This window comes from Flavobacterium sp. Root935 (assembly GCF_001429295.1).
Taxonomy (GTDB): domain Bacteria; phylum Bacteroidota; class Bacteroidia; order Flavobacteriales; family Flavobacteriaceae; genus Flavobacterium.
Genome location: NZ_LMJL01000012.1, coordinates 1,158,475 through 1,362,978 on the forward strand (window position 1 = coordinate 1,158,475; position 204,504 = coordinate 1,362,978).

The window sequence follows — 204,504 nt, forward strand, 5'->3', positions numbered from 1 at the left end:
TCACTAATTTTTTTTTCATGCAGATTTAATCTGATAATAACAGATTTAATAATTCAAAAAATCTGCTGGAGAAAAATCATTTTTAATCCTTTTAATCTGTGGCAAACTAAACAATTCCAATTTTAAAAATAATTCGTGAAAATTAGTGTAATTCGTGGCAGCTTTAAAATCCGCTTTAATTATGCGGGAGAAAAATCATTTCAATCCTTTTAATCTGTGGCAAAGTAAACAATTCCAATTTCAAAAATAATTCGTGAAAATTAGTGTAATTCGTGGCAACAAAATTTTTCATACTTTAGTACAATCAAAACCTTATAAATTATGTTTCAGAAAATTACTCTTATTACACTTATAATAGCTTTTGTTTCCTGCCAGAAAAAAGAAACCGTTGAGAAAGACAAAATCAAAATAGCAGATTGGTTAATTGGAAATTGGGAAAACACAACTCCTGACGGTGTATTATCTGAAAATTGGCAAAAATTAAACGACAGTACTTTCAGCGCATCTTCTTATTTCATAAAAGGAAAAGATACTCTACATTTTGAAACTATTGTTTTAGCGCAATTAGGAGAAACTTTAACGTATAAAGCAACTGTAAAAGGACAAAATAACGATCAGCCTGTTTTCTTCCCTTCTACTTCAGAATCAGAGAAACAATTGGTTTTCGAAAATCCGAAACACGATTATCCTCAAAAAATCACTTATACAAAAGGCGCAAATAATATTTTAACTGCTGAAATTTCTGGAAAATTGAATGGGAAGCCTAGTTCTGAAAAGTTTGTTATGACGAAGAAGTAATTTTACGCACTGACTTATTAGAATTTTAGAAGTAAAACGTTTAAATCCAAAATATTAATTTGATTGATTAAAACAAAAATCATAATGTATCATGAAACTAAACAGCATTTTATTTCCATTAATAGTAGTTTTAGGAATTTTCTCTTCCTGCAAAAAAGAAACCAAAACAGAAGCTCCTATAAAAACCTACCCTAAACTTGCAAAAGCAGAATGGTTTATTGGAGAATGGGGAAATAAATCGGCTGAAGGTGAACTTACCGAACGCTGGAAAAAAGAAAATGATTCGGTTTATCTAGGTGAATCATATTTTGTTGTCGGGCAAAACGACACTGTTTTTGCAGAGCATGTTCGTTTAGTAGAAGCGAATGGTAAACTGGCTTATATTGTAACGGTTCCTGGACAAAATAAGGAATTACCGGTAAGTTTTGAAATGACCTCAGCAACAGATAATCAAATAACTTTTGAAAACCCTAAACATGATTTTCCCAATAAAATTATTTATAATCTCGTAGAAAAAGATTCATTAATTGCAGAAATTTCGGGGATAAAAAACGGCAAACCCAATACCGAGAGATTTGTTATGAAGAAACGCTAAAAAAACTTAGAACCTCAGCATCTTAGCGCCTCAGCACCTTAAAAAAATCTACTCATTCTCCCCAATCTTATTCACCATAAAAATCATCAGGATTCCTAAAAGTGCCATAATAAGAAAAGCCCATTTCATACTTAAATATTCGGAGATAAAACCAACCATTGGCGGAACCAATAAAAAACCAAGATAACCAATTGTAGATATAGAAGTTAAGGCAGAACCACTGCTTAATTTAGATGATCTTCCTGCAATACTAAATACTAGCGGAACCACGCAGGAAACGCCAAATCCGATTAAAACGTAGCCAAAAATAGTTGGATATGCATACGGAAGTACAAAACAGATTCCGAAACCTATTGTAATTAATATACCGCTGTACATGAGGATTTTTTTAGTTCCAAATTTCATTACCCCATAATCACCAAATATACGTCCTAAGGTTACTGCAGATGCGAAAAATACAAATGCTGCACTGGTTAATTTTGGAGAAGCTTTTAAGATATTTTCGAAGTAAATTCCGCTCCAATCGTACATCGTATTTTCGCAAGCCATAGAAACAAAACAAATTAAGGCAAACTTAATTAAGTTTTTTTCAGGCATTGAGAAGAACTTCTTTTTAACGGGAACAGGTTCATTATGAATACTCATTGGATAAAAACAAGCCGTCAGCGCCAGCATGAAAACGCTCACTCCTAATAAATGATGCGATGGCGCAATTTTCTGTGTTACCATTACATATCCTAAACCAGCTCCAGAAAAAACGGCAATACTCCAAACTGCATGAAAACGAGTAATAATAGATTTTGGATATAATTTCTGTACTTCAAGCGACTGCGCATTAATCGATAAATTGAAAATATTTCGAGAGGCTCCAAAAATCAAAAGCACTATAACCAGCTGCCATACAAATGCAACTAAACCTGGTAAAGACAATACAATATTGAACATGATAGCTCCTAAAAGCATAATGTAACGGCTGCTGTATTTATTTAAAAGTTTTCCGGTGAAAGGCATTGTCAGCATTAAACCAATCGGAAAAGCAAATAAAACCGCTCCAAATTGTGCTTCCGATAAATGCAACTGTGCTTGTATATGCGGAATTCTTGAGACCCAAGAAGAATATCCAAAACCAGAAAGAAAAAAGAAAACAGTATTAGCTATACGGTATCCTCTTGGTGTATTTTGAATTTTTTTGAAGAAAGATAAAATCATGAAGTCATTTTTCAGACTGCAAAATTAAGGCTTTTCAAACAAATTATTGGTTGTTTTAGCTTTAATAAATACATACAATTTTCAGTTTTTATTTTAAAAAAATTAAAGACTTTTCTTCGCTTTAAAACTTATTGCATTAAAAAACTAAAATGAACTTCAATATTATTTGTTAAAAAAACAATAATCTCTACATTTGCACTGTTTTTATTTATTCTAAATAAAATTTAATTACAAACCAATTTTAAAAACCAATGAAATATTTTAACCCGAAGACATCACGTTTTCTATTGGCAATTAGTTTTGTCTTTTCGTTCTTTATCATGTCTGCCCAGCAAAATGGAAAAGTTAAAGGCACTATCACAACTTCAGATGGTGAACAGGCAGCGGGAGTCAATATCATCTTAAAAAACTCAAAATACTGGACCGTTTCTGATGAAAATGGAAACTTTGAATTCAACAGAGTAAAGCCAGGCAGCTATATTTTACAAGTGTCCTTAACAGGTTATGAAACTTCAGAAAGAGAAGTAATTGTTTCAGAAAGTGAAACCGCAGCTGTGGATTTGCAGTTAAAAGTTTCAAATAAAGAACTTAAAGAAGTTGTGGTAAATAGTAAAAAAAGCATTTTATCTAAAAAAACAGACTATGTTGCCAGAATGCCATTGACAAATCTTGAGAACCCACAGGTTTACAGTGTTATTCAGAAAGAACTTTTACAGGAACAAATTGCTGTAGATATTAAAAGCGCAGTTCAAAATTCGCCTGGTGTTGTTTCTATCAGCTTTCCTTCTGGAGGCGTTGGGGTAATTTTTAGAGGTTTTTCTACAGGAGTTAATGCAAGAAACGGAATGGAAACAGCTTCCGGCCGTTCTTCTGTTGATCTTGGTAACGTAGAGCGTATCGAAATCATGAAAGGCCCTTCTGGAACTTTATTTGGTTCGTCTGTTTCTTCATTTGGAGGGGTTGTAAACCTTGTTACGAAAAAACCTTTTGAAACTACCGCTGCCGAAGTATCGTACACAACAGGAAGTTTCAATTTAAACCGTCTTACAGCAGATGTGAATACGCCGCTAAATCAAGATAAAACAGTTCTATTCAGAATTAATCTTGCTGTAAATAGAGAGAAGAGTTTTCTGGATTATGGTTTTAACAATACTCTTCTTTTTGCACCGAGTCTTACTTATAAAGCTTCTGAAAAACTGACTTTTAATTTTGATGCAGAACTTTATAACGTTAACAATACAAGACGTACTTACAATACGTATGCAGCAACTTCTGGAATTACAAATCCGAACGATTTGAAAATCGATTATAAAAAATCGATGTTTCATGATGATAACGATGCGAAATCAACTGCAACCAAATTTTTCGCTCAGGCCGAATATGAAATATCAGAAAACTGGAAATCTACAACGGTTTTTTCATTTGTAGGAGAAGATGTGGAGCGCAGTTATCAGAGTTATGCTGTTTGGAGTTCTCCAACACAAACAGCAAGAAGAGTTGGTTTGTGGGGACCAATTTTTAATAACTATACCAACATTCAAGAAAATATCAACGGAAAATTTTCTACAGGAAGTATCAAACATAAATTCTTAACTGGTGTAAACTACCGCCTTTACAGCTCTAATTTCTCAGGTGGATCTACTTTTACGCTTGACAATATAGATGTAACAGCTCCTTTCTCACCAATTAGAAGAAAAGCAGTAGATGCAGGCCTTGTATTAACAACGTCACCAGTTGCAGATCAAAAAACTTTTAGTGTTTATGCCTGCGATGTAGTAAATTTTACAGACAAACTTTCTGTAATGTTGAGCTTACGTTTGGATAATTTTGAACGTGCGAAAGTAGGAACTGTAGAAGGTTACAGCCAGACTGCTCTTTCTCCAAAATTAGGATTAGTGTATGAAGTTGTAAAAGATCAAGTTTCTGTATTTGGAAATTATATGAACGGTTTCCAAAATATGCAGCCGGTCACGCAGCCAGATGCAACACAATTAGTTTTAGATCCAATTTATGCAGTTCAGTATGAAGGAGGAATTAAGGCTGATGCATTCAACAAAAAATTAAGCGGATCTGTAAGCTATTACAACATTACGATTGATAATGCTACAAGAACTGATGCTGCCGGTTTTACTGTACAAGATGGTAAGCAAGTTAGTAAAGGTGTAGATTTTGAATTAATGGCTACTCCATTTAATGGATTAAGTATTGTTTCGGGTTATGCTTACAATGATAACCGAATTGTAAAAGCTTCTGTTGCCGCAATTGAAGGAAATAAAGCAACATCTTCTCCAGAAAATGTAGTTAACTTTTGGACAACTTATACTTTTCAAAATAAATTAAAAGGTTTAGGACTTGGTGCGGGTGCTAACTATGTTGACAAAAATTATTTTACAGCCGAAAACACGTTTTATATGCCATCTTATACTGTTTACAATGCAACAGTATATTACGAAAAACCGTCATGGAGATTAGGTTTAAAGTTTAATAATTTAACCAATAAAAAATACTGGGATTTCTGGGGTTCATCGCAGGCACCAACCAGTATATTGGCAAATTTAACAGTCAAATTTTAAAAACCTGATATACTAAACCAGCGCCTCAATTGAATTGAGGCGCTTTTTAATTATAATCTTTTCAGAATATCTCATCTGGCATTTAAAAAAACTCATTCTTAAATTCATGGCTTAGCTTATCTGGTCTAATTGACCTAGAAAATTCGTTTGAGTTTAAACAAGAATAATATTTACGACTAAAGATTATTTCAATGGGATTCTAGTTTTTTTTATGATTTTTTATTTTTAATTATTCTAAATAAGAGTTATGTTTGTAAAAAATATCATTCTAATAATTTTAAACTTGATCTTATGAAATCAAATACTTTAAAAACATTAACCTTTTTATTCCTAATGTTATTCGCAGCACCACAAATATTTGCTCACGCACTTTGGATCGAAACTAAAGCAACTGGAACAAAAGGAAAAGCTCAGGAAATCTCTGTTTACTTTGGAGAATTCTCTGATAATGACATTACAAAAGCAGATAAATGGTTTTCGGATTTAAAGGATTTCACTTTGATAGTAATTTCACCTTCAAAAAAAGAAACTAAACTTACTTCTAAAGCTTTGGACAATAAATATCAAGCATTCTTTACACCAGACGAAGATGGAGTTTATACTATTGTAATGCAGCATACAGTAAAAGATGTTTATGGTACAATGAAGTTAGATTACAATTCAAGTGCAACTGTGGTAGTTGGAAACAAAGCTTCAGGAAACTATGCGACGGCAAACAAAAATCAAATTGGTTTATTTTCTGAAAATGCTGACGTTGCTAAAAAGAATGAAAAAGTAACTGGATTTGCTATCTATGATGGTGCCTCTGCAAAAGAAACAAAAATTAAAGTAATCGCTCCAAACGGATGGGAGAAAGAGTTATGGACAAATGATAAAGGAGAATTCTCTTTTACACCAATCTGGTCTGGAAACTACATGGTAGAATATGCTCATACTGAAAAAGCTTCTGGAGATCATAATGGGAAAAAATACGACGAAATCTGGAAAATGGCTACTTACCAAATTACAGTAAAATAATTCTAGAAAAATTCATTCTTAGATTAATTTCAATTCAAGAAACCTTGCTTAACGGCGAGGTTTTTTTTGTGTTTATAATTCGATTAATACAAAATTAAAACATCATTGTAAAATTCTTAAGCTAATCTTAAGAAAAAAATAAGCAAAATTTAAGCAAGAAAATCACTTCTTAATTTCCTGTTAAAGATGCTGTCTCTTTATATTTGCATTCGATAATTTTTATTGAATCTAAATAAATACCATGAAATATAATTTACTGTTAGCACTAGGATTATTGAGTTTTGCCTCTTACGGTCAAGATTATTCAAGTAACGAAACGACTTCTTCAATAACTGATACTGTAAAAAATAAAAAAGGACAAATTTTAAATGAAGTTGTAGTTACTAAAAACAAGGAACCAAAACCTGTAACAGCAGTGCGCTCAGGATTAAAACCAATGGATAATCCGCAGACAATACAAGTTATAGGATCTGAAGTTATCGAACAGCAGCAAGCCATCAGATTAAGTGAGGTTTTAAAAAATGCTAATGGTGTATATGTAAGTTCATCTCGTGGTGGTGCTACAGAATCTTTTTACTCAAGAGGATATGATATGTCTAACAACAACATGTTTAAAAACGGATTCCGTTACAATTCTGGATCAATTCCAGATGTTTCTGGTTTAGACAAAGTAGAATTTCTTAAAGGAGGTTCTGCCCTATTATTTGGAAATGTAGCTCCTGGAGGAATCTTAAATTTGGTAACAAAAACTCCTCAATTTAAAAGTGGAGGAGAAATCTCAATACAAATAGGAAGCTATGCATATTACAAACCAGCATTTGATTTTTATGGAGGTTTAACGAAATCAATCGCATTTAGAATTAATGGTTCTTACGAGAATTCAGAAAGCTTTAGAGATGTTGTAAAAAACGAACGTTTGTATATTAATCCATCTTTACTTTTTGTTATTAATCCAAAAACACAAATTACAGTTCAGGGAGATTATTTAAGTGCAGACTGGACTCCAGATTTTGGAACTGGAATTATTGGAAAAGAAATTTTAGACTTGCCTCGCAATGCCTTCTACGGATCGCTTTGGTCAAATGGTACAACTAAATCTTCAAGCGCTTCTGTGTTGTTAAGTCATGATTTCAATAAAAACTGGAAACTGAATTTCAACTCTTCTTTTCAAAATTATGACAGAGGAAGCTACTCTACAGCTCAATTGTCAAGTCTTGACACTTATCCAACTCCTGGTGACTGGAACAGAGGTTTAACAAAAAACAAAAACTTGGAACAAATTCTTGGAGATCAATTGAGTCTACAAGGAACTTTTAATACAGGATCTGTAAAACATCAAATCTTTACGGGTGTTGATTGGGAAAACTCATTCGCAACGGCATACACTTTTACATTTGATGAAAAGTATGTAGAAATTGGAAAAAAACCAGATGGTACACCAATTTATGGCCCAACACTTTATGATCATATAAATTTATTCACTTTTGATCCTGCAGATCAAAGAATGGATATTCCAACATCAGACAGAGCAACTCAAATAGGAAAAACGGAAACCAATCGTTTCGGGGTTTATTTTCAGGATTTAATTTCAATCACTAATAAATTCAAAGTTTTAGCAGGTCTAAGATGGTCTTGGCAGGAAGCAGAAGCTACTACTTACAAAGAAACATATGTAAATAATAAACAGACTGTAGCTCCGCAAGATGCAATACCAACTGTAGCTCCAAAACGCTTAGACAATGCATTTTCTCCGAAAATAGGAGTAGTTTATCAGCCACTTAAAGACATGTCTTTGTTTGCAAGTTATTCAAGCTCGTTTACGCCAAACACAGGCACAACAACCGATTTACAACCATTAGAAGCTTCAATTATCGATCAATACGAAGCTGGTATTAAAAAAGATTTCTGGAATGGGGCTTTAAGCACAGGCGTGACCGTTTATCAAATTAACAACAGTAATTTAGCGCAAACTGCAGAATTTCAAGCAGACGGAACTACTCTAAATACAGACACAAACATAAAAACTTTAGGCGGGGGAACAAAAAGTAAAGGTGTAGAAATCGACATTACTGCAAGGCCAGTTGAAGGCTTAAGTGTTATTGCAGGCTATAGCTATAATGATATGCGCTATGTAAACACATCTGGAACAAACGGAAGTTTTGTTGAAGGGGATCGTGTTGCAAGAACTCCAATAAATACAGCAAATTTGAGTTTCTTCTATACATTACCTTCTGGAGCTTTAAAAGGCCTTTCTTTCGGTGCAATCGGAAATTATGTTGGAGACCGTTTAGGTGGATGGAATGATGATTACGTTTGGACAGAAAACAAACCTTCAACAAATCCGAAGACCTATACTGTAACCATTAGAGACCGTGACATTCCGTTAGAAGGGTATGTTACAATTGATGCTTCTGTGGGATATACTTGGAACAAGTTCTCTATTCTTTGCAAATTATCGAACATTACAAACGAATTAAATTATACCGTTCACGAAAATTACAGTGTCAATCCTATTGCGCCGCGTCAGATAATGACTAGTTTACGTTATAAATTCTAAAATTTTTGAATTAGATTTCTCTTTTTGAGTTTTCGAGAATTTAGACCTCATCTTACAAAAGGTGAGGTTTTTTATTTTGTTAAAAATGTGTCTTTATTTATAAGTACTTTTGTCATCAAATACCATTTAAATTTAAAATTCATATATGTCAGATTCCACCAAAAACCAATTAAAGAAAAGTTTAGGCCTTAGTTTTAACATTGCCGTATTAATTGGAGGAACAATCGGCGTTGGAATTTTACGAACTCCAGGAACAATCGCAGAAATGCTTAATAATTACTGGCTCATAATCGCTTCATGGCTTTTTGGCGGTTTTTATGTTTTGCTTGGCGCTAATTCTTACGCAGAACTAGCTACAATGTTACCAAAAGCCGGAGGATCTTATAATTATATTAAAAGAGCTTTTGGCGAATATGCAGGTTTTCTATCCGGCTGGTTTGATTATATAACAAATGTTATTCCGCCTGCATTTTATTGCATCGTAATCAGTGAATATCTTATCATTTTATTTCCAGCATTGTCTAGTTATTCAACAGTAATAGCGATTTCACTTTTGACTGCTTTTGTATTAATTCATTTAAGCGGTGTCAAAAACGGAAGTGTTATACAACAGATTACCAGTTTTTTAAAAGTGATTTGTTTTGTGGCTTTAGTTGTAGCTTGTTTCATGTATTCTGGTGTTGAAGTGCCAGCGATTCAAACAGACAGCAGCTTCTTTCAAATCGGATTAATCTTTGGATTTTTTAAATCATTACAACTTATTATCGGAACTTATAATGGCTGGAACAGCGCTTGTTTTTTTGCCGAAGAAAATGATGATCCAAGTAAAAATATTCCGAAGTCACTATATAGTGGAGTTTTACTCGTTATGGCAATTTATGTTTTGGTAAATGCTGCATTTTTCCACGTACTGCCAATCGAAACTTTAGCCAAATCAAATCTCGCGGCGGCCGATGTGGCTAAAATTCTTTTTGGAGAAAATGGCGCTGTAATCGTTACTGTAATTTCTATCTTTTCACTAATTAGTATTTTGAATGCTTTTATGATGATTCCGCCCCGAATTCTTTACGGATTAAGCCGTGACGGATTTTTTATCGAAAAAGGAACACAAATCAATAAAGGAGGAACGCCAATTGTTGCATTGTTAGTTTCATCTTTCGTAAGTTTATTTTTGATCTGCATCGGTTCTTTTGAAGTGCTGTTTTCATTTGCTGCTTTTATCTCGATTATCGTTTGGGGACTCGCCTACTTTTCTCTTTTAAAACTAAGAACATCAGAGCCCAATTTGCCAAGACCTTACCGCTCATTTTGGTATCCGTGGACAACGATAATTGCTATTGTAGCTTCTATTGCTTTGTTAGTGGGATTCATTTACAGTGATCCTAAAAGTTTTATAATTATTATCGGAATTACGATTATTTCTTATCCTTTATTTTTGGTTTTGAGAAAAACTAAAAAGGGTTAATTTGAAATTTTCAAACGTCCCGAAGGGACGATACGATTATGAATTTATTTTTTTTTACCGATGAAATGTTCCCACGGAACATATATTGAATCCTTAGATATTCCGATGAAACAGTAGTACTTTAGTCTTCTTTCTGCCAATTATTACTCTGTTCTATCGGAACATTTCGTCGGTAGAAAAAGGTTAAATAAAACGTATTTACGTTCCGTAGAAACGTCTGATTATTTTAATTATTTATATTTAAACCTTTTAAGAAGTTGTAACTTTTTTTTTAAATTTACCCAAAAAATAAAAAAGTGGGACATTGCCTACAAGCATTCATCTGCACAAAAACTGATTCAGAAAATTTTGCTAAAAGTTTTAAAAATGCCATTAGTATTTCTCTTGGTCAAGGAATTGCTCTTGTTCCAATGACAGAGGAATTATTTGATGAAATTAATAATTCTCAAACCTCAGGTTTTATCAAAAATTTTAAATTTATCAACGAAAACATAGAAGAAATTATCCTAAAAATAATTGAAAATAAAAAGCTCGCTTACGTTGAATCAGAATATTTTGGTAGTACTGGAAGCCAAAAAGCAATTATTTGGAACCAAAAGAATAGAGAACAAGTTTTAGTATTGGGAAAAGACAATATTAATAATGTTCTTAAATATTTTGGTGTGATAGCCGATGAAGGAATAGATGAATTCCAAACATTAGGTTTTCATAATAATAGAAGTACACAGAAATGGATAGAAAATACCTTAAAACAAAACCCGACAGGTTTTTGAAATCTGTCGGGTCCCTCAATAAAATATACTGTTATCTCCTTGCTTTAAAATATTCTTCTAAACTTTCACATCCCGATAAATCTGAAGTGAATTCAGGAAATTGTTTTTTAACTCGTTTTGAACTAGAATATTCATTCTTTTCAGCATAATCCATCATTCGCAAACAAAGTGCCTTGAATTTATCTGTTTTGGCATTTTGATAAGCTAATTTATAATTTGCGATAGCTTTACCTCTACTTCTATATTCAATGTCATCAATATAGGATTCATTATTGTATTTGTCCCAATATGATCTACTCGAATAACGGCGCATCATCCAGGAATTCCCATAATCTGTCATATTGTAATAGCAATTTGCAATTAAAAAATAGTAATAATCCCGATCTTTTGTTTTTGAGTTATTTGCCAAATTGGTATATTTAATCAAATGCTCAGTTATAGAAAGTTTGGTTACAAAATATTTTTCTTCATGCTGAATAAAGTTTTTTGTATGCTTAAAATCATAAAACGGATTTTGGTCAAACAGATAATACTCATCATATTTTCCTCTTTCCCAACCATTATAATTATCCTGCCAGTATTTTTCAGGTAATTCTTTGAAAGTGGTTAAAGCCTTATTTAATTGATCTTCCCGAATGTATTTTGTTCCCAGTAAATCTTTGAGATAATCTTTATCACGAATAAGCTTAGCATAGATTTTCTTTTCAAAATCAGTTGTATTGTTCTCTTCTATTTTATTTACTATTTTTTGAAGATCATTTGCCGAATAAACAAAATCTAAATAATCAAAATAGGTGTGAAATTCTTCTAGATTTCCAGAAGTTTTAATTCTGTTAGAGCGCCATTCCACATTATCATAATGATAACGATAATAATCTTGTTCATTACTAATCAGAGATATTAAAGCTAATCCATCTTCAATATTCCCTCTAAATTCTAATTCGCGCCCTAAAGCAAAAATAAAACGTTCATCATCTTTATATTTTAAAATAATATCTTCTATTTGAGGTTTTATAACAGCATTTCCATTTTCCTGATTAGCTATAATGCAGAGTGCCTTTATTTTTTCAATTTCTTCTGTTATTTTCTCTTTTGGGTATTCTTTTTCAAAAGATTCAATGTGCCTTAAACAAGAAGAATAATCCTTAGATATAAACTGCAAATTAATCTGAATCGCTTTCCAAACTAAGGGATTTTGAGTTTTATTGATTTCAACCAAATTTATGAAATCCAGAACTTCTTTTGCATACAATCTGTCTTTTTCAGAACGTTTTCTTAAAGTTTCAGTTGTTATTTTATCACCCTCATTGATCCACCAAGATGATCCAAATTCAGTGGAAGGCGAATAATTAGAGTAATATGGAGTATAAACCCAATCTTCAATCTTATTAGCTTCTCGTAAAAGCAGAAAATCCAGAATTTCAGATTTTGGATTATTTATATAAATCTTTTTTAAATAATTAAGGTTTTTATCTACTTTCTGTACAGAAGCATAGGCATATATATTTGCTATTTCTTCTTTGCTTTTGGCATATTTTAAAGCTTCCTTAACTTCAAAATCAAAAAAATAATAACTTGCATATCTTTTCTCAGCAGAATTTGCCATCAAATTAACGACATCAATTATTTTTCCTGGATCTGAATTTCTCATTGTATAAAAAAACAGGCTCCAATAATAGAGATAATCTTTTTGTTTATTTCTGAAATTTGATTCAAATACGGATTCTAACTTCTCGCTTCTTAGTGAATAATAGGCAAGCCGAATTGCTAAAAAAGCATACTTACGCTTAAAATATTGGTTTTGTTCTTTTTGTATAATGTGAATTATTTTATCCAATAACGCACTTCGATCATGATCCAAAAATTCATTTCGTTCCCAAATGTCTTCTTCATAAGGATTTATTTCGCTGTTTTTAGCTATTTTTAAATAAGCAATAGCCTCTTTTTTATTGTTTTCATATAAATACCTGATAAATTCGTTATTACTTTTTGGATTAATATCTGTAAATGATAAATTGAAATTAAAATCCTCTATTTCATTTATTGAAACTTTTTTATTGGTATAATTATACCAATCTATAATATTAGCATCAATTGCTTTATTACTATTTTTTTCATCATAATTATATCCCAAAATATTAGCATTATAATAAAATGCTCCGAATCCGGAAAATTTAAAATACTCTGGTTTAAGAATAGAATACCGAATGTCCTCGCCATACGGAGAATAACCGCAAGCAAAGCTCTTGAAAAAGCTACTTACTAAAAGAGCTGTAAAAACTAGAAATTTCTGCATTGCTGTATTTTTTAAAAGTACTTTCGCCTAAATCAAATAATGAAATTGTAGTGTTTTTATCCAGCTCAACATTATTTTTTATAATTGAAATTGCCTCCCTTATTTTTTTTGAATCTACTTCTTCACATTTTATCTGGTCACCAATTCTAAAATAATTCTTATCATTATAAGTAGTATCTTTTGTTACTTCATACCACATTGGCTTAACTTCTTTGGTAAATGTTTTCATATCGGCAGAATTTATATTCAGCAAGCCAGAAAAACGATCATTTTGATACCATTGTGTCCAATAAAAAACAGGTAATGCTACATCCAAATGTAATGGATAACTTCTTCTTTTATTTAAATATGACTTTAATTCATCCAGATCTAAAATGGAATTTTTTGTTTTGTTTTCTAATGGTTTTATTAAGTTGTAACACATCAGCATTGCTTTATCTACTGGTGGAACTCCCATAATATCTGGATATTTATAAGGATAAAGACGAAGTGTACAACTTATTTGTTTTTTTGAGAGTTCTTTAATCTTTTTCAGCAAATAAAAATACTTGTCTTTAGTTGATTTTGTCCAATCGCAATCAATTTGAATTTCATCATATTCAAAAATTACCTTTTCTTCGTTAAAGTAATAAGATTCTTTATGATATTTATCGACTAAAAAAACAATATTATCTGCCAGCTTATCAAGCGATTTTTCATTATTATATTGAAATATCTCATTTCTTATAAAAACAGTCGGCACAATATTTAGAGAATCCAGATTACGAAACATATATTCATTTGGTGAATTTTTTTGATAAGGAAAATTACCCATCGCCTCATTGTAATCGACTTCAAATAATTTATAGTATATTTTTTTTACCTTTAATTTATTGATCCCTTTAACAGATTCATCATCAAAATACGAACTACTTTTCCAGTAGTAAAAGGCCCTTTCAACATTTTCAATCTTGTTTTCTTTATTCGAACAAGACCAAAATACGATTGAAATAAAAAGAAGTAAAATACTGTTTTTCATTATAAATGAGAATAAAATTAAAGAGATAAGTTGTACTTAAAATTATAGATTTTTAATATACTTATATTTAAAAATCATAAACTATTTATCAAACGAAAAAGTAATACATTTATTACAAATAAAAAACCCGACAAATTTTAAAAATTTATCGGGTTTTTATCTTTATACCTAACAGGTTTTAGAAACCTGTTAGGATAGCCATTTATTATTTCAAACCAGCAATACTTTGCTCGATTGTAGCAATTTTTGCTAAAGCATCTGCTTCTTTTTGTTTTTCATTTGCTAAAACTTTCTCTGGCGCTCCGGCAACAAATTTTTCGTTTGATAATTTTGCCTGAACCGATTTTAAGAAACCTTGCGTGTAAACCAACTCTGCAGTTAGTTTTGCAATTTCTGCTTCAACATCAATATTTCCTGAAATCGGGATGAAATATTCGTTTGATTTTACACGGAAAGATAATGCCCCGTCAACTTTTGCAGTAACATATTCGAAAGCAGAAACGTTTCCTAATTTCGTCACAATTGAATCAAAATGCGTTGTCAGGTTCTCGCTGTTAATTGCTTTTAATTCGATTGCATCTTTAAACGGAATATTTTTATCTTTTCTGATCGTTCTAATTCCAGAAATTACTTCTGTAATATTATCAAAATCAGTAATTAAATCTGCATTGAATGGTTTTAATTCTGGCCAAGTCGAAACAATTAAAGCTTCTTCTGGAGTTCTCTCTGCAATAAACTGCCAAATTTCCTCTGTTAAGAAAGGCATAAATGGGTGAAGTAATTTTAAATTACTTTCTAACATTTCGATTGCTTTGTCAAACGTTGCTTTATCAATTGGCTGTTGATATGCTGGTTTGATCATTTCAAGGAACCAAGAACAGAAATCATCCCAAACCAATTTATAAATTGCCATTAATGAATCTGAAATTCTGTATTTCTCAAAATTATCTTCAATGTCAACTAAAGTCTGCTGTAATTTCGCTTCGTACCATTCGATTGCTACTTTTGATGATTCAGGCTGAGCGATAGTTTCTGAAACTTCCCATCCTTTAATCAATTTGAAGGCATTCCATATTTTATTAGAGAACGCTTTTCCTTGGTTACATAATTCTTCATCAAACATAATGTCGTTTCCTGCAGAAGCGCTTAAAAGCAATCCTACACGAACACCGTCAGCTCCGAATTTATCAATCAAGTCTAAAGGATCAGGAGAATTCCCTAATGATTTAGACATTTTACGACGTTGTTTGTCACGAACTAAACCAGTTAAATATACATTTGTAAATGGTTTTTCGCCTGCATATTCGTAACCTGCGATAATCATTCTCGCAACCCAGAAAAATAAAATATCTGGACCTGTTACCAAGTCATTTGTTGGATAGTAATATTTGAAATCTGGACTTTCTGGATCCATGATTCCTCCAAAAACTGACATTGGCCACAACCAAGATGAAAACCAAGTATCTAGAGCATCAACATCTTGTTTTAAGTCAGCTGTTGTAAGTGAGTTGTTAGATGTTTTTTCTTTTGCTAAAGCTAAAGCATCTTCGATATTTTCAGCCACTACAAAATCTTCTTTTCCGTCTCCGTAATAATAAGCTGGGATTTGTTGTCCCCACCATAACTGACGAGAAATGTTCCAATCGCGAATATTGTTTAACCAGTGCGCATAAGTATTTTCGAAACGTTTTGGATGTAATTTAATATCTCCCGTTTCTAAAACTGACTTAATTGCCGGTTTTACCAATTCTTCCATTTTCAAGAACCATTGGTCTGATAATCTTGGTTCGATTACCGCTTTTGTTCTTTCAGAAGTTCCTACTTTATTCAAGTGGATTTCTGTTTTTGCTAAAGCTCCAATTTCTTCTAATTCTTTTGCAATTTCAGTACGAACCACAAAACGATCTTTTCCTTGATAATGCAATCCGAAACTATTTAATGTCGCATCTTCATTAAAAATATCAACGATTTCTAGATTGTGTTTTTCACCCAGCGTTTTATCGTTCATATCATGAGCAGGCGTTACTTTTAAACATCCTGTTCCGAATTCTACATCTACATATTCGTCTTCAATAATCGGAATTACTCTGCCACAAATTGGAACGATTGCTTTTTTACCTTTTAAATGTGTAAAACGCTCATCGTTCGGGTTGATGCAAATTGCAGTATCTCCGAAGATAGTCTCTGGACGTGTTGTTGCAATCGTCAAGAAATCTTCTGAACCTTCAATTTTATATTTTAAGAAAAATAATTTTCCTTGTTGTTCTTCGTAAATAACTTCTTCATCAGATAAAGTTGTTTTAGCTTCTGGATCCCAGTTCACCATTCGGTAACCTCTGTAGATCAAACCTTTGTTGTATAAATCTACAAACGATTTAATTACAGATGCAGACATATCTGGATCCATCGTAAACTTAGTACGTTCCCAATCGCATGAGGCACCTAATTTTTTAAGCTGCTCCAAAATTGTTCCGCCGTATTTATCTGTCCATTCCCAAGCATGTTTTAGGAATTCTTCACGCGTTAAATCATTTTTATTGATTCCTTCTGCTTTCAATTTAGCCACAACTTTTGCTTCAGTTGCAATAGATGCGTGATCCGTTCCTGGAACCCAGCAGGCATTGAAACCTTTAAGTCGTGCACGGCGAATTAAAACATCCTGAATTGTATTGTTCAGCATATGTCCCATGTGAAGGACTCCAGTGACGTTTGGCGGCGGAATTACAATTGTATAAGGTGTTCTATGATCTGGTTCTGAATGAAAATAATTGTTTTTCATCCAGTAATCATACCATTTGTTCTCGATCGTCTTAGCGTCAAATTGTGCTGGAATTGTCATTTATTAGGTTGTTTATTCGTTTAACTGTTTAATCGTTTATTTGGCTAACTGTTTAATTGTTAATTGGTCTTCGGATCAATTATTAATCCTCATTCGATTAAACGAATTAACGATTAAACAATTAAACACCAAAATTGGTTCAATTTTTGTAATTATAACTGAGAGCAAAAGTAAATAATTAAGTACACTATAAAAAGAGAAATAATAATTTGTGTGTTAATTAAAAGAATGTATATTTACTTACAATTAAAAACTAATTTCATATGAAAAATGCAGCCACTTTTATTGCAGTTTTATTGTTTAGTGCAATAAGTTATGCACAAAACGGCCCAAAAATTGAATTTGCAGCCCCTGACAATACAATTGATTATGGAAAAATTTCTAAAGGTGATAATGGGCTTCGCTCTTTTGAATTTACAAATACAGGAGATGCTCCTTTATTAATTACTGGTGCAGAATCAACAGTAAGTTCAATTATAGTAACAAAACCTTCGGCAGCAATTATGCCGGGTAAAAAAGGAAAAATCGATGTAAAATACAACATGGCTTCGGGACCAATTCGTAAAACAATTACTGTTGAAACAAATGCAGTAAATTATCCTGACGGAAGAGTCGCCCTTAAAATTAAAGGTGAAGTTTTATAAAATTTAATCTTATAAATAACAAAAGCCGTTTCTATTTAAAGAAACGGCTTTTTTTTATTATAAATCTTGTCATTTCGAAGAAGGAGAAATGACAAAATTGTGTAATTACTTTGATATTATTTTTTCTCAGCACATTCTGCACTATCAAATTTATATTTTACGCGTTCAAAATCGATTGGTTTGTCTTTTACTAAATAGGTAACACCCATCGTAGTCTGCATTGTTCCGTTTCCTAAAATAAGTTGTTTGTCACGTTTTAAAAGTGCCATTGGATTTTTGAAAATTTTGTCCTTAGTGGCTGCTTCTTTAAAAGTATAATCTATAAACAAAGTATCTCCGTGAAATTCTCCTGCAACCTCACCAGTTCTTACTGTTACAGGCGCAACTTTCATTATCATGTTACCCGATACTTTTCCGTTTTTTAAATTATTTAATTTTAAATCGACTGTATCCTTTTCGTATATCGCTCTATAACATTCAGTACTTACAATCTTTTCTCCATCAGCTTTTGCTGCTTCGGCTTCTTTTTGTTTTTCTTCATTTTTACAACTTTGTAATCCAATACAGATTACAAGCATACAAGGCAAAATTAGGTTTTTCATATTTTAAATATTTTGTTTCGAGGTTATTCCATAAAATTAAATAAAAAAGAAATCAACAGAAAGTATTTTGCAAAAATTTCAGTAAAAAAACAAAACCCGACAGATTTAAAAAAACCTGTCGGGCTGTATGATTTCTTTATAAAATGCTTACAAATTCTTAATTACAAATTCAGACCTTCTGTTTAATTCGTGTTCTTCCTCAGAACAAGATTCGTCTGTTTTACATTTTACAATTGGCACAGATTCTCCGTAACCTTTTGCAGAAACTCTCTTGGCATCAATTCCAGATTGAATTATAAATTCTCGTGTAGAATTGGCTCTTTTTTGAGATAGATCTTCATTGAATTTGGCATTTCCGCGAGAGTCTGTATGTGATCCAATCTCGATTACCATTCCTGGATATTTCTTCATTAAATCGACAACTCGCCCTAAAACAACTTTTGATTCTTTACGAATGTACCACATATTGTAATCAAAATAAATTGGATCAGTTTTGATGATTAATCGGTCTTTATCGCGTACAACATCTTTTTCTGTCGCTAAAATTTCTTTTACTTTTTCCTGCTTTTTAACTTCTGCGGCGGCTATTGCAGCTTCTTTGGCTTTTTTCTCTTTTTGTTTTAATTCTATTGCAGCAAGTTCAGCTTTTTTCTTGTTTTCTTCTTCGATAATGATTTCCTGCTTTCTCTTGTTTTCTGCAATTAGTTTTTCTTCCTGCTTAATGGCTTCTAAAGATTTTAATGCTAAAGATGCATCGCTTACAGCATCTCTAGTTTTTCCTAAAGTCAACGATTTAGATTCATTGGTATATTTTTCCTTGAAAGCCGAAACTTTATAAGAAGCTTCGCAGGCTACTGTAAAACTGAATTTTCCGTCGGCTGAAGTTGTTATTGTATTTAAAGTTTTATTCTCTGCATCTTGTAAAATTACCATTGCATTTTCTAAAGCCAATTTCGTATCAACATCTGTAATTATGCCTGCGATAAATTGTTTACAATCTTCAACAATTAAATCTTTAATTTCTTTGAATTGATAAATATCGTCACTGCCCTTTCCTCCTTCTCTATTCGATGCAAAAAAACCTTCTTTGGTATTGGAATCAATATTAAATGCAAAATCATCTAGATTTGAATTTAACGGTAAACCGATATTAACTGGTTTTGAATATTCATTTCCATTTATTTCAGAAACAAAAACATCTAAAGATCCGTAACCTAAATGTCCATCTGAAGAAAAATAAAGTTTATTGTCTGCAGATGCAAAAGGAAATTGTTCTCTTTTATCTGTATTTACTAATGGACCTAAATTTTTTGGCGTATCAAATGCCCCTTTATTTACATTTACAGCATAAATATCAAACGAACCAAGAGAACCCGGCATATCAGAAGCAAAATACAATACTTTTTCGTCAGCACTTAAAGCTGGATGTTCAACAGAATAGTTCGGACTATTGAAAGGAAGCGATGTAATATTGGTCCATTTCCCGTTCACTAATTCAGCTTTAAAAATCTGAAGATTAGAGATTTTTTTTTCGTCTTTCTTTTTCTTTCCGTTTTTAGAATTGTTTCGGGTAAAATACATTGTTTTGCCATCTTTCGTGAAAACAGCATTTGATTCGTGCATTCCTGTCTTGAGTTCCTTAGCAAAATAATTCACTATAGAATCCGAGGCATTTATATTTTTTAATGGAATGGTAACTAAATTCAAATAGGTTTCATTGTCCCATTTGTATTTTTTATCAAACCAGCCCGGCTTTAATTTGACTCCTGCAAAAACAAGATTCTCTTTGTATTTTACAGCTCCAAATTCAGAGTTGGGAGTATTTATGGGCAAGTTTTTAATCTCGAAACGCTTTCCTATTGCGGTAACATTTTCTAATGTTTTAAGCTCTTTTTCGAAATTAATAATGTCTTCTGCATTAGTAGATTTAGAATAATATTGTTTTAAAGCTGCATTGGCATCATCAGCACTATTGGTTGCTTTTAGAGTTTGCGCATATCTAAAATAATAAGCTCTATCTAAATTATTACCATAATTATTAATTAGTAGACGATAATAGCGCTGTGCTTTTACCAAGTCGTTGGTATAGAAATAAGAATCGGCTAGATTTTTTATTACTTCTTGCGAAGGTTTTTCGTCAGCTAATTTTTGGTATAAAACAATTGCTTCGCTGTAATACGTTTTATCAAAAAATCGTTTTGCACGAGCTAATTCCTGATCTTGGGCATTTATAAACTGTATTGAAAATACGAATATAATAACGAGTAGTTTTTTCATATTTTTCATTTTAAAAGAATCTTGGTGATTTATCAAATCCTTTTCCTAGTAAATCTAAATCGAATAACAGCATAATTTCGTGCGTTCCTGAATTAAACTGACCGAAGTTTGTAAGTGTATAATCGTAAGCATAACCCACTCTTAGTGTTGGTGTAACATTTATATTGAACAGTGCACTTACCGAATCGTCAATTCTATAAGCTGCACCAAATTCAAACTTTTCGTTGTACAAAACATTTGCTGTAACATCTAAAGTTATTGGTGAACCTTTTACAAATTTGGACATAAATGCCGGTTTTAATTTCAACACATCATTGAGCTGAAAAACATAACCTGCCGTTAAAAAAGTGTGTATTTCTTCAGAACCAAAAGCATTTACTCCTGATTTTTCTTCGATATATTTAGATTTTAGCAAATTAGGAACAGATAATCCAACATACAAATTGTCTCTAAAATAGTAAGCTCCAACTCCAATATTGGGTTTAGTGGCATTTATGTTTTCTGAAAAAGCAAAATCAGTTTGCGGGTCTGTGAAACGAAAACCGTTAAAATTACTTTGCATAGATGAAAATCCAGCTTTTAAACCTAGTGAAAGTTTATTTTGTCCGCCTAATTTTAAGACATATGCAAAATCAGCGTAGACATTATTTTCTTTTTTGGCACCATCTCCAATATCATCTGAGATGAATGAGATTCCTGCTTCTATTTTATCTGTAATAGCAGTGTGTCCGAAAAATGTAAAAGTTTTTGGAGCTCCAACTGCACCAACCCATTGTGTTCTATATAGTCCGCCAAAATTCATCATTGCGGGAACTCCTGTTGCATACGCTGGATTTATCACACTCATATTATACATATAATGTGTATATTCTGGATCCTGCTGTGCAGAAACTGATAAGTAGAAAAGGAAATTTATAAAGAGTAGTATTTTTTTCATTTGAAAATTATATTAGAAATATAAAAAGAGATTTATCGATTTAAATAAAGACGGCCTTGCTGCGGCGGTTTATTATCTTTATTAAAATGAAGCACATAAAAATAAACTCCGTTGGGTGCAACTCCGCCAGCGATACCGCTCTTTTCATAGTTCATTCCGTCCCAGGCTGGTTTATTTTTATCTCCTTTATACATTCCGTTTCCGTATCTATTATAAATTTCAAGTGTGTAATTTGGGTATAAGAATTCAATATCTTTTATCACAAATGAGTCGTTTGTGCCATCTCCATTTGGAGAAAATCCATCGGGAACAAAAAAGTCATTTGGGACATTATTGCATTCTGTTAATGTGACTGTGACTTCAATATATTCTGAAGAGAAACAGTCTGTACTTGGAAAATTAAATCCATAATATCTGCCTTGTTCAATCAGATGAGTTGTACTAGATAATAAATTTCCATTATTCGGAGCATCATACCAAACCACACTTGAAGGAACATTGGTATTATTGGATAAATCTGAAATCGTTGGATTATTTAATCCGCAGAAGTTTTGCCCATCTGAATTTAATACTGGAGCAGGTGAATCGTTTATGGTAACTACAACCGTGGCAGCTTCTGAAGTACATCCCGCGGGCGAAGTTTCTCTTACATAATAATTACCAGATTCTAAAATCAAAGTACCTGCCAATGGCGTGGTTGATGTTGCTGAATTGTACCATTTATATTGATTTCCGTTCGGAACTAAATTAGCAACTGCAGCTTCATCAACTTTACAAAAAGATTGAGGATTTACTGTTGGCGGAACTGGTATTGGGTTGATAATAAAACTGTCTAAAACATTAGTTAAATTAATATCACAACCGGTAATATCGTTCTTTAAATTTGTTAATGAAATAATTGTTGAGCCAGTATTTAAAAGTAAACCTGCAGGAATCTGAAATTCTGCTTTTCCGTTAACAGCCGTCAAAGTAATTGTTTCTGAAGCAATATTATCTCCAAGAAGCATATAATTAATTGTAATATTAGTTAGATTTCCTAATCCTGAAATTGTTGCTGAAACGGGATCATTTAAACAATGATCGCTTACTGCTACACTAACTGTCGCAGCATTTGGAAGCGGATTTATAATTAAATTCCCTCTTACATTTGCTGTATTGGTACAAGTAGTAACGGTATTGGTGATATTAGTTATTACTATAGATGAAGCGCCGCTGTTTCTATTTAAGTTTCCTGGAATTACAAAATTTGCTTCTCCCCCAGATACTGTTATATTCCGTGTCTGCCCTAATGCAAAATTATCTCCTGTAACATTGTATACAATATTATAATTGCCATCTGGCAGTAAAGTTGCATTTTTTAAATAAGCCAAAGCATCTTTATTTTGGCATGTTGGATCAAGCGTTAACACTGCACCATCTAAGCGTGGAATTGGATGAACTTCAAGAACATCAGATAAATTATTGACAATATTTACACAGGCTCTTTTACTTGTAGTTGCTACAATATTGGTAATAGTCAGCGTAAATTTACCTACTTGTCTAAAGTAAGAAGACGAAACTGGAAAATTAAGTACTCCATTCACAAAGCTAGAAGTAATCGTTTGACTTCCTCCGTTTGGTCCAGATACATTAAAGGTTACCTCGTATTGTCCGTTTGGAATTGGCTGAGCCCCTTGTGTCAATGTTGCAGAGTAAACCGCTGTTGGAATTTCTGGTTCACATATATCTTTAACGACATCAACTTTTGCTCCTGTAAAATCAAGTCTTTTTTCTATTGTTACCTTAACAGCTGCAGTTTTATCTGGGCAAACTTTATTATTTGGAGTAGCATAAACCGTATAGTTAAACTGATATTCTCCTGGTCCGCGTGCATTGTATAAATCCTCTAAATTCACATTATGATCTGTTGGAGAAGTAATTCCAGGACCGCTCCATTCACCGCCACCGTCTTGACCAGAAAGTCTAGTATTTAAATCTAAGTCTGTATAATTTGAAATCTCCGTATCAGCACAAATTAATAAGTCGCTCGGAGTTCCTTCTTTTGGTGCTCTAACAACAGTTATAATTACTGTAGAAGAAGGCGAATCTGTCGAACAAGCAAGCACAGGCGGAACGGTATAAGTATATTGATAAGCTCCTTTTTTATCAGTTATCGGGATAGATGATTCTGGCAAAGGCTGTCCGCTGCTGTCTGTCCAAACTCCATTAGTGTGCGGAGCCATAACGGTACCATTGAAAGCGGTAAAGAGATTAAAAAAATTTTCGTCGCTACACACGGTTGCATAAGGAGCTGGTACACCAGCATACGCGCCAATTCTTATCGTGATCTTAGCGGTTCTGTTCGTACATCCTGCTGTAACTGGGGCAGTATAAGTGTATACATAAGTACCTCCACTACTTATAACTTGAGCATTCAGCGTTCCATTTACTGCGTCTAATCCTCGAGGGTTAGTATTTGCAGTCCATGTCCCTCCTGGCACTGGAGTTCCTCCTAATAAAGAAAACAAAGAAATATTTTGATTTACTGGATCTGCAATAGTAGTACATAAATCTAATTGTGCATCAGATCCTGCACATTGTGCAGCAACTTTTGTGGGTAAAACCAATAAACAAGTAAAAACAAATAATATTTGTAAGAAATTAAAGTAGTTTTTGGCCATAGATTAAATTTTTGTTAAACATAATAAAATATCTAGGCAAAAATCTAATTTTAACAAACGTTTTTTCACAAAAAATAAAAATTTCTTTAAAATAATTTTATAAAAAACCAATTTTACTTAACGTTAAGTTATTCTTTGTCAATTTTAAAGTTCATCTTCTAATTTGAATCTGAATTTGAGTACTACACTATTTCTTTCTATTTCTAAATTTATCCAAATATCATCTTCAGATTTTAAAAGATTGTTTATCTGCTGTAAACTGTATCTGTATGGCTGCGTATTATTTATGCTTATTATGATATCACCTTTGCGTAAACCACATTTTTCTGCAGCTGAGTTCTTGCGCACATTCACTATTTCATAAACCGGCTTAAGGGCAAATTTGTATTTAAAATTGTTATTATTTTTGTCTTTTTCCTGTAATTCATCAATGGTCGAGGCCACTTGTACAGTTTCAAGATGAACGGTCTCCTGTACCCACTGCAAGCCGTTATGCTGAACCGTAATCCCACTTTTATTATAAGTAAACGGTTCGTTAAATTTGCTGTTTTTCTTTAAGTATAACTTTTTCTCCTTATAGTCAAGTATAACGGTAAAACGTTTTAGAACCTCTCCTCCAACAGAACCAATACGTCCTGGAACCATCTTCACATTTCGGATGGAAACTGAATCGGGAAATGAAACAATTGGTTTTTTAAAATCAAATTCATCAATCGAAAATTTATCGATTTTAGCGCGATGTCCTTCAATATCACCGCTGAAGCCTTTTCCTAAGAAATCGGGAAAATTTTTGTCTGGAAGCCTGATTGTATTATTCTCAAAAATCCAGAAAGCATCACTATTTCCAATATCAATTAAAAGTTTTGCCGGAATATCAACATTATTTACTGTAGCGGTAGTTAGAATATAAGGTTTTGATCTTTCTATAGTTATCGGGATTTGTTTGAATTTCTTATCCAATTTGTCCTGAAATTTATTATTTCTGGTATAAACTATAATTTTCTTTTTTTGATAATTAATTTCGACTACATTATTTCGGAAGAATTTATGACCAATGATTCCGTTAACAGGGATTCCGATATGAGAAGATAAATTGAAACTTTGATCCAAAATAATAAAAACCATATGGTCGTCTGATCTTAAACCATGTGTTTCTAAAATATTTTTTGTTGATTTTAAACCCTCAATTTCTTCTTCACTTCCAAGACCCCTAAGTTTTATTTTTTCGACATTATTAAAGCTTACTTCCTGCTTGTCTTCCATACTGAACAAAATAGTTTCTTCAACACCTGAATCCAATAGAAAATTTAGCTCTACTCCGTTTACTTTAATGGGAATAAAAATAAGATTGTTAATCAATTTAAAAGGGACTGTAGCTTTTGCTGCATTGTTTTGTAATAAAAAATCGCCTTGTCCAAAAAGCAAAAAAGGTAAGAATAACCCAAAAAACAATACTATATATTTTTTCATTGGCAATATTTTATTATAAAATTAGTAAATATATTTATTATTGTTACATTTTTGCAAGTACCCTTATTGTTTACGTTAAATTCGAAAAAAAAATGCAAATTTGCACTTCAATAATTTATACTCATGCCTACAATTTCACACAAGGGAAGAAACATGCCCGAATCTCCGATACGTAAGCTTGCTCCTTTTGCAGATCTAGCAAAGAAAAAAGGACACAAGGTGTATCACTTAAACATTGGTCAACCGGATATCAAGACACCGGAAGTGGCCATCGAGGCGGTAAAAAATATTGATTTAACTCTTATAGAATACAGTCCGTCTGCCGGATATGAAAGCTATAGAAAGAAATTAGCTCATTTTTACCAGCGCCAAAATGTAAACGTTAACACAGAAGACATCATTGTAACTACTGGTGGTTCTGAAGCCTTACTATTTGCGCTGGCCACAATAACAGATCCTGGAGATGAAATTATTATCCCAGAACCTTTTTATGCTAATTATCACGCATTTGCATCGTCTACGAGCGCAACTGTAGTACCACTTGTTTCTACTATTGAAACTGCATTTGCTTTACCAAGTATAGACGAAGTTGAAAAATTAATAACACCCAAAACAAAAGCCATTCTGATTTGCAACCCTGGAAATCCGACTGGATATTTATATTCTGAAGCTGAAATTAAGCAATTGGCTGGTTTGATTAAAAAACACGACTTGTACTTAATTGCTGATGAAGTGTATCGTGAATTTTTATACGACGGAGATGATGTACATTTTTCTGTAATGAATTTAGAAGATGTGCAGCAAAACGTAATTATGGTCGATTCTGTTTCTAAACGTTACAGTATGTGCGGGGCAAGAATTGGCTGTTTGGTTACTAAAAACAAAGATGTTTTAGCAACGGTAATGAAATTTGCTCAAGCGCGTTTGAGTCCGCCTACAATTGAACAGATTGCCTGCGAAGCTGCTATTGATACGCCTCAAAGTTATTTTGATGAAGTAATTGCAGAATACAAAGAACGCCGCAACACGCTAATTGCCGAATTAAATAAAATTGAAGGAGTTATTGTTACAAAACCTAAAGGCGCTTTTTATTGTATTGCTGAGCTTCCAATAAAAGATTCTGATGATTTTGCACAATGGCTTTTAGAAAGCTATAATTTAAACGGTGAAACTGTAATGATTGCTCCTGCCAAAGGTTTTTATTCAACCCCTGGCATGGGATTAAATCAAGTGAGAATTGCATATGTATTGAATAAGCAAGATTTAATTACTGCCGTAAATATTTTAAAAGAAGCATTATTGGTTTATAATAACAGATAATCAAGATTTTAAAAACAAAATTCAAAAAGACAATAACCCTTTCGTTATTGTCTTTTGTGTTTTAAATTAGAATATTATGATCGTTAATTTAGATTATATCCAAAAAGGAACAATTAAATCGTAAAAACCATAGAAAAGGTTTCCTATTTATTAATTATCTTTACCGCCTTAAAAAGATATACCCAATATAATAGTAGTTTTTAATGATAAATAACGAAGATTTTTTAGACGAAATAGGTGACAGTCATTTCAGCAGTAACGCCAAAAACCCTTTAAGAGAAGATGCTTTTGACTTAACTGATGAAGAAAAAATAGAAAAAATAAAAAAAGATGTCGAAAACATTCTACAAACTCTTGGAATGGATTTAACAGACGACAGCATTAAAGGAACTCCAAATCGAGTTGCAAAGATGTTTGTTAAGGAGATTTTTGGAGGTCTTAATCCTGCAAAACAGCCAAAAGCTTCTACTTTTGACAATAATTATAAATACGGTGAAATGTTAGTAGAAAAAAACATTACTGTTTATTCTACCTGCGAACACCATTTACTTCCAATTATCGGACGCGCTCACGTGGCTTATATCTCAAGCGGAAGAGTTATTGGTTTATCTAAGATGAATCGTATTGTTGAATATTATGCTAAAAGACCTCAGGTTCAAGAGCGTTTAACAATGCAGATTGTACAAGAACTTCAAAAAGCTTTAGGAACAGAAGATGTTGCCTGCGTTATCGATGCAAAACATCTTTGTGTAAATTCGCGTGGAATTAAAGATATTGAAAGCAGTACTGTAACTTCTGAATTCGGAGGAAAATTCAAAGATCCACAAACGAAGAGAGAATTTTTAGATTATATAAAACTAGACACTCAGTTCTAATTTTATACAATAATTCTATTATATTTATGGTCTAGCCCTGATAGAAGCGGCATCCTTTTGTGGTGGGGTTCACCACAAAAGATATAGCGAATAGCAGGATTAGCTACTAAAAAACATTAATAAACAATTATGCCGTTATACAATACACAACCGCTGAAAATATACAATTCGCTTTCTGGCGAAAAAGAAGATTTCAAACCAATCCATGAAGGAAACGTTGGAATGTATGTTTGTGGTCCTACGGTATATAGCAATGTTCACCTAGGCAATGTGAGAACTTTTATGTCTTTTGACGTAATCTTCAGATATTTTCTGCATTTAGATTATAAAGTTCGCTACGTTAGAAACATTACCGATGTTGGGCATATCGTAGATGATGTCGATGAAGGTGAAGATAAAATTGCAAAAAAAGCCCGTTTAGAACAATTAGAACCAATGGAGGTTGTACAGCGCTATACTGTAGATTTCCATAACATTCTAAAAGCTTTTAACTTTTTACCGCCAAGTATTGAGCCTACAGCGACTGGACATATTATTGAGCAGATTGAAATCATCAAAAAAATTATTGATAAAGGCATTGGTTATGTTGCCAACGGATCGGTATATTTTGATGTTGTAAAATACAATGAAACCAATAATTACGGCATTCTAAGCGGTAGAAATATCGATGATATGCTTGCAAACACGAGAGATCTTGACGGACAATCTGACAAAAGAAACCCTCAGGATTTTGCACTTTGGAAGAAAGCAGAACCAGAACATATCATGAGATGGCCTTCGCCTTGGAGTGATGGTTTTCCAGGCTGGCATCTTGAATGTACTGCTATGAGTACCAAATATCTTGGAAATCATTTTGACATTCACGGAGGCGGAATGGATTTAAAATTCCCTCACCACGAATGTGAAATTGCTCAAAATGAAGCTTGTACTGGCCAATCTCCTGTAAATTACTGGATGCATGCTAATATGCTGACTTTAAACGGAAAGAAAATGGCTAAATCGACTGGAAATAATATTTTACCAGGCGAAATTCTTAGCGGAGAAAATAACATTCTAAGCAAACCATTTTCTGCTTCTGTAACTCGTTTTTTCATGCTTCAGGCACATTACAGAAGTATTTTAGATTTTTCTGATGATGCGATTGTTGCTGCAGAAAAAGGATACAAAAGATTGATGGAAGCAGTTGATGCTTTACCAAGTATTACTGCAGGAAACACAAGTTCTATAGATTTCGCAGCATGGAAACAGCTTTGCTATGACGCAATGAATGACGATTTCAACACACCAATTTTAATCGCTCAGTTGTTTGAAGCCGTTCGTTATATCAACTTATTAAAAGATGGTAAAGAAACTATTTCTGCAAATGATTTAGCAGATTTTACAACCGCTATAAATGCTTTTGTATTTGATGTTTTAGGACTTAGCGATGAGAAAAGTGCTGAAGGAGACAATGATAAATTAGAAGGAGTAGTTAATATGCTTATCGCAATGAGAAATCAGGCGAGAGCAGATAAAAACTTTGCCCTTTCTGACCAGATTAGAGATCAATTAATTGCTTTAGGAATACAATTAAAAGACGGAAAAGAAGGAACATCTTTTAGCATTCAGTAAAGAAATTAAAACTTTGGATGTAACAAAATTCTTTTAAAGACAACAAATAGAAGTCTGGAAAAACTAGACAATAAGTATTGATAAAATGTTATCCAAAATTCTAATATATCCATTTGTACTCTTGGTTCGTTTTTATCAAACGGCAATTTCTCCGTTTACACCGGCGTCCTGCAGATTTGAACCTACATGTTCGACTTACATGATCCAAGCTTTGCAGACTCATGGATTATTCTACGGCGGATTTTTAGGAGTAAAACGTATTTTAAGCTGTCATCCTTGGGGAAGAAGCGGTTACGATCCTGTACCAGAAAAGAAATGCAATCATAAACATTAACCTTTTATAAAACGGTACTTTACATTAAATATTTATTTTTACAATATATAAAACATTTTACATGACACACGCCTTAAATTTTGTTTGGAATCCCTCAGAAGGAATCAATTTAGGATTTTTTATGATTCGTTATTACAGCTTAATGTTTGTAATTGCTTTTCTTTTAGGATGGTTCTTAATGAAAAAGATTTTCGAAAGAGAAAACGAATCACTAGAAAAATTAGATTCATTATTTGTTTGGACTGTTCTTGCAACTTTAATTGGTGCGCGTTTAGGACATGTTTTCTTTTACGATTGGGAATATTTCAGAAACCATTTACTAGAGATTTTCCTTCCTTTTAGATTCGAACCAAAATTCGAATTCACAGGTTTCCAAGGATTAGCGAGTCATGGTGCAGCAATTGCTATTATTGTTGCTATGTATTATTATAGTAAAAAGATTCTAAAACGTCCTTTATTATGGATTTTAGACCGTATAGTAATTCCTGTTGCCAGTGGAGCTATTTTTGTTCGTTTAGGTAATTTCTTCAACTCAGAAATTATTGGTAACGAAACCACATCTGCATTTGGAATCCGTTTTTTACATGATAAATTCAGTAAAAATGAAGCTGTACAAAAAACTGGAATTACCGATCCTGTAGAAGCCTACAATGCAATTGCTACAAATCCGAAATTTGCTGATTTATTAGCTCAGGTTCCAGCAAGACATCCTGCACAATTATACGAAGGGTTCTCTTATATTTTTGTCTTTGCAATTTTGTACTTCTTATACTGGAAAACAAATACTAGACTTAAATCTGGTTATTTATTCGGATTGTTTTTAGTTCTTTTATTTGTTGTTCGATTTGTTGTTGAATTTGTAAAACAAAGCCAAGGCGGTATAGAAGAAGATTTAGGTTATTTTTCAACAGGACAATGGCTGAGTATCCCATTCATAATCATTGGACTTTTCTTCATAATTAGAGCACAAAGAAATCCTCTTGCAGAATCATAATAATTTTACATTATATCAAAACGCCCAATATCTAAGATATTGGGCGTTTATTTTTTATAATTTATACGAAATACCAAACTCAATATTCTTTGTATTATAGCCCGCATTTGAGCTTCCTAAACCTGCATTTGATACATGTCGCAAACTCGGACGAATATCAATCTGAAATTGATCATAAGCAGCCGTAAAACCAACAGCCAAAACATCTGCAAAAGCAAAACCTTTAGACATACGCTCAGTTTCTGTATCTGTTATCATTGGTCCAATACTTCCTAAAACGTAACAGGAGAATATTTTTCCGATTGGCTTTCTCACCATAAAGCCCAAATTAAGAACATATTCGTGAACGTTTTTCAATTGCATATACTCCACTCTTTTCTCTTCAAAATTTGGCGTCTCCGGCTTTACGAAATATAAATTCAATAACTGATGTTTTCCAAAATTTATTTCTGGCTGTACTAAAATATCATATTCAAAATTTCGAGTTTTCTTAAGCCGATAATACAATTGCGCTTTATAAAAATGATTGGTAAAAGTATAATCGGTATTATTGAATTCGCTTCCGAAACCATAACTCATTCCTATTCTAAAGTCACTGCTTTTCTGCTGAGCATTGATATGCAATACAGCAAACAAAAGAACTACCGAGAATATTCTTTTTCTACTCATAAATAGGATTTGGATCTGAGATACAAACATAAAAAAAAGATCCAGTTTTCACTGGATCTTTCTTATTTTAAAAACAAAGTTTAATTACGCTTTGTTGTGTTTGTCTTCGATTGTATGCTTCTCATCTTTAGAAATTGTATCAACCAATACTGGAGTAGCAATAAATAATGAAGAATAAGTACCTACAATAATACCAATTAACATAGCAAAGATAAATCCTCTAATTGATTCTCCACCAAAAATAAACATTGTTAATAATACAATGATCATCATTAATGAAGTATTCAACGTTCTTGATAATGTAGTATTAATAGAAGCGTTTACGATATCTTCGAAACTACCTTTACGGTTTCCAATGATAAACTCTCTCACCCTGTCAAATACAATTACAGTATCATTCATAGAATAACCGATTACAGTTAAAATCGCAGCGATAAAGTGCTGATCCATTTCCATGTGGAATGGCATGAATTTGTAGCATAAAGAGTAAATTCCTAATACGAAGATCACGTCATGCGCAACAGCTGCAATCGCACCTAATGAATACTGCCATTTACGGAAAGAAACCATTAAGTATAAGAAAATAACTGCCATCGCACCAAGAACTGCCCAGTATGAGTTAGTTTTAATATCCTCAGAGATAGAAGCTCCAACTTTAGAAGCTTGTAATACACCTACTCTTTTTCCATCAAATGAATTGATGAATTTATCGTAAGTAGTATTTGGGAAATATTTCTGTAAAGAAGCATATAATTTTTGGTTCACTTCTTCATCAATAGCAACACCATCTTCTTTAATTTTATATTTAGTAGTGATTTTCAATTGATCATCATCACCTAAAATTTTAGCCTCAACCGGAGTTCCAAAAGCAGCAGATAGTTCATCTGAAACTGCAGTAGCATCTACAGGTTTTTCAAATTTAACTTGGAAAGTTCTACCTCCAACAAAATCAACACCTTCATCTAATCCGTTCACGAAGAAGATAGAAATTAAACTTACTACAACTACAATTGAAGAGAAGATGTAAGTGAATTTTTTAATCTTGATAAAGTCAAAATGGAAATTAGTAAACCAGTTTTTAGTAATATTTGTAGAGAAAGTTAAATCTCCTTTTCCTGCAATATTTCTATCAATAAAGATTCTAGCAATAAAGATTGATGTAAACAATGAAGTTACAATACCAATTAATAATGTTAAAGCGAAACCTTTAATAGGACCTGTTCCAAAAATGAATAAGATAGCTCCAGTTAAAACGTGAGTAACGTTAGCATCAATAATAGAACGCATTGCACCGTGCCATCCGTAAGAAGCTGCAACTGCTTCAGAAAGTGATTTTCCTTCACGTAATTCCTCTTTTGCTCTTTCGTATATAATAATGTTAGCATCTACCGCTGTACCTAATGTTAACACGATACCTGCAATACCTGGTAATGTCAATACAAAACCAAAACTTGCCATAATTCCGAATAAGAAAAGTAAGTTTAATAATAAAGCAAGGTTTGCATACCATCCAGCTTTACCATAATAGAATACCATCCAAACGCAAACTAATAAGAATCCTAATATAGAAGAAATTGTACCTGCATCAATAGCTGCCTGTCCTAAAGATGGACCAACAACAGTTGATTGAATAATATCTGCAGAAGCTGGTAATTTACCTGCGTTTAAAACGTTAGCTAAATCTTTAGTTTCAGCAACATCAAATGAACCTGTAATTTCAGATCTTCCTCCAGCAATAGGACCACTTGTTACACCTGGAGCAGAATATACGATATCATCTAAAACAATAGCGATATAACTTTTTTGAGCGAATGCTCTACCTGTTAACTCTTCCCAAACTTTAGCACCTTGGCTGTTCATCTGCATAGAAACTGCAGGTTTACCCATCTGGTCAAAAGTATCTTTTGCATCAGTAACAACACCACCGCTCATTGCTGGGTTATTGTCTCTGTTTCCTTTTAAAGCATATAATTCAACAACTTCAATATCTTTAGCACTTGCTAAATCTTTTGCTTTTTGATCTTTTATAGTAGTTGGTTTACTCCAAACAAATTTTGCATAATGCTGGTCAGCAGCCAATAAAACTCTAATCTCTGGTCTTTTAAAATAAGCATTGATAGTAGCAGTATCTTTTGGTGCGAAGTAACCTAAAACTGGTCCACCACCTTGCCCTACAATTTTATCAAATAAAGGATTATTTCCTTTTTTAGTATCAGCAGAATCTTTAGCATCTGTTAATAAAGCATTCAATGAATCTTTAACAACAGTTTTAGTTTCAGTTTTCTTAACTTCAGTTTTCTTTAAAGCTTCGTTAGCTGCAACTAAGAAATTACCAATTTCTTCAACTTTATAAGTTTCCCAGAACTCTAATTGAGCTTTTCCACCTAATAATTTTTTAATTCTATCAACATCTTTAGCACCTGGAAGCTCTACTAAGATTCTTCCTGTTTCTCCTAATTTTTGGATGTTTGGCTGTGTTACACCAAATTTATCAATACGCTCTCTTAATACTTTAAAAGCACTTTCTACAGACTCATCAACTTTTCTTTTGATAACTTTTTGAACCTGTGCGTCAGACATTTGAAAATCTACACCACCTTCTCCTTGAAGACTTCTGTTAGCAAAGATATCTGGAGAAGCTAATTTTACGCTTCCTTTTGAGTTTGCATCAAAAGCTTCAAAAAACTTATTTAAATATGTTTTGTTACCTTCTAAATTTGCAGATGCATCAGCTAATGATTTATTAAAAACTGGATTTTTAGAATTATTAGCTAAACCTTTTAAAACATCTTTAATAGAAATTTGAAGAATAACGTTGATTCCTCCTTCTAAGTCAAGACCTTTATTAAGCTGCTTATTTTTCACTTCGTTATAAGTGAAATCAGTAAAACCAAGATTTAATACTTTCTCTTTACCAATAGAATCTAAATATTTCAGCTCCTTATCAGGATTATCTCCTGCAAAAGCTTTAGCTTCACTTTTGACACCATTTGCCACAAAAGTGAATGATAGTTGGTAAATACTCACCAATGCAAATAGAATTGCGAAAAATTTAATAAGTCCTTTATTCTGCATTATTACTAAAAATTAATTATGTTTTATTTTTGTTTTTGTTTTAAAGTCCCATAAAATAAGCCCTGACATGATTTTTTAAAACAAAAATACGAGATCACGAATTACCAATTTTTTTTTAAACCGAGCAAATATATAATTAACGAAAATATTAACCAATTTATTTATTAATTAATCTCAAAAAAAAAGCTGCAAAAGTGCAGCCTTTTCTCTTTTTTGCCGTTTTTATTATACTAAAATCGTTTTTAGAGCATCATTCATACTTCGAACTGCATCTGCACTTTTAGCAAATAATGCTTTTTCCTGATCGTTTAGGTTAATATCTAAAATTTCTTCTACTCCGTTTTTACCAATTATACATGGCACTCCTATACATATATCATTTTGACCATATTCTCCTTCTACGAAAACAGAACATGCAATCATTTTCTTTTGATCATTCAAAATACTATCTACCAAATAGGCTACAGAAGCTCCAGGTGCGTACCACGCAGAAGTTCCCAATAAACCTGTAAGAGTTGCACCTCCTACCATAGTGTCTGCTGCTACTTTTTGCAATACTTCTTCTGAAAGAAATTCTGACACTGGAATTCCATTGTAAGATGCCAAACGAGTTAGCGGAATCATAGTTGTATCACCATGCCCTCCAATTACCATTGCTGAAATATCATTTGCAGGTTTATCTAAAGCTAATGAAAGATATGTTCTAAAACGAGAACTATCCAAAGCCCCGCCCATTCCTATAATTCTATTTTTTGGAAGACCAGTCGCTTTTAAAGCCAAATACGTCATAGTATCCATCGGATTCGAAACTACAACAATTATTGTATCGGGAGAATATTTTAATACATTTTCAGCAACTGTTTTAACAATTCCTGCATTTATACCAATTAATTCTTCTCTTGTCATTCCTGGTTTTCTTGGAATTCCTGATGTAATTACTACCACATCACTTCCAGCAGTTTTAGAATAATCGTTGGTAACGCCAGATACTTTAGTATTAAAACCAGTATTTGTCGCGCATTGTGTAATATCCAATGCTTTACCTTCGGCAAAACCTTCTTTAATATCCAACAATACTACTTCGCTGGCAATTCCTCTATAAGAAATAACATCAGCACATGTAGCTCCAACATTTCCTGCTCCTACAATGGTAACTTTCATATTTTATACTTTATCGGTTATTAATTATTTGTCTATCCCTAAAAAAGACAATTCGTTTAATTGTCTAGTAAATTTAAACAATTAAACGAATTGAAATTATTAATTTTTTATTTTATGCGTCGATATTTGCGTAAACTGCATTTTTCTCGATAAATTCTCTACGAGGCGGTACTTCGTCACCCATTAACATAGAGAAAACTCTATCTGCTTCTGCTAAACTATCAATGGTTACCTGACGTAATGTTCTGAAGTTTGGATCCATTGTAGTTTCCCACAATTGCTCCGCATTCATCTCTCCAAGACCTTTATAACGTTGAATAGCGGCGCTTCCACCCATTCTCTCGTTAGCTTGATCACGCTGCACATCATTCCAAGCATATTCTTTTTTGTTTCCTTTCTTAACTAAATACAAAGGAGGCGCTGCAATGTAAACGTGGCCTTCTTCGATTAGCTCTTTCATGAAACGGAAGAAGAACGTTAATATTAAGGTAGAAATGTGACTACCATCGACATCGGCATCACACATGATGATTACTTTGTGGTAGCGTAATTTTTCAATATTAAGAGCTTTACTATCTTCTGCAGTTCCTACAGTTACCCCTAAAGCAGTAAATATATTTCTGATCTCTTCGTTTTCGAACACTTTATGATGCATCGCTTTTTCAACGTTCAAAATCTTACCACGTAATGGCAGAATTGCTTGAAAGTTACGATCACGTCCTTGTTTTGCTGTTCCACCAGCCGAATCTCCCTCGACTAAGTAAACCTCACATCTTGCAGGATCCTGCTCAGAACAATCTGATAATTTTCCTGGAAGTCCACCGCCGCCCATAACGGTTTTACGCTGCACCATTTCACGAGCTTTTTTCGCTGCGTGACGTGCCTGAGCCGCTAAAATTACTTTTTGGATAATTACGCGAGCATCATTTGGATTTTCTTCCAAATAATTCTCAAGCATTTCTCCAACAGCCTGTGAAACTGGAGAAACTACTTCTCTATTTCCAAGTTTAGTTTTAGTTTGTCCTTCGAATTGTGGTTCTGCAACTTTTACCGAAATAATAGCTGTTAATCCTTCACGGAAGTCATCTCCTGCAATTTCGAATTTCAATTTATCCAACATTCCAGATGCATCTGCGTATTTTTTAAGTGTTCTTGTCAAACCACTTCTAAAACCTTGTAAATGCGTTCCTCCTTCGTGTGTATTAATATTATTTACGTAAGAAAAAATATTCTCTGTATAACTTGTATTGTAAATCAAGGCAACCTCAACTGGAATTTCACCTTTATCGTGATCCATGCTGATTACATGAGAAATAATTGGCTCACGGTTTCCATCTAAATAACGAATATATTCTTTAAGACCTTCGTCTGAATGGAATACTTCACTTTTAAATTCACCTTTTTCGTCAACTTCTCTTTTATCTGTAAATGTAATTGTGATTCCTTTATTCAAGAAAGAAAGCTCACGCATACGTGCTGAAAGCGTATCGTATGAAAACTCAGTAGTCTGAGTAAAAATAGTGTTATCTGGATAAAAAGTCTGGCGTGTACCTCTCTTATCTGTTTCTCCAATTTGTTTTACAGGATACAAAGACTTTCCTCTTTCATACTCCTGCTCATAAATCTTACCATCTCTAAATACAGTAGATTTCATGTGAACTGAAAGGGCATTTACAACCGAAACCCCTACCCCGTGTAAACCTCCAGAAACTTTATATGAATCTTTGTCGAATTTACCACCGGCTCCAATTTTTGTCATTACAACTTCAAGTGCCGAAACACCTTCTTTTTTATGTAAATCAACTGGAATACCACGTCCATTATCTTCAACTGTAATCGAACCATCTTCGTTAATTGCAACACCAATTGTATCACAATGCCCTCCCATGGCCTCATCAATAGAGTTATCAACAACCTCATAAACTAAATGATGCAGTCCTCGAACTCCTACATCTCCAATATACATCGATGGACGCATTCTTACGTGCTCCATTCCTTCTAATGCCTGAATACTATCTGCTGAATAATTGTTCTTCTTGATTTCTTCGCTCATATAATTTATTCTAATAAATGTATTTACTGTCTAACACGCAAATATATAAAAACGCAGGCTATATACCCATTAAAATACGACTTAAAGCACTTAAGTTATTAACACAATTGTCTGAAAAACCTAAAAATAACTTCAAAAATGAATTTAAATTCAAATTTTCTTTAATTCCAAATTCCAAAAATGGAAATAACGTAAAAAAAGCTCTTTTTTAAATTCCAATCTTTTAAATCCCAAATTCCAAAAATTAGAAAGAATTATAGAAAAATCAATTTTTAAAATTCCAAACTCCAAAACTGAAAAGATATATATGGCAAAAAAAAACCGAAACTACAATTGAATGTATTTCGGTTTTGTTTTTGATCCAAAATTGGAATTTGGAATTTATTTTATTTGAATTTTCAACTTTGGAATTTAATTCCTAAACTGCAACTCCAGATTTTACGCTCTCAAAGTTTCCTTGTAAGTGTGCAGCATTTGCTCTTCCACTCGGATCAAGGTTTTCCTGCCATTTTGGAATCCATTTACGCACTGTTTGCGCAGCACTTACCTGTGGGTAGTATTTATGAAAAATAGAGCGGTACAAATAAGCTTCTTTTGTCGTTGGTGAATTGTATGGAAATTCTGCGCTTGCACCAGCCAATTGTTCATCTGTAACTTGTGAAGCACAATATTCAATTAATTCATCAACCCAATTATACCCAACTCCATCTGAAAATTGTTCTTTCTGGCGCCATAAAATATCTGCTGGCAAGTACGGATCTTCGGGAGTATCAAAGGCTTTTCTTAAAATGTATTTTTCAACTCCATCATAAGTCTTAGGCTGTTTTTCTTCTGTTTTAATACGGATATTTACATCTAAGAATTCTGTATCTAAAAACGGAAATCTCACTTCTAGTCCGTGGGCCATTGTCGCTTTATCTGCACGAAGTAAATCTGCAGTAAACAACTTTTGAACTCTTTCTATTGTTTCATCCTGAAATTCTTCTGCTGATGGTGCATTTCTAAAATACAAATGTCCTCCAAAAACCTCATCTGCTCCTTCTCCTGATAAAATTACTTTAACACCTTGATCGGCAATCGCTTTAGACAATAAATACATCGGAACACCAGATCTTACACAAATAATATCGTAGGTTTCGATATGATAAATTACTTTTTCTAAAATTTGAACACCTTCTTCTACAGAAAAATGAACTTCATGATGTTCTGTTCCTAAAAATTCTGCTGCTTTTCTCGCCGCAATATTATCTGGTGAATCTGCATCTAATCCGATTGAAAATGAATGCAGTTTTTCTTCGTTTCCTTTTAATAAACGAGAAGTTATAGCAGATGTCAAAGAGGAATCTAATCCTCCTGATAGTATAACACCTACAGGAACATTTGCTAATAAACGTTTGCTTGTTGCGTTTATTAAACTTTGACGGATTGAATCTAAATCTAAAGAATTATCTGCTTTTTTATGATCTTCATATTCTGGATGGTAATATTTTACAAAACCAGTTTTTGCTGTATAATAATGTCCTGGAGGAAAAGTAGAAAATGATTTGCATTGATCTGCAATTGATTTCATTTCTGAAGAAAAATAAATCCTTCCTCTTTCATCTAAACCATAATATAAAGGCTTAACTCCAATTGGGTCACGGCCTGCAATATATTTATCGCCATCAATTACCACAAAAGCAAAATCACCATCAAGTTTGTTACAAAAATCATAACCAAACTCTTCATAAAGATGTACAATAACCTCAGAATCTGATTCTGTTCTAAAAGTATGATGTTTTAAAACCGTTTCCTTCAGTTCTTTATAATTATAAATCTCTCCATCATGCACCATCCAAGCTTTTTGAGTTCCTTGAATAGGCTGTTTTCCGGAATTAAGATCAATAATAGACAGACTTTCATGACAAAGTATACTGCCATTTTCCATAATATGAATATCACTTTCATCAGGACCGCGATGCGACATTCTCTCTGAAAGTTCTTTTACAAGCTTAGGGTCTTTTCCTTTACCAATAACGGCCAATAATCCAGACATATTATTCTATTTTTTATTTTTATTCTTATGTACCCAACTCTAAAGTAAGCTGTACATTAAAAAATCATTAAAATTTCTGTTGAAAGCAAAACTAAATATTATTTTTTGCTTTCCTAAATTTTCTATATTAAAATTTCGGGGATTTAACTTTATTCGGGGAATGTCAAATATAAAAAAAGTAAGTTAAATAAATGCTAAAAACTTTTTCCAAAGAACTGAAATAGAGAATTTAACAATTTTAGACAAGAAAGACGTCCTAATAAGGACGTCTTTCTGCAATATATATACTAATTCTAAAAATTAAACTCGTTTTTTAAGCTTTAACATAAGCATCATCGTGAACACTTGCTACCGCTCTACCAGAAGGATCATTCATGTTTTTGAAAGCTTCATCCCACTCCAAAGCAATTTTTGTACTACAAGCAACACTTGCTTCCTGAGGCACACATAAAGCCGCTGCATCACTAGGAAAATGTTCTGTAAAGATCGAACGATAGTAATATTCTTCTTTTGAAGTTGGTGTCTGCAATGGGAATTTGAATCTAGCGTTTGCCAATTGTTCGTCTGAAACTTCTCTGGCTACGACTTCTTTCAAAGTATCGATCCAGCTGTATCCTACTCCATCAGAAAATTGTTCTTTTTGTCTCCAAGCTACACTTTCCGGAAGCATATCTTCAAAAGCTTTACGAACTACCCATTTTTCCATCGGATGTTCTTTGTTGATCATTTTATCTTGCGGGTTGATGCGCATTGCAACATCCATAAATTCTTTGTCTAAGAAAGGAACACGTCCTTCTATTCCCCACGCTGCCAAACTTTTGTTGGCACGTAAACAATCGTACATATGAAGTTTTCCTAATTTACGAACGTTTTCTTCATGAAATTCTCTAGCATTTGGCGCTTTATGGAAATATAAATAACCTCCAAACAACTCATCTGCACCTTCTCCAGAAAGAACCATTTTGATTCCCATTGATTTGATAACTCTCGCCATCAACCACATTGGAGTTGAAGCTCTAACTGTAGTTACATCATACGTTTCTAAGTTGTAAATTACATCACGAACAGCATCTAAACCTTCTTGGATTGTAAATTTAATTTCGTGGTGAATGGTTCCAATATGATCTGCAACTTTACGCGCAGCAGCTAAATCTGGAGAACCTTCTAAACCTACTGAGAAAGAGTGTAATTGCGGATACCAAGCATCTGTCGTATCATCTGACTCAATACGTTTTTGCGCAAATTTTTTGGCTACAGCCGAAGTAATAGAAGAATCTAAACCTCCTGAAAGTAAAACTCCGTAAGGTACATCACTCATTAATTGTCTGTGAACCGCAGCTTCTAACGCTTTTTTGATTTCTGGAATGCTTGTTTCGTTATCTTTTACAGCATCATATTCTGTCCAGTCTCTTTTATACCATTGTACAAATTCACCGTCTTTGCTTGATAAATAGTGTCCTGGAGGGAATAATTCAATTTTGGTACAATATCCTTCTAAGGCTTTCAATTCTGAAGCTACATAAAATGTTCCATGTTGATCCCATCCAATGTATAATGGAATAATTCCCATATGGTCACGAGCAACAAAATACTCATCTTTATCAACATCATAAATAGCAAATCCGAAGATTCCGTTTAATTCGTCAACGAAGTTTACGCCTTTTTCTTTATATAAAGCTAAAATAACTTCGCAGTCACTTTCAGTCTGAAAGTTATATTTTCCTTCGAATTGTTTGCGCAGGTCTCTGTGATTGTAAATTTCACCATTTGCAGCCAAAACCAATTTTTTATCTTCTGTAAATAAAGGTTGTTTTCCTGAAGCTGGATCTACAATTGCCAAACGCTCGTGAGAAAGAATCGCTTTATCATTGCTGTAAATTCCGCTCCAGTCTGGTCCGCGGTGACGAATGATTTTAGACATTTCTAATACTTGAGGTCTTAACGCTTCGGCTTTTTGTTTTAGATCAAAGGCACATACAATTCCACACATAATTCTATATTTTTATTTTTAAATTTTAATTTGATAGGGCAAAGATGCGGTATTGGTTACAATTGAAAAACACAAATAGTAATTTCAATTACAAATTTTAATCATATTTGTATTTTTACATACAAAATGTAAAATTTAGAAGTAAAAATTAGCTCCAAACTTGAAAATTTTAATTTGGAACAAAAAAAAGGTTTAAAATTGAAAGTTTGATGTAATTCTTTGAATTAAATTATGAGATTTTAAAGAAACCTTAAAATATCTTCAATAACTAATTTAAATTATGTTTTAAGATTATCATATAGTTAGTAATTCACATTCGTTTGTCATTCCAAAGAATGAGGAATGACAAGATTAAGGAGAATACTTTTTGGTTAATTCAACTTTGTCAAAGTTTAAAACTTTGACAAAGTTCTTCGTAAACTTAAAACAGATTATTCAACGCTTTCAATTGTATAATGGGTTTTATTAATCTCAAACTGAAATCCAGCTTTATTTCCCATTAAATGATTTCCAAGCGGAGACTGCGGCGAAAGCGCAATAACATTAATTCCGTCAATTGTTATTTTAGGAAGTGCAACACTCACGTACAAATAGATTCCGTTTGCTTTTACTAAACTTCCTAAAACTATATTTTCAGTAGTTTTAAGCGGATCTATTTTGTCTAAAATTGCTTTTTGTTCAATCGCCTCTCTTAGTTTAGTAGTCAGCTTTTCTTGTTCAATATGCATCATCGACAAAGCAGTTTCGTGTTTATCTCCCGCAGAACCTTTGGCATCGTTTTTAGAATCTTCGGTTAAGTTCGTAATCATGTCTCTAAAAACATCCATTCGGTCTTGAACCATTTGTGTATAATGGGAATATATTTTTTCTTTAAAAGTCATTTTTTTGAGGTACTGTGGTTCTAAGGTACAAAGATGCAAAGGTTTTTCCTTTATTAAAAAAAACAGCCACGAATTCACGAATCTACTCCAAAAAATTCATGAGTTCATGGCTGAAAAAAAAAGGCACTTTTATATTATATATAATTTTTGTGCCTTGGTGTCTTTGTGGTTATGCTTTAAAAATCAAATTTATAATTTGCACCTCCTAAAACTTGGAATCCTTGTACAGGATAATTTAACCATTTTTCGTAAGCTTGATTTCCGATATTGTTTAGTTTTAGGAAAAATGTTAAACGTTCGTTGAACTTGTAACCTAAATGAGCATTTGCATCAAAATAACTTTTTAAAGTAATTGGCTCAGCATTTACTCCTAAAGAGGTATTCGTCTGCATATCTTTTCTTTCTCCTACGTAAAATACATTTAATCCTGCATACCATTGCTTAGTAATATTAACGTCTAAAGTCGAACTTAATTTCATTGTTGGTAAATTCCATGCTTCAACTGCGTTATCTGTATTATAACTATTGAATGTTCCGTTGATTCCAAAAGTTACATTCTGCGAAAAATCGGCTTTTAATTCTCCGTAGAAACGGAAAGTTCTAATATCCTCGTAAACTACCCCAAATGAATTTCCAAAAGCATAATCTTCATTTGTAATTACTTCTGTGTAATCATTTGCTTTAAATAATGCTTTATCTTTTTCATTCATATAAGAACCTGTCAAGTTATAATTGACATTATTTGCCAGCTTTCCTTTCAAACCTGCAAAAACATTGTATTGTGTGCTAGACGGACGCATGTTTAAAGTTGGAGACAGAAATGGATTTTCATTCACAAAATCGGCGTAAGAATTCTGAGTTAAACCTCCATTTACTCCCGTGTAGAAAATCATTAGATCACCAACCAATTTATAAGAAGCATTTACTTTTGGATAAATGTAGAATTTGTTGCCGCTGTTTTCAGAATCTGCGCTGTAGAAAACTCCAGCTCCTAATTCTAGTGTCCAATCATTTTCATTAATTACAAAACTCGGTTCAATTCCAACATTTGTAAAACTGTATTTTAAAGCTTCTGTATTATCTTGTAAATAATTATTTTTAAAAGAACCGCTTACATGATCTACAATTACATTTGTTTTGATTGCCTGATCCATTACATCAACAGTAAACGTAGGTTTTACAAAAAATCTATTTTCTGATGAAGAATAGCTGTCTGAAAAATGAGTGAATTTTGCGGCAAGATTGCTAAAAATACTTTCTGTAAATTCAGCATTTCCTCCCAACCAAATTGTATTATAAGAATGATCTGGATTTATACTATTTACTAAATCATAACGCTGATCTGGAATTGTAGAACCAAAATCTGACGGAAGCCCGTACCAATTGTAAATCTGATTTTGATATCCTAAATCAACATTCCACGAATTATCTCTATTGTTTTGGCCGTAGCCAACATTAATTGCGGTATCGTAAAATTCATCGTTTAACTCTACATCTTTTATTCCGCCCTGCGAAGAATGATGACGGAACATTCCTGCCAGATAATCATTATTCCCTAAATCCTGATTTACGAATAATTCTGCGTTTAAAGTACTGTAATTTCCAAGTCCTAAAGTGGCATAATTATTAAATAATCTCTCTTTTTTAGCTTTTTCAACACCTTCTGCTTTTCCTTTAGACGGCGTAAAAGTCGAAGCAACAGGAACAGATAAAATACTATATTTAATAACTTCTTTCGGCTGATTGCCGCTGTCGTCAAGCGAAGGAGTTTCTTTCACTTTAAAAGCATCAGAAATAGTCGGCGAATAAGGTTTTACTACGTTTACAGTCTCCGTTCCGATACTTTCATTTTTCTTCTGCGCAATCGAAAACTGAGCTGTAAATAACACTAACAAAATGATTATTTTATGTCGGCAGTTTAATTTCATATTTCTTTCTTTTTTAGAGAAAAGAATATAGAAGAAAGAACATAGACTTCTCTTCTTTTTCTAATTTTCTCTATATACTGTTTTTATTTCTTGATTTTATAAATCTATCTTCTTTAATCTTTATTCTATTATCTTAGAGCTAAGCTTCCCACTCTCCTTTAGCAATAAATTGAGCTTTCCCTCCAATGTTTATATCGAACTGATCGTCAATTAATTTCCCTTTAAAATAAATTTGAGATGGACGCCCTATATAATCTCCTTGATAATTAATCAATTCAAATTCAGGCTTATGATACTTTAATAGAAAAGCCTGAAGACAAGTACTTGCACTTCCAGTTGCCGCATCTTCTACCAATTGGTTATGTTCAATACACAGCATTCTGCTAAACAATTTTGAACCTTCTAAATAATAAAAATACAGACCTCTATGTGTTGTTTTACAATTCTTTTTCAGCCAATCATCTGTTTTATCTTTATCTAGAACTAAATTTTCCAGCGCTCTTTTACTGCTTAATCCAACCATTACAAAAGCACTTCCGGTTGTTACTTCTTGAATTGGAAATTGATTTTCAAAATCGCTTACTTGTAAATTGCTGAAAAGTGTAAAATCTTCTTTTGAAAAAATATCCCAAAATTTTGGCTGAGCTGCTTTTAACCAAATTAAATCTTCTGTTTGGTGAATCGGAATTTCCCCAATCGGAACTTTAAGTTTGATTTCGTTTGGCGAATTTTCGAATATTTTATTTATCAAAACCCATGAAGTTCCAACAATTGGATGTCCGGCAAACTGCATTTCATTAGCGGGAGTAAAAATTTTAATCTCAGCTTTGTTGTTTTCTCTGTCCAATTTGGTTACAAATGTGCTTTCTGCGAAATTAATTTCACGAGCAATTTGCTGCATTTGCTCAGAACTTAGATTCTCTGCATCCATAAAAACTGCCAGCTGATTTCCAGCATATTTTTTATCGGCAAAAACATCAACTATATAAAAGGGTAAACTCATAACTTGTAAAATGTGTTTTGTGAGATGTAAAATGTAAAGACATTTAACGTTTCACTTCTAACTTATTTATTAATCGACGAATTTGTTTTAGATTCTTCTAATTTTATCGCGCTCAATTCTTTTTTCGCTTCTTCAACTACATCTGGATAATCGGTAAAATTGTTGATTACGTTATCTAAAATGTAAGTTGCTTGATAACTGTCTTTTAATCCGTAGAAGTTTTTCGCCATCAACACCAAACCTTTCGCACCATAATATTTATAAGCAGAATAGCTTTTTGCTAGTTTTTGAACGGCTGTGTTTGAAGCATCAAATTTTCCTTCTTTTGTTTTAAAATAAGCATCGTAATACAACGCTTCTGCCGCTAATTCTCCTTTAGAAGTTGTCGCTAATTTTGCATAAGCTGTTTTTGCTTTATCCTCATTTCCAGTTTGTATTGCTGCTCTGGCAACTATAATTTGTGCATCTGCTTTTACACCTGCATCTGCTTTTGGATTTTCTAATACTTTCTCTGCAGAAATAACCGAATTATCATAATCTTTTTTATCATAATAACACTTCATTAAATTCGCTTGTGCAAAGTTTTTATTCTGAGGGAAATCTGCTTCACTTTCTAAACGTACTAAAACTGGAATGGCTTTATCGCAGTCTTTGGCTTTTAAATAAATTTGAGCTAATCTGTTTAATGCCTGTTCTGTAAATTCATTTCTTGGCTGATCAATTACAAATTGATAATTCGCAATAGATTTAGTTTCAGAACCTTCTGTGTAGTACAATTGTGCCAAATAGAAGTTAGCTTCAAGCGCATGCATTCCGTTCGGGAATTTACTCACATAACCAGCAAAACCAGTTATTGCATTTTTAGCATTGTTTTGGCTGTATTGTTTGAAAGCAGCATCGTATGTATCGTTGTCTAAGTCAGCATCTGTCACGGCAACAAAATCAAGAGTGCGGACCCAAGTTGCGTATTCATCTACTTTTCCTGAATCAACATAAATTAATCTTGCTGTAGAAACTGCCTCTAAAGCCTCTGGAGTTTTTGGAAATTCTGCAGCAACTTTTTTGAACTTTGTTAAAGCCTGCTCATCACGATCAGAATTATAATAAATTAAACCTTGTTTTAAAATTGCTTTTGAAGTAAATGATCCGTTTTTAAATTCAGAAATCAATTGATCGTAAGCTTTTAAAGCCTGGTCATTTTTCTTTTCTGCAACATACGTATTTCCTAATTCGTACAAGGCATCGTCACGGTAAGATGATTTGTTGTACATCTTAACAAAATTGTTCAGTTCATCAATTTTTTTCGCATTATTTGACATGAATCCGTAAGAAAGTGCTTTTTGAAATTGAGCATAATCCGCATCCACACCTTTTGCTGCAATTGCTTTTCCATAAGCTTCATTTGCTGCACTGTATTTTGAAGTCACAAAACGGCAGTCTCCCAAACGTAAGTAAGAATCGTTTAAACGAACTTTATCTGAAGGAGAATTATCAATTTGCGCTTGAAAAGAATTAGCCGCCTGATCGTATTCTTTTAGTTTAAAATACGTATAACCAATATTATAATTGATGTTTTTATACTCATCTGTAGATTTTGCCGCTGCCATTCCTGCAAACTGTTTGTAAGTCAGCAAAGCATTTTGCATATCATCATTAAGATATTCTGTTTCTGCTTTCCAGAAAGTAGCACGGGCTGTAAATTCTGGAGTTTTTTGCTCACTTACAGCGCTTTTGAACATTTTGTCAGCTTCTTGATAATTAGACTCATTATACAACTCTAATCCGCGGTAAAACAATACTTTTTGATACGCAGCTTTGTTTTCTGCAGTTCTGTTTTTTTCTAATAAAGTCAGCGCTTCTTTGTAGTTTTTAGAAGAAATATAAGAATCAACCAATAATTTCTCTACTTCTGAGCGGCTTGAATTGTTTGGATATTTTTTCAAGAAATCAAGCAAAATTCCAGGAACAGCCTGATAAGCATTTCCGATATCATAACTCAATTTAGCATAATTTAAAGCCGCATCTTCTTGAATCTGCGCATTGAAATCCATTTCTGAAGCGTTTTTAAAAGCGTTTAAAGCTTCCTGTTTTTTACCTATATTTAAATAACTTAAACCTAAATGGTAATAGGCGTTTTGTGCGACGAAATCTCTTCCTTCAATAATTTTATTGAATTGAGAAATTGCTTTTTCGTAGTTTTTCTGCTCGTAATATGCATAACCTAACTGATAAAAATCGGTATTATTCCACTTCCCTTTTTTACCTTCATATTTTTCTAAAAACGGAATCGCTTTGTCGTATTGTTTTAAATTGAAATAACTTTCTCCTATAATTTTATTCAATTCAGATTGTTCTAAAGCATTCGATTTAGCCATTGCAGTCTGCCCTAAGTCAATTGCTTTTTGGAAATTTCCAAGTTTGAAATTCATATCAGCCTGATAATAGGAAAGCTTTTCTTTGTATTTTTCTTCGCCAGAAACTTCGTCAAAATATTTAGTCGCTTCTTTATAATCGTCACCTTCATAAGCCATAAATCCTAAATAATATTTGGCTTGAGAACCATATTCTTTAGAATTCACCACTTTATTAAAATAATTAGTCGCTTCTTTTTTCTTTTTAGCATTAAAATAACTGTAACCTTTCATGAAATTAAACTTATCCGACTCAGTTTTACTCATGTAACTTTCGTCTACTTTGTCAAACCACTGCAGAGCTTTTGGATAATTTCCCTGATCGAAAAAATACTGCGCTGCTTCTATATAAGCCTGATTTTGTTTGGTGCTCGTTGGATAATCGCTGACAAATTTTTCTACTAAAGCATCAGCATTTGCCTGATTGGTTCTTATCGCACAATTAGCAATGTAAAACGCGCAGTCTGACTCCACTTCCTCGGTCGTCGCATTGCTCTTTACGTGTTGAAAAATAAGTTGCGCCGAAGCATATTGTTTGTCATTATATAAAGCCAGTGCTTTGTCAAAATCCTTTAAATCGTAGGTATATATAGCTGATTTTTGTGCCGAAACTATGGTCGAAATAAGGATAATTTGGAATAAAAAGAACCAGGAAAGTTTACGCATTTTTGTAATATTTAGTGTTCAAATGTATCATTTTATAACGTTTATAACGAAACGTTTTGAGGTTTTATTATGAACAAATTATTAAACGGCTGTGATTTTCTGCGTTACAAAACTTCAAAATATTGGTTCTCAAACTTTCTAAAAAACAAATAAATCAAAACCGTCTAAGCAATATAAGCATTAAAAACTTTACTTGGCATTTATTAAAATGAACTTATGGCACTAATGGTTTAATTTTTTAAACTTTTTCTTAAGAAATGATTGAAATTTATTTTGAATACAAGCGTTATCTTATTACTTTTACGATTCAAATCAATTTATTATGTCACAAACCGTACTATCTCTTAAAGAAGTCACTATATATCAAGAAGGAAGAAAAATTATCTCTCATATTAATTTAGACGTTAACCACGGTGAATTTATCTACATCATCGGAAAAACTGGCTCTGGAAAAAGTAGTTTCTTAAAAACTTTATACGCTGATTTACCATTAGTTGAAGGAGAAGGACATATCGTTGAATTTGATTTGGCAGGGATAAAAGAAAACGACATTCCGTTCTTGAGACGTAAAATCGGAATTGTTTTCCAAGATTTTAAATTGCTTCCAGACCGTTCTATTAAAGACAATATGCTTTTTGTTTTAAGAGCAACCGGCTGGCACGAAAAAGATGCAATGCTGCACAAAATTGATGAAGTTTTGGATAAAGTTGGCATGAAAGATTTCGTGAACAAAATGCCGCATCAGCTTTCTGGAGGAGAACAACAGCGTGTTGCAATTGCAAGAGCACTTCTTAATGATCCAGAATTTATTTTGGCCGATGAGCCAACAGGAAATCTTGATCCGCAGACAAGTTCTGAAGTTTTAGAAGTATTAAAAGCAATTAATGCAACTGGAAAAACCATCATTATGGCAACACACGATTATGCTTTATTGATGAAATTCCCTTCTAAAACACTAAAATGTGAAGATGAAAGAATCTTCGAAGTGGTGCAAAGAAGCGTGTAATGCTTTCGATTTTAATTCCGGTTTACAATTACAACATTTTTACTCTCGTAGAAACGCTGTACAAACAAACTTTGGAATGTAATATTCCTTTTGAAATTATTTGTTTAGACGACGCTTCGCAAGATTTTATAATTGAAAACCAAAGAATTAATCAATTTAATAACAGCTCTTTTTCTATTTTAGAAAAAAATATTGGCCGTAGTGCCATTCGAAATTTATTAGCACAAAAAGCAGTTTATGAAAATTTGTTTTTTTTAGATGCTGATACATTTCCTGTTCATAATCAATTCATTTCTAATTATATTGAAGCAATAAAAAAGAATGAAAAAGTTGTTTTTGGAGGGATTTTATACGAAAATAAAAAACCTGCAAAAGAGCTGCTTTTACGATGGATATATGGCAGAAAAAGAGAAGCTTTAAGCTTAGCTGACAGAATTCAGAATCCATCTGATTTTGCATTGGTTTCTAATTTATTAATTAAAAAAGAAATCGTTGTTCGTTTTCCTTTTGACGAAAATCTGACAAAATACGGTTATGAAGATTTACTTTTTTTCTCCGTTTTAAAATCCAATCTTATTGCGATTACACATATTGAAAATCCTGTTTTTCATTTAAATCTAGAATCCTCTGCCCTATTTTTAAGTAAAACAAAAACGGCATTACAAAATCTGGTATTTTTAGATGCTTCAAATAAAATTTCAAGAAAGGAAAGTAAAATTATTGCATCATTTGAATTTTTAAACAGATTAAAACTAATCTCTGTTTTTAATTTTGTCTTTAGAAAATTGGAAACTAAAATTGAGCGAAATTTAGTTTCAGAGAAACCTTCACTTTTTCTGTTTGACATCTATAAATTAGGCTGTTATTGCTTTTTAAAATCAAAATAAATGGCTTTTTTTTCTATCATAATTCCGCTTTACAACAAAGAAGATTTTATCGAAAACACGGTACAAAGTGTCTTGAATCAAACTTTTCAGGATTTTGAAATTATTGTTGTAAATGACGGATCAACTGATAAAAGCGAAGAAAAGTTATTGCAGTTTAATGATTTTAGAATTAATTATTACAGCAAAAAAAACGAAGGTGCTTCTGCCGCAAGAAATTACGGAATCGAAAAAGCAGCTGCCGATTTTATAACTTTTCTAGATGCAGACGATTATTGGTATCCGACGTTTTTAGAAACGATGTTTAATCTCATTTCCAAGGTTCCAGATCAAAAAGTATTTTCTGCTGCAATTGAATTTGATACTTCAAAAAAAATAATTCCAGTACAATATTCGATTTTAAAATCTAATGACGAATTTGAAATTGTAAACTACTTTCAAGCCAGTTTAAAGGAAACAGTTCTTTGTACTTCCTGCGCTGTTTTCCATAAAACTGTTTTCTCTGAAGCTGGAAATTTTGACACAAAAATTAAAAGTGGTCAAGACACCGATTTATGGATTAGAATTGGTCTTATTTATCCTGTAGTTTTTTCTTGGAAAATATTAGCCCGATACGTTTACGATCCTGAAAGTCTTTCGAAAAATAAGAAACTGATTCACGAAAAAATGGATTTTTCGAAATATGAGAAAATAGAAAACGCCAATTTAGATTTGAAAAAATTTCTCGATTTGAATCGGTTTTCATTGGCTGTAAAAAGTAAAATCGCTGGAGAAAAAGCACTTTTTACTAATTATTCTCAACCAATTGATTTGAAGAATTTAGGTTTGAAGAAACAAATTTTATTACGCCTGCCTGCTTTTGCTCTGATCTTTTTGATTAAAACAAAAACAGTACTTGCAAATTTAGGCTGGGGCTCATCTGTTTTTAAATAGTTTGAATTTTTTAAATTCCCGAATGTAATCTTCTTCATTAAATTCATTGGAAGACAAAACCAAACAAACACTTCCTGAAGAAAAATTTTCGATTTCCCTCCAAATACCCGGTACGATAAGCAAACCGACATTTGGCTTATTCAACGTCACTGTTTTCTTGTTTTTACCATCTTTTAAAATCACGTCAAAACTGCCGCTTAATGCAATTAAAAATTGCTGTTGGTCTATATGTGCATGCCCGCCTCTTTTGCTTCCGCTTGGCACATCATATAAATAATATACTCTTTTGGAAACAAACGGAATTGTATCGCCTTCAATAACCGAAAGATTTCCTCTTCTGTCCTGAATTTTAGGAATTTCAATTAATTGAATATCTGAAATAGTGGTCATTTGTGATTGGTTAGAAGATTTTTCCATTGTTCAGATATATTTTTTAAAGACAAATGTTTGACGCTTTCTACAGCGTTCTTTTTGCAAAAATGATACATTTCGTTATCATCTTCAAGCCGATTGATAGCTTCGGCCAAAGCTTCAATATTATGGTTTTCAACCAACAGACCATTAAATTCATTCTGAATAATTTCTCGTGGTCCAGAATTACAATCTACAGCCACAACAGGCGTTCCCAAAGCTAATGATTCTATTATGGAAAGTGGAAATCCTTCGTAATGACTTGTCAGAATGGTAAATTTAGCTTTACGAACTTCTTCAAATGGATTTTGTTTGAACGGAAATATTTTAACGTAATTACTTAAATCTAAACTTTCAATTTTTTGTTTTATAAAATCCAAATCATTTCCAGAACCTAAAAGATATAATTCATATCCTTTCAAAAAAATTTGAGACTTAGAAAAAGCTTCCAGCATCAATGTAAAATTTTTAACTTTTTCATCAAATCGTCCAAAAAACAAAATCACTTTTTGAGTTTCTAAAGTCTCTTTTTTTAATTCTTCTTCGGCAATAAAAAAAGGATTGTAAATTGTAATGGTGTTTTTAAACTTATAAAGCTGATTTATTTTTTCTTCGATTGCTTTTGAGACACAAATTAAAGCCTCAGTATTTTCATAAATTATTCTGGACCAAAATACCGACGAAGGAAAATAATTTTTAAAATTATAACTATGCACAACGTAATAGATTTTGGTGTTTCGATAAATTAATCTCGTAATTAATTCTCTCAGCAATACATTTCTAGTTCTGCTGTCTATGACAATTTCTATATTATTTTTGGTCAAATAGCGACGTAGTAAAATTCCTTTTTTTAATTTTCTGAGGAAAGAAAAAGAGCCTAAGCTTTCTTTTTCTAAATTGAATAAAGTTCCTGTATATGAATAATCTACAACATCATTTACAACAATAGAATGGACTTCAAACCCAGATTCTTCTAACATAAAAGTCAGTAAAGCTGCGAAACGTTCTGCTCCTCCTTTTCCTAAAGAATTTGAAACAATTGCAACTTTCTTTTTATTCATGTTTTTAACCAAAAAAGTAAATATATTTGTCAAATATACACATAAATGAAAGTTTTACTGGTAGGCGAATACAGTCATTTGCACAATTCTTTGAAGGATGGTTTGCAAAAATTAGGACATGATGTTTTTATTATTGGTCAGAACGACGGTTTTAAAAATTTTCCAGTCGACTTTCCTATTCAGAAAAAATGGGATTCTGGTTTTCTAAAAAAAGTAAAAATTGCAGTGTATAAACTTTCTGGATTCGATATTACCTCTTATTTAACGTATCGACAGTTTCTAAAATTCGAAAAACGATGTTCGGGTTTTGATGTCGTGCAGTTAATCAACGAAAACAGTTTTCATTGCACGTATTATTTCGAAAAGAAGATCATTTCGAGCCTTTTAAAAAACAATAAGAAATTGTTTTTACTGAGTTGTGGCTACGACTATTTAAATGTGAAATATTGTTTTGAAAATCCTGATTTTAAATCTGTAATTGCTCTCTATCAAAATCATACAATTGATCAAAAATCATTTGCTAATGTTTTGAAATTCCGCAAGAAAGAGTTCCTCAAACTACATCAATTTATCTACAAAAACTGCAACGGCATTATTGCTTCCGATCTAGATTATCATCTTCCATTAATAGGAAACAGTAAATATCTGGGAATGATTTCAAACCCAATTAATATTGACAAACTTCAATTTGAATCGCTAAATATTTCTGATAAAATCATCATTTTCCATGGCATCAACAATGATAATTATTTAAAAAAGGGAAATGATTATTTTGAAAAAGCTCTGGAAATAATTGAGAAAAAATACGGTTCGAAAGTTGAAATAATAACTGTTCGAAGTATTCCATATTCTCAATATATCGATTTGTATAATAGATCACATATTTTATTGGATCAAATTTATGGATATGATCAGGGCTACAATGCACTTGAAGCAATGGCAAAAGGAAAAGTCGTTTTTACCAACGCCGAAACTGAGTTTACAGAATATTACAATGTTACTGAAAAAGTGTGCATAAACGCTATTCCAAATGTAGATTACCTAGTAAATGAATTGTCTTTTTTAATTGAAAATCCAGCAGAAATTACGGCAATAGGAAAACGCGCCAGGACTTTTATAGAAGAACATCATAATTATGTGAATATTGCACAAAAATACGTGCAGAAATGGAACGAAAATTAAAACAAACTTTTTCTAAAATAGATCGCAAGGACTATCAAATAACTCAAATTTTGAAAAGCGTAAGCTATTACAACTCCTTCTATTTGAAATATTTGAATATAATAAACACTAGCCGTATACAGAATAAATAAAGAAAATAATTCTGTAAGTATAAAAGCCAATGTCAATTTTTTGGCAAAAAACTGGTAGCCTAATATCAGTGAACAAACTTTAAAAATATCTCCGAGAAACTGCAAAAAAAACAAATCTGTTACAGGTAAAAATTCTTTACTAAAAAGCAGTTTAACCACAAAAAATCTAGCCAAATAAAGCACAATTAAACCCAAAACAAAAACAGGCAGAATGAACTTATAAAACTCCCAAAAAACACTTTTTGTTTCCTGATTAGTGGATGCTTTTGATAGTTTCGGCAAAAAATAAACGGTTAGAATAGTGCTGATAAATAAGAGATAGTAAGACGAAATTCTCGTCATGGTTTCCCAATATCCAGCTTGTTCAATTCCTAAATCATGAATAATATGATTTCTAATTGCTAAGAACACAAATGGCCCTAGAATCGAGGAAACCAAAGCCATTAAGGAATACGAGGAAAGATTTTTTATGATTTTAAAGTCAAATAAGTCTAGTTTTATAATTTGAAAAAAGTTAATTTCTTTTTGAACTAGATAAAAAGTAACGAAAAACAAAAGCGCGGGCGCAATCACAATAGCCATTAAAGCTCCAATCGTTTGGTATTGTAAAATCAAAAAGAGAGAAACCGCTAAACCAATTATGTTTCCGATGATATTAATCCAGATTACTTTGTGAAATTTCCCTAAACCATTAATTAATGCAACAAAAAAAATTGAAACGGCATAAAAAGGCAAAGCCAAAGCCAAAACTTTAAAAACTGGTAAATATTCGGTGTTATTTCCAAAAATTCTGGTATTCCAATATTGGGCTGTAAAAAACAAAACAAAACCTAGAAGAACGGCTATGAATGAGAGGCTTATAAAAACAGTTGTAATTACTTTTTGAAGTTCAACTTTGTTTTTCTCATTTTCGGCGGTGTATTTTACGATGCCATTTTGAAATCCTAAAGTGGAAATATTTTCTAATGAAGTTAAAAAATTACGAAGATTTCCAAACAAAGCCATGCCGCTTGGTCCGACAAAAACGGCAAGTATTTTTGATGTAATTAATCCAATTCCGATTTTTAAAACAACGCTGAAACTGTTTAAAGAAGTTATCTTAAACAAACTGGTTTGACCTATTTTTTTATAGAAATTCAAACTTAGTATTGATTTAAAATTTCAATTATAAAATCAACCTCAAATTCTGTTAAAACAGGACTCATTGGCAAGCTTAAAACCTCATTATGAATCTTTTCAGTTACAGGTAATGATAAATTATTCCATCTTGAAGTTTCGGAAGAAAAAGCCTTCTGTTTGTGTGGCGGAATGGGATAATGAATTAATGTCTGAATATTATTTTGGGTTAAATAATCTTGTAAATTGTTTCTATTTTCTGTTCGAATAACAAATAAATGAAAAACATGATTGTTTGAAAAATCCCAAAAAGGTAGTATTATTTTATCGTTTTTTATTTCAGACAAATAGCGTTTTGCAATCTTTCTTCTTTTCTCATTATCAGCATCTAAATTGGGCAATTTCAGATTTAAAAATCCAGCTTGAAGTTCATCTAATCTCGAATTTACACCAACATATTCGTTTTGGTATTTTTTCTCAGAACCATAATTTCGAAGTGAAAAAAGCACTTTGGCCAGTTCAGCATCATTTGTCGTAATCGCTCCGCCATCGCCTAAACAACCTAAATTTTTTCCTGGATAAAAACTATAAGCGATTGCTGATTTTAGTCCCGAAGCCTCGGGATAGATTTTAGATTTTAGATTATTTTCCGCTCCGTGAGATTGTGCGGCATCTTCTACAACAATAAGATTATGTTTTTCTGCAATTTCATTTATTTTATCCATTTCGGATAATTGCCCGTATAAGTGAACAGCTAAAATGGCTTTTGTTTTTGAGGTGATTTTTTCCTCAATTAAATCTGGATTTATATTGTAAGTTTCTAATCTCGGCTCCACCAAAACTGGAACTAAATCGGCTTGTAAAATTGCTAAAATACTCGCTATATATGTATTTGCCGGAACGATAACTTCGTCACCTTTTTGAAATTTTCCGAGTTCGATATACCCTTTAAATATAAGAATTAAAGCATCTAAGCCATTTCCGACTCCAATACAATATTTTGATTGGCAGTATTCGGCGAAAGCCTTTTCAAATGTCTCCGCTTCTTTTCCTAAAATATACCAGCCGTTATGTAAAACCGTTTGCAGTTTTTCCTGAAAAGCAGTTTCATAAGGTTCGTTGATTTTTTTTAGGTCTAAAAATGGTATCACTTTATTTCAATTTTATAAAAATCTTGATTGTAAACAGAACAGCCTAATTCTTCTTTTTGGTTTAAAAGCCCGTTATTGTAGCCCGCTTCACTATCATCTCCTACAATTCCCATGTCAAAAAAGTGCTTCCCTTTTCGTTTGTATTTGTGCAGCAAATTAATGAATAAAAAATCGAGTGCTCGAAATTCTTCTCCCGTCTTTGAAGTTGCACCATACTGTGATTTAACGACATTTTTGGTCTCAAAAATCGTTATTCCGGCAATTATTTCATCATTTTTATATGCAGAAAATTGCTTTATATTTTGAGGAAATTTAGATTTTAAAAGTGTAATTTCTTCTTTAGAATGAACAGGTTTTGTATCGAATTTTTCCAATAATCTTGGTTCTAAAACTTTTTCCCAAAAAGGATCGAAATTCTCTTCTTCTACGATATCTAAATCAAGGTTTTCAATTCTTCTAAAGTGCTTTAATTTACTTTTCGAAATCTTTAAAGGCACAGATAAATTAACTGCCAGATTCATTTCTTTTCGTTCTAAAACAGCGCCTCTTTTGATTAGAAAAAATTCGATTTCTTTATTTCCTTCCGAAAAATAAAAATCTGGAATTGGTTTATAATAAAAGGTTTGTATTTTATTTTCTTTCAAAAAAAGTAAAATTTCGTCTAAAATCAATGATACTTTTTCTGCCTTCAATTTAGATAAATAGACCAAACCACCATAAGTAAGTCCTTGATGAGAATAAACGGCATTTTCTCGTTTATTGGCTGGAAGAATGGCACGTAGTTTTTCTTCTTCAAAAATTAAAAGAGAGAAGTCTTCAAAACGATCGCGATGATATTCCATAAAATCACGGTAAAATAGAAACGTGGCATTTTTGGCCTGAGCAACAAAATCGTTCCAAATGGCAAAATCATTTTGATTGTATTTTTTTACGGTATATTTTGTCATCAATTATTTATGATCAAATGCTTTTAAATGCCATTTGTATTTTACTGCCAGCAGTCTAATTACAATAATTACAAGTGAAGTAACTAAATATAAAACATCGACGTTTAAATTTAGTGCTCTTAAACCAAAGAATACGAATCCGCCAAAAATACAGATTGTAGCATATATTTCTTCTCTAAAAACGTTCGGAATTTCGTTGCATAGAATATCTCTAATTACCCCTCCAAAACACGCGGTCATTGTTCCTAAAGCAATACAAATTCCGGGATGAAGTCCAATCACAATTCCTTTTTCGAGACCAATTAAAGTGAAAACTCCCAAACCAATTGTATCAAACAAAAATAATGAAGTTCTGAGTCTATCGAATTTTTTTCTAAAAATAATGGCTAGAAAAAATCCTAAAATAATCACGTAAACATACTGCATATCGCGCATCCAGCCTACTGGAGTTCGTCCAATAAGAACATCACGGAGCGTTCCTCCTCCTACCGCGGTGACAAATGCAATGATAAAAACCCCGAACGGATCTAGTTTTTTATGCATTGCTGTTAAAGCGCCAGACATAGCAAACGCCATTGTCCCAATAATATCTAGTAAGTGAAACATTTTTTCTTAAGCTACAAAGATTTAAAGGTACAAAGGTGCAGAGATTTTTATAATTGTTTCTATTTTTTTAGTACTATTTTTATTTCAGGATTTATTCTCTTGATTGCTTCTAAAAATCTGTTTTTATCCTTTGGAGAAATTAAAAGCGTATCATATTTATTATATAAAATTTCTAATCGGTTAAAAGAAAGTGCAGGCGAACTTATAATATTAAAAGTCTCCGATATTGTTTTTATCTCCTTAACTTCAATTAAAAAATTAAAGAAATAGCCGCATTTTATTTTCAGTTTATCGCCTTCAATACTATACATAGTTGTTGAAAATGAATAGATGACATAACTAATTACAAAAATTATGAAAATAAAACCAAACCAATTTTGATCATACGCTAATCGTATTAGAATCAGCGTAAATAATATGCTTACCAGAATTACAAACCATAAATCAATTTTAGATTTGAATTTTTCCATTTGTTATTATATTATTTTTTAACGTAAATAGGACTTCTTTTTAGTAAATAAGTTACAGAATCCATCCAGCTGTCTTTTACTGCTAAGAGCGGTTTACGAGTTTGAGAATAAATTTTGGTCGTATTTCTATACATGTCAAAATAAACAGTATAGTAATAATAAACCTGTGTGTTTGCTGTAGTTGTAGAAATATCGTTTGTTTTTATTTTTTTGTTATTGTCGCTTACTTTTGCATTTCCGCTATTATAAGTAGTGGCTGTAGTACCAGAATTTATAGTGTAAGAAACTTTTGCAGCAACAATATTATCAACTCCCAATATTTTCTCAAGATCTTCAATTGGAGTTTCATCAATATTATTATGATCTATTCCAGCTTTATGAAGCAAACTATTTGTGGTTCTTAAATCTTGAACTGTTAACGGAAAAATATTTGATGATTTGTCCAGCAGTTTATTGTAAAGATCGTTTTGAGCAAATTTAGCCATGTCTCCTGAGCTTTCCTGCGTATCTGAATTCACGTAAGGAACTGGAAGCACCGCAATTGTATTGGGCTTCATTTCTGACGCTGTAATTGTTGACGAACCTGAAGACGGCGAACTATTTCCAGAACTTACATCAAAAGTTTGTGATCTTCCGCTGGCAAAATCAATTCTTGCAATCTGCGAAATGTCAAGTGAAATTACTAATGTTTCGCCTGGAAGTGAATATTCTACGGTTTTATCAGACATTTTTGAAATCGTACATTCAATAATCTGATAATCTCTTTTTATTATTTTATCCAATTTTTTTCCGCCTTGAGCGAAACTAAAAACAACGGCAAATAACATTAATATAATGAGGAGTGGCTTTTTACTTTTCATGTTCAGAGTTTTAAATTTAGAATATTCGTAACTAAAAATCAGTTAAATATAAAAAATTAAAATCTAAAGATTCAAAATAATCCTAATTCCTTAAAGAAAATTTTTACATATGCTGTGTGTAGAAATTGTAGTCTTTTAAAATTACTCGAATAAAATCGCTGTTATTTCCAGATTGATTTTTAATTCCGGTTACGCTTTCGATTTTGGCTACCAATTTATAAATGATTTCATGATCATTTTTGGCTTCGGCTTTTTGGTATGTTTCCTTGATGATTCGCATATCATTGTCTGAAAGTTTTATCACTAAAGGATAAGTCGGAACATAGGAATCTCCTATTTCTTCTAAAATTGTGTGGCTAATATTAATTTTATTTTTCAACGTAATAACAGCTGTTCCTGCTGCCATATCACCAAGACGCTGAGATTTTTGACTGGTAACTACCGCAATCATTCCTGGTAAACCAAAAAGACTGAAAAAGTCTATTACTCTAAAAAACCATCTTACTAAATAATCGCCAAAACCCGCTTGATAACCGTCAATTTTAACCACTTTAATTTTTACTAATTTTTTTCCAAGCGATTGCCCTTCAAAAATACTTTCAAGAACTAAAGAGTAAACTATAATTGGAGAATACAGCATTAAATATACTGCACCGCGAGACCAGCCGTCTAGATTGACCATCAATCGATCTAACTGAAGCCAGTCAAATAAAACTACTGAAATTGCCGTCGAATAACAGATTATAATGAACAAATCAATGAAAAAAGCACCTAATCTTTCGCCTACAGAAGCAGCAATAAAATTTATTTTGACATTTTGTGTCGTATTAATAGATAATTCTGACATATTTTATATTTTAGCCAACAATGAGAGAAATCGCCTTTATAAAACAAAACAAAGAAAAATGGCTCGAATTTGAGCTGGCAATTTTTGGTAAAGCTAAAAAAAATCCTGATGAATTAGCTAATTTATACATTCAAATGATGAATGATTTGTCGTACGCTCAAACGTATTATCCTAAAAGTAAAACGGTTGTCTACTTAAATCATCTTGCCTCTCAAATTTATCAGAAGATCTACAAAACCAAACGAACAGACAGAAATCAGATTATTGATTTTTTTAAAATTGATGTTCCGCTTTTGGTTTACGAGTACAAAAGGTATTTGCTTTATGCATTTGCTTTATTTTTTGTGACAGTTTCTATTGGAGTACTTTCTGCCCGTTACGATCAAGATTTTGTTCGTTTAATTTTAGGAGACGAATATGTCAATATGACGCTGGAAAACATCAAAAAAGGCAATCCAATGGCCGTATACGGTTCTGGAAGCAATTGGGGAAGTTTTATTGGCATTACTGTCAACAATCTTTTTGTTGGTGCTCGATGCTATTTTTACGGAATTTTTGCTGGTATCGGAACTTTTAATATTTTCCTTCAAAACTGTATTATGCTGGGTTCATTTCAGTATTTCTTTTACGAGCAAGGCGTTTTCTGGAAAAGCGTTCGAGGAATTTGGATTCATGGTTCTATGGAAATTTTTGCCATTGTGATAGAAACTACTGCTGGATTTATTTTAGGTGCATCTATCCTATTTCCTAAAACCTTCTCGAGAATAAATTCATTTAAGATTGGATTTAAAAACAGTTTTAAAATATTTTTGAGTACTTTTCCATTCACGATAAGCGCTGGATTTTTAGAAGGTTTCATTACCAGATATTCTATCGATATGCCCAATTGGTTAAGCGTTTTTATTATTCTGGTTACGCTTGCGATTATCTCATTCTATTACTTGATTTATCCTTTTATTGTGCACAAAAAAATACATTCTTTAACCGCCAAAAATCTTTAAGACCAAGTAATGACAAGATTATTATTTATTTTATCTTTTCTTTTTTGCTGCGGCGTTTCTAAGGCTCAGGATTCAATTGTTATACCACAGGATCCACCAAAAATTGCTGGAATTAAATATACTGAAAAGGACATTCAAATTGATTCGAATTCTGTCGAAGCGAAACATTTTGAGAAAAATTTCAAAAAAAAATACACTGATCCAGAATTTATCTACGAATATAAAGCGCCGGAAAAAAGCTGGTGGGATCATTTTATGCATTGGCTGGCTGGAGTATTTGCAAGTCTTTTCAATTTCAAAAGCGTTAAAACCTCACTGACTTTTGTTGGTATTTTATTTCGGATTTTAGCCGTTTTAATAGTTATTGTATTGATTTACTTGATAGCAAGGAGTCTGACAAAACAAGATGGGAGATGGATTTTTGGAAAAAATGCCAATAAGAAAGCGATCTTTTATTCTGATGCCGAAAAAAATATCCATCTTTTAGATTTCGAAAAATTAATAAAAGAGAGTATCGAAGCTGGCGAAAGAAGAATTGCTGTACGATATTATTATCTGTGGCTTTTAAAAGTAATGGCTCAGCATAATTATATTGAATGGGATATCGAAAAAACAAATTCAGATTACTTATACGAGTTACAGCAGCCTGCTCATAAAGAAGAGTTTACCTATCTTTCTTATTTGTATAATTACATTTGGTACGGCGAATTTGAAATTGATGATGCAATATTCCAAAAAACTGAAAACAGATTTAAAAAAGCTTTAAAAACCTTCGGCAATGGATAAAAATATGAAAATCCACATTGCGATTCTGGTTTTAATATTAGGCATCGTATTATTAACAGACAAGGGACAGCAAAAACCAATTGACTGGACTCCTACTTATTCTGTCAATGATAAAATTCCGTTTGGATTATACATTTTTGACCATGAAGTTAACGGCTTTTTTAAGAAACAAAAAATCCAAAAAATTTCAACAGAAACGCCTTATGAGTATCTAGATTCTCAATATGATGAAAATGAAAATGTAGAGAATTATAAAATTAAAGGTACTTTCATCAATATTTCTGAAGCCAATAATATTGACGATCAATCTATAAAAGAGATTTTATATTTTGTTTCGCATGGAAATAAGGCTTTTTTAAGCATGAGAGCATTTCCAAAATTATTACTGGATTCTTTAAAAGTAGAATTAAAAACAGATTTTATGCCATCTGAAAATGTTTCAATCTGGATGGCCAATAAAAAAGTCAGCACAAAAAAATATACTTTTAATACTGGTTTAAGCGATTACTTTTCTAAAATAGATACTCTAACTACAAAAGTTTTGGGCTATCAAAACAGCAATAAAAATAAAAGACAAATTAATTTTATTGAAGTTCCTTATAAAAATGGATATGTCTATTTGCATACGCAGCCGGTAGCGTTTACAAATTATAACCTGCTGAAAAAAGACCATTATCAATATGCCGAAAATGTTTTGTCGTACTTTACAAAAGGAGATATATTTTGGTACAATAAAAGTCTTAACGATAAGCGAATTTCAAATTCTCCGATGCGCTATATTTTATCGCAGCCAGCTTTAAAATGGGCATGGTATTTAGCTTTACTTGGTATTTTGATTTTTATGATCTTTAATGCAAAACGTAAGCAGCGTATTGTGCCAATTATAAAACCATTGCAGAATTTAACGGTTGATTTTACCAAAACCGTTGGGAATTTATATTATCAGGAAGGAGATCACACTAATATTATTGATAAAAAGATTATTTATTTCCTAGAGAAAATCAGAACCGATTATTTGATTGATACGTCAAAATTAGACGATGATTTTATCAAAAAATTGCATTATAAAACAGGCAAAGACGAAAAAGACATTCAAGAACTTATCGACTTAATAAACAATCACAGAAAGAGTTATCACGGAAGTCTGGAAGAAGATTTAATCCGAATAAATACAGCAATAGAAAAGATTTTACATTAATTATTTTAGCCACAGATTATTAAGATTAATACAGATTAAAATCATTTCAATTCTTTAGTGGCAAGAAAAAACAAATAAAAAACAGACCAAATTATGGACGATATCAATACAACATCAAACGAAATCACAAATGAAAATGTGAATTTTGAAACCAGAATTAATTTAGGACCTCTTTTAGAGCACGTAAATACAATCAAAAAAGAGATTGAAACTGTAATTGTCGGGCAGCATAAAATGGTGGACCAGCTTTTGGTTGCAATTTTGTCAAACGGGCATGTTCTTTTGGAAGGTGTTCCTGGAGTTGCGAAAACTATCACAGCCAAGTTATTATCCAAAACATTAAATATTGGTTTCAGCAGAATTCAATTTACGCCAGATTTAATGCCTTCTGATATTTTAGGAACTTCGATTTTTAATCTAAAAACTTCAGAATTTGAATTCAAAAAAGGACCAATTTTCTCCAATTTAATTTTAATTGATGAGATAAATCGTGCTCCTGCCAAAACACAAGCGGCGCTTTTTGAAGTTATGGAAGAACGTCAAATTACAATCGACGGATCTGGTTATCAATTAGAAACGCCGTTTTTGGTAATTGCAACCCAAAACCCAATCGAGCAAGAAGGAACTTATCGTCTTCCAGAAGCGCAATTAGACCGTTTTCTTTTCAAAATCACTATCGATTATCCAAAATTAAATGAAGAGATTTTGATCATTCAAAGAGAACATTCTTTACAAGATCATGGAAAACTAGATGCGATAAAAACAATTCTTTCTTCTGATGAAATTAAGCAGTATCAAGGTTTGGTAAAACAAATTAGAGTCGAGCAAAATTTATTAGAATACATTGCCAGAATCGTGGTTAATACACGCGAAAACGCCTTTTTATATTTAGGAGCTTCTCCTCGTGCTTCAATCGCTATTTTGAATGCTGCCAAAGGTTTTGCTGCCATCCGCGGACGTGATTTTGTTACGCCAGAAGATATTAAAGAAGCTGCGATTCCTGTTTTACAGCATCGTGTTATTGTAACGCCAGAACGTGAAATGGAAGGTATTACAAGCTCAGAAATTATTAAACAAATTATCGAAACTGTAGAAATTCCAAGATAATTGTTAATTATAAATTGTTAATTATAAATTGTTAATGGTTAATGGTTAATGGTTAATGTTGGGACAAACTTGAAACTTGAAACCTGAAACCTGAAACTTGAAACATCGAACAAATGAAGTTCATAAAAAGTCTATATCTGAATAATTTCTTCTTCTATGTGCTTTTAGGCATAATAGGATTGTTTGTTTGTGCTTTTATTTTTCCGAATCTTTATAATGCGGTTTGGCTTATTGTTTTGGGTTTGGTGACTTTTTTAGGTCTTGATATCCTGATTTTATATTTGGCAAGAACTGGACTTGAAGCAGAAAGAATTACGCCGGAAAAACTATCTAATGGCGATTTAAATCCCATTCGAATCAACTTGAAAAATCATTATAATTTTCCTGTTTCGGTTAAGATAATTGATGAAATTCCGTTTCAGTTTCAAGTTCGTGATTTCAAGATTGTAAAATCGATAAAAGCATCAACGCAAAAAGAAATTAGCTACGAACTTCGTCCGACAGAACGCGGCGAATATCATTTTGGAGCTTTAAATGTCTATGTTTCTTCGCCTTTAAAACTAATTGCTAGAAGATTTGCTTTTGACAAAGACCAAATGGTTCCGACGTACCCATCTTATATTCAGTTAAGAAAATACGATTTAATTGCTTTTTCTAATAATCTTTTTCAATACGGAATTAAAAAAATCCGCCGAATTGGACACACAATGGAATTTGAACAGATTAAAGAATACGTACAAGGCGATGATTTAAGGACATTAAACTGGAAAGCTACTGCCAAAAGAAATTCTTTGATGGTCAATCAGTTTCAAGACGAAAAATCACAAACTGTTTATATGGCAATTGACAAAGGCCGTGTCATGCAAATGCCTTTTGACGGATTGAGTTTGTTAGATTATGCTATAAATTCGGCTTTGGTTTTATCAAATGTCATTCTGAAAAAACAAGATAAAGCAGGACTTTTTTCATTTTCTAAAAAGGTAGAAAACAGAGTTTTTGCCGAAAGAAGAGCTTCTCAAATGCAAAAGATCTTAGAAACTTTATACAATGTAAAAACCGATTTTTTCGAAAGCGATTACAGCCGATTATATGTTGATATTAAGAAAAATATCAATCAAAGAAGTTTAATTATTCTGTACACCAACTTTGAAACAATGGACGGATTGAATCGCCAGTTACCTTATTTAAAAGGAATTGCAAAAAGTCACTTATTGGTTGTTGTTTTCTTTCAAAATACCGAACTGAATTCGATCATCAATAAGAAAACAACTACTATTCAGGAAGTTTATGACAAAGTAATTGCTGAAAAATTTATGTTCGAAAAACGATTAATCGTAAACGAACTGAAAAAATACGGAATCCATTCGGTTTTGACACAGCCAGAAAATCTTACGCTTGACGCCATTAACAAATATTTGGAAATTAAGTCTAGAGGAATTTTATAAATTTTCCCTTCTATTAAGTTAAAGTTACCATACGTTATCACGTAAAAATTAATTGATTAAATTAATTAGTTTTGAAAAAAAATCAAAACGATTCATTGTAATTTCAATTAATAAAAAATGAAAAAATTAATCCCAATTCTGTTCATTTTATTAAGCTTTAAATCTCTGGCACAAAAAACAGAAAACATAATCATCATTACTACAGATGGTTTTAGATGGCAGGAAGTTTTTAAAGGAATTGACCCAGCGATTGCCAATGATAAAAAATTCAATCAGGGGGACAGCGCCTATATTTATAAAAAATATTCCAATCCCGATATCAAAGAAGCACGTAAAAAATTAATGCCTTTTTTCTGGTCCGAAATCGCTTCAAAAGGTCAGATTTACGGTAATCGAGATTTAGGAAATAAGGTCGATGTTGCCAATCCGTATTGGTTTAGTTATCCAGGCTACAGCGAAATAATGACTGGAAATGTTGACCTGAAAGTCAATTCAAACAGTTACAAAGCCAACCCAAATGTCAATGTTTTAGAGTTCTTGAACCAGCAGCCTAAACTAAAAGGAAAAGTAGTCGCTTTTGGTGCTTGGGATGCTTTTGATAGAATTTTAAATGAAGAAAGAAGCGGGTTTCCTGTCATTTCTGCTTTTGATAAAGTTGGCGGTAAAAAACCAACCACTCATCAAAATTTACTAAATGAAATGCGTGATCATTCATATAAGCCTTTTCATCAGGATGAATGTCTCGATGTTTTTACGCATTATCAGGCAATGGATGAACTTAAAACGAAAAAGCCAAAAGTATTGTACATCGCGTATGGCGAAACCGATGAATGGGCACATCATGCACAATATCGTTCGTATTTAGACGCTGCAAACCAAGTCGATAAATGGATCGAGGAAATTTGGAATTTTGTTCAAAATGACCCGCAGTACAAAAATAAAACAACTTTGTTTATAACAGTTGACCATGGCCGAGGCGACAAAGTAAAAGCACAATGGACAGATCATGGTTCTGATGTTGCTGGTGCATCTGAAATTTGGTTTGCTGCAATGGGACCTGAAATAGCGCCAAAAGGCGAAATTAAAACCGACTCTCAGTTGTATCAAAAACAATTTGCTCAGACTTTAGCAAAAATTATGGGATATGATTTTAAAACCTCCCATCCTGTAGAAAAAAAAATTTCAGAATTATTTTAACGAAACCAAAAACCCAAAATAATTAACCATTTTAAACCAATTCAATGAAAAAAACATTACTAGTCGTTTTGTTATGGACGATCTCTATTTTCAAAATGGCTGCACAACAGCCTGACACGCTCACAGCTTATTACGACAAAATTGAAAAATCCTTCAATTACGAATCGGGAAAAATTACACTTCCTGAAGGCGACGGAACTTTGAATGTTCCTAAAGGTTTCAAGTTTTTAAATGCCGAGCAAACCCAAAATGTTCTAAGTAATTTATGGGGAAATCCAGAGGATAAATCTATTCTGGGTTCATTAGTTCCTGACGGAAAAGGTGTCACACACATGGACAGCTGGATGTTTGTAATCAGCTATCAAGGTGATGGTTATGTAAAAGATGATGATGCCGATGATATTGATTATGATGATCTTCTTAAAACTATGAAAGAAGATGTTGCAACTGCAAATGTAGAGCGGAAAAACGCTGGTTATCCTGAAGTTCAATTAATTGGATGGGCTTCTAAACCTTTTTACGACAATAATTTAAAAGTACTTCACTGGGCAAAAGAATTGCAGTTTGGCGCTGATAAAAACCACACTTTAAACTACGATTTAAGGGTTCTGGGAAGAAAAGGAATGTACAATATTTCGGCTGTTGCTGGTGTAAATCAGTTAGAAGAAGTAAAAGCAAGTATTCCTGGAATTATCAAAAGTGTTGAGTTTAATGATGGAAACAAATATTTAGATTTTGATGCCGATACAGACACAGTCGCTGCTTGGACAATTGGCGGTTTAGTTGCTGGAAAAGTATTAGCAAAAGTTGGATTTTTCGCCATTTTAGCAAAATTCGGAAAGTTCATCGTAATCGGAATTATTGCCGCTTTTGCAGCCGTAAAAAAAATTCTTTTTGGTAGCAAAGACCAAGTTGTTGCTAGACCTGCAGAAGAAGAAACTGCACTTTTAGAAGAAAATAATTCTACAGAAGAATAGTTTTTTGCCGCGAATTTCACGAATTTACACGAATTCATTTTTGCATTACTGCGAGAAAAAAATTAGTGGAAATTTGTGTAATTCGCGGCAAACTTTTTTATAAGACTTACAAGGTTTTAAAAACCTTGCAGGAAGAAAAAAACTCTGTACCTTTGCCCCTCTGCAACTTTGAGCCTTTAAAAAAATGAAACAAATCACTTCAATTCAAAATCCGTTTATAAAATCTTTGGTTTTACTTCAAGAAAAATCCAAAGCCAGAAAACAAACCGGAACATTTTTGATTGAAGGTTTACGAGAAATTTCATTAGCAATAAAAGGCGGTTACGAAATTGAAACGGTATTATTTTTACCAGATTTAGTTTCTGAAACCGAAATCAACAAACTGATCAAGAATCCGTTTCAAATTATCGAAATCAATAAAGAAGTTTATCAAAAACTGGCTTATCGCGATACCACCGAAGGAATTTTAGCTGTAGCTAAAACCAAATCGCTGCAATTATCCGATTTAAAATTATCGGAAAACCCATTAATTCTAGTTGTTGAATCGCTGGAAAAACCAGGAAATATTGGAGCAGTTTTACGTACTGCAGACGCAGCTAATTTAGATGCTGTTTTAATTGCTAATCCAAAGAGCGATTTATACAATCCGAATATTGTGCGTTCAAGTGTGGGCTGTCTTTTTACCAATCAAATTGCAACAGGAACCACTTCTGAAATTATTGCTTTTTTAAAAGAAAAAAAGATTAATTTCTATAGCGCAACGCTTCAAAATTCAACTTCTTATCATACTCAAGATTTTACTGCTCCAACCGCTTTGGTTGTGGGTACAGAAGCAACTGGTCTAACGCAGGAATGGCGTGAAGCTGCTACTCAAAATATTATTATCCCGATGCAGGGCGAAATTGACAGTATGAATGTTTCTGTTGCTGCCGCGATTTTAATTTTTGAAGCAAAAAGACAGAGAGGGTTCTGATTTTAGATTTTAGATTTTCTAAAAGCTGCTTCGCTCCTTTTTGGAATTTGGGATTTAAAAAATTTGGAATTTTACCCTTCAAAAATCTACAATCTTTCCCGAAACTTCGGGACTAAAATCTACAACCGCAAAACCTTGTGTATATAGAAACTAATTCTTATTTTTAGTACTTGAACTATGCCGTTATGACAGAATTAGATATTGAAAAAGAAAATAAAGCTATTGCGCAGGAATACAAGGAATTACTTCGAATAAGTTACCAAACTTTAAGCCCAGCTGACAAAAAATTAATTCGAAAAGCTTTTGATGTTGCTGTTGATGCCCACAAAGAGCAGAGACGCAAATCGGGAGAAGCGTATATCTTTCATCCTATTGCAGTTGCAAAAATTGTTGCCTCAGAAATTGGTCTGGGAGCGACCTCTATCGCCGCGGCCTTATTACACGATGTTGTAGAAGATACTCCAATTACAGTTGAAGATATTGAGCGATTATTTAATCCGAAAGTAGCACAATTGGTTGAAGGTCTTACTAAGATTTCGTTAGTTCAAAAAGATTTGAATGCTTCAATGCAGGCTGAGAATTTCAGAAAAATGATTCTGACATTGAATGATGATGTCCGCGTAATTTTGATCAAATTGGCCGATCGTCTTCATAATATGCAGACAATGGATTCGATGGCGGAATATAAACAAACCAAAATCGCCTCTGAAACTTTATACATTTATGCTCCTCTAGCCCACCGTTTGGGACTTTATAACATAAAAACCAAACTTGAAGATTTAGGTTTAAAATATACCGAACCTGCAGTTTATAATGATATTGTCAGTAAAATTCGTGAAACCAAGGAAGAACAAGATGCTTACATCAAAGATATTTCTGATGTTTTAAAGAAATCTCTAGACAATGAAGGCATTGATTATATCATCAAAGGCCGACCAAAATCTATTTATTCTATCCGTAGAAAAATGCGTGCTCAAAATGTAAGCTTTGATGAAGTTTACGACAAATTTGCACTTAGAATCGTTTATAAATCGGATGCCCACGATGAAAAATTTGTGGCATGGAAAATCTATTCAATCGTAACCGATCATTACAGACCAAGCCCGAGCCGTTTGCGTGATTGGATTTCGTCACCAAAATCTACTGGTTACGAAGCACTTCACATTACAGTAATGGGTCCAAAAGGACGCTGGGTTGAAGTTCAGGTTCGAAGCGAACGTATGGACGAAATTGCTGAGAAAGGATATGCTGCACATTATAAATATAAAAATGGAGCAACAGAAGAAAGTGGCTTAGATGTTTGGCTGAATCTTTTGAGAGAAGCACTAGAAAACCCTGAAACCAATGCAGTAGATTTTGTAGAAGATTTCAAAATGAATTTATATTCAAAAGAAATTTTCATTTTTACGCCAAAAGGAGAAATCAAATCACTGCCTAAAGGAGCGACTTCTTTGGATTTTGCTTTTAGCATTCACTCTGAAATCGGAATTAAGACTCGAGGAACACGTGTAAACGGAAGATTAGTTCCTTTGAATTACGAACTTAAAAGTGGTGATCAGGTTGAAGTAATTACTTCTCCAAATCAGAAACCAACGGTAAACTGGCTGGAATACGTAACGACTTCTAGAGCAAAAAATAAGATCAAGAATGTTCTGAACGAGAACACTAAAAAGATCGCAGAAGAAGGAAAAGAATTGCTTGTTAGAAAACTGAAACATTTAAAAATTACTTTTAACGAACAGGTTACAAACGAGTTAGTTAACTTTTTTAAACTCAAAACGAGCTTAGATTTATTTTATAGAGTCGGAATCGGCGCGATTGAAAATCAGCAGTTAAAAGATTATGCTGCGCAGAAAAGCAATTCGTTTATCAATTTCTTTAAAAATAAAATCAAAAGAAATAAAGATACCACTGCAGCTGAGGATATTCATAAACCAGTTATCAGCAGTAATTACGACATGCTGGTTTTTGGAACTGAACATGACAAACTAGATTACAAACTTTCACAATGCTGTAACCCTATTCCTGGTGACGATGTTTTTGGTTTTGTGACTATTAATGAAGGAATTAAAGTACATAAAAAAGATTGTCCAAATGCAATTGGAATGCAGTCTAATTATGCGTATCGAATCATGAGCGCTAAATGGATTGACTCTTCGCAAGAGGAATTCAAAGCGATTATCAATATTACTGGAATGGATGTTTTAGGACTTACCAACCAATTGACAAGAGTAATTTCGAACAATATGAGCGTAAATATCCAAAGTATTTCGCTTAGTACAGATGCAGGAATTTTTCACGGTCAGATTGCTGTAATTGTAAAAAATAACACCATTTTGAAGAAAATGATTAATGCAATTAAGAAAATTGACGGAGTTGATAAAGTTACCAGAGAATACAGAACCTAACTTTTTAACCTATCTATAAGGGTTTTATAACTAAACTTTAAACCCGAAACTTTTATTGATTAAAAATAAAAATTTATCTTTGCCGGATATGACACTCATTTCAACTGACAACACTAAAAATCAAGAAATTGTAAAAAACGTATTTACAATGTATCTTGAACAAAAAGGGCATCGCAAAACTCCTGAGCGTTATGCTATACTTCAGGAAATTTACGACAGCGAGGAACATTTTGACATAGAAAATCTTTATATCAAAATGAAAAACAAAAACTATCGTGTGAGTAGAGCTACTTTGTACAACACGATTGAGTTATTGTTAGACTGTGCTTTGGTTAGAAAACATCAATTTGGGCAAAATCAAGCTTACTACGAAAAATCATATTTCGACAAACAGCACGATCACATTATCATGACTGATTCTGGCGAAGTAATTGAATTTTGTGACCCAAGAATTCAAACCATCAAAAAAACAATCGAAGAAATATTTGATATCGAAATTACGAATCACTCACTTTATTTCTACGGAAACAAAAAAGAAAAACAATAATCCAGAAAGGAATTATTCAAAAAAATAAAAAAAAGAAAAATTAACTACATAATCAGTAGGACAACTTAGATTGTCCCAACGCAAATTAAAACAGAATGACCGTAGATTTATTACTAGGATTACAATGGGGAGATGAAGGTAAAGGAAAAATTGTTGACGTTCTTACCTCAAATTATGATATTATTGCACGTTTTCAAGGAGGACCAAATGCAGGACATACATTAGAATTTGACGGAATCAAACACGTACTTAGAACAATTCCTTCTGGAATTTTTCATAAAAATTCAGTAAATATCATCGGAAATGGTGTTGTAATTGACCCAGTAGTTTTTCAAAAAGAAATTGAAGGTTTAGAGAAATTCAATCTTGATATCAAAAGCAAATTGATCATTTCTAGAAAAGCGCATTTAATTTTACCAACACACCGTTTGCTTGACGCTGCTTCTGAAGCATCAAAAGGAAAGGCAAAAATTGGTTCTACACTTAAAGGTATTGGACCAACTTACATGGACAAAACTGGTAGAAATGGTTTGCGTGTTGGAGATATCGAATTAGAAGACTTCAAAGAGCGTTACAGAGCATTAGCAGACAAACACGAAGCTATGATTGCTTTTTACGACGTTAATATTCAATATAATTTAGCTGAATTAGAAAAAGAATTCTTCGAAGCTATTGAAGAACTTAAAAAATTAGATTTTATTGATAGTGAAGAATACATGCACCAAGCTCAAAAAGCTGGTAAATCTATTCTTTGCGAAGGTGCTCAGGGATCTTTATTAGATGTTGATTTCGGAACTTATCCTTTCGTAACTTCATCAAACACTACTGCTGCTGGAGCTTGTACTGGTCTAGGAATTGCTCCTAACAAAATCAAAGAGGTTTACGGAATTTTCAAAGCTTACGTTACACGTGTAGGAAGCGGACCTTTCCCAACTGAACTTTTTGACGAAGTTGGTGCTACAATGGCAAGAGTGGGTAACGAATTTGGATCTGTAACAGGAAGACAAAGACGTTGCGGATGGTTAGATTTAGTAGCTTTAAAATATGCTGTACAAGTAAATGGAGTTACTCAATTAATGATGATGAAAGGTGATGTACTTTCTGGTTTTGAAACTTTAAAAGTTTGTACTGAATACAACTACAAAGGACAAAATATCTCTCACTTCCCTTACAACATTGAACCAGAAAATGTTACTCCAATTTACAAAGAGTTTAAAGGATGGAAGCAAGATTTAACAGGACTTACAACTTACGATCAATTACCTGTTGAGCTAAAAGAATATATTGAGTTTATTGAGAAAGAAATCGAAGTGCCAATCAAAATTGTATCGGTTGGACCTGATAGAAAACAAACAATAACAAAATAATACATTTAAAAACGCTCTGATAATCAGGGCGTTTTTTTTGAATAATATTGATATGAGAAAAAATCCAGAAATTGAGATTACCGAAACCAAGTTATTATCAGATAACTGGTATGTATTAAATAAAGTTACTTTTAACTATAAAAAGGAAAACGAAAAAATAGAATCGCACATACGAGAAGTATATGACCGTGGCAATGGTGCTGGTATCTTATTATATAATTCTGCTAAAAAAACAGTTATACTAACCAGACAATTTCGTTTACCAACTTATCTTAACGGAAACAAAACTGGAATGATGATTGAGGTTTGCGCTGGACTTTTGGATAAAGATAATGCTGAACAAGCTATAATTCGTGAAACAGAAGAAGAAACAGGATATCGCTTAAAAAAAGTCCAAAAAGTGATCGAAACTTATATGTCACCTGGATCTGTAACTGAGATTTTATATCTTTTCGTTGGAGAATATGACGAAAGTATGAAAGTAAGTTCTGGAGGAGGATTAGATGCCGAACAGGAAAATATCGAAGTTTTAGAATATACTTTTGATGAAGCTTACAAAATGATTGAATCTGGAGAAATTACAGATGCTAAGACTATTTTGCTTTTACAACATGCTAAAATAAAAGGTTTGATTTAATTATAGGTTTCACTCAAATGTAAATCAAACAAACAATTCAAAAAATTATGTAACCCTTTTCAGCTATCACATTTATAACTTTACAATCATAAAAATACAACCTATGAAAAAGTTATATTACACAGCAAACGCGTTACTTATTTTGATATTGACTTTAGCAGTTTCCTGCAAAAAAAGCGACACAATCAATTTAACTGAGAATAATAAAACCACTAAAAAAGCAATTGAGTATAAAAAACCGGAATCTGCTATTACATATAAAGTTGAAAACACTAAAGACTGGCTGAAAATTAATGAAGCTGACAGCAGTAAAATGGATATTGTATATGCACTAAACAGGACTGATAAAGCCAACTTTAAAAAACTAGATTCTGTTGTAATTCCTGGAGATTTTACTGGCGATTTGGTATATTATCTTCCATTTCCATTGCATGTTTCAGCTTTACAGGAAGTTTCCAAGATTATTCTTTTTTCATATCCGACACAAACTTTTGCCGCTTACGAAAATGGCGAGTTAGTTTACACAGGGCCAACAAATATGGGAAGAAAAAAAGATCCTACACCAACTGGATTATTTTTCACGAATTGGAAAGCAGAAAAAACTACCAGTACATTTAATGACGAATGGGATTTGAAATGGAATTTCAATATCGAAAATAAACTTGGAGTTGGTTTTCACCAATATGAACTGCCAGGTTATCCTGCCTCGCATTCTTGTTTAAGATTATTAGAGAAAGATGCTAAATACCTTTACAAATTTGCTGATGAATGGATTTTAAAAGACAAGGAAAATGTAAAAGTAAAAGGAACTCCAGTTGTAGTTTTTGGAAGCTATGATTTTGACGGGCCAAAACCTTGGCTAAAATTAGCCTCTGATCCCGAAGCTTTAAAAATATCAGAATCGGAAATTGAAACTCAGGTAAAACCATTTCTAAAAGAGATCCTAGAAAATCAAAATCTAAGAGAAGCCGAGCCAACAAAAACTATGTAAAATATATTTATTTAGTAAAAAAGTCAGCTGAAACGATTAAATATTGTTTCAGCTGACTTTTTTTATGCCTTTCAAAATTACAAAGTATTCGGCTAAAGCCTTTCCCCTATTTTTTCCAAAATCTCCAGCTAAAGCTGGAGCCTATTCAATTGATTATAGCCAATCGCACAAAACCTCAAACAAAATCATCAACCACGAACAGATCAATCTTTAATAATCAATAACCAATCATTATCCATTATCCACTAACCACCAACCATCAACCATCAACCACCAACCATCAACAATCAACCATCAACAATCAACCATCAACCATTAACCACCAACCATCAACCACCAATAAAACCTCAGTCCCTCAGCACCTTTGTCTCTCTCACCTATAAAAATAATAAATAAGCGATCGTTCATTTATTATTTATTTATATCTTTGCATCATAATTAATTTAGAATTATGAGGACAAGAGATATTAACAAAGAAGAAATTGTAAAACAGAAAGCAATAGAAATGATTGTCAAGCAAGGCGTTGAAGGTTTTGGAATGAACCGTTTAGCAAAAGAATGTGGTGTTTCTGTTGCTACGCTTTACATTTACTACTCAGATAAAGAAGATTTGATCCGGAAGATTGGAATTGAAATTGGCAGTAATCTTTTCAATAAAATGCTTAACGGGTTTTCTCCAGAAATGTCTTTTAAAGACGGATTGAGAAATCAATGGGAAAATCGGATTGACTTCCTGCTTAATTTTACTTTAGAAGCAACTTGTTTTGAACTCTTGAAACACTCTACTTACGGTGATGCAATTTTAGCAGAAATTACCGGCGAATTTAAACAAACTATGTCACAATTTATGCTTTCTTCAATTGAAAAAAAAGAACTTGTTCCTGTCACTTTTGAAGTTTTTTGGAGCATTGCTTACGGTTCACTTTATTCTCTTTTAGAACTTCATAGAGAGGGAAAATCGATGTCTGGAAAATCTTTTGTACTTAATGACGATCTAAAAAATGAAACTTTTAATTTGGTTTTAAAAGCACTGACACCTTAACATTATCAAAATGCAATTTTAAATTTCAATATCATATTAAATTCAATTTTAATAAAATGAAAACTTCAATTATAGAAAATAAAAAAATAGCCATTATTGGCGGCGGTCCTGTTGGACTTACAACTGCCCGAATTTTACAAATAAATGGTGCCGATGTTACGGTTTATGAAAGAGATATAAATGCTCAAGCTCGAACTTCGGGCGGAACGCTTGATATACATTCAAATTCTGGTCAGTTGGCAATTCAAAAAGCAGGCTTAATGGAGGAATTTCTTAAATATGCCCGACCGACTGGCGAAAAAATGGCCGATATGGACGGAAATATAACATCTGACGAAATGCCAGATGAAACAAATGCTTTTTCACGCCCAGAAATTGACCGAAATGATCTCCGAAAAATAATGCTGGATAATCTTGAAGAAAATACAGTTGTCTGGAACAGTCAATTAATTAATATTGAAAAAACTGAAAATCAATATTTTTTAGAATTCAAAAATGGAAAAACTGCAGTCGCTGATTTCGTAATTGTGGCAAACGGAGGAAGATCGAATGCTAGAAAATTTGTAAGCGATCAAGAACCGCAGCTTTCTGGAACCTATATAATTCAGGGAGAAATATCAAATCCAGATCAAGAGTATCCTGAATTTAAACCTAAGTATGGTAACGGAAATGTGATGGCAATGGGTGATCATAAAATGTTTTACACCCATACCATGCGAGATGGATCAGTACATTTCGGGGTTTCTTTTAAAGCCGATGAAAACTGGATTCTGAACAACGGAATTGATTTTGAAGATGATCAAGCTGTAATTTCATTTTTAAACGAAAAGTTTAAAAACTGGGGAGACGATTATAAAAAATTCTTTACTGCTTCTAGTGAATTTTCAGGTTTACCTTTAAGATTGTTTTCTCTAGAAGAACCTTGGAAACAACATTCTAACATTACTCTTGTCGGCGATGCAGCGCATTTAATGCCGCCGTTTGCAGGTGAAGGTGTAAACATGGGATTATTTGATGCTTATCATTTAACTAAAAACCTAACCGAAGGAAAATTCGAAACAATTGACGATGCAATTGCTGATTACGAGAAAAAGATGTTTGGTTATGCTCTAGAAGCACAGCGTATGACGAAGAAAATGGAAGATTTACTGCATTCTGATATTGTTGCACAAGATATTTTAGATAGCAGGTTTTAATAATTATGAAATTAATTTGAGTATTTTTCAATAATTTTGAAAGATTGAAACTATAATCAAAGATTAAAATGTCAAAACAATCGCTCGATATTTTTGGAGAATTCTTAGTTAAAAATTTAAGAGACAATGGAATTGAAAATGCAGAAACCCTTTTAAACAATAAATCTAAAGCGCCTTCAAATTTAAAAATACAAACTGAAATTAGTAAATTTAATGAATCACAAAAAGAGTTAATCAAAGAAATTATTATTAAAAGTATTGATACAGCAATTCATAATTTTCTTTTTTCATTACAAGAATTGGCTGATTTTGAAAACAATATTCAAATATCAGTAAATGGGGAAAACATCGTTGAACTTAGCGATGGAATTCATGGGGAATCTTATTCAGAAGATGGATGGAATGCTAAATTTAGTAAGTACAAATCAAAAGAATAAATTCAAAAATGACTTCTTCAGAAAATAATAGAACTTGCAAAAAAGGGCATCGCTATTCCAAAACTAGTGACTGCCCTACTTGTCCTATTTGCGAAGCGCAGAGAAAACCAAAATCAGGACTTTTATCTGTTCTATCAGCTCCCGCTCGAAGAGCTTTAGAAAGTAAAAATATAAATACGGTCGAAGATTTATCTAAGTATAGTCAAGCAGAAATTTTATCTTGGCATGGAATTGGTCCAAGCAGCATTCCAAAATTATTAGAAGAATTAAAAAAGAATGGTATTAGTTTTAAAGATTAACAACTAAAAAAGGCGTAAGAACTAAATCTTACGCCTTTTGCTTTTATATAAAAAACTAAAAATTATCTAGAATAATTTGGAGCTTCTTTTGTAATAGTTACGTTATGTGGATGACTTTCAGTGATTCCGCTTGAAGTAATTCTAACGAAACGTCCAGATTCTTGTAAAGTTGGAATATCTTTTGAACCACAGTATCCCATTCCAGCACGAAGACCTCCAATAAATTGAAGCATACTTTCGTTTAATTCACCTTTATAAGGAACACGTCCAACAATTCCTTCTGGAACTAATTTTTTAACATCGTCTTCAACATCTTGGAAATAACGATCTTTAGAACCTGTCTGCATAGCTTCAACAGACCCCATTCCGCGGTAAGATTTGAATTTTCTTCCTTCGAAAATGATAGTTTCACCTGGAGATTCTTTTGTTCCTGCTAATAATGACCCTAACATTACACAGTCAGCACCGGCAGCAATTGCTTTAGGAATATCACCTGTATAACGAATTCCACCATCAGCAATAACTGGAACTCCAGTTCCTTTAATAGCTGCAGCAACTTCTAAAACTGCTGAGAATTGAGGAAAACCAACACCCGCAACAATACGTGTAGTACAGATAGAACCAGGACCGATTCCAACTTTCACACCGTCAGCACCGTTTTCTACTAAATATTTAGCAGCTTCTGGTGTTGCGATGTTTCCAACAATAACATCTATTTGAGGGAATTTTGATTTTACTTCTTTTAATGTGTTTACCACACCTTCTGTATGTCCGTGCGCTGTATCGATAATGATTGCATCTACACCTGCATTTACCAAAGCTTCAGCTCTTTGAACTGCATCTCCAGTAACTCCAATAGCAGCAGCAACTCTTAAACGACCAAATGAATCTTTGTTAGCGATTGGTTTTTGAGTCAGTTTTGTAATATCTCTAAACGTAATTAAACCAACTAATTCGTTTTTCTCGTTTACAACTGGTAATTTTTCGATTTTATGACCTTGTAATACCACTTCTGCCTGCTCTAATGAAGTTCCTTCAGAAACAGTTACTAAATTTTGGCTTGTCATAACCTCAGCGATTGGTCTTGCTCCATTTTTCTCGAAACGTAAGTCACGATTGGTAACAATTCCTTTAAGGATTTTGTTTTCGTCAACGATTGGAATACCACCGATTCCAAATTCTTTCATGGCATTTTTAGCGTCAGCGATTGTAGAGTTCATTGGTAATGTTACCGGATCGATAATCATTCCTGCTTCAGCACGTTTTACTTTTCGAACTTTTCCTGCCTGTTGTTCGATAGTCATATTTTTATGTAAAACACCTATTCCGCCTTCCTGCGCCATAGCAATTGCCATTGCACTTTCTGTAACAGTATCCATAGCAGCAGATACAATCGGAACGTTTAATGTGATGTTTCTTGAGAATTTTGATTTGATACTCACTTCGCGGGGAAGCACATTCGAGTAGTTAGGTACTAATAATACATCGTCGTAAGTTAAACCTTCGCCGATAATCTTGGAGTTGTGTGCTATCATGTTGCAATTTCTAGTTGAATTGCGTGCAAATATAGTGAATAAATTGGAAACTTGAATACTAACTTATTCATAAATTTAACTTTACAAGAATAGTTTTACAAATTTATGATTTCAAATTCCAATCTTTTGAAATCCCAAATTCCAATCTTTTTGAATCCCAAATCCCAATCTAATTGGAATTTGGAAATTTAAAAAATTAAAAGTTTTTTGAATTAATCCTCTCGATCTTGGAATACAAAATTGATTCCGATCTGAAATGCCGCGCTTCTTGCTTTGGACAAATCTTTGTATTCGAGAATATTATTTACCAAAGCATAAAGATTGACTGAACCAATTGTTCCCGCCAGTCCTAATCCGATATTTTTGTTTGAAAATGTATCAAAAGTATAAGTCGCCTTTAGATCTAATTTTCTAAAAATATTTCTTCTATAAAAAGCAGTCAAAGCAACTAAAGGTTCGCGAGGTGTTGTCATGGCAAAAAACTGCGCTCCTACTGCATTTTTATAATATTTTTCGACTTGCCCTCTGCAATTACATTCGTCATCTGGACGCGCTTCTCCAAATGAATATTGAATAGAGGAATAAAATTTTGTAGGACGCCAAGTTGTATATTTATTGTAAAGTGTCTCCTCTGGTATAGCTTCTTCAAATTCGTCAAAAACATTTTCTGGATTATCAGTACCCATAAAATCGGGATTTACACCATCGTATTGATACGTTCCCTTGTAGGTGCGTGTTTCAATATCTTTTGTCTGCCTTATAAAACCTAGATCGACTATACTTGCTGTAAGCTGTAAATTTTCTTTTATATAATAGGTAATTCCAGCATCTAATCCAAGTCCTAAGCTTCCGTTAAAGAAGGTATTATGAGCAATATCTCGGACTACATTTCCTTCGTATTCATCTTTTGTGAATTTAGAAATTCCAGAAGTTTTTAATTCTAAATTGGAAGAAATGATTTGATTGTACAAATTTGGAGTTCCTGCAGTTTGTCCTGTATAAATGTAACCTGAATTTTTTGTCGAAGTAGCATTTGCACCACTTGAATAGATTTTGGCTCGTCCTCCATAAACAAATTTGTCACTTACTTTTTTATGATATCCGACATGAAATACAGAAAGCACCTCAGCTTTAGCACTTATATCTCCGAGATTAAATGATTTTCCAATGTAATCTCTATTTCCGTTTAACGCCAATAAAGCCGGGTCTTTTGGAACGTACATGAAAAAATCAAATTCCTGATACAATCCGAACGAAACATACGAACGGCTTTCTCTTCCTCCAACTCTAAATCCACCAGAAAATATTTCTAACTGTTGATTGGTTACTACTTTATCATTACTAGACGATCTATTAATTACGTCTCGAACTTTTTGATTAAAATCTACTCCATTATCAGCAAATAAATCGTACGCCGAAAAGCTGTTGGAACCTACATTGGCAGAAATTCCAGATAGAACTGGGAAACCAAAATAGTATTTATAAGATACATCGGCTCCAGGATTCACGAGAGAGGATTGTGGAATAGAAGTGAAATTATAGAGCAATTCTTTATTTTGAGAAAAACAAGAAAGCTGAAAAACGATGCAGAAGATCAGATATATTTTTCTCATTCGATCACTAAATAAGCTGTTGCACTTGATCTCAATTTTAAATTTCCTAAACTTTCATTATTTAATGGCGGCCCAGCGGCAATTATAACTACAAAACCAATTTTTGTGGTTTGCTTTAAAAGATTTAATCGCTCGTTTTCAAACACTTCTGTCGGATATTTTATAACATTCGTCGTTCCTTGATAAGCCGGAACGGTATAAGAGATAGTTTGTAATATTTGATTATCATCGTTCATCAACAGCAGATTCACAACAAAAGTTCGATCAATATTATTCTCAATTTCGAAATTAAATTCTGCTTTCTTCAAACGGTTGGTAAAAAAACTATCTTTAAAAACGTCAAAGCTTCTTGTATCAAAAGCAATGTGAGTTCCCCCATCATCTATAAGCTGATTAGCAGGAATATCAAAATAAGCAAGATTTGCTACGAAGACAGGTTCTAACTTTAAATCTTTTACCTGATCGAAATCCAAATCACTTGAACAGGAAAAAAATAAAAAAGCCAAAAGTATTATGCTTGAAATTTTGCGCGAAGAATTCGATTTCATAACAAAAATTATATGAATAATAAATGTAACGCTTAATGTTTACATTCATTATCTAAGGTAAGAAAAATAACTATTTTTTAATGAAACTTTCCGAACAATTTTGAAGCTTCATTATAAGCGCTTTCAAAACTTAGAGCGTTTAAGCCTGTAGTTTTTTTATTAGCAGTGAAGTAAGAAATTAGTTTTTCTGTCGGCATATTTCCAGTTAATTTATCGGTTGCCATAGGACAGCCTCCAAAACCTTGTATTGCACCATCAAAACGAGTACAGCCTGCTTTTGCGGCCGCGTCAATTTTCTCAAACCAGCTGTCTGGTGTCGTGTGCAGGTGAGCACCAAATTCTATTTGAGGATATTTCGGAATCAAATGGGAAAATAAATACGTAATAACGTCTGGGGTAGAACTTCCAACAGTATCTGAAAGTGATAAAATTTTCACTCCCATTCCAACAAGTTTTTCCGTCCATTCTCCCACAATTTCAACATTCCAAGGATCTCCGTAAGGATTTCCAAAACCCATTGAAAGATAGGTGACTACTTCTTTATTTTTCTTAGAAGCAACTTCTAAAATTTCTTCAAGCGTAACTAAAGATTCTGTAATCGTTTTATGTGTATTACGCATCTGGAAATTCTCGGAAATAGAAAACGGAAATCCTAAATATTGAATCTCCTCATATTCTGATGCTTTAACCGCTCCTTGTGTATTGGCAATTATAGAAAGTAGTTTACTTGAAGTTTGAGACAAATCAAGCTGTGCTAAAACCTCAGCAGTATCCTGCATTTGCGGAATAGCTTTTGGAGAAACAAAACTTCCAAAATCAATAGTATCAAAGCCTACTCTAAGCAAAGCTTGTATGTAGGAAACTTTATTTTTGGTCGGAATAAAATCCCTAATGCCTTGCATGGCATCTCTAGGGCATTCAATAATTTTTATTTCTTTATTCAAAGCTTACTCATTTGTAAAAGGCTAAGTTAGTTTCTTTTTTAAATAAATAAAAGATAATTTTAGATAATGCAGTTATTACCTAAAATCGTAATAGAAAGAATTATTACCTAAAAATGTAATAATTTTAAATATTACCAAAAAGCGTAATAATTAATTTTATTACTTATATTTGTAATACAAAGTTTATTATTTTTTAATTATATTTGATTATGACTAGCGTAATTACAGGCGATATAATTGGTTCAAGACAGCAAAAATCAGATCATTGGGTTGATGATTTAAAAAACATCTTAACTCCATTTGGATCAACACCCAATAAATGGGAGGTTTACCGCGGAGATGAATTTCAAATTGAGATTCCAAATCCAGAAGATGCTTTATTAGCTGCCATTTTGGTAAAAGCGCATTTACGAGCTATAAAATCAGATGCGAGAATGAGTATTGGTTTTGGAGATAAAACTCATAATGCCAAAAGAATATCCGAAAGTAATGGTTCTGCCTTTATACATTCTGGAGAACTTTTTGAGACTTTAAAAAAACAGAAAGTTACATTAGCGCTTCGAACGGGAGATAATAGTTTTGACGAAAAACTAAATTTAATGCTGCAGTTAGCCTTAACTTTTATGGACAGCTGGCTGGTACAATCGGCAGAATTTGTGGCTGCTGCTATAGAAAATCCTACTTTGTCTCAAGAAGAATTAGGGCAAAAACTAGGCATAAACCAAGCTGCGGTAAGCCGAAGACAAAAACGAGCTCAGTTTGATTTGGTTATGAATTTAGATCGTTATTTTAGAAAAGAAATAAAACAACTTACAGCCTCATGATTTTATTTATAAAACTGCTTTTAGCTCATTTACTCGGAGATTTTATCTGGCAGCCTAATTCTTGGGTAGCCGATAAAGAAATTAAAAAACATAAAAGTATTTACTTGTATGTTCATATTTTACTTCACGGAGTTTTGGCTGCCCTTGTGGCTGGAAAAGTCAGTTTTATACCTTACGCTGTTTTAATTGCCGTTACCCACGGTATCATCGATTTAATTAAACTGAATTTTCAAAAAGCAAAAACAAAGCGAACTTGGTTTGTTGCAGACCAAATTGCACACGTTATTATTTTAATTGCCGTTGTAATGCTTTACGAAAATAATGGCATTATCGACTTTTGGGTTATGAATGAATTCTGGATTTTAATCACCGGAATTTTACTGGTAACCAAGCCCGCTTCTATTTTCATAAAAACCATTATTTCAATTTGGAGTCCCGAAAGTCAAAACAGCCATCAAGACAATTCCCTAGCCAGTGCAGGAAATTACATTGGTATATTAGAACGTTTATTTATACTTTGTTTTATCCTAACTGCTCATTTTGAAGCAATAGGGTTTTTATTGGCCGCAAAATCTATCTTTAGATTTGGAGATTTAAAAGAAGCCAAAGACCGCAAACTCACCGAATACGTAATGATTGGTACTTTAATTAGTTTCGGAATCGCGATAATAGTCGGATTAATTCTTCAGGCGCTTCTTTTACAACTGCCCTAAAACTTTTTTATTGATTGCTTTAATCAGCGCTGGACCTTCATAAATAAAACCTGTGTACAATTGCACTAAACTTGCTCCTGCATTTAGTTTTTCGATCGCATCATCTGCAGAATGAATTCCGCCTACTCCAATAATTGGAAATGCTTTATTGCTTTTTTCAGAAAGAAAACGAATTACTTCTGTAGAGCGTTTTGTCAATGGTTTTCCAGACAAACCTCCCATTTCTGACTGATTTGCAGATTGTAAACCGTCTCTTGAAATTGTAGTATTGGTTGCGATTACACCTGCAATCTGCGTAGTTTTTACAATATCTATGATATCCAACAACTGCTCATCTGTAAGATCTGGAGCAATTTTCAATAAAATTGGTTTAATTTTTTGAGTACTTGTTTTTTGCTTTTCAATGTTTCTATTTTGCAAAGTCTGCAGCAAAGCAGTTAAAGGTTCTTTGTCTTGTAAAGCTCTTAAATTTGGTGTATTTGGCGAACTTACATTCACTACAAAATAATCTACATGATCAAACAAAGCATCAAAACAAATGATATAATCGTCTACAGCATTTTCGTTTGGAGTTACTTTGTTTTTTCCAATATTTCCTCCAATCAAAACTCCAGAATTTTTCTTCAAACGTTCTACAGCTTCCAAAACGCCGCCATTATTAAAACCCATTCGGTTTATAATTGCCTGATCTTCTTTCAAGCGAAACAAACGTTTTTTTGGATTTCCTTCCTGACCAACCGGCGTAACGGTTCCAATTTCAATAAAACCAAAACCAAAATCAGAAAGTTCTTTGTACAACTTTGCATCTTTGTCAAATCCTGCTGCAAGTCCAACGGGATTTTTGAATTTAATTCCGAAAACTTCTCTTTCTAATCGAGAATCTTTTACTTCATAAATTGATCTTATAATTGACGAAACTCCTGGGATTTTTGAAATGAATTTAACAAATGAAAAAGTAAAGTAATGCACTTCTTCAGGATCAAACCAGAAAAGTATCGGACGAATTATCAATTTATACATGAGTGTGTTGTTGTTATTTTGGGTGCAAATTTAAATATTATAGTTTAAAAAGGTGCTTTTTTACAAAAACAAATAATTTCAATTTTGTTTCATTCTTCAAAACATAATTAAAAACATATAGTCAAAAATTCAATTTTTAAGGTTGCAAGTTATAATATGAAACAACTTCAGGCACTTAAACTACCTGCTCCGGATTTTTTATTATTTAATTTTGAAGCAATTAAGAATCTTTTATACAAATCAATCCAACTATATGTATAAAGAAAACCCAACAAATCGAAACCCTATCATTCTGTTATTAATTCTCATACTATTAATTGGTTTTAAAGGCTTTTCACAGCATGAAAAAGACACTACAAAACTGATGAACATTCGTTATGGTGACAAAGGAATTGAATTACAAACACGAGATAATAAATTTCTATTTCAATTACAAAGCAGATTTCAGTTTCGTTTTTCTACTCCTTACGATGCAGATCCAGTTACTTACGATGATTATGCTCAAGATGCACAAACGGTTTTTAAAATAAATCGTGCCAGATTAAAAGTCGGCGGTCATGCTTTTGAGCCGTGGTTAAAATACTATTGGGAATACGAATTAAGCCAATCCAACTTACTTGACTTTAGAATTATGATCGAAAAATGGGAGTGGCTGAGTTTTAAAGTCGGACAATGGAAAACAGAATTTACCCGCGAACGTTTCATTAGCAGCGGCGAACAGCAAATGGCCGAGCGGTCTTTAATTAATCGTCCGTTTACCGTAGACAGACAATTGGGAGTCGAAGTTTACGGACATTTGAAAGGCAGCGGCATAGCTGACTTTAATTACTGGGCGGCTGCGCTGACAGGAACTGGACGAGGAAGTACGGTAAATGATGACAGCCATTTAATGTATTTTGGAAGAGCGCAATGGAATTTCTTGGGTCGATTTTTGGATTTTGAAGGCTGTGATTTAGAATTTCACGAAAAACTTACACCAATTATTGCTTTTTCAGCCATAACAAATAGAAGTCCATACACTCGTTTTTCTCAAGCTGGTGGAGGTTCCTTAGAAGGATACGAAAATGGTTTGCCAGGTCAATATAGAGTTAATCAATGGAATGTAGAAACGGCTTTTATGTATCGTGGTTTTTCTTGGCAGAGCGAATGGCATACTAAAGAAATTATTGATAAATTAAACAATAATGAAACAACAACGCTAAAAGGATATTATGTTCAGGCTGGATATTTCTTTCATAATGTTTTCGATTGGTGGCCAAAACATTTGGAAATGGCAGGAAGACATGCTGCTTACAGACCAGATAATTCAATAAGACAAAATAGACAAGATGAGTCGACATTGGCTTTTAATTGGTTTTTTAAAGGCCATAAAAATAAACTAACTTCTGAAGTAAGTTATTTTAGCTTTCAGGATAAAACTTTACCGCTTGAGCAAGGCTGGCGTTTTAGAATACAATGGGATATTTCATTGTAAGAATATTCTATTTTTTAAATCAAAAATACTTGCCCAAATCTTAAATACAAATTCTTTTTTTTAATAACTTTATCCAACTTAAAATACTGAAAATGAAAAATATAAATAAAACAATACGAAAAGCAGTACTAACTTGTTTAGCTGGATCGTTTTTTTTGATTTCTATTGACAGCATGGCGCAGCGACGAGTTGGAGGAAATGGCGGAGGAGTTCATAGACCGAGTGGAGGAACTCAAACAAGGCCTGCGGCAACAAGACCCGCAAACCAATCCCGACCAGCTGTAAACAGACCTTCTACAAACAAACCAGCAGTAACTAGACCTGGATCTAATAGCTCGGGAACTAAAGCTATCAGACCTACAAATAGTTCGAACACTAGTATTAACAACAGAAACAATACAACAAACCGAAATTCTAACAACACCAGAAATTCAGGTAACATAAATACAAACATAAGCGGCAATACCAGAAATGTTGACCGAAGTAGAGATATAACGATAAATAATAACCGAAACACTGTCGTGAGAAGAAATACTGTTGTGTATGCACGTCCTCCGTATGTATATGGCGGTTATAGATATCATGCTTATAATCCATATTATTTTCATCCTTACAGACCTTATTACTATGGACCAACATGGCATCCTTGGGGATTTTTTGTAGCAACTTTAGCGGTTACAGCAATAGTAGTAAGCGTCGAAAGTTCACAATATCATTATGATCAGGGAGTTTGGTATGCACCTTCTAACGGAGGTTATACGGCTGTTCCAGCTCCAGTTGGAGGAACTGTTAATAATATTCCAAGCGGCGCACAAACTGTTAATACAGGAACAGTAAATAATTATTACTATGGAGGAACTTATTATGAAAAAGACGGCAATACTTATAAGGTTGTGCCTCCAACAGCAGGAACAATAGTTGATAATTTACCAGAAGGCGGCGAAGAAGTTACGATTGGAGATGTAAAATATGTAAAATTTGGAGAAACTTATTATCAGCCCGTTCAAGTTGACGGCAAAGAAAAATATGAAGTAGTTCTTGTTGAAAAAGACAAATAATTTATTAATCCTATATAATTACTATAGTATTAATAATTATTTTTATAATTTTATCCCATCTATTTGACAACCAATTCAGATCAAAATCAATTACCATGAAAAATAAAACCTTTTGGATTTTTGCTGTCCTGACAATTTCTATTATTTCTCTTGCTTACGGTTATACCAAATTAATGGTGCCTAAAAAGGAAATAGCTGAAACTGCAGAATGTCATGAAATTCCAAACACTTCAGCACCCTCAGTATTTAAGCCAACTATCGAAAATAAAGATAAACCTGCAGGAAAAGCTCCAGAAGGTATGGTTTGGATTCCAGGCGGAGAATTCTCAATGGGAAGCAATGTCGAAGATGAAAGTTTATGTAGTATCAAAGGTGTAACGAAAGATGCAGCTCCTATTCACCGCGTATATGTTGATGGATATTATATGGATAAAACCGAAGTCACCAATGAAGAGTTCGAAAAATTTGTAAAAGCAACTGGTTATGTTACGGTTGCAGAGCAAAAACCAACCAAAGAAGAATTTCCTGGTGCGAATGAAAACGATCTTGTAACGGGTTCGGTTGTCTTTACACCTACTCCATCTGCTGTTAATTTAAATAATTTCCTGCAATGGTGGCGTTATGAGCCAGGTGCCGACTGGAGACATCCTGATGGTCCTCAAAGTACAATTAAAGGCAAAGAAAAATATCCTGTGGTACATGTAGTATACGAAGATGCAGCAGCTTATGCAAAATGGGCTGGAAAAAGACTTCCGACAGAAGCAGAATGGGAATTTGCTGCTAGAGGTGGTAAAACAGGAAATCTATATGCTTGGGGAAATGATTTAAAACCAAAGGGAAAATTTCAAGCTAATATATATCAAGGGCATTTCCCAATAAAAGATGGCGATACTGGCGAAGACGGATTTAAAGGAATTGCTCCTACCGCTCAATATGCACCAAATGCTTATGGCTTATATGATATGGCAGGAAATGTATGGGAATGGGTAAATGACTGGTATAGTGTTGACTATTACAAATCATTGGCCGATAGTGGCAAAACAGTAAAAAATCCGCAAGGACCTGATGCTTATAATGATCCAAATGATCCGACAGAAGTTAAACGAGTTCATCGAGGCGGTTCATTTTTATGTACCGACCAATATTGCACGCGATACATGGTTGGAACGAGAGGAAAAGGCGAAATAAGATCTGCGGCAAATCATGTGGGTTTTAGATGCGTCAAAAGCAAATAATCGTAAAAAAAACAAATGAAAGGGATTCTGCACAGAATCCCTTTTTTTATTAATTCAGATATGGAAAGCTAAATTATGCAGGAGAAAAATTTTCTATATTTGCTAAAAAATCAAAGAAATGCAACATATCATAGATCGTTTTATTAGTTATATAACAATTGATACAGAATCAGATCCAAATTCGCAAACAACGCCAAGTACTGAAAAGCAGTGGAATTTAGCCAATAAATTAGTTGAAGAACTAAAAACAATCGGACTTGAAGATGTAACTATTGATGATAAAGCGTATATCATGGCAACACTGCCTAGCAACGTAGATCACGAAGTTCCGACAATAGGTTTTGTTTCTCACTTTGATACTTCGCCAGATTTTAGCGGTGCCAATGTGAAGCCTCAAATTGTTGAAAATTATGATGGAAAAGATATTGTTTTGAATGCCGAGAAAAACATTGTTTTATCTCCAAATTATTTCAAAGATTTACTGCAATATAAAGGCCAAACCATTATTACAACTGACGGAACAACTCTTTTAGGTGCCGATGACAAAGCGGGAATTACAGAAATTGTTTCGGCAATGGAATATCTAATTCAGCATCCAGAAATTAAACACGGAAAAATCAGAATTGGATTTACTCCAGATGAAGAAATTGGACGCGGTGCGCATCATTTTGATGTAGAAAAATTCGGAGCGCAATGGGCTTATACAATGGATGGAAGTCAGATTGGCGAATTAGAATATGAAAATTTCAACGCAGCCGGAGCTAAAATTACTTTTAAAGGAAAAAGTGTTCATCCTGGTTATGCAAAAGGAAAAATGATCAATTCTATGCTTTTGGCAAATGAATTTATCAATGAACTTCCAAAGGGAGAAACGCCAGAAGAAACAAAAGGTTACGAAGGATTCTTTCACGTTCATCATATAAAAGGAAACATCGAAGAGACAGTTTTAGAATTGATTATACGTGATCACAATAAAAAGAAATTCGAAAAGCGAAAAGAGCTTATAGAGAAAATTGCCAAAAAAATCAATAAAAAATTTGCCAAGAAATTTGGTGAAGATATCGTAATTGCAGTCGTAAAAGATCAATATTACAATATGAAAGAAAAGGTTCTTCCAGTAAAACATATTGTTGATATTGCCGAAAAAGCGATGCGAGAATTAAATATCAAGCCGATCATCAAACCAATCCGAGGCGGAACTGACGGATCGCAATTATCTTTTATGGGATTACCTTGCCCAAATATTTTTGCGGGCGGACATAATTTCCACGGAAAATATGAATATGTTCCTGCCGAAAGCATTCAAAAAGCGACAGACGTTATCGTAAAAATTGCTGAGCTTACTGCAACTCCTGGAATTTTTGATGTAACTGAAAAACCTAAAAGAAAAAGATAAAGTGGAACCGAATTCTGATAAAAAGCACGTTTGGGACAAAGTCAATCAGTGGGAAGAAGAACTTCTTTTTCTTAAATCAATTATTGACAAAACTGAACTGGTCGAAACCATAAAATGGGGAGGACCTATTTATGTTTACAACAAAAAAAATGTTATCGGAATTGGAGGTTTTAAAAACTATTTTGCAATCTGGTTTTTAAACGGTGTTTTTCTGAAAGATGAGAAAAAGAGGTTGATCAATGCTCAGGAGGACAAAACAAAATCAATGCGTCAATGGCGTTTTACTTCGAAGGATGAAATAAACGAAAAAGAAGTCTTAGAATACATTCACGAAGCGATTGAAAACGAAAAGCAAGGAAAAGTTATTAAACCTTCAAAAAAAGAAGCAATTGTTTCTGAACTTTTAGATCAAGAAATGACAAAAAATCCAGCTTTAAAAGAAGCATTTGCCAAGTTTTCGCCCTATAAACAATATGAGTTTTTAGAATATATTGAAACGGCAAAACAAGAAAAAACAAAACTCGCAAGAATCGAAAAAGTGATTCCGATGATTTTGAATAATGTTGGATTGAATGATAAATACAGGTAAGTTAAATTTCAATACTTAAAATCCAAATTCCAAGTAATCAGAGACCTTTGTCAAAGTTTTAAACTTTGACAAAGGTTTTTTATGCGCAAAAATGTCATTGCGAGGAACGAAGCAACCTTACTAACAAAAGATAATTTTTGAAATAGCAAATGAGATTGCTTCGTTCCTCGCAATGACATGCAGCTCGTTAATTTGAAAACAAAAAAAATCCCAAACTCCTTTTGGAATTTGGGATTTAAAATATTGTAATTTAAAATTATGCTTTCTTATTCAAAGCAGCACTCAATTCAAGAGAAATAGCTGATCTCTCTAATTTTAATTTTCCAGACATTGTTTCGATTACAACTGTAGTTTCTGCTAATTCTGCAATTTTACCGTGGAAACCGCTTTTTGTAACTATTCTGTCACCTACTTTTAGGCTGCTTTCAAATTCTTTTTCGTTTTTAGCTCTCTTTTGTTGTGGTCTAATCATGAAGAAATAGATTACCACAAACATCAATAGAAATGGCGCAAATTGAGTTAATTGTCCCATAATTTAAATTTGTTTTTGATTTATTATTAATATCTTTTTTAATCTCTGTGACTTCGCTCAGAGAGACAAAGCCATTGGAATTTGGATTTTTCTTTTTGAAATTTCGTTGTTTTTACATCAACCCTCTTCCCACTTTTACCATCTTTTTATTGGCGGTAAGTTCCTTTACAAGGTTATCTAAAATTCCGTTGATAAAAATACTACTTTTTGGTGTAGAATACTCTTTTGCAATTTCTAAATATTCGTTAAGAGTTACTTTTACTGGAATTGAAGGGAATTTTAAAAATTCGCAAATTGCCATTTTTAAGATAATTGTATCAATCTCAGCAATACGATCACTGTCCCAGTTTGGCGTTTTATCTTCATATTCTTTTGCAAAAGCAGTTTCATTTAAAACAGTTCTTCTAAATAAATCTTTTGCAAAATCTTTATCTTCAACATCTTTGTACAATTTCGGAACTCTAAAATCGTCTGGATCTTCTGTTTTAATTGCCTTCAATTGTTTTACAATATGTGTATTTACAACCGGAATATCATCAACCCAAGTCAATTTATCGTCTTCTAAATACTCGTATAATTTTTCGTTTGGAACAATTACATTTTCGAACAAATCAATAATAAATTGTCTGTCTTCTTCGAATGTATTTACATTGTTACTCATGTAGTTTTTGTACAAATCGCTGGCTTTTACATCATTTAAAAGTAAAATGATATAATCATCGTTTAATGACCAGTTATTGATTTTACGATTTTCTAGAGCGATACTAAGAGAATTGCTTTCGGCAAGAAGTTGAAAAATTTTATTCTTTACAAACTTTTCATTCGGATTACGTTCTGCGGCAGTTGCCAGGTGTTTTTTACTTGAAAGATGCAAAAAGACAGCTTCTTTTTTGCAGATTTCTATCAATGAAGAAAGCATTATAAGATATAAGTCCTGAATATTATCAATACTATAAAAAAGAAATTTTTCTTCTTTTTCCATATTATCAGAACCGCTTTGGTGCATTGCATAAATGGATTGCATTACTTTAACGCGTATGTGTCTTCTATTTACCACCTTGTAAGAACATTTAAAAATTAGTCTGCAAAATTAGGAATTTCAATCCTGATATTAAAATAAATTCGTAAAAAAGTATTTAGCTTTAGTCGCGGTATTCAGTCGCGGTATTCAGTCGCAGTCTCAGTATTCAGCTAACTAATGAAGTCCTCAAAAAAAATGTAAACTGCGACTGCGGCTGAAAACTAAAAAAAAATCCCAGCTTCCAGAAAAACCTGAAAACTGAGACTGAGACTGTAAACTATAAAAAATTACTTCGCAGCGTTCTCGATTCTTCTTTGATCGATACGGTTTTGAGCAATTGTAAGAGCCGCTTTATGAGTTGTCATATTATTTTGAGCTGCAAAATCTATAATTTCTAAAGTAGTATTATAGATATTTTCAGTTTTACTCATAATTTCAGCTTTACCGTAATTTGCTAATTCAGCGTAAACATTGATAATTCCACCCGCGTTGATTAAGAAATCTGGAGCATATAAAATACCTCTTTCCTGCAATCTCGCACCGTGAACATTTTCGTCTGCTAATTGATTGTTGGCAGCACCAGCAATAACTTTAGCTTTAATTTTGTTTACTGTATTATCATTAATTGTTGCTCCCATTGCACACGGCGCGTAGATATCAACATCTGCTGTATATAAATCTTCGCCGGTATAAATTGTTGCATTGTATTTTGAAGCAACTTGATATAATTTTTCTTCATTAATATCAGTAATAGTTACCTGAGCACCTTCCTTAGTCAAATACTCCACCAATGTTTCACCCACGTGTCCAATTCCTTGAACCAAAACTTTTTTACCATCTAAAACATCAGTTCCAAACTGACTTTTAGCAGCAGCTTTCATTCCTAAATAAACTCCGTAAGCAGTTACAGGAGAAGGATTTCCAGACCCGCCTCTTTCTTCAGAGATACCAGTCACATAAGGCGTTACATCTCTTACAGTATCCATGTCTTTTGTTTCCATTCCGACATCTTCTGCAGTAATATATCTTCCGCTTAATGAATGTACAAATTCACCAAACTTACGCATCAATTCAGGTGTTTTTTGAGTTTTAGCATCGCCAATAATAACTGCTTTACCTCCACCAATATTAAGTCCAGTAATGGCAGATTTAAAAGTCATACCTCTTGAAAGACGTAAAACATCATTTAAAGCTTCCCATTCTGTGTTATAATTCCACATTCTAGTTCCTCCCAAAGCTGGACCCATAACCGAATTATGAATACCAATAATTGCTTTTAAACCTGTATCTTTGTCATTGCAAAATACAATTTGTTCGTGATCGTCAAAAGATAATTGACCAAAAACAGGATCCATTTTTTGAAGTTCCTTTCCAGTTGCGAAAGTTGCATCCATAGCGCTAGTATTAATTAGGTTAAAATTATGAATTTGTCAAAAAGACTTCTCAAACATAATTAAAAAATACACATGTGCTAATTTTTTATCTTTAAAATAACAATTTTACAATATAATTGTTTTGATTAAATTGCAATTTATTATAATTTTAATTAATAATAATTCACAAATTCAAATCAATTCTATATCATATTTCTTAAAAAAATGAAAGAATTAAGCTATTTAAACAAATATTTCATTAAGTATAAATACAGTTTTTCGCTGGGTATTTTAATCACCATAATCGCACAAATATTTTCGTTATTTACTCCAAAATTAATCAGTAAGTCTTTAAACGCTATTGAGAATTTTGACAAACTATCTCCAACAGACCAAAAATCAGAAGTCGTAATTGCAGCTTTTAGACAAGATCTGATTCATAACGTATTGCTAATCATAGCCACTACGATCGTAGCTGGATTTTTAACTTTTTTAATGCGCCAGACTTTAATTGTAATGTCACGCCATATTGAGTTTGATTTAAAAAATGAAGTTTTTAGACAATACGAAAATCTTTCTCAGACTTTTTACAAGCAAAACAGAACAGGAGATTTAATGAACCGAATAAGTGAAGACGTTTCTAAAGTTCGTATGTATGTCGGGCCGGCGGTTATGTATACTATTAATACATTTATTCGTTTCGCCATTGTTATACTATATATGTATAATGTTTCGCCGCTTCTTACCTTATATACTATATTACCGCTTCCTATACTTTCATATTGTATTTTTAAATTGAGTTCAGAAATCAATAAGCGAAGCACTACTTTTCAGCAATACTTATCAAAAGTTTCGAGTTTTACGCAGGAAATTTTTTCTGGAATTCGTGTCATCAAAGCTTATTCGTTAGAAAACCAGCATCAAAACAATATGGTAGACCTTGCGGAAGAAAGCAAACGCAAAAGTTTAAGCTTAGCGAGAGTCCAGTCTTTATTTGGTCCATTAATGATCGCCCTAATCGGAATCAGTAATTTGGTGGTAATCTATTTTGGAGGTGTAATGTATATTAACGGAACCATTCCGAATATCGGAACAATTGCCGAATTTATTTTATATGTAAATATGCTGACTTGGCCGGTTGCTTCTTTAGGATGGGTTTCGTCAATGGTGCAGGAAGCGGAAGCTTCTCAAAAACGTTTGAATGAATTTTTGAAAATCGAACCAGAAATTAAAAACAACAATGAAAATTCATCAGATATTCAAGGAACAATAACTTTCGATAATGTTTCTTTCACTTATCAAGACACGAATATTGAAGCTTTAAAAAATGTTTCATTTACGGTAAAAAAAGGAGAAACACTGGCCATTTTAGGAAAAACAGGTTCTGGAAAATCGACCATTCTTTCCTTAATTTCAAGATTGTATGATGTAACAGAAGGTGAACTTAGGATTGATGCAAACGAAATCAACACTTTAAATTTAAATGATTTAAGAAATAATATCGGAATTGTGCCTCAGGATGCTTTTCTGTTTTCAGATACTATTAAAAATAATATCAAATTCGGAAATCAAAATGCTACTGACGAAGAAGTATTCCAAGCTGCTAAAAATGCTGTTGTTCACGATAATATTATTGCATTTAACAAACAGTATGACACTATTTTAGGAGAAAGAGGAATTACGCTTTCGGGCGGACAAAAACAGCGTGTTTCTATTGCAAGAGCGATAATTAAGAACCCTGCCATTTTACTTTTCGACGATTGTTTGTCTGCCGTTGATACCGAAACAGAAGAAATGATTTTGAATAATTTGTTTGAAATTTCTAAAGATAAAACAACCATAATTGTAAGCCATCGTGTATCATCTGCAAAGAATGCAGACAAAATTATTATACTAGAAGATGGCCGCATCATTCAACAAGGTTCTCATAATCAATTAATAAATCAGGAAGGATATTACGCATCGTTATATTTAAAACAACTTTCGGAAAAAGAATTACTTTAATTGTTGCGTAATAGATAATTTTTTATGATTTTTGAGTACTATTAATTCCAAAAATGATAGAACGTATTATGAGAGAAAATGACATGTTAGAAAAAGAAGAGATTTTTTCTAAAGTATTACGAGCAGGAAGAAGAACTTATTTCTTTGATGTGAGAGCTACCAAAGCTGATGATTACTATATCACTATTACCGAAAGCAAAAAATTTACTGAGGAAGATGGTTCATTTCATTTCAAGAAACACAAAATTTACTTATACAAAGAAGATTTTAGTGCTTTTGCCGAAATACTAGAAGAAATGACATCTTATGTTTTGAACCACAAAGGCGAAGAAGTAATTTCTGAAAGACATCAAAAAGATTTTAAGAAAGAATACAGTTCTGAAAAATCTGAAAGCCAAAGATCTAGCTTTACAGATATTGATTTTGACGATATTTAATTCAAAATAAACTTTTTATAAAGTACGAGTCCAATTTGTTCTGCATTTTGGACTTTTTTTATATATTTATTTCATTGTGAAATGTGATTTGTAAAATGTGAAACGAAACAAACGAATTTCAAGATGTTTCTTTTTCACATATGACATTTTACCTAAAACTTCTAACAAACTAAAATGAAAAAATTAATTATCCTTCTAACTTTCTTTCTATACGGAATTTCATTGTCTGCACAGAATGTAGAATATGAAACCAAAAATAACATTCAATATTACAGTTCAGCAATAAATAAATCTGATAAATACATTAATGAAAGATGTGTTCTAGATATTTATTATCCTAAAAACAAAACCGGATTCGCAACTATCGTATGGTTTCACGGCGGTGGACTAACAGGCGGAAATAAAGAAATTCCAGAAGCCTTAAAAAATAAAGGTTTTGCAATTATTGGCGTAAATTACAGATTATCGCCAAAAGTAAAAGCAGCAAAAGCTATTGAAGATGCGGCAGCGGCGGTTGCTTGGACTTTTAATAATATATCAAATTATGGAGGTGACAAATCTCAGATTTTCGTTTCTGGACATTCTGCTGGAGGTTACTTAGGAATGATGATTGGTCTGGACAAAAAATGGCTGCAAAAAGAAAATATAGATGCTGATAAAATCGCCGGACTTATTCCGTTTAGCGGACAATGTATTACTCATTTTGAAATTAGAAGAGAAAATGGAATTCCAGAAAAACAGCCAACTATTGATGCTTTTGCACCTTTATACCACGTTCGTGCCGACGCTCCGCCAATGTTGCTAATTACCGGAGATCGTGAATTAGAAATGCTGGGACGTTATGAAGAAAACGCCTATATGGCAAGAATGATGAAACTGGTGGGACACAAACAAACAAAACTTTATGAACTAGACGGTTACGGCCACGGAATGACTGAACCTGGTTTTCCGCTTTTAGTTAATGAAGTAAACCGTATTATAAAAGAAACTAAAAAATAATCACTAAATAAATCCACGGCAATGGAGACACAACTATTAATTATTCCAGGTCTTGGCGATTCTGGAGAAAAACACTGGCAGACCTTTTGGCACGAAAAATTCGAAAACTCAATTCGTGTAGTCCAAGACAATTGGGACGAACCGATTCGAGAAGATTGGATTGCAAGATTAAACGAAAATATTTTAAAACTCGATAAACCTACAATATTAGTTGCACATAGTTTAGCAGTTTCACTGGTATTGCACTGGGCAGAAAAAAACAATAATCCAAATATAGTTGGAGCTTTTTTAGTCGCTCCTGCAGACGTAGATTCACCTCAACACACACCAGAATGCATCAGAAACTTTTCGCCAATTCCGCTCTACAAACTGCCTTTTCCATCTGTAGTTGTGGCCAGCGAAAATGATCCTTACGCTTCTTTTGAAAGAAAAAAGTACTTCGCCGAAAAATGGGGAAGCGATTTCGTAAACGTCGGTCATCAAGGCCACATCAACTCCGATTCTGATTTAAAATATTGGGAAGAAGGACAGTTGATTCTTAAAAAGCTTATTGAAAAAACAGAACTCTAATTTAACCGCAAAGCACGCAGAGATTTACACAAAGATCGCAAGGCTTTTTGAAAAGTTTTTGTCGATAAAGTTCACAAAACTTTGCGAACTTTAACCTTTTCCAAAAACACCACTTACAAAAAAACTTTGCGTGCTTTGCGGTAAAATATATTGAGTAAAAAACTACCCGATGCGCAATCCATTCGGTATTTTAAAATCGGGTGCTAATAAAATTACATCTCCCTCCTCGCCTACTGCACCAAGAACTAGGCATTCGCTCATAAATTTGCCAATTTGCTTTTTCGGAAAATTTACAACCGCAACAATCTGACGGTTTATTAAATCTTCTTTCTGGTATCTTTTGGTAATTTGTGCCGATGATTTTCTGATTCCAATTTCTGAACCAAAATCGATTGTTAATTGAAAAGCCGGTTTTCTTGCTTCGGGAAAATCATTTACTTCTACAATAGTTCCTACGCGCATATCGGTGCGTTCAAATTCGTTCCAAGTTAAATCCATAATAATTATTTAGCATTACAAACCTATTAATTTTGTAATTAATGTACCTAATTCTATAACCTATTTCTTTTACTTCCCCGCTAATTTTACGTAAAGAAAATTATTACAATCACGTAAAAAATATATAACATGGAACATACTGAACCAAATGCATGCATGTCAATTAAAGATTTTGAATCTAATTTAAAACAGGTTCATACAGATAAATATATAGAAACAGCACAAAATGTCAGACTCTATGTAAAAGATTATGGTCAGGGGAAACCAGTGATTCTTATTCATGGGTGGCCTCTTTCAAATGAAATGTGGGAATATCAAATCGATCATTTAGTACAAAATAATTATCGCGTTATTGCATATGACCGACGCGGCTTTGGTAAATCGTCTCAGCCTTGGGATGGTTATGATTATGATACTTTAACAGATGATCTTAAGGAAATTATTGAACAATTAGAATTAGAAAATGTGACACTTGTGGGCTTCTCTATGGGTGGCGGCGAGGTGGTGCGTTATTTCAGCCGTCATGGCGGCAAAGGAGTTATTAAAGCTGCTTTAATTTCGTCTATTATACCATTCTTATTGAAAACTCACGATAATCCAGACGGACATCCGAAAGAAAAAAGCGAAACTACTGCAGCAGCAATTAAAGAAGATCGTATTGGTTTTGTAGACAACTTCGGGAAAACATTCTTTGGAATAAATATCATCAACAAACCAATCAGTACACCATTGTTAGAATATTATAGAACACTATGTTCGCTTGCATCTCCCCGTGCTACATTAAAATGTGCGGAATCTTTTTCCTTTACCGATTTTAGAGATGAACTTGATTTTGTAAAGGTTCCAACTTTGATCATTCATGGAAATGATGACAAAATTGTTCCAATAGACCTTACTTCAAGGAAAGCAGCAGCAGGAATTGCTAATAATACTTTTATCGAATACGAAGGCGCTCCTCACGGTCTGTTTTACACAGAAAAAGAAAAACTAAATGAAGATTTACTTCAGTTTTTAAATTCATAAAAAAATATAAAAAAGCATCCAAAGAAGCAAGCTGATACAGCTAACTGCTTCTTTGGATATTTTTTTATTCTTGTGCTCTTTTATTTACAGAATTTTAAAGCTATTTTTGAAATTCTAATCTGCAAAAAATGGCACAAACTGCATCAGCAATGCTTCCTTTAGGAACTATTGCACCCAATTTTTATCTAAAAGACACCAATTCAAACGAGACTTTTTCATTTGAAGACCTAAAAGGGTCTAAAGGAACTTTGGTTATGTTTATATGCAACCATTGTCCATATGTGCTTTACTCTATTCCAGAAGTTGTAATGATTGCAAATGATTACCGTGTGCAGGGTATCGGAGTAATCGCTATTTCAAGCAATGATATTATTAAATATCCTGAGGATTCTCCAGAATTAATGACGGCTTTTGCTATGGAAAATAAAATTGACTTTCCGTATCTTTATGATGAGACTCAAGAAACCGCTAAAGCTTACAGTGCTGCCTGCACTCCTGACTTCTATTTATTTGACAACCAAGACAAATTATTTTACCGCGGACAGCTTGACGATTCTAGGCCGGGCAACGGAATTTCACTGAGCGGAAGCGACCTTAGAGGCGCAATAGATGCTTTAATTTACAACAGAAGTTTAAAAGAACCGCAAAAACCAAGTATTGGCTGTGGCATTAAATGGAAGTAAAACCTCACTAAATTCAAAAAGATTACCTATCTTTGCAGATCAATTTAATGATCCTTATGGGAAATAGAATACCATTTACAGCATCTGCCAAGTTGTTTTCCTTTTCTGGAGAACCACTTCCTGCTGTAATTATTTCGCATAACAAGGCCTTTATTTATTAGGCCTCCGTCTATTTCAGTTTTCTTCTTTCTGACGGAGGATTTACATCAAGCTTAAACATTTATTTATTTGACAAAAATCAATTTTGTTCAGATAACTTTTTGTTTTTCACAATAAAATTTAAATCATTTTTTTTAAAACTGAAGTAATCCATTTCAAAAAAGAAGAATAATTCGATTAGTATAACAATAAATTCAATATAGATATGAAACCAACACCCACTTTCTGTAAATCAGATTATCAATTTTTAAGAGAATTGATTTTAAAAAGTAAAAATTCAACAAATACCAAAGAAGCCAATCAACTTTCGCAAGAATTAGATCGTGCTGTAATAAGCAAAGAAAGCGAACTTGACAGTACCGTTATCAGGATCAATTCTTTTGTAACGATTGAAGATGTAAAAGCCAATAAACAAATGAAAATTCAAATCGTTTTACCTTCTGCTGCAGATGTAAAGCAATCTAAGATCTCAATTCTAGCTCCTTTAAGTGTTGCTATTATTGGTTTTAAAGAAAATGACCAAGTAGATTGGGAATTACCGGCAGGTATAAAAACTTTAAAAGTAATTGCTGTAGATAATTCGGCTGTGCATCATTCTTAACTTTTTAAACACCTCATTTTGTGAAGGTGTTTTTTTATATCTAATTGAAAACAAAAAAACGATTCAATAAATCATTGAATCGTTTTTTTTTATTTTTTGAAATACGAATTACAATTGAGAATCAATAAAATTAGTTATTGAAGCCATTTGCATATCATCAAGTTTCGCCTTTTTCTGCATTCTTACTAAAATTGGTTTCCACTCTTCTTTGCTAAATTGTTTTGGTTCGTACCATTTATGACATTTTGCACAATTGTTATCATACAATTGCTTTCCTTGTGCCAAAGCTGGATCTCCAAATACAAGATCTTTAGCAGATACTTCCTTTGAAGGAGGTGGTGGAGGTGGCGGAGGAGCTTCAGCCATTGATTGTTTAGCACCACACGCTACTAAAACTAAAACCGTTCCTGCCAAAATTAAAATTTTTCTCATTATAATGTTTTTTAGTAAATATAAAAAAAATCCCATACGCCACAGCGCATGGGATTATTATTTAAAACAATAGTAAATTGCTTCTAAAGTCTTATTTTACGTCCATTAATTCAACGTCAAAAATCAAGGTTGCGTTTGGCGGAATAACTCCTCCTGCACCTGATGGTCCGTATCCTAAATCAGATGGAATTACAAAACGAGCTTTGTCTCCAACTTGTAATAAAGCAATACCTTCGTCCCATCCTTCAATAACTTGTCCAATTCCTAATTTAAATTCGATTGGTTTTTTACGCGGGTAAGATGAATCAAAAACTTTTCCGTTTTCTAAAGATCCTTCGTAGTGAACAGAAACTGTTTTTCCAGCTTCAGCTCTCTTACCATCACCTTTTTGAATCATTTTGTAACGTAAACCGCTTTCTGTTTTATCAAAACCAGCAGCTAATTGTTCCATTTTTGCTTCAGATTCTGCTTTTAAAGCTGCTTCACGTTTTAGACGAGCACCTTTTAAACCAATAAAAGCTTCGATAGCATTCCATTTTTGAGCTTCTTCACCAACTCTGATGATTTCTACTGAATCCAGATTATCACCTTGAGCTACAGCGTCAACGATGTCTTGTCCTTCAACAACATAACCAAAAACACTGTGTTTTCCATCTAACCAAGGAGTTGGAACGTGAGTAATAAAAAATTGAGAACCATTGCTTCCAGGTCCAGAGTTTGCCATAGATAAAACTCCTGGGCGATCGTGTTTTAAAGTTGGGTGAAATTCATCATCAAATTTATAACCTGGATCTCCAGTTCCAGTTCCTTTAGGACATCCACCTTGAATCATGAAATCAGCAATTACTCTGTGGAATGTTAATCCGTCGTAGAATTTTTGTCCTTGAGGTTTAACTTTATTTTCCATATTACCTTCTGCAAGAGCTACAAAGTTCCCTACAGTTCCAGGTGTTAAATCGTGTGTTAGTTTTACTAAAATCGAACCTTTGCTAGTGTTGAATTTAGCGTATATTCCGTTTTCCATGTTGTTATTTTTAATTTGAACGCAAATTTACAAATTAATTTTTTAATCAATTTGTGCTTTTGCTTTTTTAGTCCCGACGTTTCGGGGTCGATTTATAAGTCAGTCCATAAACTGCCAATGAAATTAACGATAAAACCATACAGCCAATAGCGACAGCATGCCATCCTCCTAATTTCCATAATAATAATCCATATGCAGATCCTGCAGCAGTTCCTAAGAAACTGAAAGACATAAATACTGTATTCAATCTATTTCTAGCTTCTGGCAGAAGTGAATAAACTCTTGTTTGGTTTGAAATATGAACACCTTGGATTCCTATATCAATAAACACAATTCCAATCGCAATTCCGATTACACTTTCTATTGAAAAATAAAAAACCAAAAAGCTTATCAAGATCAGCAAACATCCATAACCCACTGCAATTCTTGAATTTCCTTTATCTCCAAGTTTACCAACCAAAGGCGCTGCCAATGCTCCAGATGCACCGACAATTCCGAATAATCCAATTGTCGCACTATTAAAGTGAAAAGGTTCTCCAGATAGCAGTAAAACCATTGTCGTCCAGAAAGCTCCAAACTGAGCAAAACTAAAAACATTAATTGCTGTTGCCTCACGCAAAACCGGCTGCGTTTTTATAAGTGTAAATAAGGATTTAATTAATTGGCCGTAAGTTCCTTGAAACTGTGGTTTATTAACTGGAAATTTACTTTGAATTACAAAAAAGATCAAAAGACAAATTCCTGCCGCGATATAAAACATTGATCTCCAACCTAGAACCTCTCCAATAAAACCGCTTAAAGTTCGCGAAAGCAAAATTCCAACCAAAAGACCACTCATAATTGTTCCAACAACTTTTCCGCGTTGTTCGGGAGCGCTCAAAGAAGCTGCTAAAGGCAGAATAAGCTGTGGTACAATAGATGTGATTCCGATTAGCAATGAAGCAATTTGTAAAATCAAAAAACTTTTTGCTGTTGCTGCAATCAATAATGCAATTACAGATGCAAAAGTGGTCATTAAAATCTGCCTTTTTCTCTCTATTTTATCACCAAGAGGAACCATAAAAAACAATCCAATAGCATAACCGGCCTGAGTTAAATACGTGATAGTTCCGGCGCTGGCTTCTGGAATTTTAAATTCGTTGGCAATTAAAACAATCAAAGGCTGGCAGTAGTAAAGATTTGCAACTATAAGACCAGTGCAAACTGCCATAAAAAGTACATTTGTTTTAGATAAATTCATGCTGCAAAAATACCATCAATATTTATAATTAAAGTTATTTTTTGATAAAATCTGTCTAAATCTGCGTCTTCGCGATATCAAATCCGTTTAATCAGCGTCAATTTTTAAGACACAAATGATTCAGATTCACTATCGCGAAAACGCTCATACTTACTGATTTTCTATTTAATCTATTTCAAGAAATCTTCTCTCGCTGGGCCAAAAACATCGGTAAGCATACCGCTTTCCAGACAAACCACTCCATGCACTGCGTGAGGCGGAATGTAAAAACTATCGCCTTCTTTTAAAGTTTCTGTTATCCCATTTATTGTAACATCAAATTTACCGCTTGCCACATAAGTGACTTGTGTATGATAATGATCATGCAAAACACCAATTCCTCCAGTTTCAAAATGCACATTTACGAGCATTACTCTATCATCATAAGCTAGGATTTTGCGTTTGATTCCTTCACCAACTACTTCCCATTCAATATCATCTCCTTTAATAAATTCTTTGCTTGTTCCTATGTTCTGCATAACTTTAAAATTGATTTTTTACAAAAATAAGCATTTTAACGAGTTGTTTTAAAGCAATTTTTCGGAAATGAAATCACAGCTTTTCTTAATAGAATCAAAAGAATTTACGGCAAAATTATTTTCTTGTTCCACAAAAAAATGAACCATTCCAGATTGTTTTGCTGCTGCAAACAATGGCTTAAAATCTATAGTTCCGTTACCAACTTCGGTGTTTAAATCATTATTATTTTTATCCTTATCTTTTACGTGCCACATTTTAAAACGTCCCGGATTTTCTTTAAACAACTTTAGAGGGTCATTTCCAGAATGAATGACCCAGTATAAATCTAATTCAAAACAAACTAAATCTTTATCGGTTTCATTTAATAAGATTTCAAAACCGGTTATACCGTCATGTTTTTGAAATTCAAAATCATGATTATGATATGCCAGTTTCAAACCTGCATTTTTACACATTACAGCTGCTTCATTTACTCGGGCAGCGATCTTTTTATAATCTGCTATATTTCTTCTAAAAGGTTCGTCGACCCACGGAATGGTTAAAAATTCACTTTTTAGAATTTTTGCTGCTTCTATTGAAGCTATTAGTTCTTCGGTATTTCCATCGTATAAAAAGCCCCCTAAATTATAATGGCCGCTTACTGCTTTAAGTCCATTATCATCCAAAATCTTTTTCAATTCTTTAGGCGTTAATCCCCAAAACTGATCTTTAATTGAAAAACCATATGTTTCGACAGTTGTAAATCCTGCTTTCGCTACTTTTTCTAAAGTTGCTTTTACATCTTTCGGAAGTTCTTCACGAAGTGTATACAATTGTAAACCTATTTCTTTTTTATTCATAGAAAATGCGAATGACGGCGAAGCCAGAACTGCTGTTGCAGCCAGACCCGTATTAATTATAAAATTTCTTCTAGTAATCATTTTTTAGTAAATCCGAATAATTATAAATTATTTTTTGTTGAAACAGCCTCAGCATCCTTTTTCATTGCCAAAAATTCGGGAGTCATATTATTTCGTTTAAAATAATCCTCTAAATCTGCCAGCCTCTTCCTGTCATCGTATTTTATACAAGAACTTAATTTTTGCTGACAGACAGAACATAATCGTATAGATTGTTTGTCTGTTTCGCTCATGCTGTTAGATCCATTCATTACACAATCGGCATTGATACAATGATGTAATCCAAACATATGACCTATTTCATGAGAACTTATTTTGATTAATCGAGACAAACAAACATTAAAATTTTCAGAAGTCAGTTCTCCATCCTGCAGTCTGTAAATTGAACTCACACCAACTTTGTCGCGGTAAGAAGCCAAACCAAAAACATAGTTCCATTCTGGTTTAGGATATAGATCAAGTTCTGAAAGTCCCATTAACGCAATTCTATTTGCAGGTTTTTCTTTCTTTAATACATCATCTAAAAGATAACCAGCCAACAATTGTTCGTGCCCAAACATCATTCTTCTTGCAGAATTTGGCACTACATCATTTGAAATGGGTTCTAGAGTTTTTGTTTTTAATTGAAAGAATATTGCTAAATATTCATTTAATAATTCAATTTGTTTCTTTTGTAAAGAATTAAAATTCCCAATTGGTCGTATATAAATAATATTTTCATCCTTTGTCGGAACGATATGTTTAGATAAAAAGTATTGTTCAAAAGTTTGTCCTTTTTCTTTGCGGGAAAACAGCCAATCCCCATAAACAGGTTTTCCTAGTTTGACATCATTACCTTTGATCTGCGTAAAATATAATGCTGCTTTAGGAATATCTTTTCGGATCTCTTTTGCAGTATTTTTTAGTTTTTCCTTATTACAAGAACATAATAATATAAAAACAATAATAGCTATTTTTTTCATATACTTTTTGCTAAATATATTCAAAAAACAGCTACAATTTAAGTCAAATAAAAAATATTTTAACAATTTGATTCACCGTTAAAATATTTCAATTTTAGAATACCATCACTTCGAAGTTAACAATTTCATCCCTTCCATTTTTTGTGAGTCAATAGCCTGAGGAGGATAATTCTGTTTTTCTTGTCTTGTTGAAGTAACTTTACCTTCTTTATTTATATATATATAATTGTAAGTCCAATAATTTTGACCAGCTATTTTTGAACCATCAGAATTATCTTCATTCGTAAAAACCTGGTCCGCGTATACAAGAATTTGTCCTTCTTGATTATCAGCCAAAGTCCGCACAGGAGATCCCCAAGTTTTTATCAATTTCGCTTTGGTTTCTCCAACAGAATTATTCATTGCGTTTTTCGAACTTGAGCATGAAAGCTGCAAAAGTATTGCGGTAAACAGTATTAATTTTTTCATATAGATACGTTTTTGGAATTTGTAAAACTTTAATTATATAATTAGGTAGTGTAATGGTACTTAAAATTACAAAATAAAAAATTACACAATTACATTTTAGTGTTATATAATTATTACATAACGAATTAAAAAGCAATAAGTTGTAGTATAAATATTTTTACTCAACACTAATAATGAGTTCATATTTAAAAACATTTCTAAGGATTTGAATTTTGTTTTTTTATTGCCAAATATTAACTTGTATCTTTGCACTTTAGAATAACTTACAGAAAATGCGAATTGATATCATTACACTTTTACCAGAATTATTAAGAAGTCCATTTGAGGCTTCGATTATGAAACGTGCCATTGACAAAGGTTTAGTCGAAGTACATTTTCACAATCTTCGTGACTACAGCACGAACAGACAGAAAAGTGTTGATGATTATCCGTTTGGGGGTGGTGCTGGAATGGTAATGACAATTCAGCCAATTGATGACTGTATTACCCATTTGAAAAGTCAGCGAGAATATGATGAAATCATTTATATGTCGCCTGATGGTGAAACTTTAAATCAAAAAATGGCCAATAAAATGTCTATGTACGAAAACATTATCATTTTATGCGGGCATTATAAAGGTGTTGACCAAAGAGTTAGAGATCATTTTATTACTAAAGAAATTTCGATTGGTGATTATGTTTTATCAGGAGGAGAATTAGGAGCTTTGGTTTTATCTGATGCTTTAATTCGATTAATTCCTGGTGTATTGAGCGACGAAACCTCAGCATTAACAGACAGCTTTCAAGATAATTTACTTTCTGGACCTATATATACAAGGCCTGCAGATTATAAAGGATGGAAAGTCCCAGAAGTTTTAACCAGCGGCCATTTTGCCAAAATCGATAAATGGCGAGAAGATATGGCGTATGAACACACTAAAAACAGGCGACCAGATTTATTAGAATAAATTTGAAACTCAAAAAATCCCAAATCCCAAATAATCAGTTCATTAAAAAATTTGAATTTGGAATTTTATTTCTTGGATTTTTATTTTTTTAATTTATCTTTGCACCCGAATTAGACTAACCTCTGGCGAAATCCGTGAATGTTACTCTATCTAAACTATAATAATAAAATTATCATGGCAGATTTATTAAAATTCGTTCAAAACGAATTCGTTGCTAAAAAAGATTTCCCTGAATTTGGAGCTGGAGACACAATCACAGTTTTCTACGAAATTAAAGAGGGTGAAAAAACTAGAACTCAGTTTTTTAAAGGAGTTGTAATTCAAAGAAGAGGTTCTGGTAACACAGAAACTTTTACTATTCGTAAAATGTCTGGAGCTATTGGAGTTGAGCGTATCTTCCCAGTAAACTTACCAGCTTTACAAAAAATCGAAATCAACAAGAAAGGTGCTGTACGTAGAGCTAGAATTTTCTACTTCAGACAACTTACTGGTAAAAAAGCTAAGATTAAAGATAAAAGAAGATAATCATTTATCGAATTGTTATAAAAAACTCGTTTCATATTATTTGAAACGAGTTTTTTTTATGTTCTATTTTCATCACTATCAAAACTGTAATTTTTTAATATCAAAATCATCAATTTAGCAATTTAAGGAGCTCGAATTAACAATCTGTTAATTTCTCCTTTTCTCAGGAAAACTCAACCGTTTTCGTTGTGATTTTATTATATTTGCTCCGCTCATTTTGAGCCGAATATATCTTTTACATCGTTAACTCCTGACGATACGATTATAAAAAAAAAAGAAAATGAATAAATCAAAAATTTTTTACACCTTAACTGATGAGGCGCCGTTATTGGCAACTTACTCTTTGTTACCAATTGTTCAAGCTTTTACAGCAACAGCTGGAATTGAAATCGAAACCAGAGATATTTCGCTGGCAGGAAGAATTTTATCAAACTTCCCAGATTCTTTGACAGATGCTCAAAAAACTGGAGATGCATTGGCAGAATTAGGCCAATTAGCAACTCAGCCAGAAGCAAACATTATTAAATTACCTAACATTTCAGCATCCGTACCTCAATTAAAAGCGGCTATTGCTGAATTACAATCTCACGGATATAACGTGCCAAATTTCCCAGAAGATCCTCAAAACGATGCTGAAAAGGAAATTAAAGCAAAATATGCAAAAGTTTTAGGCTCTGCTGTAAACCCAGTTTTACGTGAAGGAAACTCTGATCGTAGAGCTCCAAGAGCAGTTAAAAACTTCGCAAAAGCAAACCCGCACTCAATGGGTGCTTGGTCTGCTGACTCAAAAACTAAAGTTGCTTCTATGCCAAATGGTGATTTTTACGGAAGTGAAAAATCATTGACTGTTGCAGATGCAAATGATGTTAAAATCGAATTTGTTGCAAAAGACGGAACAACTACTGTTTTAAAAGCAAGTACTCCGCTAAAAGCAGGTGAAATTATCGACAGCTCTGTTTTAAGTGTAAAAAAATTAAAAGAATTTGCTGCTAATGCAATTGCTGAAGCAAAAAAAGAAGGTGTTTTACTTTCTGTGCATTTAAAAGCTACAATGATGAAAGTTTCTGATCCAATTATCTTTGGCGCTATCGTTGAAGTATATTTTGCAGATCTTTTCAAAAAATACGAAACTTTATTTGCTGAGTTAAATGTGGATACTAAAAATGGTTTAGGTGATATCTATGCTAAAATTGCTGGAAGACCTGAGCAGGCTGAAGTTGAAGCTGACATTACTAAAGCGATCGAAAACGGACCAGCTTTGGCAATGGTTAATTCTGATAAAGGAATTACAAACTTACACGTTCCTTCGGATGTTATTGTTGATGCTTCTATGCCGGCAATGATTCGTACTTCTGGACAAATGTGGAACAAAGATGGTAAAGCGCAAGATACAATTGCTGTTATTCCAGACCGTTCTTATGCGGGAGTTTATACTGCAACAATCGATTTCTGTAAAAAACACGGTGCTTTTGATCCTAAAACAATGGGAAGTGTTCCTAACGTGGGATTAATGGCTCAAAAAGCTGAAGAATACGGATCTCACGATAAAACTTTCCAAATGAAAGCTGACGGAGTTGTTCGTGTGGTAGATGCAAACGGAAATGTTTTAATGGAACAAAACGTTGAAACAAATGATATCTTCAGAATGTGTCAGGCAAAAGATGCTCCTATTCAGGACTGGGTTAAACTGGCTGTAAACAGAGCTCGTTTATCTAGTACGCCTGCTGTTTTTTGGTTAGACGAAAACAGAGCACATGATAGAGAATTGATCGTAAAAGTTCAAAAGTACCTTAAAGATTACGATACTACAAACTTAGATATCCGTATTTTAAACCCAGTTGCTGCTACTGAATTTACTTTAGACAGAATCATCAAAGGTTTAGATACTATTTCTGTAACAGGAAACGTGTTACGTGATTACTTAACAGATTTATTCCCAATTTTAGAATTAGGAACTTCTGCAAAAATGTTATCTATCGTTCCATTAATGAATGGTGGTGGATTGTTCGAAACTGGTGCTGGAGGTTCTGCTCCTAAACACGTGGAGCAATTTACAGAAGAAGGATATTTACGTTGGGATTCATTAGGAGAATTTTTAGCTCTTGGTGCTTCTCTAGAACATTTAGGACAAACTTTAGATAATTCTAAAGCAATTGTTTTAGCTGAAACTCTTGACGAAGCAAACGATAAATTCTTAGCTAACGATAAATCTCCTGCTCGTAAAGTTGGACAAATTGACAACCGTGGTTCTCATTTCTACTTAGCATTCTATTGGGCTCAAGCTTTGGCTTCTCAAAACAAAGATGCTGAATTGAAAGCAATCTTTACTCCAATTGCTGCTGATTTTGAAGCTAATGAAGCAAAAATCGATGCAGAATTAATTGGTGCTCAAGGAAAACCTCAAACTCTTGGCGGTTATTACCAGCCAACTCCTGAGTTAGTAAGTAAAGCAATGCGTCCGAGCGAAACATTCAACGCTATTATTGCAAAAATTAAATAATTGTCAAAATGTACTAATAGTGCATTTTTCAATGATATTAAAAAGGACAACTCAAAAAGTTGTCCTTTTTTTATCTTAACTTATGTTTAACAAAAGTTCCGCTAAAATGTTAAGTAAGAATTGTTAACTATGTATATCAAAATCAATGTAATGATTACAAAAAATACCTGCGCATTTTTTCTTTTTATTTTAACGATTTTTACATCCTTTTCACAGGAACGATTCACTTTAAGCGGTACTGTCAGCGACAGCAAAAACAACGAAACTTTAATTGGAGTAAATATTTATATTCCAACTCTTAAAATAGGAACTACAACAAACGAATACGGATTTTATTCTATTTCTATCCCAAAAGGAGAATACGAAATTGAGATTAGCTATGTTGGCTACCAAACCATTCAAAAAAATATCCTTTTAAATCAGAATACCAAAACTAACTTTTCTATCAGCGAAAACGGTGAAGAACTTCAAGAAGTTGTCATTACAGATAACAGAAGCAAAATCAACATCAAATCGCCAGAAATGAGTGCCAATAAACTTTCTATTGCCACTATAAAAAAAATGCCGGTTGTTTTAGGAGAAGTCGATGTACTTAAATCTATCTTATTACTTCCAGGCGTTACCAATGCCGGAGAAGGCGCATCTGGATTTAATGTCCGCGGAGGCGGCGCAGATCAAAACTTGATTCTTTTAGACGAAGCCACAATATTTAATTCATCGCATGTTTTCGGCTTCTTTTCTGTTTTTAATCCCGATGCAATCAAAGATTTAAAATTGTATAAAGGCGGAATTCCTGCGCGTTACGGCGGAAGAGCTTCTTCTGTTTTAGATATTTACCAAAAAGACGGAAGCAGTAAAGATTTCCACATGAACGGCGGTATCGGATTAATTTCAAGCCGTATTCTTGCCGAAGGTCCAATTGTAAAAGACAAAGGCTCTTTTTTAATTGGAGGAAGAGCTTCTTATGCTCATTTATTTTTAAAACTTTCCGAAGATGACAAAAATAATGCTGCTTATTTTTACGATTTAAACACCAAATTAAGTTATAAACTCAACGACAATAACAGTTTATATTTATCAGGTTATTTTGGCCGTGATGTTTTCAGTTTGAATAAAAGTTTCACCAATATATACGGAAATTCGATCTTGAATTTAAGATGGAATCATTTATATTCTGATAAATTATTTTCAAATCTCTCTTTGATTTACAGCGATTACTACTACGGATTAGATCTTGATTTTGTAGGTTTTAAATGGGATTCTGGAATTAAAAATTATAACATCAAATACGATTTCAAACATTATCTTTCGGATAAATTAAAACTTAATTATGGCTTAAACGCAACTTATTATGAGTTTAATCCAGGAACCATAAAACCAAGCAGCACAGATTCTGGAATTAACCCCGATCAATTAGACAAAAAATATGCTTTTGAACCATCTGTTTATCTAGATGCGGAAAGTCAGCTTTCAAATAAAATTACTGTTGCTTACGGATTACGCTACAGCCTTTTTTATAGATTAGGTTCCTCAACTATTAATTATTATGACAATGATCAAGCAGTCGTTTTTAATAGCGATATTCAGATTTACGAAAAAGGAACACCGACTTCTACACGATATTTTGGCAAAAATAAAGTGATAAAAGATTATAATAATTTTGAACCTAGATTTTCAGTTTCTTACCAATTAAACGATGATCAAGCCATAAAAGCAAGTTACAATCGTATGGCACAGTATCTTCAATTAATTTCAAATACCTCATCTCCTACTCCATTAGATGTATGGATGCCAAGTGACAAGTATATTAGACCTCAGCTTGCAGATCAAGTTGCATTAGGCTATTTTAGAAATATCAGCAGCGGAGCATATTCATTTGAAGTTGAAACCTATTACAAGGAAGTTAAAAATAGACTCGATTATATTGATGGAGCCGACTTAATTGCTAATGATGCTATTGAACAAGTAATTTTAAATGGCCGTATGAGGGCGTATGGTTTAGAAATTATGGTTAAGAAAAATAAAGGCAAGTTTAATGGCTGGGTTTCTTACACATTATCTAAATCAGAACAGCAGACTCCTGGCAGAACACCAGAAGAAATTGGAATTAATAACGGAAAATGGTACGCTTCGGCTTATGACAAAACACATAACTTAGCTATTACGTCGGCTTATAATTTAAATGAAAAATGGTCATTTGGAGCTAATTTTGCATTGCAGTCTGGACAGCCGGTTACGTATCCGAATGGACAATACGAATATTTAGGAATTACCGTTCCAAGCTACGGATTACGTAATGAAAATCGACTTCCTGCTTATCATCATTTGGACATTTCTGCGACTTTAACCCCAAGAAAAAATAAGGATAGGAATTGGAAAGGCGAATGGGTTTTCAGTATTTACAATCTCTATAATCGTATGAATGCTGCGTCTATAAATTTTAGACAAAATGTAGACACTGGTGATAACGAAGCTGTTAAAACATCCATTTTTGGAATCGTACCAGCCGTTAGTTATAATTTTAAGTTCTAAAAATACTTTCTGTCAAAGAAATAAAAAATATATTATGAAAAAAGCAATATTATTAATCGTGTTTTTTATATCATTCTTCTTCGCAAGTTGTGAAGAGGTGGTTGATGTTGATTTAGATACAGCGCCTCCAAAATTAGTAATAGAAGCGGCCATTAATTGGGAAAAAGGCACAACAGGAAATGAACAGACAATTAGATTAACTACAACAACTGGTTATTTTGAAAACACAATCCCAACGGTTTCTGGTGCAATTGTCTATATAACAAATAGTCATAACGAACAATTTAATTTTATAGAAGTTAAAAAAACCGGCCAATATGTATGTATTAATTTTAAGCCAGTTATCGACGAACAATACACGTTAACTGTAATTAGCAGAGGCAGTAGATATATCGCAAATGAAACCTTAAAATCAGTAGCACCCATTACCCGAATAGATCAGAATAATGAAGGCGGGTTTACAGGAAAAGATATTGAAATAAAAGCGTTTTATAATGATCCTGCCGATGCAGATAATTATTATTTATACAAATATGTTTACCCTAATAAAGTCAAATCAACTTATTATGTAGATGAGGATAAATTTTTCAACGGTAATGAATTTTTCAGTCTTTCTGATGATGATGATTTAGAAATTGGAAATGAAATTGAAATCACACATTCTGGAATCTCAAAACAATACTTTAATTATATGAGTATTTTAGTAAGTATTGCTGGTAGTAATTTTGGAGGACCATTTCAATCTCCTCCGGCAACTGTAAAAGGAAATATTGTCAATGTAACTAATAAAGAAAATTATCCTTTAGGCTATTTTTCACTTTGCGAAACGTACACAGTCAAGTATAAAATAACTTCAAAATAAAAATGGAAGTACAAATTAAAACCTTAGCCGAAAAAAAACTTATCGGTCATTCTATTGAAATGTCTTTCATAGAAAATAAAACATTTCAACTGTGGAGTGGTTTTATGCCCAAAAGAAAAGAAATAAAAAACGTAGTAAACCCTAATTTATATTCTTTAGAGGTTTATCCTGAAAATCATTTTGATAATTTTGATCCTAATGACAATTTTCAAAAATGGGCGGCTGTAGAAGTTTCAGATTTTGATGATCATCCTACACCAATGAAAACACTAATTGTGCCAAGTGGCTTATATGCCGTTTTTCTTCATTTAGGACCAGCAGCAGAAGCACATAAAACGTATCATTATATTTTCACAGAATGGCTTCCAAACTCCGAATATGTTGTAGATGAAAGACCTCATTTTGCTGTTATGGATGAAAAGTATAAAAAAGATAATCCCGATTCTGAAGAAAAAATCTGGATTCCCATAAAAAACAGAAATTGATATGCTAATCGAAACACTAAAAATACTTTTCAATAGAGATTTAAATAAACTCAAATTTGAAATTGAATCGTATGAATATGAAAATCAAATGTGGACTGTTAATAACGACATTTCTAATTCTGGCGGTAATCTCTGTCTTCATTTAATTGGCAATTTGAATACTTACATTGGAGCAGAAATTGGAAAAACAGGATACATTAGAAATCGTCCTTTAGAATTTTCATTAAAAGACATTCCAAAATCAGAATTAATTCAGAAAATTGAAAATACTATCATAGTGGTAAATAATGCCCTTGAGGTTTTAACTGAAGAAGATTTGAATGCAATTTATCCACAAATTGTTTTTGAAAAAGAAATGACAACTGGATTTTTCTTAGTGCATCTTGCGACACATCTTGCCTATCATTTAGGTCAAATTAATTACCATCGAAGATTGATTTGATTTTTAATTTTTTTGCCACAGATTAAAAGAATTAAAGAGATTAATCCTTTTAATCTGTGAAATCTGTGGCAAAAAACTAGAAATCTAAAATTCTAAATGTAACTTAGCACCACATTCAAAAAAAATCACATGTCATCACACCATATAGTTCGAGACGATCAGGAACCTGCTTTAATAATTGCAAATGGAGCCGCCTGCGATCCTGAATTATTAGGACAATTGTTAGAATGGTCTCCACTTGTAATTGTTTTAGATTCTGCTATAGAAAGAGTGATTGAATTAGGTATAAAAGTCGATGTTCTACTAGGCGATTTTGATCGTGGTTTTGATCCTGAGATTTATAAAACTTCTCAATTTCCTATCGAAATCGTTCATACGCCAGATCAAGACAAAACAGATTTGGAGAAAGCATTTGATTATCTTGTCGATAGAAAAATTCCTGCTGTAAATGTTGTTTGGGCAACTGGCAGACGTGCCGATCATACGATTACCAATCTTACCAATATCGTTCGTTACCGCAATTTACTTAAAATTGTAATTCTCGACGATCATTCGAAAATATTCCTTTTACCATCAAAATTCGAAAAATGGTATACGGCAAAAACTCCAATTTCCCTTATTCCAATTGGAGTTGTAAACGGAATTAATTCCAGCAATTTAAAATACGAATTAAACAACGACACCCTAACAATGGGTTATCGAACTGGGAGCAGTAATTCTGTCGAAAAAGACGGTATTGTAACCATAACACATCGCGAAGGTGATCTGCTTTTGATGGAGTGTTTTGATTAGAAGCTGATCCTGCTGTCCGCTGTATCTTTTGTGCCTCGTTAAAAAAACGAGACACAAAAGGATGCCGCTTCCATCAGGGCTAGGGCTGTCATTTTCATAATATCTTTTTGTAAAAATGGAATCCCTATCTTTGCATAGAAATCAACAAAAATGAAAACAGAAAACAATTCACAAAAAGACAATTTACATCCAAAAAACCTTCATCGTTCCCGTTATGATTTTGAACTTCTTATTTCAAATTGTCCCGAATTAAAAGCTTTCGTTTCCATCAACAAACACGGAATTGAAACTGTCGATTTCAGTAATCCGCTTGCTGTAAAAACTTTAAACAAAGCATTACTGCAGACATATTACGATATTCAAAACTGGGATATTCCGAAAAATTACCTTTGTCCGCCAATTCCCGGACGCGCAGATTACATTCATTATATTGCTGATTTATTGGCAGAAACCCATAACAATCAAATTCCAGAAACATCAAATGTATTAGGTTTAGATATCGGAACAGGTGCAAATTTAATCTATCCGATATTAGGAAATTCGATTTACAATTGGAGTTTCGTAGCAACAGATATTGACCAAAAAGCTATTGAAAACTGCAGTAAAATAATTGAAGCAAATCCAAAACTAATTGAAGCTATAAGTCTGCAGCAACAGACAGAATCTCGTTTTATATTTAAAAATATTATAACGCCGGAAGATCGATTTACATTTACAATGTGCAATCCGCCTTTTCATGCCTCTGCAGAAGAAGCGAATAAAAGTACCTCTAGAAAAGTTTCCAATTTAAATCCCAAAGAAAAAAGAAACACAAATCCTGTTTTAAATTTTGGAGGTCAAAATGCCGAATTATGGTGTAATGGCGGCGAAATTGGTTTTGTAACCCAAATGATTTATGAAAGTGCCAAATATGCCTCGCAGGTTTTTTGGTTTACCACTTTAGTTTCTAAAAAAGAAAATCTTTCTTCTATTTATAAAATTCTAAAAAAAGTAAATGCCGTTTCTGTAAAAACAATTGAAATGTCGCAGGGGCAAAAAAACAGCCGTATTGTGGCGTGGAGTTTTATAACCGATGCAGATTATAGCACTTGGAAATTTTAAGAATTTCAAAACTCATATATCCTTTTTGTTTTGTAACTTCGATAAAATTATTCAATTATGAACACTCTTCAACTCAAAAATATTCTAATTTCTGAAATCGAAAAAATTGATGACGATACATTTTTATCTGCATTAAAAACAATCTTGGAAAGTCGTAAAACTTTACCTAAAAATTATTCTGAGCGATATAATGAAGATCTAAACACTGCAGAAGAGGAAATTCAAAGTGGAAATTTTTATTCCCACGATGAAATTAAAGATAAAATTGAACAATGGAAAAAGAAATAATTTGGTCAAGAACTGCTCAAAATCAGCTTGAAAAAATTTACTCTTATTTATACAAGAAACCAAAAGTAAAAATATCCCTAACAAAGTAATTGACAGCATTTATAATTCCGCTGTTATCTTAAGTACTAATTGGGAAATTTATGAATTGGATGAAATGAAAATTCCTAATGACAAAAATTATCGTGCTTACGAAATTTATAATTATCGAATAACCTATAAAATTACCCCAAAAGAAATTCAGATTTTAAGAATTAGACACACTAGTCAAAATCCTAAAAAAATATAATTTACTTTTTACTTCAAACAAAAAAACATTTTAAACGCCTGATTTCCAAAACAAAATCTTGATTATATAATTTGCTTTCGCTACATTTATTGTAAGCAATTTAAAATCAAGATCATGGCAGAATATATTGGTTATCTCGCATCAGTATTTATTGTTGGCGGTTTCATGCTGAAAAACCTTAGAACCATCCGTTTCATTAATATGTTTGGATGCATTTGTTTTGTAATCTATGGCATTTTTTTAATCGACTACCGTGATTTAAGCAAATGGCTTTTACCAGTTATTATTCCTAATGCCATTTTAGCATTTGTCCAAATTTATTATCTCACTTCGAAAGATGATAAATCGTAAAATTATGATACTTTAAAATAAAATTCTGATACACTATTCGCTTACCATACCCGTAACTTTAAGCTAAATTGAATTTTATAACTATGTTGAAACTATATTCTCGTTTGGTAATCGTACTATTTTTAATTACAAGTTGTGCTTCTAAAAAAGCAAAGTTTGAAGATTATGTTTTTAAAACCAAAAGCGAAGAGCTGAAATATGAAACCGCTTACGATAAAGCTTTAAAACTCTGGAACATCCCTTATACAGAGGAAAACGTTAAAACAACTTTTGGAACAGCACACGTAGTTATTGCAGGCCCAAAAAACGGGAAAGATTTAGTTTTACTTCACGGAATGGATGCAAGCTCTACCATGTGGTATCCAAACATTCAGGCTTTAGCCAAAAACCACCGTATATATGCCATTGACTTTTTGATGGAACCCGGGAAATCTAACTTAACTGCAAAACCTCTTTCGTCTGAAGAAATTGCCATTTGGTATAACGAAATTTTCGATCATTATAAATTAAAGAAATTTGATATTATAGGCGCTTCTCGCGGCGGTTGGATTGCAACATTATTAGCTACACAAAAACCAAATTCGATTGATAAAATCGTTTTGTTAAGTCCAGCACAAACTTTTAAATTTATTGATAAAGTTGGAAAAACAACTTCTGCTTTGATGCTGAAATTATTTCCAAGTGAAAAGAAATTTGGTAAAACATTGACCACATTTTCTACGCATCCAGAAAAAATAAGCCAGATATACAAAAGGCAGTTTTATCTCGCCAACAAATATGCAAAATCCAATTCGAGCATGCTTAAAATGCATCCATTTTCAGATAAAGAATTACAATCAATTCAAAATCCTGTTTTGGTATTAATTGGTGATAGAGACGTAATTAACTCTGACGAAAGTCTAAAAAGAGCACAAAAATATTTAAAAAACAGCCAAACAAAAACTATAAAAGATGCTGGTCATTTTTTATCGATAGACCAATCTAAAATCACCAATGATGCAATCATTAATTTTTTAGAATAGCATTCAAACTTTGTATCTTTACAAAACCAAATTTTCAGCGTAAACACATGAAATTTCAAGTTTCCTCAGAATATAGTCCAAAAGGAGATCAGCCGCAAGCCATACAAAAATTGGCGCAAGGAGTAGTCGACGGCGAAAAATATCAAACTTTATTGGGAGTTACAGGATCTGGTAAAACATTTACTGTGGCTAATGTAATTGAAGAAGTACAAAGACCTACCTTGGTTTTGGCGCATAACAAAACGTTAGCCGCGCAGTTATACTCTGAATTCAAACAGTTTTTCCCAAACAATGCCGTTGAATATTTCGTTTCCTACTACGACTATTATCAACCGGAAGCTTTTATGCCGGTAACTGGGGTTTTTATTGAAAAAGATTTATCTATCAATGAAGAGCTTGAAAAAATGCGTTTGAGTACTACATCTTCCCTTCTTTCTGGGCGTCGAGATGTCTTGGTAGTTGCTTCGGTTTCCTGTTTATATGGTATTGGAAACCCTGTCGAATTTAAAAAGAATGTAATTGAGATAACCAGAGATCAGGTGATTTCGAGAACTAAACTGCTTCACAGCCTTGTACAAAGTTTGTACGCCAGAACAGAAGCAGATTTTAATCCTGGAAATTTTAGAATAAAAGGTGACACGGTTGAAGTATATCCAAGTTATGCCGACGACGCTTACAGAATTCACTTTTTTGGAGATGAAATTGAGGAAATTGAATCTTTTGATGTTAAGACTTCACAAGTCATTGAAAAGTTTAAAAGACTGACTATTTACCCAGCTAACATGTTTGTGACTTCTCCAGAAGTACTGCAAGGTGCAATTTGGGAAATTCAGCAGGATTTGGTTAAACAAGTTGATTATTTTAAAGAAATAGGCAAACATTTAGAAGCCAAACGTCTGGAAGAAAGAACCAATTTCGACTTAGAAATGATTCGGGAACTAGGTTACTGTTCTGGAATTGAAAATTATTCTCGTTACCTAGACGGCAGACAGCCTGGAACAAGACCTTTCTGCTTATTGGATTATTTCCCAAGTGATTATTTAATGGTTGTTGACGAAAGTCACGTTACCGTTTCGCAGGTTCATGCGATGTACGGAGGTGACCGCTCGCGTAAGGAAAACTTAGTAGAATATGGTTTCCGTTTACCTGCTGCAATGGACAACCGTCCTTTGAAATTTGAAGAATTTGAAGCTCTTCAAAATCAGGTAATTTACGTTTCTGCAACTCCTGCTGATTATGAATTACAAAAATCAGATGGTATTTATGTTGAACAGATTATTCGTCCGACTGGATTAATAGATCCTGTTATCGAAGTTAGACCAAGTTTAAATCAGATTGATGATTTAATTGAAGAAATTCAGGTTCGCTGCGAATTAGACGAAAGGGTTTTAGTAACTACTCTAACCAAAAGAATGGCTGAAGAATTAGCCAAATATTTGACGAAAGTAAGCATTCGCTGCCGTTACATCCACTCTGAAGTCGACACTTTAGAAAGAATAGAAATCATGCAGGATTTGCGTAAAGGTATTTTTGATGTTTTAATTGGAGTAAACTTGCTTCGTGAAGGTTTAGATTTACCCGAAGTTTCGCTTGTTGCTATTTTAGATGCCGATAAAGAAGGTTTCTTGAGAAATCATAGATCTTTAACGCAGACTATTGGACGTGCGGCAAGAAACTTAAACGGAAAAGCAATTTTGTATGCCGATAAAATTACTGCCAGCATGCAGAGAACAATTGACGAAACTGAATATCGAAGAACGAAACAGATTAATTTCAACGTTGAAAATAACATAACGCCTCAGGCTTTAAATAAAAAAATCGAAAGCGCTTTCACCAAAAATCCGTTGGTAGAATACGAATTAGGACATCCTATCCCTGTTGCTGCTGAACCTGAAACAGCTTATTTATCTAAAGGTGAATTGGAAAAAATGATTAGGGAAAAACGTAAAACGATGGAAAAAGCAGCTAAAGAATTAGACTTTTTACAAGCAGCTAAACTGAGAGACGAAATTAAAAAATTACAAGAACAGCTGGCTTAATTATGCTGTTCTTGAAAAACTTGTAAAACAACAGTTGGATTGATAACGGTTTTAGGGGCTTTTTTCATCATTTCCAAAACACGTTTTACAGCAGATGGATTTAGCCCCATTTCTAATGCAATCTGCTGAATTGCTTTGAATTCCCTTTCGTGTAAAACACCATCGCAATGCATTAATAAAGCCAATCTATAAAATTGGTTGATACGCTGCATTTCAGATTTGATAGGAATCGCTTTGGTTTCCTGATGAAATAAATCTTGAAATTCTTCTTCGCTAATACTCAATTCCAAAGCCACAAGTCTTAAAAATTCAAGCTCACGTTTATGCAAATGTCCATCGACAGTAGCGAACATAATCATTTCTAAAAGTAAACTTCTTTTTTCTGCTTCTGTATTCATCAATTTATTATTTTTAGCTAAAATATTGCTTTTAAACAAAAATACAAAACACAGATAATGAAGAGGATTTTCCTAGCAGTTTTACTTCTATTTGCTCTTATCGGAAAAGCACAAAGTACGGCTTCAAAAAATGTATCGACTTTTACAATTGAAGCTCCTCAACTCCATACTTCAAAAAAAATCTGGATCTATCTTCCTGAAAACTATTCAAAAGATATTCAAAAAAAATACAGTGTTATTTACATGCATGATGCGCAAAATTTATTTGATGCTAAAACTTCTTTTTCTGGCGAATGGAATATCGATGAAAAATTAGACAGCTTAAAAGCTCCCGTAATTGTTGTGGGAATTGAACATGGAAATGAAAAACGCATCGATGAACTTACTCCGTTTAAAAACGAAAAATACGGCGGCGGAAACGCTGATAATTATCTGGAATTTATTGTAAAAACGCTAAAACCGTATATCGACAAGAATTACAGAACCAAAACAAAACCTAAAAACACCATTCTTTTCGGAAGTTCGTTGGGCGGTTTGGTTTCTTATTACGGTGCTTTAAAATATCCTGACGTTTTTGGCAAAGCAGGCGTTTTTTCTCCCTCTTTTTGGTTTTCTAATAATATTTATACTTTCACAGAAAAACAATCCAAAATCAAAACTAAAATTTATTTTCTGTCCGGTGATAAAGAAAGTGACGATATGGTAAAAGATTTAACTAAAATGAAACGTTTACTAGATACCAAACGTTGTTACTGCCTTCATCTGGACAAAACCAAAATTGTAAAAAATGGTGAACACAATGAAAAACTTTGGCGCGATCATTTTGCTGAAGCTTTAATTTGGCTGGGTTATTAATAAAAAAATACTTTTATAAAAATGAAATTAATTTTAAGAGAATACAATCTCAAACTAAAACATACTTTCACGATTTCAAGAGAATCAATTGATTTTCAGCCTTCATTAATTGTAGAATTACAAAGCGATGGTTTTTCTGGTTTTGGAGAAGCAACTTCAAATCCGTATTACAATACAACGGTTCCGATGATGATGCAGGATTTAGAAAAAATTAGAAGCATTATTGAAAGTACAGAAAATGAAACTCCGGAGGTATTTTGGGCAAAAATCCATCCATATTTAAAAGATGACATGTTTGCTTTGTGCGCTTTAGATTTGGCTTATAATGATTTGTATGCCAGAAAAAAAGGTAAAAAGTTATACGAATTATGGAACTACACAACCGAAAGAAACCCGATGACAGATTATACTATCGGAATTGCTTCTATCGACAAAATGGTTTCAAAAATGCAGGAACTTCCTTGGCCGATTTATAAAATTAAACTCGGAACAAAAGAAGATATTGAAATTGTAAAGGAACTTCGAAAACATACCAATGCCGTTTTTAGAATTGATGCCAACTGCGGCTGGGGAGTTGAGGAAACAATCAACAATGCGGTTGAATTAAAAAAACTAGGGGTCGAATTTCTAGAACAGCCCATGAAAGCTAATAATTGGGAAGGACATAAAGAAGTTTTTAAACATTCTGTTCTTCCTGTAATTGCAGACGAAAGTTGTATTATTGAAGAAGATGTTGCAAAGTGCTTCAATCATTTTCATGGCGTGAACGTTAAATTGGTAAAATGCGGCGGCCTAACTCCTGGAAAACGCATGATCGAAGAAGCTAAAAAATTGGGATTAAAAACCATGGTAGGCTGCATGACCGAATCTACTGTTGGAATTTCTGCAATCGCACATTTACTGCCTCAATTGGATTATGTGGATATGGATGGCGCACTTCTTTTGGCTGAAGATATTGCAACCGGCGTCACTATAAAAGACGGTGTTGTAAGTTATTCTGATCTTAACGGAACTGGAGTTACACTTTTATAAAAATGATAGTCGAACAATTCCCAGATCGAATTATTGAAATTGACCAAGAGCAATATTTGTATTTTGGCGGAACTGCCTATTTAGGTTTACCAACAAATAAAGAATTTCAAGATTTAGTAATCCACAACATTCGCACTTGGGGAACTACATACGGAAGCTCCAGAACTGCCAATGTCAAATTAAGTGCTTATGATAGCGGTGAAAAGTTTCTAGCATCGCATATTGGATCAGAAAATGCTGTCACGGTTTCCTCAGGAATGCTGGCTGGAAAATTGGTCATAGATTTAATGAAAAAACAAACGGATTGTTTCTTTCATTTTAATGATACACATGCTGCAATTAGAATTGAAAACAGTCTTTCCTTATTTGAAAATGGTAAATTAAATGATCGATTACTGAATCCGAAATCTGAAAAAATAACGATTCTAACGGATGGAGTTCCTTCTTTTGAAACAAAACCTGTTGATTTCTCTTTCTTGAAAGAAATCCCCGATCACAAAGAAATCACACTAATTGTTGATGAATCCCATTCTTTCGGAATTATTGGAAAAAATGGCTCAGGAATTTTCAATTCAATTCAATATCCAATTAAAAGAAAAATCATGGTTTCTTCTTTGGGGAAAGCTTTTGGTTTAACCGGAGGTGTTATTGCGGCCGATGCTGCCACTATCAACCAAATAAAAGAAATGGAAGTTTTTACAAGTGCAGCAGGAATGAATCCTGCTTTTGTTCAGAGTATTTCTGATGCTTCCGAAATTTATGCTAAGCAGCATCAAAAACTTAGAGATAACTTAAGTTACTTAGATTCGATATTAAACGAAAACATCAATATTAAATTTGATAAAAGCTATCCTTTAATTTATCTTCTATCAAATGATCTAGTAGAAAAATTAAAACAGGAAAAGATAATTATTGCCAGTTTTAAATACACAAAAGATGCCGAACCTCTCAATCGTATTGTAGTTACAGCCAATCATCTTAAAGAAGATTTGGACAAATTGGTTAGTATTTTAAATGAATTTAATTCTCAATTTTAATCATTTTAAAAAACTACCTTTGCAAAAAATAAATAATGAGTTTAACTTGGAGTAAAGATTGGAAAAACTTAAATCCTAAACTTGAAACAAAAAAACCTGAAACAAAAATTATGACGAATAACGATATACTTAAAAAACTTCGCGTGGCTTTGATGCTCCGTGATGACCAAATAGTTGAAATTTTAGAATTGGTAGATTTTAGAATTACAAAATCAGAATTAGGTGCTTTTTTTAGAGCAGAAGATCACCCAAATTACATGGAATGCGGCGATCAGGTTTTGCGTAATTTCTTAAACGGATTGGTAATTCATTTAAGAGGAACGAAAGAAAACCCTAAAAACCCAAATGACGTTTTGGCGAAACATAAGGCTGAAATTCCGAAGAAGGAAACGTCTAAAGAAAGACCAGAATTTAAAGCAGCTCCAAAAGATTCAGAAAAATACAGAGGCGATCAAAGTTCTTCAAAGTCAGGTTCATCAGTTGGAAAACCTAAAAAGAAAGCATTCCCAAAAGGAAATGGAAAACCAGTTGTTGTAGAAAAAGTAGTTTTCAAAAACGGTAAGAATAAAAAATAATTAATAACTGTTAAAGTTTAACAGCAAAGGGCACAAGGATTTACGCTAAGTTCGCAAAGTTTTTATTGATAAAGCTTTTCGAACTTTGCGGTTATATTAAATCCTATAAATAAAAAACTTTGCGCTCTTTGCGGTTAAATTGCCCACAAAAAAAATCCCTCCGAATATCGAAGGGATTTTCTATATAAATTGATTTCTTATTTGATTAAGAAAGTGCAGCTTTAACTTGGTCAGCAGCTTCTTGGAATTGAACTGCAGATAAGATTGGCATACCAGAGTTGTCAATTAATTCTTTTGCAATTTCAGCATTTGTTCCTTGCAAACGAACGATAATTGGCACATTGATAGCGTCTCCCATGTTTTTGTAAGCATCAACAACACCTTGAGCAACACGGTCACAACGAACGATTCCTCCGAAGATGTTAATCAAAATAGCTTTTACGTTTGGATCTTTCAAGATAATTCTGAAAGCTGTTTCAACACGTTTAGCATCAGCAGTTCCACCAACGTCAAGGAAGTTAGCAGGCTCAAAACCAGCGTATTTAATTAAGTCCATAGTTGCCATTGCAAGACCAGCACCGTTTACCATGCATCCTACAGTACCGTCAAGGTCAACATAGTTTAGACCAACTTCTTTAGCTTCAACTTCAATTGGATTCTCCTCACGGATATCTCTCATTTCAGCATATTTAGGTTGTCTGTATAAAGCGTTATCGTCGATATTTACTTTAGCATCAACAGCTAAGATTTTGTTATCAGAAGTTTTTAAAACTGGGTTGATTTCAAACATAGAAGCATCAGAACCAATGTAAGCATTGTATAATGCATCGATGAATTTCACCATTTCTTTGAAAGCATTTCCAGAAAGACCTAAGTTGAAAGCAACTCTTCTAGCTTGGAAACCTTGTAATCCAACAGCTGGATCGATTTCTTCAGTAAAGATTAAGTGCGGCGTGTGCTCAGCAACTTCTTCGATATCCATTCCACCTTCAGTAGAATACATAATCATGTTGCGTCCTGTACCTCTATTCAATAAAACAGAAACATAAAATTCAGAAGTTTCGCTTTCACCTGGATAGTAAACATCTTCTGCAACTAATATTTTGTTTACTTTTTTACCTTCAGGCGGAGTCTGAGGCGTGATCAATTGCATTCCGATGATTTGTTCTGCTAACTCTTCAACTTGTTGTAAGTTTTTTGCCAGCTTAACTCCACCACCTTTTCCACGACCACCTGCGTGAATTTGCGCTTTTATTACATGCCATCCTGTACCAGTTTCGGCAGTTAATTGTTTTGCAGCAGCTACAGCTTCAACCGCATTGTTAGCCACAATTCCGCGTTGTACGCGTACTCCGTAACTCGCTAAAATTTCTTTTCCTTGATATTCGTGTATGTTCATAATATAGAATTTGTCTGGTTCTGAATTTATTTCAGAATAAAAGTGCGACAAAAGTAACAAAATACAACTTAATAGTAAAATCTTTTTCAATTAAATAAATGTTACCCATAGGTATTAAACGTTGAAACTTTTTAAAAGCAAACAAATAGTTAACGAAACACTTTGTTAATGTTAACACAAAACCGCTAAAACGTTTGATATTTAACAAAAACTTCACTGAATTCAATACCTTAGAGACGATTTTTCTTAATATATTTTATTGTCAATTATGATTTTGATAATTCGCAATCGTTTATATAATAATATTATCATTTAAGAACCCTTTTTCTAATATTACTATAAAAATGAAAGCGAATACATAATTTCAATACATTATGTTTAACGAAATCTTTATTTTTGTAGAAAAAATATCAAGAATGAGAGTTAAAGAACAAGGGCTTTATCTGCCTGAATTTGAACACGACAATTGTGGTGCAGGATTTATTTGTAATTTGAATGGTATTAAGTCAAATGATATCATTCACAAAGCATTAGACATCTTAATTAAATTGGAACATCGTGGTGCAGTTAGTTCTGATGGACGAACTGGTGACGGGGCCGGAATTTTATTCGACATCCCTCATGATTTTTTTAAGAAAGTTTGTGACTTTGAAATCCCAGAAGCGCGTGAGTATGCAGTAGGAATGGTTTTTTTACCAAAAAGCAAAAACCAGGTTTCTTTTTGTATTAATGCATTTGAAGCAACTATTAAAGATCAAAACTTAAAGATCTTAGGTTGGAGAGATGTACCTGTTGACGTTGAAAATTTAGGGCAAATCGCCGCAGAAAAAGAACCAACAGTTAAACAAGTTTTCGTTTCTAAAAACGGACAAAACTTAACTGAACAAGAATTTAATGCAAAACTTTTTGCAGCTAGAAAAATTGCTGAACATGCCGTAAGAGGATCTAAAACCTCAGAAAGCCACATGTTTTATTTTACTAGTTTATCGACAACTACTATAATATATAAAGGTCTATTGATGCCGGAAGACATCAGCCGTTATTATATAGATTTGAAAGATCCAGACTTGGTGACTCGTTTAGCACTTGTACACCAGCGTTTCTCTACAAATACATTCCCTTCTTGGGACTTAGCTCAACCGTTTAGATACATGTGTCATAATGGTGAGATCAACACACTTCGTGGAAACGTTAGCCGTATGCGTGCTCGTGAAGAGCTTATGCAGAGTGCTGTTTTTGGCGATGATATCAAAAAATTATTCCCAATTATCTTAGAAGGAAAATCAGATTCTGCTTCTATGGATATGGTGGTTGAACTTTTATTAATGACAGGTCGTTCTCTTCCTGAGGCAATGATGATGGTTGTTCCTGAAGCTTGGGAAAAACACCAGACAATGTCTCCAGAAAAAAGAGCATTTTACGAGTTCAACGCTTGTATTATGGAACCTTGGGATGGTCCTGCTTCTATTCCGTTTACAGATGGTAACGTAATTGGAGCTTTATTAGACAGAAACGGATTGCGTCCTTCTCGTTATACATTAACAAAAAGCGGATTCGTAATTATGTCATCTGAAATTGGTGTACTAGATATCGATCCAGAAGATGTAATTCAGCACGGTCGTTTAGAGCCAGGAAAAATGTTCTTGGTTGATATGAACGAAGGTCGTATTATTGAAGACGAAGAAGTTAAAAAAGCAATTGTAACTAAACGTCCTTACCAAGAATGGTTAGATGCTAACTTATTGCCTTTAGCTAAAATTCCATACACAAATAACCCAACTCCTGTTGAGAAATTAGATTTCGTAACTAGACAAAAGTTATTTGGTTATACTATTGAAGATTTAAAAACAATCATCAACCCAATGGGAGGACAAGGAGCTGAAGCAATCAGTTCTATGGGTAACGATACGCCTTTGGCAGTATTGTCAGACCAGCCTCAATTGTTGTATAACTATTTCAAACAATTATTTGCTCAGGTTACTAACCCGCCTTTGGATGGTATTCGTGAAGAAATTATTACGGATATCAGTTTAGCAGTTGGCGGCGATTTTAATATTTTTGAAATTGAATCTAAGCAGTGTAAAAAACTAAAAATCCAAAATCCAGTTATTTCTAATGAGGATTTGGATAAAATTAGAAACATTGATCACCCAGATTTCAAATCGGCTACTATTTCTACTTTATACAAAATAGAAAAAGGAGTTAACGGTTTAGAGCGTGCGCTAGAAAAATGTGTTCAGGCAACTTACAAAGCTGTTTCTGAAGGATGTAATATCATTATTTTATCAGATAGAGGTGTAAGCGAAGAATTAGCTCCAATTCCTATGCTATTGGCTTGTTCATACATTCATCACTCTTTGAACATTTTACAAGTTCGTTCTAAATTCGGAATCATCATCGAATCTGCAGAGCCTCGTGAACCGCATCATTTTGCTTTATTGTTTGGATACGGTGCAAGCGCGATCAATCCATACATGGTAAACGAAATCATTTATGATCAAGTTGCTCAAGGATTTATTACAGGTGTAAAAGCTGATTATGCAATTGTAAATTACAATAAAGCAATTGCAAAAGGTATCGTAAAAATCATGAACAAAATTGGTATCTCTACTTTACATTCGTACAGAGCTGCCCAAATTTTCGAGATTTTAGGTTTAAACAAAACATTTACATCTAAATACTTCCCTTACACTCCATCTAGAATTGAAGGAATTGGTTTAATGGAAGTAGAAAAAGAAGTGAAGAAACGTTTCCAAAAAGCTTTCCCAAATTCAAAAATTGCAAACTTGCTTTCTCTTGAAATCGGAGGTATTTACAGATGGAGACGTGGTGGTGAAAAACACATGTTTAACCCAACTACTATTTCTAAATTACAACAAGCGGTTCGTTTAAACAGCCCAGAAAGTTATAAAGAATACTCTAATGCGGTTAACGAGCAAAGCTCAAACTTAATGACTATTAGAGGTTTATTTGAATTCAACAATTTAGATCCAATTTCTATTGACGAAGTAGAACCTTGGACAGAAATTGTAAAGAAATTCAAAACCGGAGCAATGTCTTACGGTTCTATCAGTCAAGAAGCACATGAGAACTTGGCAATTGCAATGAACAGAATTGGAGGAAAAAGTAATTCTGGAGAAGGTGGAGAAGATCCAAGACGTTTCCAGAAAGAAATTAACGGAGATTCTAGAAACTCTGCAATTAAACAAGTTGCTTCGGGACGTTTTGGTGTTTCAATCAACTATTTGACAAACGCTAAAGAAATCCAGATTAAAATGGCTCAGGGAGCGAAACCTGGCGAAGGCGGACAGTTACCTGGAGAAAAAGTTGTGCCTTGGATTGCTGAGACGAGAAACTCTACACCTTATGTAGGTTTGATTTCGCCTCCTCCTCACCACGATATTTATTCTATTGAGGATTTATCTCAGTTGATTTATGACTTGAAAAATGCTAATCGTGAAGCGCGTGTAAACGTAAAATTAGTTTCTGAGGTTGGAGTTGGAACTATTGCTGCCGGTGTTGCCAAAGCAAAAGCTGACGTTATCTTAATTTCTGGTTATGACGGAGGAACTGGTGCTGCACCATTAACATCTTTACAACACACAGGTATTCCGTGGGAGCTTGGTTTAGCCGAAGCGCAGCAGACTTTAATCTTAAACGATTTAAGAAGCCGTGTAGTTTTAGAATGTGACGGACAGTTGAAAACAGGTCGCGACGTTGCTATCGCTGCATTATTAGGTGCTGAAGAATTCGGATTTGCAACGGCTCCGCTTGTAGCTTCTGGATGTATCATGATGAGAGCTTGTCACTTAAATACTTGTCCAGTTGGTATTGCCACTCAGGATCCTGAATTGAGAAAAAATTTCAAAGGAACTCCAGAGCACGTAATCAACTTCATGTATTTTATTGCTGAAGAGCTGAGAGAAATCATGGCGCAGTTAGGTTTCAGAACTTTGAAAGAAATGGTGGGCCAGTCACAAAAATTAAATGTGAACAAAGCCATCAAACATTATAAAGCAAATGGTTTAGACTTGTCTACAATTCTATACAAACCGGAAAAAGCGAAAACAGAGCCAAATCATAATACAACGACTCAGGATCACCAACTTGAAAACGTATTGGATTTTGACATCATAAAAGAAGCAATTCCGTCAATCTATAGAAAAGAGAAAACAAGAGTAACCTTTAAAATTAAAAATACAGACCGTTCTGTAGGTGCTATTTTGAGTAACGAAATCTCAAAAATATATGGCGCACAAGGTTTACCTGAAGACACTATTTTAGTTGATTTTGAAGGTTCTGCCGGACAAAGTTTTGGTGCTTTTGCAACAAACGGATTGTCGTTTAAAATTCACGGAAACTGTAATGATTACTTAGGAAAAGGTCTTTCTGGAGGAAAACTAATTGTAAAAGTACCTCCTACTGCAACCTTCAAACCTGAAGATAACATCATTATTGGAAACGTTGCCCTTTACGGAGCTATTACCGGAGAGGCTTATATTAATGGAATGGCCGGTGAGCGTTTTTGTGTGAGAAATTCTGGAGCAACAGCAGTTGTTGAAGGAATTGGAGATCACGGATGCGAATACATGACCGGTGGTACAGTGGTAGTTTTAGGAAAAACAGGAAGAAACTTCGCAGCTGGTATGAGCGGTGGTGTTGCTTATGTTTACGATCCAAATAAGAAATTCGATTCGACAGTATGTAACATGGAAATGGTTGCATTCGACCCGATGGAAGAAGAGGACGTTACCAAACTAAGACGATTGATCAAAAATCATTCATTGTACACAAGCAGTCCATTAGCAAAAAGAATTTTAGCAGACTGGGAAAATGAACAAAAACACTTCGTAAAAGTAATGCCAACTGATTACAAAAAAGCATTACAACGAATTGCAGAAGAGAAAAAAATAGAAGAATTAATAGCTGGATAAAAATCAATTTCAAAAAATAAAATTCCAAATTCCAATGGCAATGTCAATGTCAATGAAAATGTCTTCCTGAGCGAAGTCGAAGGATTGGAATTTGGAATTTAAAGAAATTGGAATTTAATTTAAAATGTCATGGGTAAAATAGGCGGATTTAAAGAATATAATAGAGCCGACGAAAGTAATTTAGCAGTAGCAGAACGTGTTTCGAACTACAACGAATTTACTATTCCGTTAGCAAAAGATAAAATAAAAGAACAAGGTTCAAGATGTATGGATTGTGGTATTCCTTTTTGCCACAGCGGTTGTCCGTTAGGAAATTTAATTCCAGACTTCAACGATATGGTACATCAGGAAGAATGGCAGAGTGCATTAGAGATTTTACAGTCTACTAATAACTTTCCAGAATTTACAGGACGCTTATGCCCTGCTCCATGCGAAAAAGCATGCGTATTAGGAATCATTAAAGATCCTGTATCTATCGAAAACATCGAGAAAAACATTGTTGAAAGAGGTTTTGCTGAAGGATGGATAAAACCACAAGCTCCAAAAACAAGAACTGGTAAAACAGTTGCCGTTATTGGTTCTGGACCTGCAGGATTAGCAGCTGCACAGCAATTAAACAGAGCGGGGCATACCGTTACTGTTTTTGAAAGAGACAATGCTATTGGAGGTTTACTACGTTACGGGATTCCGAATTTCAAATTAGAAAAAGAAATTATCGACAGACGTGTAGTAATTCTTGAAGCAGAAGGAATCACTTTCAAAACAAACGTAAACGTTGGGGTTAACTTCAGCGTAGAAGAATTAAACGCATTTGATTCTATCGTTTTATGCGGAGGAGCAACAGAAAGAAGAAGCTTGCCAACTAAAGGAATCGAAAGCAAAGGCGTTGTTCAGGCAATGGATTTCTTAACGCAGCAAACTAAAGTTTTATTTGGAGAATCAATTCCAGATCAAATTAAAGCAACCGGTAAAGATGTAATCGTTATTGGTGGTGGAGATACTGGTTCTGACTGTATTGGAACTTCAAACAGACACGGAGCTAAATCGGTTACTAACTTTGAGATTTTACCAAAACCTCCAGTTGGAAGAAGCGAGTCAACTCCTTGGCCTTTCTGGCCTTTACAGCTAAAAACATCTTCTTCTCACGAAGAAGGCTGTGACAGAAACTGGCTAATCAATACGAAAGAATTCATTTCTAACGATAAAGGCGAATTAACTGGATTAAAAACGGTTGAAGTACAATGGAAAATGACTCCAGGACAAAGACCTGAATTAATCGAAAAAGAAGGTTCTGAGAAAATCTGGCCTTGTGATTTAGCTTTATTAGCCTTAGGATTTACAGGTCCAGAAAAAACGTTAAGCGAGCAGTTAGGAATCGAAACTGATGCAAGAAGCAATTACAAAGCGCATAACTATCAAACAAACGTTCCTCACATTTTCACTGCTGGTGATATGAGAAGAGGACAATCATTAATCGTCTGGGCTATTTCAGAAGGTCGCGAAGCAGCAAGAGAGGTAGATTTATTCCTTATGGGATCTACAAACTTGCCTACTAAAGGAAAAGGAGATCTTCCTAGCCTTTAATTTTTAAGGCTCTAAGGTTCTGAGATGCTAAGATACTAAGTTTTTTCTCTAGCATTTTATTAAATCTTTATTCCTATAAACAACATAACTATTAACAAACCCTTGAATTTACATTCAGGGGTTTTGTTTTTTTGGAGCATCACAATTGGCATTTAAATAAACATAGTTCCCGCTTTCGGCTATATCTCTCCGTTCCACTGCGAGGATACCGCCTCAATCGGGGCTAAATCCAAACATTTGGCTTCTTTTAAAAATTAGAACAAAAAGAAATCCATTTAATCTGTGGCAAAAAACAATTTCAACAGCATTTAAGAATAAGTTAAATTCGTGAATTCGTGGCAAAAAAACTTAGTATCTTAGCATCTCAGAACCTTAGCGCTCTTAAAAAGGTTACAAAATTTCAGAAACAGCAACTTTTTGTTTAAAAACAAACAATTTGTTACAATTTGTTATTTTTCTACAATTTATTTGCTGATACACAAAAGAGTAATAACTTTGCCCAAAATGATTTAAAAATGCAAGCAAAAGATTTACTGCAGTTAGCAGACCAATTTGGAAGTCCATTATATGTTTATGATGCCGAAAAAATCCAATCTCAGTACAATAGGTTAACTAAAGCTTTCTCTAAGGTAGAAAACTTAAGAGTTAATTATGCCATGAAGGCATTGTCAAACGTTGCGATTCTTCAGTTATTAAAGAACATGGGGTCTGGTTTAGATACTGTATCAATTCAAGAAGTTTTATTGGGACTTCATGCTGGCTATGATCCTGACAAAATTTTCTTTACACCAAACGGAGTTTCTCTAGAAGAAATCGAAGAAGTTGCCGCAATGGGTGTACAAATCAATATTGATAACTTATCTATTCTGGAGCAATTCGGAACAAAATATCCGCAGATTCCGGTATGTATTCGTATCAATCCGCACGTAATGGCGGGTGGAAATGCTAACATCTCTGTTGGACATATCGACAGTAAATTCGGAATATCTGTTCACCAAATTCCTCATATCTTACGAATTGTTGAGAACACAAAAATGAGCATTGTTGGAATTCACATGCACACAGGATCTGATATTTTAGATATCGAAGTATTCTTGTATGCTGCTGAAATTTTGTTCGATACAGCGAAAAACTTCAAAGATCTAGAATTCTTAGATTTCGGAAGCGGATTCAAAGTTCCTTACAAAAAAGACGATATCGAAACAGACATCGAAGAATTAGGTAAAAAATTATCTAAAAGATTCAATGCTTTCTGTGCAGAATATGGCAGGGATTTAACTTTGATTTTCGAACCAGGAAAATTCTTGGTGAGCGAAGCAGGTCATTTCTTAGTAAAAGTAAACGTAGTAAAACAAACAACATCAACAGTTTTCGCTGGAGTTGACAGTGGTTTCAATCACCTAATTCGCCCAATGTTATATGGATCTTCACACCATATTGAAAACATCTCAAACCCAAAAGGAAAAGAGCGTTTTTACTCTGTTGTAGGATACATTTGCGAAACGGATACTTTTGCAAACAACCGTAGAATTCAAGAAATTACTGAAGGTGACATTTTATCTTTCAGAAATGCTGGAGCATACTGTTTCTCAATGTCTTCGAACTACAACTCAAGATACAAACCAGCCGAAGTTCTTTGGAAAGACGGAAAAGGAATCTTGATTCGACAAGCGGAAACTTTTGAAGATTTACTTAAAAACCAAATTCCGTTGCCAGAAGAAGTTGCAGCAACAGTTTAAAATAAAAAAAAAGAGAATATCTAGAAGTCCCGTTTCTTAATTGAGGCGGGATTTTTTTTAGAATAACATTTTGTAAAACAAGAAAAATATTAATAAAAAATACTATTTTTAGATTTGCCAAAATTAAATAAATTTTTATATGAAAAAACAGATTGAAAACATTGCCAATCTTTTACCAGATTTTATAAAAAACTCCTTTGATTATGTAAAGAACAATTTTGATAAAAATAGTCAAGAAATATTTGAAAACGCAAATGGAACTGCAGCTATCGTTATTAAAATTCTTGCTCAACCGTTGATTGATAAATATTTTGAAAATAAAACTGAGGCTAAACTTGAAAATTTTGGATTTAACACTTACATCAAAGCAAGTTTAGTACAAGCGAACGATTCAATAGATATAATTAAAGAAAATATAAACAATAGCTTCTCTCCTGAAATAGTTTTTGGTATAATTAGCAAGGTGATTAAGGAGGAAATACAAAGTTTTGATTCAACAAAAGCAATCTTGATTTTTCAGCCTCTTTATCATCCTGTTATTATACATGTCAAAAATAATTATAAGCGTATTTTACAAGATCTTGAAGTTGACTCTATTCATATTGAAAAATTTATTAAACATTTTAATGAAAACATAGAGCAAACCATCCAGAAAACATTTGGTAGTGACTATGATGAACATTTGAGAAAAACTTCATTATATAGGTTAAAAGATAATGAAGCGCATTTTTTATATGAAACCATTCAGCTAGGAAAAATAGGTTTTAAAGAAAATGAAAATTTAAAGTATGAAACAACTTATGCCTCTTGGAAAAATGTTAGTAGTTTTCGTAATAGCTTTGAATCATCTATAGATGATGAAAAATATCAGGAATATGAAAATCAATTAAAACCGGTGGAAGATTTAATATCAGATTTTTTTAATCGTAATCCTGATAATAATTTGGATGACATATTATTTATCATTGCAGATTTTGGGAAAGGAAAATCTGTATTTATGAGACATTATGCTTCAAAACTTGCAAAACAGTATTTAGAAAAATCCGAAGGGTATTTTCCAATTTATTTTAATTTACGTAATTATTCGAAATATTCCACTGATTCAAAATTAGGTGTGATAAGCGATTTTTTAGAAACTAATTATAGCATTAAAATTGATGATGAATATTTTGAGAAAAAAAAATACCTTTTTTTAATTGACTCTTTAGATGAAAGTGGAGATTTAAACAAAAAATCTATTGATAAAGTCATAAATTCAGTCAAAAATATACAAAAAATAAATAAATCAAAATACAAAACTAACCGTATAATTATTACTTCTCGTCCATTTGACGACGGCTTTAGTAATCATCTAATAGAGCATAATCCTTTCAACATTAAAAATAAAGAAAAAAGAGACGTTCCTCATTACCTTAATATTCATGGTTTTAAAAAAATACAATTTAACAATTGGCTTTTTGAAACATTAGTGAACTATTCTCATATTAAAAATCTGAACACAACCGGTATAGCAAAACAAATTGTTAATGCTGTAAACAAAAATGAAAGAATAGATATTTACCAAGAATTAATAAAAAACGAAACATTATCACGAAGTGAATTGCGTAGACCAATATTCGCTTATATGGTATATCAACTTATAATCAACAAAGTTGACTTTATTAAAGTTGGAAAATTAGGTGTTTATCTTTCTTTTTTAAATTTACTTACAAAAGAGGCAAAACATATTCATGACTCAGATTATCAAGTAAATCTTTCAGAGGAATTTGAATTTAGAAATATATTACATGCTACTTCGTCCTTATGGGTATACCAAAGACAAAAAGGAAAACAAGGAATGCTAAAAAAAGCAGATATATGTCGCGTATTAGAAGGGAAAATTTTAAGTGAAAGCGATAGCGATGTTATAGAAAATTTTAAAGGTAAAGGATTTACAGAAATACAATTTCTTTCCCATTCTTATTTTGGGGAAAATAATAATATTCTTCATTTCCAACATCAATCATTTGCTGAAATTCTTTTGGCGGAATATTATTTAAAAATTTTTATTAAATATTCTTTAGATGAAGATTCTGATATTGAAGAGGCTCGTGCAAAATTAGCAATAGGAGAACCTACCGAACAAGCTATTATTTTTTTTAAAGAACTTTTGGATTTGTTAAGGGAATCTTCTATCAAATCTAAAGATCTGGTTATAATTGAAAAAAGAAAACTACTTTTTCCTTTAATGGCTTCATTATCCATTAGAAAACATAACAAACTATTTTCAAATTATCTACATTTCTCTTGGTTTAATAAGTACAAGTTAGGAGAAAATCAAATAGAATATCCTAAAGAGGCACTAGAAGAATGGTGTATAGGCCATCAAGAGATTGAAAAAATTATTCAGTATGCTGCACTAATATTAAACTCAAAAACTTTCTACTTACCAATTCAAGGGAATGCCAAAACTTCTTTGTACGATTCTGAAGTTTTTGAAGTTATCAATTACAGTAAGACAAATGCATTGTATGGTTTTGATAAGTGGATATCACTACTTGTGGGTAATCGTCTATTTAATTCTTTCAATTCAGAAAAACCACTACTTTTTAACTGGCATTACAACATTAATTTTCATCAATTATTTGATATGATTCGAAGCTTTAATTATGTTTTTAATGATTCATGCCCACACTGGGGTAATGATTTATTCCAAGGTATCAATATGAGTGAAAACAAAAATCAATTTGATCTTTCACATGTAAATTTTGATGGTATAAATTTTTCCCATTCAACTTTTAATAATTTGAGATCTTGGGGAGCAAACTGGAGTAGATCTAATTTAAATGGATGCTCCTTTTATAATGTTCAATTAATTACATGCTTGTTTTTAGGAGCAATAATTGAAGAAATTGAACATGTTAAAAACTTTCATATGATCAATTGCCAAGCCACAACAAATGGCTTTATATTACTTGATGGGCTAAAAACCGAAGATTTAGAAATAAAGAAGAATTATGGTGATCCTAGAAAAAATCGCTATAATCCTTTTATTGAATCATTTGATGTTTATGATGACCCTGTATTTGTTACTTGTCGAGGGTTTATGATTTACGGATTAAAAAATTCCTTATTTTCAATACTACAACTGAAGAAGTTATTTAATTTTGATGATGAGCAAACTAAAAAAGATTTTTTCAGACAAATAGACACTCTTAAAGAATATGAAGTAAAAAAAAGTCGAGCTAGAAAAATGTGATAATAAAAATTAAAAACTTCTTCCATCTGGCGCGAGCTTCTTACTGATGAATAAACAAGCAAGTGAAACTTTCCGACCACAAGAGAGACAATCCTAGAACAATGGAGAGCCTAAAAAGCATCTGATTTTATTGCATAAAAAATTTAAAAATTTAAAAAAATGTTAGAACTAGAAGATTTTACAGGGATTTACTTATCAAAACCTATGATTCCAGATTGCGTACATTTAGATGATTATGAATTCTATTTTTATAATAGGAATAATCATTTTAATATTAGCATTAGAGAAAATGAAAATTCCAAACTTATTTTTGATGCATCCACTTTCGAAATCATTAGTTCAGAAAATAATGATAAATTTGAGCTAATAATAAATGAATTAGAAAATGAAAATAAATACAAGAAAATTAAAGGTAAAATGTATTTTAAAGTTCCTGAACCAAGAGGTTTTAAAATTTTCCTAAATGAATACGGTTGGAGATTTTTTGAAAAAATTGATTAACTTCCAAATTTAAACTACAATCCTTAAAAAATCAAAAGATCAATTCCTGTCTGAAAAAATATATATTTGCTATTCATAAAAAATAAATACCTTTGAAATATGAGCGCAACAACAAAACCAAGACATATCGGTAGAAATATCAGCCGAATCAGAGAGCTTAAAGGTATGAAGCAGGAAGCGCTTGCGCAGGCAATTGGTACAAATCAGCAGGCAATTTCTGGTATTGAAGGAAGCGAAACTATCGACGAAACAAAACTTACGAAAATTGCAGAAGCGCTAGGCGTTACAGTAGAAGCAATTGAAAGTTTTTCTGAAGAAAATGTATTTAATTATTTTAATACATTTAATGATTCCGTTTCAAACAGCAATTTTGGTCATAATAATATTTGTAATTTCAATCCGCTTGATAAAGTTATAGAACTTTACGAACGTTTGGTTCAGGCTGAAAAAGACAAAGTTGAGTATTTAGAAAAATTATTAAAAGGGAAATAATTCCTTCAAAAATAAAATTTTGCAAAAGCACAAATATCTTATGATTTTGTGCTTTTTTTGTAAACTAAAAAACCAAAAATGACCTCAGAACAAATTGCCACAAAACCCAATCTTAAAAAAAGAATCCTTGCCGGATTAATTGACTATTCGTTAATGTTTGGAGTAGTCCTCGTTATGTTTCTATACTTTGGAGAAAAAACCAGAAATGGATATGAATTACAAGGATTTCCCGCATTCTTCAATTTTTTAATATGGTTTGGCTACATGGTTGGATTTGAAGTAAAATTTGGAGCAACGCTGGGAAATCAGATGTTTGATTTACAAGTTATTTCTATAAAAGATAGCAAAACTACAAGTTTAACTTTAGGCCAATCTTTTATGCGACATTTATTTGATATTCTTGATTTTTGGTTTTTCGGACTATTGGGAATATTGCTAATAAAAAACTCTACTTATAATCAAAGGTTAGGAGATTTATGCGCCAAAACAATTGTAATAGATACAAAAGACAGCGAACAGTTTTACAAACGATTTACTTAATTAAACTCAAATAAAAAATATTATTTTAGCCTTCCCAAATCAATCCCCAAAAATCAATGAAACTTACAATTACCCTATCAACCCTACTCCTACTACTTACAACTAATTTATTCAGCCAAACCCTTGCTGATTTAAAACTAAAACCAAAAGAAATTCCAAAAGGCGGTTATATGGTAAGTGACGGAAATATTTGTATTACGCCGCAAGCCTGCAATTTTTATAATGATATTGAAACCTACAGCAATATTGTTGGAACTGTAAAAAGTAAAGCTATTCAAAGTTTTAAAAGCAAAGCAGACCGCGGTTCTATCATGTATTTTGAATTTGATCATGTTTTTAAAGGCGATCGATTCCTGCAAGGTTTGCTTTGGGGAAAAGCAGGCGAACCAACAGCTGAACATCCAGAAGAATATCTCGCCAAAGGAAAATTTCTAGTTATTTGGAGTTTACAGGCAGATAGTCCGCTAAAAGAAAAGTCTGAAACTAAGATCGAAGCTCTTTTACAATAAATCCTAATCACAGCTTCATTTTAAATGCTTAATTTTGCTTGATAAAAAAACACAAAATGAAACCACAAATACGAATTCTTCTTTACTCCATCTTATTCTTTTTATATCTTACTTCGACACCTTTCTTACTGTCGTTAAACGAAAAAATAAAAGGCGATCCGTTTGTAGTTTTAGGAGTTGGTTTTGGAGTTTTAAATCTCATCTATGCTTTTTTTGCCCTAAAATGGAAACCTTTGCTTAACGTACTTTGCGCTGTCGGGATTGCGGCTTTAGCTATGTTCCTAGCTCTACAGTTTACCAATCTGCATCTGCTTGTAAATTACGATCCATATCAGGTTAAAACGGCCATTTTTGCTAATGCGGTTCTTTCTATTATTTTTTGGGAAATTGTGTATCAAGTGAAAATTAGAAAGCAATAACCTTTCAATTGCCTCCAGCTTTATCTGGAGGTTCATATAGTAAGTCTAGAATAGGCTTTAACCAAATGAATAAATTTATTTTGGCTAAAGCCATTTTTTTTTTGCTATAGGTGACCTCCCGCTAAAGCTGGAGGCAATTCATTTTACTTTATCATTTAATAATTTTAAAGTCAAAATATTGATGATAAAACTTAAAAAATAATTCATAGTTTTACTCTTAAGTATTTAAAAATCAAAAACATGAAACGACATCCTTCGATAGACATTGTACGCGGAATTGTAATGATTATTATGGCTCTTGATCATGTTCGGGATTTATTGCATGTCGATTCGATTACACAAAGCCCAACCGATTTGGCAACGACTTCTCCTTTGTTGTTTTGTACACGCTGGATTACACATTTGTGCGCGCCTATTTTTGTTTTCTTGGCGGGAACTTCGGTCTATCTTTCACTTCAAAACAAAAACAATGCTGCCGAAACCAGACAGCTTTTATTGAAAAGAGGTTTTTGGTTAATCCTGCTTGAATTTACAGTTGTCAATTTTGGATTGTTTTTCGATATTGGTTTTCATACCCTTTTATTTGAAGTCATAGCCGCAATAGGTTTTGGGTTTGTTGTTTTGAGTTTATTATTAAAAGTCCGCTCTCAAACTTTGGGCATTGTGGGACTTGTAATTATCTTTTTCCATAATCTCCTGCCAATTATTCCATTTGCAGAAAATTCAGTTTTAAAAACCATCTTAACTCCCCTCTTTGGACCAGCTGTTTTTCCGTTTGCAGGAAAAGCATTTATTATGGGCTATCCGCCAATTCCGTGGCTAGGAATTATGCTCGTTGGTTTTGCAGCGGGAAAATTCTTTGAACTGGCACAAGGACAAAGAAAAAAACTATTCTTAAAAATCGGTTTGAGTGCTTTAGCTTTATTTACGGTAATTCGATTGGTAAATATTTATGGTGATCCCGCTTTATGGACTACACAAAAAGACTCAACTTTCACCTTTTTATCATTTATGAATGTAACCAAATATCCACCTTCTCTCCTATTCTGTTTGGTTACTTTAGGCATTATGTTTTTACTGCTCGCTTTTGCAGAACAATTTCATAATACGGTTAAAAAAGCAACTATGGTTTACGGAAAAGTGCCCTTATTTTATTTTGTTGTTCACTTTTATGTTATTCATATTCTAACGCTTTTTATACTTTTGGCACAAGGCTTTAATTGGTCTCAACTGGAATTTGCTTCGGGAACTTTTGGCAGACCTAAAAGCATTGAAAGCGGTTTACATCTTTGGGCAATTTATTTAATTTGGATTTTTGTTGTTGCGCTGCTTTACAAACCTTGCCAATGGTTCGGAAAATATAAGACTGAAAATAATCATTGGTGGCTGAAATACATTTAAGTGATATGTGTTTACGACAAGATAAATTGTAGAATTTCGTACGTATTTTTTTATATTAGCATTTTGAAATTTCAAGCCAAAATCCTAATATGAAAACCAGAATTTTAATTCTCCTTTCTTTAATTGCTGTTTCTTGTAAAAAAGAAATCAAAGTCAAAACTTCTACAATTGTACAAAAAGATAGTATACAGAGTATTCCTGAATCTGAAACCGAAAAAACAGAAACTATCGTAATTTCAAAAAAACATAAAACGAACCAAATTTTATGCGATCTCGATGGAGATGGAAAAAATGAAACCGTAGAAATTGTAAGAAGTACAAACAACAACAAAAGTGGGCTAAAAATTACTTACGGAAATGGGAAAAGAACAGATTATTTCGGTCTGGGAAATACAATTTTAGACCAAGGTTTTGACGAAATTGATTGGGCTGGAATATTTGAAAAAGCACCGAAAGGTGAAATTTATTGGAATAACGTAAATGACGACGGCGAAATTATGGCCGACGAAGAAGTAAAAGAAGAAGATAAAATAAAATTGCCAAATGACGGAATCTTTATTCACGCCGAAGAAAGCTGCGGAGGCGGGATTATTTATCTAGATAACGGAAAATACAACTGGATTCAGCAGGAATAAAATTGTAATAAATTAACTTCTAAACTATTTTGATTATGAAAAACAATACAGAAATAGCGAATCGTTTTAGAGAAGTCATTTTAAACGGAACTTGGATTGCCAACACAAATTACAAAGACCAACTACAGAATCTAAATTGGGAGATAGCAGTTACTCCATTTCAAAATTTAAATACGATCGCACTTTTAGCGCAGCACATTCATTATTACATTAACGGAATAAATAATGTTTTTAAAGGCGGAACGCTGGATATAAAAGATAAATTCAGCTTTGACTTTCCTCCTATTCATTCACAGCAAGAATGGGAAAACTTTTTAATTAAATTTTGGAATGAAGCTGAAGAATTCGCTTCGCTGGTTGAGGAAATGCCAAATGAAAAATTAGATCAAGCTTTTGTTGATGAAAAATACGGAACTTACAAAAGAAATATCGAAGCTATGCTGGAACATAGTTATTATCATTTAGGACAAATCGTATTGATCAAAAAACTATTGACAAATTAAAAATATTTAAAAGCCAAAAACGATCCATGAAAAAAATTGCCATTTTGTTAGTGGGTTTTATTTTCTTTTCAAGTTGTAAAGATGAGAAGAAAGCAGAAACAAAAGAATTGACAAACCAAGAATTGAACAAAACTGAAAACGAAAACTTTGTTTTAACCGTAGAAAAAATCGACTCGACACAATTTCCAGCTTCAATAAAATATGAAGGTTTTGTAAAAAATGCTGTTCGATGGAAAGATAAATTGGGCGATAATATTGTTATTACTACTGAGACAGGATATCATATCAACAAAAAATTCGAGCATGAATTTGAAGACAGTTCTGATGCTGAATTGTTTGCGTATCATTTTATTGTTTCTGGAAATGAAGTAAAACAAACTTGGAAAGTTTACGATTTTATTGCAGACTGCCCAGTTGATATTGTGGCTTCGTTTGTAAAAAATACTTTTCAAGTAACTGATTTAAACAATAACGGAATCGCTGAAACTTGGCTGATGTACAAAACAACCTGCCACGGTGATGTGAGTCCGTGTGACATGAAAATTATTATGTATGAAGGAAGCACAAAATATGCGGTGCGCGGCGAAAGCAGAGTTCAAGTTGGAGTTCTCGACAACGGCGAAAAACAATTTATTGGCGGTGAATATAAATTGGATGAAAATTTCAAAAAAGGTCCAAAAGTTTTTAAAGAATTTGCCCAAAAATTATGGAAAGATAATTTGATTGAAAATTGGGAGGATTAAAGGATTTTATATAATTCGGAAATTCACTAAATTTATTCTTAAATTCTAATCTATTTAAAATGAGAAAATTAATTTTAGCTTTTGTTCTTTTAATTGGTTTATCGACAAGTGCACAAACTTCTAAAGAGCTTATTGGAAAATGGCAATTGGTAAAATGGACCAAAAACGGTAAGGACAAAAATATTCAGGAATATTATAAAACCGATCAGGTTTTTCAGGTTTTTAAAGAAAATGGTGATTTTGAAAGTTTGGTTGGCGACGAATCGCACAAAGCGAAATGGAAGTTGTCTAAAGACAATAAAGAGCTTACTATTATTGCAATCTTAATGCCTGTAAAATTTAGTATTGACTACTTTGATACTCAGAAAAGAATTATTACAACTCCACAAATTGGTACTTTTGAGTATAAAAAAGTAATCGAATAATCGAATTTAAAAAGGATTTTATGAAAACAAAATGTTCTATCCCAGCCCCGATAGAGCCGATATCCTCGTAATGAAATGGAGAGATAAAGGTGAAAGCGGGACTAAAAGTTCTTGTGAAAACCTGTATTTCTGCTTCTAAAAATAAATCAAAAAAAGGCATAGTTGTTGAAAGTTAAAAAAGATATATTTACACCTTCAAAAGAAATACTATGCAAAAAACTACTTTACTATTTTTTATATTCTTTTTGGCTCTTTCTTCCTGCGGCGTAAAAACGACTCAGGCATTGATAAGCGACGGAAATTATGATGGTGCTATTGACCGCGCTGTTGAAGCATTGAGAACTAATAAGGATTCGAAAGGAAAACAAGATTATGTGTATTTACTCGAAGAGGCTTTTGCAAAAGCGAAAGACCGAGATCTGCGTGATCTGGAAATGCTGTCGAAAGATGCAAATCCTGCCAATGCAGAGCGTATTTATAATACTTATTTACAGCTGAATAACCGTCAGGAAAAAATTAGTCCGATTTTGCCTTTGAAATTAATAAAGCAAGGCAGAAATGCGAATTTTGCATTTGACAATTATTCAAACGAAATTGTAAACAGCAAAAATGCGCTTTCAAAATATTTGTATGAGAATGCTTCTGCACTTCTAAAATCGAATAACAAAATGGATTTTAGAAAGGCGTATGATGATTTTTCGTATTTGGAAAGTATTAATCCTGGGTATAAAAATACCAAAAAATTAATGGATGATGCACTTTTTAAAGGAACCGATTTTGTGGATGTTTATGCAAAAAACGAAACCAATATGGTAATTCCTAAGATGCTTCAGGATGATTTGCTGGATTTTAAAACTTACGGATTAAATGATAAATGGACAGTTTATCATAGTGCAAGACAAAAAAATGTAAACTATGATTATAGTTTGATTATTAATTTTAGGGATATATATATTTCTCCAGAACAAATTAAAGAAAAAGAATTCAGCAAAGAGAGACAGATAAAAGATGGTGTAAAAACGCTTTTGGACAACCGCGGAAGACCTGTAAAAGATAGTTTGGGCAGAGAAATAAAAGTAGATAATTATAAAATTCTTCGTGCTACAGTTTATGAATTTAGACAATTTAAATCGTGTCAGGTAACGGCAAAAATCGATTATGTGGATTTAAAATCGAATCAGCTGGTGCAAACGTTTCCAATAAGCAGCGAATTTGTTTTTGAGAATATTTATTCGAAATATAAAGGGGATCGAAATGCTTGTGAAGACAATTATCAAACTTATTTTGCAAAACGACCAGTTCCGTTTCCTAATAACGAACAAATGGTTTTTGATACAGGTGAAGACCTGAAAGCTAAGCTAAAAGATATTATTGTTCGCAATAAATTTAGAAGATAATTATCTCATATTAAAATACATAAAAGGCGCTTTTTTAATGCGCCTTTTTTTTGTTTTCAAAATAAATCAATAAAAAATATTGTTTTTTTTATTACGCAACCAAAAAGTTGCGTATATTTGCAACTAATTAGTTGCGCAAATATAAAAAAAATGAAACGAGATATTTTTCAGGCTATTGCCGATCCGACACGTAGAGCAATTTTAGTTTTGATTTCTTCGACTGCATTAACCCCAAATGCTATCGCAGAACAGTTTGAAACTACAAGACAAGCCGTTTCTAAACACATCAAAATATTGAATGAATGTGATTTATTGGAAGAAAAAAAATTAGGAAGAGAAATTTACTATCAACTTAAAATAGATAAAATGAAAGAAATAGATCACTGGCTGGAGCAATTCAAAAAGATTTGGGAACAGCGTTTTGATCAATTGGATCAGGTATTAATGAATTTAAAATCTAAAGAAAATGAAATCTAATCTCTTAATGAATTTTTCTGTAGACAAGGAAAATAAAACTGTCAATGTAAAACGCAAATTTAATGCGTCATTATCAAACGTTTGGTCTGCTTGGACAGATGCCGCAATTTTAGATTTGTGGTGGGCGCCGGCTCCATTTAAATCTAAAACAAAGTTTATGGAGTTTAGAGAAGGCGGCAAAAGATTATACGCCATGGTAAGTCCAGAAGGAGAAGAACGCTGGGCAGTTTTTGAATATACTTCAATTTCTCCTAAAACAAATTTTAAACATTCATCTACTTTCTGCGATGCAGAAGGGGTTCCTAATTCTGATTTAGGCAGTTCTTACTGGGACATTAATTTCTCTGAAAATGGTGATTCTACAATTGTGGATATTGCTATTAAGCGCGGCAGTTTAGAAGAATTAGAAAAAATAATTGAAATGGGATTCAAAGAAGGCTTTACAAGCGCACTGCAAGGATTAGAAAAAATTCTGGAAGCAAAAAAATAAAATCTTTCTACAAAATAACTATTAATGAATTTAAAATCTAAAGAAAATGAAATCGAATCTATTAATGAATTTTACTGTAAATAAGGAAAATAATACCGTAAATGTAAAACGTGAGTTTAATGCCCCGTTGTCAAATGTATGGTCTGCTTGGACAGAAGCTGCTATTTTAGATCAATGGTGGGCGCCTGCTCCTTGGAAATCGCGCACAAAAAGCATGGATTTTAAAGAAGGCGGAAGAAGATTATATGCAATGGTTGGTCCCGAAGGTGAAGAACATTGGGCAATTGCAGATTTTACTTCTATTAGTCCAAAAACTAATTTTAAATATAAGGATGCTTTTAGCGATAGTGAAGGAAATTTGAACACAGATTTTCCACGCTCAAATTGGGATGTGACTTTTTCGGAAGAAGGAGATCATACTTTTGTTGATATAGTAATCAAACACGACAAACTTTCTGATTTGGAAGCAATCATTCAAATGGGCTTTAAAGAAGGCTTTACCATTGCAATGGAAGGTTTGGATGAGATTTTTGCTAAACAAGTATGAGCAATTTTGGTTGTGCAATTATATTTAATCCTGCGTATGCAGGATTTTTTTGTATTTTCGATTTGAAAACATAAACTATCTTGTGACCACTTAAACAGACAAATAATGAAATTCTTGAGTTTACTTTTTTTATTCGTTTCAGTTACCGCTTTTTCTCAAAACAGATATGAGCTTTCGGATGAAGGCAAAGATAAATTCTATCTTTCAGATTCTATTTCGGATCTTGCTAATGCCGGCAAAATTACGCCTCATCCAATAGTAGTTGTTGATGGAATTCCTCATCGTTATCAGGATTTAGAAAAAGAAAAACTAGTACTTTCTAAAATTGAAATCAAAAAAATTATTACCCTCGAAAAGCAAGCTGGCTTAAAAATTTATGGAAATTACGGCGAAGCAGGAGTTATAGTTATAACTACAAATAGAAACAGTTACCATAAGCCGGAACAAGAAATAAGACCAGATCAAATACAGCAACATATTGAAAAATAATGAACAAATTCAAAGAAGTAAGCAAACTTAAACTAGCATAAATAAAAAACCTCGAAAAGTAATTTCGAGGTTTGAAATTTTAAACAGACAATCTAATCATAAATTTCAACAATTGGATTCACTTTAATAAACTCTGTTTTATCATTTTTTCTTTTAACTAGATAAACCGTAGAGTTACTAAAAAAGTTTACCAATTCAGAGTTATTCAATTTGTTCTTTTTGTTTTTATTGTAGTATTTTGAAGTTCTTACAAAATCTTTAAGACACAGCACTTCTTTAGGTTTTAAGTCATTTACAATTTCGACTCCTTTAAAATAAAATACTTCATCTTCATTTTTGTCTTTTAATAAAAACTTATTTGGGCTAGTTTTGGATTCGACAATGTATGAATCATCTAATTTAAAAAAAAATGTGCCATTCGATTTTTCTTGAGCATATAAACTGAATCCAAATAAGAATGCCGCATATAAATATATATATTTTTTCATAACTCGATTTTAAAAATAGGTAATTGAATTTTGGTACATAATATAAAAGTACAATTATTTTGCACTTTTTATGGACAAGAAACTGTTTTACCTAAAATAGGCACTCTACTTGCTAACGAATTAATCGAAGTTTTTTTGTCTTCAGGCAAATCCGTCCAAGCTTTTACATTACTATCCTTTAAACCTCCCCAAGCCATAGCCTCATAGAAAGCGTCGCTTGGCTCTTCTCCATAATAATTAGTATAATTGTTATAATCAGCACTTAAAAATCTTAATAAATTAAAAATTACAGAAAACCGTAAATACATAAAATAAAACTTTCAACTTTATTTTTTTAGTCACCTTTAAACAAATTTACAATCATTTTTTTTCACTAAAAACTAAGTGATAATGCATATATTTGTAAGTAAAGACCAGTAAAATGAACAACATATTTACTAACATCTTAAGCTATTCGATTATTTCAACATTGATTACTTTAATCATTACAAGAATTATTCAGGGAAGGGTTCAAAGCTTATTTGATAAGAAGCTTGAAAGCGTCAAAAAAGAACATACTTTAGAAATCGCACAATTTCAAGTTCTTTAAAAATTGCTAAAGAATTGGTTTGTCTTCAAATGATTATTCATGAAAAAATTCAACTAAAAATCGACAATGAAATCATCAAACTGACGGATGATTATAAGCACGAATTATTGGATTTGGTCAATTTAGTGCAGCCTGGGTATTTTAAACCAAAAACAACTTCACTGGGAAATTATTACGGAATCTTTGTTGATCAAAAATTAGTTGCTGTCGCAGGTGAACGAATGAAAATGAATGATTTTACAGAAGTCAGCGCTATTATCACACATCCCGATTATACTGGAAAAGGATATGCCAAACAATTGACTGCATATGTTGTAAACCAAATTTTTACAGAAAACAAAACTCCTTTTTTACATGTTGTTGAGAGTAATATTGGTGCAATCAAATTATATGAAAAACTTGGTTTTGTTACCAGAAGAAAAATGAGTTTCTGGAATATTACAAAATACGAAGATTGATACTTTAAAAAAATATAGTCCTGATATTATTTATCAGGACTATACTAACTTATCCCAACCACCCTTCTCGATCTAAACTTCTATATTGAATTGCTTCTGCAATATGCGATGAAACTATATTGGGTGCATTATCTAAATCGGCAATCGTTCTGGAGACTTTTAGAATCCTGTCGTAAGCTCGCGCCGAAAGATTTAGTCTTTCCATTGCCGTTTTCAGTAATTCTTTTGAGGGTTCGTCTAAAACGCAGTATTCTCTAATCAATTTACTGCTCATTTGTGCGTTGTAATGAACATTTTCAACAGATTCAAATCGCTTGGTTTGTATTTCTCTTGCTGCGGTTACCCGTTTACGAATTTCAACACTGCTTTCTGCTTTTCTTTCATCTGCCAATTTCTCAAACGGCACTGGAGTAACTTCAATATGAATGTCTATTCTATCTAATAATGGACCAGAAATTTTACTCATATATCGCTGCATTTCGTGTGGTGAAGAAGTATTTGGCACACTAGGATCATTAAAAAATCCACTCGGACTTGGATTCATACTGGCCACAAGCATAAACGATGAAGGATAAGTAATGGTAAACTTGGCACGGGAAATCGTAACTTCTCGGTCTTCCAAAGGCTGACGCATTACCTCTAAAACATCTCGTTTAAATTCTGGCAATTCATCTAAAAACAATACCCCATTATGTGCCATCGAAATTTCTCCCGGCTGTGGGTAACTGCCGCCGCCAACAAGCGCAGCATTAGAAATCGTATGATGCGGACTTCGAAACGGACGCTGGTTCATCAATCCAACTTCTTTTAATTTACCTGCAACACTATGAATTTTAGTGGTTTCAAGCGCTTCTCGCAAAGTCATTGGAGGCAGAATACTCGGAACACGTTTTGCAAGCATTGTTTTTCCTGCACCAGGAGGGCCAATCAAAATAATATTATGTCCGCCGGCTGCCGCAATTTCCATACAGCGTTTTATACTTTCCTGTCCGCGAACATCTGAAAAATCAAATTCGGGAAAATCTAAAGTTTTGTAGAATTCAGCACGGGTATCAATAACTGTCGGCTTTAAAGTTCCTTTACCTGCAAAAAAGTCAATGATTTCTTTTAAGTTCTCTACTCCATAAACATCTAAATCAGATACGATGGCAGCTTCTTTTACATTTTGAATAGGAAGAAAAAAGCCTTTGTAACCTTCTTCTTTTGCTTTAATGGCAATTGGTAAAGCACCGCGAATAGGTTGCAGACTTCCATCTAACGAAAGTTCACCCATTATAATATAACGTTCAATTTCGGGAGCTTTTATCTGATCTGAACCCACCAAAATTCCCATAGCGAGTGTTAAATCATACGAAGAACCTTCTTTTCGAAGATCTGCCGGCGCCATATTGATGGTAATTTTTTTTCCTGGCAAACTGAAGCCATTATTTTTAAGCGCGGCTGCGATTCTATAACTGCTTTCTTTTATTGCATTGTCGGGAAGTCCAACTAAATGATAACCAATTCCTTTATCCATATGAACTTCAACAGTAATAGTTGTAGCTTCAACTCCAAAAACAGCACTTCCGTAAACTTTTGTCAACATAAATTAATCTTAAATGAAAAGGTAAAAATATTTAATTATAGACAAAAAATCATTATTTTTGTAAATATTTTATTACTTTTTACTAACTCTTTCAAAATTTATTATTTATATGAATGATCTCGAAAAAATAAAATCCAAACTTGCAAAAAGAGCATCAGGATTTATTACTGGAGGATTTAAGCCAACAAATTCAAATACAGAAAGTTGGATTGGAAGAGTTTATTTATATCTAGAAAATGAAGAAATTCCTGTCGATAATAACGGTGACTTAATGTTACCTTTATTTCAATTATGTTTAAATGAATTACCATTCGTCCCTGATATTCTAATAAACACTAAAATAATAACAGTATTCATTTCTAAAAATATTCCAATAGATCTAACTCCAAATGGAAATCATTGGGTTTTACGAGAATATAAAAATACTAATGAGATAATATTTAAAGATTTAAAAAATGAAAATTCTCACATTAAACCTTTTCCATTGTCAAATAAATTAATTGAAGAAGATTATCCGGTTTGGGAAGATCCTGAAATTCCAGAAGATATATCAGATAAAATACTTCAACTTGAAGACGAAGGAGTTATAGATTCTTATTATGAAATAATTGAAAACAATTACGGTCATAAACTTGGGGGATATGCTACTTATTGTCAATCAGGAATATATTTTGGAGATGACTACGAATTTGTTTTCCAAATATCTTCTGATGAAAAAGCTAATTTGAATATTGTAGATAATGGTAATATTTATTTAGCAAAAAATAGGAAAACCGAAGAATGGATATACTATATTGATTTCTATTAAATTTTTAATGGAATATAATTATACGGAAATCGGATTAAGCAAAACTTAATCCGATTTGATTTTTAATTTCCTCCACAATCCTACTCAAATCCAAACTATTTTGATGCGACCAAAGTTTACTTTCAATTTGATTGTTTCGAATGCAATTGTGACATTCTATTATTTCGTGTGAATATCCTTTTCCTAAAGTTGGCAAAGTAAAAGCAGCTTCTTTTTCGTCATTTATAAATAAAGAATATCCGTCGGCAACAAACCAAGGCGAGTTCAATTCAATTCTTCCTTTTGATCCGCTTATAGATGCTTTCATATCAGATTCTGAAACTATCGAAGCATGTAAAACCGATTGAGCCGATTCATATTGCAATAGCATAGAAGTCTGTAGATCAATATCATTTTTGTGTTTGATGGCTTTTGCAATTATCTCTTTTGGATTTCCTAATAGTATATAAGAGAGGAATAATGGATAAACTCCAATATCAAATAAAGCTCCGCCACCCAATTCTTTGTCAAAAAGTCTTTTGTTTTCAGTTTCACTGCCGTGAAAAGCAAAATCGGCTTTTATGTAATTTACATCTCCAATTATTCCATTATTTACTTTTTGTAATATCTCTTGAATAGACGGAATAAAACGTGTCCAAAACGCTTCCATAAAAAATCTGTTATTTTTTGTAGAAGCTTCAATCATTCTCTCTGCATCATTATAAGATAGCGACATTGGTTTTTCGCATATCACATGTTTGCCTTTTTCAAGTGCTTTTATGGATAATTCTGCATGCGAGTTATGTGGTGTTGCGATATAGATAATTTCAACTTCACTGTCCTCAAAAAGTAGATCATAAGAATTATACATTCTTAAAGCACCAAATTTTTCTGCAAATAACTCTGCTTTAGAAATATCTCTTGAAGCAACTGCCGTTAGCTCAGCATCATCTATCAATAATAAATCTGACGCAAACTGGCTTGCAATATTACCCAGCCCAACTATTCCCCATTTAATTTTTCTATCAGCCATTGTATTTTAATCATCAAAATTGTTAAAAAACATTAAAAAACTATTTCGTTTAAAAAACATCAGACGTTTTTAAACAACAAATATCCAATATATCGTAAAAAGTAACAATCAATTAACCCAAAAATTATTAAAAGTCTTAATAAGACGAAAATAAATGTTGATGAATTACAAATTTTAAGTCTGTTTTAACAAATTCATGCAAAATTTACGGGGTCAAATTTTAAATTTAACAAAAATTAAACATTGAACCCTATTTTTTTAGGGGGTATGAAATCATTTTATACTTTTATAAAAAATTTTAAAACTAAATAACTATGCGAAAAATTATTTTAACTGTGATTCTTATCACTATTTTGGTACTAACCTTTATATCAAACTTTATCATTGCAGATAACCCAATTCCTGCTGAAGCGGTTAAGTTTGACACAGGAGATACAGCTTGGATGATCGTGGCAACTGCATTTGTATTGTTAATGACTCCTGGTTTAGGATTTTTCTACGGAGGAATGGTAGGTAAGAAAAACGTAATTAGTACTATGCTTCAGAGTTTTATGGCAATGGTAATTGTTACTATTTTATGGACTGTCGTTGCTTTCGGATTAGCTTTTGGACCAACTATTGGAGGAATTATTGGAGATCCGTCTCATAATTTATTCTTTGAAGGTGTTGGAACCAATACTGCATGGAGCCTTGCACCAACAATTCCTTTTATGTTATTCGCATTATTTCAAGCAAAATTTGCCATCATTACTCCTGCTTTAATTACAGGTGCTTTTGCAGAACGTGTACGTTTCTGGGCTTATTTATTATTCATGGTTTTATTTATATTATTAATATACGCTCCTTTAGCTCACATGACTTGGCATCCTGATGGAGTTTTCTTCAAAATGGGAGTTCTTGATTTCGCTGGTGGAACGGTAGTACACATGAGCGCTGGATGGGCTGCATTGGCTGGAGCAATCTTCTTAGGAAAAAGAAAAGTACAAAAAGTTAATCCTGCTAGAATTACTTACGTATTATTAGGTACGGGTTTACTTTGGTTTGGATGGTTTGGTTTCAATGCTGGATCTGCATTAGGAGCAAATGGTTTAGCTGTACAAGCTTTAGGAACAACTACTGTTGCTGCTGCAGCTGCTGCTATGGCATGGGTTTTCCTTGATAAAATCTTAGGACACAAATTATCTGCTCTTGGAGCTTGTATTGGAGCTGTTGTGGGTCTTGTAGCTATTACGCCTGCTGCTGGTTTCGTTAGTATTCCTCACGCAATTTTCATTGGTTTATTCTCTGCAATTGTAAGTAACCTTGTAGTTAGTAAATTCCCTAAAGGAAAAATTGATGATGCTTTAGATGTATTTGCTTGTCACGGTGTTGGTGGTATGGTAGGTATGTTATTAACAGGAGTTTTTGCTTCAAAAGCAATTAACCCAGCTGTTGGAGATAATCAAGGTTTAATCTTTGGAACTCCAACTTTATTCATCAACCAATTAACTGCTCTTGTTGTGGTATCAATCTTTGCTTTTGTTGGCTCTTATATTTTATTCTTTATTGTAAATAAAATTACACCTCTAAGAGTTACTGAAGAAAAAGAAGAATTAGGTTTAGATATTTCTCAACACGGAGAATTCCTATAAGAAATTAATTTTCAACTTTCAATCTTGATAAAAAAAACGCTCTAAGTAATTAGAGCGTTTTTTGTTTGAATTAATTTCTAAGCAATCTAAGAAGTCCTTTAAAGATTTAATTTTATGTACATCTTGAGTAAACAAACCCATATGTATGGAACTTTATTTATCTGAATTAATTTCACTACAGGCTAGCAAATTAACAACCTTAATTATTCAACAAAAAAACTCCTTTAAAAAACTTTAATCCGCTTAAATCTTGATCATAAAAAAACGCTCTAATTACTTAGAGCGCTTTTTGTTTTGAATTAATTTCAACCCCAATATATTTTAAATTTTAGTCCCGAAGCATCAGGATAGATTTGAAATTTTAAAAGTCTAAAATCTATTTAAAATTAGAAATACCTTCTTTTAACCATTTTAAATATTCTTCTGTACTAACGTAGCTGATAGTTGGTTTAGTATTATTTAAATTATTTCCTTCTAAATCTGTAATCACATATAGAGGCTGTGTATTGGTTTTATATTTAGAAATCATAAAATCTGTCCATTTATCTCCCGCTGTAATAATTTTATCTCCAGAGGCAGTTGTAAATTGTTCTTCTTTTGGAAGTTCACGTTTGTCATCAACATAAAGTGAAATCAAAACAACATCATTTTTTAGAATTGGTAAAACCGTAGGATCAGACCACACATTGTTTTCCATTTTTCGGCAGTTTACACAAGCGTAACCCGTAAAATCCAGCATTATAGGTTTATTGATTTCTTTCGCGTAAGCTACACCGTCCTCATAATCGTGAAAAACCATAATTCCGTGAGGGCCTAATTCTGCTCCTTCTGGCAGCCCTTTTATTGGTTCTCCTGAAACGGCTCCATTTCCTGATCCTCCTACTCCAAACGGACTTTCGCTGTATTGCGGCGGCGGTGGGAATGCACTAATTAATTTTAATGGAGCTCCCCAAAGTCCAGGAATTAAATACATTGTAAACACTAAAGTAAGTAGTCCTAAATATAATCTCCCAACAGAAATATGATTCATTGGGCTATCGTGAGGCAATGTAATTTTTCCGAATAAATATAAAGTCAAAGCTCCAAAAATTGCAATCCAGATTGCGATGAAAACTTCTCTTTCTAAGAAATGTAATTGTAAAACTAAATCTGCATTTGATAAAAATTTGAATGCCAAAGCCAATTCTAAAAATCCAAGAACCACTTTTACAGTATTTAACCATCCACCAGATTTTGGTAATGAGTTTAACCATCCTGGGAACATTGCAAATAACATAAACGGTAAAGCTAATGCAGATGAAAATCCTAACATTCCAACAACTGGAGCGATTCCTCCATTTGAAGCTGCTTCAACTAATAAAGTTCCAACAATTGGTCCTGTACAAGAAAAAGATACAATTGCCAAAGCCAAAGCCATGAATAATATTCCGATTATTCCGCCTTTATCCGCTTGCTGATCAGCCTTGTTTGCCCATGAATTTGGAAGCATAATTTCAAAAGCTCCCAAAAATGAAGTTGCAAAAATAACTAAGATCACAAAGAAAATTAGGTTAAACCAGACATCGGTAGACAAAGCATTTAAAGCATCTGCACCAAATATTTTAGTAACGATAAGACCTAAAATTACATAAATAGCAATAATTGAGAGTCCGTAAATCACAGCGTTTCTAATTCCTTTAGCTCTGCTTTTACTTTGCTTAGTAAAGAAACTTACTGTCATTGGGATCATTGGGAAAACGCAAGGCGTTAACAAAGCTGCAAACCCAGATAAAAACGCAATAAAAAAGATTGACCACAAACTTCTTGCAGGTGTTGGAGCAGGAATTTCTGCTGCTTTAACTTCTTTTTCTGCTTTTACAGTTTGATCTTTAGCAGTATTAGTTTCTTTTTGAATAGTATCAACTGCTAAACCAACTACTTTAGTTTCATCTTTTTGAGCTTCTGCTACAACTGGAACTTGATCCATTTTAAAAGTTGATGGAACTGCAATTGAGAACTTTTTGCTCGAATTGATACAAACTTCTTTACAAACCTGAAAATCGAAATCCACATCAACTGTTTTTAGATTTGGATTAATAATTTTTATCTCTTGTTCAATATGTGCTTTTCCTTCAAAATAGGTTTCATCTACACCAAATACATCATTAAAAGAAGTTTTCGTTTTTCCTTCTTTCGCTTTTCCTACTAATTCGTAATTACCTTTTTGATTTTTAAAAGCAATTTCCAAAGCAAGAGGTCCGCCTTCTGGTGTAAACTGCGAATACATATGCCAGTCTTTTTCGATAACAGCATCAAAAATTAATACAGCATTATTCCCTTTTTTTTCAATTTTTGAAGTCCATTTTACCGGCTCTAGAATTTGAGCGTTACCTTTTGCAAAAGCAAAGAAAAACAACAGCAGTAAAATAGTTTTAGTCCAAATATTTTTTGACAAGCTTGTCTGAAGATTTTGAGTAAAGTTCATTATTGTAGTTCTATTTTTAGTATTTTGTTTGTGGCTTTTTCAATTTTAAAACGGTCATCTTGTCTGATTCCGACAACCCAGACTATTTGGTCATTAGAACATAAAATCCATGTTTTTTCTTTTTCGATCAATGATAACTTTTCATCTTTAAAAAGTTTACTAACTTTTTTTGACTTACCATTCATGCCAAAAGGCTGAAAAACATCTCCTTCTTTCCATTTACGTAATATAAGAGGAAAGTGGATTTTATCGACGTCCACAAATATAACTCTATTTGAATCGAATGTTGTGTGACCTACGTTACAAAGGCTTAATTTTATGGGAAAATTAACTTCTGTATCGTTTGAATTGATTTCATATTCTTCTTTTTCTGACAACTCAGAAAGCGGACTCAAAATTAACGTTTCTCTGTTTTTTAGTAATCTGAATTCCTCTGCAAAAACTTGTTTTCCCGATTGCCCTTCGACCAAATCGTAAATATCATTCCACGCAGAAAAACCAAATTCATTCAGCCATTGATACAAATATGATTTATAATTGGGAAGTTTTTTTAACTGATTTAAATCAAAATGAATATCATCGCCTGCTTCTTTTGCAACTTGCTGATAAATCATAATCGAAGCATCTTCAACCATTTCTTTTGATTCCTGAAGATAGGATTGTGTCTTTTGAAATGCATCCAAAAAATTAGGATTGATTTCTTTTAAAACAGGAATTAAATCGTGACGAATTTTATTTCGCAAATATTTAGTTGAAGCATTACTGCTGTCTTCTCGCCATTCTATATTATTTTCTTCCGCATATTTCAGAATTTCTTGTCTGGAAAATGGCAAAAGCGGGCGAATGATTTTGTCGTTCTGTTCTGGAATTCCCGTTAAACCTTCTAAACCTGTTCCGCGCGTTAAATTGATTATAAAAGTTTCTAAATTGTCATCTGCGTGATGCGCCGTTAAAATAAAGTCAAAGTTTTCTTCTTCCAAAAGTTCATAAAACCAACTGTAGCGCAATTCTCTTGCAGCGACTTGTGTGGACAATTTATAATCTTTAGCGAAAGCTTCAGTATCAAAGTGAGTCGTAAAAAACGAGATATTATTTTGATCGCAATAGTTTTGAATAAATTCCTGATCTCCAAAACTTTCTAATCCGCGAAGTTGAAAATTACAATGTAAAACTGCGATTTCATAAGGCAATTGATTAAACAAATGCAGTAACACCATACTGTCTAAGCCACCGCTGACAGCCAGAAAAAGTTTTTTTTCTGCTAAAAAAGGAAACCTGGAAGTTATATGATTTTGAAATTTTGAAAACATTTGATAAATGTAAAAAATTAAATTCGTTCTATTTTTAAATGAAATGTTAAGCGGTTATTTTTTCTGCCGGAATTACACAAATTTCCACTAATTAATTTGCAAAACTTTAAAAAATACAGCCACAGATTAAAGGATTAAAATGATTCTAAAATCTGTGTAAATCTTAATAATCTGTGGCAAAAAAATAATTCGTGCAAATTCGGCTAATTCGCGACAAGTCCACTTTATTGTAAAACTTCGTGCATTGCCTTAGCTTTTAATAAACATTCTTCATATTCTTTTTCAGGATCGGATAATGATGTAATGGCACTTCCAACCGAAAATGAAATGTATTTATTTTCCTGATTATACAATATACTTCTAATGACCACATTAAAATCAAAATCTCCTGCAGGCGTAAAATATCCAATTGCACCGCTGTACAATCCTCTTTTTGTTTCTTCCAGATTTTCAATAATTTCCATGACAGAAATTTTTGGCGCTCCGGTCATGCTTCCCATTGGAAAAGTTGTTTTTAAAACGTCTACGGCAGAATATTGAGCATCTAATTTTGAAGTAATCGTAGAAATCATTTGATGTACCTGCAAAAAGGAATAAATACCGCAAAGCTCTTCAACCTCAACCGAACCTTTCTGTGCAGTATGTGACAAGTCGTTTCGAACCAAATCAGTTATCATGATATTTTCCGCACGTTCTTTTTCATCTGAAACCAAAATATTTTTTGATTTTTCATCTTCAACCGGATCCAAAAATCGCTTAGAAGTTCCTTTAATAGGCTGAGAAATAATTTTATCTCCGACTTTTTTAATATAACGCTCTGGTGAAGCAGAAAGCAGATAATGCTTGTAATTTTTAAAGAAAACCGAAAAAGGTGCTTTAGAAATTTCATTCAATTTTTGAAATTTTTCTAACGGATTTATAACGGCATTTTCAGCGTAAAATTCCATACAAAAATTAGCTTCGTACATATCACCAACATGAATATGTTGGAGCATTTGATTTACTTTTTCAACGTAAGAATCTTTAGAAATGCGCTGTTTGATTTCTAAGGACTCTTTACTTTGGTTCTTTGTTCCGACAATTCGTGATGAACTTTGGACTATTCCATCAAAATCTTCTTCAACTTCGTCATCACAAAGCATTAAATATTGAATTTCAAGCTGATTCCCTTTTAGGATAAAAAGTTTTTTAGGCTGAAAGAAAAACAAATCAGGAAAATTCAATCCGTCAAAATTCTTGGAATGAAGATTTTCTATATCATTTTTTAGATCATAAGAAAGATAACCAAAAAGCCAGTCTTTAGTATTCTGCTGATATTGTTTTAAATCTTCAAAAGCGTTGTAATAATCAGTTTTTAAAGAGGTAAAAGCATCTACCGCCAATAAACAATCAAAATTAGAATATCGCTGCGGATAGGAATTGCTGTCTAAAAAAATAACTTCGCGAAACTGCTGCGCCCAACTTAATAGCTGTTCTTTAAACAGTTCTGGATTTGCAATATTTTTATGAATGGAAACTCTCAAAAATGGGTAAATTTTAAACTTCAAAATTACGACAAAATTCCTTTACTACTAGAACGCAAAAGAAATAATGAAACGATAATAACGGCAAAGCAAAAGTGTTAAAAAGACTTACTTTTTATAAGAAAAAATTCGTTATATTTGATATACTCTTAGATTAATCCCAAAATTGAATTAGTTTGACTGTAAAATTCTTAAAAAAGAACCACAAAAAATGATTTGTGCTTTTAATTTTTTGAGACCTTAGATTGTATCTTTTCCAATAACTTAATTATATTTTTTAACCTTAAAAAATCCTAAGTATTATGAAAATTGCCACAATTATTGTCCGCGTTTTAGTTGGTCTTTTGTTACTTTTTGCCTCTATCAGTTACTTTTTTCATTTAATGCCTGAACCAGAAACTACAGGAAATTTTAAAGCTTTTAATGTAGGTTTGATGGCTTCAACTTATTTAATGCCACTTGCTAAATCAATTGAATTGCTATGTGGAATTGCATTTATAACTGGGCGATATGTAACGCTAGCTAATATTTTGATCCTGCCTATTACGGTAAATATTTTGTTTATCAATTATTTTCTTGCTCCAGAAGGTCTGCCAATTGCAGTGTTATTATTCTTAGCCAATTTATTTTTGATTTACAGATATTGGGGTAATTATAAAAGTATTTTCACACCATAAATTATTTTTCAAACTAAAAATAAAACCCGACAGCTATTTAAACTGTCGGGTTCTTTTTTAATTCGTTCTATCATGCTTAACCCAAACGAGATCGGTTACTTTGTATCCAATTTCTTGAGCTTTAATTAAATAGTCTGCCTTTATACTTTCTGGAATAGTTTTCTCACGCGAAAGGATCCACATGTATTTTAAACTTTCACCAGCAACAAGTGCATACTTATAGTCGGGGTCAATAGCTACAACATTGTACCCTGAATAAAAAGGACCAAAAAATGAGACTTTCAGCATACCAATATTGTCTTTTTTGACAAATTTAGCTTTCCCGACACTTTGTTCCCATTTGTCTTTTTTGACATTATAGCCCTTATTATCGACTTTTATAGTTTTATCTTCGTTTAAAGAATACTCAGCAGTTACATTGTCCAGATCTCTTTCCCATTTGTAATCTAATCTAGCGATTTCATACCATTTTCCGAGATATTTTTTGCTGTCAAAATTGGTTACAGCTTGTGCTTTTTTCGGAATACCTCCTCCACAAGATGTAAGGGCAATTCCTATTCCTGCTCCAATCAAAATCGGAACTATATATTTACTTTTCATAATGTTATCTTTTAATAATCATAAAGATAGCACTTGAAACACACATCTAATTTACAAAATTATTTTGAATTATTATATTATTAAGAAGCTAAAATAACGCATAAAAAAAACCGCCAGATTGCTCTGACGGTTTAGTTAATATGATTTACGCAAATTATACGTGTAAAGCTCTATTTTCAGTAGCTGCCAATGCTGCTTCTTTTACCGCTTCCGCGAAAGTTGGGTGCGCATGACTCATTCTTGAAATATCTTCAGCAGAAGCTTTGAATTCCATTGCAGTAACCGCTTCAGCAATTAAATCTGCTGTACGGGCACCAATCATGTGAACTCCTAAAACCTCATCTGTTTTTTCGTCAGCCAAGATTTTTACGAATCCGTCTAAGTCAGCACTTGCTCTTGCACGTCCTAACGCTTTGAATGGGAAACTTCCAGATTTGTATTTAACTCCTGCAGCTTTCAATTGCTCTTCAGTTTGTCCAACTGCAGCAACTTCCGGCCAAGTGTAAACAACACCAGGAATTAAGTTGTAATCGATATGTGGTTTCTGACCAGCTAAAATTTCCGCAACCACTACTCCCTCTTCCTCTGCTTTATGTGCTAACATCGCTCCACGAACAACATCACCAATTGCATAGATATTTGGAACATTTGTCTGTAAATGATCGTTTACTTCAACTTGTCCTCTGTCTGAAATTTTCACTCCAGCTTTGTCAGCATTTAATCCTTCTGTGTAAGGACGACGACCAACAGAAACTAATGAATAATCTCCTTCAAGAGTGATTGTTTCTCCTTTTGCATTTTCAGCCTGAACTACAACAGCATCGCCGTTTCTTTCAACTGATTTTACTTTGTGAGAAACGTAGAATTTCATTCCTTGTTTTTTCAATACTTTAGTCAATTCTTTAGAAAGAGAACCGTCCATTCCAGGAATAATTCTGTCCATGAATTCAACTACAGAAACCTGAGCTCCTAAACGCAAGTAAACTTGTCCCAGCTCGATTCCGATAACTCCTCCACCAATAATTACTAAGTGTTTTGGAACTTCTTTTAAAGCTAAAGCCTCAGTAGAAGTGATGATTCTTTCTTTATCAATTTTGATAAATGGTAAAGAAGATGGTTTTGAACCTGTAGCGATTACAGTATATTTTGCTTCGATAGTTTCTGTTGTCCCGTCAGCTTTTGCAATTGCGATATGCGTTGCGTCTACGAAAGAACCTAAACCAGTGAAAACAGTAATTTTATTTTTATCCATTAAGTAGTTGATTCCACCTACGGTTTGATCTACAACTGCTTGTTTGCGCGCGATCATTTTCTCTAAATTGATTTTTACATCTCCAGAAACTTCGATTCCGTGATCTGCAAAATGAGCAATTTCAGCATAATGATGAGAAGACGACAATAATGCTTTTGAAGGAATACAACCTACGTTAAGGCAAGTTCCGCCTAATGAATTATATTTTTCTATAATGGCAGTTTTGAAACCTAATTGTGCGCAACGAATTGCTGATACATATCCGCCAGGACCTGAACCTATAATGACTACGTCAAATGAACTCATAGTTTGTCTATTTTTAATTTTAGCGTCACAAATTTAAGGAATAAAGTTTTGTTTAAAGTTTAAATCTCAATGTTTTTTGTGTGAAATTTTGGAGGAAGGTTTTATCGCAAAGGGCGCTAAGAATTACGCAAAGTTTTGTTTTTTAATCTCGCAAAGACGCAGAGTCGCAAAGTTTAAAGAATAAAGATTAGTTGCGTCAGCTAAAGTTGGACGCTATTAAAAAAACTTAGAACCTTAGTAACTTAGAATCTTAGTCTCTTTTTTAAAACCTTTGAACCTCTTAAAAAGAAATTACCGTCGAGTTCTTCACCTCACTAATCATAAACATACTTTGCGTACTGCCAATATGTTGAAGCGAAGTCAATTTGGTAACCAAAAATTCACGATACGCTTCCATATCTTTTACCAGAACTTTTAAAATATAATCGTAATCACCGCTTACATGATGGCATTCTAAAACTTCGTTTAGTTTGATGACTTCGCTTTCGAATTTGGTTAGGAATTCTTTAGTATGCTGAATAAGTTTTAGATGACAAAAAACCACAAATCCTTTTTCGATTTTGGATTTATCTACTAATGCTACATAGTTTTTAATGATACCTTCTCGTTCTAGTTTTTTGATTCGTTCGTAAACTGCGGTTACAGAAAGATCAAGTTTTAAAGATAATTCTTTGGTTGTTTTTTTACTGTCGGTTTGAAGTAAAACGAGGAGTTTTTTATCTGTAGCGTCTAGAGTCATAGTTACGTCATTGCGAGGAACGAAGCAATCTCATCCTCTGATTAATATTTATTCTTTTTTTTTATTAGAAAGAAAATCTACTGGATTACATCTTTAACACCAAATTTAGATTAAAAATCATTAAAAATAAGTTTTTATAGTTTTAAAATCTAATTATTCAATTTATGATTGATTAATATTCTAAATAGATCTTATTTTGGATAGAATTTCTTAGAAATGAGCTTCCTAGCTCTCAACTTGAAACAAAACAAACAAAAAACTAACTATAATGAAAAACTTTAACCCAGCAGATAAAATTCAAGATTTACAATATTTCGGTGAATTTGGCGGTGTCAATCCATCGATTTCTGATTCTTCGACTTATACTTTCCTTTCGGCTAAAACTATGTTTGACACTTTTGAAGGCAATATGGAAGGCTGTTATTTATACTCGCGTCATTCATCACCAAGCAATTTGTATTTGGATCAGGCTTTGGCAGCAATGGAAGGAACGGAAACAGCAAATGTTTCGGCTTCTGGAATGGGAGCGATTACACCTACTCTTTTGCAGTTGTGCGGTGCAGGCGACCATATTGTTTCAAGCCGAACTATTTATGGCGGAACTTACGCTTTCTTAAAAAACTTTACACCAAGATTCGGGATCGAAACAAGCTTTGTTGACATCACAAAACTGGATATTGTAGAAGCTGCAATTACTACTAAAACTAAAGTTTTGTATTGCGAAACGGTTAGCAATCCACTTCTGGAAGTTGCCGATATTGCTGGTTTGGCTAAAATTGCCAAAAAGTACAATTTGAAATTGGTTGTCGATAATACTTTTTCACCGCTTTCTGTTTCTCCTGCAAAATTAGGCGCCGATATTGTCATTCATAGTTTGACAAAATATATTAACGGAAGCAGCGATACTGTCGGAGGTGTGACTTGTGCGTCTAAAGAATTTATTAATTCGCTGAAAAATGTAAATTCTGGTGCAAGTATGCTGTTAGGGCCAACGATGGATAGTTTGCGTTCGGCTTCTGTAATGAAAAATCTTCGCACGCTTCACATCCGAATCAAACAGCACAGTCATAATGCGCATTTTCTTGCCGATCAATTTGAGAAAGACGGTTTAAAAACGGTTTATCCCGGATTAAAAAGTCATCCAAGTCACGAATTGTACAAAACGATGATTAATCCAGAATATGGTTTTGGAGGAATGCTGACGATTGATGTTGGCACTTTAGCGAAAGCCAATGAATTGATGGAATTGATGCAGGAAAGAAACTTAGGTTATTTAGCTGTTAGTTTAGGTTTTTATAAAACATTATTCAGCGCACCAGGAACTTCGACTTCTAGTGAAATTCCCTTAGAAGAGCAGAAAGAAATGGGATTAACAGACGGTTTGATTCGCTTTTCTATTGGATTGGATAATGATATTGAACGCACTTACCAAATGATGAAAGCTTGTATGGTTGAGCTTGGTATTTTGAATTCGCCAGAGATTAGTAAAGAAGTTTACACAGAGGTTCACTAAGATTTCTCTCTCGCAGATTTGGCTGATCATGCTTATTGTTGTAGAAATCTATAAAAAAATCTGCTAGACCTGCACAATCTGCGCGAGAAAATTTGAGTGAATTTTATATGAAAAAAGCCGTTCTGAAATTATTCTCAGAACGGCTTTTCACATATAACCTTTTACTTCTAACTCACAACTTGAGTATTTAGTTTACTATTTTTTCTACTATAAGTAAAGTAAATCAATAATCCGATTAGTAACCAGATGGTGAAGTAAATCCAGTTCCAAACGCTTAATTCGGCCATCATATATAGACAGCAGATTAATCCTAAAAGCGGAATTAAAGATAGATTTTTTCTGAATGCCCAAACGGCTAATCCAACTAAAACAAATAAGAAAATCCACATTGGAATTTTGTGCTTGAACAAACTGAATCCTGATTCGTATTTTAAAGAATCGTTAATTGGTAATCCTTTTACAACCTCAGCATATTTTGCGTCGTCGTCCTGGTATTGACTTAGCAAATGCTCTAAATCTGATGTTTCTGCAGTTTTATTATGAACGTCAATGCTTTCCAAGTAATTGAAAACTTTTGCCGATTCTTCTTTATCTAAAGAGGTAATAATTGTTGTCGCATCATTCGTTTGCGCCTCATTATTTATAAAAGCCATTGTAGCTTTATTGTTGAACGTAAAAGCATAATACAATCCTGCAATCATTAAAACTGGTAAAATATATTTTGAATTTACATAAGGCGTTTTAAATTTTCCTCTCGGAATTTCAGGTTTGTTTTGCAACACTAAAACTCCAGCGCAAACCAAAACAAAAGCAAACAAAGTTCCGATACTGCATAAATCAGTAACCATTGTAAGGTTTAAAAATAAAGCTGGAACTGCTACCACAAAACCTGTTACGATTGTAGCAAAAGATGGTGTTTTATATTTTGGGTGAACGGTAGAAAATTTCTTTGGCAATAATCCATCACGGCTCATGCTCATCCAGATACGCGGCTGTCCCATTTGAAAAACCAATAAAACGCTTGCCATGGCTACTACAGCACTTACAGCAATAATTCCCGACATCCATTTTAGGTCTAATTTATCGAAAACAAATGCAAGAGGATCTCCAACATTTAGTTCGTGGTATTTTACCATTCCCGTTAAAACTAAGGCAATAGCGATATATAAAATCGTACAAATGATAATTGCCCACATCATACCTCGTGGTAAATCACGCTGCGGATTTTTACATTCTTCGGCAGTTGTCGAAATCGCATCAAAACCAATATAAGCAAAGAAAACAGCAGAAACTCCTTTTAAAACTCCTCCTACTCCATTTGGAGCAAACGGATCCCAGTTTGCTGTATCTACGTAAAATACACCCACAGCAATTACTAGAAGAACTACACAAAGTTTAACAACAACCATTAAATTACTGGCGTTACGAGATTCTTTCATTCCTCTGTAAACTAAGGCAGTAATCAAAATAATGATAAATAATGCTGGTAGATCAGTAACAAAATGGAAAGATCCTATTGTTGGCGCTGTTGTCCAAGCTGTATGGGCCTGCTGTAAAGCTGTACTTAAATTTTCGAATGATTTTCCGCCTCGCATTAAAGCTTCAGCATCTTTAAATCCGTTTGATGCCGTTAAATAATCCATCTGAATCCATTGCGGAAGATGTATACCGCCGCTCTGGAGCAGTCCCGTAAAATAATCACTCCATGATATGGCAACGGTTATATTTCCGACGGCATATTCCATAATCAAAGCCCAGCCGATTATCCAGGCGATTAATTCTCCAAAAGCAACATACGAATAGGTATAAGCACTTCCTGAAACCGGCACCATCGAAGCAAATTCCGCGTAAGCAAAAGCAGCAAAACTACAAGCTAAAGCTGTAAATAGAAACAAGAAAATAACAGCTGGTCCGCCGTCTGCACTGGCTTTTCCGATAGTACTAAAAATCCCTGCCCCAACAATAGCCGCAATTCCGAATGCAGTCAAATCTTTGGTCGTCAAATGTTTTCCTAATGCATTATGACCATCTGATTCATTCTGAGCAACTTGCTTCAGAATATCCTGTACTGTTTTCTTTCGGAATAAACTTGAAAATGCCATATATGTTTTGCTATTATAAAATTAATTTACTTGGGACTTTATGGTTTTATTTTGCAAATAATGCAAAAATTATCCTGATTTCAAATATATAAAACGATTTTGTTTTACTTGGAATTATTTTTTGCCACTAAGGAACTAGGACACGAAGTTTTTTTGCTAAATAATTTCTCAATTATCCCGAATTTATTTTTTGAATGAATTTATTATATCAGTTCTTATTTATAGCAAAACAAAATAAGTTCATCATTTTGATCTGTCATTTCGAATACTCCAATTTTATTTATAATTTCTTTGATTTCAATCAAGTCTTGTTCTTGATATGAATTTTCATTTTGAAATTTTGCAGGGAATTTTAGAAATTCTATTTCTTTATAAAGTAGCCAACCTCCAAATGAATTTACACCTTCAAATCCAATATTCCAATAATCAAACTCATATTGTAAATTTTCTGAAATGAAAATTAGCCCAATTTTCTCCTCTAGCACTTTTTTGATCTCAACTCTCTTAATCAATTCAGCATTTTCAACAAAAGTATCAATTAGTTTTACCCATTTTTTATTAGACATATAACCTGATGAAAACTTTTGCTTAATAGTCTGATCAAGTTTTTGATCTATTTCTTCTATTGATGGTTGATATTTTTTCATCGTTAATTAATTATTTCATTTGAGTAATTATAATAAACACAAATGTAACATTTATCAAAAACAGCTTACTAATAAATTGCTATTTAACTTAAAAGATAAATTATATGGAAAAAATTTCAAGAAGATCGTTTGTGAATAAATTTGGAATTGGCGTTGGCGCGTCTGTTGTGATGACAGCTCTTCCTTCTTTTTTATCTGCACCTGACACTAACAAAACGCCTTACACTGGAAAGAAATTAAATATCGCGCTTTGCGGCTTGGGAAATTACGCTTCACTTCTGGCGGAAGGTCTTCAAGTTTCTGAATACTGCCAGCTTGCGGGAATCGTGACAGGAACACCTGCTAAAGCCGAAAATTGGAAAAAGAAATATAATATTCCCGAGAAGAACATTTACAATTATGAGAATTTCGATTCCATCGTAAAAAACAAAGATATTGATTTAGTTTATGTCGTAACTGCCAATTCACTGCACAAAGAACTTACCATTCGGGCAGCAAAAGCTGGAAAACATGTTATTGTTGAAAAACCGATGGCGATTACTATTGAAGACTGCGAAGAAATGATTAAAACCTGTAACGAAAACAATGTACAACTCGCAATGGGTTATCGTCTGCATTATGAACCTAATCATCTGGAAGTAAAGCGACTTGGACAGGAAAAAGTTTTGGGTCAGGTTCGTTTTATTGAAGCCTCTCTTGGCTACAGCACGTATGATTTTCGTGATATTAATTCACCCGTAGATTTAAATGCCCGTAACCAATGGAGATTGAATAAAAAACTAGCTGGAGGCGGTACTTTAATCAATTTAGGCGTTTATTGTATTCAGGTTTCGCGTTATGTTTTAGGTGAAGAACCAATTGCTGTAACGGCACAATTTGGAACTGTAAACAATAAAAATATGTTTGCTCAGGTGGAAGAAAATATTACTTGGCAAATGGAATTTCCAAGTGGTGCTGTGGCTAATTGCAGCAGTTCATATGGTTTTGGCATTGATAGATTTTTTGCTTCCGCAGATGAAGGTACATTTGAAATGAGTCCTGCTGTTAGTTATGGCCCATTTGTAGGTAAAAGATCTGATGGAAAAGCATTTAATTTTCCTGTGATAAACCAACAGCAAACCCAAATGGATGAAATTTGCAAAGTGATTTTAGCAAACAAAAAACTCCCAAATCATATTACTGGAGAAGAAGGCATGAAAGACATGAAAATTATTAATGCCATTTATAAAGCAGCTGAAACTGGTAAAAAAGTTAGTTTGAAATAGTTTTTTTGCCACAGATTAAAAGAATTAAAATGATTTTAAAATACTCTTTTAAATAAAACTTATAACCAAAGTTTGTCATTTCGATCCCGAGGCTTCGGGGGAGAAATCTCTGCGAGAAGCTCTACAAAGATTGGATTTTCGTTGCGGAGTTACTTGTGAAGATTTCTCTCCCGAAGCCTAGGGATCGAAATGACATAAAATGAGAAATAATCATTTAATCTGTGCCAAAAAAATTCGGGCTATTCGTGTAATTCGTGGCAAACTTTTATTTTAAGCAACTTCTCAAAATCGAAACAGGATGCTGCGCTTCACGTTTTGTTCCATCATAAATTTGATGACGACAGCTCGTTCCCGCAGCGGCAATTTTTACGTTTGCAGCAGTATTTCTAACTTTTGGGAAAAGTGTATCCTCTCCCATTTGCATACTTACTTTGTAATGTTCTTTTTCATATCCAAAAGAACCTGCCATTCCGCAGCAGCCTGAATTATAAATCGTAACAGTATTATTTTTAGGAAGATTCAGCATCGCGAAAGTTGCTTCAACAGAACTCAACGATTTTTGATGGCAATGTCCGTGAATTTTGATTTCTTTAGTTTCTTCAGAAAATGAATCAGGAGTTATTTTCCCGTCGATGATTTCTTTTTTGAAGAATTCTTCAATAGTGAATGCGTTTTGGGAAATTCTCTCTGCATTTTCTTTGTCCGATGCCAATCGCAGATATTCATCTCTAAAAGTTAAAATTGCCGAAGGTTCGATCCCGATTAACGGCGCATTACTTGAAATTAAATCTTTGAAGATATTGATATTGATATCGGTGATTTTTTTGGCTTCTTCCAAAAATCCTTTCGATAAATACGTTCTGCCGCTTTCTTCGTGATCTACGATTAAAACCTGATATCCTAACTTCGTTAATAATTCAAAAGCGTCAATCCCGATATTTACATCGTAATAATTGGTAAATTCATCCACAAACAAATACAATTGTCCGTTTGGAAAATCGATATTTTTGGGTTTGTTATTTTCATACCATTTTCTGAAAGTCTTTTTCGCCAAAAGCGGAACTTGTCTTTCTGGCGCAATTCCCATTGATTTTTTAACTAGCGACTGATTCGAAATAAAATTAGTAATCGATGGAAACAAACTTCCCATTTTGTTCAATTTTGCGTTATTGGCAAAAATTTTACTTCGGGTCGAAAATCCGTTTGCTTTTTGATATTGGTATAAAAATTCGGCTTTTAGCGTTGCGACATCCACGTTACTCGGACATTCGCTGGCACAGGCTTTACAGCTCACACACAACTCAAAAACTTCGTATAATTCTTTCTGGTCAAATTTGTTTTCTTTTTCAGAATATGTCAAATATTCTCTTAAAGCATTTGCTCTGGCGCGCGTCGTTTCTTTTTCATTTCTGGTCGCGCGATAACTCGGACACATCGCTCCTCCTGCCGATGGCATTTTCCTGCAATCGCCGGAACCGTTACATTTTTCGGCTGCACGAAGAATTCCTAAACTGTCTGAGAAATCTTGAAACGTCTTAATATCTGGCTCTACTCTTCCTGAAATTACACGATGATTTTCGTCCATTTTCAAGGCGTTGACAATCTTCCCAATATTAAAAACCGAATTCGGGTCAAATGCCAATTTGATTCTTTTCAGCAATTCGTAGTTTTTCTCGCCAATCATAAACGGAATAAACTCCCCTCGCACAATTCCGTCACCATGTTCACCGCTCAATGAACCTCTATGTTTTTTTACCAAATGCGCCACATCGGTTGCAATGGTTCTGAATAATTTTAAATCTTCCGTTTTTTTCAAATTCAAAACCGGACGCAAATGCAGTTCGCCTGCACCCGCATGCGCGTAATAAATCGCTTCTTGTCCGTGGCTCAGCATCATTGCCGAAAACTCCGCAATATACGCTGGTAAATCACTTAATTCAACGGCTGTATCTTCAATAGAATCGGCTGCTTTATTGTCACCAACAATACTTCCCAAAAGTCCAAGACCCGCTTTTCTCAGTTCGTTTGCTTTATCAATATCTGGACCGTAAATCTTTACGCGGGCGTAACCAAAATTATGTTTTTCTAAATCGGCTATTAAATCATTAGCCTGTCTTTCGGCATCTTCTAGAGAATGAGAAGCCACTTCAAACAACATGATAGCTTTTGGTTCACCTACCAAAAAGAAACGATTTTTTATATGTTCGCGATTGGTTTTTGTACAATCCAAAATGGTATCGTCGATCATTTCACAAGTGTACAAATGATGTTTCATTGCCACCACCACAGATTCTAAAGATTCCTGAATCGTATGGTAATGTCCAACCACCATAATATTGTGTACAGGCGGTAAATCGTCAGCTTTTAAAGTGATTTCGGTTGTAAAGGCCAGAGTTCCTTCGCTTCCGCAGAGTAATTTTCCAACGTTAATTGTGGGTTCTGTTCCGCCAAATAAATCTGATCTTAGCAGAATATCAACAGCGTAACCCGTATTTCTTCTGTGAATTTCTGGTTTCGGAAACTCTTTTATAATTTCTTCTTGATTTTCTTTTACCGAAAGTTCAGCGTAAAGGCGCTTATAGATTTTATTTTCTAAAGAATCTCCTCTGGTTTTCTCCATAAATTCCGCCGAAGTCAGTTCTCCAAAAGCTACTTCAGAACCGTCGCTCAAAATTGCTTTAACCTCAACAATCTTATCGCGCGTCACACCGTAACGAATCGAAGTTGTTCCAGATGAATTATTTCCAACCATTCCGCCAATCATAGCGCGGTTTGAGGTTGATGTAATTGGTGCGAAAAATACACCGTATGGTTTTAGGAATAAATTCAGTTCATCGCGAATAACACCGGGTTGTACCGTTACGGTTTTCTTTTCGGCATTATATGAAATGATTTTGGTGAAATTTTTCGAAACATCCACCACAAGTCCGTCTCCTACTGCTTGTCCAGCTAGTGAAGTTCCTGCAGTTCTTGGCGTAATCGAAATATTATGTTGTGCTGCGAAGCGAATTAATTTGCTGATATCTTCTACCGTCTTAGGCACAGCCACTGCATTTGGCCGAATCCGATACACTGATGCATCTGTAGAATAAAGTGTTTTATGAAGATCATCGTATAAAAGTTTGCCTTCGAGAGTATCGGCTAATTGCTCTAAATGAGATTGGGTCAACATGTAAGTGGTGCTTTTTGATAAAATAGTTCTGAAAAAACTCAGACAGCAAATATAAAAATATAGCAGATTAAATTGATATAATTTGTGATTTTATCTGATTCCTCCATTAGATTTTATAAAATTCTAAGAGAATCCTGTAAAGTGTTCCACTTTCTAAATCTCTACTTTTAGAATTTAACTTTTTTATGCCAATTACTTATTTATTATGGAAGACTTTCTGCAAGACGTTGTCAAACATTTAGAAGGATATTATTATAGTATTGTCGATCTTACGCCAAAATTTATTTTGGCAGTTCTGGTCATTTTGGTTTCATGGTTTATTGCAAGCCGTGTCGGAATTTTTGCAGGCAACCGACTAAAAGTCAGAATGCACGATCGTCTTCTGGCAACTTTTATCGCTCGTTTAATTAAGTCTGTTCTTATTATTATCGGAATTCTTATTATGTTCCGAATTATTGGCCTTGACGGAATCGCTCAAAGTATGCTTGCCGGTGCCGGAATCTCTGCTTTTGTAATTGGTTTTGCGCTTAAGGATATTGGCGAAAATTTCCTTGCCGGAATTCTGCTGGCTTTCAAAAGACCTTTTAACATTGGAGATATTATTGAAAGTAACGGCGTGAAAGGCGAAGTCATTAACCTCAACCTGCGCGATACCGAAGTAAAAAGCGATTCTAAAATTATTTATATTCCAAACGCACTTTTAATAAAAAATACACTTATCAACTACAACAGCGAAGGTTTCCTTCTTCAGACGTTCACCGTTGGACTCGAATATGGTTCTGATTATACCCGCGCAATCGAACTAGTTAAAGAAGTTCTCGGAAACAGTGAAGACGTTACCGAAAAAGACCACGAAAACGCAGCCGTAATTACTGATGTTGCCGGTGCGGGTGTCATTCAACTCAATATCCGCTATTGGGTAAAAACGGCATCAACAACTGAAAATTCAGAATGCCGTTCTAAAATTATTGCTGCTGTTTTGAAGAAGTTAAAAGAAAATGAGTTTGTTTTGAAGTAATGGGACAAAGGTCCAAAGTGGCAAAGGTTCAGAGGTTTTTTCCAAACACAATTGTCACCCTGAGCGTAGTCGAAGGCTTATGACAATTTAAACTTCTTTTTGGAATTTGGGATTTAAAAAATTGGAATTTAAATAAAAAGATATCTTCGCAATAAGATTCTTACCCCTTCCCCCAAATCCTAGTATTCAAATCCAATTCATGAACAATATCCTGCATAAACTGAACTATCGAAAGATCATCAGTAAGTAAATTAGGAACTAATAGCGAAGAATGGATAGGCGCTTCAAAGTAGTTATGAGACAGCGGAAAAGCAATATACATTTTAGAATCTATAAATGAGAGCGAAATAGTATCCTCTGATTTTTTGTTTAATTCTAAAATTCTTTCCATCATAGCTGGAGTTAAAATATATCTCGCCTCAATTTGATTTCTAGAATAGGTAACAAAAATCTCATCAAAAATGGTATTTTCTAAATGCACCAACTCACTGTTTCCAAAGCTAAAAACGTTTTTAGAAAACCACGCACCAATAGCATCTCCAACACCTTTTGGCCGCACGACAGTCGACACTTCAAAGTTTTTATTGAAATCGGCTACGAAAATAATTCCTTTAAAAATTGTATGCCAAGTTGTTTTCGTTCCGTTTTTGGTGTGGGTTTCGGTTTTATATTCAGCGTGAACTTCGGCAAACCAAAAAGCAGTTTTATCGGCAGTTCCGCTTATTAAATCTTGGGTCTTATAACGATCTGGTTCGGTTGTAAAAAGTTCAGAGCTTATAAACTCATATTCGGGAAGTCCGCTTTGAGGCGTAATCGAAAAAGTTTCATTAATCTCTTTTAATGCTGATGAAACAACATTGGTTTTATAAACAAATTTGTATTTTTTGACTTCATCTTGTATTTGAAAATACATTACAACACCAATAACCAAAGGAACTAAAGCTCCAAAAAAGGCTAACATTGGAAACCTAATTAATAAACCAATAGCTAAAATTAATGCCGCAAGACCAAACAAGATATAGCAGGTTCTATAGGTTTCTGCTATTTTTTTTCGGTCTATTTCTAATGTATTTAAAACCTCCTGTAAAGCTTTATAAGTAGTATTTTCTGAATCCATTAATTATTAAAAAGCTCCTTTGCACTAATGTTTTTACGCTCTTCTGCTGGTGTTTCCAAAACATCAATTTTAGTATAATTAAGCATTCCCGCAAACATATTGCCTGGGAACATCATAATAGCATTATTGTAACTAGTAACCGAAGCATTATAAGTTCTTCTCGCAGCTGCGATTTGTTCTTCACTTTCTGTCCAAGTCGATTGTAAATTCAGGAAATTAGTATTGGCTTTTAAGTCTGGGTAGTTTTCAACGGTAACCATTAAACCTTTTACAGCTGTACTTAATTCCGTATCTAAACTTGCTTTTTCGGTTTCTGTAAGTGAACCTGAACCTGCTTTTGCGCGAAGTTCTACGATTTTAGTTAATGTACTTTGTTCGTAATTGGTGTATTGTTTAACCACCTCAACAAGATTGGGAATCAAATCAAAACGTTTTTTCAACATGACGTCAATTGCCGAAAAAGCATTCGTAACCTGATTTCTTCTTTCAATAAGAGAATTATAAATAAAAACGCCAACTGCTAAAAAAACAACAAGGATTATAACTATAATCATAACTTAAAAAATTTAATTGGTTTGAAAGCAAATATATAGAAAAGCAAATAAGTTTTATACTTTATTTGTAGGATATACCACATTTTTTTAAAACCGCATAAAAATGCATTTTTAAATAATTCTACAATACTTTAATTCCGGAATCTACAAAATTCTTTATTTTCGGACTTGCAACATTTAGGTCTGTTACAACGGCGTAAAGTTTATCAAGATCACAAACTTTATGTGGCATTTTGCTGTTCATTTTTTCAGAGGTAAAAAGCGCAATTACCTTGTCTGATGCCCTAATCATCTCTTTTTTAATAACCGAAACTTCATAACCAATTTCGGTAAGTCCTTGATTTACATCGATACTGCTGACACCCATAAAACAAATGTCGGCTTTAATTTTGGAAAGCACCTGAACCACATCAATACCAACGGTTACCATTGCCTGCTTTTGCAATTTCCCGCCAATAAAAATCAATTCGATATTCGGGTGCTGCGATAACTGCATCGCAATTGGAAGACTGTAGGTATAAATCGTAGCGGTAAAATTTAGTGGAATAAGTTTGCAGAGAGTCAAATTTGTTGTTCCTCCGCTCATAATAATCACTTGACCTTCATTCAAAAAAGAAAGCGCTTTTTTAGCCACGCTTATTTTCTTATCTTCATTAATAATAGTAATGTCGAAAACATTTTTATGATTGTTTTTGGCTAAAAATGCGCCTCCATACACCTTATTTATTAAGCCTTTATCATTTAACTCAATAAAATCCCTGCGAATAGTATCCTCAGAAATATTCAATTCTAAAGCTAAGTCGATCGTATTTATTTTTTCGACTTGCTGAAATTTATTCATTATGAATTGATGTCTTTCCTTTTTGAGCATAAGATCTTCTTTTTTACAAATTTAGAAAAACATCGCAGTTTTGAAAATCCTCAAAATAAAACTTTTTACGATTTCCATAATTCCAATTAATTCAAAGCTATTTATGCGTTTTTATGCATTATTGAATAGAATTAATAAAAATACGACATAAAGTTGCAATTTTTTAAAAATATTTTATACATTTCGCATCTCTAACCATAAATTAACCCTTATGAAAAAAAAGCATTTAATTCTTTTACTTTTCATTTTTGGAATACTAACCAGTTATTCGCAAAACAATCTAGTAAAAGGTGTCGTTACAGATGGCAGCGGTAACACATTGCCAGGCGCAAACATTCTAGTACAGGGAACCAAAGATCAAACTTCGACTGGAGTTGATGGAACCTTTTCGATCAAAGCAAACCAAGGAGCAGTACTTCTTGTTTCTTACATTGGTTTTAATACCAAGGAAGTTATTGTAAATGGCAGCAATCTTAAAATTGTTATTTCAGAAAGTGCTCAAACGCTGAACAATGTAACTATTGTGGGTTCTATGGGTATTGTTAGAAACAAATCGTCTTTAGGATATGCGGTTCAGGAAGTAAAAGGAAAAGAAATCGCAGACACTCAGCGCCCAAACTTTGCTACGGCTTTGCAAGGTCGTGTTGCGGGTCTTACCGTAACGAGTACTTCTGGAGCACCGGGAGCCTCTGCTGCGATTCAGTTAAGAGGTGTAAATTCGCTTAGCGGGAGCAACTCTCCTTTATATGTAGTTGACGGATTACCAGTGAGTAACGAAACAATGGACCAAGGTGTAACAATTTCTAATGCTCCAAACAGAACGCAGGATTACACCAACAGAGGTGCGGATATTAACCCAGACGATATTGAATCTGTGGTTATCTTAAAAGGACCTGAGGCGGCAGCGCTTTACGGAATGCAGGCTGGAAATGGTGCGATCGTTATTACGACTAAAAAAGGTAAAAAAGGAGTTGGAAGACTAACCTACTCTACGAACACAAGATTTGATAATTTATATCGTTTCCCAGAAATTCAAAAAGTATATCAAAGAGGTTCTGATGGTGTAAACAATCCAGATTACAGAAGACAATTTGGAACGGCTTACGAACCAGGAACTAAATTTTATAATAATGTTGAAAATTTCTTTAAAACTGGAGTTTCAACCAATCATAATTTGTCATTTGAGGCGGGTACAGAAACTACTTCTTACCGTTTGTCTATTGCCAACTTAGATCAGGAAGGTGTTGTGCCAAATACAGGATACAGCCGTTTAACTGCTAATTTGAATGCTTCTGCAAAATTATCTTCAAAATTAAGATCAGAAGCTAGTTTTAATTTTACAAAATCAGACAATCAAAAAGCAGCAAAGGGAGCTGGATCTGCCATACAGATTCCAGGAGTAACAAATGCAGGTTATCTGCTTTCATTATTAACTTGGCCGGCAAATGATGATGCAAGTGTTTATCTAAATCCTGACGGAACGAGAAGAAAAATCACCAGCGGTGCTTTGGATAACGAAACCGATAATCCGTATTGGGAGGTAAACAAAAACTTATCGGAGGATTTCAATAATCGTTTTATTACGAATGTTGGATTAATCTATGATCCGACTTCTTGGCTTAACTTAACGGGCCGTGTGGGCTGGGATGTGAATTCCGCTCAAGGTTACAGGGCCATTCATCCAGAATCTGCTGCAGGTATTGCTTCTGGTGGTTATATAGAATCTTACTATTCAAATACGAGTAATTTAAACACGACTTTATTAGTTACAGCTAAAAAATCTTTCGGAAAATTCAATACCAAACTGATGGTGGGTAATTCGGTTAACGATAATGATTATAAAATTTTATCTACAACAGGAAGCAAATTTTTCGATCCTAACTTCTACTCTATCAACAATACAGATGCTACAACGCAAAGATCACAAGAGAGAATTATCCAAAGCAGAATCATTGGTTTCTTTTCTGAGCTGAGTTTAGATTACGATAAAATTGTTTATCTGACTTTGACTGGACGTGAAGACTGGACTTCTGTATTACCTGATCCATTTTTCTATCCTTCTGTTTCAACGAGTTTTGTTTTCACAAACTTAAACGGATTGAAAGACAAAGAAATACTTTCTTACGGAAAATTAAGAGCTTCGTATGCGGAAGCTGCTAATATTCCTTCTCCTTATTCTGCAGAACCGGTTTTCACGCCGCAATTGACTACAGACGGAGGTTATGCATATGGAGTTACAGGTGCGAATCCGAATTTGAAACCTGAATTTCGTAAATCTTTTGAGTTCGGTACAGAATTAAAATTCTTTAAAAACCGCGTTGGATTAGACGTTGCTGTTTACAGTACTAAAACGATCGATCCAATTTTGAAAAATATGCGTTTAAGCTACGGAACTGGATTCGTAGTAACTTCTGCAAACTTTGGAGATTTACAAAACCAAGGTTTAGAGATTACTTTAAGCGGAAGTCCAATTCAAAAAGATAATTTTTCTTGGAATGTAAGTGCGAACTTCAGCAAAACGCGTTCAGAATTATTAAATCTTCCTTCTGTAGTTTCTGAATATTATGTTTCAGATACTTGGCTTTACGGAAATGTTCGCGGCGGGGTAACAGTTGGAAATCCGTTAACAACTTTAACTGGAAATGATTATTTAAGAAATAATGCCGGAGAACCTTTAATTGATCCAAATACTGGTTTCCCTTTAAAAGATCCAAACTTTAAAATTGTTGGAGACAGAAATCCAGATTTTATGCTTGGTTTACAAAATACATTTACCTACAAAAACCTTAGTTTATCATTCTTGTTAGACATTAGAAAAGGCGGCGATATTTACAATGCAACGGAGTTTTATTTATACCAAAACGGATTGTCTACGAAAACTTTAGATCGCGATCAAACCCGAATTGTAAAAGGTGTGCTAAGAGATGGCTTAGAAAATTCAGCTACTCCAACACAAAATAATATTCCGGTAAGACCAAGTGTTCAAAACGAATATTATAGAACTGGAGCTATCGATGCCGATTTTATTGAAAAAGACATTAATTGGCTGCGAATGAGAGATATCACTTTAAGCTATCAAATGCCTTCAGAAATCTTGAAAAAAACATTCATCAACAATCTTTCGCTTTATTTAACAATGACCGATGTTTTCATCATCACTAATTACACTGGAGCAGATCCTTCTGTTAACGGAACTAATGCTTCGACTGGAGGTGCTGGAGGAACAGGTTTTGACTTTGGGGTAGTTTCTACGCCAAGAGGTGTAAACTTAGGATTGAAAATCGGACTTTAATTAATTGACCATGAAAAATATAAAAACATATATAGCCGCATTAGGTCTTGTAACCACAATGATTTCTTGCAATGATTTAGAGGATATAAACGTGAATCCTAGTTTTCCTGTTGATGTTTCTGCTCCAGCTTTACTACCGCCAATCGAACAACAAATGGCTGTTGGACTGCAATTTGACAACCGTTGTCTAGGACGATACATTCAAAATTTCAGTATTGCTACGGTTGGTGCAGTAGGAAGCGAATGGGATCGTTTTGGATATCAGGCAAACAGCGATACAGGCGGTGAAATCTGGAAAATGGCGTATTTTGCTATTGGTTTAAACTTAACCAAATTACAAGAAAAGGCCGTTGCAGAGCAGCGTCATGATATTACTGGAATTTCAAAAGTTATCAGAGCTTGGTCTTGGCAGGTTGCAACAGATTATCATTCAGAATTAATTGATTTTGATCAGGTTTTCACTTCACGTCTTTCTTTTGACTATGTTTCTCAGGATAAAGTTTATGCTGAAGTTGTTCGTTTATTAAACGAAGGTTTAGTCGATTTAGATCGTACAGATGGAAATGTTTCGCAGACTTACACGGCTTCAGGCGACAAAATGTACGGCGGCGACCGCTCTAAATGGGTGAAATTTGCGTACGGAGTTTTGGCTAGAAACCTAAATAATCAAATTAATAAAGCTTCTTACAATCCAGATAAAGTTATCGAATACTGCGATAAATCATTGGCTTCAAACGCAGACAATGCTTTAATTCGATACAACGGAACAGTAGCTGCAGACATCAATTTTTACGGTCCTGGAAGAAATAATTTCAACACCTACCGTCAAACTGATTTTGCAGTACGAACAATGGACGGAACTCTTTTTGGAAACGTAAAAGATCCTAGAATTTCTAGAGTTTTAGCGCCATCTGTAGGTCTTTCTGAAACTGCCCCGGCTTCTGCTGCAAATCCAGATCCGAGCAAGTATACTTTTAATGGAAATCCACTGAATACTACGGCTTCAACTGTTGCAACAAACGTAAGCAGAATCCCAAATATTTACGGAACCTATGCTGCAGGAACTATTACAACTCCAGGTAGATATCTTTTTAGAGATAAAGCGAATTTTCCTTTGATGACGTATTCTGAAATTCAATTTATTAAAGCAGAAGCTGCATTTATTAAAGGAGACAAAGCGATGGCTTTAGATGCTTACAGAAAAGCAATTGACGCCAATATTGATTTTGTAAATGCAAATACGGTTGTAAGCACAACTTTCCCTATTACCTCAACAATTACAGCTGCAGAGAAAACAGCATTTTTAACGAATGTCAATATTGTTCCAGCGGCTGCAGACTTAACTATCAGCCAGATTATGCTTCAAAAATATGTAGCTTTATTTGGTTATGGAATGTTAGAAACTTGGACAGATTTACGTAAATATCACTATAATACTGACATTTACAAATCAATGAATTTAACACCAAACGGAGGAATATTTGTTGACAACAATGGAAAATTACCATACAGAGTTCGTCCGAGATTCAACTCAGAATATGTTTGGAATTTTGATGCTTTAAAAGCGATCGGAGCCGATAAAGTAGATTATCACACACAAGAAATGTGGTTTTCTCAACCGTAATTTTAAACTAAAAATAGAATCAGATGAAAAATATATTTAACCATTTTAAAAAGTTAATCATTCCCGTTTTTGGAGTACTTGCGTTTACATCCTGCGGTGACGAGAACGATCAAACTCCTTATCAAACTAAGGATGGAATAGCAAATGCTTCTAACGTAAAATTTGTTCATGCGGCTGTAGGTCCAAACGGAACTAATTTTCAAATCAATTACTTTACAGGAGCAGAAAAAATCTCTGCTGTCGGCGTTTCAACTGGAGTTCCAATTGGCATGAGTTATGGTGCGCAGTATCCAGTTCCCATCAATTATGTTTTGATGAAACCTGGAACACAGCCTTTGAGTATTGTAACTCCTGCAACTCCAGCAGTTACTATTTATGACGGAAATATTGTTACCGAAACAGGAAAATATTATACTAGTTTCCTGCTGTCAACTCCGCCTTCTGTTACGCCTCCAGTGTATTCTCTTTATCAGTTAAATGACGATTTATCGGTAGCAGATTTAGACCCAACTAAGGCTTACATTCGTTTTATAAATGTCATCAGCAATTCTGCTCCAGCAGGCTATGATTTAGGATTACTAAAAGAAACTTCAATCTCTGGCGCAACGCCTGTGACTACAAAAGAAGTTTACACTTATAGAAATGTGACTTTTAAAGGCGGTGACGAAAAATACATCCCGATTGAGCCTCAAGATCCAAAAGATACCAGAGGATATCAATTGCAGGTTCGTGTGGCTGGTTCTCCAACAAATGTTCCAGGAACAACTACAGGAACAACAATTGCCAATCTTGCCAACTCACCGGCAAGTACCGCTTTTATTCCTAGAGCAGGACGAGTGTATACGATTTATTGCAGAGGAATTATCGGTGGACTGCCAACGGCAACATCAAATGCTCCGTCTGTTACTTTTATAACAAATAAATAAGCTAAAAAATCGAACTACTTTCTGATTAAAGTGGTTCGATTTAATTACCCAATTTAGTTTTTTGTCCTTTATTAAACGTAATTTTAATTGTAATTTAAACTTTTGTCTTATGTTTCAATCCTTTAAAAAAATCACTTTTATTTTATTTTTAATCATTTCAAATGCATCGAATGCCAATTCATCAACCGAAATAATTGAAAATAAAATCAATGATAGCAGTAATGAAATTAAAACAGGAGCTGATAATTTCGAGAAATATATTCCTTTACTAAAAGATAAAAAAGTTGGGATTGTAACCAATCAAACTGGAATTTTATCCAATAAAAAACATTTGGTTGATTTTTTATTAGAGAAAAAAATAAACATCCAAACCATCTTTGCACCAGAACATGGCTTTAGAGGAACTGCCGATGCAGGCGAACATGTTGTTGACGGAAAAGATGCCAAAACTGGACTTTCTATTGTTTCACTTTATGGAGAAAACAGAAAACCTAAAAAAGAACAATTAGCTGGAATTGATGTTTTAGTTTTTGACTTACAAGATGTTGGAGCTAGATTTTACACCTACATTTCTTCACTTCATTATGTAATGGAAGCCTGCGCAGAAAACAATATTCCGTTAATTATTTTAGATCGTCCAAACCCAAACGGAAGCATTGTTGACGGACCTATTTTGGAAAAAGAATTTACCAGTTTTGTGGGTATGCACGCAATTCCAATTTTACACGGAATGACAATTGGTGAATATGGCCAAATGATTAATGGCGAAAAATGGCTCAAAAATGGCGTACAATGCAAACTAACTGTAATTTCGTGCACCAATTACAAAAGAGACATGCCGTACAGTCTACCTGTAAAACCTTCACCAAATCTTCCAAACGATCAGGCAATAAATTTATATGCCAGTTTATGTTTGTTTGAAGGAACCAATGTGAGCCTCGGGCGAGGAACAGAAAAGCAATTCCAGATTTATGGTTCTCCTTATTTAACCAAAACGAATTTTAAATTTACGCCAAAACCAAATTTTGGAGCCAAAGATCCTGTTTATAACGGAAAAGAATGTTATGGCGAAGATCTTTCTAAAGCACCAAAAGTGAATCAATTAGAATTAAAATGGCTTCTAAAAGCATATCAAAACACCACTGATAAATCGAAATTTTTTATTCCGTTTTTTACCAAATTGGCCGGCACAAAAAAACTGCAGCAGCAAATCGAAGCTGGAGTTTCTGAAAAAGATATTCGAGACAGCTGGAAAAAATGTTTAGAAGATTTTAAAACGATGAGAAAAGCTTATCTGCTTTATTAAAAAAAAACATTTTTACATCCCTAAATTTCCCCAAATCAAACTATTTTTTAATAAAATAGAGACTACTAATGCAAAATATTGAAGCTTGAAATTAGAAAAAAGAAGGGCTTCAAAATCAAAAAAAAAAGAAAAATGAAAAATAAAAATCCTGAAACTGAACAAGAATCTTTATACAAAGATTTGGATCAAATGAGCGTGAAAGAACTTTTGACGAACATTAATACAGAAGACAAAAAAGTACCGCATATCATTGAAGGACAAATTCCTAAAATTGAAAAACTGGTTAAAGCAATCGTAAAAAAAATGCAGCTTGGCGGACGATTATTTTATATCGGTGCTGGAACTTCTGGCCGTATCGGAATTTTAGATGCATCGGAATGTCCGCCAACATTTGGTGTTCCACACGATATGATTATCGGAATTATTGCGGGCGGCGATACTGCGATTAGAAAAGCGGTAGAAAATGCCGAAGATGATACCGAACAAGCGTGGAAAGATTTAGCTAAATTTGAGATTTCAAGTCTGGATTTTATTATCGGAATTGCGGCTTCTGGAAATACGCCTTATGTTCTGGGTGCTTTGAAAAAGGCTAAAGAACATAATATCAAAACTGGAAGTATTTCCTGCATCAGCAATGGACTTATTGCCCAAGAAGCAGATCATCCAATTGAATTAATTGTGGGACCTGAATTTTTAACTGGAAGTACAAGAATGAAAGCAGGAACAGCACAAAAACTGACGCTGAATATGATCTCGACTTCGGTTATGATTAAGCTTGGAAAAGTAAAAGGCAACAAAATGGTTGACATGCAGTTATCGAATGAAAAACTGGTTAAACGAGGCATCAAAATGATTATGGAAGAACTGGAAATTGAATATGATTTAGCCGAAGAATTACTGCATAAACATAAAAGTGTACGCGCTGTGCTGCTGGATCATAACAGCAAAAAATAATATAATTTCTAAATCCAAAACCAAATGTCTTCTACCACCATTCTCATTTTCATCTTTGTTTACTTTGGTCTTTTGCTTTTTATTTCAAACATAATCAGTAAGAAAGGACAAGACAATGATTCTTTTTTCAAAGCAAATAAAAATTCTAAATGGTATTTAGTTGCTTTTGGTATGATTGGAACTGCGCTTTCGGGCGTAACGTTTATTTCTGTACCTGGCGAAGTAGGTTCACCAAACGGAGAACAGTTCAAATATTTCCAGTTTGTTTTAGGAAATGCGATTGGGTTTGTCATCATTGCAAAAGTCCTGCTGCCGCTCTATTACAGAATGAATCTGACTTCGATTTACAGTTATATCGAGCAAAGAATGGGAGTCCGAAGTTATAAAACTGCAGCTTCTATATTTTTAGTCAGCAGAACAATTAGTTCCGCTTTTAGATTGTATTTGGTTGTTATTGTTTTACAGCGATATGTTTTTAATGATTTTAATATTCCGTTTCCGGTTACCGTGCTTTTAGCGCTGGCACTTATATTTTTATATACGTTTAGAAGCGGTTTAAAAACCATTATTATTACCGATACTTTACAGACGTTTTTTTTAGTTAGTTCCGTGTTTATAACCATTTATTTTGTTTGTGACAGTCTTAACCTGACTGTTCTTGAGTCTGTTTCAACCATTCAAAAAAGCAATTATTCAAAGATTTTTTTCTTTGATGATTTCTTTACGAGCAAATATCACTTTGTAAAACAAATTTTAGGAGGAATGTTTGTTACGATCGCAATGGTTGGACTGGATCAGGATTTAATGCAAAAAAACCTGAGCTGTAAAAACATCGGCGAAGCGCAAAAAAACATGTTCACTTTTACAGGAATTTTCGTTTTAATCAATATTATATTTTTGAGTTTAGGCGCATTACTTTATATCTATGCCGATAAAAATGGCGTTGCGATTCCGCTAGATTTAGCAACAGGAAAACCAAGAACCGATTTACTTTTTCCAGAAATTGCCTTAAATCATTTGTCAATTGTTCCAGCGTTTGTTTTCCTGTTAGGAATTATCGCCGCGACTTTTGCTACAACCGATTCTGCGTTAACGGCACTTACAACTTCTTTTTGTGTGGACTTTCTCGGAATGGATAAATCTGAAAATTTAGGAAATAACAAAAATGTAAAAACAAGACATTGGGTACATTTCGGATTTTCCATATTACTTTTTCTCGTAATTATTGTGCTGAATTCCTTTAACGATGCCTCTGTTGTGGCTTTGATTTTCCGAGCCGCATCTTACACTTACGGCCCGTTATTAGGATTATATGCTTTTGGATTATTACAAAAATCAAGATTAGTAAACGACAAATTGATCCCGATAATCTGTATTATTTCGCCGATACTGACATATTTTTTAAGCGAAAATTCGGCTCAATTATTCGGTTATACATTTGATAATGAATTAATCATAATCAACGGCTTATTCACTTATATCGGAATTTATTTTACCAGTAAACGCACCTCAGAAAGAATCTCTTTTTAATTGCCCAAAAACTATTTCATGAAAAATGCTATTATCAAAATAGGCTTGTTTACAATAATGCTTTTTTTTATCATCAATTGTGGTGTTTCTAAAAAAAGTAAAACTGCGGTTGAAACAAATAAGCCTGTTTCTACCGAAAATAAAGAAGTTTATATACCCAAAACTCAAGCCGAGAAAAAACATTTCCTTCAAGATTCTGATGCCGAAAATCGCTGGACAGACAGCATTTACAGCAAAATGACTTTGGACGAAAAATTAGGGCAGTTGTTTTTTGTTTCGGCTTATTCCAATAAAGATTCTGTTCACGTAAATAAAATAAAAGATTTAGTTGCCAATTATAAAGTCGGCGGTCTTATTTTCTTTCAAGGCGGACCAGTTCGTCAGGCTAAATTGACTAACGAATATCAGGCGAAAGCCAAAATTCCCTTATTTATTGGACTTGATGCCGAATGGGGATTAAGCATGCGTTTAGATTCGACTTACGCTTATCCTTGGAACATGACTTTGGGCGCCATTCAGGATTTGGATTTAATCGAAAAAGTCGGCCGAAATATGGGAATCGAATGCAAAAGAATGGGAATTCATTTCAATTTTGCTCCTGTTTTAGACATCAATACCAATCCGTTAAATCCTATTATCGGAAATCGTTCTTTCGGCGAAAGCAAAACAAACGTTGCCAACCGCGCGACTGCACTAATGAAAGGTATTCAAAGTCAAGGTGTTTTGTGCACAGGAAAACATTTTCCGGGTCATGGCGACACGGCTGTCGATTCTCATAAAGCACTTCCAACAGTTTCTTTTACCAAAGAACATATGGATGAAGTCGAATTATATCCTTACAAACAGCTTTTTGATGAAGGTCTGGCTTCGGTTATGGTCGCGCATCTTAATATTCCGAGTTTAGAACCGAAAGAAAATATTCCTTCCTCTGCTTCTTATAATGTGGTTACAGACCTGCTTCAAAAACAATTAGGCTTTGAAGGTCTGATTTTTACGGATGGTTTAGGTATGAAAGGCGCGAGTAATTTTAAAGGTGTCGGTGATCTGGAATTGGCCGTTTTAGAAGCTGGAAATGATATTTTCCTTTGTCCTGATGATGTTCCAGCGGCTTTAGAAAAATTAAAAACTTTTTTTTCTGAAGGAAAAATAACAGAGGAGCGTCTGGCGCATTCGGTAAAAAAAATACTGCATTATAAATTCAAAGCTGGTTTAAATAAATACAAACCAATTGATTTGAATAATCTGCAAAAAGATTTGAACAGCCCTGATAAAGACGCACTTCAATATACTTTGTATGAAAATGCCGTTACGATTTTAAAAAATGAAAAAGAGATTCTTCCAATTAAAGATCTGGAACAAAAAATCGCTTACGTAAAATTGGGAGAAGATTTAAACAGCGATTTTATTACGGCTTTAAAAAAGTATACCAATATTACAGAGGTTTCCAATACCGATATTGATGCTTTAAACGAAGAGTTAAAAAAATACGATTTGGTAATTGTGAGTTATCACAAAGTGAATAAAGCTTGGGAAAAACAAGATTTCAGTTCAAACGAGTTGTTTTTTCTAAACAAAATCGCCGAAAACAATAAAGTTATTCTCGACATTTTTGCAAAACCTTACACATTACTTCCAATCCAGAATTTTGATGATATGGAAGGATTGGTGGTTTCGTATCAAAATTCAAACATTTCTCAAATTGTTTCTGCTGAAATTTTGTTTGGAGCGAAAGAAGCAAAAGGAAAACTGCCAGTTTCTATAAACGAAAATTTCAAAGTTAATGCTGGAATTAATACGGAGAAAATAGATCGTTTAGGTTTTGATACGCCAGAAAATCTCGGAATGAGTTCTGTCATTCTTTCTAAAATTGATGCCATTGCCCAAAAAGCAATTGATGGCAAAATGGCGCCGGGAATGCAGGTTTTAGTGGCCAGAAAAGGAAATGTTGTTTTCCAGAAATCGTACGGATATCATACATATAATAAAGACGTAAAAGTTTCAAATACCGATTTGTATGATGTTGCTTCGATTTCAAAAATGATTTCGACACTGCCAAATGTGATGCAGTTGTATGATAAAAACAAAGTTACCTTAGAAACAAAATTAGGTACAATGCTGCCTTTGTTTGCAAAATCAAACAAACAAGATATTTCGTTTAAAGATCTTTTAAATCATTATGCAGGACTTATTGCCTGGAGTCCGTTTTACAAATCGACAATTGATGCGAAAGGTTATCCTTTGGAGAAATATTACAGAAAAATTCCAGAGAAAAATTTCACGACCAAAGTAGCCGACAGTCTTTTCATTCGAAATGATTACCACGACACAATCATGAAATTTATTGCCGACTCTCCTATTTCGCTTAAAAAAGAATACAAATACAGCGATTTTACTTTTATCATTTTAAAAGAATATCTAGAAAGAGTAACGCATCAAAAATTGGAAGATTTAAGCCAAAAGAACTTTTTCAATTCTATCGGAATGAATTATACAACATACAATCCGTTGCTTCGATTTGATAAAAATGAAATTGCTCCAACCGAAATTGATACGTATTTCAGACATCAGCTTATTCAGGGTTATGTGCATGATATGGCGGCTGCAATGGAAGGCGGTGTTGCTGGTCACGCAGGAGTTTTTTCGAATGCAATGGACGTGGCTAAAATGATGCAGCTTTTTCTCCAAAAAGGAAGTTACGGCGGCGAACGTTATTTTTCTGAGGCAACATTTGATACTTTTAATACTTGTTTTTACTGTGCACAAGGCGTAGAAAGAGGTTTAGGTTTTGATAAAAGATTAGGAAAAGACGGCCCGACTTGTCAATGCGCTTCTGCTTCAAGTTTTGGACACACGGGTTTTACAGGAAATATGGCTTGGGTTGATCCAGAAAATGAAACGGTTTATGTGTTTTTATCAAACAGGACTTATCCCGAAATTGGCGAAGAAGGAAATAAATTAGCCAAAGAAAAAATTCGTGAAGATATTCAGAAAATAATTTATGAATCTATACTAAAATAACTTAGATTTTATTAAACACATAGAGCCGTGTGCTTTATTTTGAGTGAAAGGACTTTTTATAAAGTTAATAAAATCTATGTTTCTATGTGTTAGAATTAATGCTTCCAACTGTTTAACTTTAGCAGCATTTTAAATGAACTTTTATGAACAAAAATATTAAAGCACTTTATCAAATTGCCCAAAAAGAAACGAGACGAATTATTGGGCTGATGTCGGGAACTTCTCTCGATGGACTTGATATTGCCTTGTGTGAAATTTCAGGATCTGGTGTTACTACAGAAGTTAAACTGATTGAATTTGAAACGGTTGATTACTCAGACGAAATCAAAACAGAAATTCGTAAAGTTTTTGCTCAAAAAAATATTGATTTTCAGCATTTGGTTTTACTCAACGAATGGATCGGAATTCTTCATGCAGAGATGATTAATACCAGTTTAAAGAAATGGAATATTGCTGCTGCAGAAGTTGATTTAATTGCTTCGCACGGACAAACCGTTTTGCATGCGCCTAAATTTTTACATCAGCAGGAAAAGTTTCCAAATGCTACTTTACAAATTGGCGACGGCGATCATATTGCTGCAAAAACAGGAATTATTACGTTATCTGATTTTAGGCAGAAACACGTTGCCGCAGGAGGCGAAGGCGCGCCTTTGGCCGTTTATGGCGATTATTTTTTATTCGGAAAAGAAGGCGAAAACAGAATTATGCTCAATATCGGCGGTATTGCCAATTTCACTTATTTACCAGCTGCCATAACTACAGAAGACACTTTTGTAACAGATACAGGACCAGGAAATACTTTAATTGATCTTTTTGTAAAGCGTCATTTTCCAGAAAAAAGTTATGATAAAGATGCGGAGACAGCCAAAAAAGGAATTGTAAACCAATCGCTTTTGGAGCATTTAAAAGACAATGATTTCTTCAAAAAAGATTTTCCAAAAACAATTGGCCAGGAACTTTTTGGGTACGAATATGTCAATAAAAATCTGGAAAAGAGCGGGAATACAACTATTTCTATTGAAGATTTATTAGCAACCCTAACGCGATTTAGCGCCGAAACTATTGCCGAAGCAATTCAATTTGCTGTCAAAAATAGTTCTCATAAAATTGAGGATTTTAAAATTTATATGTCAGGCGGAGGTGCAAATAATCCTTTATTAGTGCAGTGGTTAAAAGAATTATTGCCGTGTTCTTTCTTCAAAAGCAATGATTTAGGAATTAACAGCGATGCAAAAGAAGCAATTTTGTTTGCCATTTTAGCCAACGAAACTGTTGCAGGTGGAGATTTCAAATTCAATTCTGTAAAAATTCCATCAGTAACTATGGGAAAAATTTCAATGCCCGATTAAAAATACTAACAACCCAATCTAACCACAAAACCACAAACAATGAAAGACCGTATAATTTCAGTTGATGTTTTAAGAGGACTGACTGTTTTATTAATGACTTTAGTGAACAATCCCGGAAGCTGGAGTTATGTTTACCCGATTTTAGACCACGCAAAATGGAATGGCTGTACCCTTGCAGATTTAGTGTTTCCGTTTTTCATTTTTATTGTGGGGATCGCAGTTCCTTTGGCTATGCCAGTTAAAAAAGACAATGCTGAAAATATCACTAAAGTAATCACGCGATCTTTACGCATTTTTTGTTTAGGACTATTTTTAAGCTATTTCTATTCGATTCATTTCATGGGATTACAGCCTGGAATTACACTTTTATGCATTCGTTTATTTTTCACTTTTTTAGTTGGTTATGCATTAATTGGCGATTTCAATCCTAAAACAAAAAATATTCTTGCAGTTATCATTTTTGTGATTTTGATAGGTCTGGCCTACAGCGGAAATGAAAATTTTGCCAAAATTAGATTACTCGGTGTTTTACAGCGAATTGGAATTGTATACTTTTTTGTTTCTCTTATCTATTTAAAAACAAATATCAAAACTCAAATTATTTTGAGTGCTTCAATTTTATTAGGATATTGGGCTTTAATGACACTGGTTCCAGTTCCGGGTGTTGGACATCCGAATTTAGAAGTTGGAACAAATTTAGCTTCTTGGTTAGACAGCGTTTTACTCGAAAACCATATGTATATCGAAACCAAGACTTGGGATCCAGAAGGTTTATTAAGCACTTTGCCAGTAATTGGAAACGGTTTAATTGGTTTATTAATCGGCCAGCTTTTAATGCAGCCTATGCCGAAAATAAAAATCAATAAAATTATGGCTGGAATTAGCTTGGTATTAATTTTTCTCGGCTTGCTGTGGTCATTGGTTTTTCCTATAAATAAATCCATCTGGACAAGTTCTTATGTTTTATTCACTGCAGGTTTGGCCTTATTATTGCTTTCACTAATTTATTACATAATAGATGTTCGAGGTTATAAAAAATGGACGACTTTTTTACTGACTTGGGGCGTTAATCCGATGATTGTGTTTTTTGTTTCTGGAATTTTACCGCGCGCCTTAACAATGATTAAAATTCAAGACCCAGAAAATATTTCCGAACAAATAAACGTTAGAGATTATGCTTATAATTTTTGGATTAGTCCGCTGTTTGAAAATCAAATGCTTTCGTCCTTAACATATTCTGTAATTTACATCTTATTATGGAGTTGCGTATTGTGGTATTTTTATAAAAAGAAGATTATTTTTAAAGTCTAAATTTCTAAAGAAAAACCGTAATTATTATTGCAAAATTTAAATTTCTTATATCACCTAAAAAAACTATTTTTGGTTTCTGTTAAAAAACATTGAAATGCATAAAAATCAGTATTTAATATTCTCTATCCTATCTATATTTTTCTTTTCGACGATTTCTCAAGCGCAGGAAAACACAATGCACCCAAAAAATGAATTTAGAGGTGTATGGATCGCAACCGTTGTAAATATCGATTGGCCAAAAACAAGTATAGATAACGTAGAAAAAGAAAAAGCTGATTATCTTGAAATTTTAGAGGCTTACAAAAAACTGAACTACAATGCTGTAATTGTTCAGGTTAGAAGTGTTGGTGATGCTATTTATCCTTCAGAACTGGCGCCATGGTCTCGTTTTTTAACTGGAAAAGAAGGCCTTGCTCCAAACCCTTATTATGATGCATTAGCATGGATGATCGAGCAGGCTCACGCTAGAGGATTTGAATTTCACGCTTGGTTAAATCCATACCGTGCCACTTTCGATTTAAACAAAAATCTTTTAAGTCCAGGACATGATGTTTTTAAACACCCAGAATGGATGATCGAATATGGCGGGAAATATTACTATGATCCTGCTTTGCCTGAAGTTCAAGATCATTTGACTAAAGTGGTAAAAGAAGTTGTTGATAAATATGATATTGACGCGATTCATTTTGATGATTATTTTTATCCGTATGCCGTTCCTGGAAAAGTTTTTAACGACACCGCTTCTTATAAAAAATACGGCGCAGGTTTAAGCCTTGCCGATTGGCGCCGCGCAAATGTGAGCAACTTTGTACATACCATTTCAACTACTATAAAAGCCAGCAAACCTTGGGTTCAATTCGGAATTAGTCCGTTTGGGGTTTGGCGAAATAAATCGCAGGATCCAAGAGGCTCTGAGACACAATCAACATCAAATTACGACGATTTATATGCTGATCCGCTTTTGTGGATGGATCAAAAATGGATTGATTATATCCTGCCTCAATTGTATTGGAGTATGAATAATCCGAGAGCATCTTATTCAAAATTAGTAAAATGGTGGGCAGAAAATTCTAATAATACGGCAGTTTACATCGGACATGCATCATACAAAATTAGAGCTGACGGCGACAAAAACTGGAATTTTATGAACGAAATTCCAACGCAGATTGACTTTGCGAGAAGTTTTAAAAATGTTTCGGGAAGTGCCTATTTTAGTTCAAAATGGTTCATTAATAAGAATTTTGATGTCGTTCGTCATTTAGAAGAAAATCAATATAAATATCCAGCACTTCCTGCTGCTGTTCCTAATTTACGACATGTAATTATTGACACACCAAGAGCAATTGAATACAACAAAGACAGTATTCGTTATACTTTTACCTTCAAAAGTCCGCTGAATACCAAAGTTCGTTATATGGTAGTTTACGGAAGCGACCACGTTTCGAAAATCGATATTAATGACGCCACAAAAATTGTCGAAAAAGTAACTGTAAAAGAAGTTGATGGAACAATTACTTTCTCAATTGCTGCCGGAAAACTAAATCTTTTCAAAGCATGTGCAGTCACTTTTATTGATTATTACGCTAACGAAAGTACACCAACAGCAATAGATCTAAAAAAACCATTTAAAAACTATATACCAGCTCAGCCAAATGAAAATAGATAATAAACCGTGGTTTTGGATTCCGCTTCTTAATTTTGCTTCTGGATTACCATACGCCATAATTATTTCGGTTTCGGTAATTATGTACAAAAATCTGGGAATTTCAAATGAAGACATTGGAGTTTACACCAGTTTATTATATCTTCCTTGGGTAATAAAACCACTTTGGAGTCCGCTAATTGAATTAGTTGGAACCAAAAGAAAATGGTTTTTAGCAATGCAGTTATTAATTTCAATCGCATTTTTGCTGGTCGGATTTATAATTCCGCTCAACGGCTTTTTCATAATGTCATTGTCTATATTTTGGGTAGCTGCTTTTGCTTCTGCCTCAAACGATATTGCGAGCGACGGCTTTTATCTATTAGTTTTACCAGAAGACAAACAATCGTTTTTTATCGGAATCAGAAGTACTTTTTACAGACTTTCTATGCTCGCAGGAAATGGTTTGGTTGTATTATTTGCTGGATATTTGGAGCACAAATACGGCGACAATACAAAAGCTTGGTCCTATACTATGATTGCAGTTGGTTTACTAATGACTTTTATCACAGTTTATAATTTCATCTTTACTCCAAAAAACGAAATTAATACAACTCAAAATAAGGAAACTCATAACCATCAAAACTTTGCAACTGTATTTACCAGCTTCTTCAAGAAAAAACAAATCGGATTGATCTTAGCTTTTATTTTGGTTTTCAGATTAGGAGAATCACAATTACTAAAGATGTTAAGCCCATTTTTATTGGACGGTAAAGAATTAGGCGGAATGGGATTGGATACTGAAGCTGTTGGAATAATTTACGGAACCTTTGGCGTTGGCGCTTTGACTTTAGGAGGAATTCTGGGAGGAATCGCAATCTCAAAACAAGGTCTTACGAAATGGATGCTTCCCATGTTTTTAGCAATGCATTTACCAATAATTGGATTTATTTTATTAGCATTTTTTCACCCATCATCTATTTATTATATTTATGCCGTTGTTATTGTAGAGCAATTTGGTTACGGTTTCGGATTTACAGCTTTTATGATGTTTTTGATTAATGTTGCCGAAGGAGAATCAAAAACCGCACATTATGCAATTGCAACTGGTTTTATGGCATTAGGAATGATGCTTCCAGGAATGTTAAGCGGTTTTATACAACAATATTTAGGCTATCAAAACTTCTTTATTTGGGTTTTCATTGCCACAATTCCAGGTCTTATTTTATCACGTTTTTTAATTTTCCCGAAAGATTTTGGGAAGAAAACACAAGAAGTTTAATCCCAAATCAAACTTTTATATATGGAAATCAATGAAAATTTGCAGGCCGAACGCAATCTGAAAGGAGCTGAGTTCGAAAAAACCGGAGATCTTGACAAAGCAATTGAATTGTATGAAGAAAATGTCGCAGAAGGTTTTAAAGGAAATCACCCGTACGATCGATTAGCAACAATCTACAAAAACCAAAATGATCTGGAAAATGAAATTCGAGTTTTAGAAAAAGCCATTATCGTTTACGAAGAAATTACCATTGAAGACCGACTTGAAGGACTGCCAAAGCTTTTCCGTTTTAAAAATAGATTGGAAAAAGCTCTTGAAACCCAAAAACAATTGGCTAAACAAAAGAAAGCGAAATTGAAATAAAATTACTTTTTTACACAAAATCATGATTACCTTAAAACGAACAAACTCAGACGATATTGATTTTATAAATCTGGTTGTTTTATTAGATCAGGATTTAGCGATTAGAGACGGAGAAGATCATGCGTTTTACAATCAGTTTAATAAAACCGATAAAATAAAACATACGATTGTTTATTACGAAAACGGAATTCCTGTTGGCTGTGGCGCTTTTCGAGAAAAAGAACCAGGAACAACAGAAATCAAAAGAATGTACGTTCGTCCTGATCACAGAAAAAAAGGAATTGCATCTGCTGTTTTAGCAGCATTAGAAATCTGGGCAAAGGAAGTTGGTTACACTTACACCATTCTTGAAACTGGCAAAAATCAGCCGGAAGCGATTAACTTATATCAAAAATTAAATTACAGCATAATTCCAAATTATCCGCCTTATGAAAAGATGGATAATAGCGTCTGTATGAAAAAGACTTTATAATAATGAAAATGACAGCTCAAGCATTACGACAAAAAGTGGGACAATTCTTTTTTCCTGCTGTTTTTATCAACGACACAGAAGAAAACATTCAGGAAACCGAACGCCTTATTAAAGAACACAATATTGGCGGATTAACCTTTTTTCACAGTCGTGCAAGCGCTGCAACAAACTATGAAAGTAAAAAGAAAGTTGTATTTAACGATGACAGTTACGAAAAAATTAAAGCCTTAATTGTTCGTTACCAAAAAGCGGCTTCTACCCCGCTTTTAATCAGTATTGATGCAGAATGGGGATTGGCAATGCGAATTGAAAAAACACCTCAATATCCGTATGCCATTACGCTTGGTGCATTGCCTGAAAATAAATCAAATTTAATTTACGAAGTTGGAAAACAAATTGGTTTAGATTTAAAAGCTGCTGGAATTCAATATAATTTATCGCCTTTGGCAGACATCAATAATAATCCAAATAATCCTGTTATTGGTTATCGTTCTTTTGGTGAAAACAAAGAAAAAGTAGCCAATTTTGCAGTTGAATATTTAAAGGGAATGTCAGAAGTTGGCGTTCTAGGTTGCCTTAAACATTTTCCTGGACACGGAAACACCAATGTTGATTCGCATTTAGGACTTCCGGTTTTAAAAGAAACCTTGGAAGAATTATTAGAAAACGAATTGTATCCATTCATTAAGGGAATTGAAAATAATGTTGATTCGATTATGATTGGTCATTTGGCGGTTCCGAGTTTAAATGATGGAAAAGACACATCTGCAACATTATCAAAAGCTGTTATTCAAGATCTTTTGCGTGATAAATTAGGCTATGATGGTTTAGTAATTTCTGATGCTTTAAATATGCACAGCGTTTCAAAATTATATGAAACAAAAGGACATTTAGAATGGGAAGCTTTTAACGCTGGAAATGATGTTTTATGCTTCGCCGAAAATGTTCCAGAAGGAATTGAAGAAATCTTAAAAAATGCTTCGCCAGAAAGAATAGAAGAAAGCTTCAACCGAATCATGAAAGCAAAAGAAAAGGCAGGAATTCTTTCTGAAAACAATTTTACTGCTGGTGAATTAAATTTCGAAAGTGCATCAAAATTAAATCTTGAAATTGCAGCAAACTCAATTACAAAAATTATAGATAATTCAAATACAGAATTAGCATTTGAAGCACAGAAAAAGAATCAATTAGCGAAATTAAGTTTATATAAAAATACTGAAAATACTTTTTTCAAAACTTTAAATTCAAAATTACCTTCACCAGAATTTGCTTTTGAAAATTTAGAAGTTTCTGATATTTCATTTATCAAAAAAGAACTTGAAAATTTCGAAACGATTATTATTTCATTATTTGTTCCAAAGGCAAAACCTATGAACAATTTTGAAATTGACGATGAAGTTTTAGCGCTGCTTTCAGATTTGCTTCAAACCAAAAAATGTATCGTTTATGTTTTCGGAAATCCCTACGTTTTGCCCATAATTCCGAATCTAAAAAAGGCTTCAGGGCTGATTCAGTCCTATCAGGATTTTGATGAATTTCAAAAAATTGCAGGAAATCAATTTTTAGAAAATATTCCCTGCAATGGGACTCTTCCTGTAAATATTGATATCCAATAACTTACATCTAGCAATAACCAAATACTATCAACTTATAAATATTAATAATCACTTCTTATTGTAAGTACCTGTACTTATGCCCTACTTTTGCACCAGAAATAAATTTTTAACGTAAAACGAAAAATATGTCTTTAGTAGGAAAAAAATTCCCAAGTATTGCAGTAGATGCTATCTCAGAAATGGGTGACAATTTAAAAATCAACATTTTTGAAGAAGCAGTAAACAACAATAAAAAAGTACTTTTATTTTGGTACCCAAAAGATTTTACTTTTGTATGTCCAACTGAATTACACGCCTTTCAAGCTGCATTACCAGAATTTGAGCAAAGAAATACTATCGTAATTGGTGCTTCTTGTGACACAAACGAAGTTCACTTTGCTTGGTTAAATACTCCAAAAAACAATGGTGGAATCGAAGGTGTTACTTACCCAATTTTAGCTGATACAAACCGTAACTTAGCTAACATTTTAGGTATTCTTGATATCGAATCTACAAGCTACAGCGAAGATACTGATTCAGTTATCATCGAAGGTTCAAACGTAACTTACAGAGCTACTTACCTTATTGACGAAACTGGAAAAATCTTCCACGAAAGTGTAAACGATATGCCATTAGGACGTAACGTAAACGAATACTTAAGAATGGTTGACGCTTACACACACATTCAAACTAAAGGTGAAGTTTGTCCTGCAAACTGGGAAGCTGGTAAAGAAGCTATGTCTGCAGACAGAGTTAGTACTGCTGAATACTTAAGCGCTAATTAAGCTGCTAAGATACTAAGGTTCTAAGATGCTAAGTTTTTTAACTTAACTTTTGAATCTTAAATACAATTCTACAATAAAAGTCAAGAGATTCTAAGATTAAACTTAGATCTTAGAATCTCAACGACTTAAAAAAAATCAAATAAATCCACACAAAGTTATTCGGTTCGAGAGCAAACTTAGCATCTTAGAACCTTAGCAACTTAGTGTCTTAAAATAAAAAACTATGTTAATCGACTTAAATGAAGATACGTTAGCAGATTTAGTTGCTAAAAACGAAAAAGTAGTAGTACAATATTCAGCTTCATGGTGTGGAAATTGCCGTATTATGAAACCAAAATTCAAAAAATTAGCAACAGAAAATGAAGCTATCACTTTTGTTTTGGTTGATGCAGAAAACTCTCCAGAATCAAGAAAATTAGCTAATGTGAGCAACCTGCCTACATTTGCAACTTTCGTAAACGGACAATTAGTTGGCGAAACTCAAACCAACAAACAAGAAGTTTTAATCGATTTAGTTAACGCAATTGCTTAAATTTAGATTAGTTAGACTGGCTTAGATTTTTAGACTTCTTAGAAGTTGTCTACAAACTTTAAAAAAGTCTAAGGAGTCTAAGAATGTCTAAAAATCTAAGAAGTCTAAAATTATGAAATTACCCGTAATAAAGCATTTAACGCAATTTATCGAAGAAAACGATCAAGATTATATTATCGAAACGATCGAAGTTTTGGAAGCGATGACTGAAATTCCTTCTCTTAAAGACGAAGAATTGGATGTAATCGGCGAATTGATTTCGAATATGTACGGTGCCCTTGAAGTACAAAAATTGGTTGCTCAAGGAACAGATAAAAAAGAAGCTCTAAATACGTTCATGAAACGTGTTTTAGGTTCTATCGATAAATAAATCGGCCTCTATATCTCAAAAAACAAAAAAAAACATGACTGAGAAAGCGTTTCTATTTTAGAGACGCTTTTTTTTNTAAACGAATTTTGTTGTTTCCTACTTAATAGTAAAAAGAAAAAAATCCGTTTAGATCCGCGTTTTTGCGTAAGCAAATCCGTGTCATCGGCGTTCAATCTATGCGAAAAGCAAGATAAAAATTCACCTCCTTAATCTCTCCTTAAACCCCTAACAAATACTTTTAGATTCAAATATTAATCCTTACTTTTGAGCCTCATTAATTTTAAACAAAAATCATGGCATCTATCACATTAGGAGGAAATCCAGTTCATACATCAGGCGAGTTACCAGCAGTTGGATCACAATTAGCTGACTTCAAATTAGTTCAAAATGACTTATCTGTTGCTTCATTAAGTAACTTCGCTGGTAAAAAATTAGTTTTAAACATTTTTCCAAGTGTTGACACAGGAACTTGTGCTGCATCTGTTAGAAAATTCAACGAAAGTGCAAGCGGATTAGAGAATACTACTGTTTTATGTATTTCTAGAGATTTACCTTTCGCTCAAAAACGTTTTTGTGGTGCTGAAGGTTTAGAAAATGTTGTAAACTTATCTGATTTTAAAACTGGTGATTTTGGAAAAGCAAATGGTTTAGAAATCGTTGACGGACCTTTAGCTGGTTTACATTCAAGAGCAATTATTGTTGTTGATGCTGATGGAAAAATCGTTCACACAGAACAAGTTGCTGAAATTGCAAACGAACCTAATTACGAAGCAGCTTTAGCAGCACTATAATATTTTCCCTTAAATGGAGTTTCAAAAAGATAATACTTTTGTTACAGGTCGTTTAAAAAGCATGACGTATGCTTTTAATGGAGCTGTAAAATTAATTAAAACAGAACACAGCATTATGGTTCAATTCTCTTTGGGAATTATCATGACCATTGCTGGGTTCTATTTTCATATTTCACAAACCGAATGGCTGTGCCAGACACTAGCCATCGGTTTAGTTTTAGCAATCGAAGGATTAAATACGGCAGTTGAAAAAATTGCCGATTTTATCCATCCCGATTATAGCAAACGAATCGGTTTTATCAAAGATATTGCTGCAGGAGCAGTATTTTTTGCTGCAATGACTGCAATAGCAATAGGCTTGATTATTTATATTCCAAAATTTATTTAGGCAAAGGGAAACGCAAGAATGGCAAAAACTAGCAAAAAAGAAACTGTAGATAAAAAAAACGACAAACAGGAAGGAAATAAAAGATCTTTTAAGATATCTAAACAACAAAAATTTGTTTTAGGATGTCTTTTGGTTCTTTTTTCTATTGCACTATTAGTGGCATTTATTTCTTTTTATGTTAATGGACAATGGCAGAATGATCAAAGTGTTGTAGACCAGCTTGGCGACCGTACAGAAGTTGCTGAGAACTGGCTCGGAAAATTTGGAGCTTTTTTAGCAGATTTGATTATTTACAAAGGTTTCGGAATCGCCTCTTTCATTCTTGTACGTTTATTTTTCCTTACTGGAATGTTTTTAGCATTAGAACTTTCTACCCAAAAACTAAAAAATACTTGGTTTTGGGATATTTTTGCTATCATAGTTGTTTCTATTTTATTTGGTTTCTTTGCTACTTCTGCACCAGAATTAGGTGGTACAATTGGTTACGAACTAAATTTATTCCTGCAAGATTATATCGGGAAAACTGGTACTTTGCTTACACTCCTTTTTGGGTTAATTGTATATTTGATTTTCAAAATCAAATTATCTCCAGAAAAAATTCAATCGTATTTTGATTCTACTAAAAAAGAATTCAAATCAGAATTAGATGCTTTAAAACCTGCTGTTCAACAGCCAGAAAGCGCTTATAATTTAGAAGAATTTGCCGTTGAAGAACCAGAAAAAGATCCTGATTTAGATGATATTCATATCAAAACTGTCGATTCTCAATTTGAAATCAACAAAGAAGCACTGAAACCAACTATTTCGCACTCTTCTGAAATTGAATTGAATCCGATTTTAAAACCAATTACTCCAAAACAGGAATTACCGCTGGTTTCTCCCGATGAAGCGTTTGTAATTGAAAAAGCGGAAGAAGAAGATATTATTGAAGAAAACTTAGCTTCTCGCCTAGTTGCCGATTTTGGATTATTTGACCCAACTTTGGATTTATCCAATTACAAATTCCCAACCATCGATTTATTAAAAGAATATTCGACTGGCGGAATTACAATTAATCAAGAGGAATTAGAAGAAAATAAAAACAAAATTGTAGATACACTTCGTAATTACAAAATTGAAATTGCGCAGATTAAAGCAACCGTTGGACCATCGGTAACTTTATACGAAATTGTACCTGAAGCAGGAATTAGAATTTCTAAAATTAAGAGTTTAGAAGATGACATTGCCTTATCATTATCTGCATTAGGAATTCGTATTATTGCGCCAATTCCAGGAAAAGGAACGATTGGTATTGAGGTTCCGAACAAAAACCCAACTATGGTTTCTATGAAAAGTGTTATTGGAGCAGCGAAGTTCCAAGAAGCTGAAATGGAACTGCCAATTGCTTTAGGAAAAACCATTTCGAATGAAACTTTTGTTGTCGATTTAGCCAAAATGCCTCACTTATTGATGGCTGGAGCAACGGGACAAGGAAAATCTGTTGGATTAAATGCGGTTTTAACTTCATTATTATACAAAAAACATCCTGCAGAGGTAAAATTTGTTTTGGTCGATCCGAAAAAAGTAGAGCTTACTCTTTTCAATAAAATAGAAAGACATTATCTAGCCAAACTTCCAGACACAGAAGATGCTATCATTACAGATAATGCAAAAGTTGTAAATACTTTAAATTCACTTTGTGTGGAAATGGACAATCGTTATTCTTTACTAAAAGATGCGATGGTTCGTAATATTAAAGAGTACAACGAAAAATTCAAATCCAGAAAATTGAATCCAGAAGCTGGCCACCGATTTTTACCTTACATCGTTCTGGTTGTCGATGAGTTCGCCGATTTGATTATGACAGCAGGAAAAGAAGTCGAAATTCCTATTGCCCGTTTAGCACAATTAGCCCGTGCGATTGGAATTCACTTAATTATTGCAACACAAAGACCATCTGTAAACGTTATTACAGGTTTAATTAAAGCCAATTTCCCAGCGAGAATTGCTTTTAGGGTAACTTCTAAAATTGACTCGCGAACAATTCTTGATACCCAAGGAGCCGATCAGTTAATTGGACGTGGAGATTTATTATATACCAATGGAAATGATGTAGTACGTGTACAATGTGCCTTTATAGATACTCCAGAAGTTGAAAAAATTACAGATTTTATTGGAGGCCAGAAAGCATATGCTACAGCTTATTTGCTTCCTGAGTTTGTTGGAGAAGAAAGTGGCATTAATCTTGATATAGATATTTCTGAAAGAGATACTTTATTTAGAGAAGCGGCAGAGATTATTGTCAATGCACAGCAGGGTTCAGCTTCTTTATTGCAGCGAAAATTAAAATTAGGATACAACAGAGCCGGTCGTTTGATCGATCAGCTGGAAGCAGCAGGAATCGTTGGTCCGTTCGAAGGCAGTAAAGCACGCAGTGTAAACATCTTAGATTTAAATGCTCTTGATCAATTTTTTAACAATGAACAAAATTAATCCAATCATGAAAGCAAAAATTCAAGAAATCAACAACAATTCTATCACAAACATGACCAAAAGATGTTTTCAAATGGCAGTTATATTGCTTTTGAGCTTCACTTCTGTTCAGGCTCAAGATAAAAAAGCTAAAGATTTATTGAACGAAGTAACTTCTAAAATAAAAAGCTACAATAATATTGTTATTGATTTTAAATACTCTTTGAACAATGCCAAAGAAAATATCAATCAAGATAGTAAAGGAAATGTTACCATGAAAGGCAACCAATATGTATTAAATTTCATGGGGGTTACTAAAATTTTTGACGGACAAAAAACATACACTATTGTTCCTGAAGACGAAGAAGTTACAGTTTCTAAAGTGAACGAGAAAGATGATAATGCTATCACTCCTTCAAAAATGCTTACTTTCTTTAATTCTGGTTATAAATACAATATGGATATTGTACAAAACGTAAAAGGAAGAAAAATTCAATACATTAAACTAGTACCAACTACTGGAAAAGACCAAAGAAAAGAAATTCTTTTAGGTATTGATGTTCAGACAAAACACATCTATAATTTGATTGAAACTGGAAAAAACGGAACAAAAACAACTTTAACCGTTAATTCTTTTAAAACCAATCAGCCTTTATCAAAAAATCAATTTACCTTTGTAGCGAGTAAATATCCGAAATACTACATCAATAAATTAGATTAATCAGAAGGTTGAAAATTCTAGACAAATACTTATTAAAAACATTCTTACTTACATTTACTACGGTATTTGTAATCTTATTTTTCATATTCATACTTCAAACAGTATGGCTATTTATATCAGAACTAGCAGGTAAAGATCTCGACTTAATATTGGTTGTGAAATTCCTGCTTTTTTCTATGCCTCGTATTATACCACTGGTTTTACCCTTATCGGTTTTATTGGCCTCTATTATGACTTTCGGAAACTTAGCCGAAAACTATGAGTTTGCTGCAATGAAATCATCAGGGATTTCGCTGCAGAGAGCGATGCGAGTCTTAATTATTTTTATTTTCGTTTTAAGTATTGTAGCATTTTGGTTTGCCAATAATGTTATTCCTTACGCTGAATATAAATTTGTCAACTTTAGAAAAAATATAGCACAAGCTAAACCTGCAATGGCGATTGCTGAGGGTCAGTTTAACGATGTTGGCTTCTATAATATTAAGGTTAATAAAAAAACAGGCGAAAACGGAAATCATCTTACAGGAGTAACCATTCATGAAAAGCCTAATAACATGGGCGAAAACAAAACAGTTATAAAATCTAAAACCGGCGAACTGGTAAGCAGCGAGCAGTCTAGTATTTTAAAACTGATTTTAAATGATGGTTATTATTATCAAGATGTCACTCCAAAAAAATACGAAGATCGCGCTAAACTTCCTTTTATAAAAGGAAAGTTCAAAAAACAGATCATCAACATAGATTTATCGGAATTAAACAAAGTGGATGACAGCAAGGAAAGTATCGCTGGTACAAATGCAATGTTGAATGTTAATGAATTACGATACACATTAGATTCATTAAACAAAAACTTAGACAACGAAATTATTTCTTTTTCAGAGAATATTAATCAGCGTGTCGGAATTAGAAAAGCTCCTCCAGTAGCAGTAAAAAAAGATTTTAAGAAAAAACAACTTCCTAACGATCTTATATCAATGTATTCTAACAAAGACCAAGTAGACATTTTAAAAATGGCTGCAAGCACTGTTACAAGTAATATTTATTCGATAGAAACTACTCAAAAAGATTTAAAGGACAAACAACGTGAAATCAACAAACATTTAAGTGCTTTTTACGAAAAGTTTGTTATTGCCTTTGCTTGTTTTTTAATGTTTTTTATTGGAGCTCCCCTCGGTGCTATTATTAGAAAAGGCGGACTTGGGCTTCCAATTGTTTTTGCCGTTTTAATCTTTATTACTTTTCACTTTATCAATACTTTCGGAAAAAGATTATCACAAGAGGGTGGTATGACTCCTTTTATGGGATCATGGATGTCGTCATTTATTTTATTGCCGTTAGCAGTTCTTTTGACTTATAGAGCAACAAACGACAACGGATTAATTAATTTTGATGCGATTACAACTCCAATTTCACAACTATTTCAGAAAATTTCTGAGCGGTTCTCACCCGCTCAAAAGCAACAATAATTATGTCAACAACAAAAATACAACTGAATACCATTGAAGAAGCTATAGAAGATATTCGTCAAGGTAAAGTAATCATTGTAGTCGATGATGAAGATCGTGAAAACGAAGGTGATTTTTTAGCAGCAGCTGAAAAAATAACTCCAGAAATGATCAATTTTATGGCTACCCACGGACGCGGTTTAATCTGTACACCATTAACAGAAAGCCGTTGTAAAGAATTAGATCTACGTGCCATGGTTACGAACAATACAGATCATATGGAAACCGCTTTTACAGTTTCTGTTGATTTAAAAGGTAATGGAGTAACAACTGGAATTTCGGCTGCCGACCGTTCTAAAACAGTTGAAGCTTTGGTTGATCCTAACACAAAACCTCACGATTTAGCTCGTCCTGGTCATATTTTCCCTTTAATCGCTAAACAAGGTGGCGTTTTAAGAAGAACCGGCCATACTGAAGCCGCAATTGATTTTGCCCGTCTAGCAGGATTTAAACCAGCTGGTGTAATCTGTGAAATCTTAAACGAAGACGGAACAATGTCTCGTTTACCTGAATTGATAAAAGTGGCGCAGAAATTTAATTTGAAATTAGTTTCGATTGAAGATTTGGTTGCTTACAGAATGCAGCACGATAGTTTGATCGTTAAAAAAGAAGATTTTGATATCGAAACTCGTTTTGGAACTTTTCGTTTGAGAGCTTACGAGCAGACTACCAATAAACAAATTCATATTGCATTAACAAAAGGAACATGGAGTTCTGGAGAACCTATATTAACTAGAATCCACTCTTCTCAGGTAAATAATGATTTATTAGGAACATTGACTAATAATGCAGAACAGCAATTAGACGACATGTTTAAAGTGATTAATGAAAACGGAAAAGGTGCTGTTATTTTTATCAATCAAGATATGACCGCCGTAAATCTTTTAAACAGAATTTCAGAACTTAAATCACTCCAATCGCAAGGAACATTAAAAGCTCCAAAAGTTATTATTGACAGCAAAGACTACGGAATTGGCGCTCAAATCCTTCATGATATTGATATTTCTAAAATTAGATTAGTTTCGAATACAGAGCAAACAAAACGTGTTGGTATGATTGGTTACGGACTTGAAATTACAGAATACGTTAATTACTAATATGGGAACAATAGAAGAAAGAATTCAGAAATCTGAGACACGTATATTCAAAGCCGTTTTTCCAAGCACAACTAACCATTATGACACTTTATTTGGAGGAACTGCACTTCATTTAATGGATGAAGTTGCTTTCATTTGCGCAACACGCTTTAGCCGTAAAAAAGTTGTTACAATATCTACAGGACAAATTGACTTTAAAAAAGCAATTCCGGCCGGTACTTTAATCGAATTAGTTGCAAAAGTAGACAGCGTTGGAAGAACCAGCTGTAAAATCCATGTTGATATTTTTATGGAACAAATGTATTCTGAGCTTCGCGAAACGGTAGTTTCGGGAACTTTTTCTTTTGTTGCAGTTGATGAGAACAAAAAACCGACCCCGATTTTGGACGATTTGGATTAATTTACAAAAAAATCGTGTTTCGGAAATACTGATAATTAGATACTTGAAAATTATATTAAAAAAACTCAGAAAAAAGTTTTTATAATCGGAAAAGCGCACTATATTTGCACTCGCAATCACGAAATGATAGCGACATATTGGAGAAATGGCAGAGCGGTCGAATGCGGCAGTCTTGAAAACTGTTGACTGTAACAGGTCCGGNGGGTTCGAATCCCTCTTTCTCCGC

Annotated in this window: 179 protein-coding genes and 1 tRNA gene; 118 read left to right on the top strand and 62 right to left on the bottom strand. The window is 33.3% G+C overall.

Features of this window, described 5'->3' with window-relative positions:
- Positions 1 to 321: 321 nt before the first annotated feature.
- The gene (locus ASE40_RS19725; protein WP_057119019.1) at positions 322 to 798 is read left to right on the top strand and encodes a DUF6265 family protein; all 477 of its coding nucleotides are present in this window, start codon (positions 322 to 324) and stop codon (positions 796 to 798) included.
- A 91-nt stretch (positions 799 to 889) separates the two neighbouring features.
- Positions 890 to 1,393 (top strand): DUF6265 family protein, encoded by a 504-nt coding sequence (locus ASE40_RS19730; RefSeq protein WP_057119021.1) that lies wholly within the window; start codon positions 890 to 892, stop codon positions 1,391 to 1,393.
- Positions 1,394 to 1,441: 48 nt separating this feature from the next.
- On the opposite strand, the gene ASE40_RS19735 is transcribed toward ASE40_RS19730, so the two are convergent.
- Positions 1,442 to 2,602, bottom strand: coding sequence for an MFS transporter (locus tag ASE40_RS19735; RefSeq protein ID WP_057119023.1), 1,161 nt, complete (start codon positions 2,600 to 2,602; stop codon positions 1,442 to 1,444).
- A gap of 251 nt (positions 2,603 to 2,853) precedes the next feature.
- Here ASE40_RS19735 and ASE40_RS19740 point away from each other — a divergent pair, with 251 nt between their 5' ends.
- The 5 genes from ASE40_RS19740 (at position 2,854) to ASE40_RS19760 (ending at position 10,987) form a co-directional block, all read left to right on the top strand.
- Positions 2,854 to 5,175 (top strand): TonB-dependent receptor, encoded by a 2,322-nt coding sequence (locus tag ASE40_RS19740; protein ID WP_057119025.1) that lies wholly within the window; start codon positions 2,854 to 2,856, stop codon positions 5,173 to 5,175.
- A gap of 291 nt (positions 5,176 to 5,466) precedes the next feature.
- Positions 5,467 to 6,192 carry a DUF4198 domain-containing protein gene (locus ASE40_RS19745; protein WP_057119028.1) on the top strand — a complete coding sequence of 242 codons (726 nt, stop codon included), beginning with the start codon at positions 5,467 to 5,469 and terminating at the stop codon, positions 6,190 to 6,192.
- A gap of 241 nt (positions 6,193 to 6,433) precedes the next feature.
- Entirely contained in the window at positions 6,434 to 8,749 is a 2,316-nt protein-coding gene (locus tag ASE40_RS19750) for a TonB-dependent siderophore receptor (protein ID WP_057119030.1), read from the top strand.
- Between the two features lie 145 nt (positions 8,750 to 8,894).
- Positions 8,895 to 10,214 carry an APC family permease gene (locus ASE40_RS19755; protein ID WP_057119032.1) on the top strand — a complete coding sequence of 440 codons (1,320 nt, stop codon included), beginning with the start codon at positions 8,895 to 8,897 and terminating at the stop codon, positions 10,212 to 10,214.
- Between the two features lie 296 nt (positions 10,215 to 10,510).
- Entirely contained in the window at positions 10,511 to 10,987 is a 477-nt protein-coding gene (locus ASE40_RS19760) for a hypothetical protein (protein ID WP_057119034.1), read from the top strand.
- A 31-nt stretch (positions 10,988 to 11,018) separates the two neighbouring features.
- On the opposite strand, the gene ASE40_RS19765 is transcribed toward ASE40_RS19760, so the two are convergent.
- The 3 genes from ASE40_RS19765 to ASE40_RS19775 form a co-directional block, all read right to left on the bottom strand.
- The gene (locus tag ASE40_RS19765; RefSeq protein ID WP_057119036.1) at positions 11,019 to 13,283 is read right to left on the bottom strand and encodes a hypothetical protein; all 2,265 of its coding nucleotides are present in this window, start codon (positions 13,281 to 13,283) and stop codon (positions 11,019 to 11,021) included.
- Positions 13,243 to 14,301: a hypothetical protein gene (locus ASE40_RS19770; RefSeq protein ID WP_057119038.1), complete on the bottom strand. Its 1,059-nt coding sequence runs from the start codon at positions 14,299 to 14,301 to the stop codon at positions 13,243 to 13,245. Before ASE40_RS19770 ends, ASE40_RS19765 begins: the two co-directional genes overlap by 41 nt.
- A 205-nt stretch (positions 14,302 to 14,506) precedes the next feature.
- Positions 14,507 to 17,140 (bottom strand): valine--tRNA ligase, encoded by a 2,634-nt coding sequence (locus ASE40_RS19775; RefSeq protein WP_057119040.1) that lies wholly within the window; start codon positions 17,138 to 17,140, stop codon positions 14,507 to 14,509.
- 263 nt (positions 17,141 to 17,403) lie between these two features.
- Between ASE40_RS19775 and ASE40_RS19780 the strand changes: the two genes are divergently transcribed.
- On the top strand, positions 17,404 to 17,784 hold the full coding sequence (locus tag ASE40_RS19780; protein WP_057119042.1) for a DUF1573 domain-containing protein: 381 nt from the start codon (positions 17,404 to 17,406) through the stop codon (positions 17,782 to 17,784).
- A 116-nt stretch (positions 17,785 to 17,900) separates the two neighbouring features.
- Here the strand turns inward: ASE40_RS19780 and ASE40_RS19785 are convergent, their stop codons facing one another.
- The 5 genes from ASE40_RS19785 to ASE40_RS19805 form a co-directional block, all read right to left on the bottom strand.
- Positions 17,901 to 18,386, bottom strand: a complete 486-nt coding sequence (locus ASE40_RS19785; protein WP_057119044.1) for a hypothetical protein — start codon at positions 18,384 to 18,386, stop codon at positions 17,901 to 17,903.
- Positions 18,387 to 18,533: 147 nt separating this feature from the next.
- Positions 18,534 to 20,663 (bottom strand): OmpA family protein, encoded by a 2,130-nt coding sequence (locus tag ASE40_RS19790; protein WP_057119864.1) that lies wholly within the window; start codon positions 20,661 to 20,663, stop codon positions 18,534 to 18,536.
- Between the two features lie 10 nt (positions 20,664 to 20,673).
- Positions 20,674 to 21,600, bottom strand: coding sequence for a type IX secretion system membrane protein PorP/SprF (locus ASE40_RS19795; protein WP_057119047.1), 927 nt, complete (start codon positions 21,598 to 21,600; stop codon positions 20,674 to 20,676).
- Positions 21,601 to 21,632: 32 nt separating this feature from the next.
- Positions 21,633 to 24,260 carry a gliding motility-associated C-terminal domain-containing protein gene (locus ASE40_RS19800; protein ID WP_057119048.1) on the bottom strand — a complete coding sequence of 876 codons (2,628 nt, stop codon included), beginning with the start codon at positions 24,258 to 24,260 and terminating at the stop codon, positions 21,633 to 21,635.
- Positions 24,261 to 24,404: 144 nt separating this feature from the next.
- A complete protein-coding gene (locus ASE40_RS19805; RefSeq protein WP_057119049.1) occupies positions 24,405 to 25,730 on the bottom strand; it encodes a PDZ domain-containing protein in 1,326 nt (441 codons plus the stop codon).
- A 123-nt stretch (positions 25,731 to 25,853) separates the two neighbouring features.
- Here ASE40_RS19805 and ASE40_RS19810 point away from each other — a divergent pair, with 123 nt between their 5' ends.
- The 5 genes from ASE40_RS19810 to lgt all read left to right on the top strand — a co-directional run bounded on the left by ASE40_RS19810 (position 25,854) and on the right by lgt (position 30,864).
- Positions 25,854 to 27,050 carry a pyridoxal phosphate-dependent aminotransferase gene (locus ASE40_RS19810; RefSeq protein WP_057119050.1) on the top strand — a complete coding sequence of 399 codons (1,197 nt, stop codon included), beginning with the start codon at positions 25,854 to 25,856 and terminating at the stop codon, positions 27,048 to 27,050.
- A gap of 203 nt (positions 27,051 to 27,253) precedes the next feature.
- Entirely contained in the window at positions 27,254 to 27,925 is a 672-nt protein-coding gene (gene folE, locus ASE40_RS19815; protein ID WP_057119052.1) for a GTP cyclohydrolase I FolE, read from the top strand.
- Positions 27,926 to 28,054: 129 nt separating this feature from the next.
- Entirely contained in the window at positions 28,055 to 29,536 is a 1,482-nt protein-coding gene (cysS, locus tag ASE40_RS19820; protein ID WP_057119055.1) for a cysteine--tRNA ligase, read from the top strand.
- A gap of 85 nt (positions 29,537 to 29,621) precedes the next feature.
- A complete protein-coding gene (gene yidD, locus ASE40_RS19825) occupies positions 29,622 to 29,870 on the top strand; it encodes a membrane protein insertion efficiency factor YidD (RefSeq protein ID WP_057119058.1) in 249 nt (82 codons plus the stop codon).
- A 61-nt stretch (positions 29,871 to 29,931) separates the two neighbouring features.
- Positions 29,932 to 30,864 carry a prolipoprotein diacylglyceryl transferase gene (gene lgt, locus ASE40_RS19830; RefSeq protein ID WP_057119061.1) on the top strand — a complete coding sequence of 311 codons (933 nt, stop codon included), beginning with the start codon at positions 29,932 to 29,934 and terminating at the stop codon, positions 30,862 to 30,864.
- A 54-nt stretch (positions 30,865 to 30,918) separates the two neighbouring features.
- Here lgt and ASE40_RS19835 read toward each other — a convergent pair whose 3' ends face one another.
- The 10 genes from ASE40_RS19835 to ASE40_RS19880 form a co-directional block, all read right to left on the bottom strand.
- Positions 30,919 to 31,533: an acyloxyacyl hydrolase gene (locus ASE40_RS19835; RefSeq protein ID WP_057119063.1), complete on the bottom strand. Its 615-nt coding sequence runs from the start codon at positions 31,531 to 31,533 to the stop codon at positions 30,919 to 30,921.
- A gap of 84 nt (positions 31,534 to 31,617) precedes the next feature.
- Positions 31,618 to 34,608, bottom strand: coding sequence for a protein translocase subunit SecDF (secDF, locus tag ASE40_RS19840; protein ID WP_057119065.1), 2,991 nt, complete (start codon positions 34,606 to 34,608; stop codon positions 31,618 to 31,620).
- 225 nt (positions 34,609 to 34,833) lie between these two features.
- Entirely contained in the window at positions 34,834 to 35,769 is a 936-nt protein-coding gene (mdh, locus tag ASE40_RS19845; RefSeq protein WP_057119067.1) for a malate dehydrogenase, read from the bottom strand.
- 112 nt (positions 35,770 to 35,881) lie between these two features.
- A complete protein-coding gene (gyrB, locus tag ASE40_RS19850; protein ID WP_057119070.1) occupies positions 35,882 to 37,822 on the bottom strand; it encodes a DNA topoisomerase (ATP-hydrolyzing) subunit B in 1,941 nt (646 codons plus the stop codon).
- A 418-nt stretch (positions 37,823 to 38,240) separates the two neighbouring features.
- Entirely contained in the window at positions 38,241 to 39,857 is a 1,617-nt protein-coding gene (asnB, locus tag ASE40_RS19855; protein WP_057119071.1) for an asparagine synthase B, read from the bottom strand.
- A 313-nt stretch (positions 39,858 to 40,170) separates the two neighbouring features.
- Entirely contained in the window at positions 40,171 to 41,847 is a 1,677-nt protein-coding gene (gene asnB / locus ASE40_RS19860; protein WP_057119072.1) for an asparagine synthase B, read from the bottom strand.
- A 431-nt stretch (positions 41,848 to 42,278) separates the two neighbouring features.
- Complete coding sequence (locus ASE40_RS19865) at positions 42,279 to 42,728, bottom strand: hypothetical protein (protein WP_057119073.1); 450 nt, start codon at positions 42,726 to 42,728, stop codon at positions 42,279 to 42,281.
- A gap of 176 nt (positions 42,729 to 42,904) precedes the next feature.
- Positions 42,905 to 44,656 carry a TonB-dependent receptor gene (locus ASE40_RS19870; RefSeq protein ID WP_057119075.1) on the bottom strand — a complete coding sequence of 584 codons (1,752 nt, stop codon included), beginning with the start codon at positions 44,654 to 44,656 and terminating at the stop codon, positions 42,905 to 42,907.
- Positions 44,657 to 44,795: 139 nt separating this feature from the next.
- Entirely contained in the window at positions 44,796 to 45,659 is an 864-nt protein-coding gene (locus ASE40_RS19875) for a PhzF family phenazine biosynthesis protein (protein ID WP_057119077.1), read from the bottom strand.
- Positions 45,660 to 45,721: 62 nt separating this feature from the next.
- Entirely contained in the window at positions 45,722 to 48,736 is a 3,015-nt protein-coding gene (locus ASE40_RS19880; RefSeq protein WP_057119079.1) for a tetratricopeptide repeat protein, read from the bottom strand.
- A 322-nt stretch (positions 48,737 to 49,058) separates the two neighbouring features.
- Here ASE40_RS19880 and ASE40_RS19885 point away from each other — a divergent pair, with 322 nt between their 5' ends.
- Genes ASE40_RS19885 through ASE40_RS19895 form a run of 3 tightly spaced genes read left to right on the top strand, consistent with a single transcriptional unit; the run spans position 49,059 to position 51,559 of the window.
- Positions 49,059 to 49,742 (top strand): cell division ATP-binding protein FtsE, encoded by a 684-nt coding sequence (locus tag ASE40_RS19885; protein WP_057119081.1) that lies wholly within the window; start codon positions 49,059 to 49,061, stop codon positions 49,740 to 49,742.
- A complete protein-coding gene (locus ASE40_RS19890) occupies positions 49,742 to 50,629 on the top strand; it encodes a glycosyltransferase family 2 protein (protein WP_057119083.1) in 888 nt (295 codons plus the stop codon). Before ASE40_RS19885 ends, ASE40_RS19890 begins: the two co-directional genes overlap by 1 nt.
- Positions 50,630 to 51,559 carry a glycosyltransferase family 2 protein gene (locus ASE40_RS19895; RefSeq protein ID WP_057119085.1) on the top strand — a complete coding sequence of 310 codons (930 nt, stop codon included), beginning with the start codon at positions 50,630 to 50,632 and terminating at the stop codon, positions 51,557 to 51,559.
- Here ASE40_RS19895 and ASE40_RS19900 read toward each other — a convergent pair.
- Both ASE40_RS19900 and ASE40_RS19905 read right to left on the bottom strand, forming a co-directional pair.
- Complete coding sequence (locus ASE40_RS19900; protein ID WP_057119088.1) at positions 51,542 to 51,976, bottom strand: sugar 3,4-ketoisomerase; 435 nt, start codon at positions 51,974 to 51,976, stop codon at positions 51,542 to 51,544. The two genes, ASE40_RS19895 and ASE40_RS19900, sit on opposite strands and share 18 nt — an antisense overlap.
- On the bottom strand, positions 51,946 to 53,031 hold the full coding sequence (locus tag ASE40_RS19905; RefSeq protein ID WP_057119090.1) for a glycosyltransferase: 1,086 nt from the start codon (positions 53,029 to 53,031) through the stop codon (positions 51,946 to 51,948). The genes ASE40_RS19900 and ASE40_RS19905 overlap by 31 nt, the downstream gene beginning before the upstream one ends.
- A 45-nt stretch (positions 53,032 to 53,076) precedes the next feature.
- On the opposite strand from ASE40_RS19905, the gene ASE40_RS19910 reads away from it, so the two are divergent.
- The gene (locus tag ASE40_RS19910; protein WP_057119093.1) at positions 53,077 to 54,213 is read left to right on the top strand and encodes a glycosyltransferase; all 1,137 of its coding nucleotides are present in this window, start codon (positions 53,077 to 53,079) and stop codon (positions 54,211 to 54,213) included.
- Here ASE40_RS19910 and ASE40_RS19915 read toward each other — a convergent pair.
- From ASE40_RS19915 to ASE40_RS19945, 7 genes are all read right to left on the bottom strand, one after another.
- Positions 54,210 to 55,484 (bottom strand): O-antigen translocase, encoded by a 1,275-nt coding sequence (locus ASE40_RS19915; protein WP_241774395.1) that lies wholly within the window; start codon positions 55,482 to 55,484, stop codon positions 54,210 to 54,212. The genes ASE40_RS19910 and ASE40_RS19915 overlap by 4 nt on opposite strands.
- 2 nt (positions 55,485 to 55,486) lie before the next feature.
- Positions 55,487 to 56,611, bottom strand: coding sequence for a DegT/DnrJ/EryC1/StrS family aminotransferase (locus ASE40_RS19920; protein ID WP_057119095.1), 1,125 nt, complete (start codon positions 56,609 to 56,611; stop codon positions 55,487 to 55,489).
- Positions 56,608 to 57,558 (bottom strand): FemAB family protein, encoded by a 951-nt coding sequence (locus ASE40_RS19925; RefSeq protein WP_057119097.1) that lies wholly within the window; start codon positions 57,556 to 57,558, stop codon positions 56,608 to 56,610. The genes ASE40_RS19920 and ASE40_RS19925 overlap by 4 nt, the downstream gene beginning before the upstream one ends.
- 3 nt (positions 57,559 to 57,561) lie before the next feature.
- Positions 57,562 to 58,164 carry a trimeric intracellular cation channel family protein gene (locus ASE40_RS19930; RefSeq protein ID WP_057119098.1) on the bottom strand — a complete coding sequence of 201 codons (603 nt, stop codon included), beginning with the start codon at positions 58,162 to 58,164 and terminating at the stop codon, positions 57,562 to 57,564.
- A gap of 59 nt (positions 58,165 to 58,223) precedes the next feature.
- A complete protein-coding gene (locus tag ASE40_RS19935; protein WP_057119099.1) occupies positions 58,224 to 58,634 on the bottom strand; it encodes a PH domain-containing protein in 411 nt (136 codons plus the stop codon).
- 11 nt (positions 58,635 to 58,645) lie between these two features.
- Positions 58,646 to 59,494, bottom strand: a complete 849-nt coding sequence (locus ASE40_RS19940; RefSeq protein WP_057119101.1) for a hypothetical protein — start codon at positions 59,492 to 59,494, stop codon at positions 58,646 to 58,648.
- A 103-nt stretch (positions 59,495 to 59,597) separates the two neighbouring features.
- Positions 59,598 to 60,341 carry an RDD family protein gene (locus ASE40_RS19945; RefSeq protein ID WP_057119104.1) on the bottom strand — a complete coding sequence of 248 codons (744 nt, stop codon included), beginning with the start codon at positions 60,339 to 60,341 and terminating at the stop codon, positions 59,598 to 59,600.
- 20 nt (positions 60,342 to 60,361) lie between these two features.
- On the opposite strand from ASE40_RS19945, the gene ASE40_RS19950 reads away from it, so the two are divergent.
- From ASE40_RS19950 to ASE40_RS20030, 17 genes are all read left to right on the top strand, one after another.
- Complete coding sequence (locus ASE40_RS19950; protein WP_057119107.1) at positions 60,362 to 61,342, top strand: stage II sporulation protein M; 981 nt, start codon at positions 60,362 to 60,364, stop codon at positions 61,340 to 61,342.
- Between the two features lie 9 nt (positions 61,343 to 61,351).
- Complete coding sequence (locus tag ASE40_RS19955) at positions 61,352 to 62,128, top strand: DUF4129 domain-containing protein (protein WP_057119108.1); 777 nt, start codon at positions 61,352 to 61,354, stop codon at positions 62,126 to 62,128.
- On the top strand, positions 62,121 to 63,326 hold the full coding sequence (locus ASE40_RS19960; protein ID WP_057119110.1) for a DUF4350 domain-containing protein: 1,206 nt from the start codon (positions 62,121 to 62,123) through the stop codon (positions 63,324 to 63,326). The genes ASE40_RS19955 and ASE40_RS19960 overlap by 8 nt, the downstream gene beginning before the upstream one ends.
- Before the next feature lie 93 nt (positions 63,327 to 63,419).
- The gene (locus ASE40_RS19965) at positions 63,420 to 64,433 is read left to right on the top strand and encodes an AAA family ATPase (RefSeq protein WP_057119113.1); all 1,014 of its coding nucleotides are present in this window, start codon (positions 63,420 to 63,422) and stop codon (positions 64,431 to 64,433) included.
- A gap of 113 nt (positions 64,434 to 64,546) precedes the next feature.
- Positions 64,547 to 65,878: a DUF58 domain-containing protein gene (locus ASE40_RS19970; RefSeq protein WP_057119116.1), complete on the top strand. Its 1,332-nt coding sequence runs from the start codon at positions 64,547 to 64,549 to the stop codon at positions 65,876 to 65,878.
- 117 nt (positions 65,879 to 65,995) lie between these two features.
- Positions 65,996 to 67,075 carry a phosphoglyceromutase gene (locus ASE40_RS19975; protein ID WP_057119119.1) on the top strand — a complete coding sequence of 360 codons (1,080 nt, stop codon included), beginning with the start codon at positions 65,996 to 65,998 and terminating at the stop codon, positions 67,073 to 67,075.
- A gap of 44 nt (positions 67,076 to 67,119) precedes the next feature.
- Positions 67,120 to 68,052: a DUF2167 domain-containing protein gene (locus tag ASE40_RS19980; RefSeq protein WP_057119120.1), complete on the top strand. Its 933-nt coding sequence runs from the start codon at positions 67,120 to 67,122 to the stop codon at positions 68,050 to 68,052.
- Positions 68,053 to 68,236: 184 nt separating this feature from the next.
- The gene (locus ASE40_RS19985) at positions 68,237 to 69,025 is read left to right on the top strand and encodes a TrmH family RNA methyltransferase (protein ID WP_057119122.1); all 789 of its coding nucleotides are present in this window, start codon (positions 68,237 to 68,239) and stop codon (positions 69,023 to 69,025) included.
- A 185-nt stretch (positions 69,026 to 69,210) separates the two neighbouring features.
- Positions 69,211 to 71,433 carry a RelA/SpoT family protein gene (locus ASE40_RS19990; protein ID WP_057119125.1) on the top strand — a complete coding sequence of 741 codons (2,223 nt, stop codon included), beginning with the start codon at positions 69,211 to 69,213 and terminating at the stop codon, positions 71,431 to 71,433.
- A gap of 88 nt (positions 71,434 to 71,521) precedes the next feature.
- Positions 71,522 to 71,980, top strand: coding sequence for a Fur family transcriptional regulator (locus ASE40_RS19995; protein ID WP_057119866.1), 459 nt, complete (start codon positions 71,522 to 71,524; stop codon positions 71,978 to 71,980).
- A gap of 95 nt (positions 71,981 to 72,075) precedes the next feature.
- Positions 72,076 to 73,347: an adenylosuccinate synthase gene (locus ASE40_RS20000; protein WP_057119127.1), complete on the top strand. Its 1,272-nt coding sequence runs from the start codon at positions 72,076 to 72,078 to the stop codon at positions 73,345 to 73,347.
- Positions 73,348 to 73,399: 52 nt separating this feature from the next.
- Positions 73,400 to 73,984 carry an NUDIX domain-containing protein gene (locus tag ASE40_RS20005; protein WP_057119130.1) on the top strand — a complete coding sequence of 195 codons (585 nt, stop codon included), beginning with the start codon at positions 73,400 to 73,402 and terminating at the stop codon, positions 73,982 to 73,984.
- 103 nt (positions 73,985 to 74,087) lie between these two features.
- The gene (locus ASE40_RS20010; protein WP_057119132.1) at positions 74,088 to 74,975 is read left to right on the top strand and encodes a L,D-transpeptidase; all 888 of its coding nucleotides are present in this window, start codon (positions 74,088 to 74,090) and stop codon (positions 74,973 to 74,975) included.
- A 451-nt stretch (positions 74,976 to 75,426) separates the two neighbouring features.
- Positions 75,427 to 76,017, top strand: coding sequence for a TetR/AcrR family transcriptional regulator (locus ASE40_RS20015; RefSeq protein ID WP_057119134.1), 591 nt, complete (start codon positions 75,427 to 75,429; stop codon positions 76,015 to 76,017).
- Positions 76,018 to 76,073: 56 nt separating this feature from the next.
- Positions 76,074 to 77,213, top strand: a complete 1,140-nt coding sequence (locus ASE40_RS20020; RefSeq protein ID WP_057119136.1) for an FAD-dependent oxidoreductase — start codon at positions 76,074 to 76,076, stop codon at positions 77,211 to 77,213.
- Positions 77,214 to 77,281: 68 nt separating this feature from the next.
- A complete protein-coding gene (locus ASE40_RS20025; protein ID WP_057119139.1) occupies positions 77,282 to 77,650 on the top strand; it encodes a DUF6547 family protein in 369 nt (122 codons plus the stop codon).
- An 8-nt stretch (positions 77,651 to 77,658) separates the two neighbouring features.
- Positions 77,659 to 77,949 carry an RNA polymerase alpha subunit C-terminal domain-containing protein gene (locus tag ASE40_RS20030; protein WP_057119141.1) on the top strand — a complete coding sequence of 97 codons (291 nt, stop codon included), beginning with the start codon at positions 77,659 to 77,661 and terminating at the stop codon, positions 77,947 to 77,949.
- Between the two features lie 62 nt (positions 77,950 to 78,011).
- On the opposite strand, the gene guaB is transcribed toward ASE40_RS20030, so the two are convergent.
- The 4 genes from guaB to ASE40_RS20050 all read right to left on the bottom strand — a co-directional run bounded on the left by guaB (position 78,012) and on the right by ASE40_RS20050 (position 82,589).
- Positions 78,012 to 79,484, bottom strand: coding sequence for an IMP dehydrogenase (guaB, locus tag ASE40_RS20035; protein WP_057119143.1), 1,473 nt, complete (start codon positions 79,482 to 79,484; stop codon positions 78,012 to 78,014).
- Positions 79,485 to 79,696: 212 nt separating this feature from the next.
- On the bottom strand, positions 79,697 to 81,097 hold the full coding sequence (locus ASE40_RS20040; RefSeq protein ID WP_057119145.1) for a DUF5723 family protein: 1,401 nt from the start codon (positions 81,095 to 81,097) through the stop codon (positions 79,697 to 79,699).
- The gene (locus tag ASE40_RS20045; protein ID WP_057119147.1) at positions 81,094 to 81,645 is read right to left on the bottom strand and encodes a hypothetical protein; all 552 of its coding nucleotides are present in this window, start codon (positions 81,643 to 81,645) and stop codon (positions 81,094 to 81,096) included. The genes ASE40_RS20040 and ASE40_RS20045 overlap by 4 nt, the downstream gene beginning before the upstream one ends.
- 77 nt (positions 81,646 to 81,722) lie before the next feature.
- Entirely contained in the window at positions 81,723 to 82,589 is an 867-nt protein-coding gene (locus tag ASE40_RS20050) for a hydroxymethylglutaryl-CoA lyase (RefSeq protein ID WP_057119149.1), read from the bottom strand.
- A 209-nt stretch (positions 82,590 to 82,798) separates the two neighbouring features.
- Between ASE40_RS20050 and ASE40_RS20055 the strand changes: the two genes are divergently transcribed.
- On the top strand, positions 82,799 to 83,413 hold the full coding sequence (locus tag ASE40_RS20055) for a hypothetical protein (protein ID WP_057119151.1): 615 nt from the start codon (positions 82,799 to 82,801) through the stop codon (positions 83,411 to 83,413).
- Positions 83,410 to 84,126 carry a DUF3307 domain-containing protein gene (locus tag ASE40_RS20060; RefSeq protein WP_057119154.1) on the top strand — a complete coding sequence of 239 codons (717 nt, stop codon included), beginning with the start codon at positions 83,410 to 83,412 and terminating at the stop codon, positions 84,124 to 84,126. Before ASE40_RS20055 ends, ASE40_RS20060 begins: the two co-directional genes overlap by 4 nt.
- Here the strand turns inward: ASE40_RS20060 and ASE40_RS20065 are convergent.
- Positions 84,112 to 85,146, bottom strand: a complete 1,035-nt coding sequence (locus ASE40_RS20065; protein ID WP_057119155.1) for a quinone-dependent dihydroorotate dehydrogenase — start codon at positions 85,144 to 85,146, stop codon at positions 84,112 to 84,114. The genes ASE40_RS20060 and ASE40_RS20065 overlap by 15 nt on opposite strands.
- A 253-nt stretch (positions 85,147 to 85,399) precedes the next feature.
- Between ASE40_RS20065 and ASE40_RS20070 the strand changes: the two genes are divergently transcribed.
- The 5 genes from ASE40_RS20070 (at position 85,400) to ASE40_RS20090 (ending at position 90,898) form a co-directional block, all read left to right on the top strand.
- Complete coding sequence (locus ASE40_RS20070) at positions 85,400 to 86,620, top strand: OprO/OprP family phosphate-selective porin (protein ID WP_057119157.1); 1,221 nt, start codon at positions 85,400 to 85,402, stop codon at positions 86,618 to 86,620.
- Between the two features lie 92 nt (positions 86,621 to 86,712).
- Positions 86,713 to 87,678, top strand: coding sequence for a DUF6515 family protein (locus tag ASE40_RS20075; protein WP_057119158.1), 966 nt, complete (start codon positions 86,713 to 86,715; stop codon positions 87,676 to 87,678).
- Positions 87,679 to 87,773: 95 nt separating this feature from the next.
- Positions 87,774 to 88,913 (top strand): formylglycine-generating enzyme family protein, encoded by a 1,140-nt coding sequence (locus ASE40_RS20080; protein WP_057119160.1) that lies wholly within the window; start codon positions 87,774 to 87,776, stop codon positions 88,911 to 88,913.
- Positions 88,914 to 89,031: 118 nt separating this feature from the next.
- Positions 89,032 to 90,309 carry a peptidase T gene (gene pepT / locus ASE40_RS20085; RefSeq protein WP_057119162.1) on the top strand — a complete coding sequence of 426 codons (1,278 nt, stop codon included), beginning with the start codon at positions 89,032 to 89,034 and terminating at the stop codon, positions 90,307 to 90,309.
- Between the two features lies 1 nt (position 90,310).
- A complete protein-coding gene (locus tag ASE40_RS20090; RefSeq protein ID WP_057119164.1) occupies positions 90,311 to 90,898 on the top strand; it encodes a YdeI/OmpD-associated family protein in 588 nt (195 codons plus the stop codon).
- A 256-nt stretch (positions 90,899 to 91,154) separates the two neighbouring features.
- Here ASE40_RS20090 and yajC read toward each other — a convergent pair whose 3' ends face one another.
- The 3 genes from yajC to ASE40_RS20105 form a co-directional block, all read right to left on the bottom strand.
- Entirely contained in the window at positions 91,155 to 91,430 is a 276-nt protein-coding gene (yajC, locus tag ASE40_RS20095) for a preprotein translocase subunit YajC (RefSeq protein WP_057119167.1), read from the bottom strand.
- Positions 91,431 to 91,542: 112 nt separating this feature from the next.
- Complete coding sequence (gene nusB / locus ASE40_RS20100) at positions 91,543 to 92,454, bottom strand: transcription antitermination factor NusB (RefSeq protein WP_057119867.1); 912 nt, start codon at positions 92,452 to 92,454, stop codon at positions 91,543 to 91,545.
- 284 nt (positions 92,455 to 92,738) lie between these two features.
- Positions 92,739 to 93,845, bottom strand: coding sequence for a Glu/Leu/Phe/Val family dehydrogenase (locus ASE40_RS20105; protein ID WP_057119169.1), 1,107 nt, complete (start codon positions 93,843 to 93,845; stop codon positions 92,739 to 92,741).
- A 204-nt stretch (positions 93,846 to 94,049) separates the two neighbouring features.
- Between ASE40_RS20105 and ASE40_RS20110 the strand changes: the two genes are divergently transcribed.
- From ASE40_RS20110 to ASE40_RS20125, 4 genes are all read left to right on the top strand, one after another.
- Entirely contained in the window at positions 94,050 to 95,828 is a 1,779-nt protein-coding gene (locus ASE40_RS20110) for an ABC transporter ATP-binding protein (protein ID WP_057119171.1), read from the top strand.
- A gap of 68 nt (positions 95,829 to 95,896) precedes the next feature.
- Positions 95,897 to 96,265 (top strand): PUR family DNA/RNA-binding protein, encoded by a 369-nt coding sequence (locus ASE40_RS20115; RefSeq protein ID WP_057119174.1) that lies wholly within the window; start codon positions 95,897 to 95,899, stop codon positions 96,263 to 96,265.
- Between the two features lie 174 nt (positions 96,266 to 96,439).
- Positions 96,440 to 97,264 (top strand): alpha/beta hydrolase, encoded by an 825-nt coding sequence (locus ASE40_RS20120; protein ID WP_057119176.1) that lies wholly within the window; start codon positions 96,440 to 96,442, stop codon positions 97,262 to 97,264.
- 21 nt (positions 97,265 to 97,285) lie between these two features.
- Positions 97,286 to 97,834, top strand: a complete 549-nt coding sequence (locus ASE40_RS20125) for an RBBP9/YdeN family alpha/beta hydrolase (RefSeq protein ID WP_057119178.1) — start codon at positions 97,286 to 97,288, stop codon at positions 97,832 to 97,834.
- A 162-nt stretch (positions 97,835 to 97,996) separates the two neighbouring features.
- On the opposite strand, the gene ASE40_RS20130 is transcribed toward ASE40_RS20125, so the two are convergent.
- Complete coding sequence (locus ASE40_RS20130) at positions 97,997 to 98,332, bottom strand: tRNA-binding protein (protein ID WP_057119181.1); 336 nt, start codon at positions 98,330 to 98,332, stop codon at positions 97,997 to 97,999.
- Positions 98,333 to 98,461: 129 nt separating this feature from the next.
- Between ASE40_RS20130 and ASE40_RS20135 the strand changes: the two genes are divergently transcribed.
- The 3 genes from ASE40_RS20135 (at position 98,462) to ASE40_RS20145 (ending at position 100,798) form a co-directional block, all read left to right on the top strand.
- On the top strand, positions 98,462 to 99,355 hold the full coding sequence (locus ASE40_RS20135) for an alpha/beta fold hydrolase (protein ID WP_082586843.1): 894 nt from the start codon (positions 98,462 to 98,464) through the stop codon (positions 99,353 to 99,355).
- A 128-nt stretch (positions 99,356 to 99,483) separates the two neighbouring features.
- Positions 99,484 to 100,038, top strand: coding sequence for a thioredoxin family protein (locus ASE40_RS20140; protein WP_057119182.1), 555 nt, complete (start codon positions 99,484 to 99,486; stop codon positions 100,036 to 100,038).
- Positions 100,039 to 100,402: 364 nt separating this feature from the next.
- The gene (locus ASE40_RS20145) at positions 100,403 to 100,798 is read left to right on the top strand and encodes a GreA/GreB family elongation factor (RefSeq protein ID WP_057119184.1); all 396 of its coding nucleotides are present in this window, start codon (positions 100,403 to 100,405) and stop codon (positions 100,796 to 100,798) included.
- Positions 100,799 to 100,906: 108 nt separating this feature from the next.
- Here ASE40_RS20145 and ASE40_RS20150 read toward each other — a convergent pair whose 3' ends face one another.
- The 7 genes from ASE40_RS20150 to ASE40_RS20180 form a co-directional block, all read right to left on the bottom strand.
- A complete protein-coding gene (locus ASE40_RS20150) occupies positions 100,907 to 101,230 on the bottom strand; it encodes a c-type cytochrome (RefSeq protein ID WP_057119869.1) in 324 nt (107 codons plus the stop codon).
- 91 nt (positions 101,231 to 101,321) lie between these two features.
- The gene (locus tag ASE40_RS20155; protein WP_057119186.1) at positions 101,322 to 102,254 is read right to left on the bottom strand and encodes a peptidylprolyl isomerase; all 933 of its coding nucleotides are present in this window, start codon (positions 102,252 to 102,254) and stop codon (positions 101,322 to 101,324) included.
- A gap of 67 nt (positions 102,255 to 102,321) precedes the next feature.
- Positions 102,322 to 103,494, bottom strand: coding sequence for an MFS transporter (locus tag ASE40_RS20160; RefSeq protein ID WP_057119188.1), 1,173 nt, complete (start codon positions 103,492 to 103,494; stop codon positions 102,322 to 102,324).
- Between the two features lie 170 nt (positions 103,495 to 103,664).
- Positions 103,665 to 104,012 carry a cupin domain-containing protein gene (locus ASE40_RS20165; RefSeq protein ID WP_057119190.1) on the bottom strand — a complete coding sequence of 116 codons (348 nt, stop codon included), beginning with the start codon at positions 104,010 to 104,012 and terminating at the stop codon, positions 103,665 to 103,667.
- A 48-nt stretch (positions 104,013 to 104,060) separates the two neighbouring features.
- On the bottom strand, positions 104,061 to 104,933 hold the full coding sequence (locus ASE40_RS20170) for a sugar phosphate isomerase/epimerase family protein (protein WP_057119193.1): 873 nt from the start codon (positions 104,931 to 104,933) through the stop codon (positions 104,061 to 104,063).
- A 20-nt stretch (positions 104,934 to 104,953) separates the two neighbouring features.
- On the bottom strand, positions 104,954 to 105,874 hold the full coding sequence (locus tag ASE40_RS20175) for an archaemetzincin (RefSeq protein WP_057119194.1): 921 nt from the start codon (positions 105,872 to 105,874) through the stop codon (positions 104,954 to 104,956).
- 105 nt (positions 105,875 to 105,979) lie between these two features.
- Positions 105,980 to 106,342, bottom strand: coding sequence for a hypothetical protein (locus tag ASE40_RS20180; protein ID WP_057119196.1), 363 nt, complete (start codon positions 106,340 to 106,342; stop codon positions 105,980 to 105,982).
- Positions 106,343 to 106,614: 272 nt separating this feature from the next.
- Between ASE40_RS20180 and trmD the strand changes: the two genes are divergently transcribed.
- The 14 genes from trmD to uvrB all read left to right on the top strand — a co-directional run bounded on the left by trmD (position 106,615) and on the right by uvrB (position 120,514).
- On the top strand, positions 106,615 to 107,289 hold the full coding sequence (gene trmD / locus ASE40_RS20185) for a tRNA (guanosine(37)-N1)-methyltransferase TrmD (RefSeq protein WP_057119198.1): 675 nt from the start codon (positions 106,615 to 106,617) through the stop codon (positions 107,287 to 107,289).
- Positions 107,290 to 107,463: 174 nt separating this feature from the next.
- Positions 107,464 to 107,814 carry a 50S ribosomal protein L19 gene (gene rplS / locus ASE40_RS20190; protein WP_057119870.1) on the top strand — a complete coding sequence of 117 codons (351 nt, stop codon included), beginning with the start codon at positions 107,464 to 107,466 and terminating at the stop codon, positions 107,812 to 107,814.
- A 280-nt stretch (positions 107,815 to 108,094) separates the two neighbouring features.
- On the top strand, positions 108,095 to 110,314 hold the full coding sequence (locus ASE40_RS20195; protein WP_057119201.1) for an NADP-dependent isocitrate dehydrogenase: 2,220 nt from the start codon (positions 108,095 to 108,097) through the stop codon (positions 110,312 to 110,314).
- 150 nt (positions 110,315 to 110,464) lie between these two features.
- Complete coding sequence (locus ASE40_RS20200) at positions 110,465 to 112,846, top strand: TonB-dependent receptor (protein ID WP_057119871.1); 2,382 nt, start codon at positions 110,465 to 110,467, stop codon at positions 112,844 to 112,846.
- Positions 112,847 to 112,880: 34 nt separating this feature from the next.
- The gene (locus ASE40_RS20205; RefSeq protein WP_057119203.1) at positions 112,881 to 113,708 is read left to right on the top strand and encodes a DUF4249 domain-containing protein; all 828 of its coding nucleotides are present in this window, start codon (positions 112,881 to 112,883) and stop codon (positions 113,706 to 113,708) included.
- 2 nt (positions 113,709 to 113,710) lie between these two features.
- Positions 113,711 to 114,193, top strand: coding sequence for a GyrI-like domain-containing protein (locus tag ASE40_RS20210; protein ID WP_057119206.1), 483 nt, complete (start codon positions 113,711 to 113,713; stop codon positions 114,191 to 114,193).
- A gap of 1 nt (position 114,194) precedes the next feature.
- Positions 114,195 to 114,635 (top strand): DinB family protein, encoded by a 441-nt coding sequence (locus ASE40_RS20215; protein WP_057119208.1) that lies wholly within the window; start codon positions 114,195 to 114,197, stop codon positions 114,633 to 114,635.
- 129 nt (positions 114,636 to 114,764) lie between these two features.
- The gene (locus ASE40_RS20220) at positions 114,765 to 115,427 is read left to right on the top strand and encodes a thiamine diphosphokinase (protein ID WP_057119210.1); all 663 of its coding nucleotides are present in this window, start codon (positions 114,765 to 114,767) and stop codon (positions 115,425 to 115,427) included.
- A 150-nt stretch (positions 115,428 to 115,577) separates the two neighbouring features.
- Positions 115,578 to 116,528: a 23S rRNA (adenine(1618)-N(6))-methyltransferase RlmF gene (gene rlmF, locus ASE40_RS20225; RefSeq protein ID WP_057119213.1), complete on the top strand. Its 951-nt coding sequence runs from the start codon at positions 115,578 to 115,580 to the stop codon at positions 116,526 to 116,528.
- A gap of 57 nt (positions 116,529 to 116,585) precedes the next feature.
- Positions 116,586 to 116,816: a hypothetical protein gene (locus tag ASE40_RS20230; protein WP_057119215.1), complete on the top strand. Its 231-nt coding sequence runs from the start codon at positions 116,586 to 116,588 to the stop codon at positions 116,814 to 116,816.
- A gap of 136 nt (positions 116,817 to 116,952) precedes the next feature.
- Positions 116,953 to 117,102 carry a type II toxin-antitoxin system RelE/ParE family toxin gene (locus tag ASE40_RS22625; protein ID WP_410503492.1) on the top strand — a complete coding sequence of 50 codons (150 nt, stop codon included), beginning with the start codon at positions 116,953 to 116,955 and terminating at the stop codon, positions 117,100 to 117,102.
- 114 nt (positions 117,103 to 117,216) lie between these two features.
- The gene (locus tag ASE40_RS20235; RefSeq protein ID WP_057119218.1) at positions 117,217 to 117,453 is read left to right on the top strand and encodes a hypothetical protein; all 237 of its coding nucleotides are present in this window, start codon (positions 117,217 to 117,219) and stop codon (positions 117,451 to 117,453) included.
- An 83-nt stretch (positions 117,454 to 117,536) separates the two neighbouring features.
- Entirely contained in the window at positions 117,537 to 118,475 is a 939-nt protein-coding gene (locus ASE40_RS20240) for an alpha/beta fold hydrolase (protein WP_057119220.1), read from the top strand.
- A gap of 47 nt (positions 118,476 to 118,522) precedes the next feature.
- Positions 118,523 to 120,514 carry an excinuclease ABC subunit UvrB gene (uvrB, locus tag ASE40_RS20245; RefSeq protein WP_057119222.1) on the top strand — a complete coding sequence of 664 codons (1,992 nt, stop codon included), beginning with the start codon at positions 118,523 to 118,525 and terminating at the stop codon, positions 120,512 to 120,514.
- Here the strand turns inward: uvrB and ASE40_RS20250 are convergent.
- Positions 120,511 to 120,912: a TerB family tellurite resistance protein gene (locus tag ASE40_RS20250; protein ID WP_057119872.1), complete on the bottom strand. Its 402-nt coding sequence runs from the start codon at positions 120,910 to 120,912 to the stop codon at positions 120,511 to 120,513. The genes uvrB and ASE40_RS20250 overlap by 4 nt on opposite strands.
- Before the next feature lie 57 nt (positions 120,913 to 120,969).
- On the opposite strand from ASE40_RS20250, the gene ASE40_RS20255 reads away from it, so the two are divergent.
- The 4 genes from ASE40_RS20255 (at position 120,970) to ASE40_RS20270 (ending at position 124,411) form a co-directional block, all read left to right on the top strand.
- Complete coding sequence (locus ASE40_RS20255) at positions 120,970 to 121,767, top strand: alpha/beta hydrolase (protein ID WP_057119225.1); 798 nt, start codon at positions 120,970 to 120,972, stop codon at positions 121,765 to 121,767.
- Positions 121,768 to 121,788: 21 nt separating this feature from the next.
- Positions 121,789 to 122,799: a dipeptide epimerase gene (locus ASE40_RS20260; RefSeq protein WP_057119227.1), complete on the top strand. Its 1,011-nt coding sequence runs from the start codon at positions 121,789 to 121,791 to the stop codon at positions 122,797 to 122,799.
- Between the two features lie 2 nt (positions 122,800 to 122,801).
- Positions 122,802 to 123,836 (top strand): aminotransferase class I/II-fold pyridoxal phosphate-dependent enzyme, encoded by a 1,035-nt coding sequence (locus ASE40_RS20265; protein WP_057119229.1) that lies wholly within the window; start codon positions 122,802 to 122,804, stop codon positions 123,834 to 123,836.
- A 110-nt stretch (positions 123,837 to 123,946) separates the two neighbouring features.
- On the top strand, positions 123,947 to 124,411 hold the full coding sequence (locus tag ASE40_RS20270; RefSeq protein ID WP_057119873.1) for a DUF1456 family protein: 465 nt from the start codon (positions 123,947 to 123,949) through the stop codon (positions 124,409 to 124,411).
- Between the two features lie 205 nt (positions 124,412 to 124,616).
- On the opposite strand, the gene sucC is transcribed toward ASE40_RS20270, so the two are convergent.
- Positions 124,617 to 125,810 carry an ADP-forming succinate--CoA ligase subunit beta gene (gene sucC, locus ASE40_RS20275; RefSeq protein ID WP_057119874.1) on the bottom strand — a complete coding sequence of 398 codons (1,194 nt, stop codon included), beginning with the start codon at positions 125,808 to 125,810 and terminating at the stop codon, positions 124,617 to 124,619.
- A gap of 416 nt (positions 125,811 to 126,226) precedes the next feature.
- On the opposite strand from sucC, the gene gltB reads away from it, so the two are divergent.
- From gltB to ASE40_RS20370, 19 genes are all read left to right on the top strand, one after another.
- Entirely contained in the window at positions 126,227 to 130,744 is a 4,518-nt protein-coding gene (gltB, locus tag ASE40_RS20280) for a glutamate synthase large subunit (RefSeq protein ID WP_057119232.1), read from the top strand.
- 129 nt (positions 130,745 to 130,873) lie between these two features.
- Complete coding sequence (locus tag ASE40_RS20285; RefSeq protein WP_057119234.1) at positions 130,874 to 132,328, top strand: glutamate synthase subunit beta; 1,455 nt, start codon at positions 130,874 to 130,876, stop codon at positions 132,326 to 132,328.
- Positions 132,329 to 132,843: 515 nt separating this feature from the next.
- Positions 132,844 to 134,067 (top strand): diaminopimelate decarboxylase, encoded by a 1,224-nt coding sequence (lysA, locus tag ASE40_RS20290; RefSeq protein WP_057119875.1) that lies wholly within the window; start codon positions 132,844 to 132,846, stop codon positions 134,065 to 134,067.
- Positions 134,068 to 134,206: 139 nt separating this feature from the next.
- Positions 134,207 to 137,305, top strand: a complete 3,099-nt coding sequence (locus tag ASE40_RS20295; protein ID WP_057119236.1) for an NACHT domain-containing protein — start codon at positions 134,207 to 134,209, stop codon at positions 137,303 to 137,305.
- Between the two features lie 159 nt (positions 137,306 to 137,464).
- Positions 137,465 to 137,806: a hypothetical protein gene (locus ASE40_RS20300; protein ID WP_057119238.1), complete on the top strand. Its 342-nt coding sequence runs from the start codon at positions 137,465 to 137,467 to the stop codon at positions 137,804 to 137,806.
- A 99-nt stretch (positions 137,807 to 137,905) separates the two neighbouring features.
- Positions 137,906 to 138,298, top strand: a complete 393-nt coding sequence (locus ASE40_RS20305) for a helix-turn-helix domain-containing protein (protein WP_057119240.1) — start codon at positions 137,906 to 137,908, stop codon at positions 138,296 to 138,298.
- A gap of 78 nt (positions 138,299 to 138,376) precedes the next feature.
- The gene (locus ASE40_RS20310; protein WP_057119242.1) at positions 138,377 to 138,838 is read left to right on the top strand and encodes an RDD family protein; all 462 of its coding nucleotides are present in this window, start codon (positions 138,377 to 138,379) and stop codon (positions 138,836 to 138,838) included.
- Between the two features lie 56 nt (positions 138,839 to 138,894).
- Positions 138,895 to 139,347, top strand: a complete 453-nt coding sequence (locus tag ASE40_RS20315) for a hypothetical protein (RefSeq protein WP_057119244.1) — start codon at positions 138,895 to 138,897, stop codon at positions 139,345 to 139,347.
- A 56-nt stretch (positions 139,348 to 139,403) separates the two neighbouring features.
- Positions 139,404 to 139,766 (top strand): hypothetical protein, encoded by a 363-nt coding sequence (locus tag ASE40_RS20320; RefSeq protein ID WP_057119247.1) that lies wholly within the window; start codon positions 139,404 to 139,406, stop codon positions 139,764 to 139,766.
- A gap of 240 nt (positions 139,767 to 140,006) precedes the next feature.
- The gene (locus tag ASE40_RS20325; protein ID WP_057119249.1) at positions 140,007 to 141,167 is read left to right on the top strand and encodes a DUF1624 domain-containing protein; all 1,161 of its coding nucleotides are present in this window, start codon (positions 140,007 to 140,009) and stop codon (positions 141,165 to 141,167) included.
- Positions 141,168 to 141,256: 89 nt separating this feature from the next.
- Positions 141,257 to 141,802, top strand: a complete 546-nt coding sequence (locus ASE40_RS20330; protein WP_057119250.1) for a hypothetical protein — start codon at positions 141,257 to 141,259, stop codon at positions 141,800 to 141,802.
- Positions 141,803 to 141,837: 35 nt separating this feature from the next.
- On the top strand, positions 141,838 to 142,305 hold the full coding sequence (locus ASE40_RS20335) for a DUF1572 family protein (protein WP_057119251.1): 468 nt from the start codon (positions 141,838 to 141,840) through the stop codon (positions 142,303 to 142,305).
- A gap of 26 nt (positions 142,306 to 142,331) precedes the next feature.
- On the top strand, positions 142,332 to 143,048 hold the full coding sequence (locus ASE40_RS20340; RefSeq protein WP_057119252.1) for a M949_RS01915 family surface polysaccharide biosynthesis protein: 717 nt from the start codon (positions 142,332 to 142,334) through the stop codon (positions 143,046 to 143,048).
- Between the two features lie 59 nt (positions 143,049 to 143,107).
- Positions 143,108 to 143,473 (top strand): hypothetical protein, encoded by a 366-nt coding sequence (locus ASE40_RS20345; protein ID WP_057119254.1) that lies wholly within the window; start codon positions 143,108 to 143,110, stop codon positions 143,471 to 143,473.
- Positions 143,474 to 143,682: 209 nt separating this feature from the next.
- Complete coding sequence (locus tag ASE40_RS20350; protein ID WP_057119255.1) at positions 143,683 to 144,870, top strand: hypothetical protein; 1,188 nt, start codon at positions 143,683 to 143,685, stop codon at positions 144,868 to 144,870.
- A gap of 150 nt (positions 144,871 to 145,020) precedes the next feature.
- Positions 145,021 to 145,347: an ArsR/SmtB family transcription factor gene (locus tag ASE40_RS20355; RefSeq protein WP_057119257.1), complete on the top strand. Its 327-nt coding sequence runs from the start codon at positions 145,021 to 145,023 to the stop codon at positions 145,345 to 145,347.
- On the top strand, positions 145,337 to 145,837 hold the full coding sequence (locus tag ASE40_RS20360) for an SRPBCC family protein (protein ID WP_057119258.1): 501 nt from the start codon (positions 145,337 to 145,339) through the stop codon (positions 145,835 to 145,837). Before ASE40_RS20355 ends, ASE40_RS20360 begins: the two co-directional genes overlap by 11 nt.
- A gap of 46 nt (positions 145,838 to 145,883) precedes the next feature.
- Positions 145,884 to 146,384, top strand: coding sequence for an SRPBCC domain-containing protein (locus tag ASE40_RS20365; protein WP_057119259.1), 501 nt, complete (start codon positions 145,884 to 145,886; stop codon positions 146,382 to 146,384).
- A 114-nt stretch (positions 146,385 to 146,498) separates the two neighbouring features.
- Positions 146,499 to 146,873 (top strand): hypothetical protein, encoded by a 375-nt coding sequence (locus ASE40_RS20370; protein WP_157848521.1) that lies wholly within the window; start codon positions 146,499 to 146,501, stop codon positions 146,871 to 146,873.
- A 92-nt stretch (positions 146,874 to 146,965) separates the two neighbouring features.
- Here the strand turns inward: ASE40_RS20370 and ASE40_RS20375 are convergent, their stop codons facing one another.
- Together ASE40_RS20375 and ASE40_RS20380 are read right to left on the bottom strand one after the other, a co-directional pair.
- Positions 146,966 to 147,361, bottom strand: a complete 396-nt coding sequence (locus tag ASE40_RS20375) for a hypothetical protein (protein ID WP_057119264.1) — start codon at positions 147,359 to 147,361, stop codon at positions 146,966 to 146,968.
- A 68-nt stretch (positions 147,362 to 147,429) separates the two neighbouring features.
- On the bottom strand, positions 147,430 to 147,669 hold the full coding sequence (locus ASE40_RS20380; RefSeq protein ID WP_057119266.1) for a hypothetical protein: 240 nt from the start codon (positions 147,667 to 147,669) through the stop codon (positions 147,430 to 147,432).
- A 113-nt stretch (positions 147,670 to 147,782) separates the two neighbouring features.
- On the opposite strand from ASE40_RS20380, the gene ASE40_RS22070 reads away from it, so the two are divergent.
- On the top strand, positions 147,783 to 147,950 hold the full coding sequence (locus tag ASE40_RS22070) for a hypothetical protein (protein WP_157848522.1): 168 nt from the start codon (positions 147,783 to 147,785) through the stop codon (positions 147,948 to 147,950).
- 29 nt (positions 147,951 to 147,979) lie between these two features.
- Positions 147,980 to 148,408, top strand: a complete 429-nt coding sequence (locus tag ASE40_RS20385; protein WP_082586845.1) for a GNAT family N-acetyltransferase — start codon at positions 147,980 to 147,982, stop codon at positions 148,406 to 148,408.
- Between the two features lie 49 nt (positions 148,409 to 148,457).
- Here the strand turns inward: ASE40_RS20385 and ASE40_RS20390 are convergent, their stop codons facing one another.
- A complete protein-coding gene (locus tag ASE40_RS20390) occupies positions 148,458 to 149,993 on the bottom strand; it encodes a YifB family Mg chelatase-like AAA ATPase (RefSeq protein ID WP_057119267.1) in 1,536 nt (511 codons plus the stop codon).
- Positions 149,994 to 150,102: 109 nt separating this feature from the next.
- On the opposite strand from ASE40_RS20390, the gene ASE40_RS20395 reads away from it, so the two are divergent.
- Positions 150,103 to 150,801: a DUF1963 domain-containing protein gene (locus tag ASE40_RS20395; protein ID WP_057119269.1), complete on the top strand. Its 699-nt coding sequence runs from the start codon at positions 150,103 to 150,105 to the stop codon at positions 150,799 to 150,801.
- A gap of 34 nt (positions 150,802 to 150,835) precedes the next feature.
- On the opposite strand, the gene ASE40_RS20400 is transcribed toward ASE40_RS20395, so the two are convergent.
- Positions 150,836 to 151,813 carry a Gfo/Idh/MocA family protein gene (locus ASE40_RS20400; protein WP_057119270.1) on the bottom strand — a complete coding sequence of 326 codons (978 nt, stop codon included), beginning with the start codon at positions 151,811 to 151,813 and terminating at the stop codon, positions 150,836 to 150,838.
- Between the two features lie 314 nt (positions 151,814 to 152,127).
- Between ASE40_RS20400 and ASE40_RS20405 the strand changes: the two genes are divergently transcribed.
- Positions 152,128 to 153,444, top strand: coding sequence for an ammonium transporter (locus ASE40_RS20405; protein WP_057119271.1), 1,317 nt, complete (start codon positions 152,128 to 152,130; stop codon positions 153,442 to 153,444).
- 376 nt (positions 153,445 to 153,820) lie between these two features.
- On the opposite strand, the gene ASE40_RS20410 is transcribed toward ASE40_RS20405, so the two are convergent.
- The 3 genes from ASE40_RS20410 to ASE40_RS20420 form a co-directional block, all read right to left on the bottom strand.
- Positions 153,821 to 155,908: a protein-disulfide reductase DsbD family protein gene (locus ASE40_RS20410; protein ID WP_128415004.1), complete on the bottom strand. Its 2,088-nt coding sequence runs from the start codon at positions 155,906 to 155,908 to the stop codon at positions 153,821 to 153,823.
- Positions 155,908 to 157,218, bottom strand: coding sequence for a tRNA lysidine(34) synthetase TilS (gene tilS, locus ASE40_RS20415; RefSeq protein ID WP_057119273.1), 1,311 nt, complete (start codon positions 157,216 to 157,218; stop codon positions 155,908 to 155,910). Before tilS ends, ASE40_RS20410 begins: the two co-directional genes overlap by 1 nt.
- A gap of 224 nt (positions 157,219 to 157,442) precedes the next feature.
- Entirely contained in the window at positions 157,443 to 158,741 is a 1,299-nt protein-coding gene (locus ASE40_RS20420; protein ID WP_057119275.1) for an anthranilate synthase component I family protein, read from the bottom strand.
- Between the two features lie 302 nt (positions 158,742 to 159,043).
- Between ASE40_RS20420 and ASE40_RS20425 the strand changes: the two genes are divergently transcribed.
- Positions 159,044 to 159,418, top strand: coding sequence for a DoxX family membrane protein (locus ASE40_RS20425; RefSeq protein WP_057119277.1), 375 nt, complete (start codon positions 159,044 to 159,046; stop codon positions 159,416 to 159,418).
- Positions 159,419 to 159,475: 57 nt separating this feature from the next.
- Here ASE40_RS20425 and ASE40_RS20430 read toward each other — a convergent pair whose 3' ends face one another.
- The 3 genes from ASE40_RS20430 to ASE40_RS20440 form a co-directional block, all read right to left on the bottom strand.
- Complete coding sequence (locus ASE40_RS20430) at positions 159,476 to 160,018, bottom strand: lipocalin family protein (RefSeq protein WP_057119278.1); 543 nt, start codon at positions 160,016 to 160,018, stop codon at positions 159,476 to 159,478.
- Positions 160,019 to 160,172: 154 nt separating this feature from the next.
- Complete coding sequence (lpdA, locus tag ASE40_RS20435) at positions 160,173 to 161,576, bottom strand: dihydrolipoyl dehydrogenase (protein WP_057119280.1); 1,404 nt, start codon at positions 161,574 to 161,576, stop codon at positions 160,173 to 160,175.
- A 280-nt stretch (positions 161,577 to 161,856) separates the two neighbouring features.
- Positions 161,857 to 162,315: an Lrp/AsnC family transcriptional regulator gene (locus ASE40_RS20440; protein WP_012024199.1), complete on the bottom strand. Its 459-nt coding sequence runs from the start codon at positions 162,313 to 162,315 to the stop codon at positions 161,857 to 161,859.
- 268 nt (positions 162,316 to 162,583) lie between these two features.
- Between ASE40_RS20440 and ASE40_RS20445 the strand changes: the two genes are divergently transcribed.
- Complete coding sequence (locus ASE40_RS20445; RefSeq protein ID WP_057119282.1) at positions 162,584 to 163,828, top strand: aminotransferase class I/II-fold pyridoxal phosphate-dependent enzyme; 1,245 nt, start codon at positions 162,584 to 162,586, stop codon at positions 163,826 to 163,828.
- 167 nt (positions 163,829 to 163,995) lie between these two features.
- On the opposite strand, the gene ASE40_RS20450 is transcribed toward ASE40_RS20445, so the two are convergent.
- Together ASE40_RS20450 and ASE40_RS20455 are read right to left on the bottom strand one after the other, a co-directional pair.
- Complete coding sequence (locus ASE40_RS20450; protein WP_057119284.1) at positions 163,996 to 165,930, bottom strand: amino acid permease; 1,935 nt, start codon at positions 165,928 to 165,930, stop codon at positions 163,996 to 163,998.
- Positions 165,931 to 166,145: 215 nt separating this feature from the next.
- Entirely contained in the window at positions 166,146 to 166,577 is a 432-nt protein-coding gene (locus ASE40_RS20455; protein WP_057119286.1) for a hypothetical protein, read from the bottom strand.
- A gap of 104 nt (positions 166,578 to 166,681) precedes the next feature.
- Here ASE40_RS20455 and ASE40_RS20460 point away from each other — a divergent pair, with 104 nt between their 5' ends.
- Positions 166,682 to 167,842 carry a Gfo/Idh/MocA family protein gene (locus tag ASE40_RS20460; protein WP_057119288.1) on the top strand — a complete coding sequence of 387 codons (1,161 nt, stop codon included), beginning with the start codon at positions 166,682 to 166,684 and terminating at the stop codon, positions 167,840 to 167,842.
- A gap of 265 nt (positions 167,843 to 168,107) precedes the next feature.
- Here the strand turns inward: ASE40_RS20460 and ASE40_RS20465 are convergent, their stop codons facing one another.
- Positions 168,108 to 171,014, bottom strand: a complete 2,907-nt coding sequence (locus tag ASE40_RS20465) for an FAD-binding and (Fe-S)-binding domain-containing protein (RefSeq protein WP_057119290.1) — start codon at positions 171,012 to 171,014, stop codon at positions 168,108 to 168,110.
- Between the two features lie 205 nt (positions 171,015 to 171,219).
- Here ASE40_RS20465 and ASE40_RS20470 point away from each other — a divergent pair, with 205 nt between their 5' ends.
- The gene (locus tag ASE40_RS20470) at positions 171,220 to 172,032 is read left to right on the top strand and encodes a mechanosensitive ion channel family protein (protein ID WP_057119292.1); all 813 of its coding nucleotides are present in this window, start codon (positions 171,220 to 171,222) and stop codon (positions 172,030 to 172,032) included.
- A 160-nt stretch (positions 172,033 to 172,192) separates the two neighbouring features.
- On the opposite strand, the gene ASE40_RS20475 is transcribed toward ASE40_RS20470, so the two are convergent.
- The 3 genes from ASE40_RS20475 to ASE40_RS20485 form a co-directional block, all read right to left on the bottom strand.
- Complete coding sequence (locus tag ASE40_RS20475; RefSeq protein ID WP_057119295.1) at positions 172,193 to 173,149, bottom strand: DUF3137 domain-containing protein; 957 nt, start codon at positions 173,147 to 173,149, stop codon at positions 172,193 to 172,195.
- The gene (locus ASE40_RS20480) at positions 173,149 to 173,703 is read right to left on the bottom strand and encodes a LemA family protein (protein ID WP_057119298.1); all 555 of its coding nucleotides are present in this window, start codon (positions 173,701 to 173,703) and stop codon (positions 173,149 to 173,151) included. Before ASE40_RS20480 ends, ASE40_RS20475 begins: the two co-directional genes overlap by 1 nt.
- Before the next feature lie 121 nt (positions 173,704 to 173,824).
- Positions 173,825 to 174,574, bottom strand: coding sequence for a DeoR/GlpR family DNA-binding transcription regulator (locus ASE40_RS20485; protein WP_057119300.1), 750 nt, complete (start codon positions 174,572 to 174,574; stop codon positions 173,825 to 173,827).
- Positions 174,575 to 174,785: 211 nt separating this feature from the next.
- On the opposite strand from ASE40_RS20485, the gene ASE40_RS20490 reads away from it, so the two are divergent.
- The 25 genes from ASE40_RS20490 (at position 174,786) to ASE40_RS20610 (ending at position 204,503) form a co-directional block, all read left to right on the top strand.
- On the top strand, positions 174,786 to 177,866 hold the full coding sequence (locus tag ASE40_RS20490) for a SusC/RagA family TonB-linked outer membrane protein (protein WP_057119303.1): 3,081 nt from the start codon (positions 174,786 to 174,788) through the stop codon (positions 177,864 to 177,866).
- Positions 177,867 to 177,876: 10 nt separating this feature from the next.
- Complete coding sequence (locus tag ASE40_RS20495) at positions 177,877 to 179,490, top strand: SusD/RagB family nutrient-binding outer membrane lipoprotein (RefSeq protein WP_057119305.1); 1,614 nt, start codon at positions 177,877 to 177,879, stop codon at positions 179,488 to 179,490.
- A 23-nt stretch (positions 179,491 to 179,513) separates the two neighbouring features.
- Positions 179,514 to 180,416, top strand: coding sequence for a DUF4397 domain-containing protein (locus tag ASE40_RS20500; protein ID WP_057119307.1), 903 nt, complete (start codon positions 179,514 to 179,516; stop codon positions 180,414 to 180,416).
- 109 nt (positions 180,417 to 180,525) lie between these two features.
- Complete coding sequence (locus tag ASE40_RS20505) at positions 180,526 to 181,722, top strand: exo-beta-N-acetylmuramidase NamZ domain-containing protein (RefSeq protein ID WP_057119308.1); 1,197 nt, start codon at positions 180,526 to 180,528, stop codon at positions 181,720 to 181,722.
- 132 nt (positions 181,723 to 181,854) lie between these two features.
- The gene (gene murQ, locus ASE40_RS20510; RefSeq protein ID WP_057119877.1) at positions 181,855 to 182,676 is read left to right on the top strand and encodes an N-acetylmuramic acid 6-phosphate etherase; all 822 of its coding nucleotides are present in this window, start codon (positions 181,855 to 181,857) and stop codon (positions 182,674 to 182,676) included.
- A 24-nt stretch (positions 182,677 to 182,700) separates the two neighbouring features.
- Positions 182,701 to 184,206, top strand: coding sequence for a sodium:solute symporter (locus ASE40_RS20515; RefSeq protein WP_057119309.1), 1,506 nt, complete (start codon positions 182,701 to 182,703; stop codon positions 184,204 to 184,206).
- Between the two features lie 18 nt (positions 184,207 to 184,224).
- Positions 184,225 to 187,224: a glycoside hydrolase family 3 N-terminal domain-containing protein gene (locus ASE40_RS20520; protein WP_057119310.1), complete on the top strand. Its 3,000-nt coding sequence runs from the start codon at positions 184,225 to 184,227 to the stop codon at positions 187,222 to 187,224.
- Between the two features lie 143 nt (positions 187,225 to 187,367).
- Complete coding sequence (locus ASE40_RS20525; RefSeq protein WP_057119312.1) at positions 187,368 to 188,573, top strand: anhydro-N-acetylmuramic acid kinase; 1,206 nt, start codon at positions 187,368 to 187,370, stop codon at positions 188,571 to 188,573.
- A gap of 39 nt (positions 188,574 to 188,612) precedes the next feature.
- Positions 188,613 to 189,884: an acyltransferase family protein gene (locus tag ASE40_RS20530; RefSeq protein WP_057119314.1), complete on the top strand. Its 1,272-nt coding sequence runs from the start codon at positions 188,613 to 188,615 to the stop codon at positions 189,882 to 189,884.
- 94 nt (positions 189,885 to 189,978) lie between these two features.
- Positions 189,979 to 191,550, top strand: coding sequence for a glycoside hydrolase family 10 protein (locus ASE40_RS20535; RefSeq protein WP_057119316.1), 1,572 nt, complete (start codon positions 189,979 to 189,981; stop codon positions 191,548 to 191,550).
- The gene (locus tag ASE40_RS20540) at positions 191,537 to 192,808 is read left to right on the top strand and encodes an MFS transporter (protein ID WP_057119318.1); all 1,272 of its coding nucleotides are present in this window, start codon (positions 191,537 to 191,539) and stop codon (positions 192,806 to 192,808) included. Before ASE40_RS20535 ends, ASE40_RS20540 begins: the two co-directional genes overlap by 14 nt.
- A 21-nt stretch (positions 192,809 to 192,829) precedes the next feature.
- Positions 192,830 to 193,171: a hypothetical protein gene (locus ASE40_RS20545; RefSeq protein WP_057119320.1), complete on the top strand. Its 342-nt coding sequence runs from the start codon at positions 192,830 to 192,832 to the stop codon at positions 193,169 to 193,171.
- 22 nt (positions 193,172 to 193,193) lie between these two features.
- Positions 193,194 to 193,643, top strand: coding sequence for a GNAT family N-acetyltransferase (locus ASE40_RS20550; protein ID WP_057119322.1), 450 nt, complete (start codon positions 193,194 to 193,196; stop codon positions 193,641 to 193,643).
- 8 nt (positions 193,644 to 193,651) lie between these two features.
- Positions 193,652 to 195,259, top strand: coding sequence for a glycoside hydrolase family 3 protein (locus tag ASE40_RS20555; RefSeq protein ID WP_410503488.1), 1,608 nt, complete (start codon positions 193,652 to 193,654; stop codon positions 195,257 to 195,259).
- A gap of 125 nt (positions 195,260 to 195,384) precedes the next feature.
- On the top strand, positions 195,385 to 196,023 hold the full coding sequence (locus ASE40_RS20560; protein WP_057119327.1) for a peroxiredoxin: 639 nt from the start codon (positions 195,385 to 195,387) through the stop codon (positions 196,021 to 196,023).
- 223 nt (positions 196,024 to 196,246) lie between these two features.
- Positions 196,247 to 196,555, top strand: a complete 309-nt coding sequence (locus ASE40_RS20565) for a thioredoxin family protein (RefSeq protein WP_007805605.1) — start codon at positions 196,247 to 196,249, stop codon at positions 196,553 to 196,555.
- 112 nt (positions 196,556 to 196,667) lie between these two features.
- Positions 196,668 to 196,925, top strand: a complete 258-nt coding sequence (locus tag ASE40_RS20570; RefSeq protein ID WP_008462029.1) for a DUF6952 family protein — start codon at positions 196,668 to 196,670, stop codon at positions 196,923 to 196,925.
- A 293-nt stretch (positions 196,926 to 197,218) separates the two neighbouring features.
- Positions 197,219 to 197,716: a thiol peroxidase gene (tpx, locus tag ASE40_RS20575; RefSeq protein WP_057119330.1), complete on the top strand. Its 498-nt coding sequence runs from the start codon at positions 197,219 to 197,221 to the stop codon at positions 197,714 to 197,716.
- Between the two features lie 13 nt (positions 197,717 to 197,729).
- Positions 197,730 to 198,104: a diacylglycerol kinase family protein gene (locus tag ASE40_RS20580; protein WP_057119332.1), complete on the top strand. Its 375-nt coding sequence runs from the start codon at positions 197,730 to 197,732 to the stop codon at positions 198,102 to 198,104.
- Between the two features lie 18 nt (positions 198,105 to 198,122).
- On the top strand, positions 198,123 to 200,576 hold the full coding sequence (locus ASE40_RS20585) for an FtsK/SpoIIIE family DNA translocase (protein ID WP_057119334.1): 2,454 nt from the start codon (positions 198,123 to 198,125) through the stop codon (positions 200,574 to 200,576).
- A 7-nt stretch (positions 200,577 to 200,583) separates the two neighbouring features.
- Entirely contained in the window at positions 200,584 to 201,276 is a 693-nt protein-coding gene (locus ASE40_RS20590; protein WP_082586858.1) for a LolA family protein, read from the top strand.
- Between the two features lie 8 nt (positions 201,277 to 201,284).
- Positions 201,285 to 202,742, top strand: a complete 1,458-nt coding sequence (locus tag ASE40_RS20595) for an LptF/LptG family permease (RefSeq protein WP_057119335.1) — start codon at positions 201,285 to 201,287, stop codon at positions 202,740 to 202,742.
- A gap of 2 nt (positions 202,743 to 202,744) precedes the next feature.
- Complete coding sequence (gene ribB / locus ASE40_RS20600) at positions 202,745 to 203,878, top strand: 3,4-dihydroxy-2-butanone-4-phosphate synthase (protein WP_057119336.1); 1,134 nt, start codon at positions 202,745 to 202,747, stop codon at positions 203,876 to 203,878.
- Between the two features lies 1 nt (position 203,879).
- Positions 203,880 to 204,278, top strand: a complete 399-nt coding sequence (locus ASE40_RS20605; RefSeq protein WP_057119338.1) for an acyl-CoA thioesterase — start codon at positions 203,880 to 203,882, stop codon at positions 204,276 to 204,278.
- Positions 204,279 to 204,417: 139 nt separating this feature from the next.
- Positions 204,418 to 204,503: transfer RNA gene (locus ASE40_RS20610), tRNA-Ser, on the top strand.
- Position 204,504: the final 1 nt, after the last annotated feature.

Excerpts from the sequence above, each read along its gene's own strand:
- ASE40_RS20525 (WP_057119312.1), top strand. The coding sequence starts at position 187,368 with ATGAACAAAAATATTAAAGCACTTTATCAAATTGCCCAAAAAGAAACG.
- ASE40_RS19725 (WP_057119019.1), top strand. The coding sequence starts at position 322 with ATGTTTCAGAAAATTACTCTTATTACACTTATAATAGCTTTTGTTTCC.
- ASE40_RS19905 (WP_057119090.1), bottom strand. The coding sequence starts at position 53,031 with ATGAATAAAAAGAAAGTTGCAATTGTTTCAAATTCTTTAGGAAAAGGA.
- ASE40_RS20215 (WP_057119208.1), top strand. The coding sequence starts at position 114,195 with ATGCTAATCGAAACACTAAAAATACTTTTCAATAGAGATTTAAATAAA.
- ASE40_RS20555 (WP_410503488.1), top strand. The coding sequence starts at position 193,652 with ATGACAGCTCAAGCATTACGACAAAAAGTGGGACAATTCTTTTTTCCT.
- mdh (WP_057119067.1), bottom strand. The coding sequence starts at position 35,769 with ATGAAAGTTACCATTGTAGGAGCAGGAAATGTTGGAGCTACATGTGCT.
- ASE40_RS20580 (WP_057119332.1), top strand. The coding sequence starts at position 197,730 with ATGGAGTTTCAAAAAGATAATACTTTTGTTACAGGTCGTTTAAAAAGC.
- ASE40_RS20070 (WP_057119157.1), top strand. The coding sequence starts at position 85,400 with ATGTATAAAGAAAACCCAACAAATCGAAACCCTATCATTCTGTTATTA.
- ASE40_RS20400 (WP_057119270.1), bottom strand. The coding sequence starts at position 151,813 with ATGGCTGATAGAAAAATTAAATGGGGAATAGTTGGGCTGGGTAATATT.
- yidD (WP_057119058.1), top strand. The coding sequence starts at position 29,622 with ATGTTATCCAAAATTCTAATATATCCATTTGTACTCTTGGTTCGTTTT.
- ASE40_RS19810 (WP_057119050.1), top strand. The coding sequence starts at position 25,854 with ATGCCTACAATTTCACACAAGGGAAGAAACATGCCCGAATCTCCGATA.
- ASE40_RS20325 (WP_057119249.1), top strand. The coding sequence starts at position 140,007 with ATGAAACGACATCCTTCGATAGACATTGTACGCGGAATTGTAATGATT.
- ASE40_RS19835 (WP_057119063.1), bottom strand. The coding sequence starts at position 31,533 with ATGAGTAGAAAAAGAATATTCTCGGTAGTTCTTTTGTTTGCTGTATTG.
- ASE40_RS20165 (WP_057119190.1), bottom strand. The coding sequence starts at position 104,012 with ATGCAGAACATAGGAACAAGCAAAGAATTTATTAAAGGAGATGATATT.
- ASE40_RS20330 (WP_057119250.1), top strand. The coding sequence starts at position 141,257 with ATGAAAACCAGAATTTTAATTCTCCTTTCTTTAATTGCTGTTTCTTGT.
- ASE40_RS19865 (WP_057119073.1), bottom strand. The coding sequence starts at position 42,728 with ATGACTTTTAAAGAAAAAATATATTCCCATTATACACAAATGGTTCAA.
- ASE40_RS19980 (WP_057119120.1), top strand. The coding sequence starts at position 67,120 with ATGAAAAAAACATTACTAGTCGTTTTGTTATGGACGATCTCTATTTTC.
- ASE40_RS20270 (WP_057119873.1), top strand. The coding sequence starts at position 123,947 with ATGACGAATAACGATATACTTAAAAAACTTCGCGTGGCTTTGATGCTC.
- ASE40_RS19985 (WP_057119122.1), top strand. The coding sequence starts at position 68,237 with ATGAAACAAATCACTTCAATTCAAAATCCGTTTATAAAATCTTTGGTT.
- ASE40_RS20305 (WP_057119240.1), top strand. The coding sequence starts at position 137,906 with ATGAGCGCAACAACAAAACCAAGACATATCGGTAGAAATATCAGCCGA.
- ASE40_RS20490 (WP_057119303.1), top strand. The coding sequence starts at position 174,786 with ATGAAAAAAAAGCATTTAATTCTTTTACTTTTCATTTTTGGAATACTA.
- rplS (WP_057119870.1), top strand. The coding sequence starts at position 107,464 with ATGGCAGATTTATTAAAATTCGTTCAAAACGAATTCGTTGCTAAAAAA.
- ASE40_RS19960 (WP_057119110.1), top strand. The coding sequence starts at position 62,121 with ATGGATAAAAATATGAAAATCCACATTGCGATTCTGGTTTTAATATTA.
- ASE40_RS19955 (WP_057119108.1), top strand. The coding sequence starts at position 61,352 with ATGACAAGATTATTATTTATTTTATCTTTTCTTTTTTGCTGCGGCGTT.
- ASE40_RS20170 (WP_057119193.1), bottom strand. The coding sequence starts at position 104,933 with ATGATTACTAGAAGAAATTTTATAATTAATACGGGTCTGGCTGCAACA.
- ASE40_RS20465 (WP_057119290.1), bottom strand. The coding sequence starts at position 171,014 with ATGTTGACCCAATCTCATTTAGAGCAATTAGCCGATACTCTCGAAGGC.
- ASE40_RS19940 (WP_057119101.1), bottom strand. The coding sequence starts at position 59,494 with ATGAAAAGTAAAAAGCCACTCCTCATTATATTAATGTTATTTGCCGTT.
- gltB (WP_057119232.1), top strand. The coding sequence starts at position 126,227 with ATGAGAGTTAAAGAACAAGGGCTTTATCTGCCTGAATTTGAACACGAC.
- ASE40_RS20515 (WP_057119309.1), top strand. The coding sequence starts at position 182,701 with ATGTCTTCTACCACCATTCTCATTTTCATCTTTGTTTACTTTGGTCTT.
- ASE40_RS20340 (WP_057119252.1), top strand. The coding sequence starts at position 142,332 with ATGAAAAAAATTGCCATTTTGTTAGTGGGTTTTATTTTCTTTTCAAGT.
- ASE40_RS19935 (WP_057119099.1), bottom strand. The coding sequence starts at position 58,634 with ATGGAAAAATTCAAATCTAAAATTGATTTATGGTTTGTAATTCTGGTA.
- secDF (WP_057119065.1), bottom strand. The coding sequence starts at position 34,608 with ATGCAGAATAAAGGACTTATTAAATTTTTCGCAATTCTATTTGCATTG.
- ASE40_RS20320 (WP_057119247.1), top strand. The coding sequence starts at position 139,404 with ATGAAACCACAAATACGAATTCTTCTTTACTCCATCTTATTCTTTTTA.
- ASE40_RS20110 (WP_057119171.1), top strand. The coding sequence starts at position 94,050 with ATGAAAGAATTAAGCTATTTAAACAAATATTTCATTAAGTATAAATAC.
- ASE40_RS20460 (WP_057119288.1), top strand. The coding sequence starts at position 166,682 with ATGGAAAAAATTTCAAGAAGATCGTTTGTGAATAAATTTGGAATTGGC.
- lpdA (WP_057119280.1), bottom strand. The coding sequence starts at position 161,576 with ATGAGTTCATTTGACGTAGTCATTATAGGTTCAGGTCCTGGCGGATAT.
- ASE40_RS19975 (WP_057119119.1), top strand. The coding sequence starts at position 65,996 with ATGAAAAAATTAATCCCAATTCTGTTCATTTTATTAAGCTTTAAATCT.
- ASE40_RS19870 (WP_057119075.1), bottom strand. The coding sequence starts at position 44,656 with ATGAAATTAAACTGCCGACATAAAATAATCATTTTGTTAGTGTTATTT.
- ASE40_RS20505 (WP_057119308.1), top strand. The coding sequence starts at position 180,526 with ATGTTTCAATCCTTTAAAAAAATCACTTTTATTTTATTTTTAATCATT.
- sucC (WP_057119874.1), bottom strand. The coding sequence starts at position 125,810 with ATGAACATACACGAATATCAAGGAAAAGAAATTTTAGCGAGTTACGGA.
- ASE40_RS19995 (WP_057119866.1), top strand. The coding sequence starts at position 71,522 with ATGACACTCATTTCAACTGACAACACTAAAAATCAAGAAATTGTAAAA.
- ASE40_RS20480 (WP_057119298.1), bottom strand. The coding sequence starts at position 173,703 with ATGATTATAGTTATAATCCTTGTTGTTTTTTTAGCAGTTGGCGTTTTT.
- ASE40_RS20055 (WP_057119151.1), top strand. The coding sequence starts at position 82,799 with ATGACTAGCGTAATTACAGGCGATATAATTGGTTCAAGACAGCAAAAA.
- ASE40_RS20140 (WP_057119182.1), top strand. The coding sequence starts at position 99,484 with ATGGCACAAACTGCATCAGCAATGCTTCCTTTAGGAACTATTGCACCC.
- ASE40_RS20080 (WP_057119160.1), top strand. The coding sequence starts at position 87,774 with ATGAAAAATAAAACCTTTTGGATTTTTGCTGTCCTGACAATTTCTATT.
- lgt (WP_057119061.1), top strand. The coding sequence starts at position 29,932 with ATGACACACGCCTTAAATTTTGTTTGGAATCCCTCAGAAGGAATCAAT.
- ASE40_RS20405 (WP_057119271.1), top strand. The coding sequence starts at position 152,128 with ATGCGAAAAATTATTTTAACTGTGATTCTTATCACTATTTTGGTACTA.
- tilS (WP_057119273.1), bottom strand. The coding sequence starts at position 157,218 with ATGTTTTCAAAATTTCAAAATCATATAACTTCCAGGTTTCCTTTTTTA.
- ASE40_RS19945 (WP_057119104.1), bottom strand. The coding sequence starts at position 60,341 with ATGTCAGAATTATCTATTAATACGACACAAAATGTCAAAATAAATTTT.
- ASE40_RS20530 (WP_057119314.1), top strand. The coding sequence starts at position 188,613 with ATGAAAGACCGTATAATTTCAGTTGATGTTTTAAGAGGACTGACTGTT.
- yajC (WP_057119167.1), bottom strand. The coding sequence starts at position 91,430 with ATGGGACAATTAACTCAATTTGCGCCATTTCTATTGATGTTTGTGGTA.
- tpx (WP_057119330.1), top strand. The coding sequence starts at position 197,219 with ATGGCATCTATCACATTAGGAGGAAATCCAGTTCATACATCAGGCGAG.
- guaB (WP_057119143.1), bottom strand. The coding sequence starts at position 79,484 with ATGATAGCACACAACTCCAAGATTATCGGCGAAGGTTTAACTTACGAC.
- ASE40_RS19735 (WP_057119023.1), bottom strand. The coding sequence starts at position 2,602 with ATGATTTTATCTTTCTTCAAAAAAATTCAAAATACACCAAGAGGATAC.
- ASE40_RS20445 (WP_057119282.1), top strand. The coding sequence starts at position 162,584 with ATGAAAAACTTTAACCCAGCAGATAAAATTCAAGATTTACAATATTTC.
- ASE40_RS20360 (WP_057119258.1), top strand. The coding sequence starts at position 145,337 with ATGAAATCTAATCTCTTAATGAATTTTTCTGTAGACAAGGAAAATAAA.
- ASE40_RS20315 (WP_057119244.1), top strand. The coding sequence starts at position 138,895 with ATGAAACTTACAATTACCCTATCAACCCTACTCCTACTACTTACAACT.
- ASE40_RS20380 (WP_057119266.1), bottom strand. The coding sequence starts at position 147,669 with ATGTATTTACGGTTTTCTGTAATTTTTAATTTATTAAGATTTTTAAGT.
- ASE40_RS19745 (WP_057119028.1), top strand. The coding sequence starts at position 5,467 with ATGAAATCAAATACTTTAAAAACATTAACCTTTTTATTCCTAATGTTA.
- rlmF (WP_057119213.1), top strand. The coding sequence starts at position 115,578 with ATGAAAACAGAAAACAATTCACAAAAAGACAATTTACATCCAAAAAAC.
- ASE40_RS20440 (WP_012024199.1), bottom strand. The coding sequence starts at position 162,315 with ATGACTCTAGACGCTACAGATAAAAAACTCCTCGTTTTACTTCAAACC.
- ASE40_RS20075 (WP_057119158.1), top strand. The coding sequence starts at position 86,713 with ATGAAAAATATAAATAAAACAATACGAAAAGCAGTACTAACTTGTTTA.
- ASE40_RS20390 (WP_057119267.1), bottom strand. The coding sequence starts at position 149,993 with ATGTTGACAAAAGTTTACGGAAGTGCTGTTTTTGGAGTTGAAGCTACA.
- ASE40_RS20425 (WP_057119277.1), top strand. The coding sequence starts at position 159,044 with ATGAAAATTGCCACAATTATTGTCCGCGTTTTAGTTGGTCTTTTGTTA.
- ASE40_RS20375 (WP_057119264.1), bottom strand. The coding sequence starts at position 147,361 with ATGAAAAAATATATATATTTATATGCGGCATTCTTATTTGGATTCAGT.
- ASE40_RS19790 (WP_057119864.1), bottom strand. The coding sequence starts at position 20,663 with ATGAAAAAACTACTCGTTATTATATTCGTATTTTCAATACAGTTTATA.
- ASE40_RS19900 (WP_057119088.1), bottom strand. The coding sequence starts at position 51,976 with ATGGAAAAATCTTCTAACCAATCACAAATGACCACTATTTCAGATATT.
- ASE40_RS20540 (WP_057119318.1), top strand. The coding sequence starts at position 191,537 with ATGAAAATAGATAATAAACCGTGGTTTTGGATTCCGCTTCTTAATTTT.
- ASE40_RS20205 (WP_057119203.1), top strand. The coding sequence starts at position 112,881 with ATGAAAAAAGCAATATTATTAATCGTGTTTTTTATATCATTCTTCTTC.
- ASE40_RS19950 (WP_057119107.1), top strand. The coding sequence starts at position 60,362 with ATGAGAGAAATCGCCTTTATAAAACAAAACAAAGAAAAATGGCTCGAA.
- ASE40_RS20160 (WP_057119188.1), bottom strand. The coding sequence starts at position 103,494 with ATGAATTTATCTAAAACAAATGTACTTTTTATGGCAGTTTGCACTGGT.
- ASE40_RS20410 (WP_128415004.1), bottom strand. The coding sequence starts at position 155,908 with ATGAACTTTACTCAAAATCTTCAGACAAGCTTGTCAAAAAATATTTGG.
- ASE40_RS20230 (WP_057119215.1), top strand. The coding sequence starts at position 116,586 with ATGAACACTCTTCAACTCAAAAATATTCTAATTTCTGAAATCGAAAAA.
- ASE40_RS20220 (WP_057119210.1), top strand. The coding sequence starts at position 114,765 with ATGTCATCACACCATATAGTTCGAGACGATCAGGAACCTGCTTTAATA.
- ASE40_RS19970 (WP_057119116.1), top strand. The coding sequence starts at position 64,547 with ATGAAGTTCATAAAAAGTCTATATCTGAATAATTTCTTCTTCTATGTG.
- ASE40_RS19785 (WP_057119044.1), bottom strand. The coding sequence starts at position 18,386 with ATGAAAAACCTAATTTTGCCTTGTATGCTTGTAATCTGTATTGGATTA.
- ASE40_RS20455 (WP_057119286.1), bottom strand. The coding sequence starts at position 166,577 with ATGAAAAAATATCAACCATCAATAGAAGAAATAGATCAAAAACTTGAT.
- ASE40_RS19925 (WP_057119097.1), bottom strand. The coding sequence starts at position 57,558 with ATGACAAAATATACCGTAAAAAAATACAATCAAAATGATTTTGCCATT.
- ASE40_RS20000 (WP_057119127.1), top strand. The coding sequence starts at position 72,076 with ATGACCGTAGATTTATTACTAGGATTACAATGGGGAGATGAAGGTAAA.
- trmD (WP_057119198.1), top strand. The coding sequence starts at position 106,615 with ATGCGAATTGATATCATTACACTTTTACCAGAATTATTAAGAAGTCCA.
- ASE40_RS20240 (WP_057119220.1), top strand. The coding sequence starts at position 117,537 with ATGTTGAAACTATATTCTCGTTTGGTAATCGTACTATTTTTAATTACA.
- ASE40_RS20565 (WP_007805605.1), top strand. The coding sequence starts at position 196,247 with ATGTTAATCGACTTAAATGAAGATACGTTAGCAGATTTAGTTGCTAAA.
- uvrB (WP_057119222.1), top strand. The coding sequence starts at position 118,523 with ATGAAATTTCAAGTTTCCTCAGAATATAGTCCAAAAGGAGATCAGCCG.
- ASE40_RS20115 (WP_057119174.1), top strand. The coding sequence starts at position 95,897 with ATGAGAGAAAATGACATGTTAGAAAAAGAAGAGATTTTTTCTAAAGTA.
- ASE40_RS20585 (WP_057119334.1), top strand. The coding sequence starts at position 198,123 with ATGGCAAAAACTAGCAAAAAAGAAACTGTAGATAAAAAAAACGACAAA.
- ASE40_RS20475 (WP_057119295.1), bottom strand. The coding sequence starts at position 173,149 with ATGGATTCAGAAAATACTACTTATAAAGCTTTACAGGAGGTTTTAAAT.
- ASE40_RS20005 (WP_057119130.1), top strand. The coding sequence starts at position 73,400 with ATGAGAAAAAATCCAGAAATTGAGATTACCGAAACCAAGTTATTATCA.
- folE (WP_057119052.1), top strand. The coding sequence starts at position 27,254 with ATGATAAATAACGAAGATTTTTTAGACGAAATAGGTGACAGTCATTTC.
- gyrB (WP_057119070.1), bottom strand. The coding sequence starts at position 37,822 with ATGAGCGAAGAAATCAAGAAGAACAATTATTCAGCAGATAGTATTCAG.
- ASE40_RS20120 (WP_057119176.1), top strand. The coding sequence starts at position 96,440 with ATGAAAAAATTAATTATCCTTCTAACTTTCTTTCTATACGGAATTTCA.
- ASE40_RS20520 (WP_057119310.1), top strand. The coding sequence starts at position 184,225 with ATGAAAAATGCTATTATCAAAATAGGCTTGTTTACAATAATGCTTTTT.
- ASE40_RS20365 (WP_057119259.1), top strand. The coding sequence starts at position 145,884 with ATGAAATCGAATCTATTAATGAATTTTACTGTAAATAAGGAAAATAAT.
- ASE40_RS19770 (WP_057119038.1), bottom strand. The coding sequence starts at position 14,301 with ATGAAAAACAGTATTTTACTTCTTTTTATTTCAATCGTATTTTGGTCT.
- ASE40_RS20195 (WP_057119201.1), top strand. The coding sequence starts at position 108,095 with ATGAATAAATCAAAAATTTTTTACACCTTAACTGATGAGGCGCCGTTA.
- ASE40_RS20030 (WP_057119141.1), top strand. The coding sequence starts at position 77,659 with ATGACTTCTTCAGAAAATAATAGAACTTGCAAAAAAGGGCATCGCTAT.
- ASE40_RS20150 (WP_057119869.1), bottom strand. The coding sequence starts at position 101,230 with ATGAGAAAAATTTTAATTTTGGCAGGAACGGTTTTAGTTTTAGTAGCG.
- ASE40_RS20135 (WP_082586843.1), top strand. The coding sequence starts at position 98,462 with ATGGAACATACTGAACCAAATGCATGCATGTCAATTAAAGATTTTGAA.
- ASE40_RS19765 (WP_057119036.1), bottom strand. The coding sequence starts at position 13,283 with ATGCAGAAATTTCTAGTTTTTACAGCTCTTTTAGTAAGTAGCTTTTTC.
- ASE40_RS20175 (WP_057119194.1), bottom strand. The coding sequence starts at position 105,874 with ATGAAAAAAATAGCTATTATTGTTTTTATATTATTATGTTCTTGTAAT.
- ASE40_RS20180 (WP_057119196.1), bottom strand. The coding sequence starts at position 106,342 with ATGAAAAAATTAATACTGTTTACCGCAATACTTTTGCAGCTTTCATGC.
- ASE40_RS20255 (WP_057119225.1), top strand. The coding sequence starts at position 120,970 with ATGAAGAGGATTTTCCTAGCAGTTTTACTTCTATTTGCTCTTATCGGA.
- ASE40_RS22070 (WP_157848522.1), top strand. The coding sequence starts at position 147,783 with ATGAACAACATATTTACTAACATCTTAAGCTATTCGATTATTTCAACA.
- ASE40_RS20545 (WP_057119320.1), top strand. The coding sequence starts at position 192,830 with ATGGAAATCAATGAAAATTTGCAGGCCGAACGCAATCTGAAAGGAGCT.
- ASE40_RS20395 (WP_057119269.1), top strand. The coding sequence starts at position 150,103 with ATGAATGATCTCGAAAAAATAAAATCCAAACTTGCAAAAAGAGCATCA.
- ASE40_RS19755 (WP_057119032.1), top strand. The coding sequence starts at position 8,895 with ATGTCAGATTCCACCAAAAACCAATTAAAGAAAAGTTTAGGCCTTAGT.
- ASE40_RS20485 (WP_057119300.1), bottom strand. The coding sequence starts at position 174,574 with ATGCTCAAAAAGGAAAGACATCAATTCATAATGAATAAATTTCAGCAA.
- ASE40_RS20020 (WP_057119136.1), top strand. The coding sequence starts at position 76,074 with ATGAAAACTTCAATTATAGAAAATAAAAAAATAGCCATTATTGGCGGC.
- ASE40_RS20560 (WP_057119327.1), top strand. The coding sequence starts at position 195,385 with ATGTCTTTAGTAGGAAAAAAATTCCCAAGTATTGCAGTAGATGCTATC.
- ASE40_RS20450 (WP_057119284.1), bottom strand. The coding sequence starts at position 165,930 with ATGGCATTTTCAAGTTTATTCCGAAAGAAAACAGTACAGGATATTCTG.
- ASE40_RS20430 (WP_057119278.1), bottom strand. The coding sequence starts at position 160,018 with ATGAAAAGTAAATATATAGTTCCGATTTTGATTGGAGCAGGAATAGGA.
- ASE40_RS19895 (WP_057119085.1), top strand. The coding sequence starts at position 50,630 with ATGGCTTTTTTTTCTATCATAATTCCGCTTTACAACAAAGAAGATTTT.
- ASE40_RS20355 (WP_057119257.1), top strand. The coding sequence starts at position 145,021 with ATGAAACGAGATATTTTTCAGGCTATTGCCGATCCGACACGTAGAGCA.
- ASE40_RS20345 (WP_057119254.1), top strand. The coding sequence starts at position 143,108 with ATGAGAAAATTAATTTTAGCTTTTGTTCTTTTAATTGGTTTATCGACA.
- ASE40_RS19930 (WP_057119098.1), bottom strand. The coding sequence starts at position 58,164 with ATGTTTCACTTACTAGATATTATTGGGACAATGGCGTTTGCTATGTCT.
- ASE40_RS20060 (WP_057119154.1), top strand. The coding sequence starts at position 83,410 with ATGATTTTATTTATAAAACTGCTTTTAGCTCATTTACTCGGAGATTTT.
- ASE40_RS20350 (WP_057119255.1), top strand. The coding sequence starts at position 143,683 with ATGCAAAAAACTACTTTACTATTTTTTATATTCTTTTTGGCTCTTTCT.
- ASE40_RS20105 (WP_057119169.1), bottom strand. The coding sequence starts at position 93,845 with ATGGATGCAACTTTCGCAACTGGAAAGGAACTTCAAAAAATGGATCCT.
- ASE40_RS20045 (WP_057119147.1), bottom strand. The coding sequence starts at position 81,645 with ATGAAATCGAATTCTTCGCGCAAAATTTCAAGCATAATACTTTTGGCT.
- ASE40_RS20155 (WP_057119186.1), bottom strand. The coding sequence starts at position 102,254 with ATGGAAAACGGAATATACGCTAAATTCAACACTAGCAAAGGTTCGATT.
- ASE40_RS20310 (WP_057119242.1), top strand. The coding sequence starts at position 138,377 with ATGACCTCAGAACAAATTGCCACAAAACCCAATCTTAAAAAAAGAATC.
- ASE40_RS20550 (WP_057119322.1), top strand. The coding sequence starts at position 193,194 with ATGATTACCTTAAAACGAACAAACTCAGACGATATTGATTTTATAAAT.
- ASE40_RS19805 (WP_057119049.1), bottom strand. The coding sequence starts at position 25,730 with ATGAAAAAATATATAGTATTGTTTTTTGGGTTATTCTTACCTTTTTTG.
- ASE40_RS20300 (WP_057119238.1), top strand. The coding sequence starts at position 137,465 with ATGTTAGAACTAGAAGATTTTACAGGGATTTACTTATCAAAACCTATG.
- asnB (WP_057119071.1), bottom strand. The coding sequence starts at position 39,857 with ATGTCTGGATTATTGGCCGTTATTGGTAAAGGAAAAGACCCTAAGCTT.
- ASE40_RS19910 (WP_057119093.1), top strand. The coding sequence starts at position 53,077 with ATGAAAGTTTTACTGGTAGGCGAATACAGTCATTTGCACAATTCTTTG.
- asnB (WP_057119072.1), bottom strand. The coding sequence starts at position 41,847 with ATGTGTGGAATTGTATGTGCCTTTGATCTAAAACAAAAAGCCGAAGCG.
- ASE40_RS20260 (WP_057119227.1), top strand. The coding sequence starts at position 121,789 with ATGAAATTAATTTTAAGAGAATACAATCTCAAACTAAAACATACTTTC.
- ASE40_RS20065 (WP_057119155.1), bottom strand. The coding sequence starts at position 85,146 with ATGTATAAATTGATAATTCGTCCGATACTTTTCTGGTTTGATCCTGAA.
- ASE40_RS19780 (WP_057119042.1), top strand. The coding sequence starts at position 17,404 with ATGAAAAATGCAGCCACTTTTATTGCAGTTTTATTGTTTAGTGCAATA.
- ribB (WP_057119336.1), top strand. The coding sequence starts at position 202,745 with ATGTCAACAACAAAAATACAACTGAATACCATTGAAGAAGCTATAGAA.
- ASE40_RS20535 (WP_057119316.1), top strand. The coding sequence starts at position 189,979 with ATGCATAAAAATCAGTATTTAATATTCTCTATCCTATCTATATTTTTC.
- ASE40_RS20295 (WP_057119236.1), top strand. The coding sequence starts at position 134,207 with ATGAAAAAACAGATTGAAAACATTGCCAATCTTTTACCAGATTTTATA.
- ASE40_RS19800 (WP_057119048.1), bottom strand. The coding sequence starts at position 24,260 with ATGGCCAAAAACTACTTTAATTTCTTACAAATATTATTTGTTTTTACT.
- ASE40_RS19965 (WP_057119113.1), top strand. The coding sequence starts at position 63,420 with ATGGACGATATCAATACAACATCAAACGAAATCACAAATGAAAATGTG.
- ASE40_RS20040 (WP_057119145.1), bottom strand. The coding sequence starts at position 81,097 with ATGAGAAAAATATATCTGATCTTCTGCATCGTTTTTCAGCTTTCTTGT.
- ASE40_RS19990 (WP_057119125.1), top strand. The coding sequence starts at position 69,211 with ATGACAGAATTAGATATTGAAAAAGAAAATAAAGCTATTGCGCAGGAA.
- ASE40_RS20235 (WP_057119218.1), top strand. The coding sequence starts at position 117,217 with ATGGCAGAATATATTGGTTATCTCGCATCAGTATTTATTGTTGGCGGT.
- ASE40_RS20210 (WP_057119206.1), top strand. The coding sequence starts at position 113,711 with ATGGAAGTACAAATTAAAACCTTAGCCGAAAAAAAACTTATCGGTCAT.
- ASE40_RS20130 (WP_057119181.1), bottom strand. The coding sequence starts at position 98,332 with ATGGATTTAACTTGGAACGAATTTGAACGCACCGATATGCGCGTAGGA.
- ASE40_RS20495 (WP_057119305.1), top strand. The coding sequence starts at position 177,877 with ATGAAAAATATAAAAACATATATAGCCGCATTAGGTCTTGTAACCACA.
- ASE40_RS19890 (WP_057119083.1), top strand. The coding sequence starts at position 49,742 with ATGCTTTCGATTTTAATTCCGGTTTACAATTACAACATTTTTACTCTC.
- ASE40_RS20125 (WP_057119178.1), top strand. The coding sequence starts at position 97,286 with ATGGAGACACAACTATTAATTATTCCAGGTCTTGGCGATTCTGGAGAA.
- cysS (WP_057119055.1), top strand. The coding sequence starts at position 28,055 with ATGCCGTTATACAATACACAACCGCTGAAAATATACAATTCGCTTTCT.
- ASE40_RS20025 (WP_057119139.1), top strand. The coding sequence starts at position 77,282 with ATGTCAAAACAATCGCTCGATATTTTTGGAGAATTCTTAGTTAAAAAT.
- ASE40_RS19730 (WP_057119021.1), top strand. The coding sequence starts at position 890 with ATGAAACTAAACAGCATTTTATTTCCATTAATAGTAGTTTTAGGAATT.
- ASE40_RS20570 (WP_008462029.1), top strand. The coding sequence starts at position 196,668 with ATGAAATTACCCGTAATAAAGCATTTAACGCAATTTATCGAAGAAAAC.
- pepT (WP_057119162.1), top strand. The coding sequence starts at position 89,032 with ATGCAACATATCATAGATCGTTTTATTAGTTATATAACAATTGATACA.
- ASE40_RS20200 (WP_057119871.1), top strand. The coding sequence starts at position 110,465 with ATGATTACAAAAAATACCTGCGCATTTTTTCTTTTTATTTTAACGATT.
- ASE40_RS19880 (WP_057119079.1), bottom strand. The coding sequence starts at position 48,736 with ATGCGTAAACTTTCCTGGTTCTTTTTATTCCAAATTATCCTTATTTCG.
- ASE40_RS20010 (WP_057119132.1), top strand. The coding sequence starts at position 74,088 with ATGAAAAAGTTATATTACACAGCAAACGCGTTACTTATTTTGATATTG.
- ASE40_RS20500 (WP_057119307.1), top strand. The coding sequence starts at position 179,514 with ATGAAAAATATATTTAACCATTTTAAAAAGTTAATCATTCCCGTTTTT.
- ASE40_RS20605 (WP_057119338.1), top strand. The coding sequence starts at position 203,880 with ATGGGAACAATAGAAGAAAGAATTCAGAAATCTGAGACACGTATATTC.
- lysA (WP_057119875.1), top strand. The coding sequence starts at position 132,844 with ATGCAAGCAAAAGATTTACTGCAGTTAGCAGACCAATTTGGAAGTCCA.
- ASE40_RS20335 (WP_057119251.1), top strand. The coding sequence starts at position 141,838 with ATGAAAAACAATACAGAAATAGCGAATCGTTTTAGAGAAGTCATTTTA.
- nusB (WP_057119867.1), bottom strand. The coding sequence starts at position 92,454 with ATGCAATCCATTTATGCAATGCACCAAAGCGGTTCTGATAATATGGAA.
- ASE40_RS20590 (WP_082586858.1), top strand. The coding sequence starts at position 200,584 with ATGAAAGCAAAAATTCAAGAAATCAACAACAATTCTATCACAAACATG.
- ASE40_RS19885 (WP_057119081.1), top strand. The coding sequence starts at position 49,059 with ATGTCACAAACCGTACTATCTCTTAAAGAAGTCACTATATATCAAGAA.
- murQ (WP_057119877.1), top strand. The coding sequence starts at position 181,855 with ATGAAAAATAAAAATCCTGAAACTGAACAAGAATCTTTATACAAAGAT.
- ASE40_RS19775 (WP_057119040.1), bottom strand. The coding sequence starts at position 17,140 with ATGACAATTCCAGCACAATTTGACGCTAAGACGATCGAGAACAAATGG.
- ASE40_RS20285 (WP_057119234.1), top strand. The coding sequence starts at position 130,874 with ATGGGTAAAATAGGCGGATTTAAAGAATATAATAGAGCCGACGAAAGT.
- ASE40_RS19750 (WP_057119030.1), top strand. The coding sequence starts at position 6,434 with ATGAAATATAATTTACTGTTAGCACTAGGATTATTGAGTTTTGCCTCT.
- ASE40_RS20265 (WP_057119229.1), top strand. The coding sequence starts at position 122,802 with ATGATAGTCGAACAATTCCCAGATCGAATTATTGAAATTGACCAAGAG.
- ASE40_RS20470 (WP_057119292.1), top strand. The coding sequence starts at position 171,220 with ATGGAAGACTTTCTGCAAGACGTTGTCAAACATTTAGAAGGATATTAT.
- ASE40_RS19740 (WP_057119025.1), top strand. The coding sequence starts at position 2,854 with ATGAAATATTTTAACCCGAAGACATCACGTTTTCTATTGGCAATTAGT.
- ASE40_RS19875 (WP_057119077.1), bottom strand. The coding sequence starts at position 45,659 with ATGAGTTTACCCTTTTATATAGTTGATGTTTTTGCCGATAAAAAATAT.
- ASE40_RS20385 (WP_082586845.1), top strand. The coding sequence starts at position 147,980 with ATGATTATTCATGAAAAAATTCAACTAAAAATCGACAATGAAATCATC.
- ASE40_RS20015 (WP_057119134.1), top strand. The coding sequence starts at position 75,427 with ATGAGGACAAGAGATATTAACAAAGAAGAAATTGTAAAACAGAAAGCA.
- ASE40_RS20250 (WP_057119872.1), bottom strand. The coding sequence starts at position 120,912 with ATGAATACAGAAGCAGAAAAAAGAAGTTTACTTTTAGAAATGATTATG.
- ASE40_RS19795 (WP_057119047.1), bottom strand. The coding sequence starts at position 21,600 with ATGAAAAAAATACTACTCTTTATAAATTTCCTTTTCTACTTATCAGTT.
- ASE40_RS20145 (WP_057119184.1), top strand. The coding sequence starts at position 100,403 with ATGAAACCAACACCCACTTTCTGTAAATCAGATTATCAATTTTTAAGA.